The sequence below is a fragment of the uncultured Bradyrhizobium sp. genome (assembly GCF_947648125.1).
Classification (GTDB): Bacteria; Pseudomonadota; Alphaproteobacteria; order Rhizobiales; family Xanthobacteraceae; genus Bradyrhizobium.
Genome location: NZ_CANSMR010000003.1, coordinates 1 through 230686 on the forward strand (window position 1 = coordinate 1; position 230686 = coordinate 230686).

Annotated in this window: 189 protein-coding genes and 1 pseudogene (1 of these 190 cut by a window edge); 103 read left to right on the forward strand and 87 right to left on the reverse strand. The window is 64.6% G+C overall.

The annotated features are described in order from the left end of the window. Nucleotides 1-333 precede the first annotated feature (333 nt). The 8 genes from Q0030_RS07090 to soxA all read left to right on the forward strand — a co-directional run bounded on the left by Q0030_RS07090 (nucleotide 334) and on the right by soxA (nucleotide 7875). Entirely contained in the window at nucleotides 334-1743 is a 1410-nt protein-coding gene (locus Q0030_RS07090) for an MFS transporter (protein WP_298364628.1), read from the forward strand. A 154-nt stretch (nucleotides 1744-1897) separates the two neighbouring features. After that, complete coding sequence (locus Q0030_RS07095; RefSeq protein ID WP_298364631.1) at nucleotides 1898-2347, forward strand: (2Fe-2S)-binding protein; 450 nt, start codon at nucleotides 1898-1900, stop codon at nucleotides 2345-2347. A 10-nt stretch (nucleotides 2348-2357) separates the two neighbouring features. Beyond that, entirely contained in the window at nucleotides 2358-4544 is a 2187-nt protein-coding gene (locus tag Q0030_RS07100; protein WP_298364634.1) for a molybdopterin cofactor-binding domain-containing protein, read from the forward strand. Between the two features lie 56 nt (nucleotides 4545-4600). Beyond that, nucleotides 4601-5875 (forward strand): NAD(P)/FAD-dependent oxidoreductase, encoded by a 1275-nt coding sequence (locus tag Q0030_RS07105; RefSeq protein WP_298364635.1) that lies wholly within the window; start codon nucleotides 4601-4603, stop codon nucleotides 5873-5875. A gap of 16 nt (nucleotides 5876-5891) precedes the next feature. After that, entirely contained in the window at nucleotides 5892-6317 is a 426-nt protein-coding gene (gene soxX, locus Q0030_RS07110; RefSeq protein ID WP_298365729.1) for a sulfur oxidation c-type cytochrome SoxX, read from the forward strand. Nucleotides 6318-6320: 3 nt separating this feature from the next. Beyond that, on the forward strand, nucleotides 6321-6785 hold the full coding sequence (locus tag Q0030_RS07115; protein ID WP_298364638.1) for a SoxY-related AACIE arm protein: 465 nt from the start codon (nucleotides 6321-6323) through the stop codon (nucleotides 6783-6785). Then, nucleotides 6785-7105 (forward strand): thiosulfate oxidation carrier complex protein SoxZ, encoded by a 321-nt coding sequence (gene soxZ / locus Q0030_RS07120; protein ID WP_298364641.1) that lies wholly within the window; start codon nucleotides 6785-6787, stop codon nucleotides 7103-7105. Before Q0030_RS07115 ends, soxZ begins: the two co-directional genes overlap by 1 nt. Continuing rightward, entirely contained in the window at nucleotides 7102-7875 is a 774-nt protein-coding gene (soxA, locus tag Q0030_RS07125) for a sulfur oxidation c-type cytochrome SoxA (protein ID WP_298364645.1), read from the forward strand. The genes soxZ and soxA overlap by 4 nt, the downstream gene beginning before the upstream one ends. Nucleotides 7876-7961: 86 nt before the next feature. On the opposite strand, the gene Q0030_RS07130 is transcribed toward soxA, so the two are convergent. After that, entirely contained in the window at nucleotides 7962-8735 is a 774-nt protein-coding gene (locus Q0030_RS07130) for a ferredoxin--NADP reductase (protein WP_298364648.1), read from the reverse strand. A 172-nt stretch (nucleotides 8736-8907) separates the two neighbouring features. On the opposite strand from Q0030_RS07130, the gene Q0030_RS07135 reads away from it, so the two are divergent. The 3 genes from Q0030_RS07135 (at nucleotide 8908) to Q0030_RS07145 (ending at nucleotide 12602) form a co-directional block, all read left to right on the forward strand. After that, nucleotides 8908-10104, forward strand: coding sequence for an amidohydrolase family protein (locus Q0030_RS07135; protein ID WP_298364651.1), 1197 nt, complete (start codon nucleotides 8908-8910; stop codon nucleotides 10102-10104). A 426-nt stretch (nucleotides 10105-10530) separates the two neighbouring features. Beyond that, nucleotides 10531-11931, forward strand: coding sequence for a selenium-binding protein SBP56-related protein (locus tag Q0030_RS07140; RefSeq protein ID WP_298364654.1), 1401 nt, complete (start codon nucleotides 10531-10533; stop codon nucleotides 11929-11931). A 2-nt stretch (nucleotides 11932-11933) separates the two neighbouring features. Beyond that, complete coding sequence (locus Q0030_RS07145; protein WP_298364657.1) at nucleotides 11934-12602, forward strand: hypothetical protein; 669 nt, start codon at nucleotides 11934-11936, stop codon at nucleotides 12600-12602. A gap of 216 nt (nucleotides 12603-12818) precedes the next feature. On the opposite strand, the gene Q0030_RS07150 is transcribed toward Q0030_RS07145, so the two are convergent. From Q0030_RS07150 to Q0030_RS07185, 8 genes are all read right to left on the reverse strand, one after another. Continuing rightward, a complete protein-coding gene (locus Q0030_RS07150; protein ID WP_092124899.1) occupies nucleotides 12819-13274 on the reverse strand; it encodes a MarR family winged helix-turn-helix transcriptional regulator in 456 nt (151 codons plus the stop codon). Between the two features lie 15 nt (nucleotides 13275-13289). Continuing rightward, nucleotides 13290-13994, reverse strand: a complete 705-nt coding sequence (locus tag Q0030_RS07155; protein WP_298364666.1) for an ABC transporter ATP-binding protein — start codon at nucleotides 13992-13994, stop codon at nucleotides 13290-13292. Then, a complete protein-coding gene (locus Q0030_RS07160) occupies nucleotides 13991-14782 on the reverse strand; it encodes an ABC transporter ATP-binding protein (protein WP_298364669.1) in 792 nt (263 codons plus the stop codon). The genes Q0030_RS07155 and Q0030_RS07160 overlap by 4 nt, the downstream gene beginning before the upstream one ends. Further along, nucleotides 14779-16668 carry an ABC transporter permease gene (locus Q0030_RS07165; RefSeq protein ID WP_298364672.1) on the reverse strand — a complete coding sequence of 630 codons (1890 nt, stop codon included), beginning with the start codon at nucleotides 16666-16668 and terminating at the stop codon, nucleotides 14779-14781. The genes Q0030_RS07160 and Q0030_RS07165 overlap by 4 nt, the downstream gene beginning before the upstream one ends. Nucleotides 16669-16803: 135 nt before the next feature. Beyond that, nucleotides 16804-17970 carry an ABC transporter substrate-binding protein gene (locus Q0030_RS07170; RefSeq protein WP_298365731.1) on the reverse strand — a complete coding sequence of 389 codons (1167 nt, stop codon included), beginning with the start codon at nucleotides 17968-17970 and terminating at the stop codon, nucleotides 16804-16806. Between the two features lie 76 nt (nucleotides 17971-18046). After that, a complete protein-coding gene (locus Q0030_RS07175) occupies nucleotides 18047-18631 on the reverse strand; it encodes an amino acid synthesis family protein (protein WP_298364675.1) in 585 nt (194 codons plus the stop codon). Between the two features lie 17 nt (nucleotides 18632-18648). After that, on the reverse strand, nucleotides 18649-19659 hold the full coding sequence (locus tag Q0030_RS07180) for a UPF0280 family protein (RefSeq protein WP_298364677.1): 1011 nt from the start codon (nucleotides 19657-19659) through the stop codon (nucleotides 18649-18651). Beyond that, nucleotides 19656-21104, reverse strand: coding sequence for a 6-hydroxynicotinate reductase (locus tag Q0030_RS07185; RefSeq protein WP_298364680.1), 1449 nt, complete (start codon nucleotides 21102-21104; stop codon nucleotides 19656-19658). The genes Q0030_RS07180 and Q0030_RS07185 overlap by 4 nt, the downstream gene beginning before the upstream one ends. Nucleotides 21105-21381: 277 nt before the next feature. Between Q0030_RS07185 and Q0030_RS07190 the strand changes: the two genes are divergently transcribed. The 5 genes from Q0030_RS07190 (at nucleotide 21382) to Q0030_RS07210 (ending at nucleotide 28882) form a co-directional block, all read left to right on the forward strand. Further along, a complete protein-coding gene (locus Q0030_RS07190; protein WP_298364682.1) occupies nucleotides 21382-21849 on the forward strand; it encodes a (2Fe-2S)-binding protein in 468 nt (155 codons plus the stop codon). Next, the gene (locus Q0030_RS07195) at nucleotides 21849-25391 is read left to right on the forward strand and encodes a molybdopterin cofactor-binding domain-containing protein (RefSeq protein WP_298364685.1); all 3543 of its coding nucleotides are present in this window, start codon (nucleotides 21849-21851) and stop codon (nucleotides 25389-25391) included. Before Q0030_RS07190 ends, Q0030_RS07195 begins: the two co-directional genes overlap by 1 nt. A gap of 61 nt (nucleotides 25392-25452) precedes the next feature. Beyond that, nucleotides 25453-26757 (forward strand): nicotinate phosphoribosyltransferase, encoded by a 1305-nt coding sequence (gene pncB, locus Q0030_RS07200; RefSeq protein WP_298364687.1) that lies wholly within the window; start codon nucleotides 25453-25455, stop codon nucleotides 26755-26757. A gap of 45 nt (nucleotides 26758-26802) precedes the next feature. Further along, the gene (locus Q0030_RS07205; RefSeq protein ID WP_298364689.1) at nucleotides 26803-28098 is read left to right on the forward strand and encodes an O-acetylhomoserine aminocarboxypropyltransferase; all 1296 of its coding nucleotides are present in this window, start codon (nucleotides 26803-26805) and stop codon (nucleotides 28096-28098) included. Nucleotides 28099-28102: 4 nt separating this feature from the next. Beyond that, nucleotides 28103-28882, forward strand: a complete 780-nt coding sequence (locus Q0030_RS07210) for an alpha/beta hydrolase (protein WP_298364692.1) — start codon at nucleotides 28103-28105, stop codon at nucleotides 28880-28882. 957 nt (nucleotides 28883-29839) lie between these two features. Here Q0030_RS07210 and Q0030_RS07215 read toward each other — a convergent pair. The 4 genes from Q0030_RS07215 to Q0030_RS07230 all read right to left on the reverse strand — a co-directional run bounded on the left by Q0030_RS07215 (nucleotide 29840) and on the right by Q0030_RS07230 (nucleotide 34563). Beyond that, the gene (locus tag Q0030_RS07215; RefSeq protein ID WP_298364694.1) at nucleotides 29840-30862 is read right to left on the reverse strand and encodes a trypsin-like peptidase domain-containing protein; all 1023 of its coding nucleotides are present in this window, start codon (nucleotides 30860-30862) and stop codon (nucleotides 29840-29842) included. 290 nt (nucleotides 30863-31152) lie between these two features. Beyond that, nucleotides 31153-31602, reverse strand: a complete 450-nt coding sequence (locus Q0030_RS07220; RefSeq protein WP_298364696.1) for a hypothetical protein — start codon at nucleotides 31600-31602, stop codon at nucleotides 31153-31155. Nucleotides 31603-31620: 18 nt separating this feature from the next. Beyond that, entirely contained in the window at nucleotides 31621-33222 is a 1602-nt protein-coding gene (locus Q0030_RS07225; protein ID WP_298364699.1) for a GMC family oxidoreductase, read from the reverse strand. 117 nt (nucleotides 33223-33339) lie between these two features. Then, nucleotides 33340-34563, reverse strand: a complete 1224-nt coding sequence (locus Q0030_RS07230) for a cytochrome P450 (RefSeq protein ID WP_298364702.1) — start codon at nucleotides 34561-34563, stop codon at nucleotides 33340-33342. A gap of 233 nt (nucleotides 34564-34796) precedes the next feature. Here Q0030_RS07230 and Q0030_RS07235 point away from each other — a divergent pair, with 233 nt between their 5' ends. After that, the gene (locus tag Q0030_RS07235) at nucleotides 34797-36431 is read left to right on the forward strand and encodes an NAD(P)/FAD-dependent oxidoreductase (RefSeq protein ID WP_298364704.1); all 1635 of its coding nucleotides are present in this window, start codon (nucleotides 34797-34799) and stop codon (nucleotides 36429-36431) included. Between the two features lie 228 nt (nucleotides 36432-36659). On the opposite strand, the gene Q0030_RS07240 is transcribed toward Q0030_RS07235, so the two are convergent. The 7 genes from Q0030_RS07240 to Q0030_RS07270 form a co-directional block, all read right to left on the reverse strand. Continuing rightward, nucleotides 36660-39962 (reverse strand): carboxyl transferase domain-containing protein, encoded by a 3303-nt coding sequence (locus Q0030_RS07240; protein WP_298364705.1) that lies wholly within the window; start codon nucleotides 39960-39962, stop codon nucleotides 36660-36662. 76 nt (nucleotides 39963-40038) lie between these two features. Beyond that, complete coding sequence (locus Q0030_RS07245; protein WP_298364706.1) at nucleotides 40039-40923, reverse strand: ABC transporter permease; 885 nt, start codon at nucleotides 40921-40923, stop codon at nucleotides 40039-40041. Next, nucleotides 40920-41876 (reverse strand): ABC transporter permease, encoded by a 957-nt coding sequence (locus tag Q0030_RS07250; RefSeq protein WP_298364708.1) that lies wholly within the window; start codon nucleotides 41874-41876, stop codon nucleotides 40920-40922. Before Q0030_RS07250 ends, Q0030_RS07245 begins: the two co-directional genes overlap by 4 nt. A gap of 5 nt (nucleotides 41877-41881) precedes the next feature. Beyond that, nucleotides 41882-43429, reverse strand: coding sequence for an ABC transporter substrate-binding protein (locus Q0030_RS07255; RefSeq protein ID WP_298364711.1), 1548 nt, complete (start codon nucleotides 43427-43429; stop codon nucleotides 41882-41884). Further along, nucleotides 43426-44448 carry an ABC transporter ATP-binding protein gene (locus Q0030_RS07260; protein WP_298364713.1) on the reverse strand — a complete coding sequence of 341 codons (1023 nt, stop codon included), beginning with the start codon at nucleotides 44446-44448 and terminating at the stop codon, nucleotides 43426-43428. The genes Q0030_RS07255 and Q0030_RS07260 overlap by 4 nt, the downstream gene beginning before the upstream one ends. Continuing rightward, nucleotides 44445-45521, reverse strand: a complete 1077-nt coding sequence (locus Q0030_RS07265; RefSeq protein ID WP_298364715.1) for an ABC transporter ATP-binding protein — start codon at nucleotides 45519-45521, stop codon at nucleotides 44445-44447. The genes Q0030_RS07260 and Q0030_RS07265 overlap by 4 nt, the downstream gene beginning before the upstream one ends. Continuing rightward, nucleotides 45521-47953 (reverse strand): CoA transferase, encoded by a 2433-nt coding sequence (locus tag Q0030_RS07270; protein WP_298364716.1) that lies wholly within the window; start codon nucleotides 47951-47953, stop codon nucleotides 45521-45523. The genes Q0030_RS07265 and Q0030_RS07270 overlap by 1 nt, the downstream gene beginning before the upstream one ends. Nucleotides 47954-48197: 244 nt before the next feature. On the opposite strand from Q0030_RS07270, the gene Q0030_RS07275 reads away from it, so the two are divergent. After that, nucleotides 48198-49412 carry a mandelate racemase/muconate lactonizing enzyme family protein gene (locus Q0030_RS07275; protein ID WP_298364717.1) on the forward strand — a complete coding sequence of 405 codons (1215 nt, stop codon included), beginning with the start codon at nucleotides 48198-48200 and terminating at the stop codon, nucleotides 49410-49412. A 170-nt stretch (nucleotides 49413-49582) separates the two neighbouring features. Here Q0030_RS07275 and Q0030_RS07280 read toward each other — a convergent pair whose 3' ends face one another. From Q0030_RS07280 to Q0030_RS07290, 3 genes are all read right to left on the reverse strand, one after another. After that, a complete protein-coding gene (locus tag Q0030_RS07280; protein ID WP_298364718.1) occupies nucleotides 49583-50818 on the reverse strand; it encodes an ABC transporter substrate-binding protein in 1236 nt (411 codons plus the stop codon). A 264-nt stretch (nucleotides 50819-51082) separates the two neighbouring features. Then, nucleotides 51083-53122, reverse strand: coding sequence for a hydantoinase/oxoprolinase family protein (locus Q0030_RS07285; RefSeq protein ID WP_298364719.1), 2040 nt, complete (start codon nucleotides 53120-53122; stop codon nucleotides 51083-51085). Between the two features lie 7 nt (nucleotides 53123-53129). Continuing rightward, nucleotides 53130-54782, reverse strand: coding sequence for a hydantoinase B/oxoprolinase family protein (locus Q0030_RS07290; RefSeq protein ID WP_298364721.1), 1653 nt, complete (start codon nucleotides 54780-54782; stop codon nucleotides 53130-53132). 265 nt (nucleotides 54783-55047) lie between these two features. On the opposite strand from Q0030_RS07290, the gene Q0030_RS07295 reads away from it, so the two are divergent. From Q0030_RS07295 to Q0030_RS07310, 4 genes are read left to right on the forward strand one after another with little or no spacing between them, the layout of a single operon-like run. Then, nucleotides 55048-55539 (forward strand): DUF305 domain-containing protein, encoded by a 492-nt coding sequence (locus Q0030_RS07295; RefSeq protein WP_298364723.1) that lies wholly within the window; start codon nucleotides 55048-55050, stop codon nucleotides 55537-55539. Then, a complete protein-coding gene (locus tag Q0030_RS07300; protein ID WP_298364726.1) occupies nucleotides 55539-56996 on the forward strand; it encodes a YncE family protein in 1458 nt (485 codons plus the stop codon). Before Q0030_RS07295 ends, Q0030_RS07300 begins: the two co-directional genes overlap by 1 nt. Further along, complete coding sequence (locus Q0030_RS07305) at nucleotides 56993-57520, forward strand: RNA polymerase sigma factor (RefSeq protein ID WP_298364728.1); 528 nt, start codon at nucleotides 56993-56995, stop codon at nucleotides 57518-57520. Before Q0030_RS07300 ends, Q0030_RS07305 begins: the two co-directional genes overlap by 4 nt. Continuing rightward, nucleotides 57517-58281 carry an anti-sigma factor gene (locus Q0030_RS07310; protein ID WP_298364730.1) on the forward strand — a complete coding sequence of 255 codons (765 nt, stop codon included), beginning with the start codon at nucleotides 57517-57519 and terminating at the stop codon, nucleotides 58279-58281. The genes Q0030_RS07305 and Q0030_RS07310 overlap by 4 nt, the downstream gene beginning before the upstream one ends. Here the strand turns inward: Q0030_RS07310 and Q0030_RS07315 are convergent. The 8 genes from Q0030_RS07315 to Q0030_RS07350 all read right to left on the reverse strand — a co-directional run bounded on the left by Q0030_RS07315 (nucleotide 58278) and on the right by Q0030_RS07350 (nucleotide 67049). After that, on the reverse strand, nucleotides 58278-59531 hold the full coding sequence (locus Q0030_RS07315) for an MFS transporter (protein WP_298364733.1): 1254 nt from the start codon (nucleotides 59529-59531) through the stop codon (nucleotides 58278-58280). The two genes, Q0030_RS07310 and Q0030_RS07315, sit on opposite strands and share 4 nt — an antisense overlap. A 209-nt stretch (nucleotides 59532-59740) precedes the next feature. Continuing rightward, nucleotides 59741-60586 carry a CmcJ/NvfI family oxidoreductase gene (locus tag Q0030_RS07320; RefSeq protein WP_298364737.1) on the reverse strand — a complete coding sequence of 282 codons (846 nt, stop codon included), beginning with the start codon at nucleotides 60584-60586 and terminating at the stop codon, nucleotides 59741-59743. A gap of 351 nt (nucleotides 60587-60937) precedes the next feature. Continuing rightward, nucleotides 60938-61879, reverse strand: a complete 942-nt coding sequence (locus Q0030_RS07325) for an ABC transporter substrate-binding protein (protein ID WP_298364745.1) — start codon at nucleotides 61877-61879, stop codon at nucleotides 60938-60940. After that, complete coding sequence (locus Q0030_RS07330) at nucleotides 61876-62970, reverse strand: LLM class flavin-dependent oxidoreductase (RefSeq protein ID WP_298364748.1); 1095 nt, start codon at nucleotides 62968-62970, stop codon at nucleotides 61876-61878. Before Q0030_RS07330 ends, Q0030_RS07325 begins: the two co-directional genes overlap by 4 nt. A gap of 33 nt (nucleotides 62971-63003) precedes the next feature. Further along, on the reverse strand, nucleotides 63004-64176 hold the full coding sequence (locus Q0030_RS07335; RefSeq protein WP_298364751.1) for an acyl-CoA dehydrogenase family protein: 1173 nt from the start codon (nucleotides 64174-64176) through the stop codon (nucleotides 63004-63006). Beyond that, nucleotides 64170-64967 (reverse strand): ABC transporter ATP-binding protein, encoded by a 798-nt coding sequence (locus Q0030_RS07340; protein WP_298364753.1) that lies wholly within the window; start codon nucleotides 64965-64967, stop codon nucleotides 64170-64172. Before Q0030_RS07340 ends, Q0030_RS07335 begins: the two co-directional genes overlap by 7 nt. Continuing rightward, nucleotides 64961-65977 (reverse strand): ABC transporter permease subunit, encoded by a 1017-nt coding sequence (locus tag Q0030_RS07345; protein ID WP_298364755.1) that lies wholly within the window; start codon nucleotides 65975-65977, stop codon nucleotides 64961-64963. The genes Q0030_RS07340 and Q0030_RS07345 overlap by 7 nt, the downstream gene beginning before the upstream one ends. Continuing rightward, a complete protein-coding gene (locus tag Q0030_RS07350; RefSeq protein WP_298364758.1) occupies nucleotides 65955-67049 on the reverse strand; it encodes an ABC transporter substrate-binding protein in 1095 nt (364 codons plus the stop codon). The genes Q0030_RS07345 and Q0030_RS07350 overlap by 23 nt, the downstream gene beginning before the upstream one ends. Before the next feature lie 475 nt (nucleotides 67050-67524). Here Q0030_RS07350 and Q0030_RS07355 point away from each other — a divergent pair, with 475 nt between their 5' ends. Further along, a complete protein-coding gene (locus Q0030_RS07355) occupies nucleotides 67525-68511 on the forward strand; it encodes an ABC transporter substrate-binding protein (RefSeq protein WP_298364760.1) in 987 nt (328 codons plus the stop codon). Between the two features lie 308 nt (nucleotides 68512-68819). Continuing rightward, nucleotides 68820-69599 carry an SDR family oxidoreductase gene (locus tag Q0030_RS07360; protein ID WP_298364762.1) on the forward strand — a complete coding sequence of 260 codons (780 nt, stop codon included), beginning with the start codon at nucleotides 68820-68822 and terminating at the stop codon, nucleotides 69597-69599. Nucleotides 69600-69720: 121 nt separating this feature from the next. Here Q0030_RS07360 and Q0030_RS07365 read toward each other — a convergent pair whose 3' ends face one another. Further along, nucleotides 69721-70020 (reverse strand): HU family DNA-binding protein, encoded by a 300-nt coding sequence (locus Q0030_RS07365; protein ID WP_021077434.1) that lies wholly within the window; start codon nucleotides 70018-70020, stop codon nucleotides 69721-69723. Nucleotides 70021-70454: 434 nt separating this feature from the next. Between Q0030_RS07365 and Q0030_RS07370 the strand changes: the two genes are divergently transcribed. The 4 genes from Q0030_RS07370 to Q0030_RS07385 all read left to right on the forward strand — a co-directional run bounded on the left by Q0030_RS07370 (nucleotide 70455) and on the right by Q0030_RS07385 (nucleotide 75724). Beyond that, nucleotides 70455-72068 (forward strand): ABC transporter substrate-binding protein, encoded by a 1614-nt coding sequence (locus Q0030_RS07370; RefSeq protein WP_298364765.1) that lies wholly within the window; start codon nucleotides 70455-70457, stop codon nucleotides 72066-72068. A 223-nt stretch (nucleotides 72069-72291) separates the two neighbouring features. Beyond that, entirely contained in the window at nucleotides 72292-73269 is a 978-nt protein-coding gene (locus tag Q0030_RS07375; RefSeq protein ID WP_298364769.1) for an ABC transporter permease, read from the forward strand. 2 nt (nucleotides 73270-73271) lie between these two features. Further along, on the forward strand, nucleotides 73272-74102 hold the full coding sequence (locus Q0030_RS07380; RefSeq protein ID WP_298364771.1) for an ABC transporter permease: 831 nt from the start codon (nucleotides 73272-73274) through the stop codon (nucleotides 74100-74102). Beyond that, the gene (locus Q0030_RS07385) at nucleotides 74099-75724 is read left to right on the forward strand and encodes an ABC transporter ATP-binding protein (protein ID WP_298364773.1); all 1626 of its coding nucleotides are present in this window, start codon (nucleotides 74099-74101) and stop codon (nucleotides 75722-75724) included. The genes Q0030_RS07380 and Q0030_RS07385 overlap by 4 nt, the downstream gene beginning before the upstream one ends. Before the next feature lie 16 nt (nucleotides 75725-75740). Here Q0030_RS07385 and Q0030_RS07390 read toward each other — a convergent pair whose 3' ends face one another. The 3 genes from Q0030_RS07390 to Q0030_RS07400 form a co-directional block, all read right to left on the reverse strand. Further along, nucleotides 75741-76886 (reverse strand): fructose 1,6-bisphosphatase, encoded by a 1146-nt coding sequence (locus Q0030_RS07390; RefSeq protein ID WP_298364776.1) that lies wholly within the window; start codon nucleotides 76884-76886, stop codon nucleotides 75741-75743. 206 nt (nucleotides 76887-77092) lie between these two features. After that, nucleotides 77093-78280 (reverse strand): 6-phosphofructokinase, encoded by a 1188-nt coding sequence (locus tag Q0030_RS07395; protein WP_298364780.1) that lies wholly within the window; start codon nucleotides 78278-78280, stop codon nucleotides 77093-77095. 223 nt (nucleotides 78281-78503) lie between these two features. Continuing rightward, nucleotides 78504-79871: an FAD-dependent oxidoreductase gene (locus tag Q0030_RS07400; RefSeq protein ID WP_298364791.1), complete on the reverse strand. Its 1368-nt coding sequence runs from the start codon at nucleotides 79869-79871 to the stop codon at nucleotides 78504-78506. Nucleotides 79872-79944: 73 nt separating this feature from the next. Between Q0030_RS07400 and Q0030_RS07405 the strand changes: the two genes are divergently transcribed. The 5 genes from Q0030_RS07405 to Q0030_RS07425 all read left to right on the forward strand — a co-directional run bounded on the left by Q0030_RS07405 (nucleotide 79945) and on the right by Q0030_RS07425 (nucleotide 85138). Continuing rightward, nucleotides 79945-80799 (forward strand): VOC family protein, encoded by an 855-nt coding sequence (locus tag Q0030_RS07405; protein ID WP_298364794.1) that lies wholly within the window; start codon nucleotides 79945-79947, stop codon nucleotides 80797-80799. A 242-nt stretch (nucleotides 80800-81041) separates the two neighbouring features. After that, on the forward strand, nucleotides 81042-82364 hold the full coding sequence (locus Q0030_RS07410) for a sugar ABC transporter substrate-binding protein (RefSeq protein WP_298364797.1): 1323 nt from the start codon (nucleotides 81042-81044) through the stop codon (nucleotides 82362-82364). Between the two features lie 5 nt (nucleotides 82365-82369). After that, nucleotides 82370-83302 (forward strand): sugar ABC transporter permease, encoded by a 933-nt coding sequence (locus tag Q0030_RS07415; RefSeq protein WP_298365733.1) that lies wholly within the window; start codon nucleotides 82370-82372, stop codon nucleotides 83300-83302. Beyond that, complete coding sequence (locus Q0030_RS07420) at nucleotides 83299-84123, forward strand: carbohydrate ABC transporter permease (protein ID WP_298364800.1); 825 nt, start codon at nucleotides 83299-83301, stop codon at nucleotides 84121-84123. Before Q0030_RS07415 ends, Q0030_RS07420 begins: the two co-directional genes overlap by 4 nt. Before the next feature lie 658 nt (nucleotides 84124-84781). Continuing rightward, nucleotides 84782-85138, forward strand: coding sequence for a DUF1330 domain-containing protein (locus tag Q0030_RS07425; protein WP_298365735.1), 357 nt, complete (start codon nucleotides 84782-84784; stop codon nucleotides 85136-85138). A gap of 266 nt (nucleotides 85139-85404) precedes the next feature. On the opposite strand, the gene Q0030_RS07430 is transcribed toward Q0030_RS07425, so the two are convergent. Beyond that, nucleotides 85405-87174, reverse strand: a complete 1770-nt coding sequence (locus Q0030_RS07430) for an adenylate/guanylate cyclase domain-containing protein (RefSeq protein WP_298364802.1) — start codon at nucleotides 87172-87174, stop codon at nucleotides 85405-85407. A 268-nt stretch (nucleotides 87175-87442) separates the two neighbouring features. Between Q0030_RS07430 and Q0030_RS07435 the strand changes: the two genes are divergently transcribed. Further along, entirely contained in the window at nucleotides 87443-87760 is a 318-nt protein-coding gene (locus Q0030_RS07435) for a hypothetical protein (RefSeq protein WP_298364812.1), read from the forward strand. Nucleotides 87761-88197: 437 nt separating this feature from the next. Here the strand turns inward: Q0030_RS07435 and Q0030_RS07440 are convergent, their stop codons facing one another. Continuing rightward, the gene (locus Q0030_RS07440; protein ID WP_298364814.1) at nucleotides 88198-90003 is read right to left on the reverse strand and encodes an autotransporter domain-containing protein; all 1806 of its coding nucleotides are present in this window, start codon (nucleotides 90001-90003) and stop codon (nucleotides 88198-88200) included. Nucleotides 90004-90091: 88 nt separating this feature from the next. Here Q0030_RS07440 and Q0030_RS07445 point away from each other — a divergent pair, with 88 nt between their 5' ends. The 3 genes from Q0030_RS07445 (at nucleotide 90092) to Q0030_RS07455 (ending at nucleotide 92100) form a co-directional block, all read left to right on the forward strand. Then, entirely contained in the window at nucleotides 90092-90442 is a 351-nt protein-coding gene (locus Q0030_RS07445; RefSeq protein ID WP_298364817.1) for a hypothetical protein, read from the forward strand. 3 nt (nucleotides 90443-90445) lie between these two features. Beyond that, on the forward strand, nucleotides 90446-90643 hold the full coding sequence (locus tag Q0030_RS07450; protein WP_298364820.1) for a hypothetical protein: 198 nt from the start codon (nucleotides 90446-90448) through the stop codon (nucleotides 90641-90643). Between the two features lie 485 nt (nucleotides 90644-91128). After that, nucleotides 91129-92100, forward strand: coding sequence for a helix-turn-helix domain-containing protein (locus Q0030_RS07455; RefSeq protein ID WP_298364825.1), 972 nt, complete (start codon nucleotides 91129-91131; stop codon nucleotides 92098-92100). A 354-nt stretch (nucleotides 92101-92454) separates the two neighbouring features. On the opposite strand, the gene Q0030_RS07460 is transcribed toward Q0030_RS07455, so the two are convergent. Beyond that, nucleotides 92455-93393: a LysR family transcriptional regulator gene (locus tag Q0030_RS07460; protein WP_298364827.1), complete on the reverse strand. Its 939-nt coding sequence runs from the start codon at nucleotides 93391-93393 to the stop codon at nucleotides 92455-92457. 143 nt (nucleotides 93394-93536) lie between these two features. Here Q0030_RS07460 and Q0030_RS07465 point away from each other — a divergent pair, with 143 nt between their 5' ends. Beyond that, complete coding sequence (locus Q0030_RS07465) at nucleotides 93537-94706, forward strand: ABC transporter substrate-binding protein (RefSeq protein WP_298365737.1); 1170 nt, start codon at nucleotides 93537-93539, stop codon at nucleotides 94704-94706. Beyond that, on the forward strand, nucleotides 94703-95959 hold the full coding sequence (locus Q0030_RS07470; RefSeq protein ID WP_298364829.1) for a flavin-dependent oxidoreductase: 1257 nt from the start codon (nucleotides 94703-94705) through the stop codon (nucleotides 95957-95959). Before Q0030_RS07465 ends, Q0030_RS07470 begins: the two co-directional genes overlap by 4 nt. A 64-nt stretch (nucleotides 95960-96023) precedes the next feature. Here the strand turns inward: Q0030_RS07470 and Q0030_RS07475 are convergent, their stop codons facing one another. Then, nucleotides 96024-96701 (reverse strand): isochorismatase family cysteine hydrolase, encoded by a 678-nt coding sequence (locus tag Q0030_RS07475; RefSeq protein WP_298364831.1) that lies wholly within the window; start codon nucleotides 96699-96701, stop codon nucleotides 96024-96026. Between the two features lie 284 nt (nucleotides 96702-96985). Here Q0030_RS07475 and Q0030_RS07480 point away from each other — a divergent pair, with 284 nt between their 5' ends. Beyond that, complete coding sequence (locus tag Q0030_RS07480) at nucleotides 96986-97999, forward strand: formamidase (protein ID WP_298364833.1); 1014 nt, start codon at nucleotides 96986-96988, stop codon at nucleotides 97997-97999. 17 nt (nucleotides 98000-98016) lie between these two features. Here Q0030_RS07480 and Q0030_RS07485 read toward each other — a convergent pair whose 3' ends face one another. Further along, on the reverse strand, nucleotides 98017-99087 hold the full coding sequence (locus tag Q0030_RS07485; RefSeq protein ID WP_298364836.1) for a putative sulfate exporter family transporter: 1071 nt from the start codon (nucleotides 99085-99087) through the stop codon (nucleotides 98017-98019). Nucleotides 99088-99173: 86 nt separating this feature from the next. Here Q0030_RS07485 and Q0030_RS07490 point away from each other — a divergent pair, with 86 nt between their 5' ends. After that, entirely contained in the window at nucleotides 99174-100145 is a 972-nt protein-coding gene (locus Q0030_RS07490; RefSeq protein WP_298364838.1) for a LysR substrate-binding domain-containing protein, read from the forward strand. Here the strand turns inward: Q0030_RS07490 and Q0030_RS07495 are convergent. The 3 genes from Q0030_RS07495 to Q0030_RS07505 form a co-directional block, all read right to left on the reverse strand. Next, entirely contained in the window at nucleotides 100093-100314 is a 222-nt protein-coding gene (locus tag Q0030_RS07495; RefSeq protein ID WP_298364840.1) for a hypothetical protein, read from the reverse strand. The genes Q0030_RS07490 and Q0030_RS07495 overlap by 53 nt on opposite strands. A 225-nt stretch (nucleotides 100315-100539) precedes the next feature. Beyond that, a complete protein-coding gene (locus Q0030_RS07500; RefSeq protein ID WP_298364842.1) occupies nucleotides 100540-101778 on the reverse strand; it encodes an ATP-binding protein in 1239 nt (412 codons plus the stop codon). Nucleotides 101779-101937: 159 nt separating this feature from the next. Continuing rightward, a complete protein-coding gene (locus Q0030_RS07505; protein ID WP_298364846.1) occupies nucleotides 101938-103209 on the reverse strand; it encodes an allantoate amidohydrolase in 1272 nt (423 codons plus the stop codon). 372 nt (nucleotides 103210-103581) lie between these two features. On the opposite strand from Q0030_RS07505, the gene Q0030_RS07510 reads away from it, so the two are divergent. Genes Q0030_RS07510 through Q0030_RS07530 form a run of 5 tightly spaced genes read left to right on the forward strand, consistent with a single transcriptional unit; the run spans nucleotide 103582 to nucleotide 108955 of the window. Then, nucleotides 103582-104691, forward strand: a complete 1110-nt coding sequence (locus Q0030_RS07510; RefSeq protein WP_298364848.1) for a BMP family ABC transporter substrate-binding protein — start codon at nucleotides 103582-103584, stop codon at nucleotides 104689-104691. Then, on the forward strand, nucleotides 104688-105797 hold the full coding sequence (locus Q0030_RS07515) for an ABC transporter permease (RefSeq protein WP_298364856.1): 1110 nt from the start codon (nucleotides 104688-104690) through the stop codon (nucleotides 105795-105797). The genes Q0030_RS07510 and Q0030_RS07515 overlap by 4 nt, the downstream gene beginning before the upstream one ends. Nucleotide 105798: 1 nt before the next feature. After that, on the forward strand, nucleotides 105799-106725 hold the full coding sequence (locus tag Q0030_RS07520) for an ABC transporter permease (RefSeq protein ID WP_212311395.1): 927 nt from the start codon (nucleotides 105799-105801) through the stop codon (nucleotides 106723-106725). Nucleotides 106726-106742: 17 nt separating this feature from the next. After that, entirely contained in the window at nucleotides 106743-107426 is a 684-nt protein-coding gene (locus Q0030_RS07525; RefSeq protein ID WP_298364870.1) for an isochorismatase family cysteine hydrolase, read from the forward strand. After that, nucleotides 107423-108955 carry an ABC transporter ATP-binding protein gene (locus Q0030_RS07530; protein WP_298364872.1) on the forward strand — a complete coding sequence of 511 codons (1533 nt, stop codon included), beginning with the start codon at nucleotides 107423-107425 and terminating at the stop codon, nucleotides 108953-108955. Before Q0030_RS07525 ends, Q0030_RS07530 begins: the two co-directional genes overlap by 4 nt. 4 nt (nucleotides 108956-108959) lie before the next feature. Here Q0030_RS07530 and puuE read toward each other — a convergent pair whose 3' ends face one another. Together puuE and Q0030_RS07540 are read right to left on the reverse strand one after the other, a co-directional pair. After that, nucleotides 108960-109898, reverse strand: coding sequence for an allantoinase PuuE (puuE, locus tag Q0030_RS07535; RefSeq protein WP_298364877.1), 939 nt, complete (start codon nucleotides 109896-109898; stop codon nucleotides 108960-108962). A gap of 1 nt (nucleotide 109899) precedes the next feature. Next, nucleotides 109900-110313 carry a DUF3830 family protein gene (locus tag Q0030_RS07540; protein ID WP_092124838.1) on the reverse strand — a complete coding sequence of 138 codons (414 nt, stop codon included), beginning with the start codon at nucleotides 110311-110313 and terminating at the stop codon, nucleotides 109900-109902. Nucleotides 110314-110512: 199 nt separating this feature from the next. Here Q0030_RS07540 and Q0030_RS07545 point away from each other — a divergent pair, with 199 nt between their 5' ends. Together Q0030_RS07545 and trpS are read left to right on the forward strand one after the other, a co-directional pair. Then, nucleotides 110513-111247: a 3-oxoacyl-ACP reductase family protein gene (locus Q0030_RS07545; protein WP_298364881.1), complete on the forward strand. Its 735-nt coding sequence runs from the start codon at nucleotides 110513-110515 to the stop codon at nucleotides 111245-111247. Between the two features lie 207 nt (nucleotides 111248-111454). Then, nucleotides 111455-112456, forward strand: coding sequence for a tryptophan--tRNA ligase (gene trpS / locus Q0030_RS07550; protein WP_298364884.1), 1002 nt, complete (start codon nucleotides 111455-111457; stop codon nucleotides 112454-112456). A gap of 112 nt (nucleotides 112457-112568) precedes the next feature. Here the strand turns inward: trpS and Q0030_RS07555 are convergent, their stop codons facing one another. The 3 genes from Q0030_RS07555 to Q0030_RS07565 form a co-directional block, all read right to left on the reverse strand. Continuing rightward, on the reverse strand, nucleotides 112569-113459 hold the full coding sequence (locus Q0030_RS07555; protein ID WP_298364892.1) for an aldose 1-epimerase family protein: 891 nt from the start codon (nucleotides 113457-113459) through the stop codon (nucleotides 112569-112571). A 112-nt stretch (nucleotides 113460-113571) separates the two neighbouring features. After that, the gene (locus Q0030_RS07560) at nucleotides 113572-114339 is read right to left on the reverse strand and encodes an enoyl-CoA hydratase-related protein (protein ID WP_298364901.1); all 768 of its coding nucleotides are present in this window, start codon (nucleotides 114337-114339) and stop codon (nucleotides 113572-113574) included. 77 nt (nucleotides 114340-114416) lie between these two features. Beyond that, nucleotides 114417-114851: a MarR family transcriptional regulator gene (locus tag Q0030_RS07565; RefSeq protein WP_298364903.1), complete on the reverse strand. Its 435-nt coding sequence runs from the start codon at nucleotides 114849-114851 to the stop codon at nucleotides 114417-114419. A gap of 267 nt (nucleotides 114852-115118) precedes the next feature. Between Q0030_RS07565 and Q0030_RS07570 the strand changes: the two genes are divergently transcribed. The 8 genes from Q0030_RS07570 (at nucleotide 115119) to nuoB (ending at nucleotide 123590) form a co-directional block, all read left to right on the forward strand. Continuing rightward, nucleotides 115119-116018, forward strand: a complete 900-nt coding sequence (locus Q0030_RS07570) for a CHAD domain-containing protein (protein ID WP_298364905.1) — start codon at nucleotides 115119-115121, stop codon at nucleotides 116016-116018. A 159-nt stretch (nucleotides 116019-116177) separates the two neighbouring features. Beyond that, a complete protein-coding gene (locus Q0030_RS07575) occupies nucleotides 116178-116450 on the forward strand; it encodes a helix-turn-helix transcriptional regulator (protein ID WP_298364908.1) in 273 nt (90 codons plus the stop codon). Continuing rightward, nucleotides 116447-118462, forward strand: coding sequence for a hydrogenase 4 subunit B (hyfB, locus tag Q0030_RS07580; protein WP_298364910.1), 2016 nt, complete (start codon nucleotides 116447-116449; stop codon nucleotides 118460-118462). Before Q0030_RS07575 ends, hyfB begins: the two co-directional genes overlap by 4 nt. Then, nucleotides 118453-119409 (forward strand): NADH-quinone oxidoreductase subunit H, encoded by a 957-nt coding sequence (locus tag Q0030_RS07585; RefSeq protein ID WP_298364916.1) that lies wholly within the window; start codon nucleotides 118453-118455, stop codon nucleotides 119407-119409. Before hyfB ends, Q0030_RS07585 begins: the two co-directional genes overlap by 10 nt. Further along, complete coding sequence (locus tag Q0030_RS07590) at nucleotides 119409-120071, forward strand: hydrogenase-4 component E (protein WP_298364919.1); 663 nt, start codon at nucleotides 119409-119411, stop codon at nucleotides 120069-120071. The genes Q0030_RS07585 and Q0030_RS07590 overlap by 1 nt, the downstream gene beginning before the upstream one ends. Then, the gene (locus Q0030_RS07595; protein WP_298364921.1) at nucleotides 120068-121516 is read left to right on the forward strand and encodes a hydrogenase 4 subunit F; all 1449 of its coding nucleotides are present in this window, start codon (nucleotides 120068-120070) and stop codon (nucleotides 121514-121516) included. Before Q0030_RS07590 ends, Q0030_RS07595 begins: the two co-directional genes overlap by 4 nt. A gap of 16 nt (nucleotides 121517-121532) precedes the next feature. Beyond that, nucleotides 121533-123044: an NADH-quinone oxidoreductase subunit C gene (locus Q0030_RS07600; protein WP_298364923.1), complete on the forward strand. Its 1512-nt coding sequence runs from the start codon at nucleotides 121533-121535 to the stop codon at nucleotides 123042-123044. A gap of 12 nt (nucleotides 123045-123056) precedes the next feature. Further along, nucleotides 123057-123590, forward strand: a complete 534-nt coding sequence (gene nuoB, locus Q0030_RS07605; RefSeq protein WP_298364930.1) for an NADH-quinone oxidoreductase subunit NuoB — start codon at nucleotides 123057-123059, stop codon at nucleotides 123588-123590. 49 nt (nucleotides 123591-123639) lie between these two features. On the opposite strand, the gene Q0030_RS07610 is transcribed toward nuoB, so the two are convergent. Continuing rightward, nucleotides 123640-124650 (reverse strand): LacI family DNA-binding transcriptional regulator, encoded by a 1011-nt coding sequence (locus Q0030_RS07610; RefSeq protein ID WP_298364932.1) that lies wholly within the window; start codon nucleotides 124648-124650, stop codon nucleotides 123640-123642. A 97-nt stretch (nucleotides 124651-124747) separates the two neighbouring features. On the opposite strand from Q0030_RS07610, the gene Q0030_RS07615 reads away from it, so the two are divergent. The 4 genes from Q0030_RS07615 (at nucleotide 124748) to Q0030_RS07630 (ending at nucleotide 129478) form a co-directional block, all read left to right on the forward strand. Next, nucleotides 124748-125620, forward strand: a complete 873-nt coding sequence (locus Q0030_RS07615; RefSeq protein ID WP_298364934.1) for a phytanoyl-CoA dioxygenase family protein — start codon at nucleotides 124748-124750, stop codon at nucleotides 125618-125620. Between the two features lie 77 nt (nucleotides 125621-125697). Next, the gene (locus Q0030_RS07620) at nucleotides 125698-127044 is read left to right on the forward strand and encodes an MFS transporter (RefSeq protein WP_298364936.1); all 1347 of its coding nucleotides are present in this window, start codon (nucleotides 125698-125700) and stop codon (nucleotides 127042-127044) included. A 3-nt stretch (nucleotides 127045-127047) separates the two neighbouring features. Beyond that, nucleotides 127048-127908 carry a sugar phosphate isomerase/epimerase gene (locus Q0030_RS07625; protein ID WP_298364938.1) on the forward strand — a complete coding sequence of 287 codons (861 nt, stop codon included), beginning with the start codon at nucleotides 127048-127050 and terminating at the stop codon, nucleotides 127906-127908. Between the two features lie 127 nt (nucleotides 127909-128035). Beyond that, nucleotides 128036-129478: a hypothetical protein gene (locus Q0030_RS07630; protein ID WP_298364941.1), complete on the forward strand. Its 1443-nt coding sequence runs from the start codon at nucleotides 128036-128038 to the stop codon at nucleotides 129476-129478. A gap of 9 nt (nucleotides 129479-129487) precedes the next feature. Here the strand turns inward: Q0030_RS07630 and Q0030_RS07635 are convergent, their stop codons facing one another. Further along, the gene (locus Q0030_RS07635; RefSeq protein ID WP_298364944.1) at nucleotides 129488-130339 is read right to left on the reverse strand and encodes a division plane positioning ATPase MipZ; all 852 of its coding nucleotides are present in this window, start codon (nucleotides 130337-130339) and stop codon (nucleotides 129488-129490) included. A gap of 223 nt (nucleotides 130340-130562) precedes the next feature. Beyond that, nucleotides 130563-131351 (reverse strand): crotonase/enoyl-CoA hydratase family protein, encoded by a 789-nt coding sequence (locus Q0030_RS07640; RefSeq protein WP_298364945.1) that lies wholly within the window; start codon nucleotides 131349-131351, stop codon nucleotides 130563-130565. Nucleotides 131352-131456: 105 nt separating this feature from the next. Here Q0030_RS07640 and Q0030_RS07645 point away from each other — a divergent pair, with 105 nt between their 5' ends. The 4 genes from Q0030_RS07645 (at nucleotide 131457) to Q0030_RS07660 (ending at nucleotide 135116) form a co-directional block, all read left to right on the forward strand. After that, complete coding sequence (locus tag Q0030_RS07645; protein WP_298364947.1) at nucleotides 131457-132026, forward strand: TetR/AcrR family transcriptional regulator; 570 nt, start codon at nucleotides 131457-131459, stop codon at nucleotides 132024-132026. A gap of 37 nt (nucleotides 132027-132063) precedes the next feature. After that, nucleotides 132064-132822, forward strand: coding sequence for an SDR family NAD(P)-dependent oxidoreductase (locus Q0030_RS07650; RefSeq protein WP_298364949.1), 759 nt, complete (start codon nucleotides 132064-132066; stop codon nucleotides 132820-132822). Nucleotides 132823-132934: 112 nt separating this feature from the next. Continuing rightward, entirely contained in the window at nucleotides 132935-133858 is a 924-nt protein-coding gene (locus Q0030_RS07655; protein WP_298364955.1) for a glutathione S-transferase family protein, read from the forward strand. A gap of 223 nt (nucleotides 133859-134081) precedes the next feature. After that, on the forward strand, nucleotides 134082-135116 hold the full coding sequence (locus Q0030_RS07660) for an LLM class flavin-dependent oxidoreductase (protein ID WP_298364957.1): 1035 nt from the start codon (nucleotides 134082-134084) through the stop codon (nucleotides 135114-135116). Between the two features lie 396 nt (nucleotides 135117-135512). Here the strand turns inward: Q0030_RS07660 and Q0030_RS07665 are convergent, their stop codons facing one another. Together Q0030_RS07665 and Q0030_RS07670 are read right to left on the reverse strand one after the other, a co-directional pair. Then, the gene (locus Q0030_RS07665; RefSeq protein WP_298364959.1) at nucleotides 135513-137063 is read right to left on the reverse strand and encodes a porin; all 1551 of its coding nucleotides are present in this window, start codon (nucleotides 137061-137063) and stop codon (nucleotides 135513-135515) included. Between the two features lie 839 nt (nucleotides 137064-137902). Further along, nucleotides 137903-141007 carry a DEAD/DEAH box helicase gene (locus Q0030_RS07670; protein WP_298365739.1) on the reverse strand — a complete coding sequence of 1035 codons (3105 nt, stop codon included), beginning with the start codon at nucleotides 141005-141007 and terminating at the stop codon, nucleotides 137903-137905. 609 nt (nucleotides 141008-141616) lie between these two features. Between Q0030_RS07670 and Q0030_RS07675 the strand changes: the two genes are divergently transcribed. Next, a complete protein-coding gene (locus tag Q0030_RS07675) occupies nucleotides 141617-143590 on the forward strand; it encodes a substrate-binding domain-containing protein (RefSeq protein WP_298364961.1) in 1974 nt (657 codons plus the stop codon). A gap of 102 nt (nucleotides 143591-143692) precedes the next feature. On the opposite strand, the gene Q0030_RS07680 is transcribed toward Q0030_RS07675, so the two are convergent. The 3 genes from Q0030_RS07680 to Q0030_RS07690 form a co-directional block, all read right to left on the reverse strand. Continuing rightward, complete coding sequence (locus Q0030_RS07680) at nucleotides 143693-144598, reverse strand: FkbM family methyltransferase (RefSeq protein WP_298364963.1); 906 nt, start codon at nucleotides 144596-144598, stop codon at nucleotides 143693-143695. Between the two features lie 269 nt (nucleotides 144599-144867). Then, nucleotides 144868-158196 (reverse strand): filamentous haemagglutinin family protein, encoded by a 13329-nt coding sequence (locus tag Q0030_RS07685; RefSeq protein ID WP_298364966.1) that lies wholly within the window; start codon nucleotides 158194-158196, stop codon nucleotides 144868-144870. A 291-nt stretch (nucleotides 158197-158487) separates the two neighbouring features. After that, nucleotides 158488-159081 (reverse strand): hypothetical protein, encoded by a 594-nt coding sequence (locus Q0030_RS07690; protein WP_298364969.1) that lies wholly within the window; start codon nucleotides 159079-159081, stop codon nucleotides 158488-158490. A gap of 274 nt (nucleotides 159082-159355) precedes the next feature. Here Q0030_RS07690 and Q0030_RS07695 point away from each other — a divergent pair, with 274 nt between their 5' ends. The 3 genes from Q0030_RS07695 (at nucleotide 159356) to Q0030_RS07705 (ending at nucleotide 164680) form a co-directional block, all read left to right on the forward strand. Further along, entirely contained in the window at nucleotides 159356-161503 is a 2148-nt protein-coding gene (locus Q0030_RS07695; protein WP_298364971.1) for a hypothetical protein, read from the forward strand. A 109-nt stretch (nucleotides 161504-161612) separates the two neighbouring features. Continuing rightward, nucleotides 161613-163928, forward strand: coding sequence for a type II secretion system secretin GspD (gspD, locus tag Q0030_RS07700; protein WP_298364972.1), 2316 nt, complete (start codon nucleotides 161613-161615; stop codon nucleotides 163926-163928). 32 nt (nucleotides 163929-163960) lie between these two features. Continuing rightward, nucleotides 163961-164680 carry a hypothetical protein gene (locus Q0030_RS07705; protein WP_298364974.1) on the forward strand — a complete coding sequence of 240 codons (720 nt, stop codon included), beginning with the start codon at nucleotides 163961-163963 and terminating at the stop codon, nucleotides 164678-164680. 138 nt (nucleotides 164681-164818) lie between these two features. Here the strand turns inward: Q0030_RS07705 and gspG are convergent, their stop codons facing one another. Both gspG and Q0030_RS07715 read right to left on the reverse strand, forming a co-directional pair. Next, nucleotides 164819-165313: a type II secretion system major pseudopilin GspG gene (gene gspG, locus Q0030_RS07710; protein ID WP_298364976.1), complete on the reverse strand. Its 495-nt coding sequence runs from the start codon at nucleotides 165311-165313 to the stop codon at nucleotides 164819-164821. Between the two features lie 156 nt (nucleotides 165314-165469). Next, nucleotides 165470-167401: a substrate-binding domain-containing protein gene (locus tag Q0030_RS07715; RefSeq protein WP_298364978.1), complete on the reverse strand. Its 1932-nt coding sequence runs from the start codon at nucleotides 167399-167401 to the stop codon at nucleotides 165470-165472. A gap of 466 nt (nucleotides 167402-167867) precedes the next feature. Here Q0030_RS07715 and Q0030_RS07720 point away from each other — a divergent pair, with 466 nt between their 5' ends. The 11 genes from Q0030_RS07720 to gspM all read left to right on the forward strand — a co-directional run bounded on the left by Q0030_RS07720 (nucleotide 167868) and on the right by gspM (nucleotide 180756). Next, nucleotides 167868-169958 carry a tetratricopeptide repeat protein gene (locus Q0030_RS07720; protein WP_298365741.1) on the forward strand — a complete coding sequence of 697 codons (2091 nt, stop codon included), beginning with the start codon at nucleotides 167868-167870 and terminating at the stop codon, nucleotides 169956-169958. A gap of 181 nt (nucleotides 169959-170139) precedes the next feature. Then, entirely contained in the window at nucleotides 170140-172611 is a 2472-nt protein-coding gene (locus tag Q0030_RS07725; protein WP_298364982.1) for a tetratricopeptide repeat protein, read from the forward strand. Between the two features lie 230 nt (nucleotides 172612-172841). Further along, entirely contained in the window at nucleotides 172842-173474 is a 633-nt protein-coding gene (locus Q0030_RS07730; protein ID WP_298364984.1) for an RNA polymerase sigma factor, read from the forward strand. A gap of 164 nt (nucleotides 173475-173638) precedes the next feature. Then, nucleotides 173639-175354 (forward strand): GspE/PulE family protein, encoded by a 1716-nt coding sequence (locus Q0030_RS07735; protein ID WP_298364986.1) that lies wholly within the window; start codon nucleotides 173639-173641, stop codon nucleotides 175352-175354. 7 nt (nucleotides 175355-175361) lie between these two features. After that, nucleotides 175362-176567, forward strand: a complete 1206-nt coding sequence (locus tag Q0030_RS07740) for a type II secretion system F family protein (RefSeq protein WP_298364988.1) — start codon at nucleotides 175362-175364, stop codon at nucleotides 176565-176567. Between the two features lie 9 nt (nucleotides 176568-176576). Then, on the forward strand, nucleotides 176577-177026 hold the full coding sequence (locus Q0030_RS07745) for a prepilin-type N-terminal cleavage/methylation domain-containing protein (protein ID WP_298364991.1): 450 nt from the start codon (nucleotides 176577-176579) through the stop codon (nucleotides 177024-177026). After that, nucleotides 176998-177465 (forward strand): prepilin-type N-terminal cleavage/methylation domain-containing protein, encoded by a 468-nt coding sequence (locus Q0030_RS07750; protein ID WP_298364993.1) that lies wholly within the window; start codon nucleotides 176998-177000, stop codon nucleotides 177463-177465. The genes Q0030_RS07745 and Q0030_RS07750 overlap by 29 nt, the downstream gene beginning before the upstream one ends. Beyond that, nucleotides 177462-178199, forward strand: a complete 738-nt coding sequence (locus Q0030_RS07755) for a prepilin-type N-terminal cleavage/methylation domain-containing protein (RefSeq protein ID WP_298364996.1) — start codon at nucleotides 177462-177464, stop codon at nucleotides 178197-178199. The genes Q0030_RS07750 and Q0030_RS07755 overlap by 4 nt, the downstream gene beginning before the upstream one ends. Further along, nucleotides 178196-179134 (forward strand): type II secretion system protein GspK, encoded by a 939-nt coding sequence (locus Q0030_RS07760; RefSeq protein ID WP_298364998.1) that lies wholly within the window; start codon nucleotides 178196-178198, stop codon nucleotides 179132-179134. Before Q0030_RS07755 ends, Q0030_RS07760 begins: the two co-directional genes overlap by 4 nt. Then, the gene (locus Q0030_RS07765; RefSeq protein WP_298365000.1) at nucleotides 179131-180180 is read left to right on the forward strand and encodes a PilN domain-containing protein; all 1050 of its coding nucleotides are present in this window, start codon (nucleotides 179131-179133) and stop codon (nucleotides 180178-180180) included. Before Q0030_RS07760 ends, Q0030_RS07765 begins: the two co-directional genes overlap by 4 nt. A gap of 12 nt (nucleotides 180181-180192) precedes the next feature. Beyond that, nucleotides 180193-180756: a type II secretion system protein GspM gene (gene gspM, locus Q0030_RS07770; protein ID WP_298365744.1), complete on the forward strand. Its 564-nt coding sequence runs from the start codon at nucleotides 180193-180195 to the stop codon at nucleotides 180754-180756. A 40-nt stretch (nucleotides 180757-180796) separates the two neighbouring features. Here gspM and Q0030_RS07775 read toward each other — a convergent pair whose 3' ends face one another. The 3 genes from Q0030_RS07775 to Q0030_RS07785 all read right to left on the reverse strand — a co-directional run bounded on the left by Q0030_RS07775 (nucleotide 180797) and on the right by Q0030_RS07785 (nucleotide 183916). Then, nucleotides 180797-181744 carry a UDP-glucuronic acid decarboxylase family protein gene (locus Q0030_RS07775; protein WP_298365002.1) on the reverse strand — a complete coding sequence of 316 codons (948 nt, stop codon included), beginning with the start codon at nucleotides 181742-181744 and terminating at the stop codon, nucleotides 180797-180799. Nucleotide 181745: 1 nt separating this feature from the next. Continuing rightward, the gene (locus tag Q0030_RS07780; protein WP_298365004.1) at nucleotides 181746-182135 is read right to left on the reverse strand and encodes a hypothetical protein; all 390 of its coding nucleotides are present in this window, start codon (nucleotides 182133-182135) and stop codon (nucleotides 181746-181748) included. A gap of 1139 nt (nucleotides 182136-183274) precedes the next feature. After that, nucleotides 183275-183916 carry a divalent metal cation transporter gene (locus Q0030_RS07785; protein ID WP_298365005.1) on the reverse strand — a complete coding sequence of 214 codons (642 nt, stop codon included), beginning with the start codon at nucleotides 183914-183916 and terminating at the stop codon, nucleotides 183275-183277. Nucleotides 183917-184453: 537 nt separating this feature from the next. Between Q0030_RS07785 and Q0030_RS07790 the strand changes: the two genes are divergently transcribed. Together Q0030_RS07790 and Q0030_RS07795 are read left to right on the forward strand one after the other, a co-directional pair. After that, nucleotides 184454-184699 (forward strand): hypothetical protein, encoded by a 246-nt coding sequence (locus tag Q0030_RS07790; RefSeq protein WP_298365007.1) that lies wholly within the window; start codon nucleotides 184454-184456, stop codon nucleotides 184697-184699. Further along, nucleotides 184687-184866 (forward strand): hypothetical protein, encoded by a 180-nt coding sequence (locus Q0030_RS07795; protein WP_298365009.1) that lies wholly within the window; start codon nucleotides 184687-184689, stop codon nucleotides 184864-184866. Before Q0030_RS07790 ends, Q0030_RS07795 begins: the two co-directional genes overlap by 13 nt. Here the strand turns inward: Q0030_RS07795 and ccoS are convergent. The 12 genes from ccoS to Q0030_RS07855 all read right to left on the reverse strand — a co-directional run bounded on the left by ccoS (nucleotide 184854) and on the right by Q0030_RS07855 (nucleotide 195001). Beyond that, on the reverse strand, nucleotides 184854-185021 hold the full coding sequence (gene ccoS / locus Q0030_RS07800; protein WP_212313114.1) for a cbb3-type cytochrome oxidase assembly protein CcoS: 168 nt from the start codon (nucleotides 185019-185021) through the stop codon (nucleotides 184854-184856). The genes Q0030_RS07795 and ccoS overlap by 13 nt on opposite strands. After that, a complete protein-coding gene (locus Q0030_RS07805) occupies nucleotides 185021-187207 on the reverse strand; it encodes a heavy metal translocating P-type ATPase (protein ID WP_298365022.1) in 2187 nt (728 codons plus the stop codon). Before Q0030_RS07805 ends, ccoS begins: the two co-directional genes overlap by 1 nt. An 11-nt stretch (nucleotides 187208-187218) precedes the next feature. Further along, nucleotides 187219-187719, reverse strand: a complete 501-nt coding sequence (locus Q0030_RS07810) for a FixH family protein (RefSeq protein WP_298365029.1) — start codon at nucleotides 187717-187719, stop codon at nucleotides 187219-187221. Nucleotides 187720-187734: 15 nt separating this feature from the next. After that, nucleotides 187735-189192: a cytochrome c oxidase accessory protein CcoG gene (gene ccoG / locus Q0030_RS07815; RefSeq protein WP_298365049.1), complete on the reverse strand. Its 1458-nt coding sequence runs from the start codon at nucleotides 189190-189192 to the stop codon at nucleotides 187735-187737. A 96-nt stretch (nucleotides 189193-189288) separates the two neighbouring features. Next, nucleotides 189289-190161: a cytochrome-c oxidase, cbb3-type subunit III gene (ccoP, locus tag Q0030_RS07820; protein ID WP_298365051.1), complete on the reverse strand. Its 873-nt coding sequence runs from the start codon at nucleotides 190159-190161 to the stop codon at nucleotides 189289-189291. 6 nt (nucleotides 190162-190167) lie between these two features. After that, nucleotides 190168-190332, reverse strand: coding sequence for a cbb3-type cytochrome c oxidase subunit 3 (locus Q0030_RS07825; protein ID WP_298365059.1), 165 nt, complete (start codon nucleotides 190330-190332; stop codon nucleotides 190168-190170). A gap of 10 nt (nucleotides 190333-190342) precedes the next feature. Further along, a complete protein-coding gene (gene ccoO / locus Q0030_RS07830; protein WP_298365061.1) occupies nucleotides 190343-191077 on the reverse strand; it encodes a cytochrome-c oxidase, cbb3-type subunit II in 735 nt (244 codons plus the stop codon). An 8-nt stretch (nucleotides 191078-191085) separates the two neighbouring features. Then, nucleotides 191086-192738, reverse strand: coding sequence for a cytochrome-c oxidase, cbb3-type subunit I (gene ccoN / locus Q0030_RS07835; protein ID WP_298365066.1), 1653 nt, complete (start codon nucleotides 192736-192738; stop codon nucleotides 191086-191088). After that, nucleotides 192735-193232 carry a hypothetical protein gene (locus Q0030_RS07840; protein WP_298365069.1) on the reverse strand — a complete coding sequence of 166 codons (498 nt, stop codon included), beginning with the start codon at nucleotides 193230-193232 and terminating at the stop codon, nucleotides 192735-192737. Before Q0030_RS07840 ends, ccoN begins: the two co-directional genes overlap by 4 nt. A 112-nt stretch (nucleotides 193233-193344) precedes the next feature. Beyond that, on the reverse strand, nucleotides 193345-193572 hold the full coding sequence (locus Q0030_RS07845) for a hypothetical protein (RefSeq protein ID WP_298365071.1): 228 nt from the start codon (nucleotides 193570-193572) through the stop codon (nucleotides 193345-193347). Nucleotides 193573-193992: 420 nt separating this feature from the next. After that, a complete protein-coding gene (locus Q0030_RS07850; protein WP_298365073.1) occupies nucleotides 193993-194742 on the reverse strand; it encodes a CBS domain-containing protein in 750 nt (249 codons plus the stop codon). A gap of 130 nt (nucleotides 194743-194872) precedes the next feature. Then, nucleotides 194873-195001 carry a hypothetical protein gene (locus Q0030_RS07855; protein WP_298365076.1) on the reverse strand — a complete coding sequence of 43 codons (129 nt, stop codon included), beginning with the start codon at nucleotides 194999-195001 and terminating at the stop codon, nucleotides 194873-194875. 436 nt (nucleotides 195002-195437) lie between these two features. Between Q0030_RS07855 and Q0030_RS07860 the strand changes: the two genes are divergently transcribed. The 3 genes from Q0030_RS07860 (at nucleotide 195438) to fixJ (ending at nucleotide 198159) form a co-directional block, all read left to right on the forward strand. Continuing rightward, the gene (locus tag Q0030_RS07860) at nucleotides 195438-195794 is read left to right on the forward strand and encodes a hypothetical protein (protein WP_298365078.1); all 357 of its coding nucleotides are present in this window, start codon (nucleotides 195438-195440) and stop codon (nucleotides 195792-195794) included. Between the two features lie 329 nt (nucleotides 195795-196123). After that, nucleotides 196124-197554, forward strand: coding sequence for a PAS domain S-box protein (locus Q0030_RS07870; protein ID WP_298365097.1), 1431 nt, complete (start codon nucleotides 196124-196126; stop codon nucleotides 197552-197554). After that, entirely contained in the window at nucleotides 197551-198159 is a 609-nt protein-coding gene (fixJ, locus tag Q0030_RS07875) for a response regulator FixJ (protein WP_298365119.1), read from the forward strand. The genes Q0030_RS07870 and fixJ overlap by 4 nt, the downstream gene beginning before the upstream one ends. Nucleotides 198160-198396: 237 nt before the next feature. On the opposite strand, the gene Q0030_RS07880 is transcribed toward fixJ, so the two are convergent. Then, nucleotides 198397-198645 (reverse strand): hypothetical protein, encoded by a 249-nt coding sequence (locus tag Q0030_RS07880; protein ID WP_298365122.1) that lies wholly within the window; start codon nucleotides 198643-198645, stop codon nucleotides 198397-198399. Between the two features lie 194 nt (nucleotides 198646-198839). On the opposite strand from Q0030_RS07880, the gene Q0030_RS07885 reads away from it, so the two are divergent. From Q0030_RS07885 to Q0030_RS07895, 3 genes are all read left to right on the forward strand, one after another. After that, nucleotides 198840-199097 carry a hypothetical protein gene (locus Q0030_RS07885; RefSeq protein WP_298365123.1) on the forward strand — a complete coding sequence of 86 codons (258 nt, stop codon included), beginning with the start codon at nucleotides 198840-198842 and terminating at the stop codon, nucleotides 199095-199097. A gap of 260 nt (nucleotides 199098-199357) precedes the next feature. Beyond that, nucleotides 199358-201769, forward strand: a complete 2412-nt coding sequence (locus tag Q0030_RS07890; RefSeq protein WP_298365124.1) for a phosphoketolase family protein — start codon at nucleotides 199358-199360, stop codon at nucleotides 201767-201769. Between the two features lie 28 nt (nucleotides 201770-201797). Then, entirely contained in the window at nucleotides 201798-202982 is a 1185-nt protein-coding gene (locus tag Q0030_RS07895) for an acetate/propionate family kinase (protein WP_298365125.1), read from the forward strand. A gap of 82 nt (nucleotides 202983-203064) precedes the next feature. On the opposite strand, the gene Q0030_RS07900 is transcribed toward Q0030_RS07895, so the two are convergent. From Q0030_RS07900 to Q0030_RS07910, 3 genes are read right to left on the reverse strand one after another with little or no spacing between them, the layout of a single operon-like run. After that, a complete protein-coding gene (locus tag Q0030_RS07900; protein ID WP_298365126.1) occupies nucleotides 203065-204174 on the reverse strand; it encodes an MlaD family protein in 1110 nt (369 codons plus the stop codon). A gap of 17 nt (nucleotides 204175-204191) precedes the next feature. Further along, nucleotides 204192-204929, reverse strand: a complete 738-nt coding sequence (locus tag Q0030_RS07905; protein ID WP_298365127.1) for an ATP-binding cassette domain-containing protein — start codon at nucleotides 204927-204929, stop codon at nucleotides 204192-204194. 2 nt (nucleotides 204930-204931) lie between these two features. Then, on the reverse strand, nucleotides 204932-205999 hold the full coding sequence (locus Q0030_RS07910; protein WP_298365129.1) for an ABC transporter permease: 1068 nt from the start codon (nucleotides 205997-205999) through the stop codon (nucleotides 204932-204934). A 227-nt stretch (nucleotides 206000-206226) separates the two neighbouring features. On the opposite strand from Q0030_RS07910, the gene Q0030_RS07915 reads away from it, so the two are divergent. Next, the gene (locus Q0030_RS07915) at nucleotides 206227-206637 is read left to right on the forward strand and encodes a hypothetical protein (protein WP_298365130.1); all 411 of its coding nucleotides are present in this window, start codon (nucleotides 206227-206229) and stop codon (nucleotides 206635-206637) included. On the opposite strand, the gene Q0030_RS07920 is transcribed toward Q0030_RS07915, so the two are convergent. From Q0030_RS07920 to Q0030_RS07930, 3 genes are all read right to left on the reverse strand, one after another. Next, nucleotides 206607-209378, reverse strand: a complete 2772-nt coding sequence (locus Q0030_RS07920) for a bifunctional acetate--CoA ligase family protein/GNAT family N-acetyltransferase (protein WP_298365131.1) — start codon at nucleotides 209376-209378, stop codon at nucleotides 206607-206609. The two genes, Q0030_RS07915 and Q0030_RS07920, sit on opposite strands and share 31 nt — an antisense overlap. Beyond that, on the reverse strand, nucleotides 209360-209836 hold the full coding sequence (locus Q0030_RS07925) for a CBS domain-containing protein (RefSeq protein WP_298365132.1): 477 nt from the start codon (nucleotides 209834-209836) through the stop codon (nucleotides 209360-209362). The genes Q0030_RS07920 and Q0030_RS07925 overlap by 19 nt, the downstream gene beginning before the upstream one ends. A gap of 73 nt (nucleotides 209837-209909) precedes the next feature. Further along, nucleotides 209910-210383, reverse strand: coding sequence for an Hsp20/alpha crystallin family protein (locus tag Q0030_RS07930; protein ID WP_298365133.1), 474 nt, complete (start codon nucleotides 210381-210383; stop codon nucleotides 209910-209912). Nucleotides 210384-210515: 132 nt separating this feature from the next. On the opposite strand from Q0030_RS07930, the gene Q0030_RS07935 reads away from it, so the two are divergent. From Q0030_RS07935 to Q0030_RS07945, 3 genes are read left to right on the forward strand one after another with little or no spacing between them, the layout of a single operon-like run. After that, entirely contained in the window at nucleotides 210516-211499 is a 984-nt protein-coding gene (locus Q0030_RS07935) for a zinc-dependent alcohol dehydrogenase family protein (RefSeq protein ID WP_298365135.1), read from the forward strand. Further along, complete coding sequence (locus tag Q0030_RS07940; RefSeq protein WP_298365137.1) at nucleotides 211499-213091, forward strand: bifunctional aminoglycoside phosphotransferase/ATP-binding protein; 1593 nt, start codon at nucleotides 211499-211501, stop codon at nucleotides 213089-213091. The genes Q0030_RS07935 and Q0030_RS07940 overlap by 1 nt, the downstream gene beginning before the upstream one ends. 54 nt (nucleotides 213092-213145) lie before the next feature. Continuing rightward, complete coding sequence (locus tag Q0030_RS07945; RefSeq protein WP_298365139.1) at nucleotides 213146-213400, forward strand: hypothetical protein; 255 nt, start codon at nucleotides 213146-213148, stop codon at nucleotides 213398-213400. A gap of 325 nt (nucleotides 213401-213725) precedes the next feature. On the opposite strand, the gene Q0030_RS07950 is transcribed toward Q0030_RS07945, so the two are convergent. From Q0030_RS07950 to phbB, 5 genes are all read right to left on the reverse strand, one after another. After that, nucleotides 213726-213929: a hypothetical protein gene (locus tag Q0030_RS07950; RefSeq protein WP_298365140.1), complete on the reverse strand. Its 204-nt coding sequence runs from the start codon at nucleotides 213927-213929 to the stop codon at nucleotides 213726-213728. Between the two features lie 53 nt (nucleotides 213930-213982). Then, a complete protein-coding gene (locus tag Q0030_RS07955; protein ID WP_298365144.1) occupies nucleotides 213983-215797 on the reverse strand; it encodes an alpha/beta fold hydrolase in 1815 nt (604 codons plus the stop codon). An 86-nt stretch (nucleotides 215798-215883) separates the two neighbouring features. After that, on the reverse strand, nucleotides 215884-216264 hold the full coding sequence (locus Q0030_RS07960) for a hypothetical protein (protein ID WP_298365146.1): 381 nt from the start codon (nucleotides 216262-216264) through the stop codon (nucleotides 215884-215886). Further along, entirely contained in the window at nucleotides 216261-216746 is a 486-nt protein-coding gene (locus Q0030_RS07965; protein WP_298365147.1) for a CBS domain-containing protein, read from the reverse strand. Before Q0030_RS07965 ends, Q0030_RS07960 begins: the two co-directional genes overlap by 4 nt. Nucleotides 216747-216755: 9 nt before the next feature. Beyond that, nucleotides 216756-217481 (reverse strand): acetoacetyl-CoA reductase, encoded by a 726-nt coding sequence (gene phbB, locus Q0030_RS07970; RefSeq protein WP_298365149.1) that lies wholly within the window; start codon nucleotides 217479-217481, stop codon nucleotides 216756-216758. A gap of 163 nt (nucleotides 217482-217644) precedes the next feature. Between phbB and Q0030_RS07975 the strand changes: the two genes are divergently transcribed. The 6 genes from Q0030_RS07975 to hemN all read left to right on the forward strand — a co-directional run bounded on the left by Q0030_RS07975 (nucleotide 217645) and on the right by hemN (nucleotide 222079). Beyond that, nucleotides 217645-218481, forward strand: a complete 837-nt coding sequence (locus Q0030_RS07975; protein ID WP_298365151.1) for a universal stress protein — start codon at nucleotides 217645-217647, stop codon at nucleotides 218479-218481. Between the two features lie 65 nt (nucleotides 218482-218546). Further along, nucleotides 218547-218852: a c-type cytochrome gene (locus Q0030_RS07980; RefSeq protein ID WP_298365746.1), complete on the forward strand. Its 306-nt coding sequence runs from the start codon at nucleotides 218547-218549 to the stop codon at nucleotides 218850-218852. Nucleotides 218853-218914: 62 nt separating this feature from the next. Continuing rightward, on the forward strand, nucleotides 218915-219637 hold the full coding sequence (locus Q0030_RS07985) for a CBS domain-containing protein (protein ID WP_298365154.1): 723 nt from the start codon (nucleotides 218915-218917) through the stop codon (nucleotides 219635-219637). 18 nt (nucleotides 219638-219655) lie between these two features. After that, nucleotides 219656-219820, forward strand: coding sequence for a hypothetical protein (locus Q0030_RS07990; RefSeq protein ID WP_298365156.1), 165 nt, complete (start codon nucleotides 219656-219658; stop codon nucleotides 219818-219820). Nucleotides 219821-219995: 175 nt separating this feature from the next. Continuing rightward, nucleotides 219996-220673 (forward strand): helix-turn-helix domain-containing protein, encoded by a 678-nt coding sequence (locus Q0030_RS07995; protein ID WP_298365158.1) that lies wholly within the window; start codon nucleotides 219996-219998, stop codon nucleotides 220671-220673. A gap of 53 nt (nucleotides 220674-220726) precedes the next feature. Then, complete coding sequence (hemN, locus tag Q0030_RS08000; protein ID WP_298365161.1) at nucleotides 220727-222079, forward strand: oxygen-independent coproporphyrinogen III oxidase; 1353 nt, start codon at nucleotides 220727-220729, stop codon at nucleotides 222077-222079. A gap of 29 nt (nucleotides 222080-222108) precedes the next feature. Here hemN and opgC read toward each other — a convergent pair whose 3' ends face one another. Then, a complete protein-coding gene (opgC, locus tag Q0030_RS08005) occupies nucleotides 222109-222417 on the reverse strand; it encodes an OpgC domain-containing protein (RefSeq protein WP_298365748.1) in 309 nt (102 codons plus the stop codon). Between the two features lie 23 nt (nucleotides 222418-222440). Between opgC and Q0030_RS08010 the strand changes: the two are divergent. The 6 genes and pseudogenes from Q0030_RS08010 to Q0030_RS08035 form a co-directional block, all read left to right on the forward strand. Next, a pseudogene (locus Q0030_RS08010) lies at nucleotides 222441-222545 on the forward strand (type IV secretory system conjugative DNA transfer family protein); the annotation flags it as partial. Nucleotides 222546-222578: 33 nt separating this feature from the next. Continuing rightward, nucleotides 222579-223109, forward strand: a complete 531-nt coding sequence (locus tag Q0030_RS08015) for a hypothetical protein (RefSeq protein WP_298365750.1) — start codon at nucleotides 222579-222581, stop codon at nucleotides 223107-223109. Beyond that, nucleotides 223075-223404, forward strand: a complete 330-nt coding sequence (locus tag Q0030_RS08020) for a hypothetical protein (protein WP_298365163.1) — start codon at nucleotides 223075-223077, stop codon at nucleotides 223402-223404. Before Q0030_RS08015 ends, Q0030_RS08020 begins: the two co-directional genes overlap by 35 nt. A 329-nt stretch (nucleotides 223405-223733) precedes the next feature. Continuing rightward, the gene (locus Q0030_RS08025; protein ID WP_298365165.1) at nucleotides 223734-225803 is read left to right on the forward strand and encodes an FAD-dependent oxidoreductase; all 2070 of its coding nucleotides are present in this window, start codon (nucleotides 223734-223736) and stop codon (nucleotides 225801-225803) included. Nucleotides 225804-225805: 2 nt separating this feature from the next. Next, nucleotides 225806-226768, forward strand: coding sequence for a hypothetical protein (locus Q0030_RS08030; RefSeq protein WP_298365167.1), 963 nt, complete (start codon nucleotides 225806-225808; stop codon nucleotides 226766-226768). Beyond that, entirely contained in the window at nucleotides 226756-228861 is a 2106-nt protein-coding gene (locus Q0030_RS08035) for an NAD(P)-binding protein (protein WP_298365169.1), read from the forward strand. The genes Q0030_RS08030 and Q0030_RS08035 overlap by 13 nt, the downstream gene beginning before the upstream one ends. Before the next feature lie 33 nt (nucleotides 228862-228894). On the opposite strand, the gene Q0030_RS08040 is transcribed toward Q0030_RS08035, so the two are convergent. Continuing rightward, nucleotides 228895-230686: the 3' portion of an AAA family ATPase gene (locus tag Q0030_RS08040; RefSeq protein ID WP_298365171.1), read on the reverse strand. It continues 2207 nt past the right edge of the window; 1792 of the gene's 3999 nt are visible here — the last part of the coding sequence; its start codon lies beyond the right edge, outside the window; its stop codon occupies nucleotides 228895-228897.

A 230686-nucleotide genomic window follows, 5' to 3' on the forward strand; every position in this document is an offset into this window, starting at 1 on the left:
AACACCCGTCGGTCATGTCCCCGGGCTGAACACTTGACCGGGCGATCCAGTATTCGAGAGACGCCGGTGCTTGGAGCGAGAGGCCGCGGTGTACTGGATCTCCCGGTCAAGCCGGGCGATGACAGTTTTGGTTGGGACGCAGCTCCGCATTCTCGCGACATGGGTTGCCCGAGCTGTGCTCTTCGTTCCGCCCCTCATCGCGAGACCGCCCCCTCGGCCGCAGCCTGCCGGCGCGTTCCCGGCAAGGCCGCTTCGCATACGCATCATGCAATGGCGCGGCTGGGGAACGGGATGGCGGCGTAGTACATGGCGATCCCGGAGACATTTTCAGGCATGCTCGAGAAGACCCCGACCACCGCAGCTGCTGCGCCGATCACCGATGGATTGCCAGATGGATTGCCTTGGGAACGGCGGCGCTGGGCTGTAGCCGCGATCTTCACCGCGCTGGCGATGGCCTCGCTCGATACCGCGATCGCCAACATCGCGCTGCCCGCGATCGCCAGCGATCTGCATGTCAGCCCTGCCGAGGTGGTCTGGGTCGTCAACGTCTACCAGATCGCCCTGGTCGCCACGCTGCTGCCGCTCGGTGCGCTCGGCGAAATCGTCGGCCACCAGCGGATCTACATCGGCGGTCTCCTGCTGTTCACATTGGCGTCACTCGGCTGTGCGCTGGCGTGGTCGCTGCCGAGCCTCCTGGTCGCGCGCACCTTGCAGGGGCTCGGCGCCAGCGGCCTGATGAGCGTCAACACCGCGCTGGTCCGCTTCGTTTATCCGAGCCGGATGCTCGGCCGCGGCTTCGGTCACAATGCGCTCGTCGTCGCGAGCGCCATGTCGCTCGGACCGACCATCGCCTCCGGCATCCTCGCGCTCGGGCCGTGGCCCTGGCTGTTCGCCGTCAACATTCCCTTCGGCATCGTCGCATTGCTGATCGGCATGAAGACGCTGCCGAAGACGCCGCGCGCCACCCACGCCTTTGACTTCGCCGGCGCGGGACTGGCCTGCGCCTGCCTCGGGCTCTTCATCATCAGCATCGGCAGCGCCGCGCACAAGGCGGCGCCCGCGCTCGTCATCTCGGAGTTTGCCGGCGCCCTGCTGTTCGGCTGGATCCTGACCCGGCGGCATGCCGATCATCCGGCGCCGATGCTGCCGATCGACCTGTTCCGCCGTCCGATCTTCGCGCTGTCGGCTGCGACCGCCGTCTGCTCATTTGCTGTGCAAGGCCTCGCCTTCGTGTCGCTGCCGTTCTACTTCGAGGACATCTTGCACCGCTCGCAGGTCGAGACCGGCTTCTTCATGACGCCCTGGCCACTGGTGGTCGCCTTCATGGCGCCGATCGGCGGCCGGCTGTCGGATCGCTATCCGGCCGGCATCCTCGGCGGCATCGGCATGCTGCTGCTGGGCGTTGGCATGGTGCTGCTTGCGTCCCTGCCGGCCGAGCCCGGCATCGCCAACATCGTCTGGCGCACCATGATCTGCGGCATCGGCTTCGGTTTCTTCCAGACCCCCAACATGAAGGCGATCATGTCGAGCGCGCCGTCGCATCGTAGCGGCAGCGCCAGCAGCATCGTTGCGACCGCACGGCTGACCGGGCAGACCACCGGCGCTGCGCTGGCCGCGCTCTGCTTCGCACTCGCCGATCGCGAGGGTGCCACCGTCGCGCTGGCGCTGGGCGCCGGATTTGCTGCGCTCGGCAGCGTCATGAGCTTCCTGCGCCTGGCCGTCGCCTCACCGCAAAAGACATAACAGGCATGTAGCGCACGCAGGGGCGCGACCATACACCGCGCCATCAACTTTCTTCCGCACTGCAAGCGCATTTTCTTGATTTGAACCGTTCCAGTTTCAAGGCCAACATCGCGCTGAAGTCCAATCGGAGGATTGGACCATTCAGGGGAAAGCGATGGCAAACCTCAAAATCAACGGCAAGACGATCAATGTGGACGTCGAGGACGACACGCCACTTTTGTGGGCGATTCGCGAGAATGTCGGACTGACGGGGACCAAATACGGCTGCGGCATTGCACAATGCGGTGCCTGCACGGTGCATATCGACGGCGTCGCGATGCGCTCCTGCGGCGTGACGGTGAGCGAAGTGGCCGGCAAGGACATCACTACCATCGAGGGCCTCGCGGCGGGCGGCGTGATGCACAAGGTGCAGCTCGCCTGGATCGCGAACGACGTGCCGCAATGCGGCTATTGCCAGAGCGGCATGATCATGGCCGTGGCGGCGCTGCTGAAAGAGAACCCGAAGCCGAGCGACGACGACATCAACGACGCCATCACCAATATCTGCCGCTGCGGCACCTTCCAGCAGGTGCGCGAGGCGATCCATGCTGCCGCGAACGCGTGAGGAGGCAGCAATGAACCAACACATCATGCCAACACTCAATCGCCGCGCCTTCGTGATCGGCTCGGCAACCGCCGGCGCCGGTCTCGCGCTCGGCCTCGATCTGCCGTTCGGCGGCCCCTCCGTGGTGCGCGCAGCCGATGGCGCCCCCGAGGTCAACGCCTGGGTCGTGATCCGGCCCGACGACACCGTGGTGATCCGCATCGCCCGCTCCGAGATGGGCCAGGGCACACTCACCGGCCTCGCCCAGCTCGTCGCCGAAGAACTCGAATGCGACTGGTCGAAGGTCACCACCGAATATCCGACACCAGGTCAGAGCGTCGCCCGCAAGCGCGCCTGGGGCGATTTCTCCACCGGCGGCAGCCGCGGCATCCGCACTTCGCAAGACTACGTCCGCAAGGGCGGCGCCACCGCGCGCGTGATGCTGATCCAGGCCGCGGCCAATGAGTGGAAGGTGCCGGCCACCGAATGCAAGGCCGCCAACAGCGTCATCACCCACACACCGTCGGGCAAGACCACGACCTACGGCAAGGTCGCGGAAGCAGCCGCCAAGCTCGAGCCGCCGGCCGACGTCAAGCTGAAGGACCCGAAGGACTGGACCATCGCCGGCAAGGGCCTGAAGCGGCTCGATACATCAGACAAGACCACCGGCAAGATGACCTATGGCATCGACGTCAAGCTGCCGGGCATGCTGAACGCCGCAATCAAGGACTGCCCGGTGTTCGGCGGCAAGGTGAAGAGCTTTGACGAAGCCAAGATCGCCGGCATGAAGGGCGTCAAGAAGGTGGTGCCGGTCGGCGACAGCGCCGTTGCCGTCGTCGCCGACACCTGGTGGCACGCCAAGACCGCGCTCGATGCACTGCCGATCGTCTGGGACGAAGGCGACAACGCGAAGGTCTCCAGCGAGACGATTGCGAAGTGGCTCGCCGAAGGTCTCGACAATGCGCAGCCGGCCTATGTCGGCAACCAGAACGGTGATGCAAAGGCGGCTATCGCCGGCGCCGCGAAGAAGGTCGAGGCTGTCTACAGCTATCCCTACCAGAACCACGCCACGATGGAGCCGATGAACGCCACCGTGCTCTACACGCCTGACAAATGCGAGGTGTGGTGCGGCACGCAGAACGGCGAGGCCGCGTTCGCGGCGGCGCTCGAAGCCTCCGGCCTGCCGGCGGAGAAGGTCGACGTGCACAAGCTGATGCTCGGCGGCGGCTTCGGCCGGCGCGGCATGACCGACTATGTCCGACAGGCCGTGGCGATCGCCAAGCAGATGCCGGGCACGCCGATCAAGCTGCTGTGGTCGCGCGAAGAGGACATGCAGCACGGCAAATATCACCCGGTCACGCAGTGCAAGCTGACCGGCGCGTTCGATGCAGATAACAACCTGGTCGCGCTGCATTACCGCCTGTCGGGTCAATCCATCCTGTTCTCGGTACGCCCGGAAGCGCTGCAGAACGGCATGGACCCGGCCGCGTTCCAGGGCGTCGCGCAATCCGGCGAGGCCGCGATCGGCTATACGGTGCCGAACCTCTTGGTCGAGCATGCGATGCGCAACCCGCACGTCCCGCCGGGCTTCTGGCGCGGCGTCAACGTCAATCACAACGCGATCTACATGGAATGCTTCATGGACGAGCTGGCCCAGGCTGTCGGCCAGGACCCGCTCGAATTCCGCCGCAAGCTGATGGGCAAGCACCCCAAGCACCTCGCCGTGCTCAACGCCGTAGCCGAGAAGATCGGCTGGAGCACGCCGGCGCCGCAGGGCGTCTATCGCGGCATCGCGCAGGTGATGGGCTATGGCAGCTATGTCGCCGGCGCCGCCGAGATCTCGGTGACCGACGGCAGCAAGATCAAGGTGCATCGCATCGTCGCCTCCACCGATCCCGGCTATGTCGTCAATCCGGCGCAGGTGGAGCGGCAGATCGCGGGCTCCTTCGTCTACGGCCTCAGCGCACTGTTCTACGGCGGCTGCACCGTGAAGGACGGCCGCATCGAGCAGACCAATTTCGACACCTACAACTCGATGCGCATCAACGAAATGCCGAAGGTGGAGTCGGTGATGATGCCGAGCGGCGGGTTCTGGGGCGGCGTCGGCGAGCCGACCATCGGCGTTGCGGCGCCAGCGGTGCTCAACGCCTATTTCGCGGCGACTGGAAAGCGCATACGTACTTTCCCGCAACGCACCCAGAACATCTCCTTGGCTTGATCAAACCGGACGCGGCGGCCGGACCGGCCGCCGCTTCCTTTTTCGGATTCTCCTGCATGACCGTCACGCGTCATCCGACGCGCAGGGATGTGATCAGTGGCGCCGCTGTCGTCGCAGCGGCGGCCGCGCTCGCGCGTCCATCGCTGGCGCAAGGCACACCGCGCATCGCGGTGATTGGCGGCGGTTTTGGCGGCGCGGCCTGCGCACGGGCGCTGCGACGGCTCGATGCAAAGCTTCAGGTCACGCTGATCGAGCCGAACAGGACCTTCACCGCCTGCCCGTTCAGCAACGAGGTGATCGCAGGCCTGCGTGAACTCTCCGAGCAGCAATTCACCTATGACAAGGTTGCGGCCGACGGCATCGCAGTCGCCGCACAGGCGGCGACCAAGGTCGACGCGCAGGCGCGCACCATCACGCTTTCCGATGGCACAACGCTACCCTATGACCGGCTTGTGCTCGCCCCCGGCATCGACATGCGCTTCGACGCCCTCTCTGGTTATAACGAGGCGGCCGCCGAGAAGATGCCGCACGCCTGGAAGGCCGGCGCGCAGACCATGCTGCTGCGCAAGCAGCTCGAGGCCATGGACGATGGCGGCCTGGTCGTGATCGCGGTGCCGGCCGCGCCGTTGCGCTGTCCGCCGGCGCCTTACGAGCGCGCCAGCCTGATCGCGCATTACCTGAAGGCCAAGAAGCCGAAGTCGAAGATCCTGGTGCTTGACGCCAAGGACAGTTACTCGCAGCAGAAGCTGTTCGAGAAGGCCTGGGCGGAGCTCTATCCCGGCATGATCGAGCGGATCGCGCTGTCGCAAGGCGGACGGGTGACCTCGGTCGATCCGGCGACGAACGAGATCGTCACCGATTTCGGCAACTACACCGCCGCGGTCGCCAATGTGATCCCGCCGCAGCGAGCCGGCCGCATCGCGGAGATCGCCGGCGCCGCCGACCGTACCGGCTGGTGCCCTATCGATCCGGTCAGCTTTGCCTCCAAGCTCGTGCCCAATATCCACGTGATCGGCGATGCCGCGATCGCCGGCGGCATCCCGAAATCCGCCTCCGCGGCGGCGGCGCAAGGCCGGGCCTGTGCGGCCGCGATCATCAACACACTTGCGGGCAAGGCGCCGGCGACGCCGCGGCTCGATGGCGCCTGCTATAACACGGTCGCGCCGGGCTACGCCTTCTCGCTGAAGGGCATCTATCAGCCGAAGGAGGATCAGTACGCCGAGGCGGAGGTGACCACGAGCCCGGTCGACGCGCCGCGCGAGGTGCGCCAGCGCGAGGCCGACCAGGCGCTCGACTGGTTCAGAACCATCACGGGAGACGCCTTTGGCTAGGCTCGCTCTCGCAACGTTGCTCGCAGCGGCTCTGTTCGCAGCCTGCACGCCCGCCGGCGCCGAGGAGCCGCGCCCCTACACCGTGGTCGGCGATGCGATTCCCGCCTCGCTGACGGGAACCAAGGGTGACGTGACCCGCGGCCGCGCGTTGATCGTGGAGCGTTCCTCCACCTGCATCCTCTGTCACAGCGGCCCATTTCCCGAACAAGCCTTCCAGGGCGACCTCGCGCCGAACCTCACCGGCAGCGGCAGCCGCTGGTCGGAAGGACAATTGCGGCTCCGGCTGGTCGACGCGTCGCACCTCAATGCGGCGACGATCATGCCGTCTTACTATCGCATCGACGGCCTCGCGCGTGTCGGCGCCTCATGGCGCGGCAAGCCGATCCTGTCGGCGGAGCAGATCGAGGATATCGTGGCCTATCTGGTGACGTTGCGAGAATAGAGCATGGCTAATTCAAACCACACCACACGCCGCACGGTTCTGGGCCTCGCCGGAGGCGCCGCAGTGCTGGTGATCGTGCGCCCTGCCGACGCAACGCCGGCGATGCTGCAGGCCGCGATCCGCAATGTCGTCGGTGAAGCCAATGTGCGCACCGGCAAGGTCAAGCTCGACATCCCGCCGCTGGTCGAGAACGGCAATACGGTGCCGATGACGGTCAGTGTCACCAGCCCGATGACGACGGACGAGTATGTGAAGAGCATCCACGTCTTCAACGAGAAGAATCCGCAGCCGAACATCGGCAATTTCTATCTCGGACCCCGCGCCGGACGCGCCCAAATATCGACCCGCATCCGCCTCGCCGACAGCCAGAAGGTCACCGCGATCGCGCGGCTGTCCGACGACACGTTCTGGTCGGCAACTGCCGATGTCGTGGTGACGCTCGCCGCCTGCACCGAGGAGGCGATCTGATGCCGTCGGCCCTGATCAACGTGCCGGCCAAGGCCAAGCGCGGCAGCGTCATCGAGATCAAGACGCTGATGTCGCATATCATGGAGACCGGCTATCGCCACACCGCTTCGGGCGACGCGGTGCCGCGCGACATCATCACGAGCTTCACTTGCCGCTTCAACGGCACGGAGATCTTTCGCGCCGATCTTTATCCGGCGATCGCGGCCAATCCGTTCATCACCTTCTTCACCACGGTGAACGAGAGCGGCAAGTTCGAGTTCGAGTGGATCGGCGACAAGGGATTTTCGGAGACCGCACAGGCTTCGATCACGGTCGAATGAGGATTGCGGCCTGCATCGCGCTGCTGACGGCGATGGCGGGCGCGGCGCTCGCCACCGAGATTCCGCGATCCGAGCGCCGCTCCGGCTATGGCTTCATGAGCGCGGACACCAAAGCGATGCAGGACGAGGACACCGCCAATCCCGGCATGCTGTTCGTGCTCGACGGCGAAGCGCTGTGGACGCGCAAGGCCGGCACCGCGGACAAGGCCTGCGCCGACTGCCACAACGATGCACGCGTCAGCATGAAGGGCGTCGCGGCGCACTACCCTGCCTTCGAGAAGGCGCTGGGAAGGCCGGTCGACCTCGAAGGACGGATCAACCTCTGCCGCACCAACCACCAGCATGCCTCACCGTTCGCCTATGAAAGTCGCGAGCTGCTGGCGCTGACCGCCTATGTCGCGCAGCAATCACGGGGCATGCCGATCGCGGCCGGCGACGATCCGGAGCTGGCGCCCTTCGTCGAAAAGGGCCACGCCCTGTTCACGCAGCGGCAGGGCCAGCTCAATCTCGGCTGCGCCAACTGCCACGACGATAATTGGGACAAGAAGCTCGCAGGCAGCGCGATCACGCAGGGCCAGCCGACCGGCTATCCGCTGTATCGGCTCGAATGGCAATCGCTCGGATCGTTGCAACGGCGGCTGCGCGCCTGCATCACCGGCATCCGCGCGCAGGCCTATGATTATGGTTCGCCCGAGCTGGTCGCGCTCGAGCTCTATCTGATGTCGCGGGCGCGCGGCATGCCGATCGAGACGCCGGCGGTCAGGCCCTGACGCATCGGCTTGATCCAGCGGAGCGAAGCAATCCATTGCTCCCGGCTGTACCGGAAGATGGATCGCTTCCGCCCTCGCTGCGAAGATCAGCGTTCGGCGAACGCCTTCTCCACCACGAACTGTGCGGGCTCGCCGTGATTGCCTTCGACGAAGCCACGGCCGCCCAGCAGCGTGCGGGTGTCGGCGACCAGCGCCGGCGAACCGCAGATCATGACGCGGTCATGCGCGGCATCGAGCGCCGGCAGGCCGATGTCGGCAAACAGCTTGCCCGAGGTGATGAGATCGGTGATGCGGCCGCGGTTGCGGAACGGATCGCGCGTCACGGTCGGATAGTAGATCAGCTGATCGCGCACCAGATCGCCGATCAATTCGTCCTGCGGCAGCTTCTCGGTGATCATCTCGCCATAGGCGAGCTCCTTGACGCGGCGGCAGCCGTGCAGCAGCACGACCTTCTCGAAACGGTCATAGGTCTCGGGATCCTTGATCACGCTGAGGAACGGCGCGAGGCCGGTGCCGGTGCCGATCAGATAGAGGTTGCGGCCGTCCTCGAGGTTGTCGATGACCAGCGTGCCGGTGGCCTTGCGGCTGACGATGATCTCGTCGCCTTCCTTCAGGTGCTGGAGCCGCGAGGTCAGCGGGCCATCCGGAACCTTGATCGAGAAGAATTCCAGCGTGTCCTCGTAGTTCGCGCTGGCGACGCTGTAGGCCCGCAGCAGCGGCTTCTCGCCGACCTTGAGCCCGATCATGGTGAACTCGCCGTTGCGGAAGCGGAACGACGGATTGCGGGTGGTTTTGAAGGAGAACAGCGTGTCGGTCCAGTGATGAACGCTGAGGACGCTTTCCTGGTTGAAATTGCTCATCGCACCAATCCCTGATTTGTGCTGCGGCGGAAAGGGACTTGAACCCCGTTGACCGGCCGGATCGTTTGTATACGATCATTCGTATACAAACGAATAATCCGGCTTGATCCGAAAGTCAAGCCGGGCTCAAATTCCCGGGCAATTTCGGAAAGAAGACAGAAGGAAAACACCCATGGCTCACGACGCGCCCCAGGCCACCGGCCCCAGCAAGCTGGTGATCCGCAATATCGGGCTACTGCTGTCGGGGGCACTGGAAAGGCCGATCCTGGATGCCGATACCATCGTCGCCGAGAACGGCAAGATCACCGCGATCGGCCGCTTCAAGGACGTCGACACCGAAGGCGCCACCACGACCGTCGATGCCAACGGCACGACGGTCGCGCCCGGCCTGATCGACAGCCACGTCCACCCCGTCGCCGGCGACTGGACGCCGCGGCAGAACCAGACCAGCTGGATCGACAGCTATCTGCATGGCGGCGTCACCACCATGATCTCCGCGGGCGAAGTGCATATGCCCGGCCGGCCGCGCGATGTGGTCGGGTTGAAGGCGATGGCGATCTTCGCGCAGCGCGCGTTCTGGACGCTGCGGCCGGGCGGCGTGAAAGTGCATGCCGGCGCACCCGTGATTGAGTGCGAGATGGTCGAGGACGATTTCAAGGAAATGGCCGCCGCCGGCGTCAAGCTGCTCGGCGAAGTCGGGCTCGGCGGCGTCAAGGACGGCCCGACCGCGCGCAAGATGGTCGGCTGGGCACGCAAATACGGCATTCAGAGCACGATCCACACCGGCGGTCCTTCGATTCCCGGCTCCGGCCTGATCGACAAGGACGTCGTGCTGGAAGCCGACACCGACGTGGTCGGCCACATCAATGGCGGCCACACCGCCCTGCCCGACGACCAGATCCGCTGCATCTGCGAGGGCTGCAAACGTGGTCTCGAGCTGGTGCACAACGGCAATGAGCGCTCGGCGCTGTTCACCTTGCGCATCGCGCGCGAGATGGGCGATTTGCATCGCGTCATCCTCGGCACCGATGCGCCGGCCGGCTCCGGCGTGCAGCCGCTCGGCATCCTGCGGATGGTCTCGCTGCTGTCCTCGCTCGGCGAGCTACCCGCCGAGCTGGCATTCTGCCTTGCGACCGGCAACACCGCACGGATGCGCGAGCTCGATTGCGGCCTGATCGAGGTCGGCCGTTCCGCCGATTTCGTGCTGATGGACAAGGCGCAGCATTCGCCGGGCAAAAACATCCTGGAGAGCGTCCAGCTCGGCGATCTCCCAGGCATCGGCATGACCATCATCGACGGCATCGTCCGCACCCAGCGCAGCCGCAACACGCCGCCCGCAGGCAAGGTGCCGGAGATCGTGGCGAAGTAATCAGGTTCAACATCAGTCATTCCGGGGCGCGCGACTGCGCGAGCCTGGAACGACTAGATCCGTGCAACACGCGCCATCTGATCACCGCACCGGAACTCTAGCACGTCGTTCTTCCTTCTCCCCTTGTGGGAGAAGGTGGCGCGCAGAGCGCGCCGGATGAGGGGTTCTATCCGCGGATATAGTCATTCCGCAGCAAAGAGGAGCATCCGCGGAGGCGACCCCTCACCCGGCTTCGCTTTCAGCGAAGCCACCCTCTCCCACAAGGGGAGAGGGTGCACCGGTTTGCTTTCACCCGTCATCATTGAGGTGTATCGTGCCGCCTTGCGAACCTAGCCGGCGGCGCTCGCGAGAGCCACGCGACGATTAAGTTCCTGCCGCATGCCGCCGTGCCGTGTTGGTCCACACCAGCAAACAGGAGGCAGCACAATGACGATGAGGCCAGATCCCACGTTTCACGCGTCGCCGAAGCTTGCGATGGAAGCTCCGGCCGAGAACTTCGCCTACACCGTGCTGCTCAGCCCGGACTTTTCCAAGCCCGACGCGCTCGCCGTGATCGACGTCAAGCCGGGCTCGCCGACCTACAGCAAGATCGTCCACACCGTGACGATGCCCAACAAGGGCGACGAGTTTCACCATTTCGGCTGGAACGCGTGTTCGTCGGCATTGTCCCCGCTTGCGGGCCATGCCTTCATCGAGCGCCGCTATCTCATCGTTCCCGGCATGCGGTCGTCGCGGATCTACATCATCGACACCAAGCCGGATCCGACGCAGGCCAAGATCCACAAGATCATCGAGCCCGAGGAGGTCTTCAGGAAGACCGGCTACTCGCGGCCGCATACCATCCATTGCGGCCCGGACGGCATCTACGTCTCGACGCTCGGCGGCGGCGGCAAGAACGGCACCGATGGGCCGCCCGGCGTCTTCATCATGGACTGCGAGACCTTCGAGGTGCTCGGCCGCTGGGAGATCGATCGCGGTCCGCAGACCAAGCACTACGACTTCTGGTGGAACCTGCCGCGCGACTACATGGTGAGCAGCGAATGGGCGCTGCCGCCGCAATTCGAGAACGGCATCGTGCCGGAGGACCTGCTCTCGAACAAATACGGCCATCGCATCCACTTCTGGGATCTTCGCGCGCGACGCAATGTCCAGACCATCGACCTCGGCGCCAACCATCAGATGGCGCTGGAGGTGCGTCCCGCGCACGATCCGGTTCGCGAATACGGCTTCGTCGGCGTCGTGGTCGATACCACGAACCTCGAGGGCTCGATCTGGACCTGGTGGCGCGAGGGCGGCGAGTTTCACATCGAGAAGACGGCGACGATCCCGCCCGAGCCCGCGCCAAAGGACCAGCTGCCGCCGCTGCTGCAGGGTTTCGGCGCCGTGCCGCCGCTGGTGACCGACATTGACCTGTCGATGGACGACAGGTTCCTTTACGTCTCCTGCTGGGCCACCGGCGAGATGCGCCAATACGACGTCAGTGATCCGCGCAAGCCGAAGCTCGCCGGATCGGTGCGCATCGGCGGCATTGCCAGCCGCACCCCGCATCCCAATGGACAGGCATTTGCCGGCGGTCCGCAGATGGTCGAGATCAGCCGCGACGGCAAGCGGGTCTACTGGACCAATTCGCTGTACTCGACCTGGGACGACCAGTTCTATCCGCACGGCATTCCCGGCGCCGAGGTGATGGCGAATGCCGGCCCGGGCGGCGGCCTTGAACTGGCAAAGGACTACTGGGTCGGTCTCCCCGACGGATACCGCGCGCACCAGATCCGGCTCGACGGCGGCGACTGCTCGACGGATTCGTTCTGCTATCCATCGGCCTGAAAGTGAGTGCAGCCGACTGGACAGCGTCTTGGCTGTGGCTGGCGGTCATCGCGAGCGGCCTCTACCACGGGATCAACCCGGGCATGGGCTGGCCGCTCGCGGTTTCGGCCGGATTGATGCAGAGGAGTACGCGTGCGCTGCTGGCCGCGCTCGGCCCGCTCGCAATCGGTCACCTGCTGGCGATGCTGCTCGTGATCCTTCCCTTCGCGCTGCTGATCACCCTCGTCGAATGGCAGCGCTCGATCCGGATCGGCGCCAGCCTGCTTGTGATCGCCTTCGGTATCTATCGGCTGATCGACCGGCGCCATCCGCGGGCCCTGGCGCGGATACCGCCGACGCAACTCGCCTTGTGGTCCTTCGCGGTGGCGATCGCCCACGGCGCGGCGCTGATGCTGGTGCCGATCTATCTGGGACTATGCCGCGCGGCTGGGCCGGACCAAGGCCATACGGCCGCCACCACCCTGATCGATACCAGCCTCACCATGGCCGTGCTGGTTGCCATCGTCCATGCCGGCGCAATGATCGCCGCCGGCGGATGTCTGGCGTGGCTGGTCTACCGCTATCTCGGTCTCGAATTCGTGGCCCGGAGCTGGTTCAATCTGGACACGGTTTGGGCCGTCAGCCTGGTGCTGGTCGGCGCCGTCGCGCTGGCGCTTGGTGTTGCGACATAGTCCGGATGCGACACGGTGGCACTTCTTCATCCTCCCCTGGAGGGGGAGGATCGGTTCGCATGAAATGCGAACCGAGGTGGGGTGAACAGTCTCTCCATACAGAATTCTGCCCGTGTGAAGAGATCACCCCACCCCGGCTCGCGTCTCGCTTCGCTCGCTGCGATCCGACCCCAGAGCGAGCTTCGCTCGTCTCGACCCCTCCAGGGGAGGCTAAGATCACCGCAGCCTGCCGAGCAGCGCCATCAAGGTTTCGCGCTCCTTGGCGTCCAGCGGCGCCAGCGTCTCCCTGGAGATCACGAGCGCGTTCGGCGCGGCCTTATCGGCCATCTGCTGACCGGCGCGCGTCAGGCTCACCATCAGCCGGCGGCCGTCGTCGGGATCGGGCGAGGTCTCGGTCAGGCCGCGCGCGGTCAGGCGATCGATCACGCCCTTGATGGTCGCGACGTCCATCGAAGTCAGCCGCCCGAGCTGGTTCTGCGAGCAAGGGCCAACCTCCGACAGCTTCGACAGCGCCGCCCACTGCGTCGGCGTCAGGTTGATGCCGATCTCGCGGGCGAAGATCACCGCATGGCGCTGCGACACCTGGCGCAGGATGAAGCCGATCTGCTCGTCCAGCACGTAGCCGGGCTTCGCCGCCTTGACGCTTCGCTTCTGTGCAGCACTCCTCGCCATCGTTTCACCCCACCTTTACAGCGACAGATGCGCGTCGCGGACATCCGGACGCGCATCAAGTTCCGCCATGGTGCCGCCAAAACAGATCCGGCCGCGCTCGATGATGTAGGCGCGATCCGAGATCAGCCGGGCGAAATGCAAATTCTGCTCGGAGACGACGATGCTGACGCCCTCTTTCTTCATCGCCAGGATCGCATCGACCATCTGCTCGACGATCTTCGGCGACAGGCCTTCCGACGGCTCGTCGAGCAGCACCAGCGACGGATTGCCCATCAGCGTGCGCGCGATCGTCAGCATCTGCTGCTCGCCGCCGCTCATGCGCCCGCCGGGCCGGCCGCGCATCTCGCCGAGATTGGGGAACAGCTTGAACAGTTTTTCGCGGTCCCATTGCGGCGCGCCCGCCCGCTTCGGCTGGCGGCCGACCTCGAGATTCTCCTCGACCGTCAAGTCCGTGAAGATGCGCCGCTCCTCCGGCACGTAGCCGAGCCCGCCGCGCACGATCGCATGCGTCGGCAGCTCCGAAACGTCCCTGCCCTCGAACATGACGCGGCCGGAGCGGTTCTCGACCAGGCCGACGATGGAGCGGAACGTGGTCGACTTGCCGGCGCCGTTGCGGCCGAGCAATGCCACCACCTCGCCCTCGCCGACCTCGAGCGCGATGTCGAACAGGATATGCGCCGGGCCGTAGAAGCTGTTGAGGTCCTTCACCGTGAGCTTCATGCCGATGCTCCCTCGCGGTGCCGGGCGTCGTAGAGGAGGCCTTCGCCGAGATAGATCGCCCGCACCTGGGCGTTGCCGCGAACCTCCTCCGGCGAGCCTTCGGCGATCAGCGTGCCGCGGTTCAGCACCAGGATGCGGTCGGCGTGCTCGAACACCACGTCCATGTCGTGCTCGGTGAAGAGAACACCGATCGACTGCTCGCGCGCGATCCGCGCCGTCAGCCGCATCAGCTCGACGCGCTCGCGCGGCGCCATGCCGGCGGTCGGCTCGTCCATCAACAGCAGCGTCGGCTGGTTGGCGAGCGCGATCGCAAGTTCCAGCCGCTTGACGTCGCCATAGGCGAGCTCGCCGCAGGGCCGCTCCGCATAGGCGCCCATGCCGACCAGATCGAGCAGCCGCCCGGCCTCGTCGCGGGCCTGGCGCGCGGTCGAGGCCCACAGGTTGAACAATTGCCCGCCATGCGAGACCAGCGCGACCTGCACGTTCTCGCGCACCGTCATGGTCGGGAATGTCGCCGCGATCTGGAAGGTACGGCCGACGCCCATCCGCCAGATCACGCGCGGTTTCTTGCCGGTGGTCTCCGCGCCCAGCACGCGGATACGGCCGCTATCGGGAATGTTCTGGCCGTTGAGCATGTCGAAGCAGGTGCTTTTTCCGGCGCCGTTCGGCCCGATCAGCGCCAGGATCTCGCCGGCGCGCAGTTCGAACGAGACGCCGCGCACGGCATGCACGCCGCCATAGGATTTGGTCAGCCCCTCGACCGACAGCAATGTTGGAACCATGCTCATTCGGCAGTCTCGATGCGGGAGGTGAGCAAAGGCGACGCCGCTGACGACGATTTACGCCGGCGATGCATGAGGGCATCCAGCGTGCCGACGATGCCCTTCGGGAAGCCGACCACAATCAGCACGACGAAGCCGCCGAGCACAAGTTTCGAGAGATCGGTCTGGCTGACCAGCCAGATGTTGAGCGCCTTGTAGACGATCGCACCGACCACCGCGCCCGACACTGTCTCGACGCCGCCGAGCAGCACCATCACCAGCGCATCGACCGACAGCGAGATGCCCATATTGTCGGGGAAGACGCTGCCCTTGAGGTAGGCGAACAGCGCGCCGGCAAGACCGGCGACCGTGCCCGCGATCACGAAGGCGGTCCACTGGATGCGCTTGCCGTTGATGCCGACGGCTTCGCTGCGCAGCGGCGAGTCGCGTGTGGCGCGCAGCGCGAAGCCGAACGGCGAGAACACGATGACGCGGAGGATCACGACCGCGAGCGCGGCGATGCCGAGCGACAGCCAGTAGAAATGCGACGGGCTCGCCGCCCATTTTTCCGGCCAGACACCGAGGATGCCGTTGTCGCCGCCGGTCACCGACACCCACTGGAATGCGATCGACCAGACGATCTGGGCGAAGGCCAGCGTCAGCATCGCGAAATAGACACCCGAGAGCTGCACCGCGAAGAAGCCGAACACGGCGGCGCCGAGCAGCCCGAGCAGCGGGCCGAGCAGCAGGCAGGCGATCATCGGCAAGCCGGCCATCTTGGCGAGCAGCGCCACACCATAGGCGCCAAGGCCGAAATAGGCGGCATGGCCGAACGAGGCGAGCCCGCCGACCGACATCAGGAAATGCAGGCTGACCGCGAAGATCACGAAGATCGCGATCTCCGAGCCGACGGTGAGCACGTAGTTGCCGGCGACGAACGGCAGCGCGGCGGCGACCACGAGCACGGCGATCGCGGCAAGCCGCTCATTCATTGTCAGCGGCCGCCACGGATTGACCGTGAGGCCCGGCGTACGCCGCGCCGGCGCTTCCGGCTTGCCGAACAGCCCCCACGGACGGACGATCAGCACCACCGCCATCACCAGGAACACCAGGATGATGGAGATCTTCGGGAAGATCAGGATGCCGAAGGCGTTGAGCTCCGACACCAGCACCGCCGCAACGAAGGCGCCGATGATGCTGCCGAGGCCGCCGATCACGACCACGACGAAGACCTCGACAATGACGCGCAGATCCATCGCGTGGTTGACCGCATCGCGCGGAATCTGCAGCGCGCCGCCGAGCGCGGCGAGGAAGACACCGAGCGCGAACACGCTGGTGAACAGCCATTTCTGATTGACGCCGAGCGCGGCGACCATGTCGCGGTCCTGCGTCGCCGCGCGCACCAGCACGCCCCAGCGGGTGCGCTGGAACAACAGCCAGAGCACACCGAGCACGACCGGCCCGAGCACGATCAGGAAAAGATCGTAGCTCGGAATATTCTGGCCGAAGAAATCGATCGCCCCTTTGAAGCCCGGCGCCCGGCGGCCGACCAGATCGTCCGGCCCCCAGATCAGCACCACGAGGTCCTCGACCATCAGCGTGAGGCCGAAGGTGGCGAGCAGCTGGAACAGCTCCGGCGAATGGTAGATCCGCCGCAGCAGCACCATCTCGACCAACACACCGATCGCAGCAACCGCCAGCGCCGCGACGACGATGCCGCCCCAGAAGCCGAACGCGCCGGAAAACCGCTCGGTCAGCGTGAACGCGACGTAGGCACCGAGCATGTAGAACGCGCCATGCGCGAAATTCACGATCCGCGTCACGCCGAAGATGATCGACAGGCCCGAAGCGACCAGGAACAGCGACGCCGCGCTGGCGAGACCGGTCAGGAACTGGACGACATAGAAGGCCATGGGCGGTCCGCGTTGGAGATCACAAGCGTCACTTCGTAGGGCGGGTTAGCGCAAGCGTAACCCGCCGTCAGTTCGCCTAAGCAAGGTGGTGGGTTACGCCTGCGGCTAACCCACCCTACGCGACGAGGAGAAGCTTCAATCCTTCGGCCGCAGCTTCTCGATTTCGGCGTCACTCGGCAGATAGTCCGAGCCCTTGCGATAGGCCGTGTCCACCATGATGCCCTTGCCGTCCTTCAGCGCGGTCTTGCCGGTGAAGGCCCCGAGCGTCGACTGGTGATCGATCTTGCGGAAGGTGATCTCGCCGAACGGCGACGGCACCGAGATGCCTTCCGCAGCCGCGATCAGCTTCTCCGGATCGCTCGAGCCGGCTTTCGCGAGGATCGCTGCCGCCGCCTTGATGGTCTGGTAGCCGACGATCGAGCCGAGCCGCGGATAGTCGTTGTACTTGGCCTGGTAGGCCTTCAGGAACGCGTCGTGCTCCGGCGTCTTGATCGAATACCAGGGATAGCCGGTGACGATCCAGCCCTCCGGCGTCTCGTCCTTCAGAGGATCGAGATATTCCGGTTCGCCGGTCAGGAAGCTCACCACCGTACGGCCCTTGAACAGGCCGCGGGTGTTGCCTTCGCGCACGAGTTTCACAAGGTCGGCACCGAAGGTGACGTTGAGGATCGCTTCCGGGTTCGCCGCGGCAACCGCCTGTATCACCGGGCCGGCGTCGATCTTGCCCTGCGGCGGCCACTGCTCGTCGACCCACTGGATATCGGGCCGCTTCTCCGACATCAGCTTCTTGAACACCGCGACCGCCGACTGGCCGTATTCGTAGTTCGGTGCGATCGTCGCCCAGCGCTTGGCCGGCAGTTTTGCGGCTTCTTCCACCAGCATCGCCGCCTGCATGTAATTCGACGGCCGCAGGCGGAAGGTATAGCGGTTGCCCTTCGACCAGGTGATGGCATCCGTCAAAGGCTCGGCGGCGAGAAAGAATACCTTCTTCTGGTTGGCGAAATCGCTGACGGCGAGGCCGATATTGGAGAGGAAGGTGCCGGTGAGCATCGCGACGTTTTCGCTCGACACCAGCTCGTTCGCCGCGGTCTGCGCATCGGCCGGCTTGCCGCCGTCATCCTTGGAAATGACGACGAGCTTCTTGCCGTTGATGCCGCCGGCCGCGTTGATCTCTTCCACCGCAAGCTGCCAGCCCTTGCGATAGGGCTCGGTGAACGCCGGCAACAAGGAATAAGAATTGATCTCGCCGATCTTGACTTCGCTCTGCGCCAACGCGTGCGTCGTCATGGCGCTCGTTGCCATGGTCGCGACCGCGATCGCCAATCCCGCCCCTACGAAATAACCACGCATCCCGTCCTCCAGTTTTTCTTCAAAGAGATTATCGCAATCCGTCTTCGCCCTTGACCTCGTCGACCGTCAACCCGCCAACGCGCGGCAGCGGCCGTCCGCTGTCGGTCACCGCCACCGCGACCATGATCTCGTTGGCCCGCGGCGCGTCGTTGATCTGCACCTCCATGCCGTCGAAATGGCTGCGCACGAAAGCCGCGTCCTTGTGCCCGAGCGGAATGTCCAGCGTGGTGCCGGGACCCGAGCGCTTCTTCGACGACGGGATCAGCGCCGCACCCTTGGAGAGCACCTTGCGCACCGGGGCGCCCATCTTCGGATGCAGGATCGCAGCCGCGTGCTCGAGTTCGCCATTCTCGCCGACCGCGGCGGCCTTGCCGTAGCTGTGCGCCCTGGCGCCGTCGATACCGAGCGCGGCGACTGCCCGCTTGGAAAGCAATTCGCCAAGTTCCTCGCCGATCGCGATCAGTGGCGACAGATCCTCGACATAGCGGCCGGCAAAGGGATTTTCGATCACGGCGATCGCGGCGGCGCGCCGGGTCGGCGGTGCAATGGTCTTGCCCATCTCCAGATGGGTTTCCTCGACCACGGTGACGATCTTGCGAATGACGGCGCTCATCTTGCCTCGCTCCCCGGTCATGCCTGCAGTATGTATTCTGTCGCTTTTGCCTGAAACGCGTGCGACGCCGGCGTCCCGTTCCCAGTTGCACCGACAAGGCGTGTTTCGCCCAGTAGACGCAATGCCGCGCCCTCGATCAATCCCGACGTCAGGAGGTCGCGCGCCCGCGCCGCCCCCGCCTCGAGCGCCTGCTCGATCTCATGTTCCGCCAGCGGCCCGACATCGCGGGTCACCAGCCGTGCGCCAAGATCGCTGTCGGGCTGCAATTCGCTCGCCGGAACGCGCAGGACCGCGGGATGATTGGGCAAATCGACCGCATTGGCGATCACGGTCGCGGCTGCATCGGCTTGCGACGCCGTCCGCGCCAGCACGGTGACCGCATCGGCAATGCCGAGCGAGAAGCTGCGGCCGTGGCGGCCGCTGGTCGCGATGCCGCGGACCGGCATGTCGGCATCGACAGTCATGGTGCGCATCACGCCATGACTGTCCGGCCGGTCCATCAGACCGACGGTGAATTGCTCGCCATCGCCGAGATGCAGGGCGATGTCGCCGCCATTGTTGACATAGGTGCGGTCGAGCGTTGCCGCCTCCAGCATCGCGCCCAGGATTTCCTCGGCGACCGAGCCTGCGACCGCCGCCATCGGCGTGATGAAGCAGTCGGCGGCAAACGGCGCGACCGCCGCATGCATGCGCCGCGCGACTACACCTCTCAGCGCGCAGCGCCGTGGATCGGCCGCACTGCGTAACTCGGCCAGTTCCGCGCAGAGTTCGTCAAGCAAGCCGGTGAAACGCTCCGCGGCCGCCTGATAAGCGGCACCGACGTCCGCATACCTGCCCTTGGCTTCAATGACCAGATCAATCGGGCCGTCCTGCAAATGCAGCCGCTTGCCGTCGGGAAGAAGCGCGATTTGCGGGAGCCTAGAGCCTTTTCCGTTCCGATGAAATCGGAACGGGGCTCTAGATTCTTGTTTTGACGCGTTTTCTTTGCGCGAACCGGTATCCACTTCGCTGGAAAACGCTTTAGTCATGCGCGCCGCCCCGGAAGATAAGGCATCGGCCGGACCTCGGCGCTGTCCCGCAGCGACGACAACGGCCGGACAAAATCCATATGTCCGCCGAGCGCCGCGTAGTCCGACAGCCGCATCGTGAATTCGATCGGCGCCACCAGCGCCGGCGTCGGCACGTAGCCGAAGGCGCCGGCCGGCATCTGCGTGACATCGACCATGAAGGTGATGCCGCCGCCCGGCCAGACATAGACCGGCGCGCCGCCGCTGGTCACCCGCGTCAACGCGTCTTTGACCGAGCGGGTCAGCCGCACCGGATTATCGGTCACGCCGGCGCGCAACGAGCCGCCCGCGCCGCCCATGAACAGCACGGTGCACAGCGCCGGCTCGCAATTCTCCTGGATGCGCTCGACCGAGAATTTCAGGTCGGCAGGCATCTCGGTCTCGACCGGGTTTAGCGCCTCGTCGAGCACGTAATAAGAAGCATGCTCGCCAGTCGTCGAGACCATCAGCATGGTGAGCCCCGGCCGCGCTTCCTTGGCATTGAAGGGACCGAGGATCGACAGCGGATCGGAGATGTTGGTGCCGCCCCATCCGGTGCCGGGATCGGCGACCTGGAAATAGCGGCCGGGGGTCGAACGGCGCCCCTTCATCTTGATGCCGGTGTCGGCGATGTCGAGCAGCTTGCCGGCCTGGTGCTCGCTGAGCACCCCGGTGATATGATCGTCGACCACCACGACCTCATCGACCTTGCCGTGCCACTGCTTGGCGAACATGCCGATGGTCGCCGAGCCGCAGCCGACCCGCATCCGCTCTTCCGCCATGCCATTGACGATCGGCGGCTTGCCCGCCTGCACCACGACGGTGGCGCCGCCATCGATGGTCAGCTCCACCGCCTTGCAGTTGGAGAGATCCATCAGCGTGTCGCAGGTGACGCGGCCTTCCTTCTTGGAGCCGCCGGTCAGATGATGCACGCCGCCGAGCGAGAGCATCTGCGAGCCATATTCGCTGGTCGTGACATGGCCGACCGCCTCGCCCTCCGCGCGGACGATCGCAGTCTCGGGACCGAGATAGCGGTCGGTGTCGATCTTCAGCTTGACGCCGCAATAGGAGAAAATGCCCTCGGTCACCACGGTGACCATGTCGACGCCGTCGACTTCCGACGACACGATGAAGGGCGCCGGCTTGTAGTCCGGATAGGTGGTTCCGGCGCCGATCGCGGTGACGAACAGTTCGGGCTGGCGGACGATCTTGCCGTCCCAGTCGCCGCTCGCCTGGAACGGCACCAGCTTGCCGCCGTGCGAGACCGTACGCTCCAGCACGACATGCGGATCGACGCGCACCAGCGTGCCGTCGTGATTGGCATAACGGTCACATGCGCCGGCCGCGCCCGGCTTGATGTAGCACATCACCGGACAGGCATCGCAGCGGATCTTGTCGCCGGCGGCGACGGTCATTGTGTCAGCCATCGTGACCAAGCCTGGACTTGTGGCGGCGGTCGATCATACTGCGCTTCCGCCTCCCTGCCTATATCGTTCGTATACGAATGATCCTGCGCGCAGGTCTCAAACCTGTCAAGCGGGCTTTGCGATCAAAAGCTGCCATTCGCTTGCGCACCCTGTTCATAAAGCGTGCACTCGCTGCAGCGCGGCATGCCGCCGCTTGCACGTTTGTATACAAACGTTATCCTCATCGACGGATTTGACGCTGACGCTGCAGCGCAAACATCAGGGGAGAACCAGGGCAATGCGCCTGACCGTGAACGGCAGGAATCATGATGTCGACGCCGCCCCCGACACCGCATTGCTTTACGTGCTGCGCAACGATCTCGAATTGAACGGACCGAAATATGGTTGCGGGCTCGGCGAGTGCGGTGCCTGCGCGGTGCTGATCGACGGCGTCGCCGCGCGCGCCTGCGTGATTCCGATCGAGGGTTGCGCCGGGCGCGACATCGTCACACTCGAAGGACTCGGCACGCGCGAGCATCCCGATCCGGTACAGGATGCCTTCATTCGCGAACAGGCCGCGCAGTGCGGCTACTGCCTCAACGGCATGATCATCACCACCAAGGCGTTGCTGACGCGCAATCCCCATCCGTCCGAGCATGAGGTGCTGGAAGCGCTGCGCTACAATCTTTGCCGCTGCGGCGCGCATATCGAAATCGTCCGCGCGGCGATGCGCGCCGCTGGCCACGTGCTCGAGGCGCGCGATTGATGACGGACGCACGGTCCTCAGAGCAACGCAAGCGCGGCTCGCTGTCAGTCGTTCGCCCCGCCGTGCTGGGCGCGGAAGGCGCGTTCGAGACCTTCATCACCATCACATCAGACGGTTCGGTCAATGCCTATAACGGCCACGTCGATCTCGGCACCGGCATCCGCACCGCGCTCGGGCAGATCGTCGCCGAAGAGCTCGACGTCTCCTTTGCCCGCGTTGTCGTGATCCTCGGCGACACCGCCGTGGTGCCGAACCAGGGCGCGACGATCGCGAGCGAGACCATCCAGATCACCGCCGTTCCCCTGCGCAAGGCCGCCGCGCAGGCGCGGCATTTCCTGCTTGCCCGCGCGGCCGAACGACTCGAATTGCCGGCCAATGATCTCACGATCGAGGACGGCCTGATCCGCGGCCACGACAACCGCAGCGTCAGCTATGGCGAGCTGATCGCGGATGAGACCATCCGGCTCGAGCTTGCCGACGACGTTGCGGTCAAGGCCGTCAGCGCCTATTCCGTCGTCGGACAGTCGGTGCCGCGCGTCGACCTGCCGGCCAAGGCCACCGGCGAACTCGTCTACGTCCACGATGTGCGCGTACCCGGGATGCTGCATGGCCGCGTCGTCCGTCCCCCTTACGCCGGCGTCGATGCCGGACCGTTCGTCGGCACCAGCCTGATCGCGGTTGATGAAGCTTCGGTGCGCGACATCCCCGGCCTCGTCGCGGTGGTGCGGATCGGCGACTTCGTCGGCGTCGTCGCCGAGCGCGAGGAGAACGCGATCAAGGCCGCCGCGCAGCTCAAGGTGAGCTGGAAGCCGGGACCTGTTCTGACCGACCTCTCCGACATCGAGAAAGCGCTGCGCGCCAATCCGTCGACGCCGCGCCAGCTGATCGACAGAGGCGACGTCGATGCCGCGATCAAGGCGGCGGCCAAGCCGATGCAGCGGACTTATGTCTGGCCCTACCAGATGCACGGCTCGATCGGCCCGTCCTGCGCGGTTGCCGACTACGGAGACGGAGCAATCCGGGTCTGGTCCGGCACGCAGAACCCGCACATCCTGCGCGGCGATCTGGCGCTGTTGGTCCAGCGGCCGGAATCCGAGATCGACGTGATCAGGATGGAAGCCGCCGGCTGCTACGGCCGCAACTGCGCCGACGACGTCAGCGCAGACGCGCTGCTGCTGTCGCGTGCGGTCCGCCGCCCGGTGCGCGTCCAGCTCACCCGCGAGCAGGAACATGCGTGGGAGCCGAAGGGCACCGCGCAGCTGATGGACGTCAATGGCGGGCTCAATACCGACGGCAGCGTCGCCGGCTACGACTTCGTTGCGCGCTATCCCTCGAACGGCGCGCCGACCTTGGCGCTGCTGCTTACCGGGCGGATCGCGCCTGAAGCTGCGGTGTTCGAGATGGGCGACCGCACCGCGATCCCGCCCTACGACTACGAAAATCTGCGCGTCGTCGCCAACGACATGCCGCCGATCGTGCGCGCCTCCTGGCTTCGCGGCGTTTCGGCGCTGCCCAACACGTTCGCGCATGAATCCTATATCGACGAGCTTGCCGCCGAGGCCGAGGTCGATCCGATCGAGTACCGGCTGCGTTATTTGAAGGACAAGCGCGCGATCGATCTCGTCAACGCGGTCGCCGAGCGCGCCGGCTGGACGCCGCGCCCGGTGTGGAAAGAGCCCGAGGCAGACGGCGATATCGTGCGCGGCCGCGGCTTTGCCTATGCGCTTTACGTGCACAGCAAGTTTCCCGGCTACGGCGCGGCATGGTCAGCCTGGATCGCCGACGTCGCCGTCAACAAGACGACCGGCGATGTCAGCGTGACCCGCGTCGTCGCCGGGCAGGATTCCGGGTTGATGATCAATCCGGAGGGCGTGCGGCACCAGATCGAAGGCAATGTGATCCAGTCGACCAGCCGCGCGCTGATGGAGGAAGTCTCGTTCGAGCGCGGGGCGGTGACGGCAAGGGAATGGGGTGCCTATCCCATCATCAAATTCCCCGAGCTGCCCGAGATCGATGTGCTGATGCTGCCGCGGCAGGATCAGCCGCCGCTCGGCGTCGGTGAATCCGCCTCGGTGCCGAGCGCGGCCGCGATCGCCAATGCGATCTATGATGCGACCGGCGTGCGCTTTCGCGAGCCGCCGTTCACACCGGAACGCATTCTAAAGGGACTGCACGGAGAGCAGCCCGTGGCGCCTGCGGCGCTTCCCTCACCCGCTCCGCCGGCTGACCTCAGCAGGTGGCAGAATCCCTTCGCCAAGCGCGGTGGCGTGCTCGCCGGCATTGCGGCGCTCTGCGCCGCGGCGATCGGGATCGGTGCCGCCGTGCTGCCGTGGCGCGCGATCGCGCCGATCGCCCGGCCGGATGCCTCGGTCTATTCCGCCGCGACGATCGCGCGCGGCAAGGAGCTTGCGGCACTCGGCGCTTGCGCCGTCTGCCACACCTCGGAGCATGGCATCGTGAACGCCGGCGGCCGACCGCTCGAGACGCCGTTCGGCACCGTCTACACGACCAACATCACGCCCGATATCGACAGCGGCATCGGCTCCTGGTCCTACCCCGCCTTTGAGCGCGCAATGCGCGAGGGCATTCATCGCGACGGCCGCCATCTCTATCCGGCGTTCCCATACACGCATTTTGCCAGGACCAGTGATGCCGACCTGCAGGCGCTCTACGCCCATCTGATGGCGCAGACGCCGGTGCGCGCCGAGACGCCGGCCAACACGCTCGCCTTTCCGTTCAACCTGCGGCCGCTGCTCGCGGGTTGGAATGCGCTGTTCCACCAGCCGCAGCCATTGCAGCCCGATCCATCGAAGTCGGCGATCTGGAATCGCGGCGCCTACCTAGTCGAGGGGCTCGGCCATTGCAGCGCGTGTCACTCGCCGCGCAATGCGCTCGGCGCCGAGCGGCAAGGCGCCTATCTCGCCGGTGGCTTCGCCGAGGGCTGGGAGGCGCCGGCGCTGACGTCGCTGTCCAAGGCGCCGATCCCCTGGAGCGAGGACGAGCTGTACGCCTATCTGCGCAGCGGCGAGTCCCGCTTGCACGGTGTCGCCGCGGGCCCGATGGCGCCGGTCGTGCAGGAGCTCGCCGCGCTGCCCGATCAGGACATCCGCGCGATGGCGGTCTACCTCGCCTCGTTCAACGAGACCGCCGATCGGCCCGCGCATGATGCCTTGGCTGCCAAGCTCGAAGCCGCCACGGCCGTCGCCACCGCTGCCTCGGCGGGCGCGCGGATCTATCAGGGCGCCTGCGCCGTCTGCCACGAGGTCGGCGGCCCGCCGCTGTTCGGTAGCCGGCCGTCGCTGGCGCTGAACAGCAATCTGCACAGCGACGCCCCCGACAATCTGATCCAGGTGATCCTGCACGGCATCGCCAAGCCGGCCGTGACCGATCTGGGCTACATGCCGGCCTTCAAGGACAGCATGAGCGACGGCCAGGTCGCCGAGCTCGCCTCCTTCCTGCGGCAGCAATTTGCCCCGGGCAAGCCGGCCTGGACCGATGTCGCCGCCACGGTCGGCCGTATACGGCAGACCATAGCGCGCTGACCTGCCATGTTCCGCCCGATACCCACTGGGCGGGCGGCGCCCGGCAGGCTAAGGTTCCCGCATGACCGTGACAGATATCGCGACCCGGACCTACAACCACGGCTGGCGGCTCGACCCGATCGTGCGCAGCCTGCTGGACACCGATTTCTACAAGCTGTTGATGCAGCAGATGATCCGGGAAAGCTATCCGGACACGCGCACGACCTTTTCGGTGATCAACCGGTCGACCCATATCCGGCTTGCCGAGGTCATCGACGAGGGCGAGCTGCGCGCCCAGCTCGACCACGCCCGCACCATCCGCTTCACCAAGAAGGAACTGATCTGGCTCGCCGGCAACACGTTCTACGGCAAGACCCAGATGTTCTCGCCCGATTTCATCAACTGGCTTTCGAACTTCCGCCTGCCCGAATACGAGCTGTACAAGGTCGACGGCCAGTATGAGCTGCACTTCCACGGGCCGTGGACCCACACCACGATGTGGGAGATCCCGGCACTCGCGATCCTCAACGAGCTGCGCTCGCGCGCCGCGACCAAGACCTACGGCCGCTTCGCGCTCGACGTGCTTTACGCCCGCGCCAAGGCCAAGCTGTGGGCCAAGGTCGAGCGGCTGCGCAAGCTGGACGGCTTGCGGTTGTCCGATTTCGGCACGCGCCGCCGCCACGGCTTCCTCTGGCAGCGCTGGTGCGTCGAGGCGGTGAAGGAAGGCCTCGGCCCGTCCTTCACCGGAACGTCGAACGTGCTGCTCGCGATGGACAACGACCTCGAGGCGATCGGCACCAACGCGCACGAGCTGCCGATGGTGGCCGCCGCGCTCGCCAACGACGACCAGGAGCTGCGCTGGGCGCCCTATCGCATCCTCGACCAGTGGCGCCACGCCTATGGCGGCAACCTCCTGATCGCGCTGCCCGATGCGTTCGGCACCAAGCCGTTCCTGCGCGATGCGCCGGACTGGGTCGCCGACTGGACCGGCTTTCGTCCCGACAGCGCACCGCCGATCACCGCCGGCGAAGAGATCATCAAGTGGTGGAAGCAGAAGGGCCGCGACCCCAAGGAGAAGCTGCTGGTGTTCTCCGACGCGATGGACGTCGGCTCGATCGAGGAGACGTTCCACCACTTCAAGGGACGCGTGCGCGTCAGCTTCGGCTGGGGCACCAACCTCACCAACGATTTCGTCGGCTGCGCGCCCGATGGCACCGCCGAACTCGATCCGATCTCGATCGTGTGCAAGGTGACGTCAGTCGACGGACGCCCGGCCGTCAAACTCTCCGACAATCCGGAGAAGGCGACCGGCATCCCGTCCGAGGTCGAGCGCTATTTGCGCGTGTTCGGCAATGTCGGCCGTGTCCGCACCGCAGTTCACGTCTAAACCAACGCACCGATCACTCCGATCGACTGACCTGACGAGCTTCGCATGCCCGCACCCAAGCCGCCTGCCTTCGAAACCCTGAGCCTGCACGCCGGCCAGCGCCCCGATCCCGCAACCGGCGCGCGCGCGGTTCCAATCTATCAGACCACGTCCTACGTGTTCCAGGACGCCGATCACGCCGCGGCGCTGTTCAACCTCGAACGCGCCGGCCACATCTACACCCGCATCTCCAATCCGACCACGGCCGTGCTGGAAGAGCGCATCGCCGCGCTCGAATGCGGCGTCGGCGCGATCTGCACCGCCAGCGGCATGGCGGCGATGCATCTGGCGATCGCGACGCTGCTCAATGCCGGCGACCATATCGTCGCCTCCGCCTCGCTCTACGGCGGCACGATCAACATTTTGGCGCACACGCTGCCGCGCTTCGGCATCACCACGACCTTCGTGAAGCCCCGCGCGCTGGACGAATTCCGTGCCGCGATCAAGCCGAATACCCGGCTCGTGATCGGCGAGACCATCGGCAATCCCGGCCTCGAGGTGCTCGACATCCCGGCGGTGGCTAGAATCGCGCATGATGCGAAGATTCCGCTGCTGATCGACAACACCTTCGCGACGCCCTATCTGAGCCAGCCGATCGAGCTCGGCGCCGACATCACGATGAACTCGGCGACCAAATGGATGGGCGGCCATGGCATCGCGATCGGCGGCGTCATCGTCGACGGCGGCCGGTTCGACTGGCGCGCCTCCGGCAAATTCCCGCAGCTCACCGAGCCCTATGCCGGCTATCACGGCATCGTCTTCGACGAGCAGTTCGGCAAGGCCGCCTTCATCATGCGCGCACGCACCGAGGGCCTGCGCGATTTCGGCGCCTGCCTGTCGCCGACCAACGCCTTCCAGCTATTGCAAGGTATCGAGACGCTCGGCGTCCGCATGGACCGCCACGTCAGCAACACCCATGCGGTGCTCGACTTCCTCACCACGAACAAGGCGGTCGAGTGGGTGCTGCATCCGTCGCTGGAGACGCATCCGGACTACGCACTGGCGAAGAAGCTGTTGCCGCGCGGCGCCGGCTCGATCGTCAGCTTCGGCATCAAGGGCAGCCGCGCCGCCGGCAAGAAGTTCATCGAGTCCTTGAAGCTAATCAGCCATCTCGCCAATGTCGGCGACGCCAAGACGCTGGTGATCCATCCGGCCAGCACCACGCACCAGCAGATGGACGCCGAGCAGCTCAAGGCCGCCGGCATCGGCGAGGAGCTGGTGCGGCTGTCGGTCGGCATCGAGACCGCGCAGGACATCATCGACGATCTCGGCCAGGCGCTGCGCGCCTCGCAAAGGACTTAGGGCCATGCAGCTTTCCGTCAACGGGTCAGACACCTTCATCGCGACCGGCGGCAAGCCGTTCGATGCATCGCTGCCGGCGGTGGTGATGATCCACGGCGCCGGCTTCGATTCTTCGACCTGGGCGCTGCACAGCCGCTGGTTCGCCCATCACGGCTATTCCGTGCTGGCGCCGGATCTGCCCGGCCACGGCCGCTCCGCCGGCAAGCCGCTTGCGAGCATCGCCGAGTTGGCCGACTGGGTCGCCGCGCTGATCACCGCGGCCGGCGCGTCGAAGGCCCGGCTGATCGGCCATTCGATGGGCTCGCTGATCGCGATCGAGACCTCGGCACGGCATCCCGACAAGGTCTCCGGCCTGGCGCTGATCGGCACCGCCGCGACCATGACGGTCGGTCCCGATCTGTTGAAGGCCGCCGAGGCCAATGACGTCGCCGCGATCGACATGGTTTCGATCTGGGGCCTCGGCTTCAAGGCCGAGCTCGGCGGCAGCCTCGCGCCCGGCCTCTGGATGCACCAGGGCGCGCAGCGGGTGCTGCAGGAGGCGAAGCCCGGCGTGCTGTACAACGACCTCAACGCCTGCAACGCCTACCAGAACGCGCTCACCGCCGCGGCCGCGGTCAAGGTGCCCGCGACGTTCGTGCTCGGCGAGCGCGACATGATGACCCCCGCCAAGGCCGGCAAGGCGCTCGCCGCCGCGACGCCGAATGCGCGGACCGTAGTGCTTCCAGGCGCAGGCCACATGATGATGGTCGAGCAGCCCGACGAGCTGCTGGCGGCGCTGCAGTAGCGACGTCCCTCTTCCCTTCTCCCCTTGTGGGAGAAGGTGGCGCGAAGCGCCGGATGAGGGGTCTCTATCCGCGGAGACAGACCCCTCAGCCGGGCTCCGATGCTTTCGCATTCCAAGTGCCCTTTGCAGCCACTACTGCTGGCGACGTTGGAGAACCCAAAATATCGAAAACAACCCCATGCAAAGTAGCAGGGCGGTCGCCGGCACACGGACAAGCAACTTGACGTGTCGGGCAAATCAGCGCTATCTTCTATTATTCCGAAGTCCTACGAACACCACGAGCACCTACGCAACAGCGTAGTCAAGAGCGAATTAGCTTGCCTTGCTTTGAGTCCTTTTGCACTCTCAGGTTAGGAGGCCGATGCATGAAGATGAAGATTATGACCATCGTGTGCGCTTTCGGAGTGGCCCTGGTGCTGTGTAACCTCGGGACGTCCGCTGCGGAAGCCCGGACGCGAAAGGCACAAGTCGTTCATGAACGAACGAGGGTCGTTATCCCGACGCCGGTGATAAGGCCGACTCCGTGGGATTATTATCTTGTTCCACGATATCGCTATCGCCCTGAAGACGACCGGGTCGATCCATACGGGCCGCCGGTGGTGTCGTCTTGGTACCTCTATGAGGGGTGGCGGTGGCCGTACTGGTGGTGAACAGCGATCAGGCCGAACAGATCGCATTCCGACGAACTGCTGGCGGCGTTGCGGTAGGGTGTGTGGCTCACGAGCGGCACCAAGTACTCAGTGTCGTCCCGGCGAAAGCCGGGACCCATAACCACTGAAAGCCATTGTTACGCAACGCTGGGGCCACAGCCTTTCTCAACAATCCAACCCTGTGGTTATAGGTCCCGGCTTTCGCCGGGACGACACCGGGTATGTTGCACCGATTTTCAACCCATCATCCTAAGGAGCGCGGAACGCGCGCGCCTCACCATGAGGGGTTGATATTAGCGCGCGCCCCTCACTGCTTCGCCGGCTTCCTCCCGATCGGGTGGATGTCGATCGCACGCAGGCGGCCGAGGCGGAGCACGTCCATCGACAGGGTGCGGTCGATCCGGCTGTGATCGAGCGCGCGGATCAGATCGTCGACACCGTGGATCTCGACGCCGTCGAGTTTGATCACGACGTCGCCCGGCAACAGGCTCGCGCGCGCGGCCGGACTGTCCGGCTCGATCTGCATCAAGAGCGCACCCATCTTGTTCTCGACGCCGGCCAGCACCGCATGCCGCCGCGGCACCGGCGCGGTTTGTCCGGCGACGCCGATATAGGCGCGGCGGACATAGCCGTGGCGGATGATCTCCGACAGCACGAACTGCGCGGTATTGCTGGCGACCGCAAAGCAGATGCCCTGCGCGCCGTTGATGATCGCCGTATTGATGCCGATCACCTCGCCCTTCGATGACACCAGCGGCCCGCCGGAATTTCCGGGATTGAGCGCGGCGTCGGTCTGGATCACGTCCTCGATGGTCCGCCCGCTGACCGAGCGGATCGAGCGGCCGAGCGCCGACACCACGCCGGCGGTGACCGTCGATTCAAAGCCGAGCGGATTGCCGATCGCAACCACGAGCTGACCGCGCCGCAAGGTCTTGGAGTTGCCGAGCGAGGCATAGGGCAGATCGCGCGCGCCATCGGCCCGCAGCAGCGCGAGATCGGTGTCGGGGTCGACGCCGAGCACATGGGCGTCGGTGACGAAACCTTCGGTGTCGCGCAGGCGGATCTCCTTCGACGATCCGACCACATGGCTGTTGGTCAGCACGAGGCCGTCGGGCGAGATCACGATGCCCGAGCCGAGCCCGCCGCGCTCGCGCGCATTGCGCACCTTCGGCCCGGTCTCGACGCGGACCACGGCGGGGCCGACGCGGTCGGTGACGTCGATCACGGCATTGGAATAGGCATCCAGCAAAACCCGGTCATCATCCCGGGCAGCATCAGCCGCCCGCGATGACGGCGTGTCAGCGGCGGTATCTGAGGTAAAATCCAGCATGGCGAGAGTCCTTTGGTCTCCTCAGATGGTGACCGGTTCCCGCTGCCGCAAGTGGTTACGCTCGGCGCCTGCCCGACCGGCTAGGGCATGATGAGACAAGGTTGATCTGGCACGGCGGCGGAAGTTCACCTCTCCCTTGGGAGAGGTCGGCGCGCAGCGCCGGGTGAGGGGTTACGCTCTTTCCTAGGAGCCGCGGCCCCTCACCCGATTTGCTGCGCAAATCGACCTCTCCCCATTGGGGAGAGGTAAATCCAGTCCGCGGATCCGATTCAGCCCGAACTCATCCCGCTTTAGGGTGCCCGCCGCAGCGTGCCGCCGCGCGCTTTGACCGGATCGAGCAGCGACCAGTCGCCGTCCGGCAGCACGTGGCCCTTCGGGAACGGCGCGCGCAGCTCGAGCCCGAGCGAGCGCAGCACGCGGTCGTCGCGGTAGTAGCATTGCAGCACGACGCGGACGAGCGTGGCCGCAGCAGCGCCGCCACGGCTACGAAACTCCAGCGCCACCGCATCGCGCCTGGAATCGTCGAGCTCGGCGAGCGGCTTGCCGGCAAGCTGCGCCAGATGATCCAGCGCCTGCGCGACCAGCGCGGTGTCGCGGCCGAGCGTGGCGATCATGTCGGCCTGGATCACGGCATCATCAGCCCCTGGCACCTTGTACTCGGCGCTTTCGGGAACGATCATCGCGGCGACTGTGCGGAGATCGGCGCGCTGGGCTGCGGTCAGTTGTTTGCTATCGGACATATCGGTCTCTGGGCGGTCTCAGTCGAACAGATTGGCGAGGCGCTGCTTCATCTGGTCGGCGATGTAGAGCGCAAGGGCCTGGATGGTGGAGGTCGGGTTCACGCCGCCCGAGGTGACGAAGATGCTGCCGTCGACGATGAAGAGGTTCTTCACGTCATGCGAGCGGCCCCATTCATTGACCACGGAGCGCGCCGGATCGGTGCCCATCCGCGCGGTGCCGAGCAGATGCCATCCGCCCCATGGGATCGGATCGTTGATGCAGATGTCGGTGGCGCCGGCGGCCTCGAGGATCTCCCGGCCGCGCGCCAGGCTATGGTCCATCATCTTCCGGCTGTTCGCACTGATCGTGTAGTCGATCTTCGGCGCCGGGATGCCGTGGCTGTCCTTCAGCACGGGATCAAGCGTGACGCGGTTGTGCTCTTCCGGCAGATCCTCGCAGATCGCGGATACCGCAAGGCGATGGCCATTGAGCTTGCGGAAGACGCGGTGATGATCCTTGCCCCACGGCAGAATGCCCTTCTGCTCGCTCGCAACCGCCTCGAACACCGGCCCGGCGCCGCGGCCGAACTGGATGCCGTAACCGCGGACGAAGCCGCGCGACAGATCGGTGTCGTAGAATTCCTTGCTCCACAGGCAGGTCGGCGGAGCGCGGTTGCTATCGGTCGGCTCCTTCACGAAGCCGTAGACCTGCGCATAGGGGTGGAACATCAGGTTCTTGCCGACCAGGCCCGATGAATTGGCGAGGCCGTTCGGATATTTCCCCGACACCGAATTGAGCAGCAGCCGCGGCGTGCCGACCCCGTTGCAGGCGATGATGACGACCTCGGCAGGCTGGAATTGCTCGACGCCGTCCTTGTCGTAGTAGACGACGCCGGAGGCCATGCCGTGCTCGTTGGTCAGGATCTCGCGCACCCGGCAATGGGTCTTGAGCTCGACCCCGGCGCGGATCGCATGCGGCCAGTAGGTGATGTCGGTCGAGGCCTTGGCGCCCTGCGCGCACGCCGGCGTGCAGTGACCGAGATTGATGCAGCGCGCCCTGCCCTCGTAATCCATCGTCGCAACTGTCGTGTCCGACGGCCACCAGTGCCAGCCGAGCTTGTTCATGGCCTTGCCGATCAACGGGCCGGACAGCCCGAGCGGCTGCTGCGGCATCGGCGGATGGCTGAGCGGCGACAGCGGATCGCCGGACAGGCCCGAGACGCCCATCATGCGATCGTTCTCCTCGAAGAACGGCGTGAGCGCGTCGTAATCGATCGGCCAGTCGTCGGCGACGCCGTCGAGCGTCTTCACCTTGAAGTCGGAGGGATGCAGCCGCGGCCAGTGCGCGGTGTACATCACGGTCGAGCCGCCGACGGCGTTGAAATTGACGACCTTGATCGGCGAATTGTCGTCATTGATCGGGTAGTCTTCCGGCCGCCTGCGGACGTTCGGGCTGGATGACCACTCGCCATAGAATTTCGCCTCCCAGTCGCGCCCGGTGCTCGGATATTCGGCAGGATTCATCCAGCCGCCCTGATCGAGGCAGAGGATATGCATCTTGGTATCGGCGAGGCTCCAGGCTATCGCGGCGCCGGAGGCCCCGGCGCCGATGATCAGGACGTCAACGGGTTCGTTCTTCATTCTTATTTCCTGGTGATTCTCCCGTCATTGCGAGCGAAGCGAAGCAATCCATCCTTCCCGCGTTGCGAGGTGGATTGCTTCGTCGCTTCGCTCCTCGCAATGACGGCCGGGGCTGGCTCAATTCACGATTCTCACCGGCAAGCTTCGTATACCGCGGATAAAATTGGAATAGAGCCTTTGCGGCGGGCCCATCAGCTCAAAACGCAGATCACGCGCCAAAACCTCCTCCCAGAGGATGCGCAATTGCTGCTCGGCGAGACGGTCGCCGACGCAGCGGTGGATGCCGGCGCCGAAGGCGAGATGCTGGCGCGGCTTGGCGCGTTCGATGATGAATTCATCGGCCCGTTCGATCTTGCCCTCGTCGCGGTTGCCGGAGATGTACCACATCACGACCTTCTCGCCCTTTTTGATCCGGCGGCCCGCAAGCTCGACATCGTTGCGCGCGGTGCGGCGCATGTGCAGCACCGGCGTGTGGTAGCGGATGGTTTCGGACACCAGGTTCGGGATCAGCTCGCGGCGGGCGCGGACCAGCTCGAACTGCTCCGGATTCTCGCACAGCGCCATCAGCCCGGCCGACATCGAATTGCGCGTGGTGTCGTTGCCACCGACGATCAAAAGCCCGATCGTGCCGATGAACTCGCGCGGCTCCAGATTCCGCGTCGCTTCCGAATGCGCCAGCATCGAGATCAGGTCGAAGGTCGGCGGCGCATCGACCCGCGCGTTCCACAGCTTGCGGAAATATTCTCCCATCTTGATCAGCTCGGCGGTGCGTTCAGCCTCCGAATGCACAACGGCGTCGGGGGACTCGATGTTGGCGATTGCGACATCCGACCACCAGGTCAGCTTGGCGCGGTCCTCAGCGGGAAAATCGAACAGCGTCGCCAGCATCATGTTGGTGAGGTCGACCGAGACCCGCTCGGCCCAGTCGAAGGTCTCGTTGCGCGGCAGCGCGTCGAGCACGACCGAGGTGCGTTTACGGATCAGCGCATCGAAATTGGCGAGGTTCGACGGCGCCACGATCGGCGCGACCGTGCGGCGCTGCGCGGTGTGGCCGGGCGGGTCCATGCGGATGAAACTTGGCCGCTCCTGCCCCTTCGGCTGGTCAGCGACCTGGATACCGCCGAGCTCGGAGGCCGACGAATAGTTCTGGTGATCCAGCTCGACCGCAAAGATGTCGTCGTAGCGCGTCACCGACCAGTACGGACCGTAGGCCGAGGCCTCGCAATAATGTACCGGATCGTCGCGGCGGAGCTGCGCGAACAGCGGCCGCCAGGTGTCATCCTGATAAAGCCGGGGGTTGCTGACGTCTGTTGACGTTGGCCTGCGCAGCGCCTCTCCCATCGCTTCACTCCCGCTGGTTCCGTCGCCGCTTGGCGGGCGATCGTCCTTGTCGGGCCGACGATAGAGGAAATCCCGCGGCTGAGTAAAGCCGCGGAACGGACCGTCCGCCGCGCGGAATGCGCGCAGGCTGGCGCACCCCGGCAAATCGCGATGGCTGCCCCGCTGTTCGATGTTTGTCGGCAGCGGTCAGACCGGTTAGCCTTGCCGGCAATCAACCGATCAGGGAGCGACGAGTGGCCGCATTGCGCCAGGACAACAGCCCGCAGACGGCTGCGCTGGACTACGACGTCATCATCATCGGCGCCGGCCTGTCCGGCATGTATCAGCTCTACCGGCTGCGCGAGCTCGGCCTCTCGGCGCGCGTGTTCGAGGCCGGCACCGGCGTCGGCGGCACCTGGTACTGGAATCGCTATCCCGGCGCGCGCTTCGATTCCGAAAGCTACTCCTACGGCTACTCGTTCTCGAAGCAGCTGCTCGAGGAATGGGAATGGTCGGAGCATTTCGCCGGCCAGCCCGAGACGCTGCGCTACTGCAACTACGTCGCCGACAAGTTCGATCTGCGCCGCGACATCCAGTTCGAGAGCCGCGTCACGTCGGCGATTTACCAGGACGACACGCGGAGCTGGCAGATCACGCTGGAGAACGGCACCCGACACAGCTGCCGCTTCCTGATCACCGCGATCGGCCCGCTGTCGACGCCGACCCTGCCGCGCATCGAGGGGCGTGACGATTTCAAGGGGCAATCGTTCCACACCGCGCGCTGGCCGAAGGAGAAGGTGGATTTCACCGGCAAGCGCGTTGCCGTAATCGGCACCGGCGCGACCGGCATCCAGGCCATCCAGACCATCGCTGGCGAGGTCGGACACCTCACCGTGTTCCAGCGCACCGCCAATTGGGCGGCGCCGCTGCACAACGGCAAGATCGACGCCGAGACGCAAGCCAGGATCAAGGCCGGCTATCCCGAGATTTTTGCGCGCTGCAAGGAGACCTTTGCCTGCTTCGTGCATACGCCCGACCCGCGCGGTGCGTTCGAGGTGAGCGATGCCGAGCGCGAGGCGTTCTACGAGAAACTTTACGGCGAGCGCGGCTTCGGCATCTGGCAGGGCAATTTTAGGGATATCCTGATCGACCGCGAGGCGAATGCGACGATCAGCGATTTCGTTGCGCGCAAGATCCGCGAGCGCGTCAAGGATCCCAGGGTTGCCGAGATGCTGATCCCGACAAATCACGGCTTCGGCACACGGCGACTGCCGCTCGAGACCTTCTATTACGAGGTCTACAACCGCGACAATGTCGAGCTTGTGGATCTGAAGGCGACGCCGATCGAGCGGATCACGCCCGAGGGTATCAGCACCAGCGACAAGGACTACGCCTTCGACATCATCATCTACGCCACCGGCTTCGACGCCATCACCGGCAGCTTCGACAAGATCGATCTCCGTGGTACCGGAGGCGCAAGGCTGAAGCAGAAGTGGACCCACGGCCCGGAAACCTATCTCGGGCTGATGGTCGACGGCTTCCCCAACATGATGATGCTGATGGGCCCACACACCGCGCTCGGCAACATCCCGCGCAGCATCGAATACAGCGTCGACTGGGTCACCGGCCTGCTCCGCTTCGCGAAAGCGAACGGCCTGACCTTCCTCGACGCCACGCCCGAAGGCACCGCCGACTGGACCGATCATGTCAAGGCGCTCGGTGTCGGCCTGCTCTCCAACGAGGTCGATTCCTGGATGACCGGCATCAACCGCAACGTCGAGGGCAAGCAGAGGCGCATCATCGCCCGCTACAGCGGCAGCGCGCCGGCCTATCGTGCGCGGTGCGATGAGGTCGCGGCGCAGGGGTATGCGGAGTTGAGGTTGGGGTAGTTCGCAATTCAACGCGTCGAACAGCTCGGTGTCATCACCCGCGCATGCGGGTGATCCAGTATTCCAGAGACATCCGTGCTTGAATCGAGAGGCCGCGGCGTACTGGATCGCCCGGTCGAGCCGGGCGATGACAGCGTTGACACATCAACACATCATCTCTCGCACCGCACCCGGGGCCACTCCTCTCCCCACCCTCTCCCACAAGGGGAGAGGCGTGCTCACTTCACATCACCACGCATCGATGCACGGCCGCTTGCGATGCGTCCGCGGCTCTACCTTCGGCACCGAGCGGAGGCCAGCCATGATCCAGTGCCTGGTGTCTGCGGGATCGATCACCTCGTCGATCTCGAGCACCGAGGCAATCGAGACCGCTTTGCCGTTGGCGTAGAGCTCGGCGACCTTGGTCTGGAAATATTTCTCGCGCTCGACCGGGTCCGCGATCGCCTCCATCTCCTTGCGGAAGCCAAGGCGGACATAGCCTTCCAGGCCCATGCCGCCGAACTCGCCGGTCGGCCACGCCACCGTGAAGAACGAAGCGTGGAAGCCACCGCCGATCATCGATTGGGCGCCGAGGCCGTAGCCCTTGCGCAGCACGACACCGAACAGCGGCACCGTGATGCTGGCGCCGGTGACGAACATCCGCGCGACATGACGTACGATCGCGGTCTTCTCGGCCTCGGGTCCGACCATGAAGCCCGGCGTATCGCACAGCGAGACGATCGGGATGTCGAAGGCATCGCACAACTGCATGAAGCGCGCAGCCTTGTCGCCGGCCGCCGCGTCGATCGCACCACCGAGATGCTTTGGATTGTTGGCGATCAGGCCGAACGGCTTGCCCTCGATGCGGATGAAGGCCGTGATCATGCCGACGCCGAAATCCCTGCGGATCTCCAGCACCGAGCCCTCGTCGGCCATCAGGTCGATCACGTTGCGGATGTCATACACCCGCAGGCGATTTTCCGGGATCGCGCGGCGCAGCAGCCGCTGGTCCGGCGCCTTCCAGTCCGCCACTGCGCCCTGGAAGTAGGACAGATATTTCTGCGCCACCGTCGTCGCCTCTTCCTCGTCCTCGACCAGGATGTCGATCACGCCGTTCGGCGACTGGAACGAGACCGGGCCGACCTCGGCCGGATGATAGACGCCGAGCCCGCCGCCCTCGATCATCGCCGGGCCGCCCATGCCGATCGAGGCATTCTTGGTGGCGATGATGACGTCGCAGACGCCGAGCATCGCAGCGTTGCCGGCGAAGCAATAGCCCGAGACCACGCCGATGACAGGCACGAGGCCCGAGAGCTTGGCGAACTGCACGAAGGACGGGCCGTCGAGACCGGTCATGCCGAGCCGGTCGGTATCGCCGGGACGGCCGCCGCCGCCCTCGGCATAGAACACCAGCGGCATTCGCCACTGCTCAGCGAGGCCGAGCATGCGGTCGATCTTCTTGTGGTTCATATGGCCCTGGGTGCCGGCGAGCACGGTGTAGTCGTAGGAGATCACCATGCAGCGCGCGTCATCGGCGCCGAAATCCCTGGCGTTGACGGTGGCAACGCCCGCGATCAGGCCGTCGGCCGGCGTATTCTTGATGAGGTCCTCTACCTTGCGGCGGCGGCGCTGTGCCGCGATCGCAAGCGAGCCGTATTCGACGAACGAGCCTTCATCGACCAACTGGGCGACGTTCTCGCGCGCGGTGCGCTGGTTGGTCTTGCGGCGACGCTCCACCGAGGCCGGGCGGTTCTCGTCCAGCGTGATCGCCTTGCGCGCGATCAGCTCGGCCAGATCAGGGCGAATGTGATCGAGATCGATCGTGGCCTCTTCCGCCGCGGAATGGCTATCGACCTCAGCGGGCTCGAGGAACAGGATCGGCTCGCCATGCATCAGGGTGACGCCGGGGCCACCGGCGATCTTCGTCACCCGGCCGCCATGCGGCGCGGTGACGAGATGCTCCATCTTCATCGATTCCAGCACCGCAATCTGCTGGCCGGGACGGACCAGATCGCCCTCCGCGACCTCGATCGCCACGATGGTGCCCTGCAACGGCGCCGGCACCGGGAGCGATCCCTCCGGAGCCGCCTCGGCAGCGACGGACTTGGTCGTGGCCGCCTCGCTCACCTCGAGCAGCGGCGCGGCATGCTCCTGCGCGGCACCGACCAGCGCCGCGACATGGGTATCGATGAAGTTGGTGCTGATCTTGTTCCGCCCAAAACTCTGGTGCGCCAGGATTGCGCCGAGGAACGGGATGTTGGTGGCGACGCCGCCGATGCGGAATTCACGCAAGGTGCGCGCCGCCTTGTGCACCACGTCGGTCCATTTCGGGCTCGGCGAATGCACGATGACCTTTGCCAGCAGCGAGTCGAACGCGGCGCTGGTCCGGTAGCCGGAATAGCCGAAGGTATCGACGCGGACGCCGGGGCCGGACGGCAGGTCGAACACGGCCAGTGTACCGCCGGTCGGTTTTGTCACGCCCTTCTCGTCCATTACCTCCATGTTGACGCGCAGCTGCATGGCATAGCCGCGCGGCAGCGGCACCGCAGACTGTGCCAGCCCGAGCGAAGCCAGCGGCGCGCCGGCGGCGACCGCGAGCTGTGACCGCACGAGGTCGATGCCGAGCACCGCCTCGGTGACGGTATGCTCGACCTGCAGCCGCGGATTGGCCTCGATGAAGGCGAAGGCGCCCTCGCCCTCCCCTGCCCCATCATCAACCAGGAATTCGAAGGTGCCGAGATTGTCGTAGCGCGCGGCCGACGCAAGCTGCTTTGCCGCCTCGATGATGCGCGCGCGCAGGCCATCGCTCAGCGACGGGCTCGGCGCCACCTCGATCAGTTTCTGGTTGCGGCGCTGGATGGTGCATTCGCGCTCCCAGAGATGGCTGATCGCGCCATGGCGGTCGCCGATGATCTGCACCTCGATATGGCGCGCCTTGCGGATCAACCGCTCGACATAGACCGCGTCATTGCCGAACGCCGCCTTGGCCTCCGACTGGCAGCGCGCATAGGCTTCATCGAGCTTGGCCAAGTCCTCGACCACCCGCATCCCGCGCCCGCCGCCGCCGGCGATCGCCTTGACCATCACGGCAGCGTTCGCGCCAAGCGAGGCGAAGAAGGCCTTTGCCTCATCGAGCGTCGTCGCTCCCGAGGTCCCGGCAATGATCGGCACGCCGCATTTTTTCGCCAGTGCCTTCGCCTTGGCCTTGTCGCCGAACAGATCGAGCGCTTCCGGGGACGGGCCGACGAAAATGATCTTCTCCTCGGCGCAGCGCCGCGCCAGCTGGGTGTTCTCGCTGAGGAAGCCGTAGCCCGGATGCAGCGCATCGCAGCCGGTGGCCTTCGCCGCCGCGATGACCGCCTCGATGTCCAGATACGCCCGCGCGCCATGGCCGGTGATCTCGTGGCTCGCATCGGCGGATCGGACGTGCAGCGATGCGGCATCGTCGGCGGGATAGATCGCGACAGTCGCGATGCCGCTCTCGGCCGCGGCGCGGGCAATGCGGATCGCGATCTCACCGCGGTTGGCAATCAGCAGTTTCTTGAACGACATAACGGTTTCACCTGAGGCTCTTTTGTTTGAGCATGATCTGATCGGAAAACCGGTGCCCACTTTTCCGGATCATGCTCTAGCGATCCTTCATGGTCGGATCGAGCACGACACGCAAGGACTCCCCGAGCGCATTGAACGCCAGGGAGACGACGAGAATAGCAAGGCCCGGCGCATACATCTGCTCCGGGGCGATTTCCATATATTGATAGGCGCGCGCCAGCATGGCGCCCCAGCTCGGGTCCGGCGGCTGGATGCCGAGGCCGAGGAACGACAGGCTGGCCTCCGCCAGCAGCGCCGCGGCGAGCAGCAACGTCACCTGCACGATCACCGGCTGCAGCGTATTCGGCAGCACGTGGCGCCACAGCACATGCCAGGTCGGCGCGCCAAAGCCCCTGGAGGCGTCGACATAGAGCTCCTGCCGCACGATCAGCGTGCGGGCGCGGACGATGCGCGCCAGCGCCGGGAACATCGTGATGCCGATCGCGATCATGCCGTCGGTTAGCCCGATGCCGAGCGCGCCGGTGACTGCGATTGCCAGCACGATGGCGGGGAACGACAGGAACGTGTCGATGATGCGGCTGATGATGTCGTCGATCCAGCCGCCGAAATAGCCGGCGATCAGACCCACCGGTAGCCCGATCAGAACCGCGACGCCGACCGCAAGCAGGCTGGCGTAGACGGTGGCCGGTGCGCCGTAGATCAGGCGGGAGAAGATGTCGCGGCCGAGGTCGTCGGTACCGAGCAGATGCAAGGGCCCCGGCGGCGCCAGCATGTTGTTGACGTCCTGCGCGGTCGGCGCGTAGGGCGCGATCCAGGGCGCGCCGATTGCGACGACAACCAGCACCGACAGCACCAGGATCGACAGTGCGGCGCGCAGATCGCCGGCGAGCCAGCGCACGAGCCGGCGGAGCCGGGTCGGCCTGGCGTGTACCTTGAGCGGAGCAAGTGCCGTGTCGGTCATTGCTCGATCCTCGGATCGACCGCGGCACACAGCAGATCGGTGATCAAATTCACCGCGATAACGACGACCACCATGGTTAAGACGACGCCCTGCACGATCGGGAAATCGCGCTGGATCGCGCCGCGCACGATCAGGCTGCCGAGGCCGGGAATCGCGAACACCGCCTCGATCACGACGGTTGCCGCCAGCATGCGGTTGACCAAAAGGCTGATGATCGTGAGCAGATTGACGCCGACATTCTTCAGGCCGTGCTGCCAGAGGATGCGGGACATCGACAGCCCCTTGGCGTGCAGCGTGCGGACATATTGCGAGGACAGCACCTCCAGCAGCGCGCCGCGCAGCTGGCGCGCAACCTCGGCCATGCCATAGGCCGCGATCGCGATCCCCGGCAACAGCGCGTGCCTGACCGCATCGATCGGCGAGGCGTTGAAGGATTTTGCGCCGGTCGCCGGCAGCCAGTTCAGCTTCAGCGAGAATTCCGCCACCAGGATCATCGCAAGCCAGAAGCCGGGCACCGCGACGCCGAGCGAAGCAATCATGCTGATCAGCTTGTCGACCCAGCCATTCGGCTTGATCGCCGCCATCACGCCCATCGGAATCCCCGTGACCAGCGCCAGAGCCAGCGCGATCACGACAATCAGCAGCGTGTTCGGAAAGGCGCGGCCGATCGAGACCGCGACCTTCTCGCCGGTCAACAGCGATTGCGAGAGATCGCCCTGCGCGACATGGCCGAGCCAGGCGCCATATTGCAGCAGGAACGGCCGGTCGAGGCCGTAGATCTTCCTGATCTCGGTGATCCGCGCATCCGTCGCGTTGTCGCCCGCCAAGGTCACGGCAATGTCGCCGGGCACCAGCTTGAGCAGCGCGAACACCATGAAGGTCGCGAGCAGGATCACGGGCAGCGCCTGCAACAGGCGGCTGCCGATGACCTTGACTGGTGACCGTCGCGCCATCGTTCTCAGCTCTCCAGCCAGACGTCGTCGTATTTCGGCTTGCCGAGCAGGTTCGGCCGATAGCCCTGCACCTTCTTATTCATGGCGACCAGCTCGAACTGGAACGCCAGCGGCACCACGAAGGCGTTCTCCATCACCAGCCGCTGCACGGTGGCGAACGCCTTGCGCCTGACCTCGATATCTTCAGATGCGCGCGACTCCTTGATCGCGGCCTCGAGCTCGGCCGGGACCGGCGCCCGTCCGGCGTTGTAGTAGGCTTCCTTGGTGAACATCAGCGAGTAAGTCAGACTAGGATCGGGCCGCCCGGTCCAGGCCGAGAGCAGGCCGGCGCCCTTCTTCTCCGCGCCGAAGAAGGCCGCGGAAGCTTCCGCGATCGGGGCATTGACGAAACGCACGCCGATGCCGGCCTTGCGCAATTGCTCGATCAGGATCTCCTGACGCTGCACCGAATCCTGGTCCGGATAGCCGCCGAGCTCGATCTGGGTGCCCTCCTTGAAGCCGGCCTCGGCGAGCAGCTTGCGCGCCTTGTCGGGATCATAGGGATAGAGTTTTGCCACCTCCGCGTCGTACGCCCAATGCGACTTCGGCAGGTTCATGTAGGCGGGCTCCGCAAGACCGGCGAGCGCGGCCTTGACGAAGGACTCGCGATCGATCGCGAAGTTGAGCGCCTGACGGACCTTGAGATTGTCGAACGGCGGCTTGGCCCAGTTGAGGAAGATCTGGAGCACGTAGAGCGTCGGGCCGTGCACCACCTTGACGCTCGGGGCGCGCTCGATGATCACCTTCTGCCGCGGCGGCAGCTGGTAGATCAGATCGTTCTGGCCCGCGGTGACCGAGCGGGCGCCGGTGGTGAGCTCAGGAATGATCGAGAACTCGATGCCGTCGGGAAGAGGCCGGTCCGGCTTCCAGTATTTCTCGTTGCGCTTGACCACGATCTTCTCGCCGTCGGCCCAGCTGACGAAAGCATAGGCGCCGGCGCCGACCGGCTTGCGGGTTACGACGCCGCCCTCAGCCGCCTTTACCGCGGTGGGCGACACCATCATGCCGGCGCGATCGGAGAGAATGCCGGGCAGCGCGGTATCCGGCGTCTTCAGCTTCAGGGTCACCTGCTGCGGCCCGGTGACCTCGACCGAGGCGACCGACAGCAGATCGGCCTTGATGTTCGACTTCGCATCGCCCCGGTTGCGATCGAGGTTGAACTTGACAGCTTCCGCATCGAGCGGCGTGCCGTCGTGGAAGGTGACACCAGCGCGGATGTTGAGCACCAGCGTATTGGGATCGGTGAACTTCCAGCTCTCGGCAAGGCCCGGCTTCGGCTTCAGCGTGTCGAACTCCCATTCCACCAGCGTGTCGTACATCGTGAACAGGAAGGCGTGGTCGGAGCCGGCGCCGCCGGTCGCCGGGTCGAGGCTCGACGGGTTGGCCGGCGCCGAGATCCGCAAGGTACCGCCCTTCTTCGGCGCGCCTTGCGCGAATGCACTGCCGCCAAGCGTGGTGCTCGCCAGCGCACCCGAGATCAGCGCCATGGCTTCGCGTCGTGTCGTCATCGTCATGGCGTTGTCTCCGGTATGTTGTTCGAAAAATTCGGACGGTCGGCGAAATGGCAGGCCACCCAGTGATCGGGCTTCAGCTCGCGCCACTCCGGCACACGGTCGGTGCACAGCGGCTGCGCATGCGGACAGCGGGTGCGGAAGCGGCAGCCCGAGGGCGGATCGATCGGGCTCGGCACTTCGCCCTGCAGCACAACACGGCTCTCCTGCCGCATCGCCGACGGCAGCGGCCGCGGCTCGGCAGAGAGCAGTGCGATCGTGTAGGGATGCAGCGGCCGCTCGGCGACTTCTTCGGTCGGCCCGAGCTCGACGAACTGGCCGAGATACATCACCGCGACGCGCTCGCTGATATGGGAGACCACGGCGAGATCGTGGGTAATGAAGACGTAGGTCAGCCCGAGATCGCGCTGCAGATCGGCAAACAGGTTGAGCACGTCGCCGCGGATCGACATGTCGAGCGCGGCCACCACCTCGTCGCAGACGATCAGTTTCGGCTTGAGCGTCAGCGCGCGGGCGATCACCACGCGCTGCTTCTGGCCGCCGGAGAGTTGATGCGGATAGCGCTCGCCGAACTCCTGCGGCAGGCCGACCCGCTCCAGTGCCTCCCTCGCCTGCCGCTCGCGCTCGGTGCGGCTGCCGACACGGGCAAGCTCCAGCGGCTCCAGCACCGAGGCCAGGATCGTCATCCGAGGATTCAGCGCCGCGTTCGGATCCTGGAAGATGATCTGGTAGTCGCGGCGATGGCTCTGGAATTCCCTGCGCGACAGTGCCGTCGGGTCGATGCCGTCATGCAGGATGGCCCCGGCGCTGGGCTTCAGCAGGAACACGAGCGCTCGGCCGATCGTGGTCTTGCCCGAACCGGACTCGCCGATGATGCCAAACGTCTCGCCGCGGCGGACGTCGAAATTGACGCCGTCGACCGCCTTCACGGTGGCGCGGCGGTCCGAGGTCTGGAAGCGGACCTGGAGGTCGCGCACCGAGACGATGGGCTGGCCGCGCTGTTCGGCGGATGCTGCGGTCATTGCGTCGCGACCTTCGCAGCCACCGGCGCATCGGGTGGATGCAGCGCGCCGGGCAGATTGAGCTCGGCAAAGCGCCAGCAACGCACCTTGCGGCCGCCGCCGGCATCCTGCAGCTTCTGCTCGGCCTCGCAGCCTTTGGCCGCATGCGCGCAACGGGCGCGGAAGCGGCAGCCGGCCGGCATCTCCGCGATCGACGGCACTCGGCCCGGGATCGACGGCAGCCGGCCGTGGCGCGGGCTCAGATGCGGCAGCGAACGCAAAAGGCCGGACGTATAGGGATGCAGCGGCCGCACCAGCGCCTCGTCGACGGTGGCGTCCTCGATCACCTCGCCGGCATACATCGTGATCATCCGCGTGCAGGTCTCGGCGACGACGCCGAGATCATGGGTGATCAGCATCAGCGCGGTCTTCGAGGTCTCGCTGATGTCGCGCAGCAGCTCGAGGATCTGAGCCTGCACGGTGACGTCGAGCGCGGTGGTCGGCTCGTCCGCGATCAGGAGTTGCGGGCCGCAAATCAGGCTCGCCGCGATCATCACGCGCTGGCGCATGCCGCCGGAGAGCTGGTGCGGATAATCGTCGATCCGCCGCTCCGGCGAGGCGATGCCGACGCGGCGCAGCATCTCCAGCGTTTTGGCGCGTGCTTCCTCGTAGCTGACATCGGTGTGGACGCGCAGCGTCTCGGCGATCTGGTGGCCGACGGTGAAGACCGGATCGAGCGCGCTCATCGGCTCCTGGAAGATCATCGCGATCCGCTTGCCTCTGATGGCGCGCATCTGCCGCGCACTGCAGGAAGCGAGATCGGTGCCGTCGAACAGGATCTTGCCGTCGAGCCCGGCAAAGTTGCCCGGCAACAGCCGCAGGATCGACAGGCCGGTGATGGTCTTGCCGCAGCCGCTCTCGCCGACGATGCCGACCCGCTCGCCGGGCGCGATGTCGAAATCGATCCGGCGTGTCGCCTGCCAGATGCCCTGCGACGTCTTGAAACGGATGCCGAGCCCGCGCACGGACAGCAGCGGCCGCGCGCTGTCGCGCGCAACGTCCGTCCTGCGCTGTGCCGGTGGCCCTGCTCCCATCAGCCCGCCGCCCGCTTCTTCTCTTTCACCAGCTGCTCCTCCATCAGCATCTCGGTGCCGATAATGCCCTCACGCGCGAGCTCTTCCAGTTCGGCGTCGGAGAGGCCGAGCATGCCGGACAAGATCTCGCGATTGTGCTCGCCGAGCGTCGGCGGCACCGAGCGGATCGCAAACGGCGCATCGCCCTCGCGGAACGGCATCGATGGCTGCGGATGCTTGCCGATGAAGGCACGGTCGACCTGCTGGATGAAGCCGCGGGCGTGGAGCTGCGGGTCGTCAAGGAGATCGATCGGCAGCCGCGCGACGCCGGAGGCGATTCCTTCAGCCTGCAGCGCAGCCATCGCCGCATCGGCATCGCGTGCCGAGGTCCAGGCGGTGATCGCAGCCTCGATCTCGGCCTCGACGGCGCGGCGGCCCGCGGCGGTCTTGAGCGCTGCGTCCGTTGCCCAGTCCTCGCGGCCGAGCAGCCGCGCTAGTCTTGGCCACATCGCGTCATCCGACACCGCGACCACGACCCAGTTGTCCTCGCCATCGCAGCGAAAGCAACCGTGCGGCACGAAATCAGGATGGCGATTGCCATGTTTCGTGGGTGGCTTGCCATCGATCGAATGCGCCACGATCCAGGGTGCGGCGAACGGCATCATGCACTCGATCTGCGCGAGATCGATGAACTGGCCCTGCCCCGTCAGCCTGGCATGGATCAGCGCGGTCAGCACCGCAACCGCACCGTTGAGGCCACCGACGGCGTCCCCGAACGCGGTGTGGCTCATCACAGGCGGGCCGTCGGGATCGCCGACCACACTAGGCAAGCCGGAGCCCTGCTCCAGCGTCGAGCCATAGGCGCGGCAGTCGCGATGCACGCTGCCGGCGCCGAACGCCGACATCGACATCATCACGAGCTTCGGATTGATCTTGCTCAGCACGTCATAGCCGAGGCCGAGCTTGGGCAGCACCTCGACCGAATAATTATCGACCACGAGGTCGGCATCGGCGAGCAGGCGTTTTGCAAGCGCAAGCCCCTTCGGCCGGGTCAGATCGAGCGTGATGCCGCGCTTGTTGCGGTTCATGATGCAGTAGCGCACCGACTTTTCGTACATCTGCTCCAGCACATAGGCCGGGCGGCGGTCGACGCCGCGCCACCAGTCCGGATACTGGGTCGCCTCGATCTTGATGACGTCGGCGCCGAGATCGGCGAGCGTGCGGGTGCAGATCGGCCCGGCCCAGCCCATCGAGAAGTCGACCACGCGGATGCCCTCGAGCGGCAGGCGATCGGTCGGAGCCGGCTTCGGCGCCGGCACGCGCGGCGCGGCTTCACGCCTCGCCTGCTGCTCGCCAAGATCAGGCACGCGGCCACCGCGCAGCGGCGGCGTTCCCGTCAATCGCTGCATCGTGCCGGCGGAAAAGCCGGTCTCGTCACCGACCGTGATCGGGACGATCGCACCGCGGGCGCGCTTCTCTTCGTCGGCGATGAGATCCGCGATCTCCGGCACCGGCACGATCGGGATCTTGCGCTTGAGACCCTCGGCGAACCATTCCTGCGCGGTGCGCTGCTTCAGCTTCGGCAGGATCTTGCCTTCGATCTCGGCGACGCGTTGCAGCCGGTCGACGCCCATGACGAGCGTCGGATCGTCGCGCAGATCGGTGAGCCCAAGCATCTCGCAGAACGCGCGCCACTGCGCCGGGGTCACCGTGGTGACGCCGAGCCAGCCCTGCTTGGTCTCGTAGATGCCAACCGGAAAGGTCGGCCAGAACCGGTTGACGCCGATCCGCCGCATGATGTCGCCGCGCTGGAACGCCTCGAACATGATATATTCGGTGACGGCGATAGAGGCCTCGAACAGGCTGAGATGGCTTTCGCGCCCGCGCCCGTCCTGCATGCGGCCGAGCACCGACGAGACCGCCGCGACGAAGCCCCACAGCCCGCCGAGAATCCCGGTCTGGAAATCCGGCGCGTGCATCGGCGGTCCCTGCTCGGGTCCGACCAGCTTCACGAGCCCGGTGAGTGCACGGATCGTGGAATCGGTCGCGGCGAAATCGGCATAGGGACCGCGATCGCCGAACCAGGTGAGGTCGAGATGGATCAGGCCCGGATTGTTCCGCTTGATCGCATCGAGATCGATGCCGGGACAATTGGCCGCATCGATGCCGCGCCCATCGAGCAGGATATCGCAGCCGGCGATCAGCTCGCGCAGGCGCAACGTGGCGCTTGCGTCGTCCTTGTCGAGGACGACACTCGATTTGTTGAAGTTCAGGAACGCAAACCAGGCGCTGTGCCCCTGCGGCGTCAGCGGCGCCGTGCGGCGAAGCGGATCGCCCGCTGGCGGCTCGACCTTCTGCACATCGGCGCCGAAATCGGCAAACAGCCGCGCGCAATAGCTCGTCGCCGCAGCACTTCCGATCTCGACTATCCGCAGATGCGACAACGCGCCCATCACGCTTCCTCGCGACAAAATGACCAGCCGATGCCATCGGCTGATTCAGTTTCTTGTTGCCTGAACTTGAAGCCGCGCCGACTGTGTGATGCAAGTGGAATTTTCTTCCGCTTGACGGAATTCACTGGATTGCCGCAGCACTTTGCAACAAGCGTGCGTTGACGGTCTGCCGCCGTGCAGTTGACGCATTGCTCGATCCGCTATTGTGCTCTCTCCAACATCAACAAACGCCGGGCAGGAAACCATGAGCAAATCCACCACAATCAAAAGCGTCGAGACACTCGCCTGCGATGCCGGCTGGCGGAATTATCATTTCGTCAAGGTGACGACGTCAGACGGGCTGGTCGGCTGGAGCGAATACGACGAAGGTTTCGGTGCGCCCGGCGTGACGGCGGCGATCGAACGACTGTCGGCGCGGGTGGTCGGCAAGAACGCGTTCGAGCACGAGCGGATCTATGTCGAGCTGTTCGCCGCGACGCGCCCCGCCGCCGGCGGCGTGGTGGCGCTGGCGCTCGGGGCGATCGAGAACGCGCTGCTCGACGTCAAGGCCAAGGCGCTCGGCGTGCCCTGCTACGATCTGCTCGGCGGCAAGATCCGCGACCGCGTGCGGGTCTATTGGTCGCATTGTGCGACCTGGCGCATCAATCATCCGGATTGGTACAAGCCCGCAATCACGGATCTCGACGGCGTCAAGGCGATCGGGGCCGAGGTGCGCGAGAAGAAATTCTCGGCGATGAAGACCAACATCTTCGTCTACACCGACGGCAAACCGCAAGGCTGGCGCCCCGGGTTCGGCGCGCCGTTCCAGCCCGAGATCAATGTCGACCGCAATGTGCTGCGCAATCTCTGCATGCATCTGGAGGCGATCCGCGACGGCGCGGGGCCGGATGTCGATCTCCTGCTCGACCTCAACTTCAACGCCAAGACCGAAGGCTATCTCAAGATCCTGCGCGCCATCGAGAAGATGGACATGTTCTGGGTCGAGATCGACACCTTCAACCCGCAGGCGCTCGGCTATATCCGGCGCCAGAGCCCGCACCCGATCTCGTCCTGCGAGACGCTTTTGGGCCTGCGCGAATTCCTGCCCTATTTCACCGAGCAGGCGATGGATGTCGCGATCATCGACACGCCGTGGAACGGCGTCTGGCAGTCGATGAAGATCGCCGCGGCCGCCGAGCATTTCGAGGTCAACGTCGCACCGCATAATTTCTACGGCCATCTCTGCACCATGATGAACGCGCATTTCTGCGCCGCGGTGCCGAACCTTAGGATCATGGAGACCGATATCGATCGGCTGGCCTGGGACCACGAGCTGTTCACCCACGTGCCGGAGTTCGTCGACGGCCATCTCGTGATCCCGGATCGCCCGGGCTGGGGCACCGAGCCGAACGAGGAAGGCCTGCGCGCGCATCCGCCGAAGGACAAGGGCGGGCTGCTGAATTACGGGCTGAAGAAGTAGGGATTGTTGTGCCGATCCTCACCCCATCGTCGTCCCGGCGAAAGCCGGGACCCATAACCACCGCTCTGCGGCTTATGAACGCGGCTGCGGCCCCAGTGACGTGAAGCAACAATAGCTGTGGTAATGGGTCCCGGCCTTCGCCGGGACGACGCATACTCAACCACCGCCCCTCAATTATCCTCCCGCACCGGCGTGAACGCGCTCTCGATCACGTCGCCGATCGGCTGCCAGGCGTTGCCGTCGAACTGCACCAGCCGCATCTGCTTGATCGGCCGGAAATCCTTCGGCCCGGTGTTGATCACGATCCCGGGCAGCGCGATCGGGCTTTGGTAGTCCTTCAGCGAGGCGGCCTGCCGCATGATGTTCTCGCGCGACAGGTCGTCGCCGCACTGGCGCAGCACCTGCATCAGCGTGTCGGCGGCGGCGTAGCCGAACACGGCGTAGATGTCGTCCTTGTCGCCGTCGGGGTAATACTTGTCCATGAAGGCGTCCCACGCCTTGATCTGCGGATCGTTCTTCCAGGAGGCATCGCCGGCGTCCTTCAGGAACGAGGTCGAGATCACGCCGAGCGAATTCTGCAGGCCCGCCGGCCGCAATGCGCTGGCGATCGAGGCAGACGCGTTGTCGAGGATGAACACCGGATGCCAGTCGAGGTCGGCGGCCACGCGGATCGCGCGCGCCGCGATCGCCGGGGCGCCGTCGAACACCAAAATGTCGGCGCCGGAGCCTTTCAGGATTCCGATCTGGTTCTGGATCGCGGTCTCCGACGCGTCGAAGGCGAGATCGGCAACGATCATGCCTGCGGTGTCGCCGAGCCCTTCCTGCAATCCCCGGAACAGATCTCGGCCGAACTGGTCGTTCTGCCAGAGCACCGCGATCTTGCGGGAGGGATAGGCGGCTTGGATGTAATTGGCATAGATCCGGCCCTCGGCGCGGAAGGTCGGCTGCCAGCCCATGGTCCAGGGAAAGGTTTTCGGATGCGCCCACTCCTCGTCGCCGGAGGCGACGAACAGCTGCGGGATATTCTTCTCGTTGAGGTACTTCCGGACGGCGAGGTTGCTCGGCGTGCCGAACGAGCCGAACATCAACAGCACGTCCTGCTTCTCGACGAGATCGCGGGTCTGCTCGATTGCGGTCTTCGGATTGGAGCTGTCATCGACCGAGACGAACCTGACCTTGCGGCCGTTGATGCCGCCATGCTCGTTGACCATGTCGAAATAGGCCGCTTCCGCCCGCCCGATGGTCGCGAACGCGGCGAGCGGCCCGGTGTAGGGCATGACGTTGCCGACACGGATCTCGCTGTCCGTCTTCGCTTCCGGCCCCTGCTGCGCACGCAACGGCGACGCCGCGAGAACCGCTGCGAAGACAAGGGATATCGAAAGCACGGTTTGTCGTTTTGTTTGCATCAACATCGCCACAACGCCGGCACCAGGCCAGCGCTCCCTCCCAGCGCGCGGAGCTTATCGCCCAAGGCAATGCCGGGAAAATGAAATGTTGATGGCGGAGGCCAGCTTCCCCTCACCTCTCCCGCTTGCGGGGGAGGTCGGATTGCATCGAAGATGCAATCCGGGTGGGGGCTGTTTCCACATGATGATAGTCGACTTGTGGCGAGACCCCCACCCCAACCCTCCCCCGCAAGCGGGAGAGGGAGCGCAGTTTCCGCATGGCGATCAACGCAATGTTATGTCGAGCCAGCCCAGCGGGTTGACCGCGACACGATCGCCGCTGTCGACCAGAACCGTCGTGGTTTCGGCCTCGATGATCGCTGGACCGGCGAGTGAGTGCCCGGGCTTGAGATCGTCGAGCGCATAGACCGGCACCTCGCGCCAGGCACCGAACCAGGCCTGCCGCTTGCCGCGCGGCGCGCAGGGTGCGGCCGACGCGGCCTCGCCGGCATCGCTGCTCCGCCGCGCGACCTTGCCGACCGCGGCGACACGGGCGTTGACGAACACCACCTCCTGCCCGCGCGAGGCATAGGTGTAGAGTTCCTCGTGGCGGCGATGGAAGCGCTCCTCGATCTGTGCCACGAGATCCGCGGCGCCGAGATCGAGGTCGCCGAGCGGCACGTCGATCTCGAACACCTGCTCGCCATAGCGCATCTCGGCCGAGCGCTCGATCGCGATGTCGCCCTTGAACCAGTCGCGCAAACGGCCGGCCGCCTGCTCCTCCAGCGCGGCGAACAGCGCCCGCACTTCGTCCGCGGAAATGCGGCCGGTGCCGTAATGGGTACGGCTGACCTCGTAGCGCAGATCGCTGGTCAGCATGCCCCAGGCCGACAGCACGGAAGCGACCGTCGGCACGATAATACGCTTGATCTCGAGCTCGCGCGCGACCTCGGCGGCGTGCATGCCGGCGGCCCCGCCAAAGCTGAGCAGCGCAAACTTGCGGGGATCGACACCGCGGCGCAGCGTCATCAGGCGGATGCCGTCGGCCATCTTCAGATTGATCATCTTGTAGATGCCGGCGGCCGCCTCGATCCGCGACAGCTCGAGCGCTTCGGCGATCCGGTCGACCGCGGCTTCCGACGCCGCGCGATCGAGCGGCCGCGCGCCGCCCATGAAGGCTGCGGCATCGAGATAGCCGAGCACGACATTGGCGTCGGTGACGGTGGCAGCCAGGCCGCCATTGCCGTAGCACGCCGGCCCCGGCACCGAGCCCGCGCTCTCCGGCCCGACCCGCAGCGTGCGGCTGCCGTCGACACCGGCGATCGAGCCGCCGCCCGCCGCGATGCTGGCGATGTCGAGGCTGCGCAGTGCAATGCGCTGGCCGGCCAGCATGCCGTCGGCCGACAGCGAGGCCTCGCCATCTGCGATCAGCGAGATGTCGGTCGAGGTCCCGCCCATGTCGAACGGCACGAGATCGGGAATCCCGAGCATCTCGGCACAGCGGCGGCTGCCGGAGATGCCGCCGGCAGGGCCCGACAGCACCGTGCCTGCCGCAAGCCGCGAGGCCTCCTCCACCGGCGCCATGCCGCCATGCGACAGCACGACGAACAGCGAGCCCGCAAAGCCGGCCTCATGCAGGCTGCGCTCGAGATTGGTGAGATAGCGCCGCACCGTCGGCGCGACATAGGCGTTCACGATCGTGGTCGAGACGCGCTCATATTCCTTGATCTGCGGCAGCACGTCGCTCGAGCGTGACACGCTGACATCGGGCAATTCCTTCGCCAGCCGTTCGACCGCGACGAGTTCATGCGCCGGATTGAGATAGGCGTGCAGGAAGCAGACCGCGACCGAATTCGCGCCGGACCGTTTCACCTCGGCGATGACATCGCCGAGCGCTGCGGCATCGAGCGCGATCGCCGCGCTGCCGTCGGCCTTCAGCCGCTCGCGCACGCCGAAGCGGCGCTCGCGCGGCACCAAGGGCTCGGGCGGCGGCGTGCGCAGATCGTAGCGATCCGGCTTCAACCCCTCGCGCATCTCGACGACGTCGCGATGGCCCTCGGTGGTCAGCAGCGCAACTTTGGCGCCCTTGCGCTCCAGCAGCGCATTGGTCGCAACCGTCGTGCCGTGCACCAGGCGATCGGTCGCCGCGAGCATCGCCGCGCGCGTGACGCCGAGGCGGCGCGCCAACTCCTCAAGTCCCGCCATGACGCCGATCGACTGATCGGCCGGCGTGGACGGTGATTTCGCGAACACAGTTCGCCCGGTTTGATCGGTCGCAACCAGGTCGGTGTAGGTGCCGCCGACGTCAACCCCAATCGTGTACATCGCTGCCCTATACCGCCTTCGAAACCAGACCTTGCGCGGCGTCGCGCGCCCGCGCCTCCGCCGATCGCTTCTCGGATGGACCCCAGCCGCCCCCGCCGGACGAGCGGATCTCGAGGCAGTCGCCGGGGCGCAACTCGATGCCGACCTCCTTGGTCTTCAGCACGCGCGGCTCGCGGCCTTCCGACAAGAGGCGATAGTGATGCGGCTCGCCGTCCTTGCCGCCGAGCATGCCGCAAGGGCCGTGCCGCGCGCCGTCGCCCGCGGTGTTGCCCTTGGCCGGCTTTGCCGTCTCCAGCACCATGTCGAGCGCCACGCCGAGCCCGCCGCGATGCTGGCCATCGCCGCCGGAATCCGGCCGGAATTCGTGCTGGCGGAAGTGCAGCGGAAAGCGCACCTCGGCAACCTCGATGCTACCGAATTTGAGTCCGCCGACCGAATGCCACTCGCCGATCGAGGAATAGCCATCGCCGCCGGGCGATGCGCCGCCGCCGGGCCGCGCCTGGAACATGTGCCAGATGAAATTGCGCCCGTTGCGCGGATCCTCGCCCTGGATCGCGATGCGGAAGCGGCGACCCCAGCCGCCCATCACGCGATCCGGACAGGAGGCCGACATCGCCTTGATGATGGCCTCGACGATCTCGTTGGAGGGATGGCTGGTGCACAAGGTCACCGGCCTGCCGGGATCAGCCCACACGATGGTGCCCTGCTTCGCCACCACCTTCAGCGGCCGCAGCGCGCCGGTGTTCTTCGGAATATCGGCATCGATCAGATAGGCAAACGCCATCGCAACCGCCGCCTGCATGTTGGCGTGCGACGAGTTGACGAAGCTCGTCGACTGCGGATCGGAGCCGGTGAGATCGACCTCGATGTCACTGCCCGTTTTGGTCACCTTGGCCGCGATCTTGATGTCGGTGCGGCCGTGGCCGTCGTCGTCGAGCAAGGCCTCACCATAGAACACGCCGTCCTTCCATGTGGACACCACGGCGCGGGTCTGCTGCTCGGTAGCATCGAGAATGGCCTCGATCGCGGCCTCGACGGTCTCCGCGCCGAACTCGCTGAACAGTTTTGCGACGCGGCGTTCGCCGAGATGCGCCGCACCCAGCATCGCCGCAAGGTCGCCGCGGAATTCGCGGGGGTTGCGGATGTTGAGCGCCAGCAGGTCGAGCAGGTCCTCACGCGGCTTGCCGGCCTCGTAGAGCTTGATCGGCGGAATGCGAATGCCTTCCTGATAGATTTCAGTCGCGGCCGGATTGTAGGCCCCATGGGTGGCACCGCCGATGTCGCTCTGATGCGCGCGCACGATGGTCCAGAGCAATCGCTTGCCGCCGTCGAACACCGGCACGAAGGCGGTGAGATCAGGCAGATGGCTGCCGCCCTGATAGGGATCGTTGAGCAGGATGACGTCGCCGGGCGCGACATCCTTGAAGCGTTCCTCGACCGCGAGCGTCGCCCACGGCAAGGCGCCGACATGCACCGGGATGTGGTCGGCCTGCGCGATCAGCCGCCCGCTTGTGTCGCAGATCGCCAGCGAGAAATCGCGGCTGGAATTGAGGATCTGCGAATAGGAGGTGCGAAGCATGGCCTCGCCCATCTCCTTCACGATCGACGACAGGCGGTGCTGGACGACGGAACGGGTGATCGGATCGATCTTGGCGGACATTTTTGCCCTTGTGGGCGCATGGGACTGCGCAGAGAGGATCGCGGAACCGGTCGATCAGGACCGGAATTCCCTCTTATAGCCAGAGACTTGCCGATCGCAAATCGGCCGGTTCGGCCGTAACGGGGTATTCCATCGATCAGCAAGTCGTGATCGACAAGAAGCCACCCGGCGACGGAATAGAACTCACGCCACCGCGTCCCACCCATGCAAGCCGGCCCCGAGGCCGGGCCGCTCGGGCTTCCCCGACAACCCCCAGGGTGACGCAATGCTTCCTCGACTCCTCAGACCCGGCCTCGCGCCGCTCGGCGTATCCGTCCTGCTCGCTGTTGCCGCGGCCGCGTTCGCGCATGACGGCGATCATCATCCGACACAGACCGCGCTGTCGGCCGACGAGAGCGCCTTCCTCGCCGAGAACGACGCCGCGATGACCAGGATGATGAACGACATGGCCGCCAAGCCGAGCGGCGATATCGATCGCGATTTCGTCGCGATGATGACCCCGCACCATCAGGGTGCAATCGACATGGCCGTGATCGAGCTGCGCTACGGCAAGAACGAGCGGCTGCGCCGGATCGCACAGGAGATCATCGTCGAGCAGCGCCAGGAGATCGACGCCATGAAGCTCGCGCTCGGCGAACAGGTCACGGACACGACACCCGCCCCGACACAACAACCCGGCGCGAAAGCCGCCCCGGCGGCGACCAGTCACGATCACATGAACATGCACCACGACATGATGAAGCAGGAGACCAAGTGATGACGAGCCAGTTCATGAAGGGCCTGTTGGCCACCAGCATGATCGCGCTGTCGACGTCGGCGTTTGCCGGGCAGGCGCCGGGCGCCGTGTCCTCACCCGACATCCCGATCAGCCATCATGACCGCGTCTACGCCGCCGAGCAGTTCTCCAACACGGTGTCGGTCACCGATCCCGTCGACAACAAGCTCATCGGCGTGATCCGGCTCGGCGACCCGCAGCCCGGCAATTTCAGCCCGCTCTACAAGGGACAGGTATTGGTGCACGGCATGGGCTATTCGCCCGACCACCACACCCTCGCCATCGTCTCGATCGGCTCGAATTCGGTGACCTTCATCGACACGGCAACCAACGCGGTCAAGCATGTCACCTATGTCGGGCGTTCGCCGCACGAGGCGTTCTTCACGCCCGACGGCAAGGAGGTCTGGGTCACCGTGCGCGGCGAGAACTACATCTCGGTGATCGACGCGCAGAGCTTCAAGGAAACGATGCGGATCGAGGTGCCGGCGGGACCTGGCATGCAGATCTTCTCGCCCGACGGCAAGTACGGCTACATCTGCTCCTCGTTCAATCCGGAGACCGACGTGGTCTCGGTGGCCGACCATCAGATCGTCGCCAAGGTGAAGCAGGAAAGCCCGTTCTGCCCCAACATCGCGGCGACGCCGGACGGCGAGCAGGTGTGGTTCACGCTGAAGGATGTCGGCAGGACGCAGGTCTTCAACGCCAAGCCGCCGTTCAACCTGATCAAGACGATCAACACCGGCCCGATTACCAACCACGTCAACTTCGCGAAGACGGCCAAGGGGACCTTCGCCTATGTGACCATCGGCGGCACCAACGAGGTCAAGGTGTTTCGCACCGACGACTTCTCCGAGGTCGCGACCATTCCCGTCGGCAATCTGCCGCATGGCATCTGGCCGTCCGGCGACGGCACCCGGGTCTATGTCGGCCTGGAAAATGCCGATGCCCTGGCCGCGATCGACACCGCGACCAACAAGGTGATTGCCAACATCCCGATCGGCCAGGCGCCGCAGGCTATCGCCTACGTGCCGAACGCCGCGCCGAACCCTGACGACCGCCAGAACCTGCAGGCGCTTGGCGTCGCCGGCCAGGCTGCCCACCTCGCGCTCGCGGCGAAGAAGGACGCCAAGAGCGACAAGCCGCCGACCAGCGTCTCGCTGTTCGATCAGGGCCTGATCCAGGTGGTGCAGGCATCGGTCACCGGGCTCGAACCCAAGCAGCACTACGTGCTAGGATTGGCCGAACATGCTGACGGGACCGGATCGGTGGAGCCTCTGGCAGCCTTCATGACCAATCCCGCCGGCTCTGCGATCGTCAACGCTGCCGGTCCGATCCGCCAGCTCGTGCAGAGCGCGGCCAAGACGGAGCGACGCTATCTCGTCATCGCATCAGGCGAACCGGCGAAACTCGGTGCGGTCATCCAGGTGCAAACGCCATGAACGACATGCTGCGCCTGGTCGAACCGCTGATACCCGCCTTGCGGCGGTATGCGCGGGCTCTCGTCCGCGATCACGCGGCGGCCGACGACCTGGTGCAGGACTGCCTGGAACGCGCCGTCATTCATTGGGAGCAGCGGCGGTCGGACAATCCGCGGCCGTGGCTGTTCGCCATCTTGCACAACCTCGCCATCAACCAGTTTCGCCGCGCAACGACGCGCGGCGTCCATGTCGCGATCGACGAAACCAACGAGGATGCATTCGGCCAGGACGCAGAGCAGGAGCACAAGGTGACGTACCGCGACGTCATGGCGAAGCTCGCAAGGCTTCCGCATGACCAGCGCGCCGTCCTGCTGCTCGTCGGCGTCGAGGACCTGTCCTATGCCGATGCCGCGAAGGTGCTCGGTGTGCCGATCGGTACGGTGATGTCGCGCCTGGCGCGCGCCCGCGAGCGGCTCCATCAAGAGTTGGAGGGCACTGCCGGCCAACTGGACAACAATGTTGTGCAATTGCGGAACAAGACATGAGCAATCGACCCATTACCGAAGACGATCTGCATGCCTATGTGGATCGCGCACTCGAGCCGGAACGCGAGGCCGAAGTCGCGGCCTATCTGGAAAAGCATCCGGACGTCGCCAAACGCATCACCGCCTACTCCGATGAGCGTAACCTGCTGCGATCGGCATTGCTGCCGATTGCCGAGGAACCGCTGCCGCCGCAGCTCAACCTCGCCAGGATGATCGAGCGCCCGCGCCGCCGCCCCTCATCATTGCGCTGGGCCATCGCAGCGATGCTGATGCTCTCGATCGGCGGCCTCGGCGGATGGGTGATCCGCGGCGCGACATCGGCGCCGGCCGGCGGGCTTGCGGCGCTGGCCGAAGAAGCAAGCGATTCCTACAAGGTCTACGCCTCGGACCACACCCGGCCGGTCGAGTTGCGCGACAGCGCCGAGCTTGTGCAATGGGTCTCCAACCGGCTGCGTCAGCCGGTCAAGCTGCCGGATCTGAGCAAGTCGGGATATCGCTTGATGGGCGGACGGGTGGTGCCGACCGCTCACGGTCCGGCGGCGATGTTCATGTACGACGACGATCACGGCGAGCGGCTTGTGGTCCTCACCCGTCCGATGACGTCGGATCAGAACGCACCGATGGCCGCGCATTCGGGCGGCGACGTCGCGGGTGTCTCCTGGGCGGACGGCGGCACGGGCTATAGCCTCGTCGGGCCGCGCGGGGTCGATTCACTGCGGCCGCTTGCCAACGAAATCCGCAAGCAGGCCCAGACGATCTAGACAGCAGCAGCCCTGGTATAGATCAGGAACAGCACAACGCCGATCACCAGCGCACCTGCGATGAACAGCAGCACCGCGGGCAGGCCGAACAGCGCCGCGACGCCCGCGGTGCTCGATTGCAGCAGCGCAGCGCCGAGGAAGAACGCGAGATTGACCGACGACAACGCCTTGCCGGTGTCCTTAGCGGCGACGAGCTGCCGCGTCATGCCGTAGATCAGCGGCTGCGCCGACGTCGCAAGCCCGATCAGGATCAGCAGGACCAGGTCATATCGCGTCGGCATCACGGCAACGCCGAACAGGTTCGAGACCGGGAAATGCGGCGCGCCGGCGGCCATCAGCACCAGCAGCAGCGCGGCGACGGCATGGGTCGACGCCACCATGGTGCGGCGATGCCCGAACTTGCGATCGATGGCGCCGATGCAGGCCGGGCCGATGATCATCGCCAGCGTGAACAGGCCGAGCAGATTGCCGGCTTCGATGCGGCTCAGCCCCTTCACATCCATCAGCCACGGCCCGCCCCACAGGCCGCGCAGCACCAGCGATGCGCCGAGCGATACCAGCGACAGCGCGATCAGTCCGCGCAGGCCGCGCGACAGGCCGAGCCGCAGCACCTCGGCCATCTGCTGCAAGGGTGAGGAATCATCGGCATGCGCCGCCGGCTGCCGCGGCACCAGCGCGAACACCGCGATCAGCACGACAATGCCGAAGCCGGCCGAGCCCCAGAAGCCGGCGCGCCAGCCGAACTGATCGACCACGAAGGCCAGCGGGCTGGCCGACAGCAGCATGCCGACATTGCCGATCGAGAGGATCAGGCCGGACCACAGGCCGAACTTCGCCGCCGACATCTGCTTGGCCGCCAGCGTCATCGGGCACATCAGCATGCCCGAGGTGGCGATGCCGAGCATCAGTTGCCCGAGCACGAAGCTCGCGGGCCCCGTAGCGAGCGCCGAAACCACCGTCCCGACCACGGTACCTCCGAGCAGGCTCAGCGACACCGGCCGCACGCCAAAGCGGTCCATCGCGGCGCCGACCGGGATTTGCGAAGCGGCAAAGGAGAAATGATAGATCGCGGTGAGGCTCGCCAGCGCCTGCGGCGAGGTGCCGAAATCTCGCGCCATCAGATCGAGGCTGATCGCGGGGATCGTGCGCAGCAGCGTCGACAGCATGTGGCCAGAGGCCAATGCCAGAAGTGCAAGGACCAGGGCGCGGAACCCGATCCCCGCTGCTTCCTTCGTCACCACGCCGTCCATGAATCGCCCTTTCCCCGAGCAGTTGGGGGACGGGCGTAACATCATTGGGATAGGGGTGCCAAGTTTGAGAGCAAAGCCCTGTCGCGGGCCAAATCTCGTCATCGCCGGGCTTGTCCCGGCGATCCACGTCTTCTTCGAGGAGCCCCAAAGTCGTGGATGCCCGGGACAAGCCCGGGCATGACGAACTCGTGGAAGAGTCGTCGTGACTGCTACTGCTTGTGAAACACCAGCGTGCGCAGCTCGATGCTCTCGCGCGGCGCGGCGTCCGCAGGCGTGGTCGGATCGACGAAGGCGGTATGCGGTCCAAACCGCGTCCGGCCGTCGGTCGCCGAGTCGTAGCATTTCAGCAGGATCGCCTCGTCCGGCGTCATCTCGGGAATGTAGAACCAGCGATGATTCGGATTGTACTTCACCGAATAGGTCTCGCCGCTGCGGTTCGGGTAGATCAGGTCGGAGGCGATCAGATCCTCCGGGGCAACCGTGGTGCCGTCGGCCATCGCGAGCGGTGAATCGCGCAAGGGACCGCGGATCGGGCGCCAAAGATTGATCACCTGGACGCGACCCTTGACGAGTTGCTCGGCCTCGTCAGGCAAATGCTCAAACACACGGTTGTGGCCGGAGACGGCAGTCTGGTCGACATGGACGCGGGTCGCGGGCTGGCGCGGTCCGCCGCCGCGGATATCAGCTGCGCCCTCGACGCGCTTGCGCACGGTGTGATCGAAGATGAAGACACGGTCCGCCTTCAGCGTCGCTTTCAGGAAGGCTTCGACGGCCGGGTAGTAGACCTTGCGGACTTCGTTGTCGTCGTAATAGTCCTTCACGATAGTCGGATGCTTGACCAGCGCAAAGCCCTCGCGATCGAGCGAGAAGCTGTCGGCGATCAGGCGCCCATCGAAGATCGGGACATTGTGCGCTTCGGGCAGTGCGGTGGATTTGGGCTCGCCGGGCGGCGGATCGAAAGCATAAGTCCGGGGCTTGCCCGGCGTCGGCGCGAGATAATTCAGTTCAGCGGTCACAAACGGCAGCGACTCGATACGAGTTTGTTGAAGGCCCACGGTGATCTCCCGGACTCGATTGTTCGTGTGTTTGATCTTGGCGGTGCAGGAGAGCGCGGCAAGGGTGCGGCGAAAATAGCAACGTTGCGGTTTTGGAAGGCGCCTCGCGGGGAAAATCCTTGCTGGAGGTAGGCGCGCCGACGAATAGATGTTTTGGCGATCACGGATTCGTTAGCGGTGCGGCAACGCCACGCTTCCTTCGCCTCTCCCGCTTGCGGGGGAGGCCGACGCGCGTAGCGCGTCGGGTGGGGGCTCTCTCCGCGGTATGACTCGTGGAGAGAGCCCCCACCCCACCCCTCCCCCGCAAGCGGGAGAGGGAGCCCACTGCCGATGCGGCGCTTGTCCGCCTAGCTAAAGCCCCGCACCCTTCTCGACTGCCGCTCCAAACGACCGGTCGACGACATCGGCGGCGTTGATCTTCTGCCGGATCAGGCCCCAGCGGTCGTAGAGGTCGATGGTCTTCTGCTCGTCGGCCACCACGCTGTCGTCGATCGGCGCGATGCGGATCTTGGCGCGCGTCAGCCAGTTCAGCGGCACCGCGGGCGGGATGTTCATCAGCCTGCCCCACGTCGCGGCATAACCTTCGACATTGTTCTGCGACCATGCGCGCGCGGCCGCGAGGCGACGCACGAAATCCTCGAGCTCGGCACGCTTGTCCTTGATCGCGTCCGGCGTCGCGACCTGAAAGCCGAGGCCGGGCGTGATGCCGTCGGCCGTGATGACGCGGCGCGCCTTGAACAGTACCTCTTCCTGGCTGACATAAGGCTCCCAGGTCGACCAGGCATCGACAGCGCCTTGCGTGTACGCGACCTTGGCATCCGACGGTGCCAGGAACACGATCTGCACGTCGCTCGCCTGCCACCCCTTGGATTCCAGCGCGGCCAGGATCAGCTGATGGCCGATCGAGCCGCGGCCGGTTGCGATCTTCTTGCCGCGCAGATCGTCGAAGCTCTTGATCGGGGAATTTTCCGGCACCACGACCGCGAGCCCGTCGCGCGACTGCCGCACGGCCGCGATCGCCTTGACCGGGATCCTGGCGGCGGCCGCGAACGTGAACGGCGCGTCACCGACGAGACCAGTGTCGATCGCGCCGGCTCCAAGCGCCTCCAGCAGCGGCGCCGCGGCGGCGAACTCCTTCCACTCGATCCTGTAGGGAACGTCCTTGAGCACGCCGGCCGCTTCCATCACGGCCTGCGAATTGCCCTTCTGGTCGCCGACGCGCAGCGTTGACTGCGCGAAGGCCGGTTCGATGGCGGCGAGCGCGAGCGCCGCCGCAACAATGAGACGGATCATTCGGCGGCGATCCCCCGCTGCTGGTCGCGCGCTTCGATCAGCTTGCGGGTCAGCGGGATCAGCTCGCGGCCATAGTCGATGGCATCGACCAGCGGATCGAAGCCGCGGATCAGGAAATGGCTGACGCCGAGATCGTAGTAATCGGCGAACACTTCGGCGACCTGCTCGGGCGTACCGACCAGCGCGGTGGTGTTACTGTTGGCGCCGGTGAGCTTGGCGATCTCGGTCCACAGCCGCTTGTCGATCCGCGTGCCCTGATCCGCCAGCGCCAGCAGCCGCTTGGCGCCGTCGGTCGCGTGATTGGGGCGGCGGTAGCCGGTCTGATCCTGCAACGCGGTGGCGCGCTCGAGGATATGCTCCGCCTTCGCCCACGCCTTCTCCTCCGTGTCGGCCAGGATCGGCCGCACCGAGAGGCTGAAGCGCGGCGTCGGGCGGCCGTGCTTGGCCGCGGCGGCGCGCACCCGCGCCGTGACGTCACGCACCTGCGCGTAGGATTCACCCCACAGCGCGAACGTATCGGCGTGCTTGCCCGCGACCTCGACCGCGGCATCCGAGCCGCCGCCGACGAAGGTATAGATGCCGCCCTTCTGCAACGGCTTCACTTGCGAGAAGCCGTTCTCGACGTTGTAATACTTGCCGCTGTAGTTGAACGGCTTCTCGCTGGTCCATTCCAGCCGTACCACGTCGAGGAATTCGCTGGTGCGGGCGTAGCGCTCGTCCTTGTCGTCGAGCGTGTTGCCGTCCTGGCGCAGCTCGATGGCGTTGCCGCCGGTGATGACGTGAAGCGAGACGCGGCCGCCATAGAACTGATCCAGCGTCGCAAGCTGCCGCGCCAGCAGCGTCGGCGCGGTGAAGCCCGGGCGCTGCGCGATCATCACCTTGAGCTGCTTGGTGATGGTCAGGACATGCTGCGCGACCTGCAATGCGTCCGGCGTGGTCGAGTGGAACGCCAGCAGCGCGCGATCGAAGCCGGCCAGCTCATGGGCCTTGGCGACGGTCTCGATATAGGGCGGGTCGAGCACCGGGCCGGAGCGGACGATGGTCTCGGAGGCATTGTTGTTGGTGATGAAGCCGATGAACTCGACCGGCATGACTGACAACTCCGTTGTTGTTGGCTGTTGTTTTCAGACGCCCAGCGCGAAGCGTCCGGCGGAGACACGGGTGGCATCGTCTTGCGGGGTATGCACGCGGCCGCACAGCACGTCGCGGTAATGCCGCTCCAGCGGATTGGTTCGCGACAGGCCGTGATTGCTGGTCAGCGACAAGGCATCCTCCACCACTGCTGCGGCGTTATTGGTCACCGTCAGCTTGATGATGTTAGACTCGATCGCGGACAGCGGGAAGCCGTTATCGAAATCGGCGGCGAAGCTGTCGATCAGGCGGGCATTGACGGCGAGCCGCGCTTCGATCCCGCCAACGACCTCCTGCATGCGCGGCAGCGTCGCCAGCGGCGCGCCGAGATTGGCGGGCACCCGCTCCTTCAGGAATTTGACCAGCCAGTCGCGGGCCGCGCGGGCGATGCCGTCATAGATCGCGGCGACGAAGATCGCATGCACGGTCGCCTGGGTGACGTCAGGAACCTTCCAGTCGTCGGGCCTGCGGACGTCGATCTCATAGTCCAGCGGAAACACCACGTCGTCGAAGATCACGGTGTGGCTGCCGCTGGCGCGCAGGCCGAGATGATCCCAGGTCTCTTCGATCCGCGTTCCCGGCAGACCGGCCGGAACCAGAAACAAGCCGACACGGGTCTCCAGCTCGTCGGTTTTCGCCCAGACCGAATACCATTTCAGGATCGGCGCGCCGGTCGAATAGATCTTGCGGCCGGTCAGCCGCCATCCGGTCTCGGTGCGGCGCGCCGTGGTCGCCGGCAGGCCGCCGCGCGCGGGCGAGCCGAGTTCGGGCTCGACGCGCAATGCGTTGATCAGCGCCACGCCCTCGACCGTCTCCTTCGCGAGCTTGCGCGAAAGACGTGCAGGCCAGCGCGCGCTGCGCGCCATCACCAGATGCTGGATGTAATGCATCGACAGTACCAGCGCGGTCGACGGATCGGCCTTGCCGATGATGCCGAGTACGCGGATGGCATCGCGCGCGCCCGCCCCGCCTCCGCCGAGCGCCACGGGCACGGTCAGCGCCAGCAGGCCTTCGCGCGAGAGATCGGCGAAATTGCCAAAGGGAAAGTTGGCGTCGCGATCATGCGCGGGCGCACGCGCGGCGAACAGCTCGGCGAGCCGCAATGCGCGCGCGATGTACTCGGGCTCGTTGGCCGGCGGCAGCTCCCTCGCCGCTGTCGTCACCATGTCGCCTCCAGCCCGAGCAGGCCGAGGATCTGCTTGCGCAGATCGGCCAAATAAGGATCGCCGCGATGCCGCGGGTATGGCCGGGCCACGGCAATATCGGCCTTGATCCGCGCCGGCCGATCGGAGAGCACGATGACGCGGTTGGCGAGCACCAGCGCCTCCTCGACGTCATGGGTGACCAGCAGCGTGGTGAAGCCCTTGCGCTGCCACAGCGCCACGAGCTCGGCCTGCATCGCGATCCGCGTCAGCGAGTCGAGCTTGCCGAGCGGCTCGTCGAGCACCAGGATCTTCGGATCATTGACCAGCGCGCGCGCCAGCGCCACGCGCTGCGCCATGCCGCCGGAGAGCTGGTGCGGATAGGCGTTGCGGAACGAGGACAGGCCGACCAGCTCGATCACGGCATCGACCCGGTGCCGCTGTGCCTTCAGGATGCCCTGTGCTTCCAGTCCGAGCGCGACATTGTCCCAGACCGAGCGCCACGGAAACAGCGTCGGATCCTGGAACACGACGACGCGCGACGGATGCGGACCGGTGATGCGGACTTCATCCTCGCGCAGCGAACCACTGCGCGGCTTCTCCAGCCCCGCGACCAGCCGCAGCAGGGTCGACTTGCCGCAGCCGGACGGGCCGAGCAGTGCGACGAACTCGCCGGGCGCGATCGAGAGGTTGACATTGTCGAGCACCGGCAGCACGGCGCCGTCGATGTCGAAGGCGTGGCTGACGCCTTCGATGTCGAGCTCGGCGCCGACCGCGGGATAGGTGATCGCTTCGGCGACGGATTGCACTACCATTTGACGACACCCTTCTGCCAGACCAGCAGACGATCACGCGTCCGGAACAGCAGCGTGATCGCGCCGGAGCACAGCAGCGACATCACGATCAGCGCCGCATACATGTTGGCATAGGCCGCCCAGCCCTGCGCCCATTGCAGGTACCAGCCGAGCCCGGCCTTGACGCCGATCATCTCGGCGACCACGAGCACGGCAAAGGACGAGCCGAGCCCCATGAACAGGCCGACGAACACGTGCGGCAGCGCGGCGGGAATTGCGACCTTGAGCACCAGGAACGACGGCTTTGCGCCAAGCGTGCGCGCGACGTCGTAATAGGCGCTGCTGACGCTCGCCACGCCCGACCAGGTCAAGACCGTCACCGGAAAGCCGGTGGCGAGCGCGATCAGGAAGGTCGACGCGCTCCAGCTCGACGGGAAGGTGAAGAAGGCAATCGGCAGCCAGGCCGTGGCGGGCAACGGACCGATGAAGCGCAACACCGGATGCACCCAATAGCCGATCTTCTGCGACCAGCCGATCGAGACGCCGGTGATGAAGCCGATGGTCGCGCCGATGATATAGCCGCCGAGCTGCAGCTTGATCGAGGCCAACACGCTGTCGAGCAGCTTTGGCAGATCGTCGGTATAGACCTCGAGGATCGATTGCGGCGGCGGGAAGAACGGCAGCGGCAGCCAGGCGAATTTCGCGGTGGCGACCTCCCACAGCGTCACGAAGGCGCCGAACGCCGCCAGCCATGGCGCCCGCTTGCGCAGCGCCTGCCCGGCGCTGCCGAGATAATCCGCGCTGAATGTACCGAACAGGATAAAGGCCGCGATCACGATCGCGCCGATGCCGAGCGACTCTGTCCGCGACCAGTCGCCGACATCGGGCCAATAGAGGCATGACAGCCCGAACGCGAGCCAAACGAGGCTCGCGGCGAGGCCAACGCCATAACTGCCGGAGAGGTTCGCGAACGTGACCGCGGCGCGCGGCGCCGCTGCGGCCGTCGTGTCAGACACTGAATACGTCGACATAGATCCGCTCCGCGAATTTGGCCGTGTCGGTGCTCTGCTTGAACACCTGCACCGATTTCAGGTCGTCGGCGTAGCCCTTGAGCTCGCGCTTGAGCACCTCGCCGGTGGGATGATGGTGATGGGTGTGGTAGCGCGCCATCGCCTCGAGATCGGCGAGGCTCGCCGCCTTCGGCGCATAGGGCTGGAACGACTTCGCCGCCTTGTCCGGATTCTGCGAGGTGAACATCGCGGCATCGAGCAACGCCTGGGTAATGGCGCGCGCCACATGCGGCTCCTCGCGCACAAGGCTGCCGCGCAGGCCGACGATGCAGCAGCTCTTGTCGCGGTATTCGCCATCTAGATTGGAGGCGACCTCCTTGTACTGCGCGTCCTTCAGCCAGAGATAGGCCAGCGGATCCGACGACAGGAAGGCCTGCACCTCACCCTTCTCGACCGCGACGTTCAAGAGGTTGCCGGGATAGGCGCGCCAGTCGACATCCCTGACCGGGTCGATGCCGAGCTTGGAGAGCTGGATCGAGAAGAAATTCTTGTCGGGACCGGCGAGATCGCCGACCGCGACGATCTTGCCCTTGAGATCGGCGAGCTTGTCGACGCCGGAATTGGTGCGGGTCAAGACGCGCATGCAGCCGCCATGGGTGCCGGCGGCGATCTTGACGTCAAAGCCCTGTTCGAGCGGCTTCAGCCAGCGCAGCGCCATGCCGAGCCCGGCATCGCTCTTGCCGGTGGCGATCGCCTCGAGCAGCTGGTCGGTCGAGCCGGAATAGTTGACGAGCTCGACGTCGAGATTCTGCTTCTGGAAGAAGCCATGGTCGATGGCGACCGGCAGCGGTGCGAGGCAGACCGCGCCGGCGTTCCAGGACAGTTTCAGCTTGCGCGGCGCGCCCGTCAGCGGCGGCGCATCGGACGCGGCCTTGCAGATCGGGAATTCGGAGAAGTCGATCGCCGATGCGACCGGGCGCGGCGCGAACGCCTGCGCGCTATAGGCGCCGATCGGCGCGGCGAGCGCTGCGACGGCCCCCGCGCGCAGCAAGGTGCGGCGATCCATCACCGTCTTCTTGTTGTCGACAGACATTCTCACTCCTGCATTTCGGCAAGGCTCCGCCCCACGCGCAAAACGTCTCCGTCTGCGCGCCCCGTCGTTCGAAGCTCATGGTTTAGAAAAAAGCGGATTTCTCCGGCGCTATTGCCCTCAAAGCAACGCGCAAATGATGCGGCGCGACAAGTTCACCGTCAATGAAATGGAATTTCGAATGTGGCCAGTGCGGCAGCTGATCTCTCCACGATCGCAGCGCGCGACGATGAAAGGATTTTCGCTGCTGTCACGGCGCAGACGTGCAACAGAACAGCATCGATTGCACCAAATTTGAGCGAACGACCGCCGCTTGCGCGAAGTCTTCTACGCATGACGGCTCGGCGAGATCATCCTTGCTGCGCGCGGGCTGATTTCAGTTTTCCGTTTCGTTGACGGCGAACGGCTTGCTCATAGACTTGATCAAACGCTGCCGCGCTTTCCGACGAGCAGCGAATGAATCAGAAAGAAAATGCATATGCGCAGACTGACCCGCTCGGGTTCTCCCTATACATTCACACGCCGCACCGCAGCCGCGCTGATCACGGCAGCGATCACGCTGTCGACATCGGCCGCGGCGTTCGCGGCTGATGCGATCGTGCTGCGTGTCGGCGACCAGAAGGGCGGCAACCGCTCGCTGCTGGATATCTCCGGCCTCGCCAAGGACCTGCCCTACAAGATCGAGTGGTCGGAATTTCCGGCCGCGGCGCCGATCCTGGAGGCGATCAATGCCGGCGCGCTCGATGTCGGCTACACCGGCGACCTGTCCTTCCTCACGGTCTATGCGTCGGGCGCGCCGATCAAGGCGATCGGCGGCACGCGCTCCGACGCGCGGACCCAGGCGATCCTGGTGCGCGGGGATTCGCCGATCAGGACGGCGGCCGATCTGAAGGGCAAGCGCCTCGCCGGCACGCGGGGCGGCTGGGGCCAATTCCTGATCAATGCGACTTTGGAGAAGGCTGGCAGCAGGATCGAGGACGCGACCTTCGCCCCGCTCGGCCCGGTCGACGCCAAGGTCGCGCTGCTCGCCGGCTCGATCGACGCCTGGGCGGTGTGGGAGCCCTACATCTCCTATGCCAAGCTGAAGGACAATGCGCGCGTCGTCGCCGATGGCGAGGGCCTGACGCCGACCATCACCTTCATCGTCGCCTCCGACAACGCGATCGCGACCAAGCGCGCCGCGGTGCAGGATCTGGTGCAGCGGTTGAACAAGGCGCGGCTGTGGTCGCTCGACCATCTCGCGGAGTATGCCAAGAACACGGCCGAGCTGACCAAGCTACCCGAAGACGTGCTGCTCGCCGCCTACACCGCGCAGAAGACGAGCCCGATCGCAATCGACGAGGCCGTGGTGAAGGAGGTGCAGGCCGCCTCCGACCGCGCCACGCGCTACGGCATCCTCGGCAAGACGCTGGACGTCGGCAAGGCCGTCGACCGCAGTTTCACGGCAAGCGCGAGCTTGAACTAGCGATTCTCACCTCCCCTTGAAAAGGGGAGGTCGGTTTGCGCAGCAAACCGGGTGGGGATCCTGCCTCCGCAGACGCCCGCGTCCGCGGAGAGCAACCCCCACCCCGCCCTCCCCCTTATAGGGGGAGGGAGACAGACGGCGGTGCTCACCTGACGGAGCATCAAGCCGCGCACCCCATGGAGACCTCCGATGTCCGGCCCGCTCCATCTCGCGATAATCGTCACAGCACACCTGCTCTGCATGACCTTGTTGGTCGCGCTGTCGGTTTGATAGCGTTCTCTCAGGGCCAGCCCCCAGGGAGAACAACAATGAACCTATCAATGAAGGACCGCGTCGCGGTGGTTACCGGCGGCAGCAAGGGCATCGGGATCGCAGTGGCGCGGCGGTTTGCGGAATCCGGCGCCAAGGTCGCGATCCTCGCCCGCGGCGCGGCCGACCTCGCGGCGGCGCGCGAGGCGCTCGCCAAGGACGGCCTCGAGGTGCGCGATTACGTCTGCGACGTCGCGAAGGCCGCCGACATATCCAGGGCCCACGACCAGATCGTCGCGGATCTCGGCAAGGTCGACGTGCTGGTCAACAACGCGGGCACCGCGCGCACGCTGGCCTTCGAGAACATCAGCGACGAGGCCTGGCAGGAGGACCTCGACCTGAAACTGTTTGCCGCGATCCGCTTCAGCCGGCTGGTCTGGCCGGGCATGAAGCAGCGCAGATGGGGCCGCATCATCAACGTGCTCAACACCTTTGCCAAGGCCCCGGCCGGCAATTCCGCGCCGACCTCGGTGTCGCGCGCCGCCGGCATGGCGCTGACCAAGGTGATGGCCAATGAAGGCGGCGAGCACAACATCCTGGTGAATGCGCTGCTGGTCGGCCTGATCATGAGCGATCAATGGGTCAAGCGGCACGCTGCCCAGGCGCCGAACACGGATTTCGGGGAATTCGCCAAGGGCCTTGCCAAGGGCACGCCGCTCGGCCGGATCGGCACGGCGGAGGAGTTCGCCAACCTCGCCTGCTTCCTGGCCTCGGAGCAAGGCTCCTACATCACCGGCACCGCCATCAATGTCGATGGTGGCCGGTCGCCGGTGGTCTAGCACTTCGGCTTCGATCCAGTCGAAGCCGAAGCGCCAGGGTCTTGCTTTGGCAGGCAGCAACCTACGGCAGGAAGCGACGGCTCAAAAGCAAAAGGCCTCCGTCACCGGAGGCCTTCTATTCTTAAACCGCGTCCTTGGCGGCCTTGACCGGCCGTGCGCGGACGATCTTCCGGGCCGGCTTGGCCTTGAACATCATCTCTTCGCCGGTGAAGGGGTTGGTGCCCTTGCGCGCCTTGGTCGCCGGCTTCTTGACCACAACGAACTTGGCGAAGCCGGGGACGAGGAACACCCCGGCCTTCTTCAGCTCCTTGTGGCCGACATCGACGAGCGAGTCCAAAACGTTCTTGACGTCGCGCTTGGAGAGTTCGGTGGTGGTCGCGATCTTCTCGATCACTTGCGACTTCGACAGTTGGGTAGCCATGGTTGCTCCATTGATTCTGGAGTGGGCACGATATGGCGGAAAACGCCGAGAAAAACAGTGTTTTCTGCACTCACCACAGCAATATCGCTGTGGACAGCCCCCGAATCAGGGTTTTTTCCAGTGTTTTTTCCAGTCAAGTCGCTTCCGACCCCTAAAATTACAGCGTTTGCGCTGCTTCGGGGCTCCCGAAACACCCCTTCAAGAGAATCACCCGACGCGTCTCGCGCCGCCGGCGTGCGCCAGTGTGGCGCGCAATTCGGGTTGCGATGCGCTGCGGCGCGCCACTTCAGGTTTCGGAAACGATCCTCCAAAAGGCCGAGGCATTAGAAAATGACTCGGGTTCCCATTCCATCGTAACATCGCAAAGGGGCGCCACGGCCGATCGGCTGGCCGCCCCGATGCAAGCCTTTATGTATGTTCCGGAGACCCCGCGTATGGATTTGTCCCGCCTTGAGATCAACCGCCGCACGGCCCTTCTGACCTCGGCCGCGATTGCGGCCAACGTCATCAATCCGATGCGGGCATTCGCGCAGGAAACCCCGCGCAAGGGCGGCGTGTTCAACGTCCATTACGGCGCCGAGCAGCGCCAGCTCAACCCGAGCATCCAGGCCTCGACCGGCGTCTACATCATCGGCGGCAAGATCCAGGAGAATCTGGTCGACCTCGACGCCAACGGCCAGCCGGTCGGCGTGCTCGCCGAGAGCTGGGAAGCGACGCCGGACGGCAAGACCGTCACCTTCAAGCTGCGCAAGGGCGTCACCTGGCACGACGGCAAGCCGTTCACCTCGGAGGACGTCGCCTTCACCGCGATGAACATGTGGAAGAAGATCCTCAACTACGGATCGACGCTGCAGCTGTTCCTCACATCGGTCGATACGCCCGATCCGCAGACCGCGATCTTCCGCTACGAGCGGCCGATGCCGCTGAATCTCTTGCTCCGCGCCCTGCCCGACCTCGGCTATATCTCGGCCAAGCATCTCTATGAGAGCGGCGACATCAGGCAGAACCCGACCAATCTGGCGCCGGTCGGCACCGGCCCGTTCACATTCGTCAAATACGAGCGCGGCCAGTACATCATCGCCGACCGCAATCCGGATTACTGGCGGCCGAACGCGCCCTATCTCGACCGCATCGTCTGGAAGGTGATCACCGATCGCGCCGCGGCGGCCGCGCAGATGGAGGCCGGCGAGCTGCACTACAGCCCGTTCTCGGGGCTGACGATCTCGGACATGGCCCGGCTCGGCAAGGACAAGCGCTTCATCGTCCAGACCAAGGGCAATGAGGGCAACGCCCGCACCAACACCATCGAGTTCAACTTCCGCCGCAAGGAACTGTCCGACATCCGCGTCCGCCGCGCCATCGCGCATGCGATCAACGTGCCGTTCTTCATCGACAATTTTTTGGGCGATTTCGCCAAGCTCGGCACCGGCCCGATCCCCTCGACCTCGACCGACTTCTATCCCGGGCCGAACACGCCGCAATACGCTTACGACAAGGCCAAGGCGATCGCGCTGCTGGACGAGGCCGGCTTCAAGGCCTCCGGCGGTAACCGCTTCTCGCTGAAGCTGCTGCCGGCGCCGTGGGGCGAGGACATCTCGCTGTGGTCGACCTTCATCCAGCAGTCGCTGGGCGAAGTCGGCATCCAGGTCGATATCGTGCGCAATGACGGCGGCGGCTTCCTCAAGCAGGTCTATGACGACCACGCCTTCGATCTCGCGACCGGCTGGCACCAGTACCGCAACGACCCCGCGGTCTCGACCACGGTGTGGTACCGCTCCGGCCAGCCCAAGGGCGCGCCGTGGACCAACCAGTGGGGCTGGGAAGACAAGACCGTCGACAAGACCATCGACGATGCCGCGACCGAAGTCGATCCGGCCAAGCGCAAGGCGCTCTATGCCGACTTCGTCAAGGAGGTGAACACCGAGCTGCCGGTCTGGATGCCGATCGAGCAGATCTTCGTCACCGTGATCACCGCCAAGGCGCGCAACCACTCCAACACGCCGCGCTGGGGCTCGGCGAGCTGGCACGATCTTTGGCTGAGCGCATGAGGCGGCAAGCCTTGCTTCTCCCTCGCCCCGCTCTTGCGGGGTCGAGACGAGCGAAGCTCGCTCTTAGAGGGCTGGGGTGAGGGGCTCTCTCCACCAATATTGCTCTATCGATGGACCTGTACCCCCTCACCCGGACTGCTGCGCAGTCCGACCTCTCCCCGCAAGCGGGGCGAGGTAAGAAGAGGCCGGTGTCCACTTCGTCTGAACACGCTATAGATAACCGATGCGTATCCTGAGCCTTGCGGGGCGGCGGCTGGCCGCCTCGATCCCGACCCTGTTCCTGATCCTGATCGGCGTGTTCCTGCTGTTGCAGCTCGCGTCGGGCGACACCGTCGATGCGCTGATGGCGCAGATGGGCGGCGGCGATGCCGCGACCGCGCAACAGCTGCGCAAGTTCTACGGGCTCGACCTCTCGGTTCCGGCGCAACTCGGCAACTACCTGTGGCACCTGGTGCGGCTCGACCTCGGCTTCTCCTCGATCTACGGCAAGCCGGTGGCGACCGTGATCCTGGAGCGGCTGCCGCCGACCATCCTTCTGATGACCGCATCGCTGTCGTTCGCATTCTTCTTTGGGCTCGTGTTCGGCGTGATCGCCGCGCGCGGCGTCAACCGCTGGCCGGACACGTTGATCTCGACGCTTGGCCTAGTCTTCTACGCCACCCCTTCGTTCTGGTTCGGGCTGATGGCGATCGTGGTGTTCTCGGTCTATCTGCAATGGCTGCCATCCGGCGGCTTCCAGGACATCGGCACCGTGCAGACCGGCATCCGGGGCGTGCTCGACATCGCGGCCCACCTCGTGCTGCCGACGCTGACGCTCGGGCTGATCTTCCTTGCGATCTATCTGCGCATCATGCGCGCCTCGATGCTCGAAGTTCTGAACCTCGATTTCGTCCGGACCGCCCGCGCCAAGGGGCTGGACGAGACCCACGTCATCACCCGCCACGTGCTGCGCAACGCGCTGCTGCCGATGGTGACGCTGATCGGCTTGCAGGCCGGCACCATGCTCGGCGGCTCGGTCGTGGTCGAGAGCGTGTTCTCCCTGCCTGGCCTCGGCCGCCTTGCCTATGAATCGGTGGTGCAGCGCGACCTCAACACCCTGCTCGGCATCGTCTTCGTGTCCGCGCTCCTTGTCATTGTCGTGAATTTCGTCGTCGACCTGCTCTACGCGCGGCTCGATCCGCGCATCGCGGCGGAGGGCTGACGATGGATGCGGTGAAACGTTACTTCCGCAGCCCGGCCGCGGTGATCGGCCTGATCTTGCTGCTGCTGGTGATCGCGATGGCGATCAGCGCGGGTTTCCTCTATCCGCGCGATCCGCTCGCGCTGGCCGGCCGGCCGCTGGTTTGGCCGTTTTCCAACCCGCGCTTCCTGCTCGGCACCGACAATTCCGGCCGCGACATCGCCGCCCAGATCTTCTATGGCGCGCGGATCTCGCTCCTGATCGGCGGCGTCGCCACCGTGATCGCGATCCTGATCGGCATCCTGGTCGGCGCCTTCGCCGGCTATTATGGCGGCTGGGTCGACAATGTGCTGATGCGGATCACCGAGGCATTCCAGACCCTACCGAACTTCGTGCTGCTGCTGGTCTTGGTCGCGGTGTTCGGCTCGACGCTGACGACGGTGACGATTGCGGTCGGCGTGGTGTCGTGGCCGGCGCCGGCGCGGCTGACGCGGGCCGAGTTCCTGTCGCTGCGCAACCGCGAATTCGTGCAGGCGGGCAAGACGCTCGGCATGAAGGACCTCCAGCTGATTCTCGGCGAGATCCTGCCGAACGCGCTGCCGCCCGTGATCGTCTATGCCAGCGTGGTGATGGCGGTCGCGATCCTGCTGGAAAGCGCGCTGGCGTTCCTGAGGCTGTCCGACCCCAACGTCGCTTCCTGGGGCAATCTGATCGGGCTCGGCCGCGACGTGCTCCGGGTGCAATGGTACGTCTCGGCGATCCCCGGCATCGCGATCCTCGTCACCGTGCTCGCGGTGTCGCTGGTCGGCCAGGGCCTCAACGACGCGCTCAATCCGAGGCTGAAGAGCCGATGAGCGACGCAGTTCTTTCGCTCGACGGGTTGACCGTGCGCCTGCCCAAGGGCGCCGACCGGCCGCACGCGCTGTCCAACGTTTCCCTGTCGGTCGCCTCCAACGAAATCCTCTGCGTGGTCGGCGAATCCGGCTCCGGCAAATCGATGATGGCGAACGCCATCATGCGGCTGCTGCCGAACGAGGTGACGATCGAGCAGGGCCGGATGCTGTTCGACGGCCGCGACCTCTGCGCCGCCGATCCGGCCGAAATGCGCGAGGTGCGCGGCGCCGGCATCGCGATGATCTTCCAGGAGCCGATGACGGCGCTCAATCCGCTGCGCACCATCGGCGACCAGATCGGCGAGATGTTTGCGATCCACACCGCTCTCTCGAAGGCGGAGATCAACGCCCGGGTGCTGGCGCTGCTCGAGGACGTCCGCATCCCCGACCCCAAGGCGGCGGCAAAGGCCTATCCGCACGAACTCTCCGGCGGCCAACGCCAGCGCGCCATGATCGCGATGGCGCTCGCGCTTGACCCGAAGCTTCTGATCGCCGACGAGCCGACCACCGCGCTCGACGTCACAACACAGGCGCAGATCCTGAAGCTGATCCGCGATTTGCAGCAGCGCAAGAAGACCGCAGTGCTGTTCATCACCCATGATTTCGGCGTGGTCGCCGAGATCGCCGACCGCGTCGTGGTGATGCAGCACGGCGCGATCGTCGAGCAAGGTACGGCCGACAAGGTGCTGAACGACCCGCAGCACGCCTATACCAGGCAGCTGATCGCGGCGGTCCCGCCGCTGAAAGCGCCGCCGCCGCGCATCCTCTCCGGCAAGGACATCCTGACCATTGACGGCGTCTCCAAGACCTACCGCACCGGCGGCTTCCTAGGCCGCGGCGCGCGAGTGACGGAGGCGGTCAAGAACGTCTCGCTGCACCTGCCGCGCGGCGCGACGCTCGGCATCGTCGGCGAATCCGGTTCGGGCAAATCGACGCTCGCGCGCTGCATCGTCCGGCTGATCGATCCCGACAGCGGATCGATCGTGCTCGACGGCAAGGACTGGGCGAAGCTCGGCCGCGAGGATATCAGGCGCGAGACCCGCCACATCCAGATGGTGTTCCAGGATCCCTTCGCCTCGCTCAATCCGCGCCGCAAGGCGGCCGAGCTGGTGGCGCAGGGACCGATCGTGCACGGCACCGACCGCGCCACTGCGATTGCGGAAGCGCGAAAACTGTTCGAACTGGTCGGGCTCGATCCATCCGCCGGCGATCGCTTCCCGCACGAATTCTCCGGCGGCCAGCGGCAGCGCATCGGGCTCGCGCGTGCGCTGGCGCTCAAGCCGGACGTGCTGGTGGCGGACGAACCGGTCTCGGCGCTCGACGTCTCGGTGCAGGCGCAAGTCCTGAAGCTGCTCGCCGGGCTGCGCCAGCAACTCGGCCTCTCCATCATCTTCATCACCCACGATCTGCGGGTTGCCGCACAGATCTGCGACCTCGTCGCCGTGATGAAAGATGGCGCAGTGGTCGAGCAAGGGCTGTCTGCCGAAGTGTTCGGCAAGCCGCAGCATCCGTATACGCAGGCGCTGCTCGCAGCGATCCCCGGCGGCGCATTCGCGCGCGAGCACGACATCGCAACCGTGTAGCCGGGCATGCGCGGCCCTACTCCGCCGCTTGTGGCTTGGATTCCTCACGCAGCTGGAAGCGCTTCAGCAATCCGGATACCGTGTCGCGGAAGCCGCCATATTCCAACTCGGAATAGGGTAGCATCGCAGCGCCGGACCAACCCTGGCTGCGCATCTCGATTGCCTTGCGCTGGGCGCGCTGGCGGACCTCGTCCCACGCAAGGTTGTCAAAGAAATCGGTATAGGACTCTGAAAACTTCCCGTCCCGGTCGATCGAGAAGCCGACGCAGGAAACGATCGGCAGGCAGTACATCCCCGTCACCGGGGTGTTGAGCGGCACCGGCATGAGCGGCATCACATGCGAGCCGCGCGCATCGCCGCCCACGAAGTGCGCCTTGGCGAAGGGCGAGATGATTTCTTCGGGCGCCGCGAAAATGCCCTGGTTCCTGACGATCGCGACCGGATCATCCTTGCCGGTGTACTTGCCTGCGATGGAGTGAAGGCGCTGCGCCGAAACGGCGACGGCGACCTCGCCATAGGTTTTCGAGACGATGCGATCAATGCCGAAGCGCTCGTTGTCGCGAAGCAGCGCCGCAATGTGGTAGCCGTCCGCGGGCGCATCGAGTTCGATCACGCTGTCGCCGGCCGTGTTGTCCATATCGATGATATGGAAACGGAAGCCCTTGATCATCGGGGGCAGCATCAGCCCGGCGCAATACATGGGATCGGCAAAGGCCAGATAGAGCGGCAGATTGTAGGCGCCGGGACCGCATTTGTCGGCGGCGAACACCATGAAGGACTCCGCGGGTCTCGCGCCCGAGAGGCTGTGGTCGAAGCTGAGTTCGGCGACGGCCGGACCCGCGCCGCGAACGTTTCCGGAAGGGGCGTCGACGAGAAGATCCTGGCCGGCGCCGTAGAGCCCGGAGGTCTTCGCAACCGCGGTGGCCGCCAGAAACGTCTTCCAGGCGAATTGGTGGACCTCGGAGCTCCCTTCGCCCCGCGTGTGCGTCATGATGATCGCAATATCGTCGCCCGTATGGCGGACGAAACCGTCGATCAGGAGACCATTGTCGATCGCTTTCGCAACCTCCCCTTCGACAGCCGCCATCATGCGCGCAGATGGTTTCGTATGGCCCCCAACGGAACCAATGTCAGCCTTGATGACCGAAATAGTGAGTTTCATGAGCATCCTCCGACCGCAGCTCAGCGCCGTCGCCTTGGCGCTCGCTGCACCGGGGCCACGGCGCTGCTCAAAAGGAACGTTGTGGTTGCGGCAGGTTCCCTGCGCAAGTTCCTCACGGAATTATGGCCCCTCCGTCACCGCGTGTCGATACGGGCTATCGACACATCCGGCATAGCCCGTCATGCTCGATGGGGTTACCACCTGCCCTATGAAGCGCGGTTGAGAAAGATCGGCAAGCCCCGCTTGTTGGAATAGAGAGGTCGGTAGCGCTCGGTGTTGTACGCGCTTGCGACGTCCAATTTGCGCGGCCCGAGCTTGGCGTCGGGGATCGGCACGAGATCGTAGCGGCCCTCGACCAGCGCCGACATCAGACCGGTTTTGCCTTCCAGGATTGCATCGTAGGCCAAGTTGCCGAACGTCAACGCCACAAGCTTGTCGATGAAGTCCGGATCGCCTGACCGCAGGTCGTAGGTGAGGTCAGAGACGATGGTCTCCTCGCCGGTGCGCCGCTTGATCTCGTCCGCGAACGCTTCGGCTACGCTCGCCTTCCTGCGGTGACCGTAGGCATCAGGCTCGCCGAATTCCTGCACCGTGTAGCCCTCCCACTCGGCGCCCTCGCTGAGCACAATCAGCGCGTAGTTGCTTGGGTTGCCGTACTTATCATCAAGGAGAAGCTGGATCAGTTTGTCGAGATTGACCTTGTACTCCGGTATGGCGCATCGGATCGAGGTTGCGTATGCGGTATAGAGTGCCGTAAAGCCGGCATCGCGACCAAAGACGCGGAAAATGCCAATTCGCTCATGCGAGCCGACGGTAGTGCGCTGGCGCTGGATGGCATCGCTGGCGCGGGTGATCGCGGTCGAGAAACCGATGCAGTATTCGGTGTTGCGAACGTCGTTGTCCATCGTCTTCGGGATGGCAATGATCTTGACGCCTCGCCGGTTGAGCTCGTCCGCGTAGCTGAGAGTATCGTCGCCGCCGATGGCGATCAGATGTTCGATACCGAGCCCCGCGAGGTTCGCCAGCACCTCGCTGGTGAGGTCCCACGTCGTGGTTGCGATGCCACCCTTGGTGCTCTGGGAAACCGGAAAGTCGTGGCCCGCGAGATGATCGGGCAACTTCTTCATTTTGGAGGGATTGGTGCGGCTCGAGTGCAGCACGGTGCCGCCGCGCCGGTCGATGACGCGCGTGTTTTCGCGGTTCAGCGGGATGATGTAGTGGGACTTGCTGGCCGGGTCGTCGAGGTTCAGGTGAGTGAGGGCCTCCCAGCCGCGGCGGAGACCGACAACCTCGATGTCGTCCTCGCTGCCGCGATAAGTCACGCTCTTGATCACCGCATTAAGGCCGGGGACGTCACCGCCGCCCGTGAGAATACCAATGCGCTTCCTCGCCATGCCTATCTCCCAGGAATCGGTATGTGGCAATAACGCCTGCGTCGCGTCAGGGTTTCCACAACGCTATCCGCCAACGGCGGAATCCGCGTGATTGCGGCGTTCCACCGGTCCAGTTTGGGCTCCCATTCTTCGGAGCACAATGTTGCCTGACCAGTCCTCACCTCGGGCGGCTGGCACCTCCATGCTCTATATCTCGCGCGCGTGGCGCGGCGCCGCTCCACGTTCACCGCGACCGGCGCGAGGCGAGGAAATACTCCGCCCAACGCAGCAACTCGAAGCGATCGCCCCTGACCAACTCCTGTGCATCGCGGCGCCGATAGAGCACCAGCATCCACGGCGCGAGCTTGCGCAACAATCCATGCGCCATGTACTGCACCGGCTCCGTGAACGGCAGCGCCAGCTCGCTTTCCGGCACGCCCTGGACGGCTCGCGCCAATTCGCGCCCGAGCGGGATGGTCAGCGCGACGGCGCGGCCGTTGCAGCCGGTCCAGCCATAGGCGTTCGGTCCGAGGCGATGCATGCGCGGCAGGAAATCCGCCGTCATCCCGACATAGCCGTTCCAGACATAGTCGAAGGAGACGTCACCGATCTGCGGCCACAGGCGCTGCAACCGCTCGGTTACCCGCGCCTTCAGCCGCCCGGTCTTGTCGCCCGCGCCGAGCACGGCGCCGCCGGTGACGAGGCGATTGCGGGCATCGTAGCGCGCGAAATACAGCTCGCCATGGGTGTCCGACATCGCCTGCCGGCCGGGGATGATGGTCTTGCGGACATTGTCTGACAGCGGCTGCGTCGCCATCTGCCACGACAGCACCGGCATCACCTCGGTCGCGATCTCAGGCACCAGCGTTTTCGCGAACTCGCCGCTATAGGCATTGGTCGCGACCACCAGCGCGCGGCCGGAGATTTCACCCCTTTCGGTCTTCACCACCCAACGATCGCCGCGGCGCTCGAAGCTCAGCGCGGGCGAACGGGCGTAGATCCGCGCGCCGAGGCCGAGCACGGTGCGTGCAAGACCCCGCGCCAGCGCCAGCGGATTGACGTGACCGCCGGTCCTGTTCCAGAAGCCGCCATACCACGCATCCGAGCCGAGCATGTCCCTGGTCTGGTCGCGCGACAGCAATTCGACCGGCGCGCCGAATTTCGACCATTGCTGCACTCGCCGCTCCGCAATCTTGATCCGGCCCGGCGAATGCACCGGCTGCACCCAGCCGGCCTGCTCCTGCTCGGCCTCGATGTTGTAGCGCTTGACGACGTCGAACAGCATTGCCGCGCTGTCGCGCAGCATCGCGACGAAGCGCTCGCCGGCCGCGCCGTGCCTCTTGATGATGTCCTCGGGATCGGGGCGCGACAGCGTCGGGATCACCTGGCCGTTGTTGCGGCCCGAGGCGCCCCAGCCCGGCTCGGCGGCCTCGACGATCGCGACGTCGACATTGGCCTCTCGCAGATGCAGCGCGGTCGACAGACCGGTGAAGCCGCCGCCGATGATGACGACATCGGCCTGCTGCGCGCCCGTCAATTCGGGACAATCGGGGCCGGTTGGCGTCACTGCTGCCCAGAGCGAATTGGGCCAACGCACGGCATTGCTGCTCATCATGATCCTTTCTTGCGGGCGCCAGATCATTCTGGTTAGCTTTACTCTCCTATTCCAGCCGGGAAGACAACAAGTGACACTCAAGAACGTCATCGGAATCGATCACGCCGTGGTCATGGTGAAAGACCTCGACAAGGCCGCCGAGAATTACAAGCGGCTCGGCTTCACCGTATCGCCGCGCGGCACCCACAGCGCGCATATGGGATCGGGCAACTACACCATCATGTTCGACCCCGACTACATGGAATTGCTCGGCGTGCTGACGCCGACGGAACACAATGCTCCGGCGCGCGCCTTCCTGGAGAAGCGCGGCGAGGGCATCGAACGCATCGCGTTCACCGCGGTGGATTCGGCGCTAGGTGCCGAGGAGATTCGCGCGCGCGGCTATGCGCCGATCGGGCCGACCGATTTCGAACGCCCGGTGACGTTGCCGAACGGCACGGTCTCAGCCGCGAAATTCCGCACCTTCCAGTGGCCGACCGCCGAGGCGCCCGGCGGCGTCCGCATCTTCGCCTGCCAGCACAAGACCCGCGATACGGTGTGGATCCCCGAATTGATGACGCACGCCAATGGGGCAAAACGCCTCAAGCAGGTGCTGATCGTCTCGCCCGATCCCGCAACCGACGCCGCGCATCTCTCCAAGATGATCGATATCGCCGCGAGGCACGATCCTGACGGTGCGGTTGCGGTGCCGTCCGGCGGCGATCGTGCCGACTTCGTGTTCCTGACCAGGGACCAGGTCGGCAAACGCTACCCCGGCGTATCGCTGGATGGCCTGTCCGAGCGCGGCGGCGCGGGCCTCGTGATCGCGGCCGACCTCGCCGCAACCGAGAAGGCGCTCGGTACAACCGGCGTGAAGAGCAATGGCGGCATCACCGTGCCGCCGGCGGCTGCAAACGGCACCCTGCTCGCCTTCGTCAAGGCATAATTGCCATACCGTGCTCGGCGCGGCGTTATGCAACGGCGCCGGGCATCTGGGGGCTAGGCATGGAAAGTTGAGACGCTCAGACATTGATGCGATCGCAAATCGCATCAATGTTCTCGCTCAATTTCTAGAGCATGATCTCCGCTCAAACGCTTTTGCGTTTGTCGCGAGGGAAAACCGGTTTCCACTTTTCCGGATCATGCTCTACTATCTCTCCCAAACAAGAACCGTCCAGGGAGAGAAACATGTCGCATCACCTGATCTCGCGCCGGCAAATGCTGGCCGGCACCGCTGCCGCAGGCGCCGTTGGATTGACCGGATTTCCGGCCCGTGCCGAGGTCAACTGGAAGAAATATTCCGGCACCACGCTCGAAGTCAGCCTCGCCAAGGGGCCGCGTGGCGACAACCTGCAGAAATACATCAAGGAATTCACCGAGCTCACCGGCATCAAGGTCGAATCGGAGCAGGTCCCCGAGCAGCAGCAGCGCCAGAAATGCGTGATCGAGCTGTCCTCGGGCAAGCCGAGCTTCGACGTCGTCCACCTCAGCTATCACGTGCAGAAGCGGCAGTTCGAGAAAGCCGGCTGGCTCGCCGACATGTCGGGCTATCTCAAGGATCCGAGCATGACGCTGCCGGACCTCGTCGAGAGCGATTTCTCCGCCGCCGGCCTGCAATATGCGCGCAACGACAAGGGTCAGATGCTGTCGCTGCCGTGGTCGGTCGACTATTTCATCCTCTACTACAACAAGGAGTTGTTCCAGAAGAAGGGCGTCGAGGTCCCGAGGACGCTGGACGAGATGGCGGTCGCCGCCGAGAAGCTGACCGATCCGAAGGAAGGCATCTACGGCTTCGTCGGCCGCGGCCTGCGCAACGCCAACATGGCGATGTGGACCAACTTCTATCTGAACTATGGCGGCGAATTCCTCGACGCGAAGGGCAACATCCTGACCGACGGCCCCGAGGCGATTGAGGCCACCAAGCTCTATCAGCGGCTGCTGACGAAATGTGCGCCTCCCGGCGTCGCCGGCTTCAACTGGATGGAGTCGATGGCCTCGTTCACGCAAGGCCGATCCGCGATGTGGATCGATGCCGACGGCTGGGCACCGCCGCTGGAAGACCCCAACGCCTCGCGCGTGGTGGGCAAGGTCGGCTACACGCTGGTGCCCGCCGGACCCAAGGGCAAGTTCTCGTCGACCTATGGCGATGGCGTCGGCATCGCCGCGGCAAGCAAGAACAAGGAGGCCGCGTACCTGCTCTGCCAATGGGTGGTCTCGCGCGGTCAGGGCGCACGCCTGCTGCAGGCCGGCGGCGGCGTGCCGTTCCGCAACTCCGTCGTCGACGACCCCGAGGTCGCCAAGGGCGTCAAGACCAAGGAATGGCTGCAGTCGGTGGTCGATTCCGCCAAGATCTCGAAGCTCGGCCTGCCCGTCATCATCCCGGTCGCCGAATTCCGCGACATCGTCGGGGCGGCGCTGACCGCGACGCTGTCGGGTGCCGATCCCGCCACCGAGTTGAAGAAGGCGCACGAGCAATTCCGCCCCATCCTGGAGCGTAGTGAAAAAGCGTGAGCGTGGTGACACAGGCTGAGCCGGCGGCGACCGAGAACAACGCCGCGCCGGCGCGTGAATGGCGTCCGCCGTCCTACTGGCCATTCGTGATCCCGGCGCTCGTCGTGGTGCTGGCGGTGATCATCTTTCCATGGGTATTCACGATCTGGATGAGCCTACGGGAATGGAAGGTCGGCTCGCCCACCACCTTCGTCGGGCTCGCCAACTATCTGCGGCTGCCGACCGATCCGCGCTTCGTCGAGGCGGTCGGACACACGCTGTCCTACACCGCCCTGTCGGTGGTGCTGCCGCTGGTGTTCGGCACGCTGGCGGCGGTGGTGTTTCACCAGAAATTCGCCGCGCGCGGCTTCTGGCGCGGCATCTTCATCATGCCGATGATGGCGACCCCGGTGGCGATCGCGCTGGTGTGGACCATGATGTTCCACCCGCAACTTGGCGTCTTGAACTATCTGCTGTCGCTGGTCGGCCTGCCGCCGCAGCTCTGGGTGTTCAACCCGACGACGGTGATCCCCTCGCTGGTGCTGGTCGAGACCTGGCAATGGACGCCGCTGGTGATGCTGATCGTGCTTGGCGGCCTCGCCGCGATCCCGACCGAGCCTTACGAGAGCGCGCAGATCGACGGCGCCAATTTCTGGCAGGTGTTCCGCTTCATCACGCTACCCCTGATCATGCCGTTCCTGTTCATCGCCGGGATGATCCGCATGATCGACGCGGTGAAAAGCTTCGACATCATCTTCGCGATCACGCAAGGCGGGCCGGGCTCGGCATCGGAGACCATCAACGTCTATCTCTACAGCGTCGCGTTCGTCTATTACGATCTCGGCTACGGCTCGGCGATCGCGGTGGTGTTCTTCCTCCTGATCGTGGCGCTGGCAGCGCTGCTGCTCTACTTACGCAAGCGCCTGCTGTGGTCGTCAGAGCTCGGAGACGACGCATGAACCCGCGCTATATCCTCGGCCGGATCGGATTGTGGCTGTCGGTGTTCGTCATCGTCTCGCCGGCGATCCTGTTCTTCCTCTGGATGGCCTCGCTGTCGCTCAAGTTCGAGATCGACAACGCCTCCTATCCGCCGGTGTTCTTCCCGGAGCATATCGCCTGGAAGAACTATGCCGACGTGTTCGCTTCCAACCGCTTCCTGACCTATTTCAGCAACAGCCTGATCGTCACCGGCTGCGCCACGGGCCTCGCGATGCTGGTCGGCGTGCCCGCCGGTTACGGCATTGCCCGGATGGCCGCGCATAAATCGGCGATCGTGATCCTGATCGCGCGCATCACGCCGGGCCTGTCGTATCTGATCCCGCTGTTCCTGCTATTCCAGTGGCTCGGCCTGCTCGGCACGCTGGTGCCGCAGATCATCATCCACCTCGTGGTCACGGTGCCGATCGTAATCTGGATCATGATCGGCTATTTCGAGACCACGCCGCTGGAGCTGGAGGAGGCCGCGCTGATCGACGGTGCCACGCGCTGGCAGGTGTTCCGCCATGTCGCGCTGCCGATCGCCAAGCCCGGGCTCGCGGTCGCCTTCATCCTCGCGGTGATCTTCTCCTGGAACAACTTCGTGTTCGGCATCGTGCTGGCCGGGCGCGAGACGCGCACACTGCCGGTCGCGGTCTACAACATGATCTCGTTCGACCAGCTGAGCTGGGGCCCGCTCGCCGCCGCCGCGCTGATCGTGACGGCGCCGGTGCTGCTGCTCACCGTGGTCGCGCAGCGGCAGATCGTGGCGGGGCTCACCGCGGGTGCGGTGAAGGGTGGTTAGAGCACTGTGAAGTGATGGGGCCGTCGCGGGGGGCGCTGCCAAAATATCGAAAACAACCCCATGCAAAGTAGGCGGCGTCGTCCGGCGTTCGGCCAGCAACTTGACACGTCGGGCAATTCAGAGATATTCTTCTAATATTCCGAAATTGTGCAAACGTCCCCTCAACCCCAAAGCTATCGCGTATGGCATTTGCGGGCTTCTGCAACTGACGCTTCCACGTCGCAGGCGAGAGGGGGGGGAGCGCGCCTTGTTCACGGCCGCAGCCCTCTACCCCCTAAAACCGGACATCGCCGGGTGACCACGGCATGTCGGTTTGGAGGTCAATCACGTCGGCTTGACGATATCTGAGCCACTTTCGCTTGTCCCCTAATAGTGGGCGTATAGCGGGACATCGTGACCGCGATGCCTCTTCCGACATCCTTGCCACTGATGTATGTTCTACCCATTGCCTTTTGGGAGCTGCCAGCGGGACGTGCCGAGGTCCCGATTTTTTTAGCGGCAGCGTCGAAGCCGTCGGCGGGCATCGCACCTAGATAGACCGACGTATTTTTTTGCCGGTGCTACCAGCACTCGCCCTGCCGCGTGCGTCAGCGCGCGGTGAATCCTGCAATATTCAGAGGGGAAAGTCATGAGAACCCAATACAGCGTCACGTTGGCAGTGCTCGCGGGCTTCGGACTTGGCGCGGTCGCGGTTCAGGGGCTTCACGCCCAGGCCAAGCCACCCGTCTACCAGGTCGTTGAAATCGACCCCGGGAACATGGAGTCCTATTTGAAGGACTACGTCCCGAAAGCTCAGGCCGCGATCAAAGCAGCCGGTGGTAAATTCCTTGCCGCCGGAGGCAAGACCACCACGCTCGAAGGAGAACCGCCGAAACCGCGCATCGTCATTCAACAGTGGGATAGCCTCGAACAAGTCCAGGCCTACCGCAATTCAGCGGCCTTCAAGGATCTCCTGCCGCTCCGCGACAAGATGGCGAAATTCCGCAGTTTCGTCGTCGAGGGCGTTCCGCAATAGCCGATGGATTTTTGCAAAACCGAGGCCGCCTGAATTGGCGGCCTCGTCACTATTCCGAGCGTCCTGGCGGGTCCGCTCCGCCCGGTCGATGAGGTCGGCTCCGAGTCAAAAGCGCCGTTTTTGACAGTCGGCCGTTCACTTCCGGTCTAACCCATTAATCGGACGAACTCGGTGTCGGCCGCCACTTCGCAAAAGGGCCAGGAGCCGACATTTGATTGCGCGCTGCCGGCATACACCAGCAGCCGCAGATTACGATGGGCTATCGTTTATTCGGGTAACCCGGCGAGGCGCAATGGCGTAACGAATGAATCGAGATCCTTCTGGTGCCGATAAGGCAATCGCTGCCCCCAGCGACTGGCGGTCAGATTGGGGTGGTTGGCCAGCATTTTGCTTACCATGACGCGCGACTCATCCTCATTGCCGAGGTTCCAGAGCGCCGCCACAAGAATCGATTGCGCAGTCAGCCAGCGTGGCTTCTCGGTTAAGACACGGGAGGCAATGTCTCGTGCGGCGACAAGATCACCGAGGTGAAACTTCGCCCGCGCCGCGTCGACCATCGATTCGTTGCGACGGAGCGGGCTGAGCCGCTGCGCCTGCTCTTCATACTGGGCGGCTTTTCGGAAATTGCCATCATAGCTGTGAAACAGAGCTGCCATATGGTAGGCGCCCGCGTTGTTGGGGGAGAGGGCAATCGCTTTCTCTCCGGCAGCCAAGGCATCGTCGTGGCGACGTTGATAGAGGCGCGTGTAACCCAACGCCACGTATGCGTCAGGGCTGTCGGGGTCGATTTTCAGAGCACGAGCCGCGCAGTCCAGTGCCGCTTCGTAGGTTGTCGCCTCGTCCTTTTCCCAACCAAAGCGAGCCTGGTCGGTCAATGTGAACCCCAACAGACCAAGCGCCGGCGTAAAGACGGGGTTGATCTCCAACGCTCGTTCGAACTCGCTGCGTGCTTGTGCGTGAGTGTGCTTGGCAAAGTTGACGTACAGGGTTCGACCCTTGTGGAAATGCTCGTAAACCAACGGGCTACCCGAGCGTTTGCGCCATACCCGCACCTGTTCGCCAAACGTCAACCGAACCTCGAGCGCGGCGACGATGTCCTGCGTGATCCGATCCTGAAGCTCGAACACGTCGTCGAGGTCGCCCTCGAAACGGTCGGCCCACACATGGGCGCCGTTCAGGCTGTCAATCAACTGTGCCGCCAATCTCACTCGCTTGCCGGCCTTGCGCACGCTCCCTTCCAGCACATAGCGAGCGCCGAGTATTCGCCCGATTTCGCGGATGTCCCGCACCTGTCCCTTGAACACAAAACTCGAATTGCGGGCTATGACCATCAGCTCTTGGATCTTCGATAAAGTGGTCAGCACGTCTTCAGCGATACCATCGGCGAAGTACTCCTGTTCCGGGTCCCCGCTCATGTTGTGGAATGGCAGCACCGCGATCGACGGTTTGTCGGGAAGCGGCAAGGGTTTGGTTTCGGCGGGCGAATTGGCGCTGGACACGGCTGATAAGTCGACCGAATGCGCCGCATAAAGCCGCACTGGTTGCTCGATGTTCTTCAGCGATCTCTCACCGAGATCCTCAAACGAAAAACCGGTCTTACCTCGGACCTGCTCGAAAGCGGTGCTGGACAGGCACACGCCGCCCGGCTCGCACTCATTCTCGACCCGTGCTGCGATATTGACCCCCTCCCCAAAAATATCGTCGCCATCAATGATGATGTCGCCAATATTTATTCCGACCCGGAACTGGATACGCGGCCCATTCCCTTCGGCCGCCCGTTGCGCCATTTTCCTCTGAACCTCGACCGCGCAGGTGACGGCATCGACAGCACTGGCGAACTCAACCAGCATGCCGTCGCCGGTGGTCTTGACGATCCGGCCGTGATGCTGGGCGATCGCATGATCGACGACTTCGCGGCGATGCGTCTTCAAGGCGCTCAGCGTGCCGACTTCATCAGCACCCATCAGGCGCGAGTAGCCCGCGACATCGGCTGCGAAGATGGCAGCAAGCCTGCGTTCGACCCGCGTCTCGGCCATGTGGAACGCTCCGACCCAGCGTAGTAGTCGGTCAAGTCTATGCGTCGGAACCGGGGTGTGTCCATCGGGTTCGCGAAGTCGGCTCAGGGTCAGGAGCGTCGGTTTGGCTCTGGAGCTACGACTTCCGGTCAGCCCGAGTGAGCAGACGTCTTTAGGACCGACCGGCAGGTCTCAAACTAATCGGAGGTCCTGCCAACCATTCTCGCCAAGTTTCTCTGTTGTTATAAGGTCGCTGTGTTTTAACCCGGATGCATGTGGAGGAACCACAATGCAACGGCCACTGATTGTTTTTGCTCTATTCAGTCTCGTACTGACGGCGCCAGCATTTGCACAAGATGCCATCGCCGGCGCAAAAGCGGCTTGCGAAAACTTCAGCGTGCTGGGAGCAACGGGGGATGCTGCAAAGTTGGCGGAGGGTTTCTATTCCGAGAGGGATATGTTCATCGGTCCCGCGCCAGTTGCGGGCATACTCATCGGGCGTGAAGCCATTCAGAAAAAAGCTACGCGGAAGGTTTTAAGACGTCTAAGACCATTTCCGGTACCTGCGAAAACTTCGCGCTACTCAATTCTACAACCGTCGCCGTGAGCGGTCATTGGATGATGACCCCTATTGACCCTAATGGGCGGATCGCCAAAGGGAGCTACGGGATAACCTTCGTGAATGAGGACGGCAAATGGTGGCTGCCGTTGATAGCTGGAACATCGATCTGCCACCTGCCAAGACGCAATAGGCTGGGGTCCCTGCGGGGCCAAGGGCCAACTTCCATATTGGGTCACTCGCGGAAGTCGAGCCGCGTGAACAGCATGTCCCTTCGATGGATATCGGACCGCTGGCGTTTATGAGTACGCGCCCTACTACCCTTGCTTCCGAAGTTCGTGTGAGCGGGAGCCGCAGATGCCGACGGACTTCGGAATCGGAGCACTAGAGCCTTTTCCGTTCCGATGGAATCGGAACGGGGCTCTAGATTCTTGTTTGACGCGTTTTCTTCACGCGAACCGGTGTCCACTTCGCTCGAAAACGCTCTAGAATTTCCAGTTGATCTCGCCCTTGGCGGTGTGATCGTGCGAATCGCGCGCAAGCTGTCCCGAATAGATCAGGCCAACGCTGGCGTTGCGCGCCAGGTTGAAGCCGAGACCCGCTTCGACCAGCAACGCATCGCGCGCGATCGGTATGCCGGCAACCGTGAACGGTGTCCCGCCGCCGGAAAACGCCAGCAGCGTTTCCGGCCTCACATCGCCGAAGGCATGCCGCCAGCTGAGCGTGCCGCGCACCGTCAGCGGCTTGCCGTCAGCCAGCGCTACCGCGCCCTCGCCGCGCAGCCCGAGCGTGGTGAAGGCGGTAGCCAAGGCATCGCCGCCGCCGCTGAGCGCCGCGCTGCCGGTCTCGGCAAAATGGCCGGTGTCGAGATGCACGTAGGCAAGCCCCGCGAACGGTTCGAGCGCGACAGGGCCGAGTGCGAAACCGCGGCCGATCTCGCCGAACACCTGGGCGGTGTGGCCGTCGTAGCTCGCCTTGGCGGCGTCGAAGAAGCCGGGAAACACGATCGCGCGATCGGTATCGATGCTGTGCGCGGTGAAGGCGGCGCCGCCGCGCAGAGCCCAGGCGTCGAGCTGACCACCGCCATAGAGCGCGAGGTGATAATTGTTGATGGCGGCGCCGGAGCGGCGGTCATCGACATGCAGCAAGGACTGGGTGTAGCCGCCGGTCTCGCGCCTGAGCGCGGCGGCATTGCCGTCGCTGCCCGTGTGTCCCCAATCGCCGACGGCTTGCGCCCAGGCGGTCATCACCCGCTCCTGCGGCAGAAATTTCGGCGCGGCCTTGAAGGCCGGTTCGGCCGCGTAGGCCGAAGCGCCGCTGCCGTCGATCGCGACGGCCTGAGGACCGATGCCGGCGAGCGCCGCAGACGGTCCGTCCGCGCTGCCGAAAGGCTGCCGCAGCCGGCCGATCACGGCGTCACGGACGTCACGCGACTCATCGAGCATTGCGCCCGCCGCGCTCGCGTGCAGCTCGCCGGAGAGCTGGTCGAACGCAAAACGCGCCTGCGCCGGCGTCGTACTGAAGGCGAGCGCGTTGAACGCCGGCCCGCGGCCGAGGCCGTCCAACCCGGTCCCCGTCGCGATCTGATTGCGCGTTTGCGCTGCGGTCGCAAAGCGCACATTGTTGCGCGCAAACGTCAGGAATACGTCGTTGGCATCATAGGTCAGACTGGGCGCGATGAAGGCGAAGCTGCTGGTGCCGGACATTAAGCCCGAGAATGTGCCGGTCCTTCCTCCCGCTGCGGTCAGAATCGTGTAGGGCGTGTTGAAGAGGAAACCGTTCACCGACGTCAACCGCACGGTTCCGCCGGAAAGATTAGCTGCTCCACTCGCAGCGATCCTGTCGCTCCGTCCGGCCGCGCTGAGGTCGAGGGCGTAGATGGCGCCCGGCAGCATAGCCATGCTGCCGGCAATATGGAGCGTGCCGATCGCGCCAATCGCGCCACCGCCAGGCGAGACCGTGCCGCCGCCGGCGATCGTGGTCGCGCCGACGGTGCCGATGCCGGCGAGCGCGCCGCCGCCGTTGACGCTCACCGCCGATTGCGCGATCGAGCCGTTGACGGCGAGCGTTCCGGCATTGATCGTGGTGGCGCCCGTGTAGGTGTTAGCACCTGACAGCGTCAGCGTGCCGGTGCCGACCTTGACCAGGCGGCCGCCGGTGCCGCTGATGACGCCGGACACCTCGGTGCTGAGATTGTTGGAGCCGACCGTCAGAGTCTTGCTACCGAGAACATAGGACCCCGCCCCCTCGATCGAGCCCGCCGTCGTGCCGGCGCTTGCCAAGTTCGACATGTCGAACACGCCACCGGCGTTGTTGATGAAACGCGCATTGCCGCCAGTAGCTTGAGCATTAAAGAATGTCTGCCCACCGGCGTTGTTGATGATCGTCGCATTGCCGGCGCTGCTGGCATCACCAAAAAAGAGCCTGCTGTTGCCGAAGTTCGTGATGCTGGCATTGGCGGCGGTACTGGAAAATTCAAAATTCACAATACTGTTGTTCGTGATGCTTGCGTTAGCAGCCGTGCTGCTGGCGGCAAAAATCACGTCACCGCCGCGAGGGTTGGCAACGACGGCGTTGGCCGCCGTGCTTTTGTCGTCAAAGGTCAGAGAGAAGCCGTTGCTGATATGGGCGTTGCCAGCCGAGCTGGTGTTGAAAAAATGTATCTCGGAAATAACAGAATTGAGACTGTTGATGGCAGCGTTGCCGGCCGAGCTGCTGTCCGCAAAGTGAACGGTGCTGCCGTTGTTGATCGTGGCATTGGCCGCGGTGCTGGTGTTGTTGAAAAATGCCCCGCCAGAAGTCGTGTTGATGATGGCGTTGCCGGCCGAACTGGCGTTACTAAAACTAACCCCGCTATCGAAAACCGGAGCAAAGTTTGAATTGTTGACGATTCCCCGGTCGGTAAAATTCAAGCCCACGCTGAACCTGTAGGCCGGCGCATCGCTGTTCAACACAATCGTCCCGACCGAGACTATTTGCGGAGCCGTGATCGCGGTTTGGCTGGAGGCGCCGAAAGTCGCGGTTCCCGTCGGCGGGAAGTTGGAACTCCAGTTGGCGGGGTCGTTCCAGTCATTCGAGACAGGATGGGCACTCCATGTCGCGTCCTGCGCCTCGCCCGTCCGCGGCATCAGGATTGTGCCGAGCAGCAACGCCCAGACCGTGACGCGCGCCATCGAAGGCGCGCGCACGCCGAACCGGCGTGGAACAGCCGCGCCGGTCGGCGCCCTGTCCTGTTCCGAGACCTGCATCCCAAACTCCCTCGTCGACTCCTAGGGATACGACGTGTAGGGATCGCCGGATGAGCCCGCTTGGGCTGCCGCGTCACGGACTTGGGACTGAGACGCCAGCCTTGATTTTTGAACCTAGTGCTACAATGCGGCCACACAGATCAGAGCGCATACGCCGACGAGCCCATGATGTCAGAGTCCCCAGAGCCCACGACGCTCCGTTTTTCGACCGCCGAATGGCCGGCGCAGAACCGGCTCGCGATATGGCGCGAAGCGATCGGACGCCGCGTCTTTCAATTCGACACGATGCCGTTGCATGACGGGCCCTTCCACGCCGAGACGACGGCGCAGGCGCTGCCCGAGCTGTGCTTTGGATCCTGGAGCCTCGGCAATCTACGCACTGCCGTGACGCACGACCTGCTCGACGGCACCGACCACCTCATGCTCCGCATCTCGCTGAGCGGCACGCCCGTCCTATCGCACCGGGGTCGCGAGGTCACCGGCGCTGCCGGCGATGCCATCCTGATGTCGACCACGGAGCCGTGGGTGAGCATCTCTCCGTCGCTGACGCGATTCCTCAGCTTGCGGCTGCGGCGCAACGCGCTTACGCCGCTCGTGTCGTATCCCGAAGATGCGCTCATGCGCCCGGTGCCGCGCGATACCGAAGCCGTAAAACTGCTTACCTTCTATCTGCAAAAGCTGATCCGCATGGATCCGATGTCGACGCCCGAACTGCGGCAAGTCGTCGTCACCCATATCTACGACCTCGCGGCGTTGGTGATCGGCGCCACCCGCGACGGGGCGGCTGTGGCAAAGGACCGGGGCTTGCGCGCCGCGCGGCTTGCCGCCGCCAAAGCCGATATCCATGCGCATTTCTCTGATCCCGACCTCACGCTGATCACCGTCGCGGCGCGTCGGAATCTCTCTCCGCGCAGTCTTCAGCGCCTGTTCGCCGACGAGGGAACGAGCTTCACCGAATTCGTCCTCAACGCCCGCCTGACGCGGAGCCATCGGCTGCTGACCGATCCGCGCTGGCGCGATCGCAACATCAGCAGCATCGCGTTCGAAGCCGGCTTCGGCGACCTGTCCTATTTCAACCGCACGTTCCGCCGGCGCTACGGCGCGACGCCCGCCGACGTCCGCGCCGCGATGCGGCGTTGAGCGCGCCAAAGCGCGATAGATACGGATCGAATCGTTATCGCGCCTTGGCTCTTCGTTTTCGTTGCGCAGTGGCTGGCGCTCCGATTCCGACGTTCGCAAGCACATGCGGCTCACTCTTATACGAACTTCGGAATCAAGGAGCACTAACTAGGCCGTGTACCTATAAACCCGGCGGCGTCATGTGACTGGTGACTACGTCCGCTTTGCTCCTATAGCGACCAAGTTCGTGCGGCAGCGCGGTATATTGCGATGGGCCAACGGGCGACCTCAATCATGCGGTCGCGACTGGCGCAAAGTGACCGTCGACGAATTCAAGGCGCGTGGAAAACCCGTTGAACAGAGGGCTCGCTCAGATCACGTCGACAACGATTTTGCCACAGCTCTCGCATGTTCAATGAACAATTTCGCCAACGGACCCGGGGTGCGGTTTTTCACAGTGAGAATGGCGATCGCATCAAGGGTAGCCGGAATCTTTGCAGGCAGGATTTTCAATCCCACGCGTCGGGAACTGAACTGAGCAACGGAGTTTGGCAGAACGCCAACGAATTTGCTGGTCGCGATCAGTGTGGTGGTCAGTTGAATCGACAGCGTGGCAATCTCTGGCCGCGGCGATCTCAATCCGCTGGCGACGAAGATTCCCGAGATGATTCTGCCAGGCGTGCTGTCAAGCGGCGGAAGCACCCAGGATTCCTCCATCAAATCGGCAAGCTCGACGCGACGCCGGCGCGCCCACGGGCTGTTCACGCCGGCGACCGCGACAAACGGCTCCTGCAGCAATAGCTCGACCGCCAGGTCATCCTCGACAAAAGGATCCGGCAGTCGCCCTACCAAGAGTTCGACCTTGCGCTCACGTAACGGATTGAACTGCAACAGCGCCACGTCGGCGTGGATCACCTGCAACTGCACGCCCGGATGCTGCTGCAGCAGGCGCTCACAGATCGCCGGCATGATGCCGGCATTCATGATTTCGGAGCAACCAACCGCCAGTTCGCCCGACGTCGGGTCGGTGAGGAATTCGATCTGCTTCAGCCCCTGCCGCATCTCGTCGAAGACATTGACGCCGCATTTGAGCAGGGCTGCCCCGCAGTTGGTTACTTCCACCCCCTGCGAGGTGCGATCGAACAGCTTTACCCCAAGCGTTTGCTCGAGATCGGAAATTGTCTTGGACACGACGGGATGGGAGATCGCCAGCTTCTGCGATGCCTTCGCCATGCTGCCCGATTCCGCCACGGCGAGCATCACGTGAAGGTCGCGCAGCTTGATGCGGCGGCCGATGCGGTCCGACCAGTCCATTTCTGCCCCCTTAGTCCAGAGGCTACAGGGATGTCTCAAAATCCGACTTTCAAACTACAGCGGCGAGAGCCAGTATTTCAACCCGCAGTCGGCGCTCCAATCCCCATCGGGAGGTGCGCCGGCTCCGACAGAGGAGGCCAGCTATGCCAAGGAATTCAATCCTTTCGGCTGCCGTTCTCGCAGCCTCGATCGCCACAGCCGGCAGCGCCGGCGCGCAAGGGACCGTCAAGATCGGGATGGTCATGCCAATGACCGGCGCGTTGGCGGGGGCAGGACAACAAGTGCTTGCGGGTGCTCGCCTTTATATCAAGCAGCACGGCGAGATCGTGGCCGGCAAGCGGATCGAACTGATCGTCCGCGACGACGCCTCGTCCGGCGAAACCGGCCAGCGCCTGATCCAGGAACTCGTCGTCAACGACCAGGTCGACGTGATCGGCGGGAGCCTGACGGCCGACCTTATGCCCAGCGCATCGTTTGTCACCAAGGCGCAGAAGCCGACGGTGATCATGATTTCAAGCACGACGGCAGTGATCGACAAGTCGCCGTTCTTCGTCCGCACGAGCTGCACGCTAGCGCAATCCTCGGCCATCCTTGCAGACTGGGCGGCGAAGAAAGGGCTCGGCAAGGCGGTGACGCTGGTCACCGAATTCGCGCCGGGGCTCGAGGCAGAAGAAACCTTTACCAGCAGCTACAGGGCGGCCGGTGGCCGGGTCGTCGAGGCGATCCGCGTACCGGTCCGCAGTCCAGACTTCGCGCCGTTCCTGCAGCGCGTCAGAGACGCTGCCCCGCAGGCGCTGTTCGTGTTCATTCCTTCGACGCAGGCCGCGGTTTTCGCCAGACAGTTCGTCGAGCGTGGCCTCGACAAGGCGGGCATTGCGTTGATCGGTCCCGGCGACCTCACCGACGACGAAGCGCTGCAGAACATGGGGGACTCCATGCTAGGAACTGTCACTGCGCATTTCTATTCCGCGGCCCACGCGTCCGCATTGAACGATGTATTCACCGAGGCCTATCGCAAGGAAGCGAAGATGCGCGCGAACTTCATGGCGGTTTCCGGCTATGACGGCATGCACCTGGTCTATGAAGCGCTGAAGAAGACGGCCGGTTCGACTGATGGCAAGACCCTTGTTGCCGCGATGAAGGGCATGGCCTGGGAAAGCCCGCGTGGACCGATCTCGATCGACCGCAACAGCGGCGAGGTCGTGCACAATATCTACATCCGTAAGGTCGAGAAGGTGGATGGTGAACTGCGCAATGCCGAGTTCGAAACCTTTAATAATGTCAGGGACCCTCGCGAGGCCGTCGCGAAATGAGGGATGCGCATGTCATCATCGCCGGAGGTGGCGTTGGCGGGCTGAGCCTCGCGCTCAGCCTGCATCAGGCCGGAATACGCGTCCGCGTCTACGAAGCGGTGCGCAATCCTCTCCCGCTCGGTGTCGGCATCAACCTGCAGCCAACGGCGGTACGCGAGTTGACGGAGCTTGGGTTCGGCTCTGCTCTTGCAGAGACCGGGATCGCCACGCAGCGCTTGAAACTCTGCAACAAGTTTGGGCAATTGATCCATGATGAGCCGAGGGGGGTGGCAGCGGGATATCGCTGGCCGCAAATTTCCATCCATCGCGGAGAACTGCAACTTTTGCTGCTTCGCGCGGCGCGCGAGCGGATCGGCGACAGAAATGTCCGAACGGGAATGAGGCTTAGAGGCTTCGAGCAGCGCGGTGGGCGTGTGCGGGCTCGCTTCAGCGATGAGGACTCCGGTTCAGACCTGTTTGAAGAAGCCGATATCCTCGTCGGCGCCGATGGCATTCATTCCGCTGTGCGGCGTCAGGTTTATCCTGACGAAGGAGCGCCACGCTTCGCTCACCAGATCCTGTGGCGTGCGGCGATCGAGGCTGAACCGTTCCTCGATGGGCAGACGATGGTCATCGCCGGGCATTTCGATCAGCGAATTGTCGTCTACCCGATCGGCAGGACTGCAGGAGGCAAATTGCTGACGAACTGGATTTGTCAGATGACGGTGCCCGATCAGGCGCCATTCCCAGAACACTGGAATCGACGCGTCGGGAAGGAAGAGGTGCTTTTGGCATTTGAACGCTGGCGATTTCCCTGGCTCGACCTGCCGACACTGATCGAACGATCGCAAGACATCTACGAGTTTCCACTCGTCGATCGCGACCCGGTTCCGGCCTGGTCATTCGGCTGCGTCACTCTCCTCGGCGATGCGGCACATCCCATGCAGCCGATCGGTAGCCAAGCCGGTTCGCAGGCGATCCTGGACGCCCGCACCCTCACCCGCGCTCTGGCTGAGACTGATGATCCCGTCGCCGCGCTGGAACGCTACGACGCAGAGCGTCGGCCGGTAATGAACGACGTCATCCTACGAAATCGGAATCTCGGACCTGAAGCTGCGATGCAGCTTGCAGAAGAGCGAGCGCCGAACGGCTTTGCCCGCGTCGAAGACGTGATCGCGCAACATGAGCTTGACATTATCGCGAAATCCTTTGCCACGGCCGCTGGTCTTGATGTCGAAACAGTCAATCAGAGGCCGCCGTATCTGTCTCCGTAGCAGAACCACTTGCGAGAGTTTGCTATGGCGTGAAACGGAGTCCTACGAAAAGTCAATCCACGCCCTACGCAGCGAGCGCCTCCAGCACCGCGGCTGAATCGGTGACCCAACCGAAAATGCCGCCCTGGGCCTTGATCATCTTCAGGCCCATCTCGTGGAATTCCGGGAAATACGACGCGCAGCCGTCGGAGATCACGACGCAGCGGTAGCCGCGGTCGTTGGCCTCGCGCACCGTGGTGTTGACGCAGACTTCGGTGGTGACGCCGCAGACCAGGAGATTCTCGATGCCGTATTTCTGCAGGATGTCGCCGAATTCGGTGGCGTAGAATGCGCCCTTGCCGGGCTTGTCGATCACGATCTCGCTGCCCTGCGGATAGAGCTCGGGGATGATGTCGTGGCCGGCTTCGCCTCGGATCAGGATCCGCCCCATCGGCCCGGGATCGCCGATCCGCAAGGACGGCGCACCGCGCTCGAGCTTCGCCGGCGGCGCGTCGGAGAGATCGGGCAGATGGCCCTCGCGGGTATGGACCACAAGCAAACCGGCATCGCGCACCGCGGCGAGGACGGCGGCGATCGGCTGCACCGCGCGGGCGAGCTGGCTGACGTCATTGCCGAGCGTCTCGCCGAAGCCCCCTCGCTCCATGAAATCGCGCTGCATGTCGATGATGACGAGCGCGGTCTTGCTCCAGTCGAGCGTGATCGGTGCCGGCTCCGCCGCGATTGTCCCGCTTGAATTCGCCATGACGCACGCCTCGAATGCGAGAAGACCCGCATATGATTAAGCAAACCGCGTGCCATTGCGCAATGATGCGGCTCGCGCCCTCAAACGCCCGAAACGTCCGGCATCTCAATCTGTTGCGGCACGCGCTCGGCCGTTCTCCGGGCCATCCTCCCAGGTTCTCACCGGCACCTGATTTGCCGGTCGTTCGATCCTGCTGGCATGATCGTTGCTAGCTCAGAGTCCGACCGAACGAGGATCATCGTTCGCGAAACGACAGCCCATTTCAAACAGGCGGGAGGACAGGCATGAACGGACTTGGCGGTCTCAACAAGTCACCCAACGGCGTGGTGATCGGACTGGTGCAGCTGCAGCTGCCCGTGGTTGCGACCAAGGCCGATCTGGCGCGGCAGACCGAGCGCATCGTCTGGATGGTCGGCAAGGCGCGGCGCAATCTCGCCACCATGGATCTGGTCGTATTCCCGGAATACTCGCTGCATGGTCTGTCGATGGACACCAACCCCGAGATCATGTGCCGGCTCGACGGGCCCGAAGTCGCGGCCTTCAGGCAGGCCTGCATCGACAACAAGATCTGGGGCTGCTTCTCCATCATGGAGTTCAACCCACACGGCAATCCCTACAATTCCGGACTGATCATCGACGATCACGGCGAGATCAAGCTCTATTACCGCAAATTCCATCCCTGGATTCCGGTCGAGCCGTGGGAGCCGGGCGACATCGGCATTCCCGTGATCGACGGACCGAAAGGCGCGAAGATCGCGCTGATCATCTGCCATGACGGCATGTTCCCGGAAATGGCGCGCGAATGTGCCTACAAGGGCGCGGAGATCATGATCCGCACCGCAGGCTACACCGCGCCGATCCGCGACAGCTGGCGCTTCACCAACCAGGCCAACGCGTTCCAGAACCTGATGGTGACGGCCAATGTCTGCATGTGCGGCTCGGATGGGTCGTTCGACTCGATGGGCGAAGGCATGATCGTCAATTTCGACGGCAGCATCATCGCGCACGGGACCACGGGACGCACTGATGAGATCATCACCGCCGAGGTGCGGCCCGACCTCGTGCGCGAGGCGCGGATCAACTGGGGCGTCGAGAACAACATCTATCAGCTTTGGCACCGCGGCTATGTCGCGGTGAAGGGCGGCGCGATGGATTGCCCCTACACCTTCATGCAGGACATGGTGTCGGGCCGCTTCCGCCTGCCCTGGGAAGATCAGGTCAAGATCACCGACGGCACGTCCTGCGGCTTTCCAGCACCGACACGGCTGTTCGGCAAGACCGCGAAGGCCGCCGAGTAGCGACCCCTCGCGGCTGGCTACTTGAAGAAGTGCACGAGGCCGATGCTGAGGCCCAGCAGCAGCATCAGCGACAGCGTGACCGCGGCCGTCACCCGGCCGCCGACCGTCGAGAGCACGCGGACATCGACGCCGAGCCCAAGTGCGGCCATCGACACGACGGTGAGGATCGCCGCTGTCTTCGTCACCGGCGCGATCGCGATGTCAGGCACGAGCTGGAACGAGCGCAGCGCGGCCAGCACCAGGAAGCCGATGATGAACCAGGGCACCAGCTTGAACGGGCTGATCGAGGCGGCCTTTGCGGCACCTTCCTCGGCCGTTCCCGTCTTGCGCTGCCGCGCGACAAACAACGAGAGGGCGACCACGATCGGGCCCAGCATCAGGACGCGCACCAGCTTCACCAGCGTACCGATCTGGGTCGAGACGATGCCGGCGGGCACGGTCGCCGCCAGCACCTGCGGCACGGCGTAGACCGTCAGCCCGGCGAGGATGCCGTATTGCGTCGCGGTCAGCTTCAGCAGCGGAATCAGCAGCGGCAGGCCGAGCACCATCAGTACGCCGAGAATGGCGGTGAACGAGATCGACGAGGCGATGTCGTCGCCATCGGCCTCGATCACGGGCGCCACCGCCGCAATCGCGGAGTTGCCGCAGATCGAATTGCCGCAGGCGATCAGGATCGCGAGTTTGGCCTTGAGCCCGAGTAGGCGGGCGAGGCCATAGCTCACCGCCAGCATGATCACGACGGTCGCGGCGATGGCGCCGATCAGGAGATAGCCCGAGGCCAGGATCGCGGCGAAGCTGATGGACGCACCGAGCAGCATCACGGCGACCTCGAGCAGCTGCTTGGCGCTGAAGGCAATGCCCGAGCGCCAGCGCTCCGAGGGCTCCCAGGCGGTGCGCACCGCCATCCCGAGCAGGATCGCGACGACCAGGGCCTCGATATAGGGGTGGTCGAAAACCCGCTCTTCGGCGGCCTGGACGCCGAGCGAGATGATCGTGACCACCCCGCAGAGCAGAATGCCCGGAATGAGCAGGAATGTGCGCTTCAGCGCCCCCTGCTTCTGCCCCTGATCTTGTTCTTGTTGCGGCACGAAATCCTCTTTTCAGAGAAGATTTTATGCGCCCGGACGCGCCTCTTGGCTAATATCTTTTCGAACTGCCCCGATAGAGAGAAGTTATGTCCCTCAACCTGCATCTGCTCCGCCTGTTCGCGGCCGTGGCGAGAACCGGAAGTTTCTCCCGCGCTGCCGATCTCCTGCACATCAGCCAGCCGGCGATCTCCAAGGGCGTGCGGGATTTCGAGTTGCAGGTCGGCTGCCGGCTGCTCGATCGCACGTCGAAGGGGGTGCGGCCGACCCGGGAGGGCGCGGCGCTGGCCCGGCATGCCGAGATACTGTTCGCAGCCGAGCGTGCCGCCGAGGACGAATTGCAGGCGCTGCGCAACCTCGACAGCGGCTCGCTGCGCATCGGCGCCAGCACCACGATCGCGACCTACATGATCCCGGAATATCTCGGCGTGTTTCACCGCGCCTTTCCCGGCATCGACCTGCATGTGGTGAGCGCCAACACCAGCGACGTCGCCGCGCTGATGCTGGGCCACGAGATCGAAATCGCGCTGGTCGAGGGGCCGGTCGAGGACGAGAACCTGATCAGCGAAGCCTGGCGCACCGACGTGATGGCGCTGATCGCGGCTCCGGATCACCGCTTCGCAACTGCCGCGGGAGCGATCGACGTCCGCCTGCTGAACGACGAGATCCTGATTGTGCGCGAGCCCGGCTCGGGCACGCGCGAGGTGGTCGCGCAGGCGCTCGCCGCCCACCGCGTCGAGCCGCAGCGCACGCTCGAGATCGGCAGCACCGAGGCGATCAAGCAGGCGGTTGCCGCGGGCGTCGGCGTCGCCATCGTGTCGGTCGCGACGATCGACGATCAGGTGAGGCTCGGAAAGCTCAAGGTGATCCCGATCAAGGGCGTCCGTATCGAGCGCACGCTATGGCAATTGAGATCGCCCGGCCGACTGGACGTACCGGCGGCGGTCGCGTTCGAGGGGATCATTCGGGAGACCCAGGGCGCGAAGGCAGCGCCGCACACGCCGTCAGCTAAAGCGCGGCGAACAGACCCTGCACCCACGCAACGGCATGCCCGAAGCTGAACACGCCGGGCTCGAAATAGACCGCGCGTGCCAGGACGATGCCGATCACCAGCACCCAGAACACGCTGGTGCCTGCGGTCTTCAGCCATTTCGACACGCCCTCGCTCGCGGCCGAGGAATCGACCGCGGGAACCGGCTCGCCGAAGGGATCGAATGCGGATTGGCTCATCGTCTTGACCATCTGGAATGTCAGCACAATGTCGCAACGGCGGGGGCGGAAGCAAGGGTAGTTGAATGCCTTTTGCGCCGGTTCCTTGGAAGGACGTTTTCCAGCCCGAATGCCGGGGAGTATTTCCTTCTGAGCGCCGAAAGCGCGAGGCGCTTTAGGTCTTTGTCTGAGCATGATCTTTTCGGAAAATCGCTTCGCACTTTTCCGGATCATGCTGATCCGGCATCAACCATCGGTTCCGCGCCGCGGCGCCACCCGCGGCAGCGTGATCCGCACACTCGTCCCGATGCCCGGGGCACTGTCCAGATGGAGCTCTCCGCCCAGCCGGTTCGTGACGATGTTGTGAACGATGTGCAGGCCGAGCCCGATACGGCCGATGTCGCGGCGCGTGGTGAAGAACGGATCGAAGGCTTGCCGCAACACGTCGCGGCTCATCCCGCAGCCATCGTCGGCGAACAGGATCTCCACCCGATCTGCGCCCAACGCGCGCAGCCGGATCGTGATGGTGCCGCCCTTGCCGTCCGGAAAGGCATGCGCGACCGAATTGACGAACAAATTGGTCAGCGCCTGGCCGTAGGGACCGGGATAGCTGTTCATCGCAAGACCGGCCGGGCAATCGACCTCGAGCGTCAGATTGTTCTTCGGCAACGCCGGACGCAGGTTCGAGAGCACCTGCTCGGTCACCTCGCCGAGATCGAACTGGCTGCGGTCGAAATAGCTGCGATCGACGGCCACCTGCTTGAACGATTGCACCAGATCCGCGGCGCGCTTGAGGTTGCCGACCAGCAGCGAGGACGCGCTCTCAACCACCTCGATGAAATCGCTGAGGCTCGAGCGCTTCAGCTTGCCGCGCGCAGCCTCGGCAGCGAAGTCGGCGCATTTCTGCTCCAGCACCGAGGCGACCGTAAGGCTGGTGCCGACCGGACTGTTGATCTCATGCGCGACGCCGGCCACCAGCCGGCCCAGCGCCGCAAGCTTTTCCGCCTCGATCAACGACGCCTGGGTTTCCTGCAAATGATGCAAGGCCTTCTCGGCCGCATCGCGGGCGGCGCGGATCTCGCGTTCGCTGCGCTTGCGATCGGTGATCTCTTCGGCCGCGACATTGACGCCGACGATGCTGCCGTTCGGTTCGCGCTGCGGGTGCCAATGCGTGATCCAGCATCGCTCGTCATTGTGACCCGGGCGCTGGCCGTAGACCTCCACGCCGGTGACGGGCTCTCCGGTCTCCATGATCGAGCGGACGATGCCTTCGACCGCCGTGGCGAGCGCGGGCACGCAATCATGCACCGTGCGTCCGAGATGACCCTCGACCGAAATGCCGCAGATCTCGGTGAGCCGCTGGTTGATCTGGAGGTAACGGCAATCGGGAGAAAGGTAGGCAAGACCGATCGGTGCAGTGTCATAGATCAGCTGCAGCGCCGGTTGTTTTGGGAACTGAACGTCCTGGACGACGGACGAGCGCATGTCCTTCCCCCCCGTTCGGACAAGTCTAGCGCTTCATGGCCGGGCCGCAAATAGCCCCAACCTATGCAGAAAATGCCAATCAAATCTGTCCGGATTCGGCACGGACGGACGACGGCGGAGCCAGGACTGGTGCTACGTAGGCCGCCAGGCGCGGCAGCTTCAGCTATTCACTGCACCGTGCGGACGGAAATTCTCGATGAAACGCAGCAGCACTCGCGCGCCGGTGTCGGCGTCGGCGAGCTCGACATGCTCGGCCGGATTGTGGCTGATCCCGCCGCGGCAGCGCACGAAGATCATGCCGATATCGGCGACGTCGACCATCGCCATGCCGTCATGCCCGGCCCCGCTCGGCAGCTCGAACACGGCATGGCCCTCGGCCGCGACCGCCTCGGCGATTTGCGTCTTCAGCCACGGCGCGCAGGGCACGCTGCGGTTCTCGTGGGTAACGTCGATCTGCAAGGTGAGCTCGCGGCGCTTTGCGATCACCTCGATCTGCCGCACGATGTCGGCGACGGCGCGCTTGCGATGCATGTCGCTCTGCGAGCGGATGTCCATCGTGAAGGACACCTTGCCCGGGATCACGTTGGTGGCGCCGGGCATGGCGCTGATATAGCCGACGGTGCCGACGAGGCCGGCTTCATCGATCCTGCAGAATTGCTCGATCGCGACGATGCATTCGGCGGCGCCGGTCAGCGCGTCGCGCCGCAGCTTCATCGGCACGGTGCCGGCATGGCCGGCGACGCCGGTGAGATTGGCGGCGAGCCGCGTCGCACCTGAAATCGCGGTGACGACGCCGACCGGCAACGCCTTCTGTTCCAGCACCGGGCCCTGCTCGATGTGCAGCTCGACATAGGCGAGCAGCTCGCGCCGGGCGCGCGCCGCCTTGCCGATATGATCGGGATCGAGCCCGAAGGCGACCAGCGCATCGCGCATCGACGTGCCGGCGCGATCGCGCGTGTTGAGCACGCTCTCGTCGAACGTGCCGGCCACCGCGCGGCTGCCGAGCAGGGTCGACGCAAAGCGCACGCCCTCCTCGTCCGCGAAGCCCACGATCTCGATCGCGAATGGCAGCCGCTTGCCGCGCAGGTTCAGATCGGCAACGCAGGCGATCGCGGTGATGACGCCGAGCGGGCCGTCCCATCTGCCGGCGTCGCGCACGGTGTCGTAATGCGAGCCGAGCATCAGGGCCGGCAGGCCCGGCCGCTCGCCCTCGTAGCGGCCGCAGACATTGCCGATCGCATCGAGATGCGCACTCATGCCGGCCTCGCGCATCCAGGACAGGATGAGATCAGCCGCCTTGCGATGCTCATTAGTGAGGAAGACGCGCGCCAGATGCTCCGGCGTCTCCGAGATCGCCGCGAGCTGATCGATCCGCGCCACGATCTCGTCGCCAAGAGAAGACGGACTCGCGGACGGTTTCTTCTCGCTCATGTTGTTTCCCATCAGTCCGACCCGGCACCCGCGCCCGCTTCACTCGTAGCAGGCCCGTTCCGATTGACCAGCCGGCAAATCACGCCTTGGTCGCCGCCCCTGACCGGGCTCGCGCCAGCCGTCCGGCGGTTAGCGACTGCTTAACGGCATTGCATACAACAGCGATCGATCGCTCATAAAATGGGCAACTAGATCCGATCCAGCTTCCGAATCCTGTCATGATGATAATCAATCGCATTCATATTCAAATACTTAAGGAACAGTGATCGACAAACGTGCTCTGGCACGAAGCTTGCGACACTCCGTCAAGCGCCGCCGTTACGGCGGCTGCGACAAGGACAGGCGGGCCGGGCCCGCCGGAGGGAGCAGGCGATGGATTTTGGCAGAATTTCAAGAAGGCATTTATTGCAGGGAAGCGCGGCATTGGCGCTCGGCAGCACGCTCGGCGTTCGCGGCGCGGCGGCAGCGGAAACCACGGTCGGCTTCATCTATGTCGGGTCGCGCGACGACTACGGCTACAACCAGGCCCACGCCCAGGGCGCGGCGGCGGTGAAGAAGCTTCCCGGCATCAAGGTGGTCGAGGAAGAGAAGGTGCCGGAGACCGACGCGGTCGAGAAGACCATCGAGTCCATGATCAATCTCGACGGCGCGACGCTGCTGTTTCCGACCTCGTTCGGCTACTACAACCCGCACGTCGTCAAGATGGCGGGCAAGTTTCCCAAGCTGCACTTCGAGCATTGCGGCGGCCTGTGGACCGACAAGGACCCGAAGAACGCCGGCAGCTATTTCGGCTACATCGACGAGGCGCAATACATCTCCGGCATCGTCGCCGGCTATTCGACCAAGAGCGGCAAGCTCGGCTTCGTCGCGGCCAAGCCGATCCCGCAGGTGCTGCGCAACATCAATGCATTCACGCTCGGCGCCCGGCTCGCCAATCCAAAGGCGACCACGCAGGTGATCTTCACCGGCGACTGGTCGATGCCGGTCAAGGAAGCCGAGGCGACCAACAGCCTGATCGACCAGGGTGTCGACGTGCTGACCTGCCATGTCGACGGACCGAAGACGATGGTCGAGAACGCCGCGCGCCGCGGCGCGATGGTGTGCGGCTATCACGTCAACCAGTCGCCGCTGGCGCCGAAGGCCTACCTCACCGGCGCCGAGTGGAACTGGGAAGCGCTCTATCCGAAGTTCGTCAAGATGATCACCGCGGGCGAAGCGATCCCGAACTTCTATCGCGGCGGCCTGAAAGAAGAGATCGTCAAGGTCTCGCCCTATGGCGAGATGGTCTCGGCCGAAGCCCGCAAGCATGCCGATGACGTCAAGGCCAAGTTCATGTCCGGCGAGTACGCCATCTTCAAGGGCCCGCTGGTCGACAACAAGGGCAAGACGGTGATCGCTTCCGGCACCGACCGCGGTCAGCAGGATCCCGAACTCGAGAAGATGGACTATCTCGTCGAGGGCGTGATCGGAGCCACCGCGTGACGACGGAGGCGGCGGAATCGGTGGAGGCGGCCGGCGTTGCTCCGGCCGCCGATCCCGGATTCCTCCAGCGCTACGGCGCGAGCATCGAATACATCCTAATCCCGGGCGCGGCGCTGATCGGCGCGCTCGCGGTGTTCGGCGGCTTCATCGCGCTCTACGGCAAGAACCCGCTGGACCTCTATTTCTACATGTATTACGGCGCATTCGGCACCTGGTTCTCCTGGCAGAACACGCTGACCCGCGCCGCGCCCTTGATCCTGACCGCGCTGTGCACGGCGCTGCCGGCGCAGCTCGGCATGGTGATCATCGGCGGCGAAGGCGCACTTCTGATCGGCGCGCTGTCGGCAACGTCAGCGGCGCTGGCGTTGCAGGGCGCAGCACCAATCGTCGTGCAGATCGCGATGGTGATCGCGGGCATGATCGGCGGCGGCCTCTGGATCACGCTGTCCGGCGGCTTGCGGCAGTATCGCGGGGTCAACGAGACGATCTCGAGCCTGCTGCTGGTCTATATCGCGCTTGCGATTCTGAACCATCTGGTCGAGGGCCCGATGCGCGATCCGGCGAGCCTCAACAAGCCGTCGACACGCGAGATCGGCGCCGCCAACATGATCGGCAGCATTCCCGGCACCGACGTGCATTGGGGCCTGGTGTTCGGCCTCGTGGCGGCCGTTGCCGCCTACATCCTGATCTATCACACCACCTTCGGCTTCGCTGCGCGGGTCGCCGGCGGCAACATCCGCGCCGCCAAGATCGTTGGGCTTTCCGTCGGCAAGCTGATCCTGACCGTCTGCTTCCTCGCCGGCAGCAGCGCCGGGCTCGCCGGCATGATCGAGGTCGCGGCCGTGCAGGGCCGCACCAACGCCAACCTCGCCGCGGGCTACGGCTTCACCGGCATCCTCGTCGCGTTCCTGGCGCGGCAGAATCCGCTCGCGATCATTCCGGTGGCGATCCTGCTCGGCGGCATCTCGGCCTCCGGCGGCCTGCTGCAGCGGCGGCTCGGCCTGCCCGATGCGTCGGTGCTGGTGTTGCAAGGGATCATCTTCGTGTTCGTGCTGGCGAGCGACGCGCTCTACGGGCGGATCGGCTTCCTGAAGGGAAAGTCCTGACATGGCAGATAGCTCGCTCGGGCTCTGGACCGTTCCGCTCGCCGTGTTCGGCGGCGCCATCCGCGTCTCGACGCCGTTCCTGTTCGTCAGCCTCGGCGAGTGCATCACCGAACGAAGTGGCCGCATCAATCTCGGCCTCGAAGGCACGCTGGTGATGGGCGCGATGAGCGCCTACGGCATCTCCTATCTCTCCGGCTCGCCGTGGCTTGGCGTGCTCGCGGCCGGGATCACCGGCGCGTTGTTCGGCGCGCTGCATGCCGGCATCTGCTCGCTGCCGCGGGTCAACGACATCGCGGTCGGCATCGCGCTGATGCTGCTCGGAACTGGTTTGGCCTTCTTCCTCGGCAAGCCGCTGATCGAGCCGACGGCGGCACGATTGCCGGCGATCGATTTCGGCTGGTGGAGCGACGTGCCGCAGGTGCGCGCGGCGCTGCGCATCAACGTGCTGTTCCTGATCGGCGTCGCGATCGCGCCGCTGCTCTACTGGGCCTTCAGGACCACGCGCTGGGGCCTGTTGATCCGCACCGCCGGCGAAAGCGCGGACGCGGCGCGCGCGATGGGTCATTCCGTGCTGCTGATCCGGTTGCGCGCCACCATGGTCGGCGGCTTCCTTGCCGGCATCGGCGGCTCGTTCCTGTCGCTGTTCTATCCCGGCAGCTGGAACGAAGGCCTCTCCTCGGGACAGGGCATCACCGCAGTGGCGCTGGTGATCTTCGCGCGCTGGGACCCGATGCTGTGCCTGTGGGCCTCGCTCGCCTTCGGCGGCGCCGCCGCGCTCGGACCCGCACTGCAATCGGTCGGCATCACCTCCGGCTATCACCTGTTCAACGCCGCGCCCTACATCCTGACGCTTGCGATCATGATCATCACCTGCTCGCCGAAGCGCACACTGACCGGCGCGCCCGCCGAATTGTCCATCACCCGATAGACGAGTGAGATCATTCCATGCCCGAGCGCTTCATCAAATCCGAGCCTTACGCCTGGCCTTACAATGGCGACCTGCGCCCGCAAAACACCGCGCTCATCATCATCGACATGCAGACCGATTTCTGTGGCGTCGGCGGCTATGTCGACAAGATGGGTTACGACCTCTCGCTGACCCGGGCGCCAATCGAACCGATCAAGAAGCTGCTGGCGGTGATGCGCGCGCAGGGCTTTCACATCATCCACACCCGCGAAGGCCACCGCCCTGACCTTGCCGACCTGCCCGCCAACAAGCGCTGGCGCTCGCGCCAGATCGGCGCCGGCATCGGCGATCCCGGCCCCTGCGGCCGCATCCTGGTGCGCGGCGAGCCGGGCTGGGAGATCATCCCCGATCTCGCGCCGCTGCCCGGCGAGCCCATCATCGACAAGCCGGGAAAAGGCTCGTTCTGCGCCACCGACCTCGAGCTGATGCTGCGGCTGCGCGGCATCGAGAACATCGTGCTGACAGGCATCACCACCGACGTCTGTGTCCACACCACGATGCGCGAGGCCAACGACCGCGGCTTCGAATGCGTGCTGGTCGAGGATTGCTGCGGCGCGACCGACCGGAGCAACCACGACCACGCGCTGAAGATGATCAAGATGCAAGGCGGCGTGTTCGGCGCGGTAACCAAATCCGCCGACCTGATCGGGGCGCTGTCGTGATCATCGGCGAACCGCCCGCACCCTCAGGCGCGTTCGGCGTCGACGCCATCGCCATGACCATGCGGTTCGGCGACTTCACAGCGCTCGACAATGTCGAGCTCAAGGTACGGCCCGGCTCGTTCCACGCCTTGCTTGGCGAGAACGGCGCGGGCAAGAGCACGCTCGTGAAATGCATCATGGGCTATTACCACGCGACCGAAGGCGACATCCTCGTCGGCGGCCGCCAGCAGACCATCGCCAACCCCAAGAACGCACATGCGCTCGGGCTCGGCATGGTTTACCAGCACTTTACCCTCGTGCCGGCGATGACGGTCGCCGAGAACCTGGTACTGGCGCGCGATGATGTGCCGGCCGTGGTCGACTGGCGCAAGGAGAAGAAAGAACTCGAGGCTTTCCTGGCGCGGATGCCGTTCAAGGTGCCGCTCGACGCAAAGGTCTCCGACATCTCCGCCGGCGAGCGGCAGAAATGCGAGATCCTCAAGCAGCTTTATCTGAAGCGCCGCTTCCTGATCCTGGACGAGCCGACCTCGGTGCTGACGCCGGGCGAGGCCGACGAGGTGCTCGGCATGCTGCGCGCGATGGTGGTCGCGGGCGAACTCACCATCCTGATGATCACGCACAAGTTCCGCGAGGTGATGGCGTTTGCCGACGACGTCACGATCCTGCGCCGCGGCAAGCTTGCCGGCACCGGCCGGGTCGCCGATCTCACGCCGGACGAGATGGCCCGCACCATGATCGGCGCCGAGCAGTTGACCGTGCAGCCGCCGCGCACCGGTGAGACCGGCGCACCCCGGCTCGAGCTCGACAGGCTCACCGCGCTCGACGATGCCGGCGCCATTGCCGTGCACGGCGTGTCGCTGACGGTGAAGAGCGGCGAGATCGTCGGCATCGCCGGCGTCTCCGGTAATGGCCAGCGCCAGCTCGTCGAGGTGCTGGCCGGCCAGCGCGAAGCGGAGGGCGGGGTGATCCGCGTCCAGGGCGAGGCCTACGCGGCGAGCAGCGAGGAGATGCGCCGCCACAAGATGTCGCTGCTGCCTGAAGAGCCGCTGAAGAACGCCTGCGTCGGCGGCATGAGCGTCGCCGACAACATCGCGTTCCGCGAGTTCGACCGCGCCCCGTTCGCGCGCGGCGGCTGGTGGCTAAATCGGTCGGCCTTCCGCCAGGATGCCGAGCGCAAGATCAACCGCTACAAGATCAAGACCCGCACGCCGGAGACGCCGATTGCGGCGCTGTCGGGCGGCAATGTGCAACGCGCGGTGCTGGCGCGCGAGCTCTCGGGCGACGTCGAGGTGCTGATTGCCGCCAACCCGTGCTTCGGGCTCGACTTCGCGGCGGTGGCGCAGATCCACGCCGAGATCATGGCCGCCCGCAATCGCGGCGCCGCGGTGCTGCTGGTCAGCGAAGACCTCGACGAGCTGCTGGAGCTGTCGGACCGGCTGGTCGTGATGTTCCACGGCGCGTTCGTTCATGAGGCCCGTGCCAGCGAGGCCGACCTCACGGAAATCGGCCGGCATATGGCCGGGCACTAGCCCGCTAGCCGATCTCGAATGCTTCAGTGGCGAGATGCTTCAGATTGGTGTGCCAATGCTCGGCGATCGCGAGCCGGGTCGGCACCCAGACACGTTCGTGCTTCTGGATGTAATCGAGGAAGCGCATCAGCGCAGCGGCGCGGCCGGGACGGCCGACGACGCGGCAATGCAGGCCGATCGACATCATCTTAGGGAACGTCGCGCCCTCGGCATAGAGTACGTCAAAGCTGTCCTTCAGGTAGGTGTAGAACTCGTCGCCGCCGCCAAAACCCTGCGGGTTGATGAAGCGCATGTCGTTGGCATCGAGCGTATACGGGATCACGAGATGCGGCTCGGTTCCGGCTGCCTTGATCCAGTACGGCAGATCGTCGGCGTAGGAATCGCAGAGATAGCGCAGGCCGCCCGCCTCCATCAGAAGCCGCAGCGTGTTGATCGAGGAGCGGCCGGTGTACCAGCCGAGCGGCCGCGCGCCGGTCGCTTCGGTATGCACGGCGATGGCGCGCGCGATCTCCTCGCGCTCTTCGTCCTCCGACATGTCTTTGTGCTCGACCCAGCGCAGGCTGTGGCTCGCGATGTCCCAGCCTGCTTCCTGCATCGCCGCGACCACATCCGGATTGCGCTTCAGCGCCATCGCGACGCCGAACACCGTGGCCGGCAGCTTCCGCTCGGTGAACATCCGCCACAGCCGCCAGAAGCCGGCGCGCGAGCCATATTCGAACATGGTCTCGATATTGGCGTGACGCTGGCCGACCCAGGGCTGCGCGCCCAGCACATCGGACAGGAACGCTTCCGAGGCACGATCTCCGTGCAGGATGTTGTTCTCGCCGCCCTCCTCGAAATTGACCACGAACTGCACGGCAACGCGCGCAGCGTCGGGCCATTTCGGATCCGGCGGGTTACGGCCGTAGCCGCGGAGATCGCGCGGATAGCGGGCCTCGGTCACATCAGATTTCCTCGAAGCGGATCTGCTGCGCACCCTTCCACAACACGGTCTTGCCGAACGCGGTGAGGTTCTCGAGCCCCGAGGTCAGCGTGATGAAATGATTGCCGGCGAGCTGGCCCATCTTGCTGGCGAAGTGCACGCCGCCATAGGCGAGCAGGATCTCTGTCTCGCTGATGCCGCCCGGGTAGAGGATGATCTGGCCCGGCGCCGGATAGCTGGTGTGGTTCTCGTAGGAGACGCCGAAATCGAGATCGCCGAGCGGCATCCAGACGCCCTCGCCGCTCCAGCGCACATGGATCGCCTGGCTCTCGAACGGCATCGCCTTGCGGAACGCGGCGACCGTCTTCGGCGCGAGCTGCTCCTCGAAACGGGCGTCAAAGGTGAACTCGCCGGCGCGGACAATCAGTTTGCTCATCGAACTCTCGTGGGTGGGCTGGACAGAATGATGCCCCAACCTTTGACGCCGGCCCGCGCCGGACGCAAGGCCGATTCCGGCGCCAGATGCCGGTTTTTTGCCGCAACGCCGCCCGCGGCAACGCAGATTTGAGCAGGGTTGCGTTGCACCCCGGCTCCCCGTTTGCGAACCTCTCCGCATTCGCAAAGGAGGACGGCCGATGACGACAAACAGTCAGCACGGACATGTGGCGCTGGTGACCGGCGGCTCGCGCGGCATTGGTGCTGCCATCGTCAAGATGCTGGCGGACGCTGGCGCTGCCGTCGCCATCAATTACCGCGAGCGGTCGGCTGAAGCGGAAACGCTGGCAAAGGGCATCATCGCTGCCGGCGGCCGCGCCGTCGCGATTGGCGCTGACGTCTCGGAAGCGGCCGCCGTCGCCGGGCTGGTCGACCGCGCCAACTCCGAGCTCGGCCCGGTCGACATCCTCGTCAACAATGCGGGGATCGCGATCGTCAGGGGCGTCGACGACCTCACCGAAGAGGATTTCGACCGCACCATCGCGGTCAACCTCAAATCGGCGTTTCTCTGCACGCAAGCTGTGCTGCCGATGATGCGCACCCGGAAATGGGGCCGCATCGTCAACATCTCCTCCGGCGCGGCGCGCGGTGCCGGCGCGATCGGGCCGCATTACAACGCGTCGAAGGCGGCGATGGAGGGCCTGACCCGCGGCTATGCCGCGCGCCTCGTCAAGGAAGGCATCACCGTCAACGCCGTTGCGCCCTCGCTGATCGAGACCGACATGATGAAGGGACAGAGCGGTCTGGTCAGCCGAATCCCGATCGGCCGCTTCGGCACCGCCGAGGAAGTCGCGCAGGCCGTGATGCTGCTGGTCAATAATCCTTACATGACCGGGCAGACCATCGCGATGAGCGGCGGCATGGCGTTCAACTAGGCATGCTGGCTTGACCGCATCGCAGGTTTGCCCTACCGCTTGCGGCATGAACCGATCGAACCTCATCGCCAATCTCTGGTGGCTCGCCGACTGAAAGGCGGGCCGAACGCGTTCATGCATTTTCGGGGCCGCCGCATTGGGCGGCCTTTTTGTTTGGCATCATCCAGCCCGCATGCGGTGTCCCCATTCAACCGAATGGAGATACAAATGACCAAACCGATCATCCTCACCGGCGACCGCACCACCGGGCCGCTGCATCTCGGCCATTACGCCGGCTCGCTCCGAAGCCGCCTGACGTATCAGGACAGCCACGAGCAGTTCCTGCTGCTCGCCGACATGCAGGCGCTGACCGACAATGCGCACGACATCGGCAAAGTCCGCAGCAACGTCATCGAGGTCGCACTGGATTATCTTGCCGTCGGGATCGATCCCGGCCGCACCTCGATCTGCCTGCAATCGCAGCTCCCGGCGTTGGCGGAACTGTCGATGCTCTATCTCAACCTCGTCACCGTCGCGCGGCTGGAACGCAACCCCACCATCAAGGACGAGATCCGCGCACGCGGTTTCGGACGCGACATCCCGGCGGGCTTCCTGTGCTACCCCGTGGCGCAGGCCGCCGATATCACCGCGTTTCGCGCCACAATCGTGCCGGTCGGCGAGGACCAAGCGCCCCTGATCGAGCAGACCAACGAGATCGTCCGCCGCGTCAACGCGCTCGCCGGCCGCACGTTGCTGCAGGAAGCCGAAGCCATCATCCCGCGCGCGGGACGGCTGCCCGGTGTCGACGGACGCGCGAAGATGAGCAAGTCCGCAGGCAACGCGATTCCGCTCTCGGCTTCACCTGATGACATCTCGGCTGCCGTGCGTGCGATGTTCACCGATCCCGATCATCTGTGTGTCGCCGATCCCGGCAAGGTCGAGGGCAATGTCGTCTTCACCTATCTCGACGCGTTCGACGACGATCGCGACGCCGTCGAGGAACTGAAGGCGCGCTATCGGCGCGGCGGTCTCGGCGATACGACCGTCAAGCGGCGGCTGGAGGATATCCTGCAAGCCCTGATCGCGCCGATCCGGACACGACGCGCCGAGCTGGCCAACGATCGCGGCCATGTCACTGAGGTGATCAGGCGCGGAACCCTGAAGGCGCGGGAGGTTACGGAGCGCACCAGGCGCGACATCATGGCGGGGCTCGGCTTGTTCCAGCTCTGAACGCGCCGTCATCAAAGCGTGGCAGGAATCTGGCCGCGCATGAGGCCTGGGCGCATGAACATCCGCCATCGCTAGGCGCGCTCAGCCCCCGCGCGCATTGAGCCGGTCGTCGTCAGCTCACGCGAATGCGATAGCCCAGCGACTGACGTGCGCCCGGCGCGATGTGCATCAAGCCAGGCTTGTCGGCGAACTCGCCATCAAACTCCGCGGGGCTGGCAAAACCGTGCCACGGCTCGATGCAGAGGAACGGTGCGCCGCCGACCTTCGACCAGATGCCGAGTTCGCGGAAGCCGCGCCAGGAAATTTCGATCGCCGGGCCTTGCGTGGCTGCTGCCGGGCCTAGTGTCGCCGTGAAGAGCACCGATGTACTTGCGACCTGATCGAAGATCATCGCGTCGTCATCGAACAGCTCCTCCGACAGCGCAAGCGTTCTGCCCTTGACCGGATTGGGTTCAGGCTGCGGCCGCATCAATCCATCCTTCAACCGCCGGATCGGCGCAGGTTCAGTCTTGCCGAAGGCCAGCGTGTAAGCCTCCTTCGGCAGCCCCGGCACCAGCGGCCAGTTGAAAGCGGGATGACCGCCGAGCGAGGCCGGCAGCATCTCGTCGCCGATGTTGATGATATCGAAGGCCACGTCGAGATCGGCGTCGCCGACGGTGTAGGTAATCTCCAGCCTGAACGCGAACGGATAGCGCGCACGTGTGTCGGCATCGTCGGTCAGCGCGAGCTTGCAGGATCGCGGCCCCTGCTCGACCCATTCAAAACGCCGGTCCCGCGCAAAGCCGTGCTGCGTCATCGGATAGGTTTTGCCGTGGTGGCGCAGCGTGTCGTTCTTCAGCCGGCCGACGATCGGGAACAGGATCGGCGCGTGGCGCGGCCATTGCGGGCCGGCCTGCCACAGCAATTCGGTTCCTTCGGCATTCCTGAGCGACGACAATTCGGCGCCCTGCGCCTGAATGGTTGCTGCGATTCCGTTGCCGCGCAGCGTGTGACTGTCGCTCATGCCTCGCCTCGCCGGTTGCGTCATGCCCCGACACGAGATGTTCGATGCTGGCGATGCCGTCAACCCCAAAGCGATGGGGCCGCCCGCGTGTGGCGGCCCCCTAGCCTCAAACCTAACCGGTGATCTTGGAGAAGTCAGGCTGCCGCCGTTCGGCAAAGGCGGCAAAGGCCTCGCGCGCTTCCGCACTCATCAGCCGCTGCTGGAAGATTTCGCCCTCGCGCGCCATTTGCGCGCTGATCCCAGCGGGATCGCGCATCAGCGCCTTGGTATGCTGGAGCGAGCCGAACGGCCGCTTTGCGAGCGCATCCGCCGCGGCGCGTGCCATGGCGCGGAGATCTGCAAGCGGCACCACGGCATTGGCAAGGCCGATGGAGACCGCGGTTTCGGCCTCGACCGGCTCGCCGAGCGCGAACATCGCATAGGCCCGGGCATAGCCGATGCGCTGCGGCAGCAGATAGGTCGACGCCGCCTCCGGCACCAGCGCAAGATTGACGAACGGCGTGATCAGCCGCGCAGTCGGCGCGAGGTAAACGAGGTCGCAATGCAGCAGCATGGTGGTGCCGATGCCGACCGCATTGCCCTGCACGGCGGCAACCAGTGGCCGCGTCGCCCTGGCAAGCCCGGCGAGGAAGCGCGACACGTGACGCTCGCCCTGCACGCCGCGCGACACCGCCGCGAAATCCGCGAGATCGTTGCCCGCGGTAAAGCTGTCGCCGTCGCCCTGGAGCAGCACGGCGCGGATCGCGGGATCGCCTTCCGCGCGTTCGAGCGCGTCGGCCATCGCACCATACATCGCGTTGGTGATCGCGTTCTTCTTGTCCGGACGCGCCATCGTCACGGTGAGAACGCCACCGTCCAGCGTTACGATCACTTCACTCATGTCTCACTCCTGTTGCTTGCTTCCCGTTTGGCGCGTTTTCTTGACGCGAACCGGTACCCACTTCGCTTGAAAACGCTCTAGCCGTCTCTGTCCTTCGGAAACTTCTCTTGCAGGCTGGTCAGCCAGCGCGACACCACGTCGATCTCCGCTTCCGAAAATCCGTCCATCAGGCGGTTGTTGATCACCCTGGTCCGCGTTGCAGCGCGCTTGCCGAGCTCCTGCCCCGCCACGGTCAGATGGAGCCGCTGGCTGCGCCCGTCCTCACCGTCGCGCCGGCGCTTCACGAGGCCCGCACGCTCCATCCGGTCGGCGAGCCCGGACATCGCCGACGGCACGATGTCGAGCGCCTGCGAGACGTCGCCGATCAGCGCGCCGTCATTGCGCCCAAGGAAGAACAGCACGCCAGCCTGCGCCGAGGACAGATCGTGCGCGGCCGTCTCCTGCTCGACGGCGCGTTGCAGCCGCCGATAGGCCACGGTCAGAAGAAAGATCAGCCGGTGTTCCGGTTTCATGCCGTCGTTATATATTTCGCATGCGAAATATCAAGATATTTCGCGCACGAAATATCTTGATAATTGACGCGTTCCGACGGGGCGAGCCTCGCCAATTGACTGGAATGAGCCCCCGCGACCCGTTCGATTGCGACTTTTTTGATCGCGTCGCCGGATCCCTGCACTGCGCTCCAGCAGAAAACCCTTGATCGACAACGATCAAACGGGAAATCTTGCATCCGGGGGCCGTGGTTTGCCATGCGGCTCCGGCGGCGCCACGGGAGTGTCATGACGTCAGCGGCAAGTTCGGACAGGGAGCGCGTTGTCCGCCCAAAGCGGCTGCGCCATCTCAGCGAAGCCATGCGTTGTGAGACCGCGTTTCGCCTGATCCTCTCCGAATGCCTCGAGGAAGTCGCAACCAACCACGAGGCCCTGAGCTCCGGCAATCCGGCCGCGCTCCACCAGACCCGCATCGCATTGACGCGGCTGAAGGCGGCGATCGCCTTCTACGGCCCGATGGTGGCGGACACCGAGTGGACGCGACTGAAATCCGAGCTGAAATGGCTGAGCGCCCATCTCGGCGCAACGCGCGACCTCGACGTCGCGATCGAGAACAGCAAGGGCCTGCCCGAGGAGCGCATGCTCCAGACCGCGCGAACCGACGCGTTCGAGGCGCTCAGGGACGCGTTGCAAAGCGACCGTTACTGGCAATGGTTCGACGGCATGTGGGACTGGGTCGGCAGCGGCCCCTGGGCCACGCGGCAGGGCCCCCGCGCCGCGCAACGGCGGGCCGTGCCGGTCGCGGTGTTTCACGCGCGGCGGCTGGCGCGGTGGCATGGGAAACTGTGCCAGAAGAGCCGCGGGCTGCAGGGCATGGGCAAGAACAAGCGCCACCGCGTCCGGCTCGCCAGCAAGCGACTGCGCTACGCCATCGAGTTCTCGGAAGGCGGATTGCCCCCCGACGAATACGCGTCATGGCGGATCGTCCTGAAGCATCTGCGCAAGGGACAGCAGCTGCTCGGCGAATTGAACGATGACGAGGTCCGTCGCACGCTGCTTGAGAGTGCCGATGCCCTCGCGCGACGCGACGACGAGCGCAAGGCCAAGCATCAGCGCGTGCATGAGCGCAAGCGCAAGAGCCAGTTGCTGCGCCGCGCCGCGGCGGTCTATCGAAAAATTTCCGACTAAATCGCGCCAGCGCGTCGGCGGCGGCGCGGATCCGACCCGCGTCGATGGTCGCGCAGAAAATGATGTATAAAACATCATTTATTGGCCTTGTACCATCATTACTTGGTGTGCATAAATGACACTCAAATAGACTCGACTCTCAATCGACGGCATCAATCGATGATCACCGCGGCGCAGCTCCGGGCTGCCAGAGCCTTGCTTGGCATCGACCAACGGCAGCTCGCCGAGCTGTCCGGACTTTCGGTGCCGACCATCCAGCGCATGGAGGCGAGCGAAGGCACCATTCGCGGCAATGTCGACTCGCTTGTGAAATTGATCGACGCGCTCGGCACGGCCGGGGTCGAAGTCATCAACGAGGGTACCGTCAGCAACGGCGGCGGCCGCGGCGTGCGATTGAAGGCCGGATCCAGCTCGCCGAAGGTGCAGACATGATCCCGGCGGTCACTCAGCAGGTCTGGTGTGTTGCCGCACTGCTGGGAACGACCGCTCTCGCGATCGCAACGAGCCGATCGCGCCGATCGACAGTCATTGTCTACGGCGCGACCTTTGCGATTTCGTTGGTCGCATTGGCCGGAGCCCTGTTCGCGCTCATCTCCCACACCAGCGCGACCACACTGACGTTACCGGTCGGCTTGCCGTGGCTGGGATCGCATTTCCGCCTCGACGCGCTCGCCGCATTCTTTCTCGCCGTGGTCAATCTCGGCGGTGCGGCCGCAAGTCTTTATGGCCTCGGCTATGGCAATCACGAGTCCGCGCCTCAGCGCATCCTGCCCTTCTTTCCGGCGTTCCTGGCCGGGATGAATCTCGTCGTGCTGGCCGACGATGCGTTCACCTATCTCTTGTGCTGGGAATTCATGTCGCTCGCGTCCTGGGCGCTCGTCATGTCGCATCACCGTGAGGCAGACAACGCGCGCGCGGGCTACGTCTATCTCTTGATGGCAAGCTTCGGGACGCTGGCTCTGTTGCTCGCTTTCGGCCTGCTGGCGGGAGCGGGCGGCAGCTACAGTTTTGCGGCCATCCGCGGCGCCCAGCACACCCCGCGCGAGGCCGCACTGGTGCTTGCGCTGATGCTGCTCGGCGCCGGATCGAAAGCCGGCCTGGTTCCGCTGCACGTATGGCTGCCGCTGGCCCATCCCGCCGCACCGAGCCATGTCTCGGCCCTGATGAGCGGAGTGATGACGAAGGTCGCGATCTACGGATTCATCCGCGTCGTGTTCGATCTGCTCGGGCCGCCAAGCTGGTCGGCCGGTGTCGTCGTGCTCATCCTCGGCGGCGCGACTGCCGTCATGGGGATCCTCTATGCACTGATGGAGAAGGATCTCAAGCGCCTGCTGGCCTACAGCACGATCGAGAACATCGGCGTTGTCTTCGCAAGTCTCGGCCTGGCGTTGGCATTTCAGGCGAACGGCCTCGGCCTGGCAGCAGCCCTCGCCTTCACGGCGGCATTGTTCCATGTCCTCAACCATTCGTTCTTCAAGAGCCTGCTGTTCTTCGGCGCCGGCGCCGTGCTGACGTCGACCGGCGAACGCGACATGGAGAAGCTGGGCGGCCTGATTCACCGCATGCCGCTCACCAGCTTCGTCTTTCTCGTCGGCTGCGTTGCGATCTCGGCGCTTCCGCCGTTCAACGGGTTCGTCTCCGAATGGCTGATGTTTCAAGCCGTCCTGCAGAGCCCCGATCTGCCGCAATGGCTACTGAAGATCATGGTGCCCGCGGTCGGCGCATTGCTGGCGCTGGCGGCGGCGCTCGCGGCCGCGTGCTTCGTCAAGGCCTTCGGAATCACGTTTCTCGGCCGCGCGCGGAGCCGGGCCGCGGAAGCCGCCGGCGAGGTCGATCGCTATTCGCTTGCCGCGATGTTCAGCCTCGCCGTGCTCTGCTTCCTCTCCGGCGTTCTGCCGGGCGTTGTGATCGACGCGCTCTCGCCGGTCGCGATGGCCATTATCGGCCACCAGATGCCGCTCCAGGCGAACGACCCCTGGTTCTCGATCGTGCCGATCGAGGAGAGCCGCAGTTCCTACAACGGATTGCTCGTCTTTGTTTTCATCACGGCCGCGGCGTCGCTTGCGGTGTATTTCATCCATCGCTTTGCCTCGCGCGCGATCCGGCGCGGACCGGCCTGGGGTTGTGGCTTCACCGATCCGACACCGGCCGCACAGTATTCGGGAGCGAGCTTCGTCCAACCGATCCGCCGCGTGTTCGGCACCCTGGTTTTCCAGGCCCGCGAGCATGTCGACATGCCTTCGCCGGGCGAACTGCGGCCGGCCCGCTTCAGGGTCGATATGCACGATCTGGTCTGGGAGCGGCTGTATACGCCAGTGACTGAAGTCGTCTGGTTTTTCGCCGATCGGCTGAACCAGCTCCAGTTCCTGACCATCCGCCGCTACCTCAGTTTGGTCTTCGTAACCCTCATCACATTGCTGCTGGTCGTCGCGATATGGTCGTGATCTCGGACATCCTCGTTCAGTTGGGCCAGATGACGCTCGTGCTGTTGCTCGCGCCGCTCCTGACCGGCGTCGTACGCAAGGTCAAGGCCCGCCTGTTGCGCCGGAGGGGACCGTCGGTCTTCCAGCCCTATCGCGACCTGCTGCGGCTGCTACGCAAGGAGGTCGTGCTCGCCGAAAACGCGTCCTGGCTGTTCCGCGTCACACCCTATGTGACGTTCGCGGCGATCTGGGTCGCTGCGGCGCTGGTCCCGACATTTGCAACCGGCCTGGAGTTCAACTGGAGCGCCGACCTGATCGCGATCGTCGCCCTGCTCGGCAGCGCGCGCTTCTTCCTCGCACTTGCCGGCATGGATGTCGGCACCAGCTTTGGCGGCATCGGCTCCAGCCGCGAGGTGATGATCGCTGCACTGGCCGAGCCAGCCATGTTGTTGATGGTGTTCTGCGTCGCGCTGATTGCCGGCTCGACCCAGCTGTCGACGGTCGCGACCTTCATGGCGTCGTCCGAAGTGGGACTCCGCGTCTCGCTCGGCATGGCGATGATCGCCCTCATCATGGTGGCGCTTGCCGAAAACGCGCGCATCCCGGTCGACAACCCGGCGACCCATCTGGAGCTGACCATGGTGCACGAGGCGATGATCCTCGAGTATTCCGGGCGTCACCTCGCCATGATCGAGTTCGGCGCCTTTCTCAAGCTGCTGCTCTACATCTCCCTGATCATCTGCGTGTTCTTCCCCTGGCAGATCACCACGGAAGGCGCAGGTCCGCTGTCCTACCTGGTGAGCGTCGCCGCCTACATCGTCAAGCTTACGATCGCAAGCTTGCTCCTTGCCGTGTTCGAGACCGCGACGGCGAAGGTGCGGGTTTTCCGTGTCCCCGAGTTCCTCGGCGCCGCGCTCATGCTCGGGCTGCTCGGCACGCTGCTTCGGTTCGTGTCACGGGGCTTCTGATGCACAACCTCGCCTTCGACATCGCCCATCTGCTCGCCGGCGGCCTCGTGCTGATCAGCTTCATGATGCTGTACCAGGACCGCCTGTATGCGCTGCTGAACATCTTCGCGCTTCATGCAGTGGTGCTCGCGGCTTCCGTCGCCTGGCAGGCATTCGTCCAGAACGCGCCGCATCTTTACGTGACGGCGGTGATCGCGCTGGTCTTCAAGGCGACCATCATCCCGGTGGCGCTGCACCGGATCGTCAAGCAGCTCGGCATTCATCGCGATATCGAGACCTCGGTAGGTATCGGCCTGACCATGCTGGCGGGCATGGGGCTCGTCGCCCTCTCCATGATGGTGATGCTGCGCGTGACCGGCGCCGCCGATCCGCTGGCGCGGGAAGACCTCGCCTTCGCGCTGTCGGTGGTGCTGCTGGGATTGCTCGTCATGGTGACGCGGCGCAACGCCGTCAGCCAGGTCGTCGGCTTCATGTCGCTGGAGAACGGCCTGGTGCTGGCCGCGACCGGCGCCAAGGGCATGCCGCTCGTGGTGGAGATCAGCGTTGCGTTCTCGATCCTGATCGCATTCATCGTCATCGGCGTGTTCCTGTTCCGGATCCGGGAGCGGTTCGACACCGTCGACGTCGGCGCGCTCGATGAATTCAGGGGAGAGCGTCGATGACTGCGGCGTCGGATGCCGTCGCCTGGGTTCTGCTGATACCGATCTGTGCCGCGGCGGTGCTTGCGGTGCTGCCCGGCTACCGGCTGACCGCGGGGATCAATATCCTGGCCAGTCTCGGCACCTTGCTGGCCGCGCTTTCGCTGCTCGTCATCGAGCGCCCGCAGCCTGGCCAATACCTGCTGATCGACGATCTCAACATCGTCTTCATCGTGCTCAACACCTTCGTGGGATTCACGACCAGCGTGTTCAGCGCGAGCTATATCGCCCACGAACTCGAAACCGGACGGCTGACGCCGGGCTATCTGCGATTCTACCATGCCATGTATCAGGTCATGATGTTCGGCATGAACCTCGCATTCGTGTCGAACAATATCGGCCTGATGTGGGTCGCGGTCGAGATCGCCACGCTGACCACCGTCCTGATGGTCGGCATCTACCGAACCCATGCGGCGCTGGAAGCAGCCTGGAAGTATTTCATCCTCGGCAGCGTCGGCATCGCGCTCGCGCTGTTCGGCACGATCCTGGTGTACATGGCCGCGCTGCCGATCATCGGCGAGGGCCAGGACGCCATGGTCTGGACGGTGTTGATCAGCCGCGCCGCAACCTTCGATCCGGCACTGCTCAACGTCGCCTTCATCTTCCTGCTGCTCGGATACGGCACCAAGGTTGGCCTGGCGCCACTGCACGCCTGGCTTCCGGATGCGCACGCAGAAGGCCCGACGCCGATCTCCGCCGTGCTGTCCGGCCTGCTGCTCAACGTCGCGCTCTATGCGGTGCTTCGTTTCAAGATCCTGCTCGCCGCCAATCCTGACGCGATATCGCCGGGCCCGCTGATGGTGACGATGGGACTGACCTCGCTCCTGTTCGCGGCCTTCATGCTTTACCGCCGCCGCGACATCAAACGGCTGTTTGCCTATTCCTCGATCGAGCACATGGGCATCATCGTGTTTGCGTTCGGTATGGGCGGGCCGCTCGCCAACTTTGCCGGCCTGCTGCACATGGTGATGCACAGCCTCACCAAATCGGGAATCTTCTACGCGGTCGGCCACATCGCGCAGGTCAAAGGCACGCAGCGGATCGCCAACATTCGCGGCCTGACTGAGACCCATCCAGCGCTCGGCTGGAGCCTCGTGATCGGCGTGGTCGCGATCGCCGGCCTGCCGCCGCTCGGCATCTTCATGAGCGAATTTCTGATCGTCAGCTCCACCTTTGCGCGCCAGCCGCTGCTCGCCATCCCGCTGGTCTTCGGCCTGCTGCTCGCCTTCGGCGCGCTGATCCTGCGCCTGACCAGCCTTGCTTTCGGCGAGCCGCGCGGCAATGTCGCACCGGCGGATGCGTCCTACTTGCCGATGTTCGCGCATTTCGCGCTGGTGCTGACTGCGGGCATCTACCTTCCGGGACCGCTGGTCGTCTGGTTCCAGCACGTCGCCAACCTTCTGGGGTAGCGAGGGAGAACGGGACATGCCGACGTTGATCGATCTGATCCAGGCAGGCCGCGCTGTCCAACGGCACCATCCATGGCCGCGCGCGGTGGTGGATGGCGATGCCTGGCGCTCCGCCGCTGGTGCCCTCGCCGATGGCGGCTTGAGCCTGCTCGGGCTATGGGGCGAACCATCATGCGTGCATATGGCCATCCTCGACGACCGCACCTCCAACATCGGCGTGATCAGCCTGGATTGTCCCGATCGCCGATTCCCGTCGGTCGCGGCCTATCATCCTCCGGCGCTTCGATTGGAGCGCACCACCCACGACCTGTTCGGGCTTCAGGCCGCCGGCACGCCGGACCCCCGCCCCTGGCTCGATCACGGCCGATGGCAAATGCGTTTCCCGCTGGGTGAGCGTCTTGATGCATCGCCAGATCCGGCGCTGTATCAATTCCTTCCGGCCGAAGGCGACGGCCTGCATCAGATCGCGGTCGGCCCCGTGCATGCCGGCATCATCGAGCCCGGACACTTCCGCTTTACGGCGAACGGCGAGACCGTGGTCCGCCTGGAGCAACGGCTCGGCTACACCCATAAGGGCGTCGAAGGATTGATGACGGGGAGCACCATCGAGCAGGCCGCGCGGCTCGCCGGCCGGGTCTCCGGCGACAGCACGGTCGCCTATGGGCTGGCCTTCGCGCAAGCCGTCGAGGCCGCGCAGCAGATTGCGGTGCCGCCCCGCGCGCTCTTGCTGCGCGCGCTGATGGCCGAGCTCGAGCGCCTGGCCAATCACCTCGGTGACATCGGTGCGATCTGCAATGATGCATCATTTGCGCTGATGCAGGCGCATTGCGCCGTGCTGCGCGAATGCGTGCTGCGCGCGGCCGACGCTGCATTCGGCCACCGCCTGATGCGCGACCTTGTCGTTCCCGGCGGCGTCGCGCGCGACATCGCCAGCGATGGACCCAATGCCATCCGGGCTGCGCTCGACCAGATTCGCCAGCATTTCCCCGCGCTGGTCGAACTCTATGACAACACCGCCTCGTTGCAGGATCGTACCGTCAGCACCGGCATCGTGACCCCGGCGCTCGCCCGGCAGTTCGCCGCCGGTGGCTATGTCGGGCGTGCGAGCGGCCGCGACCATGACGCCCGACGCCGGCCCGGCTATCTCCCCTATGATGGCCTGCATTTCGAAGTCCCCGTTCTCAGCGACGGCGACGTCAACGCCCGGGTCTGGATCCGGGTCCGCGAGGTTGAGCAGAGCCTTGCGCTGGCGTACCAGATCCTCGCCGGCCTCGAGGCCGGCCCGGTCAGGGTGTCGCTGCAAGCTGCGACGGAACCGTGCGAAGGCATGGCGCTCGTCGAGGGTTTCCGCGGCGACATCCTGGCCTGGCTGCGCCTGAGCGGCGACCGGATCGAGCGATGTCATCTGCGCGATCCGTCGTGGTTTCAGTGGCCCCTGCTCGAGGCCGCCATCGAAGGCAACATCGTGGCCGACTTTCCACTCTGCAACAAGTCATTCAACTGCTCCTATTCAGGGCAGGACCTCTGAGGACTGGAAGCGATGCGCAAACTGCTATTCCAGAGCCTGTTTCGCCAACCATTGACCGAGCAAGCGCCGCGGCCGGACGATGCTGCGCTTGCGGAGCTCGCGGCCATGGTCGGCCACACCGCAAGACGACGCCTCGGCCGCAGCCTCTCGATCCGCGAGGTCGATGCAGGCTCGTGCAACGGATGCGAGCTGGAAATTCACGCATTGAGCAATGCGTATTACGACGTCGAACGGTTCGGAATCCGATTCGTCGCCTCGCCGCGTCACGCCGATGTCCTGCTCGTCACAGGTCCGGTCACGCAGAACATGCGCGAGGCGCTGGAGCGCACATACCGCGCGACCCCCGATCCCAAATGGGTCGTCGCTGTGGGCGATTGCGCCAGGGATGGCGGATGCTTTGCCGGCAGCTATGCGGTGGTTGGCGGGGTCTCGGCGGTTGTCCCCGTCGATCTCCATATTCCGGGTTGCCCTCCTTCGCCGATGGCCATTCTGCGTGGCCTCGTCACCCTACTCGAGGCGGTAGACTCCGACGTCGCGGCAAGGTGAGAGCAGAGACGCGTTAGCGACCTGCGCCCGCCTGTGGCGGCGGCGATCGCTAGCCGCTATTGCGCAGCACCAGTTCGAAGCCGAGATCGATGCGGCGCTCGCCGCCACGCTCCAGCGTCAGCGTTGCGGCGGTACGGCCGATCGCGTCGCCATGCACGCTGATCGTGCTCAGGGTCGGCGAGATCAGCTGGCCCATCTCGAGATCGCCAAGCCCGATCACGGCGACCGGCTGCGCCGATGCAGGCCCGTCGCGCAACAGCCCGGCCTTGCGCAGCCCCGACATGAAGCCGATCGCATGGGCATCGTTGGCGGCGAACACGGCGTCGACATCTTGCAGGCGCGCATGCGCCGCCACGCTGCCGGAGTCCTTGCGGTCGAGGATCAGCCGTCGCGGCTCGGATAGACCGCTTGCCAGCGCCTCGTCCCTGAAGCCGAACCAGCGGCGGGTGCCGCGCGGATCATCGCCGCCGATGAAGGCGAGCTGCCTGCGCCCTTGCGCAACCAGATGCTTCGCGACAGCGACACCGGCCTTGTAATTGTCGAAGCCCGCGACCGCATCGATCGGGTTGGCCGGCAGGTCCCAGGTCTCGACGATCGGGATCCGCGCATTGCGCAGCAGGCGGCTGCCCTCTTCCGTTGCCGGCGAGCCGACCATGATGATCGCCTCCGGCCGCCGCGACAGCAGCGCCGCCAGCACGCGGTCCTCGCGTACCGCATCATAGCGCGACTGCGCCAGGATCACGGAGAAGCCGAGCGGCTCGAGCTTGTCGGACAGGCCCTGCACCGTGTCGGCGAAGATCGAGTTGGCGATGGTCGGCACCAGCACGCCGACCGAATTGGTCCGCGCACTCGCCAGCGCGCCAGCCACCAGGTTCGGGACATAGCCGAGGTCGCGCATCGCCCGCTCGACCCGCGCCCGGGTCTCCGGGGCAACCAGATCGGGCATCCGGACCACCCGGCTCACCGTGATCGAGGAGACGCCGGCGCGCTTGGCCACCTCTGAAAGGGTGGGCGCGGCACCGGTCGGGCCGGTCCCGGATTCGGTCAGGTCGGAGCTCATGGCCCGACCCTGCACGATTCCGGGTTGCCAAGCCACGATGTTAGCGCTAGCATCGCTCAATGTTAGCGCTAACATGGAGCAGAAAGGGAGAAACGGCATGATTTCGGACGAGCAGGCCCAGGCCTACAAGCGCGACGGGGTGATCGTGGTCCCCGAGGTGCTCAACCAGGAGACCCTGGGCAAGGTCCGCACGGTACTCGCCGAGCTGGTGGCAGGCGCCGCCGCGGTCAGCGAACACACTGATGTCTACGACCTCGAGCCGGGCCATACGCCGGAGACCCCGCGCGTCCGCCGCATCAAGGCGCCGCACAAGGTGCACCCGATCTTCGACGAGATCGTCCGCAGCCCCGCCGTGATCTCGATCCTGACCAAGCTGATCGGTCCCGGCCTCCGGCTGCACGGCTCAAAACTCAATATGAAGTCGGCGCAATACGGCTCGCCGGTCGAGTGGCATCAGGACTGGGCGTTCTATCCGCACACCAATGACGACATCCTCGCGATCGGCGTGCTGCTTGACGATTGCGATATCGAGAACGGCCCGATGCTGGTGACGCCGGGATCGCACACCGGCCGCACGATGTGGGATCATCACGGCGAGGACGGCTGCTTCGCGGGCCTGATCGATCCGGACCAGATCCAGGACGACATCAAGTGCGCGGTGCCCTGCATGGGCAAGGCCGGCAGCATGTCGTTCCACCACGTGCGCGCGCTGCACGGCTCGGCGACCAACACATCGGACCGGCCGCGCAATCTGCTGCTCTATGAAGTGGCCGCCAGCGACGCCTGGCCGCTGGTGGGCGTGAAGGATTTTGACGAGTTCAACAGCCGCCTGCTGGCGGGGCCGCCGGTGGTTACCCCACGGCTGACCGACGTACCGGTACGGATGCCGTTGCCGCCGGCCAAGCGACAAGGATCGATCTACGAGACCCAGTCGGCGTCGAAGAAATCCTACTTCACGCGCGCCGCCTGACACTGACGACAATGCCCGCGGCAAGCCGCGGGCATTGCTGCTTTCAAGACATAAAAACCAAAACAACGGGGAAACGAATGACCGAGATGGCAACAGATGGCGCTCGCACATCGCGCCTGCGTGTGATCCTGGCCGCAAGCATCGGCTCCGCGCTCGAATGGTACGATTTCTTCCTCTACGGCACCGCGGCCGCGCTGGTGTTCGGCGAGCTGTTCTTTCCGAAGAGCGATCCGGTGGTCGGCACGCTGCTGTCGTTCCTGACCTTCGGCGTCGGCTTCGTGGTGCGGCCGTTCGGCGGCCTGCTGTTCGGTATCCTCGGCGATCGCTATGGCCGCAAGCCGGTGCTGGTCGCGACGCTGTTGATGATCGGCATCGGCACCACCGCGATCGGCTTCCTGCCGACCTATTCGCAGATCGGCGTCTGGGCGCCGATCCTTCTGGTCGCAATGCGCGTCATCCAGGGCCTCGGCGCCGGTGCCGAGTATGGCGGCGCGGTGATCTACCTGGTCGAGAACGCGCCGCCGAAGCATCGCGGCTTCTGGGGCGGCTTCGCGCCGCTCGGCGTCTCCGTCGGCAATCTGCTCGCCGCCGCCGCCTTCGCGCTGGTGACGATGCTGCCGCGCGAAGACCTGATGAGCTGGGGCTGGCGCCTGCCATTCCTGGCAAGCTTCCTCCTGATCGTCGTCGGCATCTTCGTCCGCATGCGGATCACCGAGACGCCGGTGTACACCCAGGCGGTGGTTGCGCGCGGCAAGGTCGAGCGCAATCCGGCGATGGAGGCGTTGCGCCAGCACCCGCGCAACTTCTTCGTCGTGCTCGGCGCCCGGATGGCCGAAAACGGGCTCGGCTATTTCTTCCCCGTGTTTGGCCTGAGCTACGTCATCACCACGCTGGGCGTGCCGAAGGCGGAGGCGCTCAGCGCGCTGATGCTGGCCTTCACGGTCGAGCTGTTTGCGATCCTCGGCTTTGCGGCCCTGTCGGACCGGATCGGACGGCGACCGGTCTACATGTTCGGCGCGCTGGCCGGCGTGGCGCTTTCCTTCCCGTTCTTCTGGATGGTCGGCACCAAGGAATGGATCATGATCGCGCTCGCCTTCATCCTGGCGCGCGCGGTGGTGACGGCGGCGATGTTCGGACCGCAGGCGGCGTATTTCGCCGAGCTGTTCCCGCCGCAACGCCGCTTCGCCGGCTTTGCCTTCGCCCGCGAGCTCGGCTCGCTGCTGTCGGGCGGCCCGGCGCCGTTCGTCGCCACCGCTCTGGTGGCGGCCTACGGCACCTGGTGGCCGGTCGCCTGCTACGCGATGTTCCTGTCGGCCTGCACGGTGGTTGCGATCTGGATCGGGCCCGAGACCTATCAGGAGAACATCGCCGAAGACGCGAGCGAACAGGCCGAGCTGCCCGCGGCGATCCCGGCGCGGGCCTGACCGGTGGCGCAGCAACTGCGCGTCCTCCAATCGCTCTGGGCGATGGAGCGGCGGCTGGCGGACGAACCGGAGTGGCCGCTGCAAACCCAGCTCGCGATGATCCGCGATGCCGGGTTTGACGGCGCTGGCGTGCGCTTCATCGATCCCGCCTTCGCGCGCGAGGTGACGGGCTTCCTGCGCGCGCACGGCATGATCTGGCAGGCGCAATGCTATCCGAAGGGCGTCGATGACCTGAAGCCGGTGCTCGAGCTGGTGGCGCAGCTCGGCGCCGATCACATCAACCTGCAGCCGGATATTCGTCCGCGCCGGCTTTCCGATTGTATTCCGCTGCTCGAGGGCTGGCGGCGGCTTGCCGCGGAGGCCGGCGTCGCCGTGCATGTCGAGACCCATCGCGACCGCATGACGACCGACCTGTTTTTCATGCTCGATTTGCTCGACTGCTTTCCCGATCTACGGCTGACCGCCGATCTCTCGCATTATCTGGTCGGACGCGAATTCGCCTGGCCGATCGACGACGTCAATCATGCGATGATCCATCGCATCCTCGACAATGCCTGGGGCATCCACGGCCGCATCGCGAGCCGCGAGCAGGTGCAGGTCTCGCTCGGCTTTCCGCAGCACCAGGGCTGGGTGGCGCTGTTCATGGGCTGGTGGGACTACGGCATCCGTTCCTGGCGCAAGCGCGCCGGGCCCGATGCGACCTTGACCTTCCTGTGCGAGCTCGGCCCCCCGCCCTATGCCATCACCGGGCCCGACGGCAGGGAATTGTCCGACCGCTGGCAGGACGCGCTGGTCATGAAGGACATGATCCGGGCGCTGTGGGATCGCATCGCGAACGAGCCGAACGGCGCGTCATCGAGTTGATCCTGAGAAGCTGCAGCGGCATGCTACGGCGAAGCGCCATTCAGAACGCCGCGAAGCCCTCATGCGCGACCATCGGGTTCTTCCTCCTCGACGCCTCGGATGCGTCGTTGTCCTGGCCATTGCGGCCTTGGCACAGGCGAAGGCCGCCGCGGCAGAGCTGACGCTCGGCGTCGCCGCCATGCCGCGTGTTGCGACCATCGACCCACGCTTCCAGTCCTACAACATCGAGATGGTCGAGGTGACCGGCGGGAGATTCTGGAAGCCTTATGCCGTCGCGGCACGGCCGGATGCGAAGCCGGAACGGTTCGCAGCGCGCACCCCGATCGATCTGCACGACGACAGGCTACGCAGGCTCGCAGCAGCACTCGCTCCCGCCTACCTTCGTGTCAGCGGAACCTGGGCCAACAGCACGTTCTTTGCGGATTCCGACGCGCCACCATCGGCGCCACCGGCCGGCTTCAAGGGCGTACTGACGCGACAGCAGTGGCAGGGCGTGATCGACTTCTCGCACGCCGTCGGCGCTCCCATCGTCACGTCCTTTGCGATCAGCGCCGGCACGCGCGACGCTGGGGGCCGATGGACCACCGAACAGGCCCGGCAGCTTCTCGCATTCACGAAATCGACCGGCGGCGGGATCGCCGCGGCCGAGTTCATGAACGAGCCCGATCTGCCGGCCATCGGCGGCGCCCCAGAGCATTACGATGCCGCAGCATACGGCCGCGATTTTGCGACGTTCCGCGCATTCATGAAGGACGCCGCACCCGAGGTGACGATCCTCGGCCCGGGCACGATCGGCACCGGCGCGGATGCAAAGGCCCTCTTTGGGGTTTCAGCGGCGGGCATCGACGCGGTCTCCTACCATCATTATGGCGCGCTCTCGGCGCGATGCTCCGGCGATCGCACGGCACAGCAGGCCTTGTCGGACCGATGGCTGGCACGAACCGACAAGACACTCGCCTTCTACCGGGCGCTGCGCAACCGGTTCGCACCGGGCAAGCCGATCTGGCTGACCGAGACCGCGGAGACCGCGTGCGGAGGCAATCGCTGGGCTGCGACCTTCGCCGATACGTTCCGCTATCTCGATCAACTCGGACAGCTCGCCAAGGCCGGGGCTCAGGTGGTGATGCACAACACGCTGGCCGCGAGCGACTATGGGCTGCTCGACGAACAAACCCATCTGCCGCGGCCGAACTACTGGGCCGCGCTGCTATGGCGACGGCTCATGGGAACCACCGTGCTCGATGCCGGCGTCGGCAAGCAGCCCGGTCTCCACGTCTATGCGCATTGCGCGCGCGATATGCCTGATGGAATAGCCCTGCTCGTCATCAACAATGACTGGCGGATGCGACGCAGGCTGACGCTGTCGGCCGCCTCGCAACGCTATACATTGGCAAACGAAAAGCCTGCCGATGGCAATGTTCAGCTCAACGGCAGCACGCTTGCGCTTGGGGCTTCCGACCAGATGCCCACACTGAATGGCGCGCCGACCTCGGCGGGAGCGATCGTTTTCGCTCCCGCAACGATCACGTTCCTGACCGTTGCCAATGCGGGCAACGCCAACTGCCGGTAGCGATCCGACCTACGCCGCGTCGCGGTTGGCGTCGGCGGACTCCGCTGGGCGCGCCAAAAGATGGCTGAGCATGATCGCCGTCATCAGCCGCTCCATCTCAAGCCATGCGGTGACATGCGACATGGTCGGCCGGCCACCCAGCGCGAGCTGATTGACATCGTCGACCGCCGTCAATCCGCGCGGATAGAATTCGCGGAAGATCACGCGCTCGGCCAAGCCGTCGACCAGGCGGAAGTTCAGCGTCTTCGACAGTTCGCTGAGGGCTTCACCGACCAGGCGCTTGTTGCGTGAACCGAGGGTCGAGAGGCGGTTGCGCAGCACCACCCACTCGAATGCCGGTTGATCGTGCGCGCTGCGCTCGCGCCGCGCTTCCTCCACCATCTTCGAATAATGGCTGATCCCGGTTACCTTGAAGTCGCTCGGATCGACCGTGCCGAGCACGTCGAAGTCGAGGAAGCTGTCGTTCAGCGGCGTAATCAGCGTGTTCGCCAGCGAATGCGTGAACGTCGTCAGATAGGTGTCGTGGCCGGGACAGTCGATGACGACAAAATCATGCGACCGGCTGAGCCGCTCGACGATCTCGGCAAGCGCGCTGCGCCCGAGCGTCTCGACCTCGCTGCTCCGGCCGCTTACCGTCTCGAAGCACATATGCGTCGGGATGCCCAGCTCGAGCGAGGACTCCCGCGCCCAGTCCCGCCGGTGATCGACGTAGTGCGTCAGCGACTTCTGCTTGTTGTCGAGATCGATGGTGGCGACACGCTGACCCGCCTTGATCAGCGCGATGGCGACGTGCATGGCAATTGTCGACTTGCCCGAGCCGCCCTTGTTATTTCCGATTACAATTACTCGTGCGTTTGTCATGGGAATCCATACCGGACGCTTGAGTGAAAGCAGGACGAAATTGAATTTAATGAATGGATTCGAATCTCCCTGATTCGACGAATCTCGACAAGAGTCGTCGCACGATCATCGTGATCGAAATTGATGCGGCTGCGACAACATTGTCACAACCGCAATCCGAGCACGTATCGTGAACGCAGCGCGCGTCGCTGGGGCTAGCGCGCTTGGACTAGCGTGCCTGGGACTAGCGTCCCTGGAACACCGCAGCGCGGCGCTCGACGAACGACTTGATGCCCTCGGCCGCATCTGATGTGTTGAGCACGCGTTCGCGGATCTGCGGAATGATCGCAATTGCCGCCTGCTCGCCGGCTTCGATGAACTTGCGGCCCGCCTCTTTCGTCACCTGGATTCCAAGCGGCGCGTTACGCGCGATGATCTCTGCAAGCGCCATCGCACGCTCGATCTGCTGGCCGGCCGGCACGACTTCCTGCACGAGACCGATCCGGTGCGCTTCTGCGGCAGTGAACTCGTCGCACAGCAGCAGGTGATACATCGCATCGCCCCATCCGGCGCGACTGATGTAGCGGAAATGCGCGCCGGCAAGCGGCGCGATGCCGCGCTTGGCTTCCATCTGGCAGAAGCGGCTATCGTCCGCGGCAACGACGATATCGCCGGCCAGCATCATCTCGATGCCGACGGTGAACACGATGCCCTGCACCGCCGTGATGATCGGCTTCCGGCACCGCTTCGACAATCCGAAGGGATCGACGTTGCCCTCCGGCAGCGGCTTGCGCGACGCCGTCGGACCGAAGAATTTCGGCATGTCGAGACCCGCGGTGAAACTGCCGCCGGCGGCACACAGCACGCCGACCCACAGGCCGTCGTCATTGTCGAGCAGCGTCAGCGCGTCGGACAGCTCAGCCATCATCTCCGGGCTGAAGGCATTCTTCTTCGCCGGATTGTCGATGATGATCTTCAGGATGTGATCATGCCGCTCGTGGCGGACCCGCCCTTCGCTCGCGCTGCCGGACATCTGTTCCTCCCTGCTTTGTGACTGCATATTTTCTGGATGATACTTGTCATCCAGATGCATGATGGTCATAATCCAGATGGAGAGTCAAACAGGGGTTGAGCGAAGATGGGCCATTCCCAGGCCGACAAGGCCAGGAGCCGCGAGCGCATCCTGAACGAGGCTGCGACGCAGATCCGCGACAAGGGGCTGGACGCGCTCAGCATCGGAAGCCTGATGCAGCAGGTGAAGCTGACCCATGGCGGCTTCTATGGCCACTTCGCCTCGCGTTCCGACCTGATCGCCGCGGCGCTGGAGCAGGCGCTGACCTTGGGTGAGGCGTCGGCGCGCGCATCGCGCGATCCCGACAAGCCGGTCAGCGTCAACGCGCTGGTGCGAAGCTATCTCAGCCGCAGCCATCGCGACTCGCCGAAGTCGGGCTGTGCGATCGGCGCGCTGATCTCGGATGTCGGCCGCGCCGACGTGCAGTGCCGCGCGGTGATGGAGCCGCACATCGAATCCTTCATCGCCAAGGTTGCCGAGACGCTCTGCGACGACGACGATAGCAGCGCGATCGTCGCGGTGAGCGCGATGGTCGGCGCGCTGGCGATCTCGCGCGTCATCACCGATCCGAAGCGGTCCGATGCCATTCTGCGCACGGTGCGCGATGCCATCGTCGCGATGGCGTCCGACCAATGATTTCACCCGCGCCGCGGGCGCCTTGATGGAGTGAGCCATGAACGACAAATCCGCACTCGAGCCGACCGCTGTACAGGGCAGCGTGCTGATTGTCGGCGTCGGCGCATCCAACGGCCTGGGAGCCGCGATCGCGCGTCGTTTTGCAGCCGGTGGCCATCCCGTCGCGATCGCCGGGCGCAACGCCGAGAAGCTCGCCGCAACGGCGGCCGAACTCGCGGCAACCGGCGCCAAGGTCACCCACGTCGTCGGCGATGCTTCGACGGCAACCGATGTCGCCCGCTTCGTCGAGGCTGCCGGGAAGCTCGCGCCACTGGCGATGGCCGTGCACAATGCAGGCTCCAACCGGCCCGCGCCGTTCCTCAAGGTCAGCGAGCAGCGCTTCGAGGAGCACTGGCGCGAACACGCGCTCGGCGGATTCCAGCTCGCACAGGCCGCGATCCCTGCCCTGCTCGCGCGCGGCGGCGGCACGTTGGTGTTCACCGGCGCCAGCGGCTCGCTGCGCGGCAAGGCCAACTACGCGCCATTCGCCTCCGCCAAAGCCGCGCTGCGCGCGCTGGCGCAGAGCGTGGCGCGGGAATTCGGGCCGCAAGGCATCCATGTCGGCCATGTCGTGGTCGACGGCGGCATCGAGGGCGATCGCCTGCTCAGCGCACGTCCGCAATTGAAGGACGACCGCGGGCCGGATGGGCTGCTCAACATCGCGGCCATCGCGGACGCCTATTGGGTGCTGCATCACCAGCATCGCAGTGCATGGACGCTGGAGCTCGACCTGCGGCCATGGGCGGAGTCGTTCTGACGGAACCGCGCCATCGTCGTTCTCCAGAGGAAATGGGTTGCGATCCGCCGGAATCTTGTCAGGCTGTGCGACAAGGTTCGAGGAGATCGCACCCATATCCCGGGAGGAGGCCATGTCGCAGCCCACGCCGATCCTGCATCACTTCGATCAGTCGCCGTTCTCCGAGAAAATCCGCGTTATCTTCGGATTCAAGAAGCTCGCCTGGAACTCGGTGCGGACTTCCCGGATCATGCCGCGGCCGGATCTGATGCCGATGACCGGTGGCTATCGCCGCACACCGACGATGCAGATCGGCGCGGACATCTATTGTGACACCCAGATCATCATCCGCGAGCTGGAGCGGCGCTATCCGACGCCGACGCTGTTTCCCGCAGGCCATGCCGGGATGCCCTGGGCGCTCGGCATGTGGACCGACCGGCCATTCTTCCAGAACACGGTCACCCTCGCGTTCGGCTTCATCGGCGACAAGGTGCCGCAGGATTTCATCGAGGATCGCGAGAAGCTGCGCGGCGCCAGATTCGATGTCGCCGCCATGACCGCGGCGCTGCCGCAGATGCGCGACCAGTTCCGCGCCAATGTCGACTGGATCGAGGCGCAACTTGGCGATGGCCGGCCGTGGCTGTTCGGCGAGTTCAGCCTCGCCGACGTCAGCGCCTACATGAACGTGTGGTACGCACGACAGAGCGTCGCCGCGATCGACGAGATCATCAAGCCCTTGCCGCGCGTCGCGGCCTGGGAGGAGCGCGTGCGCGGCATCGGCCACGGCACGCGCACCGAAATGTCGTCAGCGGACGCGCTCGAGATCGCGGCGAAGGCAAAGCCGGAGACGCCTGTTTTTGGCGACCCCTTGGATCCGAACGGTCGCAAGCCCGGCGACATCGTCAGCGTGATGCCCGATGACTACGGCAAGATCCTGGTCCGTGGCGAGATCGTCTCGCTGTCGGCACAGCACATCGCGATCCGCCGGTCCGACGAACGTGTCGGCGAGGTCGTGGTGCATTTCCCGCGGGCCGGCTTCCTGGTCATCCCGGGCTGATCGCCGCAGCCTCGGCCGCAGGCCGGACACAGCCGACCTGGAAACGCTGCGTTTCACGGCGTGACCTTGCCGGCCGGCGAACAGGCAATACCTCCACTGCATCTCCAACGAAGGCTCCACAGCGCAGGCTTGCGGACATCTCCGCAGCAACATGACCTTTCGGCCTGCGTGCGATGGGTGGCCCGTGGCGGATACTCCGCCACGCCGACAACTGGACTGACTGATGACGACCTCTCTCGAATTCGGGCTCGACACATTCGGCGACGTCACCAAGGACGCTGCCGGCGCGCCGCTGCCCCACGCCCAGGTGATCCGCAACGTCGTCGACGAGGCGGTGCTGGCCGATCAGCTCGGGATCGATTTCATCGGGCTCGGCGAGCACCACCGGTCCGACTTTGCGATCTCCTCCCCCGAGACCGTGCTGGCGGCCATCACCGCGCGCACCCAAAACATCCGCCTTGGCTCGGCGGTGACCGTGCTGAGCTCGGACGATCCGATTCGCGTCTTCCAGCGCTTCGCAACCGTCGACGCGGTCTCGAACGGCCGCGCCGAGGTGATCCTCGGCCGCGGCTCGTTCACCGAGTCGTTCCCGCTGTTCGGCTTCGACCTCCGGCAATACAACGAGCTGTTCGAGGAAAAACTCGATCTGTTCACCGAGCTCCTGAAGCAGGAGCCGGTGAGCTGGGAAGGCAAGCTGCGGCCGCCGCTCAAGGGCCAGTCGGTCTATCCGCCGGTCGAGCACGGCCGGCTGAAGACCTGGATCGGCGTCGGCGGCAGCCCCGAATCGGTGGTGCGCGCGGCGCATTATGATCTGCCGCTGATGCTCGCCATCATCGGCGGCGACCCCAAGCGTTTTGCGCCCTATGTCGACCTGCACCAGCGCGCCTACCAGCAGTTCGGCCGGACGCCGAAGCCGATCGGCGTGCATTCGCCGGGCTACGTTGCCGAGACCGACGCGCAAGCTCGGGAAGAGCTGTGGCCCGACTACAAGGTCATGCGTGACCGGATCGGCAAGGAGCGCGGCTGGCCGCCGATGGGCCGCGACGAGTTCGTGGCTGAGGCCGAGCACGGCTCGCTCTATGTCGGCGCGCCGGAAACCGTCGCCCGCAAGATCGCGGCGACCGTGAAGACGCTCGGTGCGGCGCGCTTCCAGCTGAAATACTCGGCGGGCCCGCTGCCGCACGAGAAGCTGATGAAGAGCATCGAGCTCTATGGCCGCAGGGTGGTGCCGATGGTGCGCGACATGCTCGCCGCGTGAGGTGCTGTACTGACCCGGACAACACCGCGCAGGCCGATCTATCGGGGAGATTTGGCAGGATGATATGTAAACGGATCGGCTGCCCAACCTCTGCCGCTTCGCACAACCCAGCCCATCGCCACCAGCTTCCGACACGTCGGATTGACGCGTTGTATCGTGGCCTCTTCACCGAACAAGCGCTCGGCAAGTTGGCGTTCGGTGAGACCCGGTTGTTCGCGGACCATGCGAACTATTTCTTGGGCAATCGTCATGACCACCCTGACGATCGATCGGTATCCCGGTCTAGTCAATGACCTAAATGAGACATCCCGCAAGAAATGGCCACAGCAAAATAAGCAAAACCCCCGGCGCGTTGGCGCCGGGGGCTCTATTAGATCGAAGTCAGATCAACCGGTATTACCAGTTGCGCTGAGCGCGGAGCAGAAGGAGAAGCGTGTTCTGGTCCTTCAACTCGTACGTGGCGAGCGGCTTGCCGATACCGACGCTGGCGTTGGTGATCGTACCAGACATCTTCTGATCCAGGTGGGTGTAGGTCAAGTCAGCCGTGAAGGTCAGGTTCTTGACGGGGGTCCACTGGGTCTGCGTACCGATCTGCGCGATGTTGTAGTCGGGGTTGCAGGAGGTCAGACCAGCGGTACCGAACGTGGCGCCGAACGAACCACCCACACCGTTGCCAGCCGGGCCGCAGATGTAGCCCTTAGCCGTGTCGTTGTAGCGGACGCCAGCGTAAGCACCGTAGATGCTGGTGTTCCAGTAGGGGCTCCAGTTGTGGACGTATGCACCGCGCATACCCCAAGTCTTGATCGACTGCTGCGAGCCACCGTTGATGAACACCGTGTCAGGCGCAATGCCGAAACCGACGCTCTGGTAGGCGCCAGCCAAGCCAGTGCCGCTGTAGATGGTGTTTGCACCAGCCGAACCGGCAAGGTCCTGGATGTTGTAGCGAGTCGCACCGTCCGTGTAGACACCCTGGATGTTGATGGTGTCGCCAGGTCCAGTCGGGATGTTCTTGATCGACAAGGCCAACTGACCTGCCCAACCCCACTTGTCGTCCGGATGACCGGTCAACTCAGTGCCGCCGTAGTAAGCCACGTGGTTGTCATGCGCCGCGAACGACGCCTGGAACAGACCCCAAGCTTGGTCGACGCGCAGCATCGCGACAAGATCCGGAGCAATCGTGCCGGCGTAGTCGCTGGTGCCGAACGGGCCGAGCGCGCCCGGAGCGGCGCCGAGGTTCATGACGCCAGCCTGATAGTAGGCCGTCTGATCCTGAGCCGACAGAGACAGCGACACGCCGTTGCCGAACTGAGCGGTGTAGGTGAACTGGTTCACACCAGTGATCGTGCCGCCGCCGCCGACGAGACCGTCGAAGTTGTTGCCCGGATAGTTGGCCCACGGAGCCGAGAACTGTGAGACCGCCTTACCGATGGTGAAGCCGGCGAACTGGATGAAGGCGTAGTAGACGCCGACCGTACCGCCTGCAACCGCGCCGGAGTTGGCGTTGTTCGGAGCCTGAACCGCGCCGATCGGCGAGTAAACGGTCGCGCCGTTACCCTGTCCGGCGTAGGTGTCCGTCGTCCACGAGAACGTCGCATCGAAGAAGGTGCGGACCACGCCGTATTCGGTCGCGGTGCGCGTATCGATGTTCAGGTCTTCACGAGAGCGCCAAGTGTAGCCGTTGGTGAAGCGATTGTTAGCGGCACCAGCACCCGAGGTGTTGCCGGTGTCATCCGAGTTGGTGTTCGCCAGAACGTCGACACGCAGGTAGCCGCCCAGCTTGATACAGGTATCGGTGCCCGGGATGTAGTAGAAACCGGGACCATACAGGGAGCAAACCTTCACGTACTCGACCGCTTTGGCCTTGACGGGAAGATCGGCCGCCTGAGCTCCGCCGACCGCGACGAGAGCCGCCGCCGAGCCGAGGATAAGGCTCTTAACCATCTTCATGTTAAACCTCCAAGTTGCTCTATCTCAGGGAAGGTTCCGGATCCGCCGGGTAAAACACCCTAGGTTGGTTCCCTTTGTCCCTTAAAACCCCGCCTAGTCGCTTCGCGCCTTCGGACACACCCGCATGAACGCGAGGGACTTAAGCGAACCACCTAAAACGGGACGACCTCGGGATGCCCCCCTCCGTCGCAGTTCCATATGAGACAGAAGGCCCCCGATCACGCAACAAAAGACCGCTCGGGTTGGGACGAGTTGCGGCTGTTTTCGGGCAAATGTTGCACAAATATCACGGGCATTTGAACTGCAGCATCTCGACAAGCTATTGAAATATAAGACAAATATTTCAGATACCGCTGGCGGGCACAAGTTTGAGCAATACCGGGCGGAACGGTGTGCAAAACGCGTAGTCCTACGGAGAAAGCGAAAATCGGAGCCTGTTCGGGCGCCGCTGATTCCGGCTCCGTGCACAATATTTCGGCTCGAAAATGCCGGTATCTGAACGACATAGCCCGCCCCAAATACCGCCGACTCGCGCCTGGAAGGGGGCATTCCGATTGCTCGGAGCAGGCTGGAAGACGGCGGACGGACCGCCTCAGATGTGCACTACCGGCGCTACATGTCACCGCGATGTCAGCGTGCGGAATCAGTCGATTTGTTCTCCGCAGCCGAGCGCGCGATGAAATATCTCCACTGCTCGCGTAATGCACTCACATGACGCGAAGCAGCCCGATGCAGCCACAAGACTCGCATCTGAAGAGAGTCAGGCGGCGCGGTGAAGCGGCGCGATCGTTCACATCAGAGAGCGCCCGACGAAGGCCTGGCCAGGGGTAACGTCGTACTCACTCGTCCAAAATATCGAGCAGATCATCGATCCGCTCGAAGGGCGGTTCGTTGGTCTTGCCTGAGTAAAAGACGCGATCACCGTCGCGTTGTAGCGATCGTGCTCTTGATTTAGGCAGCCTCCCCGGCAGAAACGTCGCTGCGACGGCCTCCGGCCCGACGTCGAGCCTCACGATACCTCGCCGTTTGCAATCGATCCTGAGCCTTGCCGCCGCGAAGAAATCCCGGCCCGCCGATGGCAGCCTGCCGAAGCGGCGAGAGGTCTCCTCTTCCAGATCTTCCAGATCGTCTTCGTTCCTGCACCTCGCGACGCGGCCATAGATTTCAAGGCGCATGGATTCCGATTGCACATAATTCTTGGGCAGCAGATCCACGAGTGGAAGGTTGAGATCGGGCACCCAAAGATCCGCAGCCCGGTCGTTGGTCTTCTCCGAAGCCTGTTTCAGAAGGTGGCTATAGAGCACCGGTCCGAAAACCTGCACGTGGCCGGATTGCCGTTCGGACAGCAGATCTCCGGCACCTCTGAGGTCCAGATCGCGCTCGCTGATCGCGAAGCCGGCGCCCGGCCTGCTGAACTCCTCGAGAACGGCCAAACGCTTGCCCGATTGCTCCGAATTCGATTCCGTCAGCATGTATGCGAAGGCACGCGTGCCACCGCGTCCCACGCGCCCTCTGAGCTGGTGGAGCTGTGCCAGACCAAACTTTTCCGGCCAACAAACCACGATGGTGTTCGCCCGCGGAATGTCGAGACCGCTTTCCACGATGTTGGTCGCCAGCAACACGTCGGCCTCGCCTTCGACGAAGCTCATCATCCGGTCGTCAAGCTCATCGGCTGGTAGCTTGCCATGCAGGCAAACGATGCGCAGCTCCGGGGCCACCGCCTGCACGCGCGCCAGCAGCGGCTCCAGATCCTGGATGCGCGGACAGATCAGGAAGCTTTGCCCGTGACGTCTCTGCTCGCGCAGCAGGGCAGCGGCAATGGCGGCGTCCGAAAGTGGCGCGATCTTGGTCACGACCGGAAGCCGATGCACCGGCGGGGATGCGATCACGCTCAGGTCCCTGAATCCGGCGAGACCCGCCGCAAGCGTGCGCGGGATCGGCGTGGCACTCATCCAGAGCGTATGGACGCTCTTCGCCAGGCCCGAAAGCTTGGCCTTCTCCGCCGCCCCGAAGTGCTGCTCTTCGTCGACAATGACCAGACTCAGCTTGGCGAATTTCACGTCCTTCGCGGCGATCGCCTGGGTGCCGACCACGATCTTCATCTTTCCGCTTCGCAGGGCTTCCTTCGTCTGCTTCATCTCCGCAGTCGACGTCGCGCGCGACAAGCTTCCGACGTCGATGCCGAGCGGGGCAAACCGTTTGCGGAATGTTGCGACGTGCTGCCTTGCCAGAACGGTCGTCGGCACGACGACGGCAACCTGCTTGCCTGACAGGGCCACGGCCGCCGCCGCGCGCAAGGCAACCTCGGTCTTGCCAAATCCGACGTCGCCGCAGACGACCCGGTCCATCGGATGACCCGACGCAAGATCATCCAGCACGTCCCGGATTGCCTTCGCCTGGTCGACGGTCGTGAAATACGGAAAGCGCGCGACGAACCGCTCGTATGCGGGACCGGGAGCGACCAGTCTGGGCGCGCGCCGGCGGCGTCGCTGCGCGATGTGTTTGGCAAGCGCCTTGGCGGCAAGTTGAATTTCCTGCTCCGCCTTGGTCCGTCGCGCCCACCACGTGCTTCCGTCCGCCCTGTCCAATGTCAGCTTGCCGCGCTCCGCCGCATACGGCCAGATCAGCGCAAGGTCGGCGGGCGGTACGAGCACGGCATCATCCCCGGCAAATCCCAGCCTGACCATCTCGCGCGATGATCCCTTCCCCATGTCGAGGGTTTGCAAGCCATCGAGCACTGCCAGCCCGCGCGGCAGATGAACGACGAGCGCGCCGCGCTCCGGCACATCGGGATGATCGAAAGCTGCACCCCAGGCTCTGGCCATGGGCTGCGGATGATGCGCCCGGCTGCCGAGCACGTCGGTCGCCGTCACGACCACAAGCGGCTTGCGGCCCGAACCGATGAAGCCGGTGTCGAAGTCAGCCAGCAGCGCCGCTTCGCCGCCTCGCCCCTTCGCCGCCTCGCTCCAACCTCCGACGCGCTCCGCCTTGATCCCGCTCATGCGCTCGATCGCGCGCAAATCGTCCTCCACCGCCGCAACAAAGACCAGCCGCGATCCGGCGCGCTGCGTGTCGGCGACGAACGCGCGGAGCGCTTTTCGCGACGAGGCGACCTTCGAGAAATCGGGCGTCGGGGTGAACGCCGCCTTGCGAGGCAGCGCACTCATGCGCTTGGTCAGCCGCTTCCAGTCGCCGGGGCCGAAGTACTCGCGGTCCGCCTCTCTGCGGCCGGCTGCCTCCTTGATCGTGCTCAGCCAGCTATCGGCATGACCTGCAACTCCCGCGTCTGCGATCCAGCGGGCGCGCGGACAATAATCCGGCAGCGCCGCCCGCTGTGCCCGCTTGCCTCCCAATGCGATCCGTTCCGACATCGGATCGATCAGCAGTTCCTGGGTATCGAACACGACGTCGTGTTCGTTGGGATCTACCCCGGCTATCCTGCGGATCACGCCAGCGGAATGCTCGATTCTGTACGGCCCGAGGGCGCCGGCAGGAAACACTTCAAATGTCATTCCGTGGAAAAGGACGCTTCCAGGATAATCCGCCTCTTCGTCGAGATCGTATCCCAGAGCTTCCAGACGATCCTTGAGATCCTGCTCGGCATAGCGCGCACCGACCTTCAGGCTGGTGCTGAGGCGGCCCCAGCTCGCGGGCAGCGGCAACCGCTCCATGATCGCCTCCGCCGTCGACACCAGGAAGACCGGCTTCCTGCTCTTCGCAAGACGCCGCAACACCGAACTCCGCCTGCCGGCGATCTCGTGCGACGGCTCCAGCCCGTCAAACGGCAAGGTATTCAGCCTCGGGAACACCAGCACCTCGAGCGAAGGATCGAGCGAATGCAGCACGCTGCCGAGGCGCTCCGCCCTGTTCTCGCTTTCCGCAAGGAAGACGATGCCGTCACGGCCCGACTCTTTCCATTGCTCGAGAAGATGCAGTGCCAGCATGCCGAGTGGCGAGGAGGATGAGATCCCGGAACGCGTCAATCCCTTGCTGTTCTTCTTCGCGCCAGCAGCCGCGCGGGCCTTCTTGGTCTTCGCCACGTCAAATCCATCGTTATTGCGCAAGTTCGATCGCCCGGAGACAAGCATCTCCGGTCGATCGCGGGCCGCCGGCGCCCCCCGACGCACGCGGCCAGCGCCCTCATTACAGCCTCGCAATCGCGTTGGATAGCCGCGGGTTCGGGATCAATTGCGGCATCGGCATGTCTCGCTCCACGCCACCATCCTTCTTGCAATCCAGCATACACGTCGGATCGCGCGATCCGCGCGTCCGAGAATTCACCCGCCCGAAAAATCACCGCAAGCACGCTGCGCATCGCGCTCATTCGAATTGTCTTAGGGGTGTGAGCCACATCGGCACCGATGCCGACGACGACGCGCAGGGCATTCGCCTTGCGCGGCGAACAGCTTCGATTGTCTTGAGACGTTCCTGCAAGGTCTTCTTCATCGCCGTCCCATTCACAAGCCATCGAACAAGACGTTCTGGACATCACGAGGCCGTCAGGCGGTCGCGCGGCGCTGCTGTGTCACGCAACAAAAACAGGGAAGGTTATCATGAAGACGAAATCGTTCGCCGAACGCGTGCTGGGCACGACCTCGCTGGTCGCGTTGTCGGCCGCCGCCATGATCGGAGCCCAGCAACCGGCTGCGGCCCAAACCGGCATCTACGGCGGCGGCAGCACGCTGTCGTCGCTGGCGCTGCGGCAGATCTTCGACTGCTATGCGGGCTCGACGCTGGCCAATGACGGCCAGGCGTTCTCGCCGAGCTTCTCGACCGCAACCCCGAGCCCGAACCTGCTGCCGACCAGCTGCACCCTCGGCTCGACCTCGGTCGAGGGATTGTTCGCCGCCGTCGGCTCCGGCAACGGCCAGCGCGCCTACATCGCCGACGATGCGCGGCAACTGTTCCGCGGCAGCCCGGATTCCGCGCCGGCCGTGGTGCGCAAGCCTTCGGCCAAGCCGCCGTTCCGCGACACCGCCAATGCGGCCTTCAAGAGCTATCCCTATCCGCGGCTCGACTTCGCCGCCAGCGACGCGCCGCTCGCCAGCTCGATTTCCAGCCTGACCACCATCTCGTTCAGCAATTTCGTCCCGTCGACCAATTGGCAGAACACGCTGCTGATCGGCGCCCTGAGCAGCTCGTCCGCGAGCTTCAGCACCTCGGCCGTCGGCGCCCCGATCCAGGTCCCGGCCATGGAAGTCCCGGTTGCGATCGCGGTCAACACCGCGAACTCCACTTCGGGTGTGACCTGGACCAACCAGTCGGCACTGTCGCCGAACAGCCAGGCCGGCGGAGCGATCCAGCTCACGGCCGCCCAGCTCTGCGCGATCTTCTCGGCGACCGTGACGGACTGGCATGACACCTCGACGCTGATCCCCGCGCTCGACGCCAACGGCGTGCAGCAATTCCAGCACTTCTACGACGCCAACACCAACGGCTCGCTGACCCCGGTCGCCTATACCAGCGGCCGGCTGCCGATCAAGGTGGTCTACCGTGCGGATGATGCCGGCGCGAGCTTCATCCTGACCAACTACCTTGCCAACCTCTGCCCGCTGCTCGATCCGACCGGCACCTACAACTACAAGAAGATCTTCACCGGGGTCGGGGTCGGCGGCAGCGCCACCGCGAACCTGCCGTCGGGCAAATTCGTCCGCCTGCTCGACAACATCAAGGCGGTGAAGAGCTCCGACCAAAGCGACCCCTACGATGTGGATGACGACGAGGAACGTCCGGATCCGCACTGGATCAGCGCCTCGGGCAGCAACCACGAAGCGCTGAAGATCGGCACGGACCCGCGCTTCGCCGGCCGCATCGGTTATCTCAGCGCCGACTTCACGCAGCCCTATGCGCAGGTCGTGACCGAGGAAATCGCCGGGACCACGATCTCCGCGGCGGCTCCGCTGTCGGCCAGCGTCCAGAACGAACGGCAGCGCCTGCTCGGCGTCTATCATCCGGGCCAGGTCGGCAGCAACGGCAGGGCGCAGAACTTCGTCCCGCCGACGCCGAACAATGCCGAGCTGGCGTTCGCCAACCTGACCGCTCCGGACATCAACAGCAGCTATGATGCCTGGAACCTGTATGCGCAGGTCTACCCCGCCGGCACCGTGGTTGGCGGCGTGACCTATGACGGCCTGTCCGTGATCGGCATCCCGCTGCAGTCGCAGACCGACTATCCGATCACTGGCGCGAGCTTCCTCAACGTGTACAGCTGCTACGGCGACACCGCCGGGACGCGGGTGCCCGCCGTGAAGAACTGGCTCGCCTGGTTCTTCGGCGGATCGGTCACCGGGCTGCCGAACTACAATCCGGCGGCATCGAACGCCGACAATCCCGGCTACGATCCGAATGTCGCCCGGGTCATTCGCAATAACGGCTTCCACGAGCTCGACGGCGTGTGGGCCACCAACATCCTGAATGCCTATCTGATCTCGAGCGCGGCCGGCGGCCTGCCGAGCGCGATCGCGGCCTACAGCACGTCGGGCACGCAGACCGATGGCTGCACGGGTGTCACCGGCGGCGCGAAGTAACGCCCAATATGAGATCGTGATCCGGGACGATCCGGATCACGGTCTCACGCAAGACATCAGCAGCCGGGCTCTTGATCGGGGCTCGGCTGTTTTCTTGCCGTCTCAGCCGGTTTTGGCGGCAGCGCGGTGCGCTGCGGCGAGCTCGAAATAGCGGCTTCCGGCGTGGGAGACGATCGCATCACGGTTGAGTAGATGCTGGATGCAGATCGCCGCGAGATCGTAGGAGCCGTAGCAGTGATGGGCGACCAGCGCGAGATGCTTGAGCTGCTCGGAGCTCATCGCATCGGCCTTGGTGAAATCGCGGACATAGACGGCGTCGGCCTCGACCAGCTGATTGAACGCCTCATAGGGATTGGTGCCGCGCATCGGCCAAATCATCCGCTTGTCGATCGCCATCAGGGCATGGGGAATGAAGCCCTGGCTGCGCAGCTCGAGGTCGATCTCGCCGAACACCGGCTGCTGCTTGTACAGCGGGAGAAACGAGACCTCGGTCTGGATGACGACCGCCTCCGCGAGCCGCCGCCGCCCATTCTGGAAGATCGCAAGTTCCGAGCCCTGCACGTCGATCTTGAGATAGTCCAGCGCATCGATCTCGCCGATGTCATCGAGCCTGTGGGTCGCGATCTTGCTGTCGGCGATGATGCGGCCCCACTCGTTGAAGCCCTGAAAGTGCTTCAGCATCAGCGGATCGGGCTCCAGCAGGCTGGTCATCCCGGGCGCGGCACAGACGCGAAGGCGGGCCTGCTCGCCGTTGCCAATGACGTAGGGCAAATAGGTTTCGAGCTCGCTCTTGCGGGCATTCAGCTCGGCCAACGCGCTCGGCTGCGGCTCGAAGCCGAACAGCCGGCACAGCCGCTTCTGCAGCAACGGCACATAGGGCGGGACGTCGATCGGGTTGGCACCGATATCGACCACCGCGGTGAGACGTTCGGGTACAAGCAGAGCATTCAGCGGGTCGATCTCGGCAGCTGGGACTGATGGCGCGGGCGCGGTTGACGGGGATGACATCATAGGACCTCACGGAGCGGCGCAAGGCGCGTCGAATCTTGAAGTCGAAGCGCGCAGCTCTATCCCCGTCATTGCGAGCCACCCGGTCGGCGCGAAGCGCCGCCGGATGACAGGCTCCGCGAAGCAATCCATCGGTCCACACACGCGGAACCATGGATTGCTTCGTCGCTTCGCTCCTCGCAATGACGAGGTCACATACATTCACGGGCCTTCACCTGAGAAAGGCCGTGCGCAATCCGGATCAGCACAACCATGGCACCAACGACAGGCTACGGCTGCTGCCCGCGGCGACGGCGCTCGTCATCACTGCTGTTCGGCTTCTGGTTATTGCCACTGCCGCCGCTGCCCGGCGTCGCGTCATCGCCACCGCTGCCGCCATAGCCCAGCACCTCGACGATCACGACCGACGGCTGGTCGCTGGGCTTGTTCGACGCCGGCTGGCCGGCCTGCTGGGTCGCAGCGGCTGCGTTGTTGTTGACCGCGGACAGCGTGGTGCTCGGCGTTGGCACGGTGGGGAGCCCTGCCACCGTGGTGGCCTGAACGTTGTAGGCATTGAGCACGACCGGCGCCACCAGCAAGACTTCGTTGCCGGCGCGAACGCCCGCCGAGCCGAGATCGATGGTGCCGCGCGGCGCAACCAAGACGACGTTGCTCTTGGTCGGATCCTGCCCCGGCAGCGTGACCAGCGCAGCGATGCCGGCGCCTGTCACCAGCCCCTGCGGGTTGATGTAGCAATAGCCGTCAACGGTGCAGATCTCGCTGAGCGCGGGGCTCGAGACATAGGTCTTCGGTCCCGCGCCGGCACTGATGTCGCCATTGGCGGTGAACAGGCCGACGTCGCCGCCCTGCTGGGTCATGATGCGGCTCTGGTTGACCAGGATCGAAGCATCGGCGAAGGCCCGGATGGTGCCGCCGCCGAGGGTCAGGATGCCCTCCTGGTTCGGTGTCAGCGTGTCGAGCGAGGAGTGGCCGACGGTGATGCCGCCGCCCGGCCCGACGATGTTGATGTCGCCGCCCATCTGGGTCTCGAGCACGGAGGCCGCGACGTTGAACCTGCCGGTCGCGATCTTCGGCGCGGCCTTGCCGTCGACGCTCAGGCTGTTGTCGGTATAGCCGTAGCCGGCCGGGAACAGCGTGGAGATCGCGGTATAGGCGCGAGCGTATTGACCGAAATAGGGGCTCGACGGATTCTTGAAGTCCTTGCCCACCTGGATCAGGAAGTCGAGGAAGGCGCGGTTGACGAGAAGCTGCTGCCGCGCCTGCGACAGACCCTGGAAGGTGGCCCAGGCCTGATCGCGCGGCTGGCCGAGGATAGCGGCGATATCGGTGAGGAAATCGATGCCGCCGGTGCCGGCATGCGCCGGATCGACGTAATCGGCGATCGCCGCGGCATAGTTGATGCCGGGCTTCACGCCGAACAGCAGATCGAGCTCGGCGCCCTTGGACGGCAAATACGGCTTGAGAGCATTCGACGGCAGACTGGTGAATGCGCCGGCGACCGCGCTGCCGTTGCCGATCGTCGCGATGCCACGTGTCGGCGCGTCGGAAGCCGAGAACGGCCCCAGATCATGCCCGGCCTGCAGCACGAAGGTGCTGGGGCCGTAGAGAAGATAGGAGCCGCCGACCAGATCGTTGCCGGCAACGATACTGGTGATGTCGGTCGCGTTGTTGTTCTGGCCGACGAAATTGAAGCTATTGTTGGCCAACGGCGTGCCGTTGCTGGTCGTCGAGACGCCGCCACCCGGAGCTATGCCCGCGTAGATGTTGTTGCCAGCCTCGATCCGCGCCGGCTTGATCAGCGTCAGGCTGGCGCCAAAATTGCTCACGGGATCGACGGCATAGATGTCCTTGCCGGCGGCGATGACGATGGGCACGGGATCGTTCGCATGCAGTGCCTGAGTGAGGGTGGCCGGTGGCAGCCCGAGTGGGCTGATGACGTTGGTGAAGTCGGATTGACTGATGCTTGCGCCGACAAACTGTGTGATGCTGGTGCTGAGGTCCGGCATCACAAGGCCGACCTCAAGGCTAATGGTTCCGGCTGCGAGGAGGTTGACGGTGCCGCCGTTGCTTGGCAGCACGTTACTCATGTCCGTCTTGCTCAGGGTCAGATTTCCGCCAAGCGCCGCCAGGTCGAACGTCGCGGGAAGCAGCAGCCCGACTATCGACGCGTTCGCATTTCCTCCGAGGGTGATGTTTGCGCTGGTGTTGTGCACAAAAAGCCCCGGGATCGAGTTCACTGAAACAGTCGGGCCTGTCACGTCACCGGCGATGCTCGTCAGCGAAATGCCGCTGCCCGGGCCGTAGCTGGTGAAATAATTGCTCCAGGCACCGTTGCCAGGGCTGTTGGCATCAGGCGATGCGCCAGGCACATATAGGTCAGCCCTCACCTGCACCCCGGCGTTGAGCGGCAACGCCGTGGGATCGTAGACATTGCCGAGCGTCACCGAACCACGCGCGCCGAGCGTGATGAAGCCATCCTGTACTGCGAGCAGCAAGGGCAGCGCATAGGTGCCGACGACGGAGCTCCCGTTATTCGTGACCCCAATCGTTGGTAAGCCCTGGTTGACCGGATTGCTGCTGGTGGCCTGGACCGAACCGCCCACCCGGATCAGGCCGGCGCCGCGGCCGACCAGGAAATCGCTGCTCAGGAGGTTGCCGCCGGCGGTCACGCTGAGATTGCCGCCGCCGTAATAGGTGACCTTGGGCGGATTGGCCGACGTGAACCCGGCGCCGCCGCCGCGCGTCGCCGGCCCCGCCGCGCCGACATCGTTGTTGTCGGCGCCCGCCGACAGCGTGATGTTGCCGCCGCCGAGCGCGCCAAACCCCTGGAAGAAGGTGGCGTAGTTGACCCAGGCCGCGGTCTGGCAAGCAATCGAACCCGCAGCCGCGCAAGCCGCGAACGGCGTCGACGTGCCATTTGAGAGGCCGTAGTGAACATACCAATCACTCCACATCTGGCCGATCGAGGCACCGGCAACGCCGGTCTGGCTGCCATCTGCATCGATCGGCATCTCGATGCCGATGATCGATCCGCCGGCGGTCACGGTGACCGCGCCGCCGCCGGTAGCCCAGGCCGGTGCGCTGACGAGCCCGTTCGGTTGGACGGTGTAGAGCGCAGGCAAGGTCGGCGCATTGAAATCCGCCGGCGTGGCGGTGGCCGCGCCAGCGGTGTAGACCGCACCCGGAGCCACCTGGTCGCGCAGTTCGACATTGCCGGCCGCCGCGATCGTGATCGAGCCGGTGCCGGTGCGCACCAGAGTCGGGATGTTGATCGTCGTCGCGCCGACACCGGGTACTGACAGCTGGTTCAGATAAGAGCTGTGGCCGTCGATGGTTACGCTGCCCGTGACCGTCGACGGCTGCGACGACAAGGAAACCACCGCGTTGGGATCGACCGGCGGCGCGTTCGCAACAGTAAAGTCCGCGCCGGCGACAATGTCGTAGGAGAAACTGCCCCTGCCGCTCACCGCGGCAGACATCAGTTGCGACGCAGAAGTAGTATTGTAGACGATGCTGAGGGTGCCGCCGACTGGGTTGTAGACCGCTGGGTTGTTGGCAATCCGATCGGCAGGAGGAACCTGATCCGTCGACGCAAGGTAGGTGCCCTGCACGGCGGTGTAGGCTGGCGGCGGCGCTGGCGGCGTCACCGCGATCGCGGCAAGGACACCGTGTGCGAAGTCAAGCCCAGCCGCATAGTCCAGGCCGACCGGCAGGCTCCCCGTGTTGAGAAAATTTTTCAGTCTAGGCTTACCACTGTTCACCAAGTTGGTATTGATCACACTGAGGAAGTAAGCCGTCCACTTCGTTGCATAGTCTTGCGCTCCGGTGACCACGTTGCCGGTCCCTGAGTACAGCAACCTGCCAATGCCGGTGGTCAGATTGTAGTACTGTGTCCTTGTGGTGGGCGCTACCGGGATCACGTTGATTGACGGATTCAGTAGACCGCTAACGCTTCTTGCCTGAGCGTAAGCCACGAAATCAGCATAGGACAGCACGATCCCTCCGCGCGCTGAAACGCCCGTCGATGGGTTGATCCCGTTGACGTTGACCCCGATCAACTCCGTCTCATAGGCGCGGAACATCCGCAAATACTGGGAATAGTACAGATTGTATTGATCGATCACCGCCGGATCGCTGGAGGAAATGACGACCGGCTGTGCCAGCTTGAACTGCAGCGCGAGCGCGTTATAGGCAGCATCCGAGAGCCCGAAGAATGCGGCGCTCGGTGAGGCCGTGGGCGATGAGGGGCCCGACCACGCGCCATTGGTCTTCACCAGATAGTCGACGATCCCGCTTGAATTGTAGACCAGATTGTTGCCGTCCGGGAACATGCCGAGATAGGCTTGATAGAGGCTCGAATTGAGCTCACTCGCATAGAGCCCGGCTGCGTCTCCGCCGCGGGGCGCGTAGTTGACGAAGAAGCCGTCGCTCACCGTCGCGTTGATGTTGACGTTGTTCCTTGCTTGCAGGACCAGCGACCCGGGCTCGCCGCCGGTCGCGGTGCGATACACCAGCGAGACGTGGCCGGATGCATCGACACTGCCTGCGCCCAGATTCCAGTTGCTGGCGACCGTGATGTTGCCCTTGTTGATGTCGAGGCTCGGATTGATCAGATCGATCTCGGGCCGCACGTGCATATTGGCGAAGCTCGCGCCCCCTCCCGCCGGCGTCACGGCAAGGTGCTGGACGAAGCTCGCCAGCGTGTTCTGATAGAAGCCGACGTGATCGGCATTCGGCGCCGTGACAATGAATATCGTACCGGTCGCCAGCGGCGCCTGCGGCGTCGGCGCCACGATCGCATTGCCGTTCTGATCGGTCGTGTTGCCGTGCTGATCGGTGCCCGGCAACGGATTGCCGGCGGCATCGAACCATCCGGCTGGATCGATGATGCCGTCGAAATGCTGCGCGCCAGTCGAGCGGTCGGTGGTGCTCCACACCGCGTAGGGGTTGAGCACGACGCCCTTGCCGATCGGATTGCCGCCGCCATCGACCACGCCGATGACGCTGCCGCGGAAATCGACCTTGACGGTGTTGTCGGTGAGGATCGGCGCGCGGAGGATGACCGCCCCGCCGGAATTGTTGATGTTCGCCCCACCCGGCCCGCCACTGACGTCGAACTTGGCGCCTGCGGCGACGCTGATAGCGCCCGAGGTCGACATGTTCTGGTAGCCATAGGTGGCGTTGACGGCGCCGTTTGCATCGGGTGTGCCCGTGGTGCCCAGCGTGATGGTGCCGCCGGTCTGCACCAGGCTGGCGGCGGCGTAGGCCGGATCGGAAGGATCGCCTGCGGCGTAGGATGCCTTGAGGACTGCACTGCCGCCGATGCTGACGCCGCCGGTGGTCACGCCGCCCGCGGTGATGCCAGCGCCATAAAGCGAGATCTGGCCGCCGCTCGGCCCGCTCGCGTCGATGGTGCCGTTGACGACCACGCTGCCATTGTTGGCCACCAGCAGCACCTTGCCGGAGTTGAGCGTCTGGCCGGCCTCGATGCGGATGTCGCCATTGCCGAGCCGCACCGAGAAGCCGCCGCTGAATGCTGTGAGCGGCAGGCCGGCCGCTCCGCCGATGCTGTTGGCCTGCAGCGTAAAGCTGCCGCCGAGGTCCTTGAACGCCGCGCTGCCATCGAGCATTCCGTCGAGCGTTGCGGCGTTCGCAGCCAGGATCGACAGCGACCCGGCAAAACCGCGGCCTGCCCCGGCCACGCTGACGGTGGTGCCCTGCCCGACGATCACATTGCCGGTCGTCGACGCGAGTTGCACATTGCCGCCCGGCGCGTCCTGGACCACGTCGAGGATCGTGATGCGCGAGCCGGACGCATCGATCAGGGCGCCGCTACCGAGCACAATATCGCCGGCGGTCGCAGTCAGGCTGACCTTGCCGGACAGCGCCTGGATCGTCGCGCTGTCGGTGATCGACCCGCCCGTGATGGCGAGAACGCCGCCGATATTGCTGGCGACACTTGCGGGCTTGGTACCCGCGGCGGTGACCAGGCTGACATTTCCCAGCGTGCTCAGCGATTGCGTCGCGCCGCTATTGACCACGATCGCCGGCGCGGACAGCACCATGTTCGCGGCCGCAGCGCCGCCGCCCGAGAACGTCACCGTCGGCAGGCTCGAATAGCCGGTGCCGGCATTGATCAGCGTCACACCGGTGACGGCGCCGCCGGACACGGTGGCAGTCGCCGTCGTGCCGGATCCGCTGATCTTGATGGTCGGGGTGCTCAGGTAACCGTCACCCGGATTGGTGAGATTGATTCCCGTCACGTTGACGACGGCCTGCGCCGTCGTCGCCACGCCGCCCCCGCCGTTCGCGAAGGAGAAGGTCGGCATACTGGTATAGCCGGAGCCCGGATTGGTGACGGTCACGCCGACCACGCCCAGCGACGCGGTCAGCTGGGCGCCGCCGTCCCCGGTGGCGCTATTGACCGAGATGGAGTCGACAAAGCCGGGGAAGCCGGAGCCGGACGAGGTGAGCTTGACGCCGGTGACCGCACCGCTGCCATTGACGATGGCCGTGCCGGTCGCCGTGACCGGGTTGCCGTTATTGTCGGTTCCGGACACCGTGACCGGATCGCCATTGCTGTAGCCCGAACCGCCGCTGACGACGGCAAAGCTGACCACGCCAAGCAACGCGGTGGCTTGGGCGCCGGATCCACCGCCGCCCGAGATGGTCACGTCCGGGATGCTGGTATAGCCGGTGCCGGGGTTCGCGATCGTTACGCCGCCGATATCGAACATCAGCGCCGCAGCCGCGACCGATCCTGTATCGAGCGTGCCATTGCCGCTGAACGCAACCGCCTTGCCGGCGTTGAAATAGATCTGGCTGAAGCCGCCGAGGTGCTTGGTGCCGACGTCCTCGGTGATGACCTGCGAAGCATTGAGCGTGAGGATGCCGCCGGCGCCGGTGATGCCCGTGCCGGTCGCGCCACTGGTGTTGGCGAGATCGATGTTGGTGGCATTGACGGTGGTGTTGCCACCCTGGCTGTAGAGCCCGGCGCTGTCGAAGGTCAGCGTGCCGATCGGATGCGCGGCATCGCCGATCTGCAATCCGTTGGCGTCGTACAGATTGATCACGGTCGCGCTGCGCAGCCGGACCGAGACCGCATCGTTGAAATTCGCGAGCACCGCAGGATTCAGCACAATGCCGGTGCTGCCGCCGCCGATGTTGATGACCGATCCGGCGATGTCATAGTTCCTGGCGTTCAGGATGGCGTTGGAGGCGAGCGTGCCGCTGCCGCTGGTATCGAGCGTCAGCGCATTGCCGCCGTCGATGACCGCGCCGGCGCCGATCGAGAAGGCGCCGAGCGGTGTCTGGCTGCTCGGCGGCGGACCGCTGCCCGCATATTGCCCGGGGACATAAATCCGGCTGACCTTCACCGTGTTGCCATTCGAGACACGCAGCAGCGCGCCGTCGCCGCTGGCGAACACATAGCTGCCATCGGACTGTTGGACCGGCAGCGCGCCGATCGTGATGTCACGGTCGGTACCGCCCGGCACTGCGCCGATTGCCCTGACAACGCTGCCGTCACCGATGACAAGACCCCTGCCGGTAACGAGATTTCCGTCACCGGCAAGCGAGACAAGAAGCAGCTCGGGCCCGGTCAACGGATGCGCCGCGTCGGTCAGGACCTCGAGATTGAGCGCACTGGCGGTGATGTTCTGGATGCCGTTGACGACCTGCGCAGTGCCGCCGATCAGCACCGAGGATGCCCCGAGGCGGCTGATCTGATCGGCATCGAGCACGAGGTAGTTGACCGAGCCGGTGCAGCCCGGCGCGCTTCCGGCGAGGCAATCGCCCGCCGGCACCGCCTGGTCGGCGGCGCGGATCAGGATGTTGCTGCCGCCGATCTGCACCTGGCCGCCGCCGCCGACGAGGCCCGGCGCGAGATCGCTGGTGCCCGGCGCGAAGCGGTTGGTGCCGGCAAGGTCGAGCGAGCTGATGGCGCCGAGCACCAGCACACCGCCGTCGATCGGCAGCGGCGGCGGTGCCTTGCCCGCGGCGATCGCCTGGTTGCGGAAGAACGTCGTGCCGGAGGTGATGTCGATGCGGGAGTATCGCGACCACACCGCTTGCGACTGCAGCTGGAACACGGCCGATTGCGACGAGCGCGCGCCGGTCAACGTATTGCCGAGTGTGCCGGTGACATATTGCGAGCCGTCGGCGCTGGACGTGCTCGCGACCGCATTCGGATTGACGTTGTTGGCAACCTGGACGACGCGGTAGGCGCCGGGCAGCGTTGCGTACATTCCCGGCAGCAGCGTGTAGGTGCCGGCAGGGATGCCGCTGCCGGCACCGATGGTCACCGACTGGCCCGGTGCGATTCCGTTCGCGAACGGCTGCGAATTCCCGGTCGCCGATGCGCCGAAGGTGGTACCGGCCGGCACCACGAGGCCTGAGTAATATGGAGAGAAGGCGAAGTTGGGATCGAAGGCCGCCACGGCCGACGAGTAGGTCGGGACCAACGCATAGACCTGGCGGCCGTCAGCGTAGGTCGGCGTGATGCTGCCGTTGGCCGGGTTCTGCTGATAGGTCGTCAGCACATTGCGGCTGCCACCGGTTCCCGCCACGAACTCTGTCGCGTAGATGTCGCCGCCACCGTTCAAGTCGAGCACGGCGCCGGATTGGGTCGCCACATCAGTGCCGAACAGGCTGATCGACTTGCTCGGCGGCGCAGTCAGCACCTGAGGCACGATACGGTTGGAGTTGGGGGCGCCCTGATACCAGGTGGTGCCGTCGACGGTGTAGCCGTCGGGCACGACCAGACCGGCGGCCGAAACGGAGGTCAGGCTGCCCGCGGCCAGCGTCACGCTCGCCGTCGGCACGAAGGTGCCCGAGGCAAAGTTGACGCCCCCCTCGTTGGCAATCGCCTTGATGAACTGTGCCGGGACGTCGCTGCTTGTCCGCACGCCCAGGATGATGTTGCCGAGCGGCGCCCACAGCGTGCCGCCCTGCACGATGGTCTGCGCGCTGAGCACGATGCCTCCGCCGATCGAGAGCGGCGCTGTCGGCACGCCGTTCTGTGCGATCGTGATCACGCTCGAGGGGCCGGTCGACATCAGCAGGAAATCGGTGTTGCTGACCGGATAGATCTCGGCCGCGCGCAGCGTGAGATTGCCTGGAACCAGCAGCGCGCCGCCGAACACCGTCTCTCCCGAGCTCAAGCCGCCGTCGATGAAACCATAGTATTGCGGCAGCAGCCGGATCGGGCCGGCGCTGGTGAGGTTGACGCTGCCGGCGTTGTCGAGCCCGATGCCGCGCTCGAGGTCGATCCATTGCGCCGTCACGTTCAGTGTGCCAGCGCCGGCGGTCGGGACGATTGACACGCCGCCGACCCCGACCCCGACCATGCGGACATAGCCGGCGTTCAGATTGACGACGGACCCATCCGCAATCGCAACGTGCCCATTGCGCGCATAAAGGGTCAGGGCGCCGGGGATTTTGACATTGACCGAACCGTCGAATGCGATCTTGCCCGCATTGAGCGTCACGGAATCGAAGCCGCTGTTGCTCAGCGTATCGGCTCCGATGAATGCGCCCGGAGTGGCCGTCGCGCCCAAAGCCGGCAGGTTCGTTGCGACCACGCCGGGCTGCTCCACGACGATAGTGTCCGGCGTCGGCGGCGCTCCAACCGCACTGTTATTGATAACGCCGATGGTCAGGCTGCCGCCGGCTGCAAGCGGCGCACCGCCGGCCGCATCGACGGTGCCGGCAAAATACACCGTCGTGCCGGACAGCTGCAGACTGCCGCCGTTGCTCCAGGCCGCCTGCCCGACGAAACGCGGCACGAGACCGCCCTGCGGCACCTGGATCAAGTTGCTGTCTGCGGGCACGGCTGCGCCCTGCAGATTGAATTGTGCGCCCGGCTCCGCCACCACGGTGGTGGCCAATAGCGAGATGGTGCCGCCATCGCGCACCGTGCCGGTGGAATAGGTTTTCACCTGCGGATTGGGCACGAACACGCCGCTGACATCGAGCGTGGCGGTGGCGCCGACGCGCACCGCCGTGCCGGTTGCAGTGATGCTGCCTGCGGGCGCAGTAATGCTGCCGAGAATCTCGGCCGTCCCAATCGGACTGAGCGTGACCGTGGCCAGCGGATCGGTGACGATGGCGGCGCCGCGATCAACCAGCACATTCGTCCCGCCCAGCGACAGGCTGACCGGCTTGCGCAAGCCATCGGGCAGCAGTCCGAGCGATGCGAAGTCGCGCACCCGCGCGCCGGTTGGAATCTGCGCCTCGCGGCCTGTGAGCAGGGCGGTCGGCTGCCGTTGCAGCAGCAGCTGCGTGCCGGCGGTGATCGTGGTGCCGCCATAGATGTCGCTCAGGGCGTATTGGGAGAACCCGCCGCTGGTAAAGAACGACGGCGGCAGAACGAGCTGACCGGCCTTCGCATCCGAAACGACGAAACCGGTGACCGGAGATCCGGTGTAATTCGCGATGGCGCTGGCTGTCGCACTCGAAGCGTACGACGTCACCCCCGTCGTCGCACCATCGACCGCAATGGTCGACGCCTGCAGCGTCAGCGTCCCGCCACCATCGAAGCCGCCTGCGTAGATCGTGCCGCCGAGCAGCACATTGGCCTGATCGGGATGGTTGACTGTGCCATCAGGATTGGTGCCGTGCGGGAGGACGTTGAAGTTGGCGTCCACTTCAGTACCGATCGTTCCGGAGAAGCCTTTGCCGGCGTAGATTGCTATATTCAGGCTCCCGCCCCTGCCGACCGGCAGGCCGTCTGAGCCGAGCTTGACCTTGCCAGTAGTATCGACATAGCCGCCGCCGGACACGTCGATGACGCTCCCGGGCAACAGTACGATGCTCTGGGTGACGTCAACGAACGCCCCCTCACCTCGCGCTGGCCCGTCGCTGGCGGCAATGGTCGAGATGCTCACGCTGCCGCCGTTGACGTAGGCACGGCCCTCAAGCTGATCCGTCGAAAGGCCGTTGTCGTTGACCCAGCGCCCGCGCACGTCGAGCACCGCATGCGCCCCGATGACCAGGGCCGGCACCGGTGGCTGCTGCGGATGATTGACAGGATAGGTGAAGCCGGTGAGGCTGATCTGGCCAGCGGGCGCGCTGAGCGTACCGTCGATGATTGCGACGTTGTCGAGCGTGATGCTGCCGCCCGGTCGCACCGACAAGGTGGCGTTCGTCGCCATGTCGAGCCGGCGCGCGCCATTGATCGAGATCGCGCCGAGCGATGCTCGGGACAGCACATCGGTGAAAATCGGAAATGCGCCGTTGGCGAGCGTCGGCGACCAATTGGATGCGTTGGCGAAATTCAAGCCATTCAGGCCGTACGGGTCCGATCCGGCATCGGCCTGAGAAGTGAGCACCGCATGTTGCGTGCTGTCGCTCAGCGACGGAACAGCGAAGGTGATGCTCAGCGACGCGCCCTTCGGCATCTGGTCGGCGAGCGAGAGATTCGACGATCCCGCCAGCGCGCGCTGGCGGCTGCCCGCCGTCACATTGCCGATGATGTCGTTGACGATCGGATTGATGGCCGCGACGGTGACCGAGCCGGCATTGGCGCCGGTGATGTAGCTCGCCTCATAGTGCGTATTGCTGCCGCCGCCCCAAGGGCTGAGGTAGATTTCGGTCAGCTTCGTATCGACGACGCCGTTGACCTTGTGCAGCACCGTGAAGCCGCTGCCGACGCCGACATAGGCGATGGTGGGATCGGCGCGGCCGATATCGTAGATGCGCCCGTCGGCACCGAGCAGGCGGGTGGTGCTGATCAGGCCGCCAGTGTACTGCACATAGCCGGCCGACACGTTGATGCTCGCGCCCGGCTGTTGCACGACATTCCTTCCCGACGTCGTGAAATTGCCGCCGACGGTCAGGATCTGGTCGATGCTCTGCGGGATCAGGCCGACATACCCCGCCGCGTTGAGCAGCGGCGAGCCGACCCACTGCACGCCGTCGGCGCGGGTGCCGCTGAGCCGCGCGTCGATGGTCACGGTCTTGCCGATCAGGGCCTGGGCGAGCGGGCTGTCGGCCACCTCGGCCGCGGTGACGAGGATGCTGATCTGATTGATCGACATCGGCAGCGTCACGCCGGCGATGCCGGAGAGATCGATGGTGCTGCCCTTCTCGAGCAGCACCGTGCCGATAACACTGTCGGCGCCGATCGTCAGCGCGGCGCCCGGCGCCTTGATCAAGGCACCGGCGCCGCCCGCGCCGCTGCCCTGCACGTCGACACTGCCCACCGCCGTGATGTTGATCTGCGGCTGCAGCACCGTCTGAAAATACGGCGCGTTGCTGGCGCCGTTCGCCGACGTCGGTGTATTGAGCGTCGCGGTCGGCAGCGTTCCGCTGGTTTCGTCCGGCAGGATCGACGTGAGGCTCGCCGATCCCAGCACGATATTGCCGTCGGCGCCGGCCGCGCAGCCGCCCTGCACGCAGGTCGTGCTCAGGCTGATTGAGCCTGTGCGCGTCGTGCTGGTGGTGGCGACGATGCCGCCGAGCTGGTTGATCGATCCGCCCGCCAGCGTGACCGCGCCGGAACTGGACGAAAGCAAGCCGGAAGCTTCGTTGGTGACCACGCCGCCGCCAGCCAGGACCCGCATCGCGGTCTGGACGCCAACCGCCGTCAACAGCGGCGTTGCGAGGGTGACGGAGCTGTCGGAGGCCAGGATGATCTGACCATTCCTGGTGATGATCGCACCGGCGTTGCTGACGCCGCCATCGGCGAGCAGCGCCACATAACCGCCGTCGCCATTCGCGCTCAGCTTGCCCGTGGTATCAATGATCGCGCCAGACTGGACCACGACCTTTCCACCGCTACCCTGGTTGAAGATCGCGGCTCCCGCGGCGTTCTTGGTGGTGATATTCGCGCTCGTCGGGACATCGCCGATCAGCGAGAACAGCCCACTCTGCAGATAGCCCTGATAGTTGCTGCCGCTCAGCTTGGACGGAAGGTCCAGCGTCGATGCGATCAGGGTGTGAACGTTGATCTGGCTGGTGCCGCCGAAGATAATGCCGTTCTGGTTGATCAGATAGACCGCACCATCGGCCCTGATCGATCCCAGAATCTGGCTCGGCACACCGGTCGATGCGATCTTGTTCAGCGCTGCCCAGTTGGCGTTGCCCTGCTGGTTGAAATTGACTGTCGTGTCCCTGCCGACGTTGAACGATTGCCAGTTCAACACCGCCTGGGCCTGAGTCTGGTTGATATTGACCGTGGTCTGGCCGCCGCTGCTGGTCTGCGTCGGCGTGTTGGCGCCGACCCAGTTGGTGACCGGATTGGCGACGCCGGATGCGGCGAGGCCGCTGTTCGGCACCAGACCACCCGCATTGAGACCGTTGGGCACCGTGCTCGGCGCGCTCGCAGCAAGCCCGCGCGCGACGCTCTGGGCCGCCTGCAACGCCTGGATCGCCTGCGCGGCGCGCGTCATCGACGCTTGCGAGTTCTGTGCGGCCTGCTGCGCCTGCTGTGCGGCGGCCTGTGCCGCGCTGACCGCCGCCTGCGTGGCCGCCGTGCTGACGCCACCCCACGTGCCGAACGGGCGCGCTGCCGCGGGCGAGCCCATTGCGATCGCGATCGAACTTACACCTGCGAGCAACAGGCCACGGCGCGAGGTCGAGCGAGGGAGCGAATGCATGCGGGCCTTCCAATGCAGCAGGCGATGCGAACGATCGTGACGCGACAAGGCACCGGCCAGCCTGCAATCAGTTGGCCCGATGCCGACAACTCGATGAAAGGCACGCAACTCAACCGGCGCAGCCGCCCCCGAGCGGACACGCCCGACAGTTCGGGACGCCTCTCCTGTTCCTAAGACAGTTTGAAAGGGGCTAACGCGAAGCGATTTCGCAAAAAAGTTTTAACGCTGCGGTGGAACTCAACCTCGGCGCGAACCGGCGCATTCACCCGGCCCGCCAAAAACAACGCCGCGTCAATTGGTTGGCGATGCTGCTTTGGTCTGCCGGATCGGACGCTCGGCGGGCTTCGGGGGCTTTGCCGCACCGGTGAACAAAGCGAAATCCACCGAGCGCTCTCCCTGTTTGAGCACAAGCCGGCGCGGCTCGATCCGCTCGACCTTCCAGCCGCTCACGTCGTCACCCGTACGAACGCGCAGCACCTTGTCGCCTTTGCTCGCCGCCCGGATCGCGGCGAGGCCATCGCCGTTCTCGCTGACGATGCCGAGCACCACCACGCTTGGCGGCGGCGGTGGCGGTGGCGGCGGTTCCTGCCGCGCCACCGGCGCGACCGGTTTGGCCGGCGGCCGCCGCGCGACCGAGAACAGCGGCTTGTCCCTGGTCGCACTCAATTGCTGCAGCGGCTGGAGCTCCACCGGATTGTCGACGATGACCTCGCCGCCCGCCGGAACTTCCGCTGCGCGCGCAAACAACGCGCAAAGACAAAACACAGCGACCATCAACGATTGCAATGCGATCGACATCTGTCCGCTGCCCATTTGCCGCGTGTACTTACGTGCGTACTTGTCTACGTGCACCAGCGTTCGACGGATCGTCATCAGCGCGTGCAACAATCAACCTGCGCCAGCAGCGTGCGTGTTGCAAGCCTTCTCGTTGCACGCGGCGCAACGTGTTGCGCGTCGCAGCGTGTATGCGTCAAATCCGTGAACGTGAATCACAGCCGGGCATTGTCGCCATGCGCATCGCGCGAGAACTCATGTAACGACGGCGTCATCCAAGCCGCACACACTGAAGGCGCGCAGCAGGCGGCATCTTGTCGGCGCTGCGGCTTCCATCGACACCAAGATCGTCGAGACGAAACACCGGTATCAAAGACGTAGCGTCATGCGTTCGAGTCGCATCCGTGCCGGCCTCATGCCGCTGCTGCTCGGCGCCCTGTTCCTGGCGCTGGATTGCGTTGTGACGGGCAGCACCGGGGCCGGACAGGCGCTCGCGGCGTGCGAGCTGCGCTCGCGCGGCGGCGTGATCAAGCGCGTGGTGCAGATCGAGCTCGATAGCGTTCACCTGCGCCGCGACAACCCGAACGTTCCGTCGGACCTCGAGCAGATGCCGCATTTGCGCGATTTCATCACGCGCGATGGAATCATCGGGAGCAATCACCAGACCTCGCCGCTGGCCGAGACAGCCACGGACGCGCTCACGATCCTGACCGGCTTGCACGGCGACCGCATGGGCGTTCCGATCGGCGACCGCAGCGCTGCGTTCCGCAGCGACGGCAGCGTTGGCTATGCCAGTGCTTTCGCCTACTGGACCGCGAACAGCAGCGACGGCAAGCCACTGATGCTGGCCGACACCGGCAAGACCGTGCCCGCGCCATGGGTGCCGTTCACATCAGCCGGCTGCGACGTCGGCGCGTTCGCAACGACAGGTCTGACGCTGCAGGAGATCGGCCCCGAGATCGCGGCCACGCTCGGCGCCTCCGAAGCGCGCGCTGCTGCCGGCGATCCGCTCAAGGCGCGTGCCGATCTGCTCGGCATCGCCATCCATTGCGCCCGCGGCAGTGCATTGTGCAGCAACGCCAATGCGCGTCCCGATCTGTTGCCGGATGAACGGGGCGGCTACGCCGGCTTCAGCGCGTTGTTCGGCAACCGCAATGTGCAGCCGGTGATCTCGCCGGACGGCCCGGTCAGGGATCTTGACGGCGATATCATCGACGACGACGCAGGCCACCCCGGCTTTCCCGGTGCATCGGAGGCAACGGCCGCCCAATCGCTCGGCTATGCCGCGGCGATGCTGGAGGCCGGCGTCCCGGTGGTCTATGTCGGAATCGGCAATGCGCACAGGCCGGCCGCCGCGCGGCGGCGCGCCCTCGGCCCCGGCGAACGCGACCATGTCGCAAGGCTCGCCGCAGACGATGCGGCCTTCAAGATTTTTATCGACCGGCTCGCCGCAAGCGGGATCACCACGCGCAACACGCTGTTCGTCGTCGTGCCCACAGGCAACGACCGCTTTGTCGGCGGGCCACCTAGCCCGCCGGCGTGTGATGGCCTTGCGGTGCCCTGCAGCTACGGGCCGATCGGCGCGATCGGCATCGCCATCGATCGGCTGCTCGCGACGGAACGGCGCAACGTCACCGCGTTTGATGTTCAGGCCGGCAACACGCCGCCGTTCTACATCCGCGGCAATCCGCTATCCACCGATCCGCTGACGCGCACGCTCGCACAGGATGTCGGCAAGCTTGGCGTCGTCAACCCACTCACCGGCAAGAGCGATCGCCTGACATCGATGGTCGCGGACCGCGCCCAGATGCAGCTCATGCACATGGTCACGGCAAGCCCCCTGCGCACGCCGCATGTCCTGATGTTCGCAGATCCCGACTACGTCATTCGGACTGCCGCCAGCCGCGCCGACTGCGCACAGCCGCCGGCCTGCATTGCGGTCGATCCCGACACGACGTGGGTGCGCGGCGACATCGCGCAAATCCTCGGCGGCAGCTGGTTCGGCATGGCCGGACCGGGCGTCGCGCACCGTGGCGAGACACCGGACATCCTCTCGCATCACGCGGACCTGCGGCCCACCGTGCTGGCGTTGCTGGGCCTGACCGACCGCTACATCCACGACGGCGTCGTGCTTGTTGATGCGCTCGAAGCGAACGCGCTGCCGGCGGAGCTCGCAAACGATCGCGAGACCTATAGGGATCTGGCGCGCGCCGCCAAGACGATCAACGATCCGCTCGGTCAACTCGGACGCAACGGCCTTGTGCTAGCGACCCAGGCCATCAAGGGCGGCGACGTCGGCTATCAGCGCTATCTCGACACGATCGGCGCGATCACCACGAGGCGTGGCGCCCTGACGCGCGAGATCAACACGCAACTCGATAGCGCAGCTTTCAGCCATCGGCCGCTCAATCCGTCTTACGCCCGCGCACTGATCGGTCGCGCCGAGGCGCTGGTCAACGAGGTCGAGGATCTCGCCGGCAGCAACCTGGCCCCTGCCGATCGTCCCTGGAAGGCAGCAAGCGATGCGCATTGACAACCGAACTGCCGGTGACACCGCAGCATCCCCGCGAGGCGGACACGAGCGGCCGGTCGAGCAACGTCTCCCGCCGTTCTGCCTCCCGCGCATGGTGTCGGTTGGCGCAGTGACCGGCACGTGGCTTGCGCTCGCCGGCCTGCTCGGCGGCTGCATGATGGACAAGGGCATCGACTTGCCTGGCCGCGACCAGGTGACCGACCCGATCCGCGATGCCGACTTGCGGGCGCGCTGGAGCGGCCCGGTCGGCGGAACCTCCGCCGCCGCGACGACATCCGCGCGCACGCAGCCCATGGTGTTTCCCGGCGCCGATCAGGATCTCGCGCCGGCGCCCACGCCTACGCAACGAGACGCCGCCACAACGGCGACGACCCGCCTGGCGAACGCGGTCGACAGCGACGTCGTCACCGAGGGCGGCGGCATCGAGCTGAATTTTGACAATGCCGATATTCCGACGGTGGTGAAATCGGTGATCGGCGACAGCCTCGGAATGAACTACATCGTCGACCCGCGGGTGCAGGGCGTGATTACGCTGGCCTCCGCGCAGCGGATTCCGCGCAAGGACGTGTTGCCGATCTTCGAAAGCGTGCTGCGCATGTCGAACGCGGCGCTGCTGCGCGAAGACAATCTGATCCGCATCGTGCCGCTGCCGGAGGCCGCCGGTGCCGGCGTCTCGGTCGTCGGCGCGGGACAACCCGGCTATGGCGTCTCGATCGTACCATTGCGGTTTGTCTCTGCCGCCGCGATCGGCAAGACGGCGGAAAGCTTCCTGTCGCGACCCGGCGCCGTGCGCGTCGATCAGGCCCGCAACGTGCTGCTGATCCAGGGCACCGCCTCCGAGCGGCAGGCGGCGCTCGGCGTCATCGGCACGCTCGATGTGGAGTGGCTGCGCAATCAGTCGGTCGGGCTCTATCCGCTGAAGTCGACCGCGCCCGAGACCATGATCCGCGAGCTCGAGAAAGTCTTCGACACCGCCGACGGCGGACAGGGACAGGGCGTGATCAAGTTTCAGCCGGTGTCGCGCATGAACGCGGTGCTGGCGGTGAGCAAGAACAGCAAGGTGCTGGAACGCGCCACCCAATGGGTGCGGCGGCTGGACCGCTCCGACCCCACCGGCACCACGGTGCGGGTCTACAGCCTGCGCTTCGGCAATGCGCGCAGCATTGCCCGCATCCTCAACGAGATGTTCGTCGGCCGCAGCTCGCAATCGGCCGGTGACAGCCAAACCAGTCCGACCGCGCCCGGTCAGAGCGGAACGACATCGCGTATCGACTCACTCGGTGCCGGCACGCTCAGCAGCAGCAACAATCCAGCGACGCCAAACCAGGGCGGCACCGACAATTCCGGCACCGCCAATCGCAGCGGCGCGGCCCAGGTCGGATTCTCCGATCGCAAGGACGACGACCAGGATACTGCGGGACCGGGCGGCGGCGGCACCGGGCTGGGCTCGCTTCCGCGCGGCGTCTTTCAGAATGTTCGTGTCACTGCCGACAAATCGACCAACGCGATCATGGTCTATTCCAACCAGGAAGATTATCTCGTGATCGAGCGGGCGATCGAGTCGCTGGATCGGCCGCGACTGCAAGTCGCCGTCGATGCCATGGTCGCCGAGGTCACGCTCACCGACCAGCTGCAGTATGGCGTGCAGGCCTATCTGACCAGCGCCAACGCCGGCGCCGGCCCCGACAAGGGATCGGTGGGCCTGTTCGGCGCCGCGCAATCGGCCGCCCAGACCGCCCTGCTCGCGCGGGTGCTCCCCGGTTTCAACCTGCTGCTCGGCGCCGAAGCCAATCCCAAGTTCGTCCTCAACGCGCTGTCCACCCTGACCACGGTCAAAGTGCTGTCGGCGCCGTCGCTTGTGGTCGCCGACAACGAGCCGGCGATCCTCGAGGTCGGCGACCAGGTGCCGATCTCGACCGGCAGCACCGTCACCGGCCTCAATGTGGTCAGCAGTATCAGCCGGCAGAACACCGGCATCATCCTGAAGGTGCTGCCGCATGTGCATCCGAACGGATCGATCGAGCTCGAGATCGAGCAGGAGGTCTCCAATGTCGTCAATCCGGGCGGCGCGAGCGCCCAGAACCTGACGCCCACCATCTCGCAGCGGCGGATCCATTCGACGGTCGGCACCAGCAGCGGTCAGACCGTGCTGCTCGGCGGCCTCATCAAGGAGGACGACGAGCGCTCGGTCGCCGGACTGCCCGGCCTCAGCCAGATCAAATATCTCGGCGACCTGCTCAGCCAGAAGAGCGACACCAAGCTCCGCTCCGAGATCATCGTGTTCGTCACGACGAAGCTGGTGCGCAACGGCCACGACGCCCAGGTGGTTGCCGAGGAATTCCGCGAGCGTCTCGACAGCATGCGACGCGCACCTTCGAGCTTCGATGCGCCGGGCGCGGCACCGCCGTCTGTCGCGCGCAAGTGAGACCGAGGCCGCCGATGGCGATGGTGTCATCCATGCTGCGGGTCCTGGGAGCAGCCATCTTCAGCACGGCCGCGACCGCCGCCGAGCTGAGCAGCGTCACTCTCAAGGGTGACATCACCATCATCGCGCTCAGCGGCGACGTCGCCCAAGGCGACACGGAGACTGCGGAAGCACTGATCACGGCGGCCAATGACGGCAACCGCCTGATCTCGGCGGTGCGGCTCGATTCACCTGGCGGCAGCCTCGCCGAGGCGGTCAAGCTCGCCGGCCTGATCCGCAGGGCGAAGCTGCCGACCATCGTCGCGGCTGGATCGCGCTGCGCATCGGCCTGCTTCATCGTGTTCGCGGCGGGAAACGAGAAATTCGCCAGCTATGAGGCCGCGATCGGCGTCCACGGCGTGTCCGATAAATTCGGCCACGAGACTGCGCAAACCGAAGAGGCGACCATCGCCATGGCGCGCATCGCAAGCGGGTTCGGCGTGCCGCCGCGCATCGTCGGACAGATGCTGGCGACGCACGCCCACGAGATCGCGTGGCTGACGCCCGACGATCTGCGCGCCATGGGCGCCATCATGACCGATCGGCCCGGACACCACACCCCGCCGCCGCCAACATCGCCTGACGATCGTTGGCTTGCCGGGCTCGATCATCAACCGGACGACGGAACAACGAGATCGCAAGGGGCCGATCAGCGCGCGAGAGAGGCCGCGGGCAAGCCCGGCCAGCACGGGTTGCCCTTGCAGAAGAGGTAAGGCGGTTTCCGCGCAAGAGTTCGTCGAGCGCGCCGACATGGCGTGCATCGAGACCGGATTGCGCCCGCTTCTCGGCCTCCCGATCGCGATCATCACAGCGCTCTCGCTCACGAGGCTCACTCGTGATCGCAGGCAGCGTCATTGCTCGTTGCTCGCGGCGCTGGTTAGCTTGTCCAACGAGATGTCTCCGGCAGTCCCGCTGCCTCCCTCCTGGCCATCGGAGCCATAGGAGAGGATATCGTAGGCATCATGTTCGCCGGGCGCCCGATAGATATAGGGATGACTCCATGGGTCATTTGGAACCATGCCGCCCTTCAGGTAAGGACCGTTCCAGTTGGCAGCGCCTGACGTCCGCTGCACCAGCGCCGTGAGCCCCTCCGCAGTCGACGGATAGCGGCCGGTATCGAGCTGGAACAGGTCGAGCGCGCTCGCAAAACTCCGCATCTGGATCTTGGCAGCCTTGACCTTCGATTCACTCAGGTAACTCAGCACGCGTGGGCCGACCAATCCCATGATCAAGCCGATGATGGCGATGACGACCAGCATCTCGACAAGCGTGAATCCCCGCTCGCCTTTCCGCGTACTGTCTCGGTCGATACGCCCGGAAGTAAGGACAGGTTTTTGCTTCGACATCGCTGTTCGTCCAATGAGCTGCAAGGCGGAGGTCCGCCAGCAGACTTGTCGACGCTCCGTGAATAGTTCCGGGCGCCTCGATCGAGGCGCCCGGTCGTGTGCTTGACGCGATCTGGTACGGCGCAATCGGAATTGCGCCGTCCGCAATGCGTCGACTTACTTGGCGCCGCCGCTGGCGCCGTTGGCGACGTTCAGGCAGCCGTTCGCTTGCGTGGCGGCCGCGGCGGAGATGGCGGTCGTCAGGCTGCCCCAGTACTGCTTCTTGATGTTCTGGGCATAATTGACCGGGACCAGGTGGAAGCCTGCGTTCTGGACCACCGCCGAGACATCCGGATCAAAGTTGCCATCGCCGGAATCGGCGCCGGCAATGTACGTCGTCAGGAAGTTGACGAGGTTGGTGACGCGGTTGGAGTCGGCCTGGACGTTGTAGCAGCTATACAGGTCGAGGAAGGTGGTGCCGCTGAGCGGATAGGCGTTCAGCTTGTTCGTGAGCGGCAGCACCGGCAGGCCGGTCACGGTCACACCGGACTGGGTGACGGCGCCGAACACGTTGGCATAGATGTTGTAGTCGTTCCAGGTCCAGGTCGTGGACGGCGTCTTGAGCCGGGTGTCACTCCACGCGGCGGCGGCGCCATCCGGCGTCGGTGCAATGAACGTCAAGTTCGCCGGACGAGTAGCCGGCGGGGTCACAGAGTTGTTCGGAACGTAGGTCCCCGCGCCGCGGAGCTGCTCGTTCTGCAGCGCTGCCGAGAGCGGCGCGGCGATGGTCCCAACCTGGGTGGTGTAGGGCTGGGTGAAGTCGGCGCTGACATATCCGATGCGGCCTGCATTGCCACTGCTGATGCTGATCGCCGATGCCACGCCACCGCTGCCGGTCGCGGGGACCCAGGCGTTTGTCGCCGTCGTGTTGTTCCAGCCTCCCGCGCCGCGGACAGCGTTGATACGGGTGATCAGGTTGGAGAAGGACGTGCTCGGCAGGGTCGTGGTGTTGAAGATCGAGGTGTAGCCGAACGCGCCGGTGGAATCGAGCAGCGGGCAGACCGCCTTGAGATAGTTGGTCAGGATGAAGCTCGTGCCGCTGCCATCGCCGCGGTACACGATCTTGATCGGCAGCGACGAGCTCGAATAGGCCTGCAGCGTGCCCCCGCTGTTGGCGTTGGCGTAATTGAAAGCCGCGAGCTGCTGCGTACCGGTCTTGTCCAGGTAGGGGATCTTGTTGGCGGTGACATCGTTCCAGTCGGTGACCAGACCGGTGAAGATCGCGCACAGCTGCCCCGTGGTGAGCTGGATGGCGGCGCCCTGGTGGGCTTGGGTGCCGGGCGTGGTGCCCGCGCCCGCGACTGACGAGTTCACCGTCATCGTGCTGGTGTTGACGCCGATCGCGACGTTGACCTCGAAAGCCGGGATCTGGATCGGATTGCCGTAGGCCGTGGTGTTGTAGGCAACCGACGCCGTCGAGGTGCTGTTCAGCGTGATCTGGGTCAGCGCGCCGCCGGTGGTGGTCCAACCCTGCGTCGGGTTGAAGCTGACGGACGACGTCGTGAGCGCCGCCAGGGTGCTGGCGAGCGGGGAGTCCGACAGGCCGATATCGACGCGCGGATAGGGATAGCTGCCGAACTTGGTCGCCGGGCTTCCCGGATTGGCAAGGTCGATCGTCGCGGGCTGGTTCGCCGGCAGCGGCGTGGCGATCGAGATGTTGGCCGACGCGCTCGGCGTGACCGTGCCGTTGTACCACTGCTGCGGATTGTTGGTGATGAAGCCGCGCACGCCGTTGCCGCTGCCGACACCGGCATACATGCCTTGCACCGGCACGCTCACCAGCGTGCAGGTGGTCGGCAATTTGCCTCGGGCCGGGAAGCTGGAGTCGAACGCGAAACCGTCGGGATAGGCGGTGCCGGAACCGACAATGCCGCCCATGTAACAGTCGAAGATCTGCCGGAAGGCTTCCGAGGCGAGCGTGCTGCCGCCCGCGTAAATGCCGGCTGTGGCGGTGGAAGCCTGCGCGTTCGCGGGCGTGATGGTCGAGGACGCGAGCAGGGCGAGCACCGAGGCGGTGCCGAGCATGTATCTGGACGATTGCATTTTCATTGCGCTGTTCCTGTGGGGTTGATCACCACCGGCACATCGTCATCGCGTCGTCATCAGAGCGCAAAGTAATCTTCAAACAAGATGAAGTTTATTTTGCCACTCAACCAAGATTTGTTAGAACAAATCTACGATCGAGAAAGTATCTCTGCCGTCGACGTCATGTCTCCGTCGCCGATGATTGACTTCACGTCTGATAGACAATTCGACGATCGGCTTCGCGCAGGGATTATTTTCGATCAGTGTCCGAAAAACATCTTGGCAATACCACATCGGGTGCTCTATGGACTCCCCCGTCCGGCGGATCGCCGTCTGATCGCAAACTATCTACAGAGCAATCTCTGCGGGCTTTCATTCAAGCGAGGCCTCCCACATGGAAGACAACTCGAGCGGACGTCTTGCGATTCGTGTGGGGCATGGCGGCCATGCAATTTTGGCGCGCCCGCTGACAAACTATCCATCAACCGACCTGAAGCGGGCGCAAGCTCTGCATCAAGAGGGCGTGGCGCACGCACGACAGGACCGCTGGCGCCAGGCACTGCGCGCATTCAACGAAGCCGCGCGGCTCGCGCCCGACCAGTCCGGCTTCAATTATTGCAAGGGCGTTGCGCTGTGCCGGTTCGATCGTTTCGATGACGCGCGCGAGGCATTCGCCGCGGAACTCAGGGTGACGCCGACGCATGCGCCGGCGCTTGCCGAGATCGGCACCTGCCTTGCCCGCACCGGACGCACCCGGGACGGCATTCCCTATCTCCAGGATGGGCTGCGCCTGCTGCCGAAGATGCCGCTCGCGCAATACAGTCTCGGTCTGGCGCTCCTCACCGAGAACCGGCGCAGCGAGGCGCTCGCGGCGCTGGACAAGGCGATCGAGCTCGATGCCGGATATGGCGAAGCCTACCGTACCCGCGGCCTCGCCTATGTGATGGATGGACAGTTCGACAAGGCGGTCGACGATCTCCGCGCCGCCTCAACGATCGACAGCGACAACTACAAGGCGATCATCGAGCTCGGCATGAACTTCGGTATCGCCGCGCGCGACCAGCAGGCGGCGCGGCTGTTCGAGATCGCCGCCGAGAGCGCGCCGACCGTCGCGCTGCCGCAGTATCTCTATGGTCACTTCCTGATCAATCATCGCGCGTTCGAGCGCGGGCTCTCTTATGTCGATCGCGCGCTCGCAATCGATCCGCTGCAGGCGGAGCATCATGTCGGCCGCGGCTTCGGATTGCTCGGACAGGGGCGCATCGAGGAGGCCGTCGCGGCCTATCGGCGCGCAGGCGAGCTCGATCCCGGGAGCGCCGGCATCGCCGGAACCCTGCTGTTCGCACTTCAGCACAAACCGGGCGTGACCCGCGACGAGCTGCTGCGCGAGCACAGGCGATGGGCGATGCTCTACCGGCCGAGCGCGCCGCTCAGTCGTCTTGCATTCGCCAACGCGCCGGATCCGGCACGCAGGCCGCGGCTCGGCCTGGTGTCGGCGGACCTGCATCGCCATGCGGTCTCGTTTCTCGTCCTGCGCGCCTTCGAGGCGCTCGTCGCACTCGGCTACGAGATCTTCTGCTACAAGACCGACAGCAAGCGGCAAGACGACGACTTCAGCGAACGCTACAAGGAAATCTCGCTCTGCTGGCGCGACGTATCCGGAATGGACGACCCGGCGCTGGGACGGCAGATTGCCGAGGACCGTATCGACGTCCTGTTCGATCTTGCCGGCCACACCGCCGGCAACCGCCTCTCGCTGTTCGCAATGCGCGCGGCGCCGATCCAGCTCAGCTGGGCCGGCTATGTCGGCACGGTCGGGCTCGATACCTATGACGGTCTGATCGCCGATCCGGTGGAGATTCCGCCGGCGCATGACGCGAGCTATATCGAGCGCCCGATCCGCCTGCCCGACTGCTATGTCTGCTATCACCCGCCGGCGAAAGCCCCTGAGGTGCCGCCGCTGCCGAGCTTGAGCGGTGGCCGCTTCACGTTCGGCTGCTTCAATCGTCCGGCCAAGCTCAACAGCGAGCTTGGCAAGGCTTGGGCGCGCATTCTCGCGCAAGTACCGGACTCGCGCATCCTGATGGTTTATGGCGGCCTCGGCGAGACCAGCACGCGCGACGCGGTCTACAACGTGCTCGGCCAGGGCGGCGTTCCACGCGAGCGGGTCGAATTGGTCGGCGAAACCGAGCAGGACAAGCTGCTGGTGGCCTATGGCGAGGTCGATGTCGCGCTCGATCCGTTTCCCTATTCTGCCGGCGTCACGACGCTCGAGGCGATGTGGATGGGCGTTCCGACCGTGACTTTCGTCGGCGATACCTTCGCCGGCCGTCACTCGGCGGCGCACCTGACCGCAGCGGGACTGGGCAGCTTCTGCGCACACAGCATCGACGACTACGTCGCGATGGCAGTTGGCTGGACGCAGCGGCGCGATGAACTCGCCGAGTTGCGCCGCACCTTGCGCGAACGCGTCGCCGCCTCGCCGCTCTGCGACGCCCCGCGTTTCGCCGACAATCTCTCGCGCGAATTGATGAAGCTCTGGGCGGAGTGGTGCGAGGTCCGTATCAACGCGGCGGCCTAGAGCATGATCCGGAAAAGTGTGTAGCGGTTTTCCGAAAAGATCATGCTCAAAACAAAGAAATAGAGCGGGATGATGATTCGAAGAAAAGGCATCTCGCTCTAATCGCAGGCGAAGCGGACAAAGGTGCGGTCTTCCGCGGGTATCGCGAAGGAGACGCAGGTCGACCGTAAGGAGTGCGTCGATGTCGAAAGCAGGGTTCAGCGAAGCGCAGACGATGCGTGCAGGGCTGGCGATGCTCAATCAAGCTTCGTCCGAGCGGCGCGCGGAATTCATCCAAACTGTCATGGACCGCGCTATCGCCCTGTTCCGCGACGGTCAGCTGGACAGCGCCGATCTGCTGCTCGAGACCATGGAGCAGGAACCCGAGGCGCGGTCACACGTCCTGCATGTCCGCGGCGTGATCGCGCTGCAGCGGGAGGAGGACGAGCGCGCGCTGGAGCTGATCGGGGAAGCGGTCAGGCTCAATCCCGCCGACGGCGAAGCGCATGGCAATCTCGGCGTTCTGCTGCTGAAGGGCCGCCAGTACCCGCAGGCGCTGGCCGCCTACACTGCCGCGCTGACGCTCCGGCCGGACAACGCGGCGGCGCAGCTCGGCCTCGCCCGCGCCCTGGCGATGCTCGAGCTGAGCGATTTCGCCGACGACGTATTCCGCGACCTGATCGCGAGCGCCCCCGATTACATCGATGCGATCGTCGATTTCGGATGGTTGCTCAGCGACACCAACCGGCACGACGCAGGCATCACGTTGCTGCATGACGCGCTGGAACGATATCCTACCCGTACAGAGCTGCGCTCCGTGCTTGCCGTCTGCCTGTTCGGCGTCGGCAACTGGTCGGCGGCCTGGGCCGAGTATGAAGGGCGGCTGTCGGATCCCCGCGTCAACAGGCATCTGATCTCGACCGACCGGCCACGCTGGCAGGGTGAGGATCTTGCTGGCAGGACCATCCTGCTGCAATCCGAGCAAGGCTTTGGCGACACATTTCAGTTCGTGCGCTACGCGCCGATGGTGAAGGCGCGCGGTGGCCGCGTGATCCTGCGGACGCCGCAGGTCTTGTTGTCCCTCATGCAAACCGTCGCCGGCGTCGATGATGTCGTCAGCGACGCGACCGCAGCGCCGGCATTCGACGTCCACGTGCCGCTGTTGTCCTTGCCGCTGATCTTCGATACCCGGATCGACACGGTTCCGGCGGCAACTCCCTATGTCACGCCCGATCCGGATCTGGTCGCCCGATGGCGCGAGCGCCTTCGTGAGCGCCTTGGCGACAATCCTGGCCGCGGCATGTCCGTCGGCCTGGTGTGGCAAGGCAATCCCGGCCATCTCAATGATCAGCGCCGCTCGATCCGGCTCGACCTGCTACGCACCCTGCTCGACTGTCCGCGCGCGCGATTTGTCAGCCTGCAGATCGGTCGCGGGCGTGAGCAGCTCGCCGACTTCGACGATCGTATCCTCGATACCGGCGCGCAGATCGACGCGGCATCCTTCGCCGATGCCGCAGCGATCATCGGCAATCTCGACCTCGTCATCTCGATCGACAGCGCCATCGCGCATCTGGCCGGCGCAATGGGCAAGCCCGTCTGGATCCTGCTCGCCAATGGCAGCGATTGGCGTTGGCTGCGAGATCGCAACGATACCCCGTGGTATCCACAAGCCCGGCTATTCCGACAAACAAGGCCGGGCGATTGGGCTGAAGTGATCGGACGGTTGAACTGCGAACTCAGGTCCCTCGCCGGGGCCAGGTCTGAGTTGCCGGCGGAACCGATCGCGGACCCGATCATGAGTTCCGCGGTTAAGATGACGGTGCCCCATGACGAGGGCGACGCGCTGGTCTGTGATGCGCTGTTCGTCGAGGCGTGCCGCCAGCATCGTGCAGGCAAACCGGATCGCGCGGCGAAACTATTCGAGCATATCCTTTCCTTCGACCACGGACACGTCAACACACTGTGCAATCTCGGCGCGATCGAGCTCGGCTTCGGCCATCATGAGCGCGCGTACACGCTGTTGCAGACCGCGGTGGCGATCGCACCTGACCTGGCGCCGGCGCGTATCGCACTCGCCGATGTGCTGATCGCGACGCACAGGACAGAGCAAGGGGTTGCTCAATACCGCAGGGCGGTCGAGCTTGCACCAACGAGCGTCGACGCCCACGCGGCATACGCAAATGCGCTGCGGAAGCTTGGCCGTGATGAGCAGGCGAGCGGCATGCCTGCCGATATGGCGAAGCGCCAGCTTCGTCAGCATTACCGCAGGGCGCTGGAACTCGCCCCCGCCAGTGACAAACTGCACGCGCAATATGCACTGGCATTGTGCGAGCTTGGCGATCTCGATAACGCCATGCTGCATTTCCTGGCCGCGACGAAGATCAATCAGCAGCAAACCTCGGAATTCTACGAAGCGCTTGGGCGCGCATGCGCCGCACGCGGCAATTCGCAGGGCGCCGAAATCAGCCTGAAACATGCAGTTGCGCTCGATCCGCGCCGCGTGACCGCCCATTGCGCACTTGCCGACGTCTATCTCTTGCTCGAACGACCCGATGAAGCATCGGCAAGTTTCCGTGAGGCGCTGGCGATCGATGCCGGAAGTACGGCAGCCCTGCGCGGAATTGAACGGACGCTTACGGCGCAGCGGAACACAGTCATCAACGGAATATCGTGACATGGGTTGCGTTGCCGGTGATCGCGTTGTTGCTCGCGTCGCAATCGCAGCCGTGACGCGCGCAGCAATTGTCCCGGACACAAATCAATTCTGCATCATCGACTGTGGCACGGCATGTCGCGACGTGAGCACTCGTTGTGGTTTCATTTCCATGTCACCAACCACAGATAGAAATGTCGCGACCGACTTGAAATGTGACGATTGCCGCGGTTGGGGATGGGGCCCCTGCAATGAGCGACACCAATCGAACGGCGTTGCTCGCGCTCCTCGTCACAAGCTACGACGATCTCAAACAACGTTTGACGCGCCGGACCGGGTCGGCGGATCTCGCCGACGAGGCATTGCAGGATACGTTTCTGCGCTTGAGCAAGGCGGACGGCATCGGGCCCGTTCGCGATTTGCCGGCATATCTGTTCCGCGTGGCGATGAGCGCCATCAGCAACCGGCGCGTTGCCGAACGACGCCGTCGCACGGTGCCGCAAGCGGATACGCTGTTCGATCTACCGGACGAAACTCCCGGCCCGGACCGGATTATCGAGGCGCGATCCGAGATCGGTGCGCTCCGGCGCGCCATCCAGGAGTTACCGACCCGTCGCCGAGAGATCTTCATGGCGATATGTGTTGAAGAAGTACCGTTGCAGCAAGTCGCAAAACGGTTCGGCATCAGCGTGCGCACGGTCCAGGTCGAGATCAAGCAGGCGCTGGTGCATTGCGCAGTGTGCATCGATCGGAACGCGCAGATGCCACGGGCTGCGTTTCGGCGCCGAATTCCATTCACCGAGCGGGAGCGCGCGGCGCTGCATCCAACCGGCGATGGCGATACGGTGCTCGGCCGGCGATTGCCGTTGGGCGGCAGCGGGTGACGCGCGATGGCAAGACAAGTCCATATCGTCCGTCGTGCCGGGGTGACCACATCGCACCCGACGCTTGAGTTGCGACGCCTTCACCATGGTCGGCGACGCGCAGCGCGAGGACTACGTGCCGCGGGTGGATCAACTGTGCAGGCCGGGTCGATCGGAGCTGTGCGATGCTAGCGCGCGAAAGCGATGGGCCTGCGAGACCGGCGGTGCCGCCGATCGACTTCATGACATATCTCGCCGGCAAGGGCGCGTTGCGCGACAGCCAGAAGGATGAAGGGGCTGCTCGGCCGCGTCAGGCCGACGGATCGGCTGGCCATGTCGACTGGAGCGCCGTCACCAAGCTGACACCCTCGGCGCTGGCTGACGAACTGGCCAGCTTTTACAGATGCGACCGGGTTCGTCGCGACGATCTGGTCGACGGGCGCTTTGCCGGCGGCGAGATGTCGACCCGGTTCCTCAAGGAGGAGCGCCTGTTTCCCTACGAGGGCGCGGCCGGCACGTTACGTCTCGCGCTGGCCTCCCCGATCGACGATGAAACGTTGCGCGCGGTCGAACTCATGCTGCGCCGGCCAGTGGCGCTTGCGGCAGCGACCGCCGACGATCTGGAAGCCGCATTGTCGCTACGGCTCGAGCCCGATCAGCCAAGCGACGCCGCGCAGCCCGGGACCGCCGGCGGCGAGGACGATCTCGACAATCTGCGCGACCTCGCGCGCGGTGCGCCGGTCGTGCGAGCGCTTGATGACCTGCTCCGCCTAGCCGTCGAGCAGCGAGCGACCGATCTGCACATCGAGCCCGCCGGCAATACGCTGCAGGTTCGGCTGCGCGTCGACGGCATGCTGAAGAACGTGCCGGCACCGCCGATGACGATGGCCAAGGGCATCCTGTCACGGCTCAAGATCATGGCCGGGCTTAACATCACCGAGCGCCGGCTGGCGCAGGACGGGCGCGCCCACATCCTGGTCGGCGGCAACGAGATCGACCTGCGGGTCGCCACCATGCCGACGATGCACGGCGAATGCGCGGTCATCCGGCTGTTGCGCAAGGGAGCCGGCCTGGTCTCGCTCGACCAGATCGGGCTCAGCGCGCATCACGAGGCGGTTCTACGCAAGGCGTTGCTTGCACCATACGGAATGGTCATCGTCACCGGCCCGACCGGATCCGGCAAGACCACGACGCTCGCAGCATCGCTTGCGGTGATCAATGAACCCACCCGCAAGATCCTGACGATCGAGGACCCCGTCGAGTATCAGATACCCGGTATCACCCAGACCCAGGTGCATCCAGGCATCGGGCTCACCTTCGCATCCGCGCTGCGCTCCTTCATGCGGCTCGACCCCGACGTCATCATGGTTGGCGAGATGCGCGATTCCGAGACGGCCCATATCGGCGTCCACGCCGCGCTGACCGGCCATCTGGTGCTGACGACGCTGCACACCAACACCGCCGCGGGCGCCGTCACGCGCCTGATCGACATGGGAATCGAGAGCTTCCTCTTGGCATCGTGCGCGCGGGTGATCGCCGCGCAGCGGCTGGTCCGGATCCTGTGCGACCACTGCAAGGAACGTCACACCCTGTCGGCGGCAGATATCGCGGCGGACGAACGTTATGCGGCACTCGGCATCGAGGCTGGCGAGGTGGTCTGCCGGCCCAAGGGCTGCGATTGGTGCAGCAACACAGGCTTCCGCGGACGCAAGGGCGTGTTCGAGATCATGGAGATCGGCGCGACGCTGCGACGGTCGATCGGCCCGAAAACCGATGCCTCCGACCTTGAAGCCGTGGCCCGGCGCGCCGGCATGACGTCGATGACGGAGGACGGTGTCGCAAAATTACGCGCCGGGCAGACCACGCTCGATGAGATATTCCGACTGACCATGAGCCTGTAGGACGGTCATGCCGCACTACCGCTATCGCGCGTTGACCAAGGCCGGCGAGATCATTCTCGGCGACCTCGACGCGCCGTCGCGCGAGGAAGTGCTGCGGCGGATCGAGTATCTCGGCCACCTGCCGGTCGAGGCCGAGATCGCGGGCCGCAGTGCGCTGCGCGCCAGTATTTCGAGCGGGAGCCTGCCCCGGCAGCGCGAACTGACCACGTTCCTTCGCCTGCTGGCGTTGCTGCTTCGCTCGGGACTGACGCTGGAAGCTGCGCTCCAGACGCTGGAGGAAGACACCAACAAGGCGGTAGCCCGCTTTGCCGGCAGGCTGCGCTCCGCGGTCTCCGGCGGCGACGGCTTCGCCGAGGCGCTCGAGCGCCACAACCAGATCATCGAGCCAATCTACATCGCGATGGTGCGCGCCGGCGAAGCCTCCGGCAAGCTGGAAGTCGTGCTGCGGGCGATCGTCGAGGACCGGACGCGGCGCGAGCAGCTGTCGCAACGGATCTCGTCGGCGGTCCGCTATCCGATGTTCCTGGTCGGGTCGGCGCTCGTCATCCTGTTCTTCTTCCTGCTCTATGTCGTGCCGCAGTTCGAGTCGGTGTTCACGGAACTGCGCGGACGTCTCAATTCCGGCGCGGCCTTTGCGCTCACGATGTCCACCTGGCTGCGCGCCCATCTCGACGCGTTCCTTGGCGGCTGCGGCGCGGTGCTGCTGCTCGGCTGGCTGATCCTGCGCCAGCCGGCCGCGCGCGCATCGCTGATGGCAGTGCTCGCGACCATTCCCGGCATCTCCGGCCCGATGCACGATCGCCGCACCGCCCGTTTCATCGGCACGCTGGGGCTGCTGGTGGAGAACGGGGTCGCATTGCCGACCGCGCTGAAGATCCTGCGCGATATCATGACCGAACCCCGCTACGCTGCGGCCGTCGAGCAGGTGCACGAGCAGGTGCGCAACGGCCGCCGTTTCATCGAGGCGTTGTCCGAGAGCGACCTGGTGCCACCGCTCGCAGTCCGCATGCTCCGGGTCGGTGATGAGACCGGAGATTTGTCGGCCATCGCGCAGCACGCCGCCGATCTCTATGAGCAGCGGCTCGCCATCGGCCTCGACCGGCTGATGGGTGCGATCGGACCGATTACCATCATCGCCGTCAGCATCGGTATCGGAACGCTGGTGGTATCGATCATGAGTGCGCTGCTCAGCATCACCGAGCTTGCGATGTAGGGATGGCCGATGACGCGCGCAACAATCACCGGTTCGACGGCGGGCTCCACCCTGATCGAGATGATGGCGGTGATGCTGATCATCGCGATGCTGGCATCGCTGGTGGTGGCGATGGTTCCGGGCACCGGGCGCGGCAACCTGAAGGCGTTGACGCTGCAGACCGCGGCACTGCTGCGACGCGAGCGGCTTGCGGCAATTCTCACCGGGCAGAGCCGCCGCGTGTCGCTCGACGGAAATGCACGGACGATCGTCGGGCAGGCGGGCACGATCGCGATCCCTCGCGACGTCCGGGTCGATGTGATCGGCGTGAACGAGCTCTGGTCGGGACGACAGGCGGTCGTGCGGTTCGAGCCGGACGGCGCTTCGACCGGATCCGTGCTGAAATTCTCGTGGGAGAATGTGCGCTATGAGGTGGACGTCAACTGGTATAATGGCCGCGTTGCGGTCGATCTGCCCTGAACCTCGCGACGCACGTGCCGGGTTCACCCTGATCGAGGCGCTGGTGGCATTGGCGTTGCTTCTGGCGTTCGTGTCGGTGCTTGGTCCGCATCTGTTTTACGCGCGCCGGATCGCGGACCGGATCGACGGCCGTATTGCAGCGCAGGTCCTGTTGCGCACGATCCTGGATTCGCCGGTCGACCGCTCGATCCTCGCCAATGGAACGCGTGACGGCGAGACCGCCGGTCTGCGCTGGTCCGTCACATCGGAGCCCATGTTCGTCGATGCCATGGCCGTGCGGCGGGACGCGCCGGCCGCAGCCGCGCCGGACAAGAAGGATGAGCCCGGCACCAAGCGTCCGAACTGGATCGCCTACCATCTCGTAGCGACAGTGTCGTGGGCGCCCGGACGGATGGTCAGCGCGGATACGCTGCGGCTCGGATTGGGAGCCGACGAATGAGCGCAGCATGTCGAAAAGGGCTCCGCGCGGCGTCAGGCTTCACGCTGATCGAGGTGCTGGCCGCGCTCGCGATCGGGTCTGCCGTGATCGCGGCAACTGCGGTTCTGATCAACAACGTTGCGCTGAATTTCGATCGCAGGACAGGCCTGGTGGGAAAGACGGATCAGTTGCTGCTCGCGGTCGACCGCCTCGCGGCGGACGTCGGGTCCGCCCGGCAAGTAAAACAAGGTGACGGTGCGGATGCAGCCGCCGCTTTCAACGGCGATGCGAGCCAGATGACGTTCGTCACCGGAAGCAGTGCGGGTGGCGGCCGGGCTGAGGAAGTGGTCAGCCTGCAGGTCGAGGAGACTGATGGCGTCAACCATCTGGTCCGGCGCCGTGCCCGATGGCAAGGACAACGCACGCCGTTCGCGAGCCTCGCGCTGCAGGACCCCGTCGGGGTGATCGAAGGCCAGGTCGACATCGCGTTTGCATTCGGAAGTCCTGGTCCGGACGGCACGTTGTCATGGAGCACGACATGGATCGGGCAACCGCTTTTGCCGCGCCTTGTGCGGCTGACCGTTCGAGACCGCGCCAGCGGGGCCGAACTGTTGCCCGGCGTGCAGTTCACGCTGCGCGCCGACGCGCCGATCGGCTGTGCCCAGCCCGGAGCCAACGCCGACTGCGTCACCGGCAAGGCCGCATCGCCGAAGGAGACACAGGCCAAGGACCCGCCGCCGGGAGCACGCCGATGAGCAGGCCTCACACCAAACGCGGCATGGTCCTGCTCGCCGTGCTGTGGGCGATCGCGCTATGCGCCGCCCTCGCCATGGCAACCTCGGCGACGTTTCGCAGCCTCGCCGGCATCGTTCGGATCGACCGGGAGCGTGTACAAGCCGACGGACTCCTGACCGCGGGTCTCGAGGCCGCTGCCGGTATCGTCGCGGCGCTGCGAGACACCCCGCCCGCCGAGCGCAGTTCTACGCTGACCTTCGCGACCGGATCCGTCCAGCTGACGATCAGCGATGAGGGCGGCCGCATCGACATCGGAAAGGCGCCGGTCGAACTGCTCGCCTCACTGCTCCGCTATGTCGGCGCCGAGGATGACGATGCCGCCATCGTCGCACAACGCATCGTCGCGCTTCGCGACATCGCTGGACAGGCGCGACCGAACGGTGCGCAGCCGCCGGCGAACAATGCGGCGAAGCCATCGCCGGCGGAGAAGCCTGACCAGCCGGCGGCAGCGTCCACGCCGTTCACTGACATCGGGCAGATCGCCGATATTCCCGGCATGCAGCCGCAATGGATGGCGGCGATGGCGCCCTTGATCACCGTCTTCGGCAGCGGCGGCGTCAATCCGCTCACCGCGCCGGTCGCGGTGCTGCGGGCGTTGCCGTCGTTCGATGCGGAGCATCTTGACGCCTTCCTCGAAATGCGGAGCTCGCCGTTCGTCGATCCCGAGCGCCTCTCCTTCCTGCTCGGACCGGCGCAAAAATACCTGAAGGTTCAGCAGACGCGTGTGGTCGCGGTAGACCTCGTCGCCGGCACGACCGGCGGCTACACCGCCGCGGCCAGAGCGTTCATCGTGCTGCTCCCGGACGACAAGCAACCGTATCGGGTTCTGGCCTGGACACCGATCTCGCGGTTCGCAAGGACAGGCGTCGTCGCATCGCTGGAGGCACGCCGATGAGCATCGAAATGATCATGCGGCACTGGATCGATATCCTCGCCCGTCTGTGGCTCGGCTGGCAGGAGCGGCGCCGCGCCAGGCACTGGTTGAAGGTGACGAGGGTCGGCAACGACTGGGTGGTTGAAGACGCGACGAAATCGGCGAGATCGACCTTCGCGGCGGGGGCCGCGGACAATGCGCTACCTGATGAGATCATCCGCGCCGCACAGAAATCCTTCGTCATTCTCGAGCTTCCTACCCCCGCCATCGTTTCGCGTGCGATGAATGTTCCGGCGCAGGCGCGAGACCTGCTGGCCGGCATCGTGCGCAATCAGATCGAGCGGCTGTTTCCGTGGCGGGCGAGCCAGGCCGCCTACGGCATCAATGTGGCAACCAGCGCGGATGCAAACATCCTCAATGTGCAGATCCTCGCCGCCTCGCGCGCGACACTCGATGACGCGTGCGGCCAGCTCGGCGCGTTGGGCCTGCGGGTCGACCGGGTCGTTGCGGGCAAGGGCCCCGGTGACGGCTCGGTCACGCTGTGGTCCCGCCTCACTGAGGCGTCCGACAGCAGTCTCGCGCGGACGCGCCGAATGGTCGTCGGCCTGATGGTCGGAGCGGTCTGCCTGACGCTGGTGGTGAATGTCTGGGCTTTCATGAGTGCGGCATCCGCGGACAGCGAGAGCGACGAGATCGGATCGCGCCTTGCGACGTTGCAGCGCCAGATCAGGGGCAGTTCGTCGAAAGAGGCGATCGCCTCGCTGGCGCCGGCTGAACGGGCGCGCGCCCTGAAGGAGACATCGCTGGTCGCGGTGGTCGTCGTCGAAGCACTGTCCCGCGCCCTCCCCGACACGTCCTATCTTACGGAACTGAATATGGACGGTTCGACGCTGCGCATCGTCGGCCTCGCTGGCGATGCGCCGTCGCTGATCGCGCCGCTCGAACGCTCCGGGCATTTCAAGGATGTGCATTTCTTTGCTCCGACAACGCGCAATGCCGATGGCGGACGGTTCGTGTTTCACATCGAAGCCCGCGTCGAGCCGCATGTCCGGATCGATGGAGAGTGAATCGTGCTGAAGATGAAGCTGAACCTCAACTTCGACATCAACCGCGAGCAAGTTTTCGCGGCCGGCGGATTCTGCGCGCTGCTGCTGATCTGCGCGATGGCGATTGCGGGCGCGCTGCAGACACGTTCCAGCGCGGCGCAGCACCTGGCCGAACAGCGCGACGAGCTGGCGGCGCTCGAGGCGCGCTCGCGCCCCGCCGCCAACAAGCGCGCGCAGACCCAGCGCCTCGCCGCGCCGGCGGCGGCTTTCCTGGATGCGCCGACCACCGGCCTCGCCGCCGCGCAGCTCCAGGCTTACCTGTCCGAACTGGTGCTGAGCCAGCACGCGGTCCTGGTCTCGTCCGGGATACCCGCCGATCGCGACGACAAGAACGACGCCATCAGGCTCCAGATCTCCCTCAATGCCACGCTGGCGGCATTGCAGACCTTGCTCTACCGGCTTGAAAGCGGCGCGCCCTATGTGTTCGTCGACGCATTGCTGGTGCAGCCGGGCGGATCCACCGAGCGAACTGCCGGCGATCCGGTCTTGAAGGTCACTCTGACGGTGCACGCCTTCTGGCGCCGCCGGACGGCTTGATCGATCGCAACCGTGCAAGAGCGGGCCAACTCAAGGGATGCTACTCCGCAGCTGCTCTCAACTGGCCCCGGAAGTAATCGATCGTTCGCTCGAGACCACGGCCGAGATCGATGGTCGGCTCCCAGCCGAGCACCGAACGCGCCAGCGAGATGTCCGGCTGCCTCTGACGTGGGTCATCGGACGGCAACGGCGCGAACACCAGCTTGCTTCTTGATCCGGTCATTGCAATGACCTGCTCGGCCAGCTCGCGGATGGTGAACTCCCTGGGATTGCCGATGTTGATCGGCCCGGTGAAATCGTTGGGCGTGTTCATGGTCCGGATCATCGCCTCGATCAGATCGTCGACGTAGCAGAAGCTTCGGGTCTGGCGGCCATCTCCGTAGATGGTGATGTCGTTACCGCCGAGCGCCTGGACGATGAAGTTCGACACCACACGGCCATCATTGGGGTGCATGCGGGGACCGTAAGTATTGAATATCCGCACAACCTTGATCCGCAGGCCGTGCTGGCGCCAATAGTCGAAGAACAGCGTCTCGGCGCAGCGCTTGCCTTCGTCATAGCAGGAGCGCAGCCCGATCGGATTGACGTGTCCCCAGTAGGATTCGACCTGCGGATGGATTTCCGGATCGCCATAGACCTCCGAGGTCGAGGCCTGGAGGATCTTGGCCTTCACGCGCTTGGCCAAGCCAAGCATGTTAATGGCGCCGTGGACGCTGGTCTTGGTCGTCTGCACCGGATCGAACTGGTAATGGATCGGCGAAGCGGGGCACGCCAGATTGTAGATCTGGTCGACTTCGACATAGAGCGGGAACGTCACGTCGTGGCGCATCATCTCGAATCGGGGATTGCCGATCAGATGCGCGATGTTGGCCCTGCTGCCGGTGAAGTAATTGTCGACGCAGAGCACATCATGGCCCTGCCCGATCAGCCGCTCGCACAGATGCGAGCCTAGAAATCCGGCTCCGCCGGTCACCAGCACCTTTGCCACGTCACTCTCTCTTCATGTCCGAGCCTGAAGCCGGTTGCCAGACCCACGCACGCCGGGCAGCGGGAACATAGCCCGCGACATGCGAGCAATCGCCACTCTGCGAGCCGAACACCGTCCACTGCGTGACCTTCCAGACTTCGTTGCGGTGAAGCGACGCGCCGGCGAGGACGCAGCTGTTCCAGGGAGCGACCACGAATTGAATATCGTAGCAACCAGGCACGATGCGTGAGACCGTATGAAATCGCGAGGGCGGCAACGCCCCGGCAAACTGATCCGGGCCCCACTGCCCTGCGTCGCATGGCGAAATGTAGAGGTGCTGCAGCGGTGTGTTCGAGGCGTTGACGATGGTGAATTCAGCCGCATCGGCAGCAGACGAGAGCATCGCCGCCATCGCCGTCACAACGAGCCGTTGATAGGATGAGCGATGCATGTGAGGCGAACGCACTGCGGACATTCATTGCAGCTGCCGCGTGGCAGGCAGCCAACGATAGCATCGCGCCATTGCAGTTTTATGGCGTTTCCCGTTGTGATTGTCTCGCTCGCAATGCGATGCGTGAATGCCTGCGCAGCGTTGCACGTTCGTTGCGAGCCATTCGGCTGAGCTTGGATTTCGCGTTGCGCGAGATGAGCTGATGGGACTTCGCGCAGGCTGAGCACACCTGGTGGACTGCGACGATTCACGCTGCCCTAACGTGCAGAAATTTTTCTGCGCATGGATCGGATTTCAGTTCAACATTCAGCGATCGCAAATTTGAGAACCGCGTCGTGATGGCGCGGATGATCCGCAGACGCGCCCGCGATGTCGATCGGGTCTCGACCGACCTCCACGCCGCACATGATCGCCGGCGCGTCGTCGAGCGACCGGGCCGGTGCTTGTTGTGCACAGCCAATCCGGTCAGATTTGAACGACGCTCAATTCTACGCCGGCGCACGACTCGGCGCGCGCCGACCATGGAAACGACGCGGCGCAGAATTTGTGGGTAATGGCAAATCCGCTTCCCGAATGCCGGCCAGGGCCCGGTCTCGCGAGCGGTAGAATTTCTATAATCAAATCAATTACTTGTGCGATGGCTGGGCGGGAGGGATCGAACCTCCGAATGGCGGAATCAAAATCCGCGAGGATCTTGAGCAGTATCAACGTCGGTTCTGAATTGCAGGCCATTTCGGCGGCTAATCAGATCAAGAGGTTACTGGGCAATTCAGAATGCTTCGGGAAAGGAAATGGCCTGATCTCCCTGCGCCAAATATCGCGAGAGATAGCAGCAGCCGGCCACACGACTCCAAAGGGCCTTCCAAACTCCGCCTCGGCGGTCTCCACGATGATCCAAGGCCGTCAGATCCACGACAGCATGCCCGAAAGCGGTCCGCCAAAATGCGCAGGGCCAGGTCAAGCTCTGATTCCAGGGTGCGGATCAGACTCCAGCGGGTATTCACGGTTAAGTAGCCCGGGCAATTCAACCTTAGTGGCGCGACGATCTTGGTACTAACCCGCGGCTGCACCCATTCCTGACACCGTGCTGTATGGGTCGCTCAACAAACACCCAGGGGTATCCAACATGCGGCAGTATCCGAGCCCAATCGCAGTTGCGGCCACAACGTGCGGAGAGCCACCTCACCCCAAGGAACACGGACTGTAAACAGCACGGCCGCATACGCCAGCAGGGAGGGGGTCAGCCACTTCAGGAAAAAGACGTAGCGATGATATGGCACGAGGACCTGAAGCAGGAGCGTCGTGACTGCAAAGGCGATTGCCATCGCGCGTCGATCTAATCCCGTGACGAGTTCGCCGACTTCCCCAATGGCAGCGACATCGGCGCCGATATTGAGCGTGTTCGCAATCAGCAGGAGCAGGACCACACCCTTCAGCACGACGGGCGGGAACGCCGCCCTGACATTCGCTGCCAGGCCACGACCGGTGACTCGCCCGATCCGGCCGCACATCGATTGAACGGCGGCCATGAGGGGATACGCCAGCGGCATGGTCCACAGCATGTTCAGGCCAAACTGGGCCCCCGCCTGAGAGTAGGTGGCAATGCCGCTGGGATCATCATCGGCCACGCCGGTGATCAGTCCGGGACCCAGTCGCGCCAGCGGATGGTTTTTCAATCGCGCCCAGCGGGATCGGAACGTGCTTCCACGCGCGGCAGTCCGCTCATCCGTCAGTTCGACCATGCCAGCTCCCGGCGCTGCTGTCTTGCGATGTCCAGCGCGCTTTCATGCCTGGCGCGGAGCCGGCGTCCCGTGGGCACAGAGGCTCATCGATAGCGCCTATCTCATCCGCGTCTCCGCGCACACTACGAGCCTGCTGCGCAAGGGCGTCGTATCCAGCCGCTATCTTCATGAAATGATCCTGGATAGCCAGGTCCTGATAGCGGCTCGCCTGCCGCCTCGTCCGCTCGGCACGAGATGCCCAGTAATCCGCATCGTTCTGCCGATTTTCGGACCGCGGTCCCTCGCTTTTCACCTCAGCCTCGCTTTTGTCGCCTGTCGTGCCCCATGGACAAACTGATTCGCCAAGAGAGGCGTTTGGCTTGTCGAAGACGCTCCTGCCTGGCGAGCGCTTCCAGAATATGCCGCTCTTCCGGTCACTGGATTGAGCTGAGTCACCACCCCCTCTGCCGTCACACCACCTACCCGGATTGAGCCACGTCAATCGCGCTAACCGCTACACATGCGATAAGCGGCGACATCGACCGGAGGCGATGTTACATGCGCCATACATTCACCTCATGGCTTCGCTGGCTAACCCTTTTTGGATGGCGGGATATCGCGTCGGCTCCGTTCGGCTGCGTAATCGAGCTTGCGGTGATTGATGGCGGACGTCAGCCGCTCGGCGTCCCCTGCATCCGCCACACCGAGGGGTGGCTGGACGCCGCCACGATGCAACCTGTTACCGTGTCGGCGACGCACTGGCGCTACTGGCGCCCTGACGTGCTGCCGATGTGCTGCTGCTGACGACGATGCGGTTCGGCGCTATCAACCGACTGGTCGCAGTCCTGTTTCTCCGCTCGCGGGTGCCGCAATCGCGGCGGACGGACTGGACACTCCTGCTGGCGCTCGCCTGCACCGCGTTGACGATCGCATCGGCGGTTTCACTGGTGCATTTTCATTATTTGGACTGACCCTGACCGCTGACGGGCTCATCGTCGGCGATGGCGCGCCATGCCGCGCCATCGAGGTCGTCATATTGGCCGCTCTTGAGCGACCACAGGAAGCCGAGCAGCCCGGCAAAGCCAAGTGCGAGCGCCAGCGGCACCAGAATGACCAGAACTTCCATCAGCCCGTCTCCGTCGTTCGTGCTCTCAGCGCGTTCAGCATCACGATCACCGATGAACCCGACATCGCCGCCGCGGCGATCAGCGGTGTGACCAGGCCGGCGATCGCGATCGGCACGGCCAGCACGTTGTAGACGACGGCAAGCCAGAGATTTTGCCGCATCAGCCGCAGCGCCTTGCGGGACACCTTGACGGCGGCCAGCACTGGCGCCAAGCGTTCGCCAAGGAAAACTGCGTCCGCGACCGCCTGACTCACATGCGTGGCCGTGACGGGCGACATCGAGGCGTGCGCGGCAGCCAGCGCCGGCGCATCGTTCAAGCCATCGCCGACCATCAGTACCTTGCAGCCTTGGCGCGCCAGCTCCTCGATCCGGTCGATCTTGTCGACCGGAGACACCCCGGCACGCCATTCATGCACGCCGAGCGCCTCGGCCGCGAGCCGGACTGCAGGTTCGCGATCTCCGGACACGATCTCGACGGCGATGCCCATGCGCGCCAGCCCTGCCACCACATCGGCCGCGTCCGGCCGCAGCCGTTGCCGAACCGCGAAGGCATATCTGCTTTCGCCATACCTGAATGCGACGACGGATGCTTCCGTATCGTGACACAGGATCTCGTCAGCGAGGTCATCCGCGCCGCAGAATGACGGGCGGCCCAGCCGGATCGGACGCCCCTCGTAAAGGCCGTAGACACCCTGCCCCGGCTCTTCCTGGATATCGGGCAACGGTGAGGCCGCACCCGCCTTGCGCGCGACCGCGGCAGCGACCGGATGACGACTCGAAAGCGCCAGCCGGCCTGCAAGCTTCACGACATCGTCCGGGATTTCCGCGAGATTGGCGACATCGAGCTCGGGCAGTGTCAATGTACCTGTCTTGTCGAAGATCACCCGGTCAATCTCGGCAATCCGCTCGATCGCATCGCCGGCGTTGAGCAGCACGCCCGAGCCGAACAGCGCGCCGGACGCGACGGTCTGCACCGCCGGAATGGCAAGACCCAGTGCGCAGGGACAGGTGATGATCAAGACTGCAATCGCTGTCACGATCGAATCATGAAAGCTCGCGCCGTAGGCCAGCCAGCCCAGCATCGTGAGCAACGCGGTCGCGTGCACCACCGGGGCATAGAGCCTCGAAGCCCGCTCCGCCAGTCGAAGATAGCGCGAGCGCGCCTGCAACGCACGATCGAGCAGCTCAGATATCTCATCCAGCAATGTACCACCCGAGGCGGCCGATGCGCGGACGCGCAGTGTTCCGGTACGGATCAGCGTGCCCGCGAACACAGCGCTGCCAGGCGTCGCCATCGCCGGCAGGGTCTCGCCCGTGATCAGGCTCTGGTCGACCTCCGAGCGGCCCTCGATCACGTTGCCGTCGACCGAACAACGCTCGCCGGGCCGCAGCAGCACGATGTCGCCGGGCCGGATCGCAGCCGCCGGGACCGTTCTGATCTCGGTCGGACTGATGAACTTCGTCGCCGTCTCCGCCTTGAGGGCAGCCAGGTTGCCGGCAAAGGCACGGGTACGCCGCCGCATGTTCTGGTCGAGGTAGCGGCCAGCGAGCAGGAATGCGATCAGCATGATCGCGGCATCGAAATAGGCGTGTTCGGCGTGATTGAGGGTCTCGATCACCGAGGTCGCCAGCGCGAGCACGATGCCGATGCTGATCGGCACGTCCATGTTGACGCCGCGTGCCCGCAGCGCTGACAGCGCCGACGAAAAGAAGGGCTGCGCCGAATGGGCGGCGGCCGGCAGCACGATCAGCGCCGACAGCCAGTGAAAGAAGTCGCGCTGTTCCGGCAGCATGTCGGAGACGTTGCCGGACCATACCGGGACCGACAGCATCATGACGTTCATCGCGGCAAAGGCCGCGACGCCCAGTCGTCGCAGCAAGCCTTGCGCGCGCTGCGCTTCCAGCGTTTCGGCATCATTCCGCTCGAACGGATAGGCCTTGTAGCCGAGCTCCGCGAGCCGGCTTACGAACAGCGCCGGATCAAGTGCACCCGCCTTCCATTCCAGTGCCAGGCGGCTGTCGGTCAGGTTTACGCGGGCCGAGGTGACGTCCGGTATGGTTGAAAGGTCGCGCTCGATCTTGGCCATGCAGCCCGCGCAATTGATGCCCTCGACTGCGAGATCGAGATGGATGAGCCCAGTGCCCGCGCTCTTCAGATAGTGAGAGAAATCGATATCCGCCTGCATGAGATGCACCCTCATTTCAGCAGGATTCGGTTCTTCGACAGGAACATGCGGCGGCCATCAGCGTCGCCCTCGATTACGAGGTCCCACTGCCCCGCGGCGACGCCCTCGGCGCGGCCGCTATAGCTCCCACCCCCAGCCTCACTGATCTCGATCGCCCGGTCGGCGCGACGATCGATCGGCCGCTCGAGCCGAGCGAGAAAACTCATTCCCGTCAGAGGCGCGCCTGCGTGGTCGCGCGCATTGAGTGCAATCGCGGCGCTGCCATCAGACCGCCGATCGATATGCGCCTGGATCTGCCAGTCGCGCTCATTCTGCTGTCTTGCCGCGTCGATCTCGCGCTGATAAGCGAGGCTGGCGCTATAGGCGCTGTCGACTTCCGTGCCCGGAAGCGTCGTGATGGCAAGGCGCATCATGACCATGTTCACGCTGATGACGACGGCAAAGAACACGATCGTCGTGACCAGGACGAAACGTCCGGTGATGGGTCGCGCGATTGGGCTTGAGGCCGCCATGGTGAAATTCCGTGGTTAGGGAAGGACGAAGTGATCGGTCGCCGAGGCGACCTCTCCGAGACCGATGTCGGTGACGCGGAACGTGACCGGCACCGACTTTTCCGCTTTTTCATCTAGCGGTGCCGTCACCAGCACGCGAAGTTCGGTGGTGGTGTCGCGGCCAAGGACGATCATCGGACGGTCTGGCGTCACTGAGTCCGCACCGATGACATGCAGCTTCGCGTCGGCCGGTCCATCGACATCGATCGCGATCACACGATCAAAGCCGCGCTTGTTGAGGAAGCGCAGCGTGTATCCGTTGCGGATCGAGCCGTCGCTGAGACGCACCGCGATCGGGTTGCGGTCGTGCAGCACGTTGACGTCGAGCAGGGTTCGCGACATCAACGCGTAAGCCATCACCGCGCAGACGACGGTGATCAGGCTGGCGTAGACGACGGTACGGGCGCGAACGGGCTTGAAAATCTCCTGCTTGCCGGCAACGCGCCGCTGAACGTTGATATCGTTGTCGTAACCGATCAGACCGGTCTTGCGGCTGACCTTGGTCATGACGGCGTCACAGGCGTCGATGCACAGCCCGCACTGGATGCAGCCAAGCTGCGCGCCATCACGGATGTCGATTCCGGTCGGGCACACGGCAACGCACTGGTTGCAATCGATGCAATCGCCGGCCTTCTCGCCGAGCGAGCGAATGTCGAACGCCTTCTTGACCGAGCAACGCGGCTCACCGCGATCGTATTTGTATGTGACGTTGAGTGCCCACTCGTCGGTCAGCGCGGCCTGGATCCGCGGCCACGGGCACATATAGACGCAGACCTGCTCGCGCATATAGCCGGCCAGCAGATAGGTCGACGCGGTCAGCATCGCGATCCAGACATAGGCGATCGCCGGCGCCTGAAAGGTCGCAAGGTCGCGCACCAGGGTCGGCGCATCGGCGAAGTAGAGCACCCAGGCGCCACCGGTCCACCACGCGATCATCAGCCAGATCGCGTGCTTCAACGCTCGGCGACCGGCTCGCTTTGCGGTCATTGGGCCAGCGTCGGCCTTCATCTGCGCACGACGGTCGCCTTCGACCAGCCGCTCGACCGCATAGAACAGATCGGTCCAGACCGTCTGCGGGCAGAGATAGCCGCACCAGATCCGCCCACCCAGCGCATTCATCAGGAACAAGGCGAGCGCCGCCAGCACCAAAAGGCCGGTGAAATAGTAGATTTCCTGCGGCCACAGCTCGATGAAGAAGAAATAGAAGCGTCGGTTTGGAAAATCGATCAGGACCGCCTGGTCGGGCGCGCCGAGGCCCCGATGCCAGCGCACGAACGGCAGCAGATAGTAGACGCCGAGACAGACGGCCATCAGCCGCCATTTGATCGAGCGGAATCGGCCTGAGACGCTCTGCGGATATACCTTCTTGCGGGACGCGTAGAGCGGCCCGTCTTCGTCGGTTATGAGTTCATCAGGCGACACGGGCTTGTTCATGGGTTGCTCGAGTGAGGCTCTGGTTGAAACCTACATCCCCGCACCATGTCCGGGTTTGACCTCGGTCAATGAACCCGGACTCCCTCGCGGTGGCTGCTACTTGCCGCCCCCTAGCGAGTGCACATAGACCGTCAGCGCCTTGACGGTGACCGGGTCCAGCCGGCCGACCCAGGCCGGCATGACGCCGGCGCGGCCGTTGGTGATGGTCTCGACCAGCGTCTCCTCGTCGGAGCCATAGAGCCAGATCTGGTCGGTCAGATTCGGCGCGCCGAGTTCCGGGTTGCCCTTGCCGTTGTCACCGTGGCAGCTGGTGCAGTTCTCGGTGAAGAGCTTCTTCCCGGCGGCGGGGTCGAACTTCGGCGCGGTGGAAAGGCCGGAAAGGGAGCGCACATAGTTCGCGACGGTCACGATCTCGTCCTTCTTGAGGACGCCGTCGCGGCCGAATGCCAGCATCTGCCCTTCATGGGCCTTTGCGTGCCCCGAGCGTGCGCCGAACTGGATGGTCTGCATGATCTGGTCAAGCGAACCGCCCCACAGCCAGTCGTCGTCGTTCAGATTCGGATAGCCCTTTGCACCCGCGCCGCCACTGCCGTGGCAGGGTGCACAATTGTCGGCGAACACGGTCTTGCCGCGGGCACGCGCCAGCGCCAGCAAGGCCGGATCCTTTTCGATGTCGGCCAGCGACGCATTGCCGAGCACCGCCATCTTCTCGCCGCGCAGCTTCTCGAGATCGGCAAGGTCGGTCGCGACACTGGCGCGGGTGGAATATTGGAACAGACCGGTGGTGTAGCCCGAGACCAGCGGCCAGGCCGGATAGACGACCCAATAGCCGATCGCCCAGATGATCGTCGCATAGAATGTCAGGACCCACCACCGCGGCAGCGGCGTGTTCAGCTCCTTGATGCCATCCCATTCATGACCAGTCGTGCTGCGGCCGGAAACGCGGTCGATCTCATTGTGCTCGCTCATGATCGGTCAGTCCTCCCGCAGCGGCATCCGGGCCGCGGCGTCGAAGAGAGATTTGTTGCGGGGCCACAGCGCGTAGGCGACGATGGCGATGAAGATTCCAACGAAGATGGGCGTCCAGAGAGTGCCGACCAGGCTCGACACAATATTCTCGACTTGAACGATCGCTTTCATGCTCGTGCCCTCAGCGCAGATTGGCTTTTTCGTTGTAAAGCTTGAAGTCGACGAGCGTGCCGAGCATCTGCAGGTAGGCAATCAGCGCGTCGAGCTCGGTCGGATTACCGGCCTTGCCGTCGAAGTTACGGACCACCGCCTTCGGATAGCGCTTCTGGAACGCGTCGGAGCCCGGGCCGTCGGGGTCGACCTGTGCTTTCAGATCGGCGGCCGCGTTGGCGATCTGCTCGTCGGTATAGGGCACGCCGACCGCGCGGTTGGTCCGCAGATGAGCCGCAGCGTCGGACGGGTCGAGCTCCGTCCTGGCGAGCGCCGGGTACCCGGGCATCACTGACTGCGGCACGATCGAGCGCGGATTGATCAGGTGCGTGACGTGCCAGTCGTCGGAATACTTGCCGCCGACGCGCGCGAGATCCGGTCCGGTGCGTTTGGAGCCCCACTGGAACGGATGGTCGTACATGCTCTCGGCGGCGAGCGAATAGTGCCCGTAGCGCTCGACCTCGTCGCGCAGCGGCCGGATCATCTGCGAATGGCAGAGATAGCAGCCCTCGCGGACATAGATGTTGCGGCCGGCGAGCTCGAGCGGCGTATAGGGCCGTACGCCATCGACCGCCTCGATCGTGCTCTTCAGGTAGAACAACGGCGTGATCTCGACCAAGCCGCCGATGGCAATGACGACGAGAATGCCGACGATCAGGATGATCGAGTTCTTCTCAAAGATCTTGTGTCTGTTCCAGAGAAACATGTCGTGACCTATTCGGCAGGCTGGAGAGCACCGGCGCCCTCGGTTTCGCTGGCCCGGCCAGCATTGACCGTCATCCAGAGATTGAAGGCCATGATCAAGGCGCCGACCAGGAATAGCGCGCCGCCGGCCGCGCGGATGATGTAGAAGGGATGCATGGCCTCGACGGACTCGATGAAGGAGTATTCGAGGAAGCCGAGCGAGGTGTAGGCGCGCCACATCAGGCCCTGCAGGATTCCCGACACCCACATCGCGGAAATGTAGAGCACGATGCCGATCGTCGAGATCCAGAAGTGCCAGTTGACGAGCTTCAGGCTGTAGAGCTGGCGATTCCAGAGCCACGGGACGAGGCAGTACAGCGCGCCGAACGAGACGAAGCCGACCCAGCCCAATGCGCCGGAATGCACGTGGCCGATGGTCCAGTCGGTGTAGTGGCTCAGCGAATTGACAACCTTGATCGACATCATCGGGCCTTCGAAGGTCGACATGCCGTAGAAGGCGACCGAAACCACCATCATGCGCAGCACGGGATCGGTGCGCAGCTTGTCCCAGGCTCCCGACAGCGTCATCAGGCCGTTGATCATGCCGCCCCAGGACGGCATCCAGAGCATTATCGAGAACGTCATGCCGAGCGTCTGCGCCCAGTCCGGCAGCGCCGTGTAGTGCAGATGATGCGGGCCGGCCCAGATGTAGAGGAAGATCAGCGCCCAGAAATGAATGATCGACAGCCGGTAGGAATAGACCGGACGCTCCGCCCGCTTCGGAATGAAGTAGTACATGATCGCCAGGAAGCCGGCGGTCAGGAAGAAGCCGACCGCATTGTGGCCGTACCACCACTGGAACATCGCATCCTGCACGCCGCCCCAGGCGATGTAGGACTTCGAGCCGAGGAAGGAGACCGGCAGCGCGGGGTTGTTGCCGAGATGCAGCACCGCGATCGTGATGATGAACGCCAGGTAGAACCAGTTCGCGACGAAGATATGCGGCTCCTTGCGCTTCACCAGCGTCATCAGGAACACGAGCAGATACGTCACCCAGACGATCGTCAGCCAGAGGTCGGCGTACCACTCCGGCTCGGCGTATTCCTTCGACTGGGTGACGCCGAGCAGGTAGCCCGTGCCGGCGATCAGGATGAAGAAGTTGTAGCCGACCACGACGAACCAGGGCGACAGGTCGCCTGCAAGACGCGTGCGGCAGGTCTTTTGCACAACATAGAACGACGTTGCGATCAGGACGTTACCGCCGAACGCGAAGATCACGGCCGACGTATGCAGCGGCCGCAGGCGGCCGAATGTCGTCCAGGGCAGATCGAAATTGAGCACCGGCCACGCCAGCTGCATCGCGATGATGAGACCCACTGTGAAACCCGCGATGCCCCAGAACATCGCCATGGCTGAGGCGAACTTGATCGGGCCGAGATTGTAATTGGGGCGCCCGCCGATCTCCGCCGGAGGCAGCTGGGCCGGACGGTCAAGGTAGCGATTGCCGATCATGATCACGGAGATCAGGCTGGCGGCACAAGCAAGCGACGCGTGAAAGCTGAACGCCGCATCGTGCCCCATCGCCGCGCCGAGAAAGCTAACGAAGGCGAAAACTGCGAGTGCCGACGTCAAGCCGGCTTCGCCCATCGTCATCGACTTTGAAACGGATGATGGACCTGTCATGTGGAGGCTTTCTTTGGCTGCGATGACGTCATGGAAACCACAATCTCCCTGCCAGCCGCTTGATCGGTATCAATTCCCGCGCCATGCCGCGTGCCGCTGGCGCCGCGGCTCAGCGCGGTCAGGGTCAATTCGTTCGGACAATATTTTGCCGGGCTGGCCCGCCGCTCCCGCGCGAGATCCTCGGCACAACGTGCCTTCTCACGGCATAGACCGCACACCCGCTGCAGATCACGCAACACATCGCAATGGGAAGACGCGAGCATCTGCTCGGACAGACCTGCGTGCTCAAGACGCTTGCTTAGCAACTCCGGCGAGCCTTGCTCGCAGGCAAGCGCACGGAGATCCGACGTCGAGAGATTGAGCTCGTGAGAGATCTCGTCGACCTCTCGAGGAGTCATGAGATCGAATTCGTGTCGCCGAGCAAGAAATGCTCGCAAGCGGGCTAGAAGATTCTCGAATTGCGGCGAGCTATTGCCAGCTGATCGGTCGGTCATTTCTCAAGCCCCGTTTCGGTCTCTACCTCTAGCGGAAGGACCCGATCTCCGATTTGATCTCGGTCAAACACGCGATGTCGCGGCAATCGATCGCGACCGCCGCCGAAGATCGTTAGCCGCCCCAGGCTGATTGCAATGCCGGCGGCGTTCGAAGCTCCATGGAGTCGGCAAAGATCGTCCAGTCGCGAACACCCTTCTGTCTGCAGAAGTCGGCCTCGGCCAGCTGTGCGGCCGCAGAAAGCGAGGCGGCGTCGATCTTGAACGCTGCCTGGCAGGCGCGATGTTCGTGGCCGGTATCGTCGCAAACCGTTTTGATGAAGCGAACGTCAAATGATGGCATGGCACCCTCGCATGGGCTGATTCCTTGTTGCTGACGCTGCCATCAGTGCGGGACGCCCGTATTGATCTGTCGCAACGGCTTGCTCTGTGTTGCCGATGTCTCGTTGCAGAGAATATCGACGGCGAGCAGGGCCTTGAACGATCTCGATCCCGCGGACCACGCACATTTCGTGCGCCTCACGTGATCAGGAACGACAACCGGACCGAACGAGGTACTATTTGTGGCGAGGTTTCCAGTTTGCGGATGACGGCTGGACTGCCGGTATTGATGTCGCCTTTCGGCTAACTGTCCATCCGGCGGCAACGATCGCGAAGCCGACGATCGCGCAGATCGCAAGCAGCGTTGCGGCGAATCCCACGACATCGGCGCTGACCACCGCGGTCGCGATCAACGGGGTCAGTATGAATGCGGGGCGAACGATCATCCAACCATCTCCTTCGCCGCTTGGGCGGCAGCCGCTCGCTCGTCCTCCGCGGACTGGATATAGAAGCCGGAATAGGTGTCGACATAGCACAGATGATCGTGCACTTCCTTGACGCCGGCGGCATTCTCCGCGGCGACAATCGCCGCCTGCCTGGCCCGCTCATCCATGATGACCCCACGGAGATGCACCACGCCGTCGCGCACCGAGACTTGCAGTCCGAGCGGACACCAGTTTGCACCGTCGAGTGCCCGTACGATGCGATCGTGGATGTGCTCGTCATCCGCCGTGGGATCCGGAATCTGGTGCGCGATGGACGCTACTGCCCGCAGCAGGTCCGCGCGTGTCACGAGGCCAACGAGGCGCCCGTCGTTCATCACCGGCAGCCGCTTGACGCCCTTCTTCTCCATGAGATCGACCAGATCAGGCAGAGGCGTTTCGTCCGTCACGGTGACGGGATCGCACGACATGATCTCTCCGACCTTCCGCCCGCGCTCGTGGACGAAGTCCGCGGCTGCATAGCCGGAGCCGAGAAAGAACTGAAACCAGCGGCCACGCCGACGTTGCGTGCCGATCTCGCTTCGCCGCAGAAAATCGCTCTCCGACAGGATTCCGACCAGTCTTCCAGCCGCATCGACCACCGGCAGGCCGCTGATATGGTGATCCATCATCAGCTTCGCGGCGTCGAGAATGGATGTCTCGGATCCGACAGTGATGACGTGTCTCGCCATGATCTGATGTGCGCGCATTGCCGTTCTCCTTCCCTCGCCTGCCACCAAGGTCACACGCAATCCGCTCATCTGCTTTGATCTCCCTCAACGCCTGCGCTTGACGGAAATCAAGGCGACGCGACCGATGATCGACGATGCTGACGCCCTGTCAGGAGATCAAAATCATGTTGCAGAACCTGCTTGCCTCGATGGGAGTACTGGCGATTGCCGTCGTGACGTTCGCCAGGATGCGCTTGCCGCCAAGGCGGCCGCTCAGGCAGCCCGCCAGGTCAAACACCCACCATCTCCGTCGGCGCCGACCGTTCTAGGCCGCCGCTTGCCCCGATCCGACCGCCCGACCGGAATTTGACCTGCATCAAAACGGAGCGCCGCGCTACCGTTAAGGATGCTCATCCGTCAGGATCGTGCAAATGGCAGACATAAGGGCTTGGCGCCCCATCATCTTCTCGTGTCCAAATACCGGCGATCGAGTTCAGGGCTTGCTACCCGCCGACGCATCCGAGCCCCTGGCTGACGAGCTGCACTCGATCTCCTGCGCTGCCTGCGACGGCATCCACTTCATCAATCTGCGAACCGGTGCCGTCGTCAGTCCCAAGCGCAGCTAGCCTGGTCGCGAGAACCATGCGCGCCAGAAGCTATCGAGTTGACACGCGTCAACGCGCAGGAGCCGCCCGCATGAGAAGCAATGCTCCCCACAACGAAGGATGTTGGACATGACAGACCATAGCGAAGCCCGTCCCGTCTCCGACGCCATCCAGTGCTACGCGAAGCGGGCGATGGCGGTCCAGTCGGAATTCTCGGAGAAACTGATCGAGGCAAACCGGCACTGGTTCGAGCAGATCCAGATCGAATCGAACGAAGCCTGGGAGCTTTTCCGCAGGTTCAATTCCACCGCCTCGGTGGCGGAGAAGATCACGGCTCTGCAGGACTGGGCCAAGGGCGTCACCGCGCGCGGCGCGAACGACGCGACGTACGCGATCGAGACCGCACGTTCGCTGGGAACGATCGAGCTGAACCTGCTCGCACGAAAGGCCGGCGGTGTCGACGAGGCTATTCAGAAGGCTGCCTGACGTGCCGGCACGCGACGCTCTCGAGCGCCCAGGGGCCGGCGCCAGCGCCACATGGGAGGGGGTCGCGACGGCCCCCTTCGGTCGAGATCTTGAACTCGCCGTGATTGAGGGCAACGCCATTCACAAGCTCATCTTTCCATGCCGCCGCATCCCGGGCGGCTGGGTAAAGGCGGAGACCGCCGAACGCATCCTGGTGCAGCCGACGCATTGGCGTGCCTGGATCAGATAGACCTGTCACCGCCGCCGTGGCCGGCTCGTGCCGAGCGCCGGTGGCTTCGGCCGTCCGAACGTTGTAGTATCGATCCAGCTGGGGGCTTCGCCGGGGAAATATGTCCGATCGCATCTGGTACCGCTATGGCACTGCCGTGGCAGCGGCCGCGCTCGTATTCGCGGTGCGCGCGGGGCTCGATAATTATTTCGAAGACCGGACCTTCACGATCATCTTCGTGCCCGCCGTACTGTTCGCGGCATTCACCGGGGGCCGTGGCCCGGCGATCCTCACCACCCTGCTCTGCCTCATCGTCAGCGCCAAATTCCTCGGCAACAGCCTGGTCACTGAACCCGCGAATCTGATGGATATCGCTTGCTTTGCCATCCTCGGCCCGGTCCTCGGCTTCATGGGCGACCGGCTGTTGAGGGAAAGCGATCAGGCGCGAAATCGACAGGCCCATCTGCAATCGATTCTGGACACGGTCCCTGACGCCATGATCGTCATCGACGACCACGGTATCATTCGCTCCTTCAGCGCGGCAGCCGAGCGCCTGTTTGGCTGGAATGCGGACCAGGTCGTCGGACAGAACGTTTCGAGCCTGATGCCCCAACCGTATCGCGGCGAGCACGACCGGTACCTCGAACGTTACCTTACGACGGGCGAACGGCGCATCATCGGCATTGGCCGCATCGTGGTCGGAGAACGGAGCGACGGCTCAACCTTTCCGATGGAGCTCGCCGTCGGCGAGGCCAAGGTACGCGGAGAGCGCTTTTTCACCGGCTTTATCCGCGATCTCACCGAGCGCCGCGCGCAGGAACGGCGGCTTCAGGAGCTGCAGTCCGAGCTGGTCCATGTGTCGCGACTGACCGCCATGGGGGAGATGGCGTCCTCAATCGCGCATGAGATCAACCAGCCGCTCTCGGCCATCACGAACTACATGCGCGGTGCGAGGGCGCTGCTGGCGCCGGAAACGCCGGAAGCTGCCCGCATCCGGGACGCGCTCGAGCGGGCCGCGCAGCAAGCGCTACGGGCCGGCGACATCATCAAGCGCCTGCGCGAATTCGTCGCCAAGGGCGAAACGCAACACTCCCTGGAGAGCCCCGCCACCCTGCTCGAAGAGGCCGTCGCGCTTGCGCTGCTCGGCGCCAAGGAGCAGGGGATTCGGGTGGCGATCCGCAGCGACCGGGACATGCCCTCGATTGTCGTCGACAAGATCCAGATTCAGCAGGTCGTGCTCAACCTCGTTCGCAATGCGATCGAGGCGATGGCCTCCAGCCCGCGCCGCGAATTGACCGTCGGCGTCACCAAGGCTAACGGTGTAGCGACGTTCACCATTGCCGATACCGGTCCCGGCATCAGCCCTGACATCGCCGACCGCCTGTTTCAGCCCTTTATCACGACAAAGGAGCATGGCATGGGCGTCGGCCTCTCGATCTGCCGGACCATCATCGAATCCCATGGTGGACGCATCGATGTAATGCCAAATTCTGGAGGCGGCACGGTTTTTCAGTTCATCCTCCCGTTCGCGGAGGACGGAGAAGAAGCATGACGACGCGGCGTACAATTCTTGTCATCGACGACGATCCGGCGATGCGGGACTCACTGGCCTTCCTGCTCGATGTCAACGGCTTTGCCGTCACGACCTACGAAACGGCAACCGAATTTCTCGATCATTTCGCCAATAGCACGGTCGACTGCATCGTATCCGACATACGCATGCCCGGCATGAGCGGCCTTGAGCTCGTCCGCAAACTCAAGGCTGACGCAGCGGCATGCCCCGTCATCCTGATGACTGGCCATGGCGACGTCGCACTTGCGGTCGAGGCAATGAAAGCTGGCGCGGTTGACTTCATCGAAAAGCCGTTCGAGGACGAAGCGCTGTTGCGTGCGATCGGCGAAGCCCTGCAAACGCAGTCGGCGGGATCGGCCGACGGTACGGTCAAGCGCGAGGCCGAAGCTCGTCTGGTGGACCTCTCGCCGCGCGAACGTGACGTCCTGCGAGGGCTCGTTGCAGGCAAGATCAACAAGGTGATCGCCCACGACCTTGGCATCAGCCCGCGCACGGTCGAGGTCTACAGGGCGAACCTGATGGCCAAGACCAATGTCCGCAGCATGTCGGAGCTGATGCGGATCGCGATCGCTGCCGGGCTCTAGCCGAGCAGCCAACGCTCCCCGAGGCATAAGTAATTGTACGTAATTTCAATTGGGCATCGCCGGTACAATAGTCCGCGGATCGCCCAATCGAGTTACAGCAAAACTCACGTAGAATCCCCTATCGGAATCCTGCAGCAGAGCTCATTTTTCGCATAGCGACGAGCAGGGCGATCCATCGTCAATCCGATGAAAATGTTGCGTCCGGGCGAATCGGGCTGCCCACCATGTGGGCCGACATCAATCGCCGATCAGCGCTCGTGCATGCTGTCGCGCGACCGCAAGGCGACCGAGTAGCTGGTCGTGCTGCTGCTGCAGCTTCGTCCTGACCGCTCCGGCCGGACACCCGGCGACCAAACCGCTGATCTGGAGCAGTTGCAGTTCGAGCATCAACAACACTTGACGGAAGGAATGGCGAATGTCCGCTCCCGACGCCACCTCTTCGCGGTTCGCCCGACGCGATTCCGGAAAGTGCACGAGGTTTCCCATTGCCCTGACCAGCCCATATTCGAGAGGAGGAAGCTCAATGGCAAGCAAGCTCCCTTACGAGCCCACCAACAGAAACGAGATGCGCCTATTTCGCCTTGATCCGGATCAAACGAAATGAGCTGAGGCAGATCAAGATAGCCGCCACCACACAATGCTCTGCTTGGTGACATTGAGCGAACGAGAAAGGGGCATCGATGGAGGAGATCACGCATTTCATTGCCCTGCCGTACGACCGGGCCGATGGTGGGCTCGTTCCGGGCCAGCAGGCCAAATGCGCCAGCCCAGCCGCGGCGATTGAGCACGCCAAACACTTATGGAAGACGTTCGGCCACGCTGGTGCTGCGGCAATCGTCCGTACCGGCCATCCGGAGACGAAAACGACCGTGCTGAGGACATATGGCATGGTGCCAAATGACCTGGAGCAAGAACCATCCGCTCCCCATTTGCGGTGAGGGGCAATCCTGCGATTCCTTGTGCTGGATCAAAACGCCGCGGGCCGCCGCATGCTTGCATCCTAAGACGAGCACCCCATACTCCCGTGAGGTTGTCTCGATATTCAATGCCCGGCCCTTGCCGGGCATCTTTTTGTGGACGTTGCGGCCCGAATTGGCGTGCATCTTTGAGCTGGCTCAAGCCATTCCCGTCATATTCGCCCTCTAACGTGGAACCGACAGCGGCGTCCGAGGTCATCTTTGAATCCCGGGAGAGCGATATGCAATCTGCGACCACTCCAAACGAGCAAGCGCGGGCGGACGATCTTGAGCTGCTCGATCGCTATTGGCGAGCCGCCAATTATCTCTCCGTTGGACAGATCTATCTGCTGGCGAATCCGCTGTTGAGAGAGCCGCTGAAGCCCGAGCACATCAAACCGCGCCTACTCGGACATTGGGGCACCACGCCGGGGCTCAATTTCATCTATGCCCACCTCAATCGCGCAATCCGCGCTTCCGACCTCAACGTCATCTACATCTGCGGTCCCGGCCATGGCGGTCCCGGCATGGTCGCGAACACCTATCTCGAAGGCACCTACACGGAAATTTACCCGGAGGTGACGCGCGATGCGGACGGCTTGCGCAAACTGTTCCGCCAGTTCTCCTTCCCCGGCGGTATTCCGAGCCACGCGGCGCCTGAGACGCCCGGCTCGATCCACGAAGGCGGCGAGCTCGGCTATGCACTGGTTCACGCGTATGGCGCAGCGTTCGACAACCCCGATTTGATTGCCGTTTGCGTCGTCGGCGACGGCGAGGCGGAGACCGGCCCGCTCGCGGCGTCCTGGCATTCCAACAAGTTCTTGAACCCGGTACATGACGGCGCAGTACTGCCAATCCTGCACCTCAATGGCTACAAGATTGCCAATCCCACCGTGCTGGGGCGAATGGATGACGAGGAAGTCCGCAACCTCTTCATCGGCTACGGCTACGAGCCGCTATTCGTCGAAGGCGACGATCCGCGTGCCATGCATCGGTTGATGGCCGACACGCTCGATACCGGGCTCGCCGGCATCCGCTCGATCCAACAAGCCGCGCGCCAGCAGACCGGCGGCCTCAAGCGGCCGCGATGGCCGATGATCGTGCTGCGCAGCCCGAAGGGCTGGACGGGACCGAAGGAAGTCGACGGGCTGAAGGTCGAAGGCTTCTGGCGTGCACATCAGGTGCCGATCGCCAACGCGCGCGGCAACCCCGAGCATCTGAAACTGCTCGAACATTGGATGAGCACCTACGAGCCCGACAAGCTGTTCGATTCAAACGGCCGGCTCGTACCTGAACTGCAAGCCCTTGCGCCCGCGGGCGACCGTCGGATGGGGGCGAACCCGCACGCCAATGGGGGCCTCGTGAAGCGGGAGCTGAAGCTGCCGGATTTCCGTGCGCATGCGGTCGAGGTCACCGCTCCGGGTGACGCCGTCGCCGAAGCCACGCGAGAACTCGGCAAGTTCTTGCGCGAAGTCGTGGAGCTGAATGCGGAGGCCCGCAATTTCCGCATCATGGGTCCGGACGAAACCGCATCCAACCGGCTCGACGCGGTCTTCGAGGCCACCGACCGGGTCTGGATGGAGGGCATCGAGCCCTATGACGTCCATCTGGCTCATGACGGGCGAGTGATGGAGGTCCTGAGCGAACACCTCTGCCAAGGTTGGCTTGAAGGCTATCTGCTCACGGGCCGCCACGGCTTCTTCTCCTGCTATGAGGCCTTCATCCACATTGTGGATTCGATGTTCAACCAGCACGCCAAATGGCTGAAGGTCTCGCGCGCGCTGCCCTGGCGGCGGCCGATCGCGTCGTTGAACTACCTCCTCACCTCGCATGTCTGGCGTCAGGACCACAATGGATTCAGTCATCAGGATCCCGGCTTCGTCGATCTCGTCACCAACAAGAAGGCCGATATCGTCCGCGTCTATTTTCCGCCGGATGCCAACACCCTGCTCTGGGTCGCGGATCACTGCCTGCGTACCTATGACCGAATCAACGTAATCGTCGCGGGCAAGCAGCCGGGACCGCAATGGCTGTCGATGCGCGAAGCAATCACCCACTGCGAAGCCGGCATCGGCATCTGGAATTGGGCCGGCACTGAGCTTCTCGACACAGAGCCCGACGTGGTGATGGCCTGCGCAGGCGATGTTCCGACGCTGGAGACCCTCGCCGCCGTCGACCTGCTGCGCAAGACATTGCCGGACCTGAAGATCCGCGTCGTCAACGTGGTCGACCTGATGACGCTGCAGCCGACGGAGCAGCATCCGCACGGCCTGTCCGACCGCGACTTCGACAGCCTGTTCACCTGCGACAAGCCCGTCATCTTCGCCTATCACGGCTATCCCTATCTGATCCATCGCCTGACCTACAGCCGCACCAATCACGATGGAATGCACGTGCGGGGCTTTGCGGAGGAAGGCACCACCACGACGCCGTTCGACATGGTGGTGTTGAACGGGCTCGACCGCTTCCATCTCGCCATCGAAGCGATCGAGCGGGTGCCGGGGCTCGACATCGCAGCCGCGCACGTCAAGCAGCAATTCCGTGACGCCCTGATCGAGCATACGCGCTATGTGCGCGAGCATGGCGAGGACATGCCGCAGATCCGTGACTGGGTCTGGCCCTACGGCACAACAGACCACAAATCCGTTGACTGAGGCAGCGAACACGCGAGAGAGACCGTCTATGTCCGACTGCGTCCTGGTGCTCAACGCCGGCTCGTCCAGCATCAAGTTCGGCCTGTTCGACATCGCGCCGGCCGAGCCAAAGCTGCAATGCAAAGGCCTGCTCGACGAGCAGGAGAAAGTCCCACGCATCGTGGCGAGCGACGCCTCGGGCAGGCAGCTGTTCGAGAAGCGCCGCGCGAGCGGCACGCCGGAGGACAACGGCCTGCTCGGCGATATCTTTGCCTGGATCGAGGACTATCTCAACGGCGGCAGGCTCGCCGCCGTTGGCCATCGCATCGTCCATGGCGGCCGCGAGTTCTACGGGCCGATCGTCATCACAGGGCAGACTCTCGCTGCGCTGGAGGCGTTGACGCCGCTGGCGCCGCTGCACCAGCCCCGCTGTCTGGCGCCGGTCCGGGCCGTGCAGTCACTGCAACCGGAGCTGACGCAGATCGCCTGCTTCGACACGGCCTTTCATCACGGCCTGGCCCCGCCGGTGAGCCGCTTTGCCATCCCGCGGCAGTTTGAGCAGCGCGGCATCCGCCGCTACGGTTTCCACGGCCTGTCCTTCGAATACGTCGCCAGCCGGATCGCTGTGATCGCGCCGGAATGGGCCGACAAGCGCGTCGTCGTGGCGCACCTCGGCAATGGCGCGAGCCTCTGTGCCTTGCAAAAGGGTAACAGCGTCGACACCACCATGGGATTGACCCCACTCGACGGCCTCGTGATGGGGACACGCTGTGGAACGATCGACCCCGGCGTGCTGCTTTATCTCATGAAGGAAGAAAGAATGTCGGTCGATGACGTGCAGCACCTGCTGTACGAACGTTCGGGTCTGCTCGGTGTCTCCGGGGAGTCAGCCGACATGCGCGCCCTGCTGGCTAGCCACGATCCTGCGGCTCGCGAAGCCGTCGATCTCTTCACATTTCGTGTCGCCGCAGAAGTCGCCGTGATGGCAAATACCCTCGCCGGCCTCGATGGCCTGGTGTTCACCGGCGGCATCGGCGAGCACGCCCCGGAAATCCGGCAGCGCATCTGCGATCGCCTCTCCTGGCTCGGGGTCAGCATCGATGCAGCCGCAAATGCTCAGGGCGCGCAGCGTATCGCCGCGATGGGCAGCCCGGTCGATGTACTGATCGTTCCGACCAATGAGGAAGTCAGTATTGCGCGGCACTGCCGCAGCCTGCTGGTCACAGGTCGCTAGGTCGTGACGACCTTGGCTTGGCGGCAGCCGCCGAGCAAGTCTGATCCAGGACGTTCCTTGTGAGACGCTGCAACGATCTGGTTCAGTCCGTCGCCGCGATCCACATCACGAGCTCCCTTGCGAGGGTACCGAAAGCCTTATCGAAGGCGGCGGCCGCCTCGGACGGCGTCAGCGAGTTAATTCCTTCAGATTGCTCGAGAAGCTTTGCTGCCTTGACCTGACCATTTCGATCCACGATCTTCGCGGACAAGGAGATCGTCGCGCGCGGTTGAGGTCCCTGCACAATTTCGAACCGGCGCAGGTCGATCAGCAGACGCAGCGCACCTTCTACGCCGCTGTCGGCACGCAGTGGCGCATGCTCGATATCGTAATTCTCGAAGCTCTGCAGCAACCGTGCCTGCACCAGCACCGGGAGACTGTCGCTCCACTGCGCAGCTTCGAATCCCTGAGTTTCCTCATCCGGCGTGAACAGGAAGCGCTGGGTCTGGAGGCGGGCGATCGCGGTCGGCTCCGCCATGACCAGCTGCTCGGGCAGATTCGCATGGCGTTGCGCGCCGAAGCTGTCCACCGCATGAAGGTCGTACGCCACCTTGCGCGGCGCGGGCGCACCGCCGCCGGTCATACGTTCGAGTCCGGCCACAATTCCATCGAGCTTCGGCGTGTTACGCGCGAGCCCCTCGGCGAACGTGCTGAGATTGTCGATCGTGCTGTGCAGCGGCGCGGCGTTGTCGGACAGGACGGCATCGACCCGGCGTAGCGCATCGCGGGCAGCCTGCGTCATGCTCCGCCCGGCCCCCTTTTCGGCCACCAGCGGTTCGCGTGCCGGCGGCGCCTGGGGATCGTCACCGCCTTCCAGCGCGATCACCGGAACACCGGTCAATCCCTGGAAATCGAGGCCGACACGCGTATCGGTGTGCACCGGCGTGCGCTCGGCGACCGCGATCCTGGCGCGAACCTCGCGCGGGCGCTCCGGAACCAGTTCGAGGGTTGTGACCTCGCCGACGCGGATACCGTTGAAGAGAACGCCCGCCCCGACGAGCAGGCCAGGCACGGGGTCGGTAAAGACGACCTGATACGTCTCCCGCTTTCCGATTCCACCGAAATTGTTCAGCCAGTAGACGAAGCCGAACACGGCAACGATTGCCGACAATACGAATGCACCAATGACAATGTAGGGCGCGCGGATTTCCATTTTGCGTCTCTCTCTGCCTAGTTGCCGAGGCCCAGCTTCTGCGCCCGAGCTCCGTGAAAATAGGACTGGACCCAGGGATGATCGGACTTGAGCACCGATGACAGCCGCCCGATGGCTGCGATCCTGCCGTCGGCAAGCGCGGCGACGCGGTCGCAGATGGCTTGCAGACTGTTCAAGTCGTGCGTCACCATGAACACGGTGAAACACAGCGTCCGATGCAGCGTCCGGATCAAGGTATCGAATTCGCCCGCAGCGATGGGATCGAGACCGGACGTTGGCTCATCGAGAAACAAGAGCGAGGGGTCGAGCGCCAGTGCCCGCGCGAGCGCAACCCGCTTGGTCATGCCGCCCGAGAGCTCGGACGGATACTTGTCCCCGTCTTCGCGCGTAAGGCCGACCATCTCGAGCTTCGCGTCCGCAATTTCGTCAAGCAGCCCTGGCGACAGCCGCGCGCGCTCGCGCAGCGGAAACTGGATGTTCTGGCGAGCCGTCAAGGCCGAGAACAGCGCCCCCTGCTGGAACAGGACGCCCCAGCGGCGTTCGTCATCGCTGTCGTCCGCGAAATCGATCTGCCCGCTCCGCTTCGGAAGCAGGCCGACCAATGTCCGCATCAGCACCGACTTTCCGCCGCCCGACGCGCCCACGAGGCCGAGAATTTCGCCGTCGTTCACGTCGAGATCGAGATGATCGAGGATGATCTTCTCGCCGAAGCCGACCACGAGGTCGCGGATATGGATCGCTGGCGTGTCGGCCATGGCTACATGCCGATCGAAGCGAAGAAGACCGCGAACAACCCGTCGAGCACGATCACCAGGAAGATTGATTTCACGACCGACGCCGTCGTCTGCTGTCCGAGCGACTCCGCGCTGCCCTTGACGCTCAATCCCTCCACCGCCGCGACAAGCCCGATTACGAGCGCCATGAATGGCGCTTTGATGATGCCAACCTCGAAATGAGTGACTGAAACCGCATCGTGAAGGCGTGCGATGAAGATCGCCGGACTCATGCCGCCATAGAGCCAGGCGATGAGCCCGCCGCCATAGAGCGCCGCGAGCGAGCCGAGAAAGGCGAGGATCGGCAGCGCCACCACCAGCGCCAGGATTCGCGGCAGGATCAGGACTGCGACAGGATCGAGCCCCATGGTGCTGAGGGCGTCGATCTCCTCGCGCATCTTCATCGCGCCGATCTCGGCGGTATAGGCACTGCCCGAGCGTCCGGCGACCATGATGGCCACGATCAGCACGCCAATCTCGCGCAGCACGAGGATGCCAACCATGTCGACGACATAGGATTCCGCGCCGAAGCGGCGGAAATGGAAGATGCCTTGCTGAGCAATGATGGCGCCGATCAGGAACGTGATCAGCACCATGATCGGCACCGCTTGCCAGCCCACCCGGCCGAGTTGATAGACGGTCGACGTCAATCGGAACGATCGCGGATGTCTGAGAATGCCGAGCAGCGCTGCGCTGAAGGCGCCGAGCATATGCAGGAATGCCGCCGAATCGGACACCAGCCGCCTGCTGCCGCGGCCAAGCTGATCGAGCCTCTGCAGCAACGGGTTGACCGATCTGCGTTCGGCGTGGCCGGAACGGTTCAGTCCTCGTACCTCTTCCAGCAGGTCGCCATATGGACCGTCGGCACCGGTGAGTGCTGCCCTGGTCGCGCCGCCGCGGGCCAGCCTTTCGAGCAGCCAAGCCCCGACCGTGTCGAGCGCAGTGACGCGACGCAGATCAATCGCCCCAATGTCGGTGCGCGCCGCCCCCTCGCACAGCCGTTCCAACCGCTCGACATTGGCAACGTTCCAGGCCCCACATGCGGTAAGCACGCGCGGATCGTCCGTATTCGCTGTCAGGGCCGGGGCGTTGAGCAAGATTCGGACTCCAATTTGCAGTTCACCTTAGGCTGCTGGAGACGGCTGTGTTTGACCCAGCGCAACCGGCCTCACCGTGCTCCCCAGACATGCGCTTGACCCAAATCAACGGCTTGGCGAGCCGCGGCACTAGAATTGAATAGGTTGCCCGGCAGCCTCGGGCATGTTCAGGGAGATTTTTGATGAATCGCGCCGCCTTCACACCTCTGCAAAACACCGCGTTGCCGCACTCGTTCAGGCAGGTTCGGCTCGAACGCGCGCGCGAGCATGATCACCCCGAGGGCGCGTCCGCGATCGGCTATATCATCGTCGCCCCGCTCGACACGGCATCGCGGATCGATGTCGAAGCCTGGAAAGCCCACCGCGAGGCGTGCCGCGTCGTTCGTCAGCGCCCCGCGGAAGACGATCAGCTCGGTCACCTCGTTCATGGTCCGGGCGGCAACTGGCGCTTCCACTACGACGTGGCTGGTTCGACAGCCGATGAAGCCGGCTATCATTTCGGCAATGAGCGCTTTCGACTCGGCGAGTATGTCTCCGTCCGCGAGGCGGATGGCATGCATCCCTATCGTGTCGTTGCCGTCACGCCGCTTTGATCGCGACTGCGCCGGATCAGAATGTCGGCCCCCAAGCCATCCACCACCGGAAGGGAGAGGTCGAGGACGACATTGACGATCCGGTGGTCGGTCGGCTCTGTCACGGCGGTGAACCCGAGCTCATGGCACATGTTCAGCATGGTGGCGTTCTCAGCCAGCACTTCACCTGACAGCCGCTTCAGCCCTTCCGATCGCGCATACTGAATCAGAAGCTGCATCAGCGCCCACCCAAATCCTCTGCCCTTGAGGTCGGACTGCAACAGGATAGCGTACTCGGCATTCTCGTAGAGCGAGTCCGAATGAAGCTGGACTGCTCCCACCATGGCGCCAGTGCTCGGATCCAGCGCCGCAAAGGCCATCGCGCGCGCGTAGTCGAGTTGGGTCAGCCGCGCAATGAACGCATGCGAAAAATTCTTCATTGCCTGGAAGAAACGAAGTCTGAGATCCTCGGCCGTTACACGCCTGAAGAAGCTATCGACCATGGGCTCATCTTCCGGCCGCAACGGCCGCACCACGACGCGCGAGCCGTCCTTGAGGACAAGCTCTCCTTCCCATTGCGACGGGTATGGCCGCACCGCGAGCCGCGTCTGACCGGCAAACAGCCGCGCGGGCTTGCGGATCGCCACGCGCGCGTCGAGCGCCAGCACACCCGTCTCGTCAGCGAGCAGCGGATTGATGTCGAGCTCGGCGACCTCCGGAATATCGGCCGCCATCTGTGCCAGCTTGACGAGGGTAAGCGGCACGGCTTCGGCCGGTACGGCGGACACATCGCGATAGGCCGCAAGCAGCCGCGAGACCCGGGTGCGCCCGACCAGGTCGCGAGCGAGGTTCATGTCGAGCGGCGGCAGCGCCAGCGCCTTGTCGTTGATTACTTCGACGGCGGTGCCGCCGCGGCCAAACACGATCACGGGACCGAAGGTCGGATCGTCGGCAATACCGAGGAGCAATTCGCGTGCAGCGCGTCGCTCGATCATCGGCTGTATCGTCACGCCTTGCAGGACGGCATCCGGCCGCGCTGCCCGGGCGCGCGCGAGCACCGTCCTGGCCGCCTGTGCGACGCTTTCGCGAGTCCGCAAGCCGAGAATGACACCGCCGATGTCCGACTTGTGCCTGATGTCGCGAGAGAACAGCTTCACCGCTACGGCAAGCCCTTGTGCAAGAAAGGGCGCGGCCTTGTCCACGGCTTCGTCGGCATCACGGGCCACAACGGTCGGAACAATCGGAATATCGTACGCCTTGAACAGGGCCACGATTTCAACTGGGTCAAGCCATCCCCGCCCCTCGGACAGCGCTTTCGCAATCACGCGCCGCGCCGCCACCGTCTCCGGCGCAAACGTCGCGGCGATACTGGGCGGAGTTGCGGCCAGCGCGATGGAGGCCTCGCGATATCTCACCAAGTACATGAAAGCGCGCACCGCGTCATCTTCGGTGGGAAAATGCGGGACGCGGGCAGCTTCGAAGGTTGCCGCGGTGCGTTCGTCGGCACCATCCCAAGATGCAAGCACCAGCGCGGCAACGTCACTCTTCCTGGTCCGACGGTCACGAACACATTGTGCCACCGCTTCGGCGATTCCTTCGGTCGGCGCGACCGCCGTTTCCACGTTCATGACCAGCACGGCGTCGCTGTTGGCGTCCTCGAGCAATGCGTCGAGCGCAGACACGTAGCGGGCAGCATCGGCGTCGCCGGAGATATCGACGGGGTTGGCGCGAGACCAACCTTGTGGCAGAACCCGATCGAGCGCTGCAATCGTCTCCGCCGACAGGCTCGCCGGAACGCCCCCGAGCTCAACGAGCCGGTCGATCGCGAGGATGCCGAGCCCACCGCCATTGGTCAGGATCGACAGCCGGTTGCCGCGCGGAACGAAGCCGCGGCCAAGTAACTCGGCGCAGTCGAACAATTCCCGAAGGTCGTATACGCGCAGCATGCCGGCCCGGCGGAACGCCGCATCATAGACCGCGTCCGAACCGGCCAGCGCTCCGGTATGGGTGGCTGCGGCCTTGGCGCCCTGCGCCATCCGGCCCGCTTTCACGACAATCAGCGGTTTGAGCCGCGCCGCAGCGCGCGCGGCCGACATGAACTTGCGCGCATCCTTGACGGCCTCGGTGTAGAGCAGGATCGCGTTGGTGTGATCGTCCTGCGCGAAATAGTCGAGCAAATCAGCGACATCGACGTCGAGCTGGTCTCCGATCGATACGATGCCGGAGAAGCCGAGCCGCCGCTCTGCCGCCCATTCGATCATCGCGGCAGCAACGGCGCCGGACTGCGAGATCAGGGCAAGACGCCCGTCGGCAGGCTGATGCGCGGCAAAGCTCGCGTTGAGCTTCGCGCGCGGCACCATGACGCCGAGACAGTTCGGCCCGATCAGGCGTATGCCGTGCATGCGCGCCGTCCGCGCGACCATCTCGGCAAGCGAGCCGGCGCCGTGCCCGAGACCGGCGGTCAGGATCACCGCACCGGCGACGCCGAGCGCGGCAGCGTCCGAGATGATCCCGGGAATCGCGGCCGCCGGCGCCGTGATCGCGAGGAGATCCGGAACGAACGGAAGTGACTTGAGATCCGGGGACGTAGTCTCGCCGTCGATCGCAGCGTAGTTTGGATTGACCACGGCGATGCGGCCGGAAAAGCCGCACGCCTTGAGGTTCATGAGCACCGCCAGGCCGAGCGAAGATGGACGCGAACTGCCGCCGACAAGCGCGACTGTTCGAGGCGAAAGAACCCGTTCTAGACCAAACGTAGACATCGGACGGTCTCGCAGGGAACGAGCGGAGGCGCCTGCCGCTTCGTGCAGCGCGCCAGAGCCCGCATGACATCCTCGCGAGCAATGATCCCGACCAGGTGGCGATACTTGTCAATCACGGGCAGGCTCTTGAGCCGATGTGCGACCAACATCTGCAGAACACGCTGCAGATTTGTGTCCGGCTCAACCGCGATCACATCTGATGACATGATCTCATCGACCGTCGTTCCCATCCGATCGTCGTAACGTGGCAAGATGTGATCGGTCGGACAGGCGAACACCTTCAGGGCGTCGAGTTTCGTGACGAACCCGACCACGACATCGTCGCGGAGCACGGGATAGGCGTCATAGTCGTCTTTTGCGAACAACCGGTATAAGTCGCCGACGGTCATCTCGGGGGCGACACTTCGCACCGACTTCGTCATATTGCTCGCGACGGTTTCCTGGAGAAACTCGTACATGGCTGATCCCCTTGGATAGATGGCTATTTGGCGGGCACGTCGCCGGCCGACGGGCGACGCGCTCGCAAGGCGGTTACGCCGCCGTCTTGATGTCGATCTGCTTGCTCTGCCTGGGAGCCGGCTTCTTGACGGTGACCTTGAGCACGCCCTTGGCGATTTCGGCGCTGACATCCTCCGCCTTGACGCCCTCGGGCAATGCAACGGACCGCGAGAATGCGCCGAAGCTGCGCTCGATCAGGTGATAGTCCTTGTCCTGCTCCTCGCGCTCGCTCTTCTTCTCGCCCCGGATCGTAAGCATGTTGTCGGCGAGGTTGAGTTGAACGTCCTTGGTCTCGAGGCCGGGCAGCTCGGCGGAGATCTCGACGGTCTTGTCGGTCTCGCTGACGTCCATGCGCGGCATCATCGCCTGCGGCGCGGCGAACGCCGGGAAGTTGCGACCGAATCCATCGAACAGCCGGTCGATCTCCTGCTGCAGAAATGTGAAGGGGTTATTTTCCCGCCGCGCCATGGCGCGCTCGGTTCCAACGGGGATCACATCCTTGACCATCAGGACCTCCTGTTTGGGAGTTGCTCGCTACGCAAAGCTAATCAGGAACAGCCGCCCGGCCGTTGACGAGGATCAAAACCGGGCCAATGTCATGTGATCAAAGGAAGGGCGAAGACCCTAGCGAGTTCCGTCATGCACGCCATGATCCTGCCCGCGCGCGGCGCGCGGCTGCAATATACCGAGCGGCCCGATCCGATTCCTGGCCCGGGCGAGGTGCGCGTCAAGATCAATGCGTGTGGCGTTTGCCGCACCGACCTGCATGTCGTCGACGGAGAACTGCCCGACATCGCCTATCCAATCGTTCCCGGCCATGAGGTGGTTGGCCGTATCGACGCGATCGGTGAAGGCGTAGACGGTCTGCATCTCGGCACACGCGTCGGCGTCCCCTGGCTCGGATCGACCTGCGGGCGTTGTCCCTACTGCCGGGACGGCAAGGAAAACCTCTGCGACGCTCCTCTGTTCACCGGCTATACGCGGGACGGCGGCTTTGCCACCCACCTGGTGGCAGACGCGCGCTACTGCTTTCCGCTCGGCGAAGACGGCGAGGATGCGGAGCTGGCACCGCTGCTGTGCGCCGGCCTGATCGGCTGGCGCTCCCTGGTGATGGCTGGCGACGGCCGCAAACTCGGCATCTACGGTTTTGGCGCGGCGGGACATATCGTCGCGCAAGTGGCGCGTTGGCAAGGGCGGGATGTGTACGCTTTCACCCGTGCGGGCGACACCGAGGCCCAGCACTTGGCATTATCGCTCGGCGCATGCTGGACGGGAGCTTCAGAAGATCGGCCGCCGGCCGAGCTTGATGCCGCAATCATCTACGCCCCGGCCGGGCCGCTTGTCCCGCTCGCGCTGCGCACGCTGCGCAAAGGCGGACGCGTGGTCTGTGCCGGCATTCACATGTCGGATATCCCGAGCTTTCCCTACGACATCCTTTGGGGTGAACGGCAGATCGTTTCCGTTGCCAACCTGACGCGACAGGATGGCATCGACTTTCTCAAGACGGCGGCAAAGGCTGGAATCCGGACGCACGTCACCGTCTTTCCCTTGGATCAGGCGAATGAAGCACTTGCGAGCTTGCGGGACGGCAAGTTCGTCGGCGCAGCCGTCTTGAAGCCATGATGAAGCCGGCATCACCGACCGACACGACTACAGGCGAGACCGGCCAGGCCGCCGTATTGTCGTTTTTGGCCGGCGATATCCAGCCGCATGGACCGGTGCAACGGATCGACACCCATTGTTCGATCGTCTTTCTCGAACCTTCGCGCGTCCTGAAGATCAAGCGAGCGGTCAAGCTGCCCTATCTCGACTTCTCGACATTGGAGAAGCGGCGGCGCGCTTGCGAGGATGAGATTGCGGTCAACAAGCGCCACGCCCCTTCCATCTATCGCAGGCTGGTTCCGATCACGCGTGGACGCGATGGTCTTGCGATCGGGGGGACCGGACCGGTTGTCGAATGGGCCGTCGAAATGGCTCGCTTTGACGAAAACAAGACGCTCGATCATCTTGCCCAGCAAGATGCAATCCGGCCGGAGTTCGGCGAGAGACTGGCCGCTATCCTGCTCGAATCCCATCGGACCGCAACCGGACACGAAGGATCCCCATGGCTTGCCTCGCTCCCTGTCATCATCGATCGCAATACGGAGCAGTTTTGCGCTGAGTCAGTTCTCTCCCGGGAGGAAATCGATAGATTGCACGAACTGAGTCATCAGGCCCTCGCGCGCAACCTCGAACTGCTGCGCCGCCGCGCCGCCGCTGGGCAGGTCCGGCACTGTCACGGCGATGCACATCTCGGCAACATCGTCCTGCTCGACGGCGAGCCCATTCTGTTCGATGCGATCGAGTTTGACCCCAATATCGCGACGACCGACGTCCTCTACGACCTCGCATTCCCCGTGATGGACCTGCTGTACTTCAGACGGGAGACCGTGGCCAACAGGCTGTTCAATAGCTACATGCAGACCGCCTGGGACACGCAATCGGGTGCGTTGTGTTTGCTGCCACTGTTCCTATCAATGCGCGCAGCGATCCGGGCCAACGTGCTCTTCACCAAGGCACGGCAACACCAGTTCGATCAAGCGATCGGCGCCCAAGCGAGGCGTTATTTCGAGCTTGCACGCCGGCTCATTGAACCGGAGCCGCCCCGCCTAATTGCAGTTGGCGGGAAGTCCGGTACCGGCAAGAGCGTGCTGGCGCGCGACATGGCGCATCTGATCGCGCCGCCCCCGGGCGCCTTGGTTCTGCGATCGGATGTCATTCGCAAGCAGCTCTATCACGTCGCCGAGCACGCCACATTATCGCCGGAGACCTATACTCCCGAAGCATCGAACCGCGTCTACCAGGCCATGCTCAAGCATGCCGCGCACACATTAGGCCAGGGAGTTTCAGTAATACTCGATGCGGTCTTTCTGAAGCCGGTGGAACGTGGTGCCGCGGAAGCGGTTGCTCGCGACGCAAAAGTTGACTTTCGCGGTATTTTCTTGACCGCCGGGCGCGCCACACGGCTGCACCGCGTGGTATCGCGGCAGGACGACGCGTCGGACGCGACGTCCGATGTAGTCCTGATCCAGGACAACATTGAAACCGGAACGATCGATTGGGATATTGTAGACGCTTCCGGCACGCCCTCCACCACGCTTGAACTCAGTACTTCCCGCCTGCTGGCGTCCCCAACAGAACGGGCGAGCGGTACATCGCCTAAGGGAAACTCCTGAATTGGTCGATGCCGTCAGGTCTGGCAACATTCTCCCATTGACAGGAGGAGTTCCATGAAACGGCGATTAACCTTCATCTTTGTCGGTAGTGCGATCCTCGCGGTCGTGCTCGCTCTATTCTGCAATTGGTACTTTCCGGACGTGATACCGCTTGCCTCGACCGAGCCGGCACCCACAAGCTGGCGGCTTGACGCCGCCTTTGCCGTCTCCACCGTCAGATGGACCGCGGCATTTGTTGCTGCCGCGTCTGCAATAGCCCTGATGTTCATGAACATCACCAAGGGTTCTAGTGAGCTCGAAGGACGATAGACGCTTCCATTCCGGACACGTCGACGCCATCCGTCACCTCCTTTCCGAGGGCCGGCCTGAACAGCCGGCCCTCGGCTGGTGGATCGCCCCGTGGCGATACCATTCCGAACTCGGCCGAAACGATCTGCGCCAACCCAGCGAAGCCTCTTCGACATCCCTCCCGATTAGGACCCGACGCCGCGCGTCCAGTCGTTTCGAGCCCTACTGCATAACCGATCCAGCGCGTACGTGAAGTGCAACAGCAAATATTATGAGCGAATGGCGCCGATACCAGCGAACCATAACGGACGCCCCAATCCCAAGGCCATCGACCGAGCTCGAGCTGTCACGTTTGTCGCCACAGGCTCCAGAGACTGCCGGCCAACAGGAGCCCGATCACGAACAGGATAGCCACGAACATTTGCATGATGTCAAAGTTCAGAGAATCGCGCGCGACGAACAGCGCGGCGATGGATCCCGCAAGTATGAAGAAAACGCGAAGGATCAGACTCATGGCTTCCTCGCTGCAACCTGATGCGACCTTTTCCATCCTAGCGGCTCGCGGCGGTGAGGATTTGCGACAGATCAAGCCGGTGCGACGTTTCAATGCTGGAGGACGTACTGTCCCGGCGCTTCGCCAAGCGACGATACACCCTCGGGCGCGTGAAGCGCCGACTGCGCCGGCACCCACGCACCCGAATGCGCCGTGAGGAAGCGAACCCACTCCAGCCACCAGGATCCGTCGCGATGGGCCGCCTTCCGCAGCCACTCGTCGGGGCCGACATAGGGTTGATCTGCCTTCTTCTCCAACAACTGATAGCTGTGCCCCTCCTCCGACGGCGGAGCAACGATGCCGGCGTTGTGACCGCCGCTCGCCAGCACGAAGGCGATATCGGCATCGGCCAACAGGTGAATCTTGTGAACCGACCGCCAGGGCGCGACGTGATCGCGGACAGTGCCGACCGCGAACATGGGAACACGAAGATCGGAAAGCGCCACCGGCTGTCCGTCCACCAAATAGCGGCCCTCGGCAAGGTCGTTATTGAGAAACAGCTTGCGCAGATAGTCCGAATGCATCCGGTAGGGCATGCGCGTGGCGTCGGCATTCCATGCCATCAGGTCACTCGGCGTGGCGCGCTCGCCCATGAGATAGTCACGCACCAGGCGCGACCAGATCATGTCGTTCGACCGCAGCAACTGGAAGGCACCGGCCATCTGCGCCGTCTCGAGTACGCCGCGCTGCCGCATCATATCCTCGAGGAACGCGACCTGGCTTTCATTGATGAAGAGCGTCAGCTCGCCGGCGTCGGTGAAATCGACCTGGGCTACCAAGAGCGTTACCGAGCGCAGGCAGCCGGGCCGCTCCTTCTGCAGCCGAGCTGCTGCTATTGCGAGCAGCGTCCCACCGAGGCAGTAGCCAGCGGCATGGATTGCGCGTTCAGGGGCGATCCGATTGATCACGTCGATCGCCGCGTCGACCCCGAGCTTGCGATAGTGATCGAGGCTAAGGTCGCGATCGGCCGGACCAGGATTGCGCCACGAGATCATGAACACGGTGAAACCGCGCTCGACCAGGAACCGCACGAGCGAATTCTGCGGCGAGAGATCGAGGATGTAATACTTCATGATCCACGCCGGCACGATAAGTACCGGCTCGGGGCAAACGTCGGCCGTCTCGGGTGCGTATTGGATGAGCTCGATCAGCTCATTCCGGTAGACAACCTTGCCCTGGGTCGCGGCAACGTCCTTGCCGACCACAAATGGGGCCGGTCCGGACGGCCTGGCGCTCAACAGGTCCCGGCAATCTTCCAGCCAGTTATGCCAGCCCGACACGAAGTTGCCGCCACCTGAATCCATTGCCCGCCGCAGCACCTCGGGATTGCTGAACGCAAAGTTGGACGGTGCCACGACATCGAAACATTGGCGGACGGTGAACTCCACGACCGCTGCATTTGCTTTTGTGACGCCGCGCAGGCCGCTGGTCGCCGAATGCCACCATTGCTCACCCAGCAGGAATGCCTGCGCCATGACGTTGAAGGCCGGCAATGTCCAATCTTGGCCGGCGAACCGGTTGTCGCCCGGTTGAGGCTTGACCATGAACCAGGGCTGCCAGGCCGCATGCGGCGTCGACACCATGCGCGCGAAACGCGAGCCTTCAGCAACCGCATCCAGCGCCAGTTGAAGCCGTTTGCCGGGTGAGGCCGCCAGATGGAGTTGCCAATCGGCGAAAGCGAGCGCGAGGCTGGCCGGTGAAAGCCCCCCGGTCCATCGCGCCATTGCCGCGTGGACCAGTTGGTCGATCGATTCCGCAGCAACCAGTGCCTCGCCCTCGGGCGGCGCCGAAGCAGGCGCTCTCGCAGCCGCCACGTCGTCGTTAGCGGCAGATGTGGGTTGGTCGAGAACTGCTTGGACTGTCATCGCTCGCCTCCTTGCCCGAGCCGGATGGGCTCGGGCGCAATCTATCTTTCGGTCTGGCAGCTGTTCAGACGCCGGGCCGTTGCCGCTCAGCCAAGGCGGAACCGCTTCCGACCCATCGCCACGATCTCCGCGTCGGTGGGATGATCGCTCGGCTCAACATGCAAATTGAGGTCGGGCCGCTCCGCCTTGAGATACTGCGTCAGCTCGGCCTTCTCGATACCTGGACCGATAACGAGCAAATCGCTGCAACCGCTTACGGCCTCCCCTACCCGGGCGAGAAATGTTGCATCAGCCTGCACGCGGCCATCGCCGACGGTATTCGCCTTGTGATGCAGGTGCTGCGAGGGCAAGTGAGCGTGGACGGCCGTCGCGCTTATGCCTGTCAGCCCGATGCCGAAGATCTTCGCAATAAGGTGGTCGATCCAAACGACGGCGTGTGAATGCGATTGGACAGCTATCTCGCTCATGAAGTCACTCCGGTGCTTGCTTTCTCTGCTTCTTTTAATCGGATCGCCAATGCCGCGAGCAGCTCCCGGCGGCTAACGATACCGACGACGGTTCCGGCGCAGATCACCGGGACCTGGGCAACGTCGTAGATATCCATTTGCGCGACGACGTCCTCGATCGATGCCTCGACATCGACGGTGATCGGAGAAGAACTCATGAGCGAACCGACCCGCAGGGTGCGCATGCGCTCGCGTTCAGGCGTATTCTCCGCAATGCCGAGCAGAGACTCCAGCCAGTTTCCCGACGGCGGGCTGATACCAAGCTCGTCGCGGTGGAGGAAATCGCCCTCGGACACCATGCCGACGAGGTCACCGGCATCGTCGATCACCGGCAGGCCGCGCTGATCGGTTTCAAGCAGAAGCTCGACGGCTTTGAGCACCGTGGCAGTCGGCTTGATCGACGCGAATGAACTGCGCATCACATCGGTTGCGAGCATCGTCATCCCTCCTCTTCAGCACATGTATTGGCCGCCGTTGATCGAAAGCGTCGACCCGGTGATGAACCCAGCTTCGTCGGCGGCAAGAAACGCAACGGCACGGGCAATTTCTTCCGGCTGTCCCAGCCGCCCGACCGGGATCTGCGGCAGAATGGAGTTCTGCATGACATCGGCCGGCACCGCGGCCAGCATCTCGGTATTGATGTAACCGGGGCAGATTGCATTGACCGTGATCCCGAACCGGGCGCTTTCAAGCGCGAGCGCGCGGGTAAAGCCGAGTTCGGCGGCCTTCGCCGCGGCATAATTCGTCTGGCCGATCTGGCCCTTCTGCCCATTGATCGAGGAGATGTTGATGATCCGCCCGAACCTGCGCGCCCGCATGCCCTCGATGAGGGGCCGGCACATGTTGAACAGCGAATCGAGATCGGTTCGGATCACCGCGTCCCATTGCGGCTTGGTCATTCGATGCAGTGTGGCGTCGCGCACGATACCGGCGTTGTTGACCAGGATGTCGATTGGGCCGAGCGCCGCCTCCACCTCGCGGACACCGGCCGCGCACGCCTGAAAGTCCGCGACATCCCACTGGAATACGGGAATTCCGGTTTGATCCTGAAACGACAATGCGGCCCCTGCGTTTCCGGCATAGCAGGCCGCAACCCGACATCCGACAGCAGCGACGGCGCACGAGATCGCCGCGCCAATTCCCCTGCTCCCCCCCGTAACCAATGCGACGCGCGCCATGCTGGCTCCTCCAAGCTGCACGCAACATTTGCGCGAAGTACACGCGCAATGAATTGATCTCGCTCAATCAGAATCCACGAACGCGCATGAGGCAGATCAAATTGGGCCGCCTCGACCCGTGCTCAGATGGCACTTGCTCGTCCACCCCTTTGGAGAACGGCCCATGTTCAAGAACATCCTGGTCCACATTCCGACCGAGCTGTCGCCGCGTCCCGCGGTCGACGGATCGATTTCACTCGCGCTCGGCATCGGCGCGCATCTCGATGCAATGGCGATCGGCTATGAGACCGCCAGCGTACCGTTCGTCGTTGAAGGGAGCGTGGCGGTTGCCTCGCTGTTCGAGATTGAACATGCACGGGCCCTCGAACGCGCAGAGGCGGCGCTGCGCGTCTTCGATATCGAGGCTCGGAATGCAGGGATATCCTACACGGCCCGCGCCGTGGGTGCGCTCCCCATCGATGCTCGCGAGATCATCTGCGCGAGCGCGCGACTGCATGATCTGACCGTGGTGGTGCAGCCGCTGGGCGAATACGACAGCTACGACAACGTGATCCCGCGGGAGCTATTATTCCAGGCTGGCGGTCCCGTCCTGTTCATGCCCTACACGTTCCACGGCGCATTTTCGGCGAAGCGAATCGGGATCTGCTGGGACGGCAGCCGGCTTGCTGCCCGCGCCCTTCGCGACGCAATGCCGCTGCTGCGCGCAGCCGATGCTCTCGCCGTCATCACCATCGATGGCGCCGATCCGATTCCCTCAGAAGCCTCCACCGATCATCTGGTGCGCTATCTTGCAAAGGAGGGGCTTCCGGCCAAGATTACGTCGTTGCCGGCGTCCAGGTCAGAAGTTCAGTCGATCCTGCTCTCGATCGCGGCGGATGAGAGCCTCGACCTTCTGGTGATGGGCGGATACGGCCACTCCCGCCTGCAGGAAACGCTGCTCGGCGGTGTGACGCGCGACATGCTGCGTGCGATGACCGTCCCGGTCCTGATGTCCCACTAAGCGCGAGCCTTCTCGTGAAACATCCTGCCAAGACATTTCAGCATCATGTCGCTCCCGGCCTCGCCATCATCGGCACAATCTGCGCCGCGCTGACTCCGGCCGCCGCCGACCAGGAACAAGGCCGTCGCCTTGCGCAGCTCTACTGCGCCCGCTGCCATTCAATCGACCGGGTAAGCCCGAGTCCGCTGAAGATCGCACCACCGTTCCGTACATTGCACGAACGCTATCCGGTCGAGATGCTGCAGGAAGCGCTGGCGGAAGGGATCGTCACCGGCCATCCGACAATGCCCCAATTCAGCTTCGAGCCGGACCAGGTGGGCGACTTCATGCTGTTCTTGAAATCTCTGGAGCGCGGCCCGGCAGACCGTTGAGCCAGGTCAACTTGCCGGGCACGCGAAGCTTTATTGTTCGTTTCTCAACACGGAGGTCCGACATGCGCGCGCATCAGATCATGACCAAGCATATCATCGCCGTCAGTCCGCACACGAAGATCCTGGATGCGGCCAACATCATGCTGCGTTGCCACCTCAGCGGTCTGCCGGTGATGGACGAAGACGGCACGCTCAGGGGCATGGTGTCCGAGGGAGATTTCCTGCAGCGCGGCGAGATCGGCACGGGACACAAGCGCTCAGCATGGCTGGAACTGTTCACCGGCGTGGGTCGTGCCGCGACCGATTTCGTGCACGAGCGCGGTCGCAAGGTCGAGGATGTCATGACGGCGAACCCGATCACCGTCGAGGAGCAGACGCCGCTCGAGGAGATCGTGCATCTGATGCACAAGCATGGCGTGAAGCGGGTGCCGGTCGTGAACGGCAAGACCATGGTCGGAATCGTCACCCGGGCGGACATCCTGCAGGCTGTCGCATCGCTGGCGCGCGAAGTTCCCGATCCGACCGCCGATGACAGCCATATCCGTGAACGCATCCTGCGCGAAATCAACGCCACCGGCTGGCGTCCCGCCGGCTTCCAGGTCTGGGTGCGCAACGGCGCCGTGCATCTGCACGGCCTGATCTTCGATGACCGCGCGCGCCAGGCCGCGATCGTGCTCGCCGAGAACACCTCGGGCGTCAAGGAGGTCCATGATCACCTCTGCTTCGTCGACGGTTATTCCGGCTACTACGTGGAATCGCCGGAAGACATCAAGGCGGCCGGCTGATCAATCGAGGAGCCCAACATGGCAATCAGTACACTGCTTGTCGTCACGGCCGTCTGTCTCATCTTCTCGCTCTTTGCGCTCGTGCTCGCCGTGACCGATCGCAGCACGACGCGCTGGCTTCGGGAAGAGGATGGGAATGGAGCCAGCACGCGCGCTGCCTATCCCGACAAGAACGGCCGCTAGCCTCTCCTCTTGAGCGACGCGCCGCGCGACCGATGTCTCGGCGCGCGGCTATTTTGTCCGGCACCTACGTATGAATACGTAAGTGGCTTCTACTTAGGGGAAATATCCAAATTTCCCGATCCAAGAGATGCGATCAATCTGCCTCCATCGATCTTCCCATCCATGGAGTGCCGGCATGCAGACCCAGAACGCCGTTTCTATCGAGAATAGCCGTTACACGACCAGCATCCTCAGCCGGCAGGCGCGCGTTGAAGGGCCCTTCGGCATGATTGGGACGCCGATGCGGTTCGCACGCAACAGCGAGATCTACGGCGAGGACGAGGCCGCGGAATACCTCTACCAGGTCGTTTCCGGCGCCGTCCGAACCTACAAGGTTCTGGAAGACGGACGTCGCCAGATCGGCGCATTTTATCTGCCCGGGGATATCTTCGGCTTCGAGGCCGGCGAGACCCATATCTCCTCGGCCGAGGCCGTCTCCGAGACGCGGGTCATCGTGGTCAAGCGCGCCGCGCTCATGGTCCGTGCGACTCACGAAAAGGACCTGGCACGGCAGCTGTGGGATGCTACGGCCCAGGAATTGCGTCGTTTCCAGGAGCATCTGATGCTGCTGATCTGCAGCGCAGAAGATCGTGTCGTCGGCTTCCTTCATGACATGGCGCGCCGCGCCGTCAAGAATGCCGCCATCGAGCTTCCGATGTCGCGCCAGGATATCGCCGACTATCTCGGTCTGACGATCGAAACGGTGTCACGCACCTTTACCCAGCTCGAGCAGAACGGCGTGATCTCGCTTCCGACCTCGCGCCGGGTGGAACTGCGCAAGTGTGCGCTGTCGAACCGGATCATGGCGGCGTGAGAGAGGCGCGCCAGGCTCCGATAGCCAGCCGCGAGTGAGAGGCGAGGAATCGAATGCGGTCGAACCTGGCGATCACCTATGGGCAGGACAGGCTGCCGCGCTACACCAGCTATCCCACGGCTCCGCATTTTTCTGCGGAGGTCGGCGAGGCTGATTACCGGACATGGCTGAGGTCGGTTCCAGCCCGCCGGCCGGCCTCGATCTACCTGCATGTACCGTTTTGCCGGTCGATGTGCTGGTACTGCGGGTGCCACACCTCCATCACCAATCGCGACGAACCGGTCGCCATCTACGCCGCCGGCCTTCGCACCGAGGCGCACCTCGTTGCGGAAGCGATCGGCCAGCGACTGCCCGTCTCCCACATCCATTTCGGTGGCGGCACCCCGACGATCATGACGCCCGAAACCTTCGCCGATCTCGTCAGCGCGCTGCGTTACTCGTTCTTCGTGCAGCCCGACGCGGAGATCGCCGTCGAGATCGATCCGCGCACCCTGACCGAGCCGATGGCGGAGGCATTGGGCTACAGCGGCGTCAACCGCGCGAGCCTTGGCGTCCAGAGCTTCGATCCTGTCGTCCAGCACGCCATCAATCGGTCGCAGAGCCTTGAGCAGACCGCGGAAGCGGTCGAGCGGCTGCGCCATGCCGGCGTCGGCCGCATCAACTTCGACCTGCTCTACGGCCTGCCCGCTCAGACTGTCACTTCCTGCCTGGACACCATCGACAAATGCGTCGCGCTGCGGCCCGACCGGTTTTCCGTGTTCGGATACGCCCATATTCCTTCCTTCAAGAAGCACCAACGCATGATCGACGAGGACTTGCTGCCGGATAGCCTCGAGCGGCATCGTCAGTCCGAGGCAATCGCGCAGGCGCTGACCGATGCCGGATACATCCGCATCGGCCTCGACCATTTCGCGCTCCCCGGCGACAATCTGGCCATGGCAAAGCGCGAGGGCCGGCTGCGGCGTAACTTCCAGGGCTACACGGACGATTCTGCCGAGACTTTGATCGGTCTCGGCGCCAGCGCAATCGGCCGCATGCCGCAGGGCTTCGTGCAGAATGCAGTCGCGACACGCGACTACCTGGCACGCATCGCCGAGGACCGGCTTGCCACCGTCAGGGGCTACATGCTGACGGAGGAGGACCGCTTTCGCGCTGACATCATCGAGCGCATCATGTGCGATATGGCCGTCGACTTGCCGCAAATATGCCACCAGCACCGCTGGGACCCGAGTTTGGCTGTCGTCGATCGGTCCCGGCTCGAGAGGCTGATCGCAGACGGCGCTGTGACGATGAGGGGCGACCGCCTCCTGATCAACGATGACGCAGAATTCCTCGTCCGCAGCGTCGCCTCGGCATTCGACGTTCACCTCGGTCGCACCACGGCCCGGCATAGCCGAGCGGTCTAGGTTACGACCGTGGCGGGTTACCCGCCCCGTTAGAGCAGCTTTGGATGTTGTCTGCTTCGCTTGCTGATCCAGGTCGTGCATGCCGCAAGCAGAACAAGGACCGCGATCCCTGCAGCGCTTACCACGAACTGCGCGGCGATGCTGTTGGACACTTCGAAGAGATAAAAGCCTGCCAGCAGTGATAGCACGACGGCCGCACAATAGGTCTCGAGCGAACACTCGCCGCAGCGAATTGCGCCGGTGAGGACGCCCCTGGCAAATCCGGGCCAATTCGGCGGCACGAACCTCGCCACGACGATAGCGATCGCCAGGAAATGCAGGAGCCGCAGTAGGTCCAGGTCCGTCTTGTACCCCTGGTGAGGTCATGCAGCTCCCGCCGCGGGAGGAAATCGTCATGGTAGCAGGGACACCTCCAATCCGCGCCAAGAAGGTGCGCTACTACGAGGATCGGCGGTTCTCCGAACGCGTCTTGCCGCCGCCAGATCCTGCGGCCTCCGCGGTGCACTCCGAGGGCGGCGCAATCTTCGCGCAGCTTGCCCATTCCGGAGGGGTCTCGCATCCCGACTTTTTCGATGGCGAGCTGCCGCCCGCCCCGTCCGCGGTGAACCCTGGCCTGAGATCATTCACGCCAGACGGTTTCAAGGACACGGTGACGCCGCGTGCCATGTCGGTTGAAGAGATCGCTTCGACCGTCGCGGACTATGGGGTAGCCGCGAAGAACGCCCGCGAGGCCGGCTTCGATGGCGTGGAGCTGCATGCCGCAACCACCTATCTCCTGCCGGAATTCCTCAACAGCGCGCTGAACATCCGCGAAGACGGCTATGGCGGCTCCGCGGCGAACCGAACTCGAATCGTCCTGGAAGTTCTCGACGCGCTCATCGCGGTCTGGGGACCAGGACGTGTTGGCATCAAGATCAGTCCGACGCTGGCCATCGGCGGCTTTGAGCTGACCGACAAGACGGTTGAGACCTATGACTACCTTGTTGGCCGCCTCAATGGGCTTCCGCTCTCTCACCTTTCAGGCAAGTAGACAAATCAATGACCTGTCGGGCACATCCGTCGTCGCCTTGCAGGACACGATCGACTACTACCGCGCCCGCTTCAAGGGCACGTTGATCGCGAACTCAGGCTTTGACCGCGACTCAGCCAACACCGCGATCGAGAGCAAGCAGGCCGATCTGATTTCCTTCGCCAAACCGTTCATCGGCAATCCCGATCTCGTACGACGATTTCGCGAGGACCTGCCGTTGGCAACCTCGTCCCCGGAGACCTACTACCAGGGCGGAGCGCAGGGATACGTCGACTACCCCACGGCTAGCACCTGAGTCAGTGATCGCTGACGCGAATGCATGAGCAATTGGAGTCGGCCCGCGGCGAGCAGTTGAGATGAAAGAGCTTGGGCATGGCCAAGGCCCCTGTCAGCCTAGCGCCTTCACGGCTTGCTGATGCTGGTTGAGGAAATTGACCGCGGATGTGGTCGGTGCACCCGTCGGTCGTTCTTGTTTCGAACGGGCTTCGTTGCGACCGCAAATGTGAGAAGATAATCTCGGCACGTTGTACGAAGCGGTCTTGGTGTTCCCAAAGATTCCGGACCCATGGAGACACCGCTTAAAATAGTGTAAGTTCCGAAACGGATCGCGGGGGAGCCAGTCCAATGGGGGCCGATACCGAATTGCGACCGGTCAAGGTTGCCGTGCTGGGCGGAGGTGTGGCCGGACTGGCAGCTGCTTTCGAGCTGTCCGACCCCAGGCATGGGGGGCGTTTCCAAGTCACGCTGCACCAGCTCGGCTGGCGGCTTGGTGGCAAATGCGCGAGCGGGCGCGATCTTGATACCGCGCGGCGCACCAAGGAGCATGGGCCACATATTTTCTTCGGCTTCTACGACAACGCTTTCGCCATGCTTCGCGAAGCCTACACGGCACTCGCGGCGGACTCCGCGCGGGTATTTCCGACCATCGAGGATGCGTTGGTCGCCCATAACAGCCTGGCCACGATGGAACAGCAGGACGACGGCTCCTGGCTGCCCTGGGTGATCGACCTCCCCACCTTGCCCGGCCGACCCGGCGATAGCTTGCCCCGGCCCCAGGCGCAGGCGCTCGACGCGCTGATGGGCATCATCGAGCGAAACACCACCCGGCTGGCCGCGCAGCAAGCGCCAAGCCCCGATGCGCTCCACGCCAACGCCTTGATCGTCTCGACGCTGGCCGAGGTGAAGCAGAGGGCAAACGCACTGATCAAGGCCAGCCCGGAAGGACGCGAGGCCGTCACCGCGCCCTTCGTTCAAAGTCTTAAGCGACTGCAGACTGCCATTCAGGCGGCAAGGCCGAGGCCGGGGCTCGCTGGCCAATCGGTCTCGTGGCGCCGGCTGAAGATACTGGCGGACCTCGCCGTTGCCACCGCCCTGGGCATGGCCATTGACGACCTGATCTGGCCCACGCGCCAGTCGGTCGCCGCGGCCAACGAGATCGAATATCGCGCCTGGCTGCTGCGGCACGGCGCAGCATCTGAGACTGCCAACTCGGCGATCGTCCGGGCGATGTACGACACTGTGTTCGCCTATCCTGACGGGGACGTCGCTGCGCCCGGCAATGTCGAGGCTGGTTCGGCGGTTCTCACCCAAAAGGGGCTGATCTCCTATCGCGGCGCGCCTAGCTACAAGATGCGCACGGGCACCGGCGATGTTACTGCCGCGCCGCTTTATCAGGTGCTTGTCCAGCGCGGCGTCACCGTGAACTTTTTTCATCGCGTCGATGAGCTGATCCCGGCCGCCGACGGCACCATCGAGAGCATTCGCATCGGCGTTCAAGCGACCCCGAAGCCGGGCGGATATCAGCCGCTTATTAACGTAAAAGGCGTGCCCGCCTGGCCAGACCGACCGCTTTATGACCAGCTCGTCCAGGGCGACGCGCTGCGGGACGGCCACATCGACCTTGAATCGTTCTGGACGCCCTGGGTGGACCCCGCACCGCCGATCGTTCTGTCCCGCTCGGCCGGGGATTTCGATGCAGTCGTGCTCGCAATTCCGGTCGGAGCACTTGGCCAACTCACCACGAAACTCACCCGGCCCAGCTGGCTTGCGATGCTAGCCGGCTCAAGCACCGTGCGGACGCAGAGCGTGCAGGTATGGCTGGACCGCGACACCGGCTGGAGTTCGGGCGTCGCGCCGGTCGTCACCGGCTACGACCGCGCCGCGATCGATACCTGGCTTGATGCGAGCGAGGTGATCCCGTTCGAGGACTGGCCCGCGCCTGCGCCGCTTCACATGGCCATTCTGTGCGGCCCACTGGTGCAACTGGGCGCCGCGCCGCCCCCCACCGATCACGCTTTTCCCGGCGCCGAGGCAGCGGTCGTGGCCAATGCCGGTCAGCAATTCCTCAACGCCGCGACGCCGCTCTGGCCCGCGCTCACCAGCGCCAACGGCTTCGACTGGTCGGCGCTCACTGCCCCCGCCACCAGCTCCGGCCCACTCCGTTTTCAATCGCAATACTGGGTGGCGGCAATCAATCCGGGTGATCGCTATGTGCTGACGCTGGTCGGCTCAAGCAAGACGCGGTTGCAGCCGGATGCCAGCGGCTACGCCAACCTCTACCTTGCCGGCGACTGGACCGATTATGGGCTAAATCTCGGCTGCTTCGAGGGCGCGGTCATGTCCGGGCTGTTGGCGGCAAACGCCATCACCGGCGATCCGCGTCCGATCCTGCGCAACCCGTTCGACGAGAGCTGACCATGCCCGACCCACAGCCGGCAGGCGCGCTGCCCGCCTATGTCGATTATCCGAGCGTCCAGACACTGCCCGGGCCGATCGCCTTTACCAACGTACGAATGTCCGCGTTCTACCTGGCAGCCGACGGCAAGACGTTGCAGGCGCTGTGCGACCGTCTGATCGCCGTACCCAGCGGCGGGCGGGTGCAGTTCACACCGATGCCCAGCGTCATCATGAGCTTCACCGAATTCCCACATTCGGTCTTCGTCAATTACGCCAATCGCGGCGTCGCGACCGAGCGCGAGCTTTCGTTCGGCATCCCCGGCATCTTCACGCGCTTCGATGGGCCAATTCCGGTCGAGATCGGCTTCGCCCTGTTCATGCCTTTCCTGTTCCTTGACAATCCAGTGGCGCTGATGACGGGGCGGGAAAATTACGGTTTCTTCAAACAGACTGGACAGATCCGTCTGCCAGACGATCCTGGTAGCGTCGGGTTTTCTGCCGAAGTTTATGGCTGCGCCAGCTTCAGCCCGACCGCGAATTGGAGCCCGCAGTGCCTCATCACCTTGCGGCGCGTGGCCGGGGCAGCGCCCCACCCGGCGCTCGGCCTGCCCTGGCATGACCCGATGGCGGCCGCGCGCAACCTCGCCGCGGCGATGCAAGCTGCGGCCAGCGGCGCAACAATCGCGCCAGCCGCGTTCGCCGATTTTCTCACCGGCAGCCTGCCGCAGATTTTCCTCAAGCAGTTTCGCGACATCGCCGACGGCACGCGCGCCTGCTACCAGGCCGTCACGCTGGCCCGCTACAACGTCACCAAGCTGATCAACGTCAGTGTCGAAGATCAGTATGCGATCGACCTTAAGGCGCTCGACAGCACGCCCGTCGCCGCCGCGCTCGGGCTCGTGCCGGCGACCGAGACTGGTCTTGGATTGCGGGTCGAGATGGACATGCAACTGGAAAACGGCAAAGTGCTATGGCAGGCATAGGCGCTCCGGCGACGCGGCAAAAAATCGCCATCGTTGGCGGCGGCATGGGCGCGCTCACCGCCGCCTATTGGCTGACCGATCCCAGTCTCGGCGGACGCTACGACGTCACGGTCTACACGATGGGCTGGCGGCTCGGCGGCAAGGGCGCCAGTGGCCGCAACCAGAATCGCAACGGCCGCATCGAAGAGCACGGACTGCATATCTGGTTCGGCACCTATCACAACGCGATCGCGCTGATGCGGAGCTGCTACGCCGAGCTCGGGCGTCCGCCGGATGCGCCGCTGGCGACGTTCGATGACGCGTTCAAGCCGCAACGACGCCTCGTGCTGCTGGAGGAGATCGAAGGAGAGTGCCACCCCTGGACTATCGATAGTCCCGACCTGCCTTTGATCGACGACCTCACCGTGCTCGGCCTGCTGCGCAAGCTGATCGGCTGGTTGAGCGGGCACGTCGCCGGCATCCCCGGGTTCGAGCAACTGCGCGTCGCCGATTTCGCCAAGACCGCGCACCCCAAGGAAGCTGCGGCGATCGCAGCGATGGCCGGGCCCGGCGGGGTGACAAACCAAACGGCGCAGCACTTGATGGATTTTACAAAAGGCCAGATCCAATTCCTCGAGCCGGGGACGGAAGACGCCAGCCGTCAGGCAGGGGTGCTCTCGGGCGCAATGCGGCTTGTCGCCCGCATGTTGTTCCCTTTGCTGGAGCCAGAGCTGCCAAAGGATGACGCAGCACGGCGGCTCTGGATTCTCGCCTATCTCGGCATCACCTTCGCCCGCGGCATGCTCGACGATCAGCTGTACGAAAAAGGCTTCGACGCGGTCGAAAACATCGAGATGCGTGACTGGCTTGCCAAGCACACCTCGTTCGACCAGCCCGGCGATTCACCTCTCGCCGACAAGCTCGCTTTCTTCTCGGCTTGCCTGCAAGCCTTCTACGACGCGTCGTTCTCCTATGTCGACGGCGATGCGACAAAGCCGAACGCCGCTGCCAGCGTGGCGTTGCGCTGCATTCTACGCATCGCGTTCGACTATGTCGGGCCGATCATCCTGGAGATGCAGGCCGGAATGGGCGACACCGTCTTCACCCCGCTCTATCTCGTACTCAAACAGCGTAACGTGCGCTTCGCCTTTTTCCACCGCCTCACCAATCTGCAACTCGATGCCGGCCGCAAATCGATCGCCGGCATGACGTTCAGCCGCCAGGTCCAGATCCCCGACGCCACCGCGTACAAACCGCTGATCACCGTCAACGATCTCCTCTGTTGGCCCTCCGCGCCGCTGTTCGGGCAAATCACCGACGGAGCCGCGCTGAGCGCATCAGGCGCCAATATCGAGCATTGGAACAGCGGCTGGACCGACACCGGCGGAGCGTTTTCTCTCGCGCGTGGCCTCGATTTCGACCATGTCGTGCTTGGCATCTCGTATGACATCCTGCCGGACGTGACGCACGAACTCGGCACCAATCCCCGCTGGAAGGCCATGATTGGCGGGCTCGATAGCGCCGATACCCAGGCCGCCCAGCTGTGGTTCGCCGCCGACCGCGCCCAGCTCGGCATGGATGCAACGCCGGAAATTTTCGGCGGCTATTTTGAGCCATGGTCGAGCCTCGTCGACTTCTCTCACCTGCTGCCGCGCGAAGCATGGCCCGCAGGTAACGCGCCGCGCTACCTGAACTATACCTGCGGTCCGCTGGCCAAACAGGCGACGCCCGGTGACGACGCGGTCTATGTCAGGCTGCGCGATTTCCTCAACACCCGCGCAGCGCCGCTCTGGCCGAACGCCGTCGACGAAGCGGGTTTCAAATACGATCTCCTCTACGCCGACCCCGCGCTGAGCGGTGAGGACCGGCTCAAGGCGCAGTACTGGCGCGCCAATACCGACCCGACCGAGCGCTACGTGATCGCCAAGGCGAACACCGCCTCAGTTCGCTTGCAGCCCGGTCAAACCGGTTTCGACAATCTTTCGATCGCCGGCGAGTGGGCCGATTCCGGCGTCAATATCTCGAGCATCGAGGCAACGGTGATCACCGGGATGCGCGTCTCCCGCGCGCTGACTGGCCAGCCCCAGCGCATCGCCGGCGAGAAAGACCTCTGATTTCGGCGTGGACAGCGGTGTCTCCCCGTCCGATCATGCTTTCAGCCGCTCCAGCGCGGCCCGCGCCGCCAAGCCCGCGGCCGGCAGTTGCAAGCGCGCCGCCTCCGCCGCGGCCTGCTCCGTCAGTGCCATCGCCCGAGCATCGCGGCCGCGCAGCTCGGCGTAGCGCGCAAGCAGGAGCAGCGCTCGGGGGCGCGTCAAGGGCTGGCGCATGCCGAAACACTTGACCCGGCGCATCATCCGCCGGATTTCCAGGTGCTGCGCAAAGCCCAGCCGGCCGCCCGTGGCGAGACGCTCTAGGAACACCTCGGCGGCGCCGAACACGCCGGCTTGCACATAAAAACCGAGCGACCGCCAATCGGCTAGCGCGCCCATCACCTGGCGGGCGTGCGCCAACGCCTCGTCGGTCCGGCCACGACGTAGATGCACCAGCGCGAGCAGCCCCAGCGTCCAGATCCGCTCGTTCCGTCCGACACTGCCGAGAAGATCGCTGGCGTCGAACAGCCGGCGCTCCGCCGTGGCGATGTCGTCGCCGCAAAGCGCCAGCCCGGCCGCTTCAAGCCGCGCCCAGCAGCGCAATTGCGGATCACCCGCCTGATCCGCCTCCACCTCGAACAGGGCGGCGAGCTCCGCGCCATCGGCGTAGGCGCCGGTTTCCGTGAGCGTCAGGATCAGCAGCGACGTGGCGTCGAGTTTGCGGCGGCGGTTGTGCGACGCCGCAGCCAGCGTCAGCATGCCGCGCAATTCCGCCTCGACCTCCGCGAGCCGCCCGGCGGTGAGCAGAAACAGCGCGATGTATTCGGTCGTCATCAGCCGGTCGTGTGGCTTGTCGAGGTCCGGGCTCGTGCGCCGCGCGCGGGCGAGATAGCGTTCGGCGAGGCCCGGCATGCCGGACAGCAGGAACACGAGGGAGAGCAGCCCGGCTGAGCGCGAATAGATCGCGCCGTCGCCCGCGCGCTGCGACAGGTTGACCGCCGCCAGCGTCGCTGTCGCCATCGCCGCCAACTTCGATTGGTGGCCGAACCCCTGACCCAGCGTTTCCAATGCGAGCGCCGATTGGCGCACACGGTCGGCAGTGACGTCCTGCGCCACAAGCCGCGACAAGACGTCCCTTGCATTCGCCGGCCGGCGCCATTCCACCATAGTCTGCATTAGCGCGTGGCGAGCAAACGTGCCGAGGCTGCCGAGCAAGCTGTCCGACCACCGGAAGCCGAATTTCGCGAGGGCGATGGTCAGGTGATGGATGCTCTGCGGCACCTCGCCGGCAAACATGAGCGCCTCCCCGCGCAAGCGGTGCAACTCCCCGGCACGATCGGCATCGATCGCCTCTGCGCCCGGTGCCGCCTCGATGGCCGCGATCGCACCGAGCGCCTCGCCAAGCGCCATCACGGCTTCGCGGTAGGCGCCGCCCGCGAGCGCGGTGGTGCCGGCGGTCTCCCAATAGGGCAGCGCGCGGTTGGGCCGGTTCGCCCGGCTCCAGTGCAGGCCGAGCAGCGTAGGCGCCGGACGATTGCCCTCGGGCTCGGCCTCGAACAATTCGGCGACGGCCGTATGCAGCCGGCGCCGCTGCTCGAACGGCAGGAGCTGATACACGGCCTCCTGCGTCAACGCGTGGTCGAAGCCGTAGAGCGGATCGGCGCCGGGACGCAGCACGCCGATCATGCCGATCTCGACGAGCCGCGTCAGGCACTCGTCCAGATCCGCGGTACCGAGCGCCGCGGTCAGCGCGCGGTACGAGAAGGTAGTGCCGATGACGCTTGCCGCCTTGAGGGTTAATTGCAGTTCGGCCGGCAGGCGATCGACGCGCGCGACCATGGTGCGCTGG

Bases quoted from the DNA above. Each gene is read 5' to 3' on its own strand.
- Q0030_RS07090 (WP_298364628.1), top strand. From the start codon at position 334: ATGCTCGAGAAGACCCCGACCACCGCAGCTGCTGCGCCGATCACCGAT.
- Q0030_RS07095 (WP_298364631.1), top strand. From the start codon at position 1,898: ATGGCAAACCTCAAAATCAACGGCAAGACGATCAATGTGGACGTCGAG.
- Q0030_RS07100 (WP_298364634.1), top strand. From the start codon at position 2,358: ATGAACCAACACATCATGCCAACACTCAATCGCCGCGCCTTCGTGATC.
- Q0030_RS07105 (WP_298364635.1), top strand. From the start codon at position 4,601: ATGACCGTCACGCGTCATCCGACGCGCAGGGATGTGATCAGTGGCGCC.
- Q0030_RS07115 (WP_298364638.1), top strand. From the start codon at position 6,321: ATGGCTAATTCAAACCACACCACACGCCGCACGGTTCTGGGCCTCGCC.
- soxZ (WP_298364641.1), top strand. From the start codon at position 6,785: ATGCCGTCGGCCCTGATCAACGTGCCGGCCAAGGCCAAGCGCGGCAGC.
- soxA (WP_298364645.1), top strand. From the start codon at position 7,102: ATGAGGATTGCGGCCTGCATCGCGCTGCTGACGGCGATGGCGGGCGCG.
- Q0030_RS07130 (WP_298364648.1), bottom strand. From the start codon at position 8,735: ATGAGCAATTTCAACCAGGAAAGCGTCCTCAGCGTTCATCACTGGACC.
- Q0030_RS07135 (WP_298364651.1), top strand. From the start codon at position 8,908: ATGGCTCACGACGCGCCCCAGGCCACCGGCCCCAGCAAGCTGGTGATC.
- Q0030_RS07140 (WP_298364654.1), top strand. From the start codon at position 10,531: ATGACGATGAGGCCAGATCCCACGTTTCACGCGTCGCCGAAGCTTGCG.
- Q0030_RS07150 (WP_092124899.1), bottom strand. From the start codon at position 13,274: ATGGCGAGGAGTGCTGCACAGAAGCGAAGCGTCAAGGCGGCGAAGCCC.
- Q0030_RS07155 (WP_298364666.1), bottom strand. From the start codon at position 13,994: ATGAAGCTCACGGTGAAGGACCTCAACAGCTTCTACGGCCCGGCGCAT.
- Q0030_RS07160 (WP_298364669.1), bottom strand. From the start codon at position 14,782: ATGAGCATGGTTCCAACATTGCTGTCGGTCGAGGGGCTGACCAAATCC.
- Q0030_RS07165 (WP_298364672.1), bottom strand. From the start codon at position 16,668: ATGGCCTTCTATGTCGTCCAGTTCCTGACCGGTCTCGCCAGCGCGGCG.
- Q0030_RS07170 (WP_298365731.1), bottom strand. From the start codon at position 17,970: ATGGCAACGAGCGCCATGACGACGCACGCGTTGGCGCAGAGCGAAGTC.
- Q0030_RS07175 (WP_298364675.1), bottom strand. From the start codon at position 18,631: ATGAGCGCCGTCATTCGCAAGATCGTCACCGTGGTCGAGGAAACCCAT.
- Q0030_RS07180 (WP_298364677.1), bottom strand. From the start codon at position 19,659: ATGACTAAAGCGTTTTCCAGCGAAGTGGATACCGGTTCGCGCAAAGAA.
- Q0030_RS07185 (WP_298364680.1), bottom strand. From the start codon at position 21,104: ATGGCTGACACAATGACCGTCGCCGCCGGCGACAAGATCCGCTGCGAT.
- Q0030_RS07190 (WP_298364682.1), top strand. From the start codon at position 21,382: ATGCGCCTGACCGTGAACGGCAGGAATCATGATGTCGACGCCGCCCCC.
- Q0030_RS07195 (WP_298364685.1), top strand. From the start codon at position 21,849: ATGACGGACGCACGGTCCTCAGAGCAACGCAAGCGCGGCTCGCTGTCA.
- pncB (WP_298364687.1), top strand. From the start codon at position 25,453: ATGACCGTGACAGATATCGCGACCCGGACCTACAACCACGGCTGGCGG.
- Q0030_RS07205 (WP_298364689.1), top strand. From the start codon at position 26,803: ATGCCCGCACCCAAGCCGCCTGCCTTCGAAACCCTGAGCCTGCACGCC.
- Q0030_RS07210 (WP_298364692.1), top strand. From the start codon at position 28,103: ATGCAGCTTTCCGTCAACGGGTCAGACACCTTCATCGCGACCGGCGGC.
- Q0030_RS07215 (WP_298364694.1), bottom strand. From the start codon at position 30,862: ATGCTGGATTTTACCTCAGATACCGCCGCTGACACGCCGTCATCGCGG.
- Q0030_RS07220 (WP_298364696.1), bottom strand. From the start codon at position 31,602: ATGTCCGATAGCAAACAACTGACCGCAGCCCAGCGCGCCGATCTCCGC.
- Q0030_RS07225 (WP_298364699.1), bottom strand. From the start codon at position 33,222: ATGAAGAACGAACCCGTTGACGTCCTGATCATCGGCGCCGGGGCCTCC.
- Q0030_RS07230 (WP_298364702.1), bottom strand. From the start codon at position 34,563: ATGGGAGAGGCGCTGCGCAGGCCAACGTCAACAGACGTCAGCAACCCC.
- Q0030_RS07240 (WP_298364705.1), bottom strand. From the start codon at position 39,962: ATGTCGTTCAAGAAACTGCTGATTGCCAACCGCGGTGAGATCGCGATC.
- Q0030_RS07245 (WP_298364706.1), bottom strand. From the start codon at position 40,923: ATGACCGACACGGCACTTGCTCCGCTCAAGGTACACGCCAGGCCGACC.
- Q0030_RS07250 (WP_298364708.1), bottom strand. From the start codon at position 41,876: ATGGCGCGACGGTCACCAGTCAAGGTCATCGGCAGCCGCCTGTTGCAG.
- Q0030_RS07255 (WP_298364711.1), bottom strand. From the start codon at position 43,429: ATGACGATGACGACACGACGCGAAGCCATGGCGCTGATCTCGGGTGCG.
- Q0030_RS07260 (WP_298364713.1), bottom strand. From the start codon at position 44,448: ATGACCGCAGCATCCGCCGAACAGCGCGGCCAGCCCATCGTCTCGGTG.
- Q0030_RS07265 (WP_298364715.1), bottom strand. From the start codon at position 45,521: ATGGGAGCAGGGCCACCGGCACAGCGCAGGACGGACGTTGCGCGCGAC.
- Q0030_RS07270 (WP_298364716.1), bottom strand. From the start codon at position 47,953: ATGGGCGCGTTGTCGCATCTGCGGATAGTCGAGATCGGAAGTGCTGCG.
- Q0030_RS07275 (WP_298364717.1), top strand. From the start codon at position 48,198: ATGAGCAAATCCACCACAATCAAAAGCGTCGAGACACTCGCCTGCGAT.
- Q0030_RS07280 (WP_298364718.1), bottom strand. From the start codon at position 50,818: ATGCAAACAAAACGACAAACCGTGCTTTCGATATCCCTTGTCTTCGCA.
- Q0030_RS07285 (WP_298364719.1), bottom strand. From the start codon at position 53,122: ATGTACACGATTGGGGTTGACGTCGGCGGCACCTACACCGACCTGGTT.
- Q0030_RS07290 (WP_298364721.1), bottom strand. From the start codon at position 54,782: ATGTCCGCCAAGATCGATCCGATCACCCGTTCCGTCGTCCAGCACCGC.
- Q0030_RS07295 (WP_298364723.1), top strand. From the start codon at position 55,048: ATGCTTCCTCGACTCCTCAGACCCGGCCTCGCGCCGCTCGGCGTATCC.
- Q0030_RS07300 (WP_298364726.1), top strand. From the start codon at position 55,539: ATGACGAGCCAGTTCATGAAGGGCCTGTTGGCCACCAGCATGATCGCG.
- Q0030_RS07305 (WP_298364728.1), top strand. From the start codon at position 56,993: ATGAACGACATGCTGCGCCTGGTCGAACCGCTGATACCCGCCTTGCGG.
- Q0030_RS07310 (WP_298364730.1), top strand. From the start codon at position 57,517: ATGAGCAATCGACCCATTACCGAAGACGATCTGCATGCCTATGTGGAT.
- Q0030_RS07315 (WP_298364733.1), bottom strand. From the start codon at position 59,531: ATGGACGGCGTGGTGACGAAGGAAGCAGCGGGGATCGGGTTCCGCGCC.
- Q0030_RS07325 (WP_298364745.1), bottom strand. From the start codon at position 61,879: ATGATCCGTCTCATTGTTGCGGCGGCGCTCGCGCTCGCCGCCATCGAA.
- Q0030_RS07330 (WP_298364748.1), bottom strand. From the start codon at position 62,970: ATGCCGGTCGAGTTCATCGGCTTCATCACCAACAACAATGCCTCCGAG.
- Q0030_RS07335 (WP_298364751.1), bottom strand. From the start codon at position 64,176: ATGGTGACGACAGCGGCGAGGGAGCTGCCGCCGGCCAACGAGCCCGAG.
- Q0030_RS07340 (WP_298364753.1), bottom strand. From the start codon at position 64,967: ATGGTAGTGCAATCCGTCGCCGAAGCGATCACCTATCCCGCGGTCGGC.
- Q0030_RS07345 (WP_298364755.1), bottom strand. From the start codon at position 65,977: ATGTCGACGTATTCAGTGTCTGACACGACGGCCGCAGCGGCGCCGCGC.
- Q0030_RS07350 (WP_298364758.1), bottom strand. From the start codon at position 67,049: ATGTCTGTCGACAACAAGAAGACGGTGATGGATCGCCGCACCTTGCTG.
- Q0030_RS07355 (WP_298364760.1), top strand. From the start codon at position 67,525: ATGCGCAGACTGACCCGCTCGGGTTCTCCCTATACATTCACACGCCGC.
- Q0030_RS07360 (WP_298364762.1), top strand. From the start codon at position 68,820: ATGAACCTATCAATGAAGGACCGCGTCGCGGTGGTTACCGGCGGCAGC.
- Q0030_RS07365 (WP_021077434.1), bottom strand. From the start codon at position 70,020: ATGGCTACCCAACTGTCGAAGTCGCAAGTGATCGAGAAGATCGCGACC.
- Q0030_RS07370 (WP_298364765.1), top strand. From the start codon at position 70,455: ATGGATTTGTCCCGCCTTGAGATCAACCGCCGCACGGCCCTTCTGACC.
- Q0030_RS07375 (WP_298364769.1), top strand. From the start codon at position 72,292: ATGCGTATCCTGAGCCTTGCGGGGCGGCGGCTGGCCGCCTCGATCCCG.
- Q0030_RS07380 (WP_298364771.1), top strand. From the start codon at position 73,272: ATGGATGCGGTGAAACGTTACTTCCGCAGCCCGGCCGCGGTGATCGGC.
- Q0030_RS07385 (WP_298364773.1), top strand. From the start codon at position 74,099: ATGAGCGACGCAGTTCTTTCGCTCGACGGGTTGACCGTGCGCCTGCCC.
- Q0030_RS07390 (WP_298364776.1), bottom strand. From the start codon at position 76,886: ATGAAACTCACTATTTCGGTCATCAAGGCTGACATTGGTTCCGTTGGG.
- Q0030_RS07395 (WP_298364780.1), bottom strand. From the start codon at position 78,280: ATGGCGAGGAAGCGCATTGGTATTCTCACGGGCGGCGGTGACGTCCCC.
- Q0030_RS07400 (WP_298364791.1), bottom strand. From the start codon at position 79,871: ATGAGCAGCAATGCCGTGCGTTGGCCCAATTCGCTCTGGGCAGCAGTG.
- Q0030_RS07410 (WP_298364797.1), top strand. From the start codon at position 81,042: ATGTCGCATCACCTGATCTCGCGCCGGCAAATGCTGGCCGGCACCGCT.
- Q0030_RS07420 (WP_298364800.1), top strand. From the start codon at position 83,299: ATGAACCCGCGCTATATCCTCGGCCGGATCGGATTGTGGCTGTCGGTG.
- Q0030_RS07430 (WP_298364802.1), bottom strand. From the start codon at position 87,174: ATGGCCGAGACGCGGGTCGAACGCAGGCTTGCTGCCATCTTCGCAGCC.
- Q0030_RS07435 (WP_298364812.1), top strand. From the start codon at position 87,443: ATGCAACGGCCACTGATTGTTTTTGCTCTATTCAGTCTCGTACTGACG.
- Q0030_RS07440 (WP_298364814.1), bottom strand. From the start codon at position 90,003: ATGTCGAACTTGGCAAGCGCCGGCACGACGGCGGGCTCGATCGAGGGG.
- Q0030_RS07445 (WP_298364817.1), top strand. From the start codon at position 90,092: ATGATCGTCGCATTGCCGGCGCTGCTGGCATCACCAAAAAAGAGCCTG.
- Q0030_RS07455 (WP_298364825.1), top strand. From the start codon at position 91,129: ATGTCAGAGTCCCCAGAGCCCACGACGCTCCGTTTTTCGACCGCCGAA.
- Q0030_RS07460 (WP_298364827.1), bottom strand. From the start codon at position 93,393: ATGGACTGGTCGGACCGCATCGGCCGCCGCATCAAGCTGCGCGACCTT.
- Q0030_RS07465 (WP_298365737.1), top strand. From the start codon at position 93,537: ATGCCAAGGAATTCAATCCTTTCGGCTGCCGTTCTCGCAGCCTCGATC.
- Q0030_RS07470 (WP_298364829.1), top strand. From the start codon at position 94,703: ATGAGGGATGCGCATGTCATCATCGCCGGAGGTGGCGTTGGCGGGCTG.
- Q0030_RS07475 (WP_298364831.1), bottom strand. From the start codon at position 96,701: ATGGCGAATTCAAGCGGGACAATCGCGGCGGAGCCGGCACCGATCACG.
- Q0030_RS07480 (WP_298364833.1), top strand. From the start codon at position 96,986: ATGAACGGACTTGGCGGTCTCAACAAGTCACCCAACGGCGTGGTGATC.
- Q0030_RS07490 (WP_298364838.1), top strand. From the start codon at position 99,174: ATGTCCCTCAACCTGCATCTGCTCCGCCTGTTCGCGGCCGTGGCGAGA.
- Q0030_RS07495 (WP_298364840.1), bottom strand. From the start codon at position 100,314: ATGAGCCAATCCGCATTCGATCCCTTCGGCGAGCCGGTTCCCGCGGTC.
- Q0030_RS07500 (WP_298364842.1), bottom strand. From the start codon at position 101,778: ATGCGCTCGTCCGTCGTCCAGGACGTTCAGTTCCCAAAACAACCGGCG.
- Q0030_RS07505 (WP_298364846.1), bottom strand. From the start codon at position 103,209: ATGAGCGAGAAGAAACCGTCCGCGAGTCCGTCTTCTCTTGGCGACGAG.
- Q0030_RS07510 (WP_298364848.1), top strand. From the start codon at position 103,582: ATGGATTTTGGCAGAATTTCAAGAAGGCATTTATTGCAGGGAAGCGCG.
- Q0030_RS07520 (WP_212311395.1), top strand. From the start codon at position 105,799: ATGGCAGATAGCTCGCTCGGGCTCTGGACCGTTCCGCTCGCCGTGTTC.
- Q0030_RS07525 (WP_298364870.1), top strand. From the start codon at position 106,743: ATGCCCGAGCGCTTCATCAAATCCGAGCCTTACGCCTGGCCTTACAAT.
- Q0030_RS07540 (WP_092124838.1), bottom strand. From the start codon at position 110,313: ATGAGCAAACTGATTGTCCGCGCCGGCGAGTTCACCTTTGACGCCCGT.
- Q0030_RS07545 (WP_298364881.1), top strand. From the start codon at position 110,513: ATGACGACAAACAGTCAGCACGGACATGTGGCGCTGGTGACCGGCGGC.
- trpS (WP_298364884.1), top strand. From the start codon at position 111,455: ATGACCAAACCGATCATCCTCACCGGCGACCGCACCACCGGGCCGCTG.
- Q0030_RS07555 (WP_298364892.1), bottom strand. From the start codon at position 113,459: ATGAGCGACAGTCACACGCTGCGCGGCAACGGAATCGCAGCAACCATT.
- Q0030_RS07560 (WP_298364901.1), bottom strand. From the start codon at position 114,339: ATGAGTGAAGTGATCGTAACGCTGGACGGTGGCGTTCTCACCGTGACG.
- Q0030_RS07565 (WP_298364903.1), bottom strand. From the start codon at position 114,851: ATGAAACCGGAACACCGGCTGATCTTTCTTCTGACCGTGGCCTATCGG.
- Q0030_RS07570 (WP_298364905.1), top strand. From the start codon at position 115,119: ATGACGTCAGCGGCAAGTTCGGACAGGGAGCGCGTTGTCCGCCCAAAG.
- Q0030_RS07575 (WP_298364908.1), top strand. From the start codon at position 116,178: ATGATCACCGCGGCGCAGCTCCGGGCTGCCAGAGCCTTGCTTGGCATC.
- hyfB (WP_298364910.1), top strand. From the start codon at position 116,447: ATGATCCCGGCGGTCACTCAGCAGGTCTGGTGTGTTGCCGCACTGCTG.
- Q0030_RS07585 (WP_298364916.1), top strand. From the start codon at position 118,453: ATGGTCGTGATCTCGGACATCCTCGTTCAGTTGGGCCAGATGACGCTC.
- Q0030_RS07590 (WP_298364919.1), top strand. From the start codon at position 119,409: ATGCACAACCTCGCCTTCGACATCGCCCATCTGCTCGCCGGCGGCCTC.
- Q0030_RS07595 (WP_298364921.1), top strand. From the start codon at position 120,068: ATGACTGCGGCGTCGGATGCCGTCGCCTGGGTTCTGCTGATACCGATC.
- Q0030_RS07600 (WP_298364923.1), top strand. From the start codon at position 121,533: ATGCCGACGTTGATCGATCTGATCCAGGCAGGCCGCGCTGTCCAACGG.
- nuoB (WP_298364930.1), top strand. From the start codon at position 123,057: ATGCGCAAACTGCTATTCCAGAGCCTGTTTCGCCAACCATTGACCGAG.
- Q0030_RS07610 (WP_298364932.1), bottom strand. From the start codon at position 124,650: ATGAGCTCCGACCTGACCGAATCCGGGACCGGCCCGACCGGTGCCGCG.
- Q0030_RS07615 (WP_298364934.1), top strand. From the start codon at position 124,748: ATGATTTCGGACGAGCAGGCCCAGGCCTACAAGCGCGACGGGGTGATC.
- Q0030_RS07620 (WP_298364936.1), top strand. From the start codon at position 125,698: ATGACCGAGATGGCAACAGATGGCGCTCGCACATCGCGCCTGCGTGTG.
- Q0030_RS07635 (WP_298364944.1), bottom strand. From the start codon at position 130,339: ATGACAAACGCACGAGTAATTGTAATCGGAAATAACAAGGGCGGCTCG.
- Q0030_RS07640 (WP_298364945.1), bottom strand. From the start codon at position 131,351: ATGTCCGGCAGCGCGAGCGAAGGGCGGGTCCGCCACGAGCGGCATGAT.
- Q0030_RS07645 (WP_298364947.1), top strand. From the start codon at position 131,457: ATGGGCCATTCCCAGGCCGACAAGGCCAGGAGCCGCGAGCGCATCCTG.
- Q0030_RS07650 (WP_298364949.1), top strand. From the start codon at position 132,064: ATGAACGACAAATCCGCACTCGAGCCGACCGCTGTACAGGGCAGCGTG.
- Q0030_RS07655 (WP_298364955.1), top strand. From the start codon at position 132,935: ATGTCGCAGCCCACGCCGATCCTGCATCACTTCGATCAGTCGCCGTTC.
- Q0030_RS07660 (WP_298364957.1), top strand. From the start codon at position 134,082: ATGACGACCTCTCTCGAATTCGGGCTCGACACATTCGGCGACGTCACC.
- Q0030_RS07665 (WP_298364959.1), bottom strand. From the start codon at position 137,063: ATGAAGATGGTTAAGAGCCTTATCCTCGGCTCGGCGGCGGCTCTCGTC.
- Q0030_RS07670 (WP_298365739.1), bottom strand. From the start codon at position 141,007: ATGCTGGCACTGCATCTTCTCGAGCAATGGAAAGAGTCGGGCCGTGAC.
- Q0030_RS07675 (WP_298364961.1), top strand. From the start codon at position 141,617: ATGAAGACGAAATCGTTCGCCGAACGCGTGCTGGGCACGACCTCGCTG.
- Q0030_RS07680 (WP_298364963.1), bottom strand. From the start codon at position 144,598: ATGTCATCCCCGTCAACCGCGCCCGCGCCATCAGTCCCAGCTGCCGAG.
- Q0030_RS07685 (WP_298364966.1), bottom strand. From the start codon at position 158,196: ATGCATTCGCTCCCTCGCTCGACCTCGCGCCGTGGCCTGTTGCTCGCA.
- Q0030_RS07695 (WP_298364971.1), top strand. From the start codon at position 159,356: ATGCGTTCGAGTCGCATCCGTGCCGGCCTCATGCCGCTGCTGCTCGGC.
- Q0030_RS07705 (WP_298364974.1), top strand. From the start codon at position 163,961: ATGCTGCGGGTCCTGGGAGCAGCCATCTTCAGCACGGCCGCGACCGCC.
- gspG (WP_298364976.1), bottom strand. From the start codon at position 165,313: ATGTCGAAGCAAAAACCTGTCCTTACTTCCGGGCGTATCGACCGAGAC.
- Q0030_RS07715 (WP_298364978.1), bottom strand. From the start codon at position 167,401: ATGAAAATGCAATCGTCCAGATACATGCTCGGCACCGCCTCGGTGCTC.
- Q0030_RS07725 (WP_298364982.1), top strand. From the start codon at position 170,140: ATGTCGAAAGCAGGGTTCAGCGAAGCGCAGACGATGCGTGCAGGGCTG.
- Q0030_RS07730 (WP_298364984.1), top strand. From the start codon at position 172,842: ATGAGCGACACCAATCGAACGGCGTTGCTCGCGCTCCTCGTCACAAGC.
- Q0030_RS07735 (WP_298364986.1), top strand. From the start codon at position 173,639: ATGCTAGCGCGCGAAAGCGATGGGCCTGCGAGACCGGCGGTGCCGCCG.
- Q0030_RS07740 (WP_298364988.1), top strand. From the start codon at position 175,362: ATGCCGCACTACCGCTATCGCGCGTTGACCAAGGCCGGCGAGATCATT.
- Q0030_RS07745 (WP_298364991.1), top strand. From the start codon at position 176,577: ATGACGCGCGCAACAATCACCGGTTCGACGGCGGGCTCCACCCTGATC.
- Q0030_RS07750 (WP_298364993.1), top strand. From the start codon at position 176,998: ATGGCCGCGTTGCGGTCGATCTGCCCTGAACCTCGCGACGCACGTGCC.
- Q0030_RS07755 (WP_298364996.1), top strand. From the start codon at position 177,462: ATGAGCGCAGCATGTCGAAAAGGGCTCCGCGCGGCGTCAGGCTTCACG.
- Q0030_RS07760 (WP_298364998.1), top strand. From the start codon at position 178,196: ATGAGCAGGCCTCACACCAAACGCGGCATGGTCCTGCTCGCCGTGCTG.
- Q0030_RS07765 (WP_298365000.1), top strand. From the start codon at position 179,131: ATGAGCATCGAAATGATCATGCGGCACTGGATCGATATCCTCGCCCGT.
- gspM (WP_298365744.1), top strand. From the start codon at position 180,193: ATGAAGCTGAACCTCAACTTCGACATCAACCGCGAGCAAGTTTTCGCG.
- Q0030_RS07780 (WP_298365004.1), bottom strand. From the start codon at position 182,135: ATGGCGGCGATGCTCTCGTCTGCTGCCGATGCGGCTGAATTCACCATC.
- Q0030_RS07785 (WP_298365005.1), bottom strand. From the start codon at position 183,916: ATGGTCGAACTGACGGATGAGCGGACTGCCGCGCGTGGAAGCACGTTC.
- Q0030_RS07790 (WP_298365007.1), top strand. From the start codon at position 184,454: ATGCGCCATACATTCACCTCATGGCTTCGCTGGCTAACCCTTTTTGGA.
- ccoS (WP_212313114.1), bottom strand. From the start codon at position 185,021: ATGGAAGTTCTGGTCATTCTGGTGCCGCTGGCGCTCGCACTTGGCTTT.
- Q0030_RS07805 (WP_298365022.1), bottom strand. From the start codon at position 187,207: ATGCAGGCGGATATCGATTTCTCTCACTATCTGAAGAGCGCGGGCACT.
- Q0030_RS07810 (WP_298365029.1), bottom strand. From the start codon at position 187,719: ATGGCGGCCTCAAGCCCAATCGCGCGACCCATCACCGGACGTTTCGTC.
- ccoG (WP_298365049.1), bottom strand. From the start codon at position 189,192: ATGAACAAGCCCGTGTCGCCTGATGAACTCATAACCGACGAAGACGGG.
- ccoP (WP_298365051.1), bottom strand. From the start codon at position 190,161: ATGAGCGAGCACAATGAGATCGACCGCGTTTCCGGCCGCAGCACGACT.
- Q0030_RS07825 (WP_298365059.1), bottom strand. From the start codon at position 190,332: ATGAAAGCGATCGTTCAAGTCGAGAATATTGTGTCGAGCCTGGTCGGC.
- ccoO (WP_298365061.1), bottom strand. From the start codon at position 191,077: ATGTTTCTCTGGAACAGACACAAGATCTTTGAGAAGAACTCGATCATC.
- ccoN (WP_298365066.1), bottom strand. From the start codon at position 192,738: ATGACAGGTCCATCATCCGTTTCAAAGTCGATGACGATGGGCGAAGCC.
- Q0030_RS07840 (WP_298365069.1), bottom strand. From the start codon at position 193,232: ATGACCGACCGATCAGCTGGCAATAGCTCGCCGCAATTCGAGAATCTT.
- Q0030_RS07845 (WP_298365071.1), bottom strand. From the start codon at position 193,572: ATGCCATCATTTGACGTTCGCTTCATCAAAACGGTTTGCGACGATACC.
- Q0030_RS07850 (WP_298365073.1), bottom strand. From the start codon at position 194,742: ATGCGCGCACATCAGATCATGGCGAGACACGTCATCACTGTCGGATCC.
- Q0030_RS07860 (WP_298365078.1), top strand. From the start codon at position 195,438: ATGACAGACCATAGCGAAGCCCGTCCCGTCTCCGACGCCATCCAGTGC.
- Q0030_RS07870 (WP_298365097.1), top strand. From the start codon at position 196,124: ATGTCCGATCGCATCTGGTACCGCTATGGCACTGCCGTGGCAGCGGCC.
- fixJ (WP_298365119.1), top strand. From the start codon at position 197,551: ATGACGACGCGGCGTACAATTCTTGTCATCGACGACGATCCGGCGATG.
- Q0030_RS07880 (WP_298365122.1), bottom strand. From the start codon at position 198,645: ATGGGAAACCTCGTGCACTTTCCGGAATCGCGTCGGGCGAACCGCGAA.
- Q0030_RS07885 (WP_298365123.1), top strand. From the start codon at position 198,840: ATGGAGGAGATCACGCATTTCATTGCCCTGCCGTACGACCGGGCCGAT.
- Q0030_RS07890 (WP_298365124.1), top strand. From the start codon at position 199,358: ATGCAATCTGCGACCACTCCAAACGAGCAAGCGCGGGCGGACGATCTT.
- Q0030_RS07895 (WP_298365125.1), top strand. From the start codon at position 201,798: ATGTCCGACTGCGTCCTGGTGCTCAACGCCGGCTCGTCCAGCATCAAG.
- Q0030_RS07900 (WP_298365126.1), bottom strand. From the start codon at position 204,174: ATGGAAATCCGCGCGCCCTACATTGTCATTGGTGCATTCGTATTGTCG.
- Q0030_RS07905 (WP_298365127.1), bottom strand. From the start codon at position 204,929: ATGGCCGACACGCCAGCGATCCATATCCGCGACCTCGTGGTCGGCTTC.
- Q0030_RS07915 (WP_298365130.1), top strand. From the start codon at position 206,227: ATGAATCGCGCCGCCTTCACACCTCTGCAAAACACCGCGTTGCCGCAC.
- Q0030_RS07920 (WP_298365131.1), bottom strand. From the start codon at position 209,378: ATGTCTACGTTTGGTCTAGAACGGGTTCTTTCGCCTCGAACAGTCGCG.
- Q0030_RS07925 (WP_298365132.1), bottom strand. From the start codon at position 209,836: ATGTACGAGTTTCTCCAGGAAACCGTCGCGAGCAATATGACGAAGTCG.
- Q0030_RS07930 (WP_298365133.1), bottom strand. From the start codon at position 210,383: ATGGTCAAGGATGTGATCCCCGTTGGAACCGAGCGCGCCATGGCGCGG.
- Q0030_RS07935 (WP_298365135.1), top strand. From the start codon at position 210,516: ATGCACGCCATGATCCTGCCCGCGCGCGGCGCGCGGCTGCAATATACC.
- Q0030_RS07940 (WP_298365137.1), top strand. From the start codon at position 211,499: ATGAAGCCGGCATCACCGACCGACACGACTACAGGCGAGACCGGCCAG.
- Q0030_RS07945 (WP_298365139.1), top strand. From the start codon at position 213,146: ATGAAACGGCGATTAACCTTCATCTTTGTCGGTAGTGCGATCCTCGCG.
- Q0030_RS07950 (WP_298365140.1), bottom strand. From the start codon at position 213,929: ATGGAAAAGGTCGCATCAGGTTGCAGCGAGGAAGCCATGAGTCTGATC.
- Q0030_RS07955 (WP_298365144.1), bottom strand. From the start codon at position 215,797: ATGACAGTCCAAGCAGTTCTCGACCAACCCACATCTGCCGCTAACGAC.
- Q0030_RS07960 (WP_298365146.1), bottom strand. From the start codon at position 216,264: ATGAGCGAGATAGCTGTCCAATCGCATTCACACGCCGTCGTTTGGATC.
- Q0030_RS07965 (WP_298365147.1), bottom strand. From the start codon at position 216,746: ATGACGATGCTCGCAACCGATGTGATGCGCAGTTCATTCGCGTCGATC.
- phbB (WP_298365149.1), bottom strand. From the start codon at position 217,481: ATGGCGCGCGTCGCATTGGTTACGGGGGGGAGCAGGGGAATTGGCGCG.
- Q0030_RS07975 (WP_298365151.1), top strand. From the start codon at position 217,645: ATGTTCAAGAACATCCTGGTCCACATTCCGACCGAGCTGTCGCCGCGT.
- Q0030_RS07985 (WP_298365154.1), top strand. From the start codon at position 218,915: ATGCGCGCGCATCAGATCATGACCAAGCATATCATCGCCGTCAGTCCG.
- Q0030_RS07990 (WP_298365156.1), top strand. From the start codon at position 219,656: ATGGCAATCAGTACACTGCTTGTCGTCACGGCCGTCTGTCTCATCTTC.
- Q0030_RS07995 (WP_298365158.1), top strand. From the start codon at position 219,996: ATGCAGACCCAGAACGCCGTTTCTATCGAGAATAGCCGTTACACGACC.
- hemN (WP_298365161.1), top strand. From the start codon at position 220,727: ATGCGGTCGAACCTGGCGATCACCTATGGGCAGGACAGGCTGCCGCGC.
- Q0030_RS08020 (WP_298365163.1), top strand. From the start codon at position 223,075: ATGGGCTTCCGCTCTCTCACCTTTCAGGCAAGTAGACAAATCAATGAC.
- Q0030_RS08025 (WP_298365165.1), top strand. From the start codon at position 223,734: ATGGGGGCCGATACCGAATTGCGACCGGTCAAGGTTGCCGTGCTGGGC.
- Q0030_RS08030 (WP_298365167.1), top strand. From the start codon at position 225,806: ATGCCCGACCCACAGCCGGCAGGCGCGCTGCCCGCCTATGTCGATTAT.
- Q0030_RS08035 (WP_298365169.1), top strand. From the start codon at position 226,756: ATGGCAGGCATAGGCGCTCCGGCGACGCGGCAAAAAATCGCCATCGTT.